Consider the following 229,432-nt stretch of genomic DNA (forward strand, 5'->3'; position numbering starts at 1 on the left):
GATGGCGGGGGTGCCGCGCTCGAATTGATCCGGCGGGGTAAGGCCGTGCTTGGTGGCGTACTTGGCGATGGCAATGGCCCCGGCGAGGTCGCCGACATCGATGCGCCAGAGCATGACGCGCATCAGCACTTCATCTTGTGCGCCCTGGCCCGCTTCCAGCACGCCGGTGATGTACTCGGCGTATTTGGGCAGGATCTCGCGCTTGATCTCGGCTTTGCGCTCCATGGATTGGGTGGATTTGAGCAGGCGATAGTCTTCAAACAGCGCGGCTTGCATCAGCTCATACGCTTCGCCTTGCATGGGGTCTTCTCCCGCGTCAGCGGCGGCGAGGGCCGCGCTGACGCGTTCAAAGTGGCGGCGGGCTGGGCTGGTCATCACTTCTCCTTGATACCGTTGATGGCGGCTTCAGAGAGTTCGATGTTCTCCACCAGACAGCCCGCGCCGAACTCTTCCACCACGTAGGCGTCGTTGGAGGACTCGTAGTTTTCGATGCGGTTGCGCTTGGGGTTCTCGGTGACGAAGCGGCGACGGGCGCCGTTCTGCCAGTAGACCGAGAGGTTATCCAGGGTGGTGACCATCAGCGCGTTTTCGGGGAAGAAGGGCACGTCCATGCCTTGCAGACCGCCAATGCGCTTCTGGCTAATGACCAGATCGGCGGCGAGCTGCTCGCTAGGCGGTAGCTGGTTGAGCAGCGGGAAGTACTTATCCGACATCAGGTTGCGGCCGAGGATGACCACTAGCCCCGGCAGGCGACGGAACCAGGGCGCGATGAGGCTACTGATAACGTCGTATACCAGGGCGTCCAGCGAGGCATAGTCGCCTAGAATGCCGCCAGTCAATTTGCCTTCCGTATTTTTCTCGGCAGTGGGATCGATGAGAATCTTGCCGTTGGTTTTGCCGTCCTTCATCACTCGCTGAGGTGCGTGGGTGCGGTACTGCTGCAGCCAGCCGATGTTGACGTCTTGCAGGTAGGGGTTGGCGATCGGATCGGTTTGCGCGGCGGCGGAGGTGCCGTTGAAGCCGATCATCATGCGGTCCAGCGCCTGCTGGCGAACGATGACATCCCGCACCATGGACTGGAAGTTGGGGAACTTGGCCCAGGCATCCAGTTTGGCGTACCCCAGGTGAGTGTCGAATTCGGTCATTCGGCACTCGTAGCCTTGGGCATCCAGCGTGGTGAGGTCGCGGGTTTTACGATCCTGGTTGGCGACGTTGGTACGGGCGGCGATGGGGCCGGTAACGCCGAGGGCGAGCTTTTCGCCTTTCAGCTCATCGACGCCGACCATGTTGATGCGCGAGAGGAAGTCGCTGGATTCCTGAATGCGCTTTTCCAGCCGCTGCTGAATGGTGGGGTCGACGGCGAATTTTTGGGTAGCGTCTGGGACGCCGTTGAGCTTCGCCACTTTGGCGGCGAAGTTGTTGAAGTGCTTGCGGGTATCGTTGCGCATGGGCGTCTCTTAGCAGTCGGTTTCGATGTCGGTATCGCCGCCGGTGGCGTGCGTGCGAGCCGGGCGGTTGGGGGTGTTGTCGAGCTGGGTGTAGAGCGCGTCGAACTCTTTTTTCAGCGTTTCGTGGGCGCTTTTGAGCTCATTGAAGGCGGCTTGCGTGGGGCGCTTTTTCAGGGTGTCACTGAGTGCCTGGTGTTTTTCCACGAACAGGCCAAGGGTTTCTTCCAGCTCGGTGCGGAAGGCTTCGAAGCCCGCAGCGCTTTTGGCGTCCTGCTTTTTGAACAGCGCTTTGACCCGCTCGGCAAGCGAAGGGCCTTGCTCTTGCGGTTCATCGCTAAAGGAGAGGTCGGTTTCCAGCGCTTCGGAGAAGAGGTTTTCCGGGCGCTGTTTGCGGGCGGCCAGCGGGGAATTTTTGCCCTCAGAGGCGCTGAACTTGAGCATGGAGGTGCCGAGCGAGGCGGGGGAATCGGTGACCGCCAGCCCGACCAGGTAAGCTTCGCCGGTGTCGGCAAAGTCGAGGTCGATCTCCATAGAGGTGTAAACCTTCTGGCGTTTTTCGACCATGGCCTTGAGTTCGTCGGTGGGGTCGATCTCAGCAAACAGACCGAGCTTGCCGTCGTCGTCTTCCTCGGTTTTGAGCGCGGTCACGTCGCCGTAGGCTTTGAAGGGGCCATCCGGCAGCAGGCCTTTGATGTGCTCCATATTGACCCGGCAGCCGTAGTTGTCGGGGTCGAAGTTGGCGGCCATTTGGGTGAGCCATTCGGCGCTGATGGTGCGGCCATCGGTGGTTGCGCCTTCTTTTGCGATACGGTGCCAGGGCATGGTCGGGCCTCGGTGAGTGGGTGGGCGTTTGGCTGCGGTCAGGTTCCCCGCAGTGGGGCCTTGGCTCAATGAGGGCTGGGTGTAAGTGGTGTTACTTACATCGGGCGGGGCAATCGTGACCGTGCCTGCGCGGGTACGCTGGCGGCATGACAGCCCAAGCCCCGATTGACGACGACCAGCACCGCCTTTCCGCCCGCCATCTCTATTGGATGGGGTGGCGGATTGCGCGCATTGCCGAGTTTCTGGATTTGCCACGGGCCACCGTGGATTCGTGGAAGAAGCGCGACGCCTGGGACGACGTCACGCCGACCCAGCGGGTAGAGGGGGCGTTGGAAGCGCGCCTGGTGCAGCTGATTTGGAAGGAGCAGAAAGAGGGGAAGGATTTTAAGGAGATCGATCTGCTGGGCCGCCAGATCGAGCGGCTAGCCCGGGTGCATAAGTACCAGGGCAGCGGGAAGGAAGCCGACCTGAACCCCAACATCGAGCGCCGCAACGAAGGGCCGAAGAAGAAGCCCGCCCGTAACGATGTGGGCGATGAAGGGGTGATTCAGATTGTCGAGGCGTTCGAGGCCTCGCTGTTCGATTACCAGCGGGGCTGGTACCGGGCGGGGCAGCATGAGCGCATTCGTAACCTGCTCAAAAGCCGCCAGATCGGCGCGACCTGGTACTTCGCCCGGGAGGCGGTTGCCGATGCCATGGAGACCGGTAAGAACAAGATCTTCATGAGCGCGAGTAAGGCTCAGGCGCACATCTTTCGCCACTACATCGTGCAGTTCGTGAAGGAAGTGACCGGGGTGGAGCTCAAGGGCGATCCCATCATTCTCGCCAATGGCGCCGAGCTGCATTTTCTGGGCACCAACGCCAAGACGGCCCAGGGCTACCACGGCGATACCTACCTAGACGAATACTTCTGGATTCATGGCTTCGAGACGTTCCGCAAGGTGACGTCGGGCATGGCCATGCACAAGAAGTGGAAGCAGACCTACTTCAGCACGCCTTCCTCGGTGGCCCATGAGGCGTATCCGTTCTGGACCGGTGACCGGTTCAACAAACGCCAGAAGAAAGCCGACCGGGTGAAGATTGATGTGAGCCACGCGGCGTTGAAAAACGGGGCGCGGGGGCCGGATGGCCAGTGGCGGCAGATCGTGACCATTGAGGATGCGATTGCCGGGGGCTGTGACCTGTTCGACATCGACCAGTTGCGCCTCGAATACTCGGATGACGAGTTTGCGAACCTGCTGATGTGCGAGTTCGTGGACGATACGCAGAGTGCCTTCCCGCTGGCGATGATGCAGCGCTGCATGGTGGATAGCTGGGATGCCTGGCGGGATTTGAAGCCCTTCGCACCTCGGCCGTATGGCGAATTTCCAGTATGGATTGGTTACGACCCGGCGGGGGATGGTGAGGATGGTGATGGGGCGGGTCTGGTCGTGGTTGCGCCGCCCAAAACCTCGGATAGCAAACACCGCATTCTGGAACGCCACCGCCTCAAAGGGCGCGACTATGAAGCCCAGGCGGAATTTATCCGCAGCGTGACCCGCCGCTATAACGTGACGTTTATCGGCATTGATACCTCGGGCCTCGGTGAAGCCGTGGCCCAGCTGGTGGCGAAGTTCTTCCCCACCGTGACCCGGTACCGCTATACCCCGGAAATGAAGTCGCGCCTGGTGATGCAGGCGCAGCAGATCATCAATAAGGGGCGGCTTGAATTCGATGCTGGCTGGGTGGATCTCGCCCAGTCGTTTATGGCGATCCGCCGGGAGCTGACCGCTTCCGGGCGCCAGATGACCTACACCGCAGGGCGCAATAACCAGACCGGCCACGCAGACCTGGCGTGGGCGACCATGCACGCCTTACACAATGAGCCTCTTGATGGCCCCGCCGACCATGGCACGGGCCGTTCCCTAATGGAGATGTACGGATGAGCGACGCGGCAGCAAAGCCACGGGTGCGCGTGCCCGCTTACGTGACAGACACCGACACCACCGCCGCGTCTGCCAAAGCGGAGGCGTTTAGCTTCGGTGAGCCGACGCCGGTGATCGATGGGTACGATTTTTTCTATACCGGCTGCTGGATGCTGGGCAATGAGTGGTACGAGCCGCCGGTGGATTTTCCCGCGCTGGCCCAGACCTACCGGGCCACGGCGCACCACGGCTCGGCCATTCAGGTGAAGCGCAATATTCTGGTGCGCTCTTTCATTCCCCACCCGCTGTTAAGCCGCCAGGCGTTTAGCGCGCTGGCCACCGACTACCTGGTGTTTGGCAACTGCTACCTGGAGCGGATCTTCGGCCGCTTGGGGAGACTACTGGCCTTGAAGCCAGCGCGGGCGAAGTACGTTCGCCGCGGGGCGGATCTCAGCCGCTACTTCTGGGTGCCCAACTGGTCAGAGCGCAGCGAGTTCGACGAGGGCAGCATCATCCATTTGTTGGAGCCGGATATTAACCAGGAGGTGTACGGCGTGCCGGATTACTTGGGCGCGCTGCAGTCGATCTTCCTGAACGAGAACGCCACGCTTTTTCGGCGTAAGTACTACCTGAACGGCTCCCACGCGGGGTTCGTGATGTACGTCTCCGACGCTGCCCATAACCAGGAAGACATCGACGCCATGCGCACCGCGCTGAAGGAGTCGAAGGGCGTGGGCAACTTCCGCAACCTGTTCCTGTACAGCCCGAACGGGAAGAAAGATGGCATCCAGATCATCCCGATCAGCGAGGTGGCCGCCAAGGACGACTTCGCCGCGATCAAGAACATTACCCGCGACGACCAGCTCGCCGGCCACCGCATCCCCCCGCAACTGATGGGCATTATCCCCAACAATACCGGCGGGTTTGGCGATGTGGAGAAAGCCGCCAAGGTGTTCGTTACCAACGAGCTGGAACCGGTGCAGGCGGTGTTCAGTGAGATCAACGATGTGCTGGGGGAGGAGGTGATTCGGTTTCGGGAGTATTCGCTAGACCCCCAATAAAAAAGCGCCTGGCATGACCAGGCGCACATCGCTCGTTTCATCCCTGAAAGCAGTGGAGGCGTCCCGGCCCCGCAAGCGATACCCACTACTGTATATCAATACTGTATGTTTGAACAGGTATCATGGATGATGAATCGACCGATTTTGCCCTGGATGGGCGGCAAGCGCCGCTTGGCTAAACAGATCATACCGCTCTTCAAACCGCACACCGCCTACGTGGAGCCCTTCTGCGGCGGTGCTGCGCTCTTCTTTATGAAAACCCCCAGCAAAGTGGAAGTCATCAACGACGCCCATGGCGAGCTGGTCAACCTCTACCGCGTGGTGAAGCACCACCCGGATGAGCTGGTGAAACAGTTCCGCTGGGGGCTGATCAGCCGGGAAGAGTACCTCACGCAACGCGAGATCGACCCTCGCCACCTGACGGATATCCAGCGGGCGGCACGTTTCTTCTACCTGCAAAAGCTCGCCTTCGGCGGCAAGGTCAGCGGCCAGACGTTTGGCACTTCTGCTGTGTCACCGCCGCGGATGAACCTGCTGCGTATTGAGGAAGATCTCAGCGCCGCGCACTTACGCTTGGCTCGTACAGTGGTCGAGCACCTGGACTGGGCAGAGTGCATCAAGCGTTACGATCGGGAAGGCACGCTGTTCTACCTCGACCCACCGTACTGGGGAACCGCCGGCTACGGTTGCGACTTCCCGCTGGAGGAGTACTACCGTATGGGCGACCTTGCCCGAACAGGGCAGGGGCAGTTCGTGATCAGCGTCAACGACACGCCAGAAATGCGCGACGCCTTCAAAGGGCTAACTATCCAGACAACCGAAATTCGATACACTGTCGGGCAGAAGGCGACTGAGCCGCGGGGAGAGCTGATCATCAGCAACCGGTAGGCTGGTAGCCAAGGCATAAACCAAACCGCCCCATGAGGGCGGTTTCTTCTGTGCGTAATCAAGGAGCCAGACCCATGCAGGAGCTTTTTTTGAACCTGATCTCACGGTTCTTCAATCGGCAGCGTAGTCTCGATGATCTGTGCGATGCGTTGGAAAAATATCAGGAGAATGAAGGTAGCCTAGCCCGACAACTTCGGCTTGAGGCGGCCTTTTTCAAAGCTTATAAAAAGAGAGCATCGGCGAAATTTATTGATCGTCTTGCGCGTTGTGACTGGGGTCCTCATGAAGCGTTCAGCGTATTTGGCCGTACTTCGCCAGTTTTCAGATGTGACTTTGACACCCACAACCTTACCCATGGACGCTGGATCAATTTCTCCCGCACCAAGCGAGCACTCATTTCCCTTGTCATCGGACTGCCAGCAACTTTGATTGGTGCGGCCACTATGACGTTTGGTGCTTTCTTACTCTTTAATGCCTTTCTAAAGGTCTATACGACTGGTGGAACCGCGCTTTTGGAGGGTGATGTGGGACAGATTCTTAACGTCTTTTTGGTGGCTGTTCTTGGAATTGCCGCCACAGTTTTGGGAGGTTACTTTGCCTACTCTGCTTGGGATCTGATAACTGCTTTAGATAAAGAGGACAAAGCTCAGAAGCTGTACGAGATGCTTAATTCAGATTCATAGCCACCACACTCAGCGCGCCGTCGACTCCCCGCCCCGCCTGCGCGCTAAACCTGTGTGTTTTTATGCACCCATGCACATGCCGCTAAGCCGCGCCGTCACTAGGGCCTACAGCCAAATTTCATACGCCAATTTTCATGCGGAATCATGCGAATTTCTTCACACAGCAGGTGGAGTGACACAGCCATGAGGTGGAGTTCTAAGAAGCATGGGGGGTGTCGAGAAAAGGTAATCTAGGTGATCAGGCTCTTTTTTGATCCTAAATAACTGATTTTAAATGATTTATAGATTACCTCTAAAAGGTAATAAAAGGTGATGCAAAAGGTAATTTTTGTTCAAGTGATTGATATTTAATGTTTTTTTAAAATGCTCAATTCACCTTTTTAAAAGGTAATGTGGTTACCTATTGATCACCTTTTTATTACCTTTTGAACGACTGTTTTAATTTTATTATTTTCAGTAGCTTAGGTTGTTTTTCTTAGATTCGTTACCTTTATTACCTTTTTCCGAGACCCCCAAACATTCTGGCGTAACCTTTACGCATGATGCGCACGCACACGCGTCACACGCATATCTGTATGCAATAGGCGAATAGAGCAAAAGCGCTATTTTGTTGGCACAAATTTGGTACTTGTTCTTAACGAGAGGCTTAACGGCGGGGTTTCGGTCTAATCCATCATAGGCGCGACGGAGAATCGGCGTGCCATGTCTGCTGGGCTTTGTTTATTCATATCAATCACTTGCATCATAAGATGCTATCTATAAGTCATGCTCTATGTACCACTAATGTTCCAATAGCAAGTTTCTTGCCGTGTAACGAAAAGCGGTGGTGCACCATGGCTATGTATTCGAAGGGGCATCGTTGGCGTGCGATTGTACGCAAGAAGCTATGAACAGTACAAAGCTAAGCTATCTCTGTACGACTGTTGAGGTCCTAACACTGTGGACCCCATTGGAGAGGCATGGCGTCTCTAAGGAGGGGTGAGAGGTCTGTCTCAATCATCGCGCAGCCCTCATCAGTTCTTATAAACCCCTGCATCACTTTGCGTATTTTGTGGTCAAAAAAAGGTATGGTGAGAGTCAACGCTGGGTAGGCAGGCGTGGCACATTAAGATGAGGAGTCGTTATGGGGAAGACGCTCGGTTATGTTGGCGTGGCGTTAGTCGGGGCCCTGCTATTGAGCGGGTGCAGCGGGCCGGAGGAAGAGGTCTCACAAACCCAGCCTAACTCCGTGGCCGAAGAGCGCGCCTCTGAGCCGGAACCGCCAACGCAGCAGGTGGAGCCCCTGGAAGTCGTTATTTCGACGTCAGCGTCACTGCGTCCCGATCGCCGCCTAATGGTAGAAGGCGACACCAATTTGCCGGATAACGCCCAAGTGCAGGTGATTATCGAGCGGGAGCTAAGCCGCGTCCGTTGGCAAGCGCGTACGCGAGTGATGGACGGTAAATTCGAAGCGGGGCCCTTTGGTTCTGGCAGCGGCCTACCGGATGGGGGCTATTGGGTTACGGTACAGTTAGGTGAGGCTGCCGTTCAGCCAGAAAGCGTGCAGGAACGCATTGGTGGAGAAGGCGAATACTTGGCGGGAGAGCTGGTCAGCCAATCCCGCCACGGTCTAGGGCAGATAGCCACCTACTCGCGCCGTTTCTTGATTGGCAATGAACCAAGACGGACGCGCGACCAGGTGGAGGTGATTGAGGACAACTAAAGGGATGGGGAGGTAGTTGCTTTAGGCAGGACACCAGTGTGCCAGTAATACGGCATGGATAGAGATGTCACTTGGCGCTTTCGCAAAGTGTTCGATCACGAAGCGGTTATCCCGCTGGACCAAGTAATGGCCCGCCTTATGGAACACATGTGTTGGGCCGAGCAGGAGTAAATCCCCGGATGCAATGGGTGAAAAATCCGTGTCTTTGCCCGGGGTCGCCATCACGCAGGGCGCTTTCCAGTCGATCTTCAACGGCAGATGATGCGGCACGGTAATGGTCGTGGCCTGAACCTGTTCCCAGGGGAGGGGACCCGTATGGCTCAGGGTTAACAGTTGAGGTGCACTATCACCTTCTAGCAGGGTAGCCAGCGAACAATCGAGGGCATCGGCGAGCGCCACTAGACGCTCGTGGCCGATCTGTTTAATCGCCCCGGACTCCCAGTAAGAAATGGTGACATCTGACACGCCAACTTTACGTGCAAGGGCAGCCTTGTTGAGCTTGGCCCTAAGCCGCAGTTGCTTGATACGTGAGCCTAGCGATTCCATTTCATTTTCCTGTCGATGAGCTGAATCAGCTCGTTGAATGTACTTCCACCCGCAAGGTGGCGCTCTGATCATACTGAGAAAGACGCAATGTTTTCTCATGTACGAACACGAATCATAGGTACTGCGTCATACTAAGCGATTGTGCATTAGCGCGCATCTTCCTATCGACGATCCTTGAGCACTCGTTCAGACGCTTTTAAGCCAAACTCGTTCCCTTATGGAGGCTGTTGGTTGATCTAAGGGTGCGTATAATGGCGCCACGCTTAATTGCCAAAAGGATCCGTTGATGACCGTTCGCACTCGTATCGCGCCTTCTCCTACAGGCGATCCGCACGTAGGTACTGCTTATATTGCGTTGTTCAATCTCTGCTTTGCTCGTCAGCACGGCGGGCAGTTCATTCTGCGTATCGAAGATACCGATCGGGTGCGTTCGACTCCCGAGTCCGAACAGATGATTTTGGATTCCTTGCGCTGGCTGGGGTTGGAGTGGGATGAAGGTCCTGACGTTGGTGGCCCACATGGCCCTTATCGCCAAAGCGAACGTGGCGATATCTATGCGATGCACGCCCAGCGGCTGCTGGATGCTGGTCATGCTTTCAAATGTTACCGCACCAGCGAAGAGTTGGGCGAACTGCGTGAGTCTCGCAAAGAGGCGGGCCTACACTTAGCGCTGAAGCCAGCCGATCTAGCCTTGGACGTCGACGAGCAGGCACGCCGTGAGCAAGAAGGCTGGCCGTACGTCATTCGTATGCACGTACCCAGCGAGGGTGTGTGTGTGGTGAGCGACATGTTGCGCGGCACGATCGAGGTCGATTGGGCGCAGGTCGATGCGCAGATTCTGATGAAGTCAGACGGTATGCCCACCTATCATCTGGCGAACGTGGTGGATGACCATCTGATGGGCATTACTCACGTACTGCGTGGTGAAGAGTGGATCAACTCCGCGCCGAAGCACCAACTGCTATATGAGTACTTTGGCTGGGAAATGCCGCAGCTCTGCCATATGCCGTTGCTGCGTAATCCGGATAAGTCCAAGCTCTCCAAGCGTAAGAATCCCACATCGATCAACTACTATCGTCGCATGGGGTTTTTACCCCAGGCCGTTACCAACTACCTAGGGCGCATGGGCTGGTCGATGCCCGACGAGCGTGAAAAATTCAGCCTGTCAGAAATGATGGCGGAATTCGATATTCAGCGCGTCTCCCTCGGTGGTCCCGTGTTCGATCTGGAGAAGTTAACGTGGCTAAACGGCGTTTACATTCGAGAAGATTTGGATGACGACGCCCTGCTTCAGGCGCTGCGCGAATGGGCGTTCAACGATGCGTACGTTAAACAGATTTTGCCGCAAGTGCGTCCACGGATAGAGACGCTTTCTCAGGTCGTACCGCTCGCTGGCCATTTCTTCTCAGGTTTGCCAGCGATCAGTAAAGATGACTTTGATAGCGTAAAGCTGGACGACGAAGAACTCGTCAAGCTGCTGCAATTCCTGGTTTGGCGTTTCGAGGCCGTTTCTGCTTGGCATAAAGACGCACTTCTGGCCGAGGTGAAAACATTGTCAGAGCACTTCGAGCTCAAAATGAAAGTGTTCTTGGCACCGGTGTTCATTGCCATCACCGGAAGTGCGTCCAGTACCTCGGTGATGGATGCGATGGCTATCTTGGGCTCCGATGTGACACGTGCGCGGTTGCGTAACGCTATTGACGTGTTAGGGGGTGTTTCCAAAAAGCAAGCGAAGCGGTTTGAAAAAGAGTACCGCGATCTGTAATTGACCCCTGGTATGAAAATGGAGAGAGCGTCGCGCGGTCTAGTTATGAACGCGTGGCGTTTTCTTCGGGAAATAGGCTTGACGAAGATCAGGCGAATCAGTAATATACGCTCCGTCTTCGCGACATGTGGGGCCTTAGCTCAGCTGGGAGAGCGCAACACTGGCAGTGTTGAGGTCAGCGGTTCGATCCCGCTAGGCTCCACCAATATCAGCCATCCCTGATGTTGATTGTCCAAGATATCTAAGGTCTGACAACGTCCCATTCGTCTAGTGGTCTAGGACACCGCCCTTTCACGGCGGGAACAGGGGTTCGAACCCCCTATGGGACGCCACTCTCTTTGTTTCTCTCCTTAAATCATTTCGATTCGCGAATAGCAATGAGTCTTCTCACTTGCCTTTTTTGCATTCCCGTCGTCTAGAACTTGCGTCTATTTCACGCGTTTTTTGTCCATATTGTGCTTGACTTGTCCACTTTTGTAACTTGGAGGATCGGGTTGTGCACAACCACATAAAGATGAAGCAAAAAATCAGCAATTTAGCGTAAGCTCTTTAAAATCAATCAGTTATATTAGGTTAAAAAATAACCAATTTAAGGTTGAGTCACTGTTCATGGCGATTGTGGGGCGTTTTCTAGTGGTTGTGAACAGGGTTATCCACAGATAGTGTGGAAAACCCTGGCTAGGCAGCGAGTGCCAAAAAGTCAAGCGTTATTCAGGTTTGCGCAGCCGTTTTAGTAGCGATGACGTGTCCCAGCGGCCGCCTTCCATACGCTGTACGTCCGCATAGAATTGGTCGACCAACGCCGTGACAGGAAGGGTGGCGTCTAACCGTCGCGCTTGCTCGAGGCATATCCCCAGATCCTTGCGCATCCAGTCCACCGCGAAACCATGGTTATACTCATCAGCAATCATTGTTTTATGACGGTTCTCCATCTGCCAAGACCCTGCAGCGCCTTTGGAAATGACGTCGATGACTTGGTGCTGATCGAGTCCGGCTTGCTCAGCAAAGTGCAGGCCTTCCGCCAAGCCTTGTACCAAGCCTGCAATGCAGATCTGATTCACCATTTTGGTGAGCTGACCACTGCTGGCAGCGCCCATGAGCGTGACGGCACGTGCGTAATGATTCAGGAAAGGGGCGACGGCATCAAAATGCGCTTGCTCGCCGCCGCACATGATGGTCAGTGCGCCGTTCTCGGCACCTTGCTGGCCGCCTGACACGGGGGCGTCAATAAACGCTACGCCATTTTCTCGACAGGCAGCATCCAGCTCCAGCGCTAAATCCGCTGACGCGGTGGTGTGATCGACGAGGTAGCTCCCGCTGGTCATGGTGCTCAGTACACCATCGCTGCCCATGGTCACTTGGCGCACATCGTCATCGTTGCCGACACACACCAATACCAAATCGGCCCCCTGGGCTGCCTCGGCGGGTGTCGCGTGAGCCGTGCCGCCAAAGGCGTTAGCCCATGCTTCTGACTTGCTTGCGGTGCGGTTGTAAACCCGCGTGGTGAGGCCCTGCTTGGCGAGGTGGCCGGCCATCGGGTAGCCCATGACGCCAAGGCCGATAAACGCAACGGTTTTGATAGATTGCATAAAGCACCTTTGTTGTTGGTAGGAAGTACGAGCAAACAAAAGGCCACCCGTGGGTGGCCTTCGTCATCCTATGCATGCATTAGCGCGTTAGCTGCCAAATCACTTGCTGGGATAGTCACGTTTTTCGTGACCGACGTACAGCTGGCGCGGGCGGCCGATTTTGTAGCTTTCGCTGAGCATTTCATGCCAGTGGGAGATCCAACCAATGGTACGCGACACCGCAAAGATCACGGTGAACATGTTGGTCGGAATGCCCATGGCTTTCAGAATGATGCCTGAGTAGAAATCGACGTTCGGATACAGTTTGCGCTCGATGAAGTATTCATCTTCGAGTGCGATTTGCTCCAGGCGCTTGGCGATTTTGAGCTGCGGGTCGTCGGCCATGCCGAGCTCGGCCAGTACTTCGTCGCAGGTCTCTTTCATCACTTTGGCGCGTGGGTCGAAGTTGCGGTAGACGCGATGACCGAAGCCCATCAGTTTGAAGGGATCGTTCTTGTCTTTCGCTTTATCCACGAAGCGCTGAATGTTCTCTTCGGAATCGTCGCCGATTTCGTCCAGCATGTTGAGCACGGCCTCGTTGGCACCGCCATGCGCAGGACCCCACAAGGCCGCAATGCCCGCGCTGATACAGGCAAACGGGTTGGCGCCAGTTGAGCCTGCCAGACGAACGGTAGAGGTAGAGGCGTTTTGCTCGTGGTCCGCATGCAGCATGAAGATGCGGTCCATGGCTTTCGCGTATACCGGGTTGATTTTGTACTCTTCGCACGGGTTGCTGAACATCATGTAGAGGAAATTCTCTGCATAGCTCAGATCGTTGCGCGGATAATTGAACGGTTGGCCCACATTGTACTTGTGCGACATGGCGGCCAGGGTCGGCATCTTGGCGATCAAACGGATCGCGCTGATGACGCGGTCTTCTTCCTGAGTGATGTCCATGTGATCGTGGTAGAAGGCTGCTAGGCCGCCCACGACACCGCACAGAATCGACATTGGGTGCGCGTCACGGCGGAACCCTTTGAAAAAGTTGTTGATCTGGTCGTGCACCATGGTGTGATTGCGAATACGTGATTCGAAATCAGCGTACTGCTCGTCGTTGGGCAGCTCACCAAACAGCAGGGTGTAGCAAACTTCTACAAAGTTCGACTCTTTCGCCAGTTGATCAATGGGGTAACCGCGGTGCAGCAGTACGCCCTTGCCGCCATCGATATAGGTGATGGCAGATTGGCAGGAAGAGGTGGCCATAAAGCCGGGGTCGTAGGTAAACAGGCCTTCGGCGCCTAAGCCGCGCACGTCGATGACGTCGGGGCCAAGTGTGCCGGAATACATGGGTAGCTCGATCGTTTTGTCGAGACCGTCTACCGTCAATGTCGCTTTCCTGTCAGCCATGCTGGCCTCCTTTCGAATTCGGTTTGGGACGTAAAGTCGTTGTTTCGCATACCGCGCCGGCGAAAAGGCTTGCCCACTATAGAAGTGTGCGACATTTTGTCAATTAGCCTAAGCGCTAGCTATGCTTGTACAGAGATTGTTGTTATGAACAATTTTTGTATATGATAAATGAGGTGTTCATAGTAGCGAAGTGCCAGAGGATTGACGATACGTTAACAGGCTTATCAAACCATCAATCTCCTGTCACTATAACCATGCTGCATCGCAAAATCGACTCGGGTAGGCGGCATTTTTCTTGCACCATGGTCGAGTTAAGCCTGAGATCGGTTTGTCAGCAGGGGCTAAGGTTCTTATAATCCACGGCGCGCGACCGGCAGGTAGGTGGTCGTGCCCGACTTGGCAACGGCCGAGCCCCTTCCAGCAACCACTGCCCGCTCGGGCTATGCCCGACCTGTCGCAGAGCGGGCCAAGAGAGTGTGTATAACGCCGTGAATAGCAAACGACCCGTAAACCTAGATCTAACGACGATACATTTCCCACTACCGGCGCTAACGTCGATTACACACCGTATCACGGGTGTGATCCTGTTCGTTGGCCTGATTTTCGCTTTTTGGGCGTTGGGTAAATCCCTATCATCTCCGGCTGGCTTCGATGCTGTCAGCAGTGCCTTAGCCAACAACTTCTTTGCCAAGCTCGTTGCGTGGGGGCTGCTGTCTGCCTTGGCATTCCACTTTGTGGCAGGCATCAAGCACCTGCTGATGGACGCCAATATTGGGGTGACCTTAGAAGGTGGCGTGAAAAAAGCACAGGCGACCGTCGTGGTAAGCGCGGTTCTGATCATTCTGGCAGGAGTTTGGGTATGGTAACCAACATTACGAGTTTTGGCCGTAGCGGTCTGTCTGACTGGCTGATGCAGCGTGTTTCTGCGGTCGTGCTGGCCCTCTATACCGTTTTCGTCGTTGCTTACCTGCTGTTGAATCCGAACCTGGATTACTACACCTGGAGCGGCCTGTTCGAGCAAACCTGGATGCGTATTTTCTCGCTGCTGGCGTTTATCTCGATCGCTGCGCACGCCTGGATCGGTTTGTGGACCGTCACCACCGATTACCTCAAGTCCACTCGCCTGCGCGTGGGTGCCCAGACGCTGATCATTCTGGCCATCTTCGTGTACCTCGTGTGGGGCATTCAAATTCTGTGGGGAGCTTGATACATGTCTAACCTTCGTAGCCTGACATTCGACGCCATCATCATCGGTGGCGGTGGCTCTGGCCTGCGTGCGGCGCTCGAACTAGCAAAATCCGGTAAAAAGACAGCCGTACTTTCCAAAGTGTTCCCGACGCGCTCTCACACGGTTTCTGCTCAAGGCGGTATTACCTGTGCCATCGCCTCCGCCGACCCGAACGATGACTGGCGTTGGCACATGTACGACACGGTCAAAGGCGGCGACTACATTGCTGACCAAGACGCCGCTGAATACATGTGCTCCGAAGGCCCCAAAGCGGTCTTCGAACTGGAACACATGGGCCTGCCGTTCTCGCGTTTCGATAACGGCCGCATCTACCAGCGTCCGTTCGGCGGTCAGTCGAAGAACTTCGGTGAAGGCGGTCAGGCAGCGCGCACCTGTGCAGCCGCCGACCGTACCGGCCACGCACTGCTGCACACCCTGTACCAAAACAACCTCAAGAACAACACCACGTTCTTGAACGAGTGGTATGCAGTCGACCTGGTCAAGAACGCCAGCGGTGACGTAGTGGGCTGTATCGCCATGTGCATCGAAACTGGTGAAGTGGTGCACGTCAAATCGAAAGCCACGGTTCTGGCGACGGGCGGTGCGGGTCGTATCTACGCCTCTACCACCAACGCTCTGATCAATACCGGTGACGGCATCGGCATGGCGCTGCGCGCGGGCTTCCCGATGCAGGATATGGAAATGTGGCAGTTCCACCCGACCGGTATCTACGGTGCGGGCACCTTGGTGACCGAAGGATGCCGTGGTGAGGGTGGCTACCTGATCAACAAAGACGGCGAGCGTTTCATGGAGCGTTATGCACCGAACGCCAAAGACTTAGCGGGTCGAGACGTGGTGGCACGCTCCATGGTCATGGAGATTCTCGAAGGCCGCGGCTGTGGCGAGAAGGGTGATCACGTCTTCCTGAAACTCGATCACCTTGGCGAAGAAGTCCTTGGCAAGCGTCTGCCGGGGATCGTCGAGCTCTCCAAGACCTTCGCCCATGTCGATCCGGCGAAAGACCCGATTCCTGTCGTCCCGACCTGCCACTATATGATGGGCGGTATTCCGACCAACATCCATGGCCAAGCGATCACTCAAGACGAAAATGGTAACGACCAGATCGTCAACGGCCTGTTCGCCTGTGGCGAAGCGGCGTGTGTATCGGTCCACGGTGCCAACCGCCTGGGCGGTAACTCACTGCTCGACTTGGTGGTCTTCGGCCGTGCTGCGGGTATGTTCATCGAAGGCGCGCTGAACGAAGGTATCGAATACCTCGACGCTTCCGAGTCGGACATCGAGTTCGCCATGAAGCGCATCACGCGCTGGAACGAATCCGAAGAGGGTGGCGAAAGCATTCCGGCACTGAAAGCCGAGCTGCAAGACATCATGCAGAACTCTTTCGGTGTATTCCGTGAAGAGAAAAACATGCAAGAAGGTGTCAAAAAGCTGGCGGACCTGCGTGGCCGCATTGCCAATGCGCACCTGCCGGACAAATCCAACGCGTTCAACACGGCTCGTGTCGAAGCGCTGGAGCTGGACAACCTGATGGAAGTGGCAGAAGCAACGGCGATTGCTGCCCTCGAGCGTAAAGAGAGCCGTGGTGCCCACTCGCGCTACGACTACCCTGACCGTGATGATGTCAACTGGCTGAAACACTCGCTCTACTTCCCGGCCAGCAAAGAGCTGAAGAAGCGCGACGTCAACTTCAAGCCGAAAACCGTCGATACGTTCGAGCCCAAGGTTCGTACCTACTAATCTCCGCACCGACGAGAGGGAGTCACCATGTCCAATCTTCAGGTATCCGTATACCGCTACAATCCGGAAACCGACTCCGCACCTTATATGCAGGAGTTTCAGGTCGATACCAAAGGCCGCGATCTGATGGTGCTGGATGTTCTGCATCTGATGAAAGAGCAAGACAGCGGTTTGGCCTATCGCCGCAGCTGCCGTGAGGGTGTTTGCGGTTCCGACGGCATGAACATGAATGGCAAAAACGGCCTGGCGTGCATCACGCCGCTGTCAGACGTCGTGAAAAACAACAAGCTGACACTTCGCCCGCTGCCTGGTCTTCCGGTCATCCGCGATATGGTGGTCGACATGGGGCTGTTCTATAAACAGTACGAGCGTATCCAGCCGTATCTGCAGAACGACACCCCGGCACCGGCCATTGAGCGCCTGCAGTCGCCGGAAGAGCGCGACAAACTGGACGGCCTATACGAATGTATTCTGTGCGCGTGTTGCTCCACATCGTGCCCGTCGTTCTGGTGGAATCCGGACAAATTCGTGGGTCCTGCTGGCCTGCTGCAATCCTACCGCTTCCTGGCCGACAGCCGCGATACCGCAACCCGTGAGCGCCTGACCAGCTTGGAGGATCCGTTCTCGGTTTTCCGCTGCCGTGGCATCATGAACTGTGTTGCCGTGTGCCCGAAAGGTCTTAACCCGACCCGTGCAATTGGTAAAATTCGTGAAATGTTGCTTGCGGACGCTACGTAACTATCTAATCCCATGAAGAAAAAGCGTGTACCACGTAAGTTGCAGCATAAAGCTACTTAAATCGTGGCGCTTCGCTTGTTATCATAGGGGCCGTCACGGTGCGGCGACGCGTCGCACCGTGGTCAGCCAAGTTTAAAAGCCGGTGCTTTAAGTACCGGCTTTTGAGCATGAACTGAATGAGAAACGCGTCGCAACTACGTGGTCTTAACCACGTGTATGAACAAGGGCTTCCGGCCTCCGGTCGGCGCCGCCGGCAAACGTCCCGCCCCGCCGGCAGGGCAATAGCGATGTCGTTGCATGCATGCAGCGATGCCGATACCACCCCATCAGTGCAGGGTGACCGAGAGATGCAACAAGGCATAATGGAGTTGATGTGGCGTTCCTCTCACGTTAGTGGTGGCAATGTCCACTACGTGGAAGCGCTTTACGAGCAGTACCTCGCCGATCCTGATTCTGTCTCAGACGAGTGGCGCAGCTATTTTGATCAGCTGCCGCGTCCTGAGGGCAGTGCCTCCCACGATGTTCCACTAAGCCCCATTCGTGATCAGTTCTACCAACTGGGCCGTGAAAGCCGCCCGGGCCGGGTAGCTGCCGCCTCCGACAGCGGTGAGAACAAGAAGCAGGTCAAAGTCCTGCAGCTGATCAACGCGTATCGCTTCCGTGGCCATCAGAAGGCCAATATCGACCCGCTTGGGCTGCGTAATCCCACCCCCGTTCCCGACCTCGACCTGTCGTTCCACCAGCTCTCCAAAGCTGATCTCGACACCGAGTTTCAAACCGGCTCGTTTTTCCTGGGTATCGATAAAGCGCCGCTGCGTGACATCGTCGACGCGCTGGAGCAGACCTACTGTCGCTCCATCGGTTGCGAGATCATGCACATCGTCGATACCGAAGAGAAGCGCTGGCTACAGCGTCGGTTCGAATCGGTACGCAGCGCACCCAAGTTCAGCGATGACGTGCGCAAGCACGTGCTGGAGCGGTTGACCGCAGCGGAAGGATTAGAAAACTACCTAGCGTCCAAGTACCCGGGCACCAAACGCTTCGGTCTGGAGGGTGGTGAGTCGTTCGTACCGATGATGGACGAGCTGATTCAGCGCGCCGGTGGTTACGGCACCAAAGAAGTCGTCATCGGCATGGCCCACCGTGGTCGCTTGAACCTGCTGGTCAATATCTTGGGTAAAAACCCAGCGGATTTGATCGACGAGTTCGATGGCAAGAAAGTCATCGAGCGTGGCTCCGGCGACGTCAAATATCATCAGGGCTTTAGCTCGAACGTCATGTCACCGGGTGGGGAAGTCCACCTCGCCATGTCGTTCAACCCGTCGCACCTGGAGATCGTTGCGCCGGTCGTCGAAGGGTCTGTACGCGCTCGCCAGGATCGTCGTAACGATGACGAAGGCAGCAAAGTACTGCCCATCAACGTCCATGGTGATGCTGCATTCGCCGGTCAGGGCGTGGTGATGGAGACATTCCAGATGTCTCAGACCCGTGCTTACAAGACGGGCGGCACGGTGCACATCGTCATCAATAACCAAGTGGGCTTCACCACCTCGAACCCCTTGGACGCGCGCTCTACGGAATACTGTACTGACATTGCCAAAATGGTTCAGGCGCCGATCTTCCATGTCAACGGCGACGACCCTGATGCCGTGATTCACGCGACACAAGTAGCGCTGGATTATCGTCAACAGTTCAAGAAAGACGTCGTGATCGATCTGGTGTGCTACCGTCGCCGTGGTCACAACGAGGCAGACGAGCCGTCAGGCACGCAGCCAATGATGTACGCCAAGATTAAAGACCACGCTTCCTCACGTACGCTTTACGCGCAGCGTTTGGTCGAGCAGGGCGTCATCACTGAAGACGATGCCAAGGCCATGGTAGAAACCTACCGTGATGACCTTGTCGCAGGTAATCATGTTGCCAATGCGCTGGTCCAAGAGCCCAATACTTCACTGTTCGTGGATTGGGCGCCTTACCTTGGCCACGAGTGGACCGGTGACGCCGACACCACCTTCGATATGAAGCGTCTTCAGCAGCTAGCGGCGAAGATGTGTGAAATACCGGACGGTGTCGACGTTCAGCGCCAGGTCGCCAAAATCTACGAAGACCGCCGTAAAATGCAGGCGGGCGGCATGGGGCTCAACTGGGGGTTTGCCGAAACGCTGGCGTACGCCACGTTGCTCGACCAAGGTCATCCTATCCGCATCACCGGGCAGGATGTGGGTCGTGGGACGTTCTCCCACCGTCACGCGGTCGTGCACAACCAGAAAGACGGGTCGACCTATGTACCGCTGCAGAATATGGCCGATGGTCAGCCGCGCTTTACCATCCACGACTCCTTCCTGTCGGAAGAAGCCGTGCTGGCATTCGAATACGGTTACTCGACCACCGCCCCGAATGACTTGGTCATTTGGGAAGCGCAGTTCGGTGACTTCTTCAACGGCGCTCAAGTGGTGGTCGACCAGTTCATCTCTTCCGGTGAGACCAAGTGGGGTCGCCTGTGCGGCTTGACCATGCTGCTGCCTCATGGCTATGAAGGCCAAGGGCCCGAGCACTCTTCTGCCCGTCTAGAGCGCTTCTTGCAGCTGTGCGCCGAGCACAACATGCAGGTGTGCGTACCGACGACGCCCGCGCAGATTTTCCACCTGTTGCGCCGCCAAGTGATTCGTCCGCTGCGCAAGCCGCTAGTGGTCATGTCGCCTAAGTCGCTGCTGCGCCACAAAGAAGCAGTGTCGAGCTTGGAAGATCTCGCTCACGGCAAGTTCCACATGGTACTGCCGGATCAAGCGAATCTCGACGCCAACAACGTCACCCGCGTCATTATGTGCGCAGGCAAGGTCTACTACGATCTGGCCAACTGGCGCGCTGAAAACGAGCGTGACGACACGGCGATCATTCGTCTAGAGCAGCTCTATCCCTTCCCGAAAGAAGAGCTTCTGGAAGTGCTCCAGGCGTATGCCAATGTGGAAGACATCGTATGGTGTCAGGAAGAGCCGCTGAACCAAGGCGCCTGGTACTCCAGTCAGCACCACATGCGCACCGTGGCCGATATGTTGAAAGATGGCCTTGGACGTGAGTTGAAATTCGCAGGGCGTCCTGCCTCGGCTGCTCCGGCAGCGGGCTATATGTCCGTCCACACTGAACAGCAGCGCCAGCTGGTGGAAGACGCTTTTAACCTATAAGCGCCCACCGGGTTTAGAGAACACATAAGGGAAACGACATGGCTACTGAGATCAAAGCGCCAACCTTTCCGGAATCCGTTGCCGAGGGCACTGTGGCCGCGTGGCATAAAAAGCCGGGTGACAGCGTCGAACGCGACGAGCTGATTGTTGAAATCGAAACCGACAAAGTGGTGCTCGAAGTCGTCGCACCGGAAGCGGGTACCCTGACCGACGTCATGGCCGAAGAGGGCGATACCGTTGAGTCTGAGCAAGTATTGGGCAAAATTGGCGAAGGCAACGCGTCTGCCAGCAAAGAAGATAGCTCTTCTAAAGAGAGCGCTTCTAGCGATAGCAGCGCTGAAAAAACCGAATCAAAAGCAGAGTCTAAGCCTGCTGGCGGCGGTAAAAAGCACGATGTAAAAGCCCCCAGCTTCCCTGAATCGATCCAGGAAGGCACCGTTGCCACGTGGCACAAAAAAGTTGGCGAAGCGGTCAAGCGTGACGAAGTACTCGCCGACATCGAAACCGACAAGGTCGTACTCGAAGTCGTGGCACCGGCCGACGGTGCGCTGCAAGAGATCAAGGCCGAAGAGGGCAGTCAGGTAGAGTCGGAAGCGATTCTGGCGACCTTCGTCGAAGGCGGTGGCAGCGACGAAGCCAGCACACCGAGCACCGAAGACAAGTCCGGCAGCGACGACGACGGCGCTGACGAGAAAGTCGGCGACAAGATCCTGGCACCGGCGGCACGTAAAATGGTGGCCGAGCACGATCTGGACGTGTCCAAGATCGAAGGTACCGGCAAAGGCGGTCGTATTCTGAAAGAAGACGTTCAGAAAGCCGTCAAAGAGGGCTCGGCAAAGAAAGCGACCAAGTCCTCGGCGCCGAAGAAAGCCGCGGCGGCCCCGGCAGTCGAAGGTGATCGCGTCGAAAAACGTGTGCCGATGACGCGCCTGCGCAAGACCATTGCCAAACGCTTGGTCGAAGCCCAGCAGACGGCGGCGATGCTGACCACTTACAACGAAGTGGACATGGGCGCGGTCATGAACCTGCGCGCGCAGTACAAAGATACTTTCCTGAAGATGCATGACACCAAGCTTGGCTTCATGGGCTTCTTCGTGAAAGCCGCCTCGGAAGCTCTCAAGCGCTTCCCGGATGTCAATGCGTCCATTGACGGTGACGAGATCGTCTATCACGGCTATCAGGATATCGGTGTGGCGGTGTCTACCGACCGTGGCCTGGTGGTGCCAGTACTGCGTGATACCGACAGCATGAAAATTGCCGACGTCGAACGCACCATCGTCGACTTCGGTAAGCGTGGTCGTGATGGCAAGCTGGGCATGGACGACATGATCGGCGGCACCTTCACCATCACTAATGGTGGTATCTTTGGCTCGCTGATGTCGACCCCGATCATCAACCCGCCGCAAACCGCTATCCTGGGGATGCACAAGATCCAGGAACGCCCGATGGCGGTGAACGGTAAGGTCGAAATTCGCCCGATGATGTATCTGGCACTCTCTTACGACCACCGCATGATCGACGGCAAAGACGCGGTACAATTCCTGGTTACGATTAAAGAGCTGCTGGAAGACCCGGCTCGTCTGCTGCTGGACGTATAACGAAGCGCGCTGATCCGCCTTCGCTAGTGTTGAGCACGCTGAGTTAATCGCACACAGCCTCCTACCCGCTGTCATCCACCCGGGAGGAGGCCACCAAGCTAAAGGAGCCAACATGGCTGACAAGTTTGACGTGATCGTTATTGGTGCAGGCCCTGGTGGCTACGTAGCGGCTATCCGCGCTGCGCAGCTGGGTCTGAAAGCCGCCTGTGTTGAAAAATGGATCGGTAAAGAAGGTAACGTCGTTCACGGCGGTACCTGCTTGAATGTCGGTTGTATCCCGTCCAAAGCGCTGCTTGAAGCCTCGCACAAGTTCGTCGAAGCCAAGCACGATTTCGACGACATGGGTATCGAAGCCGGCGACGTGACCATGGACGTCAAGAAGATGATGGCGCGCAAGGACAAGATCGTTAAGAACTTGACCGGCGGCATCTCTGGCCTGTTCAAAGCCAATGGTGTTACGGCCATCGAAGGTACCGGTAAAGTCATCTCTGGCAAGCAAGTCGAAGTCACCGACCTCGACGGCAATACCACGACGTACGACGCCGATAACATCGTCATCGCGGCAGGCTCCGTGCCGGTGGAAATCCCGCCGACCCCGCTGACCGAAGGCCTAATCGTCGATTCCACCGGCGCCCTGGAGTTCCAGGAAACGCCGAAGCGTCTTGGCGTCATTGGCGCGGGCGTCATCGGCCTGGAGCTGGGCAGCGTATGGAACCGTCTGGGTTCTGAAGTCACCGTGCTGGAAGCGATGGACTCCTTCCTGCCGATGGTCGACACCGCGATTGCCAAAGAGACCCAGAAACTGCTCAAGAAGCAGGGGCTGGACATCAAATTGGGTGCCCGTGTGACCGGTTCGGAAGCGAACGGTGACGAAGTCGTCGTCAAGTACACCGATGCCAACGGCGAACAAGAGATGACCTTCGACAAGCTGATCGTTTGCGTTGGCCGTCGCCCCTACACCAAAGGCGTGATTGCCGATGGCGTGAGCGTCGAGCTGGACGAGCGTGGTTTCATCTTCGTCGACGACCAGTGCCGTACCAACGTGCCGGGCGTTTACGCCATCGGCGACTGTGTACGCGGCCCGATGCTGGCGCACAAAGCGTCCGAAGAGGGCATTATGGTGGCGGACATCATCGCTGGCCACAAAGCCGAGATGAACTACGACACCATCCCGAACGTGATCTACACCTTCCCGGAAGTGGCGTGGGTCGGTATGACCGAGCAAGATGCCAAGGCCAAAGGCATTGAGGTCAAAACCGGCAGCTTCCCATTCGCCGCCAGCGGCCGTGCCATGGCGAACAATGCCACCGAAGGTAGCGCCAAGATCATTGCCGATGCGGAAACCGACCGTATTCTCGGTATGCACATCGTCGGTCAGCACGCCGGCGAAATGATCGCTCAAGGCGTGATTGCGATGGAATTCGGCTCTAGCGCCGAAGACCTCGCGCTGACCTGCTACGCGCACCCGACCATGTCGGAAGCCGTGCACGAAGCTGCTCTTGCGGTAGAAGGCCATGCGATTCATATGGCGAACCGTAAGAAGCGCAAGTAATTCGCTAAGCAACAACCAAGCGCCACCGTCAGGTGGCGCAACACTTTCAGCCCCGCGCGGTAATGTGCTGGCCACTGAAAGTACGGGGATGGTCAGGGCGGTACAGATACACTGTCACGCCAGCTGATCATCGTTCGAGTCACATGCAACCAATGGCATGAATCGATGAACCTTCACGAGTATCAAGGCAAGCAGCTGTTTGCCGATTATGGTCTGCCAGTGTCCAAAGGCTTTGCCGTGGACACTCCCGAAGAAGCTGTAGAAGCGTGTAAAAAAATCGGCGGCGACATGTGGGTTGTCAAAGCCCAGGTTCACGCTGGCGGCCGCGGTAAAGCGGGCGGCGTCAAGCTGATCAAAGACCCGGCAGAAGCCAAAACCTTCGCCGAGCAGTGGCTGGGCAAGAACCTAGTGACTTACCAGACTGACGAAAAAGGTCAGCCGGTTGCCAAGATTCTGGTAGAGACCTGCACCAACATCGCCGACGAGCTCTACCTGGGCGCGGTCGTTGACCGTACCACTCGTCGCGTCGTGTTCATGGCTTCCACCGAAGGCGGTGTCGAGATCGAAACCGTTGCTGAAGAGACGCCTGAGAAGATCCTCAAAGCAGAAATCGATCCGCTGGTTGGCGCACAGCCCTACCAAGCGCGTGAACTGGCCTTTGCGTTGGGTCTCGAAGGCGATCAGGTGAAACAGTTCACCAAGATCTTCCTGGGTCTCTCCAAGCTGTTCCACGACAAAGATCTGGCACTGCTCGAGATCAACCCGCTGGTCATCACTGACGAAGGCAACCTGCACTGCTTGGATGCCAAACTGGGGCTCGACAGCAACGCCCTGTACCGTCATCCAGACCTGCAGGCCATGCGCGATCCTTCCCAGGAAGATCAGCGTGAAGCCGACGCGGCGAAGTGGGAGCTGAACTATGTTGCCCTCGACGGTAACATCGGTTGCATGGTCAACGGCGCAGGCCTGGCCATGGGCACCATGGATATCGTCAACCTGAGTGGCGGCAAGCCCGCTAACTTCCTGGACGTTGGCGGCGGCGCGACCAAAGAGCGCGTTGCAGAAGCGTTCAAGATCATCCTGTCTGACGACAACGTCAAAGCCGTTCTGGTGAACATCTTCGGCGGTATCGTTCGTTGCGACATGATTGCGGAAGGCATCATCGGTGCCGTCGAGCAAGTGGGCGTCAACGTCCCGGTGGTCGTTCGTCTGGAAGGTAACAACGCTGAATTGGGCGCTGAGAAACTGGCGTCTAGCGGTCTGAACATCATCGCTGCTACCAGTCTGACCGACGCGGCTCAGCAGGTTGTCAAAGCAGCGGAGGGCAAGTAATGAGCATCCTGATCGATAAGAACACCAAGGTCATCTGCCAAGGTTTCACCGGTGGCCAGGGCACGTTCCACTCCGAGCAGGCGATTGCCTATGGCACGCAGATGGTCGGTGGTGTCACGCCGGGCAAAGGCGGCCAGACGCACCTGGGCCTGCCCGTTTTCAACACCGTGAAAGAAGCGGTCGAGAAAACCGGTGCAGAGGCCAGCGTGATCTACGTACCGGCACCGTTCTGCAAAGACTCGATCCTTGAAGCTGCGAATGCTGGCATCAAGCTGATCGTGTGCATCACCGAAGGCATCGCGACCCTCGACATGCTCGACGCAAAAGTCAAATGCGACGAGCTGGGCGTACGCCTGATCGGCCCGAACTGCCCGGGTGTGATCACTCCCGGTGAATGCAAAATCGGTATCATGCCGGGTCACATCCATCAGCCAGGCCGCGTCGGTATCGTGTCTCGCTCTGGTACCCTGACCTATGAAGCCGTTAAGCAGACCACTGACCACGGTTTTGGTCAGTCTACCTGTGTCGGTATCGGCGGCGACCCGATTCCGGGTTCTAACTTCATCGACATCCTGGAGATGTTCGAGAAAGACCCGAAAACCGAAGCAATCGTGATGATCGGCGAAATCGGCGGCACCGCCGAAGAAGAAGCCGCGGCTTACATCAAAGCCAACGTGTCGAAGCCGGTGGTTTCCTACATTGCCGGTGTGACGGCACCTCCTGGCAAGCGTATGGGCCACGCGGGCGCCATCATCTCTGGTGGTAAAGGGACTGCCGATGAAAAATTTGCGGCTCTGGAAGACGCCGGTGTCAAAACCGTTCGTTCTTTGGCGCAAATTGGCGATGCGTTGAAAGAAGTCACCGGCTGGTAAGCTGCGCACTTTTTCATGACGCTGAAAAGGGCACCCTCGGGTGCCCTTTTTGCGTTCGTGGGGGTCAAGGAAAGCGGTGGGGCGGCTTGCGCTGACGCAGCAGACGGGCGCTGTAGAACAGTAGCAGCGGCGCGCCGGCGGCGAGGTAAAGGTGGTAGCTAATCAGCCGCCAAACCAGAACGGCGGCAGCGGCCTGCTCCCTGCTCATCAAAGGCAGCAGCAAGCTTCCCACCCCCACTTCAGCCGCTCCCGCGCCGCCAGGCAGAAAGCTGAACTGGCTGGCGGCCATGGCCAGCATCTGAGTCAAAAACGTCCACAGCCAGTCGGCATGCCCGCCGATGCCAATCACTGCAAGGTAAAGCAAGCTGTAGCGCAGTAGCCAGTGCAGGGCTGTCAGCGCCAGCATTGCTGCCAGCGTGCCCTTGGGGAGCGCTAATGTCATACGCAACGCATGGCGGCAGCGTAACAGTCGCCTGACCAGCCAGCGCCGTCGGCTTGGGCGTAGCCAAGCCAGCCACTGACGACGCGACCGTAGCAGCTTGGGTAAATATCCCATGATCAGCGAGACGCCTACGGCTAGCAGCGCCAATCCCAGCAATGAAAGCTGTACCAGGCCCTGGTGCGGCCACTGGGCATCACCGACTACCGACATCGCCACCAAGCCGCTCAGCATCACGAGGAAGAACAGCAGGTCACAGCCCTGGTCGATGAGAAAGACCGCCGTGCCTTTCGAGGGCGAAAATCCCCGCTGGGCAAGCAGTAACAGCAGGGTGGCCGGACCGCCGCTGCCGCCAGGCGTGGCGCAGAGCGCGCACTTCGCCGCCAGCTCGATGCCCAGCGCGCCGCGCTGGCCAAGCTGGCCGGCGCGGCCGTTCAGCATCAGGCGCAGGCGGGCGGCGTTCAAGTTCCAGCACAGCGCCGCCATGGCGATCATCAGAACCAGCAAGCCAATGGGGAATTGCGCCACATGGTCGAACGCTCGGCTGCCCCCGGCCAGTGAGGTGAGCACCAGCGGTGCCACCAGGGCAGCGAGCAGCAACACACCGTGTAGCGGACGAAAACGTAGCAGCCGTTGGGCGTTAGCGGCGGACGGCACGGGCATCGGGCTGTTCGAGTCCGCATAGGTCGATGTAGTGCGTCAGCAGCGAGCCAATCACACTATCCCAACTGAACTGTCGCTCGACATAGTGGCGTGCATAGCGACCGCTCGCGGCGATGTCGTTGCTAAATAGTGCTGCGCAGGCGTCAGCCATGGCATCTGGGTCCAGCGGCTGGCAGAGCACGCCCGCGCCCAGCGGTACGTTCTCGATCAGCGCACCCGCCCGCGCACCAATGACTGGCAGGCCGCTGGCCATTGCTTCCTGAGCCACTAGCCCAAAGGTTTCGCGGGTGCCGGCATGCAGTAACGCATCGCTACTGGCCAGCGCCCTTGCCACTTCATGGCTGCCGCAGCAGCGGTTCACCACCGTGACATTGCTGGGCACCTGCGTTGGCATGCCCGGCCCCATTAGTAGCAGATGATAGTCGCTGCCCAGCGCTCGCATGGTGGCGAGTAAAACGTCGATGTTCTTTTCTCGCGAGAAGCGACCGACGAATATCAGTAGTTTCTTATCGTCAGGTACACCCATGGCTGCACGGAAGCCAGGGTCGCGCCTTGAAGGGTGGAACTGCACTAAATCGACCCCTAACGACTGCACGCGTACGTTGGGTACGCCCCACTCGGTGAGACGGTTGGCCATGGCGTGGCAGGGGGCGAGTACGCTATCGAAGCGCTGGTACAGATCTACCACGTAGCGAACCAGCCGTTGGTGGACGTGTCGTCCAAAACGGTCCCCCATTAAGTTAGGTAAGTCGGAGTGGTAGAAACCCACCACTGGCACACCTAGCCGCTGGCCAGCCTCTAGCGCGGCCCAGGCGGTCACATACGGATCACCTGCTTCGATCAACGTGGGTGAGAGGTCTACCAAGGCTTCTCGCCAAGGACGGCGGCGCAGCGGAAATCGATAACCCTGCCCAAGCGGCAGGTGCAGCGCCGACAGCGTATGGTGGTCGCCCAAACTATCGCGTTCGGCCCCCGGCACCAGCAGGCTGGTTCGCAGGTTGGGGCTGCGCGAAAGCACGCGATGTTTAGCCTGTAAGTAGGTGCGAACGCCGCCACTTGCCGGGGCGTGGAACATGGTCACATCGGCGATGTGCAAGGTAACCTCCGAGCCACATGAGTGTCATCGAATTACCTTAGGGTAGAAATAAGTCAGTTCTGCGACAACGTCACCGTGCAGCAGAAATAAAAACGCCACGGCAAAGCCGTGGCGCGAACACGTGTTGGCTGCGTTTAGGCAGCAGGTTTGGCGACCAGCGATCGTGTCTCTTCGCGAGCTTCGGTCAGTGAGACACGCAGGCTATCGCCCAGCTTGAAGCGCTCCTCGCCCTCGATCTGAATGCGGCCCTCTTTGTCATCGATGACCACTTTATCGCGGTCACTGTGCATCAAGGGGGCGGGCACGAACGCCGTCGCGCCGTTTTCTATCAGACGAACCCGCATACCGCCACGGTTGATCGCCATGATTTCGGCGTCGAAGGTGTCCTGATTCTGCGCCGCCGGGGTCAGGTAGCGCACGTAAAGCCAATCTTTTACGTCGCGTTCAGCCATACGATTCAGACGGCGGCGCTCGGTGAGCTGCTCGGTGAGCTGCTGGCTGGCTTCTGCCGGAGCCTGCTCGCCCTTGAGCACACGCTTGATCAAGCGGTGGTTGACCATATCGCCGTACTTACGAATCGGCGAGGTCCAGGTGGCGTAGGCGGGCAGCCCCAGCCCAAAATGCGGGCCAGGCTGGGCCGACATGCTGGTGAAGCCCTGGAAACGGCGCAGGCGCGCATCCAGCCAAGCGTCGTCGCGGCTCTCAAGCGCACGCTTGAGTTCCTTATAGTGAGCCAGTTCGGTCAAGGCCTGTTGATCGACGACGATTTCCTGAGTGGCGAGGAACTCTTGGGCCGCTTCGGCTTTTTCCGGCTCGAAAGCGCGGTGGACGTTGAAGATGCCGTGGCCGATATGGCTGGCCAGGAAGTCCGCGCAGCAGGCGTTGGCGGCAATCATCGACTCTTCGATCATGCGGTTGGCAATGCGACGGTCTTCGGTGCGAATGCCCAGCACGTTGCCCGCTTCATCCAGATCGAAGACGTAATCAGGACGATCTTTGAAGACCAGTGCGTGCTCGTTACGCCATGCAGTGCGAGCTTCCGTCAAGGCCTGCAGCGCCTTCAGCTGCTCGGCAATCTCCTCGGCCGGTGCCCAGTCGCCCTGGCCTTCGATCCAGTCGGAGACGCGCTCGTACACCAGCTTCGCATGGGACGTCACGTTGGCCGCGAAGAAGCGGTAGTCGCCCAGGCTGCCGTCGGCATGAATGGTCAGCGTGCAGGCAAGGGCTGGGCGCTCTTGGCCTTCCCACAGCGAGCACAAGTCGTCCGCCAACTGCTCGGGCAGCATGGTGACGTTCTGGCCCGGCAGGTAGACGGTAAATGCGCGAGTGCGCGCTTCCAGATCGGCGGCGTGGCCCTCTTCCACATAGGCGGTGGGGTCGGCAATGGCCACGCTCAACTGCCAGCCGCCTTCGGGACGGGCCACCACATATAGGGCATCGTCCATGTCTCGCGTCTTTTCGCCGTCGATGGTAAAGAAGGGCTGTGCGGTGAGGTCTTCCCGCGTCAGTCCCTCGTCGCGTAGCGGCCAATCGCTGCCAGCATCCGGGCACTCTTGTTCCAGCGCGTGGCGAGCAAGCGTCACGCGCCAAGGTACGGCAGGGTCGTCGGCTTTGGCCACCAACTCATCGATCTGGGAGAAGAAGCCGCGGTCGTTCTCTTTTAGTGGGTGGCGTACCAAGCGCGCCACGACCCAGTCGCCATCGCCAATGCTATTTTCGTCGAGGCTGTTTTTTATACGTGCTTTCAACACGTTGCGAATCGAAGGGTGGTCCGGCACCACCGCCAGGCGGCCGTCGCGTTTTTGCACACGTGCCACGAAGCGGTCCAAACCGGCTTCGATGAGCTTTTCCGGCTCGACCGACTTCTTATCGCCGTTTTCGTGTATGACGGCTTCCACGCGATCACCGTGCAGTACCTGCTTCATGGCGGGAGGTGGCACGAAATAGGAGTCGCCGCTGTCGGTTTCAAGAAACCCAAAGCCTTTTTCGGTAGCTTTGATCACCCCTTCGGCGCGAGGAGTCGTTTCACGGATCTGTTGCTTGAGCTGGGCAAGCAGGGAGTTGTTTTGAAGCATGTGTTCGATCAGTTGGCGAGAGTAGGGTGCCACTATACGGATTCCCACTGGCCGCGCCAATCGTTGCCCTGGGGGAAGTGGCGGTGGGCACGACAGGTCAATGGCTTACTTACGCTTGGCTGAATCGGTTAAGCTGAGTAGATCGACCGCTAAGGCGACTAACGTACAAGGAGCGCGCTTATGACCCCACGCCTGATCGTTTCCGACCTGGACGGTACGCTGCTGGGCAGCGACCACCGGTTACATGACAGCACCGTCGAGGTGCTGCGTAGGCTGGTACAGCAGGGGCACCATCTGGCGCTGGCCTCCGGCCGCCATTACCACGATATGCGCGTATTCCGTGACGAATTGGGCGTCCCTGCCCACCTGATCAGTACTAATGGGGCGTACACCCATGATCCCGCGGATAGCTTGGTCAGCGCGTCCCATCTCGATCCGGCTCATGCCCGCACGCTGATTCAATTACCCCGGCCACCCCAAGTGCGTCTCAGTCTTTACCGCGAGGTAGGCTGGCATGTGGATGCCCACGCGCCACATCTGCTGTCATTACATGCCTCAACGGGCTTTCGCTATGAGGTCGTGCCGCCCGATCAGATGGACGCCAACGGCGTGGGTAAAGTGCTCTATTTAGGCGACCCGGAAGCGCTAGCAGAGCTGGAAGCTCAGGCCCAGGCCGCCCACGGCGATGGGCTGCACATTACCTACTCCACGGTGGACTCGTTAGAGATCATGGCGGGCGGGGTCAACAAAGGCGTGGCATTGGCGGCGCTACTGGAGTCGCTGGGGCTCACCGCCGCCGACTGCTTAGCCTTCGGAGATAACCTCAACGACACTGAAATGCTTACCTTGGCAGGTGAAGCCCAGGTGATGGCCAACGCCCATCCGGCGCTGTTCGATCGCGTGCCAAGAGCCCAGCGCATCGGCCACCACGGCGAAGCGGCGGTGGCGTCGTTCCTGAAGCAGCGCTTTGGGCTTTAGCATTTTTGCTGCCATTATCACTCTGCCACCTTAGTCGAGAGCCGCTTGCGGTAGGCGATACGCTCCACCATCATCTAGCCCCTAAAACGATAATAACCTAGGGGCCCTTTCTACGATGACTACCACACCTGCGACCTTGATGGTGGTCGACGATGATCCGGAAATCCGCGAGCTACTGGCGGATTACCTGGGGCGACACGGTTACCACGTGCGGACCGCCGAAGACGCGAACACGCTTTACTCACAGCTTGCCGAGCGAACACCCGATTTGCTGATCGTCGATGTGATGATGCCGGGGGATGACGGCTTCACCATTTGCCGGGAGCTGCGCAAAACCAGCGACACGCCGATCATCATGCTCACCGCCAGCGCCGACGATACCGACCGCATCTTGGGGCTGGAATTAGGGGCCGACGACTATATCGGCAAACCCTTCAACCCTCGTGAGCTGCTGGCGCGTATCAAAGCGGTACTGCGCCGCACGCGCACGGCTGCCTCGGCGGCCGCCCTTCATGAAGCGCGCTGGGTACGCTTTGGTGAGTGGCAACTCGACCGCATGACGCGGGAACTGGTCGGTCACAACGGCGAGCGCACCGCGCTGTCGGGGGCAGATTTTCAGCTGCTTCAGGTGTTCTTGGAGCGTCCCGCCCAGGTGATCACTCGCGATGATCTCTATACCTTGACCCGAGGCCGTGATGCGCCGCCGCTGGATCGTTCGATTGATGTGCACGTCTGTCGGCTACGCCAGCGGCTAGGTGAGGATGCCCAGCATTCACAGTTGATTCGTACCGTACGCGGGGCGGGCTACGTGCTCACGGCCAGGGTAGAACCAACGTCGTGAGGGCGTGGCGACGTTGGCTGAAACGACGTTCACGCTGGCTGCCCGGCAGCCTGCGCGGGCGCTTTGTCATCATCATGATTGCTGGGGTGCTGGCCGCTCAGGTGGCCAGCTATACCATCTGGACCTCTCAAGTGCGCGCCAGCCAGCTTGAACAGCTCGATGAGCTCTCCAGCAATATGGCGTTTAGCATTGCCTCCACCATGAAATTTTTCCGTTCGCTGCCGGTGGACTATCGGCATATCGTGCTGGATCAGCTGCGTAGCATGGGCGGCACGCGTTTTTTTGTCAGTGTGAACGAGCGGCGTATCCCCGTAGTGGACATCGGCAACGGTCCGGAAAAAACAGTGGTGGTGAATAACGTTCGCACCATTCTGACTCAGCAGCTCTCGATTGACGATGTGGTGGTGGAGTTTTCCCGCCCGGAAACGCTGCGGGTATTCAATAACGAAGTGCTGCTCCACGATCTGCCGCCCCGTTGGGGCCAGCATAGCCTGTTGATGGAGCCGCTATCGCCGCCGATTCTGGTGGTGCAGTTGGAGTTGGCCCCGGATACTTGGCTCTATGTGGCCACGCTGCTGGGCGTCCCGGATATCTTCAGCGGCTACCGCTGGCTCTCGGAAGAGCGGCTGCTGGCGGGCATCGTCGTGCTGCTCACCGTGCTGGCGCTGTCGTTATTGGGTATTACCAGCGTCACGAGACCGCTGGCTAGACTTTCTCGGGCGGCGCGTCAGCTCGGCGACGACCTGGATAGCCCGCCGCTGAAAGAGAGTGGTCCCAAGGAAGTAGCAGCTACCGCCGTGGCGTTCAATCGTATGCAGCGGCGTATTCGCGAGCAGGTGGAGGAGCGCGAGAGGCTCTTCTCAGCGATCTCCCACGACTTGAAAACGCCGATTACTCGAATGCGCTTACGGGCTGAAATGCTCGATGACCCAATACAGCGTGAGCGCTTCTGCGCCTCGCTGGACGAGCTGTCCAAGCTGGTCAAAGGCGCGCTGGCCTCGGTCAAGGGGTTAGACCTGCATGAAGAGCCGCAGCCAACGGATCTCTACGCGCTCACGATTGAACTGGCCGAGGCGCTGCGCTTGCAGGGGGGCGACGTGCAGGTGGCCGGGCAGGTGGCGTTACTCACGGTCAAGCCGCTGGCGATGAAGCGCTGCCTGGCGAACCTGTTAGAAAATGCGGTGTTTTACGGCCAGCGGACGAGGGTAACGCTGGAAGAGCAGTCGGGCGTGGTGCGCCTACATATTCACGACAGTGGCCCTGGCATCCCTAAGGATCAGCTTGGCCGCGTGTTTTCACCCTTTGTACGCCTGGAGGTGTCCAGAAGCCGCCACACCGGTGGAAGCGGCTTGGGGCTAGGCATTGCCCGGCATATCGCCCGTGCCCATGGGGGCGATATTACCCTTGCTAATCACCCCGTAGGCGGCCTGCTGGCCACGCTTACGCTGCCTCGCCAAACCAGCGTTACAGACTTGTAATAAATCGCTAACACTATGCAGGACTCGGTAACTCCCGTTGTGGGCGCAGGTGACGTACTCTGCGATGAGCCGCCTCACCACGAAGTGCGGCGCGATAACCGCGATAAAAACGGCGCTCTCGCCGTTTACCCATCATCGTTATCCCTATAAAAACAACAGCAGGAGCAACTCATGCGTCATTTGTTACCCGTCTTCAAAAAATCCGCCCTCGCGCTGGCCCTTGCCGCCGGTACGGCCCTGGCAAGCACCGCGCAGGCCAATGAGGTCGAAGTGCTGCACTGGTGGACGTCCGGTGGTGAAGCCCGCGCGGCCAACGTTCTCAAAGAGCTACTCGAAGCCGAAGGTTACGGCTGGCAGGACTTTGCGGTGGCCGGCGGTGGCGGTGAAACCGCCATGACAGTGCTCAAATCCCGTGCCATGTCAGGTAACCCACCCTCCGCCGCGCAAATTAAAGGCCCGGAAATTCAGGAGTGGGGCGAGCTTGGCCTGCTAGGTGACTTAAATGAAGTGGCGGATGCCGAAGGCTGGAACGACCTGTTACCAGAAATTGTGGCCGATATTATGCGTTATGACGGCCAGTACGTAGCCGTGCCCGCAAACGTACACCGGGTTAACTGGCTGTGGGCCAACCCAGACGTGCTGGAAGCCGCTGGCGTAGAAATGCCCACCACCCTCGACGAGCTGTTTGCCGCCGGGGAAGCGATTCGTGAAGCGGGCTTTGTGCCGCTCGCCCACGGTGGCCAGTCCTGGCAGGACGCCACCGTATTTGAAAGCGTGGTGTTAGGTAGTCAAGGCACCGAGTTCTATCAGCAGGCGCTGGTGGAGCTAGACCCAGAAGCCCTGGGAGGCGAGCAGATGGTCGCCGCACTGGAAGATTTCAAACGCCTGCGCGAGCTGATGGACGAAGGCATGCCGGGCCGCGATTGGAACATTGCCACCGCGATGGTGATCGAGGGCGTGGCCGGTTTCCAGTTGATGGGTGACTGGGCGAAGGGGGAGTTCACCGCTGCAGGCATGACCGCCGGTGACGACTACCTGTGCGCCGCCGCTCCGGGCACCGAAGGCGCCTTTACCTTCAACATCGACAGCCTGGCGATGTTCCGCGTGTCCGATGATGCCGAGCGTGAAGCCCAGCACACGCTGGCGCGTTTGGTGCTTGAACCCACCTTCCAGGAAGCCTTCAACCTTGCCAAAGGCTCCATTCCCGCACGGCCCGATCTGGATATGAGCGAGTTCGATAGCTGCGCCCAGCAGTCAATGGCCGATTTCCAGAGCACTGCCGATGAAGGCGGATTAGTGCCCAGTATGGCTCACGGTATGGCCGTACGTGCCGACGTTCAGGGAGCCATCTTCGACGTCGTGACCAACTACTTCAACGACGCCGATATGCCCGCCGAAGAAGCGGCCCAGCGACTGGTCAGCGCCGCAGAAGCTGCCTCGTTCTAAGCGCGGCACCATTGGCAATAGCGCAAGTAAGCGCTGAACGTACGCAACCAGCGCCGCCGCAACGGCGGCGCTAGCGGTTGACTGGCGAGGAATTCCCCATGAGCGAAACCCCAACGCACACCGCGTTGCGGCCAACGGCCTCTGGTCGGCTGCAGGCCTGGCTGCCAAGGCTAGTGCTGGCACCCTCGGTGGCGGTGTCTCTGTTTTTTGTTTACGGCTTTATGCTGTGGACCTTTGTCTTATCACTCACCAGCTCGCGTATGCTGCCCAGCTACGATTTTGTCGGGTTTGGCCAGTATGCGCGGCTGATGGCCAACGAGCGCTGGTGGGTGGCGTCTACCAATCTGATGATCTTTGGCACGCTGTTTATCGTGATCTGCTTAGTGCTGGGGGCACTGCTGGCGATGCTGTTGGATCAAAAGATTCGTCAGGAGGGCGCGCTACGCACGGTGTATCTCTACCCCATGGCGCTGTCGTTCATTGTTACGGGGGTCGTGTGGAAGTGGCTGCTGAACCCGCAGCTAGGCATTCAGGCCATGGTGCGCAGCTGGGGCTTCGAGTCGTTCGAGTTCGACTGGATCGTCGATCCGGATATGGCGATCTACACCTTGGTGATTGCCGCCGTTTGGCAGGCCTCTGGCTTCGTGATGGCGCTCTTTCTCGCCGGGCTGCGCGGTATCGACGATAGCATTATCAAAGCCGCCCAGCTCGATGGCGCGAGCCTGCCGCGCATTTACTGGCGGGTGGTCATGCCCTGCCTGCGCCCGGTGGTGTTCAGCGCGGTGATGATTCTGGCCCACATTGCCATCAAGAGTTTTGACTTGGTCGTCGCGCTCACCGGCGGCGGGCCGGGCTATGCAACGGACCTGCCGGCCACGTTCATGTATACCCATGCGTTCAACCGGGCGCAGATCGGGCTAGGGTCGGCCAGTGCCATGCTGATGCTCGGTGGGGTACTGGCCATCCTGATTCCTTACCTCTACTCCGAATTAAGGAGCCGCAAACATGGCTAATGTGATTCGTCGCCAAACGCCTGCGGCCAAGTTGTGGCGTGGCGTGCTGTACGCGGTCCTGGTCATCGCCGCGCTGTTCTACGTGCTGCCGTTGGTGGTCATGCTGATGACCTCCATTAAACCGCTGAGCGAAATCAGCGCCGGGTCGCTGCTGTCGTTACCGCAAAATCCGACGCTGGCCCCCTGGGCAAAAGCCTGGGGTGAAGCCTGCACCGGTATGCGCTGCGACGGCGTGGGTGGTTATTTTTGGAACTCCTTTGCCATCGTCATTCCTGCGGTGCTGATCTCCACCGCCGTGGGTGCGCTGAACGGCTATGCGCTGACAAAGTGGCGCTTCAAAGGCTCCGAGTTGGTCTTCGCGCTGATGCTGTTTGGCTGCTTCATTCCGTTTCAGGTGGTGCTGCTGCCCATGGCACAAACCTTGGGATGGCTGGGGCTTTCCAGCTCGCGAGCGGGGCTGATTCTGGTGCACGTGGTGTTTGGTATCGCCTTCACCACGCTATTTTTCCGCAACTTCTACGTGGGCATTCCCAACGAGCTGGTGTCGGCGGCCAAGCTGGACGGTGCCGGGTTCTTCCGTATTTTCTGGCGCATCCTGCTGCCAGTGTCGGCGCCCATTATCGTGGTGTCGGTGATTTGGCAATTCACCCAGATCTGGAACGACTTCCTATTCGGCGTGGCGTTCTCGGCACACGACACCCAGCCGGTTACCGTGGCGCTCAATAATCTGGTGAACACCTCCACCGGCGTGCGCGAATACAACGTCGATATGGCCGCCGCCATGATTGCCGCACTGCCCACCCTGGTGGTGTACGTGCTGGCGGGTAAATACTTCGTACGCGGGCTCACGGCAGGCTCAGTTAAGGGCTAATAACAACTAGGTGCATGGCAGTCGCAGGTAGAGGTCAGCATCACCCCGTAGCGGGGGTCTTTCGCCAGGACGGCGAAAGTAGCGCCCAGGGAAGGGTTTACAGCGCCCCCGCCAAGGGGTGATCTGACCGGTGCCAAGGCGCTTCTTGCCAGCCCCTTAGAACAGGATTTTCATCATGGCAGCGTTAGAGATACACAACGTACGCAAAGAGTTTGGCAGCGAGCGGGTGCTGAAAGATGTCAGTATCTCCATCGATTCCGGCGAGTTTTTGATTCTGGTGGGGCCATCCGGCTGTGGTAAATCCACACTGATGAATGCCATTGCAGGCCTTGAGCCGGTCACCAGCGGCAATATTTATATCGACGGCGAAGACGTCACCTGGCGGACCCCCGCCGAGCGCGATATCGCCATGGTGTTCCAGTCCTACGCCCTGTACCCCAGTATGACCGTGCGCCAAAACATCAGCTTCGGCTTAGAGATGCGCAAAGTACCCAAGGCCGAGCGGGAAGCCGCCGTGGAGCGGGTGGCCGATCTGCTGCAGATTTCCCACCTGTTAGAGCGCAAGCCCGCCCAGCTCTCCGGCGGCCAGCGCCAGCGGGTCGCCATGGGGCGCGCCCTGGCGCGGGAGCCCAAAGTCTATCTTTTTGACGAGCCGCTCTCGAACCTGGACGCCAAGCTGCGCGTGGATATGCGCACCGAGATCAAAAAGCTCCACCAGCGCCTGGGCACCACTATCGTTTACGTTACCCACGATCAAGTAGAAGCCATGACCCTGGCAGACTGTATCGCGGTGATGCGTGACGGGCATATTCTGCAGTTGGGCAGCCCCGATGAGGTCTACAACAATCCGGTGGATATGTTCGTGGCGGGCTTTATGGGCTCGCCGTCGATGAACTTCATCCGCGCCACGCTGGAAGCCGACGGCGATGGCTATGCACTGCGCATTGCCACCCCCGACGAAGCCGACCTGCTGCTGCCCTGGCCAACGGCCCGACACACGGCAGGCTTGGTAGAGCAGCTCGACAAGCCGGTGATTCTGGGTCTACGGCCCGAGCACTTTAGCGAAGAGGACCTGCGCCTCAGCGAGCAAGCCGAAGGTACGCTGTTGGACGCCAAGGTGAGCGTGGTGGAACCGACCGGTGCCGATATTCTGCTGCGCCTGCCGCTGGGTGAGCAGGAGATTACCGCGCGGGTCGGGCCCAAATGTGAGGTATCACCCGGGGAGCGCTTGGCGCTGAGGGTCGATATGTCCCGAGCGGTGCTGTTCGATGCTGAAACCGAGCAGCGGCTGGCGTGAGCCGCTGGGTGAGTGGTATTAATCGCGGTGACGCGCGGCGGGGGCGGGCTCTTTGTCGAGCCGCTTGATCTGCCGCCAGAGGTCTTGGCGAAGGTCGGCTAATTTGGGCTGCTCCTCTGGCGTAAAGGCCACCGGGCGGCACAGCCGCTGGGCACGCAGCCCCAGGCGGGCGCTCAGCAACCCGGTCGCCAAGCCCTGGCCGGCTCGCGCCGAAAGGCGGCCTGCCAAGTCCAGCGAGAGCATGTCCATGCTGGCATCGGTGGCCAGTTCGCTGGCGCCTGCAAAGGCCATGTTGTGCAGCACGTGGCGAAATAGCCGCAGGCGGCTGGCGTAGCCAAGCTCCAGCCCGTACAGACGGCTCAGCCGATCCACCATGGCCAGGCTGCGCCACGCCACCAGCGTCATGTCCACCAGGGTCAGCGGGGAAACCGCCACCATGATGGCGGTTTCCCCCGACATCCGGGTAATCAACCGCTGAGCTTCCCGGTCACGGGGGGCCAGCAGGTGGTAGCGCAGCAGGGTTTGAATCTCTTCCCCGCTGTGGTGCGGCTGGCACGCCCGCTGGAAGGCCAGCCAGTGAGGATCATCGTTGCTCAGCGCGAGCTGCTGTTTCAATTGAACGGCCATCGCCTGGGCCTGCTGGCTGGAACGCTGGGGAAGCTCGGCTAGGTTGGCCCGTAACTGGTCGTGTCGCTTTAAGCGCCGCAAACGGCCCAGCTCCTTGAGAAGCGATACACCGCCCAAGCCAATCAGGCTAATCCCAAACAGCTGCCACGCCATCGTCATCCACTGGGACTGGGACAGCGCGTCAGGAATGCCGGTTGCCAGCTCTACCGTGCCGAGTGTGGCTCCGCCTGCCAAGGCGAACATCAGCCCCCAGCGGCGCTTGCGGGGCGCGCCTAGGGTCTCTTCCGGCAGTGCTTTGAGTTCGGCTTGGGTCGCTAGCGGCTGGTGCGATTCAGTCGCCGAAAAGCGTTCGTGCTGGCGCAGGGTTTCCGGGGTAGGTTCGGGCGGCGCTTCGGTGTGGAAGTCGCGGCGGGGCTGAGGGTTGCTCATGTCAGTTTGTCTCCAATCAGCCAGTCAATCGCGGCGTCCATACGGATGTGGGGCAGTGCCTCGCTATCGGCGGGCATCGGGCGGAAGCTGGGGAAATCAAACCCTTGCTGCTGCCAAAAATCGGCTTTGGGCAGGCGGCTGGGCACATCGCCGGGGTACACCAGCACGTCTTCGCCTTCTAACGTGGTGCCTTTCAGCGCTGGTGTTCGCTTGCCATCATGCAGCACTTCGCGGGCCTCGGTGGCGCGAATGGCCGCCAACGACAGCGCTTTCACCGGGATATCTGCAAAGCGTAAGTCTTTCAATGGCTCCGCCAGCAGCGCTTCTAACAGCTGCACCACTTGGGTGTGTTGGTCGGGTGTCACATGGTCCGCTTTGGTGGCGGCAATGGCGAGGCGGTCAATTTTGGGAGCGAACAGCCGGGTCAGCAGGCTGCGCTTGCCGTAATCAAAGCTCTTCATCAGCTGTTGCAGCGCGCGGGAAAGATCCTCGAAGCGCTCCGGCCCGGCATTGAGCGCGCCCAGCACGTCCACCAGCACAATCTGGCGGTCAAAGCGGCGGAAGTGGTCGCGGTAGAAGGGGCGAACCACCTGCTGCTGATAGTAGCGAAAACGCGCCGCCAGGGTGGCGTAGAGGCTCGACTCGGGCAGCGCGTCGAGGGTTTCTTTGGGAATATCTAATCCAGGCAGTGGGAAGAACTGCAGCACCGGTGCGCCATCCAGCTCGCCGGGCAGCAAAAAACGCCCCGGCTGCAGGTTAGAAAAGCCCGCCTGCTTGGCGCGCCGTAGGCCCAATGCGTAGGCCTCGGCCAGCGTGGCGAGCTGCGCTTCATCGGCTTCCGCCGTGGGGTCTAGCTGCTCTGCTTCGGCCAACCATTCGCTAAACAGCGCTCGGCGATGGGGGCCTTCGTGCTGGGCTTGGCTCTGGCTCCAACTATAGAAGTCGTGCTGCAGCAGCGGTAAATCCAGCAGCCATTCGCCAGGGTAGTCGAACAGGTCCAGTGTCAGGTGAGCGATATCCGGCGTGAACCAGCCCTGTTGGGCAGGGCGGTAGCGCAGCTGCAAGCGAAGCTCGCTGATACCCCGAGTAGGCTCTGGCCAGCGCGGCGGTGTGTCTCTCAGCGAGGCCATGCCGGGGTCGTAAGGGAAACGCGGCACCCCTAGGTCAGGCTGATTCAAACGCTGCGCGCCTAGCAATCGCCCTTCGCGGGCAACCGATAACAGGTCTAATCGTGCTTCTACGCCTGCATGGCGCAGTTGGTTCACTAGCGAGGTCAAAAAGGCTGTTTTTCCTGCTTGCGACAGACCCGTCACCGCCAGACGCAGCTGCCGGTCTCGGCCTCGCTCTAATAGGTTGCTCAATTCGCGGCTCAGCGGCTGGCGCATCCTGTCGCTTCCTTGGTTGGGTAGGGCGTTCGAATGAGATGAGCGCGCTAGCGCTGCCACATCAAGACCAGCTGAGAGAGCATGGGCAGGGTCGCAATGATGAAGCCAACGACCGCAAGGCTATAGCCGGGCCAGCGGCGCTGCATTTTTTGCGCAAGGGTCAAACCCACCAAGCACACCACCATGCCGATTAGGTTAAAGGCCAGCGTGGCGGCCTCCAGCCATTGCTGCGGATCCATCGTCTCTCCTTGGGGATATTGGTGGCATGATCATAGCAAAGCCTCGATGAACCGATCATTAACCGCGGCTTATTGTCGTCCCTAGCAAGTGCTGTGCTCCGGGAACCAGCCAAACGGGATCAAGGCGAGTATTGGCGGCTTCGACGCATACAAAGTGCTTGGCGGCGTCAGCGGGGGTATCGTTGGGCAGTTCGCTATCCGGGTGCCAGATCACCGTAGAGTCGCTGGACTGTTTGCCGATGCGCAGCGTGCGCTGACCGTCGTCGAGCAGCACGGCTTCGTTGGTGTGATAAATACGGTCGACCGGTCCACGAATCGCCAGCGTGCCCTGCTGCTCAGACTCGGCAAAGTCGCGCAGCTTGTCCAGGTAGCGCGCCCCCGCCAGGCCCTCTAAACGGCACTGATGGGCGTCATGGACAGCCAAGTAGCTGTGCAGCGCACCGCTGGTCTTGATCGGGGCATCGCCGATGTTTTCGCTGATGATCTCGACGTTGAGCCGCTGGGCGTTGGCTTGAATCACCACGCGCGCGGTGAGCTGGCTATGCAGACGCTCTTCTGGCGAGAGGTGGACCTCGATGCCTTCGGCGTGGTCGTCAACGGCGTCCAGGCGCCACATGGCGTGACGGGCAAGCCCATGAAAGGGGCCGTTACGCTCGGGGCTTTCGTCAGCGTAGCGCTCGTCGGCGAACCAAGGCCAGCAGAGCGGGATGCCGCCACGGATCGCGCCGGGCAGCGCTTGGGGCGTTGGCGTTACCCATAGCCAGCCAGTGTCGCCTGTCGGCTGAAAGTGCAGCACCTGTGCGCCTTGCATGCTAATGACCATTTCCCCCCAGGCCATGTTGAAGAGCGTAACGTCACGGCCTTCCCAGGTGACGCGTTGATGACCATCAACATGACTAAGTAGCTGTTTAAGGGAGTCGGGAATCATAGGGGAATCCTTGTGGGCAAAGGCAACAAATAGGCAGAACAGTAGCGCCGTGTGCTATGGTAGGACAAGCATAGATGGAAGGTAAAACCCCAAGCTGAGTGAAACCAAGGAGGTAGTATGGGCTTTATTGCGTGGTTAATCATTGGTGGTTTAGCTGGCTGGATCGCCGGCAACATCATGCGTGGCGGCGGCTTTGGCGTGCTCGGTAACATTGGCGTCGGCGTGGTCGGTGCGCTCGTCGGTGGTTTCCTATTCAGCCTGCTGGGGCTGCAGGCGGGCGGCTTCATCGGCTCGCTCGTCACGGCGACCGTGGGGGCCGTGGTCTTGTTATGGGTCATTAGTAAAGTTAAAAGCGCCTAGCGTTTCTCACGCTAAGTGGTATCTGCTGCCCGGCCTTTGTGCCGGGCAGCGCTGTTTTGTGCGGCGGCTATCGGTCTTGGCAGCAGATTCCGTTACACTATTCGGCTTTTAGCAGCCGCGACTGGCTGCTCCGATGGGTGATGGCTTTCATGGATCGCTTTCTGTTTCTTCGAGGTGTCTTTTGGTCGACGCACTAACTACCTGGTGGGCTCAACAGCTGGTGCTGTGTGACTGGGCTTTTACGCCGCATCCACTGGCGGTGGATGCGGTTGCAGCGGAGCAGCGCCTGCTGGAACTGGGTATGACAGATCGTGGCGCGTTGGCAGACCAGCTATTTTTTGCCCTTGGTGCGCCATCGGGGGGTGCCGACCAACTGCTGGGCGCGCTGGAGTGGTCAGCCCTGGCGGGAGCAGCAGGCTGGTTGAGTCAGGCGCAGGCGGCGAACTGGGCGCACCACCTAATACGACGCATCACCGCCGACTACGGCGATCAGCGAGCGTGGCTGGCCGACCTGCGCCGCGCCTTAGGTGCTAAAGGCTGGGAAACCGGTGCCGATGACCGTTTTATCGATGCCTGCCAAGCGTTGTCGGATCTAGAGAGTGAAGGTGAAGGTGTTACCTGGCAGGCGCTGGATGCCGCGCTCGCCGAGCGTGGCGCCCCAGCATCGTTGTGGCCTCAGTCTGCTGCAGCCCAGCCCTGGCGGTTGGGCGCACTGTTCCGCCCGCTGGTGTGCTATCCAGCCAGCACCGCCGATTGGCCCGACGCCACGCAGTGGTTGGCGCGTGTTTGGCAGATTCACGACCGTGAGCAGTTACTGGAAGTGATGCTTTGGCTCAGTGCCCAGGGCGAGCGCCAGCGCTGGGATATCGAAGCCCGCGAACTGCTAACCATGGATCATGCTCAGCGCCAAGAGTGGCAACGGGGCGCGGTGAACGATGCGCCTTACGCGCCGGTGCTCACCACGTTCGTCAATCAGGGCGAGCCGCTGGAGTGGGCTGCCTGGGATTGGCTGCGATTGGTGGAGCTTGCCTGGGCCGGTGCCTGCTGCGGCTGGCTAAGCCAGGTGGAAGCGGACGACCTGGCGGCCCACGCGGCTGATCTCGTCGGGCGCCGTTACCACGACTGGCATGCTGTACTGAAAGCCTACCTTCGCGGGCAAAGCCTCTTCGAGGGCGTCGATCGCCGGGGGATGACGCCTAGCGCGCGTCATAAGCTGCTCATGCACGCGCCCCACAGCCCTTGGAAACACTCGCTGGGGGCGTTACTGGACGAGCCGACCCGTGATGCCTCGCGGGCGCGCATCAAAGCATGGCGTCATACGCCGCACCATTGGCTGCTCGCGTTGGCGGGCGTCCGCGAGCCGGAGGTCATGTTGCGGCAACTCGATCCGTCAGCGCCGATCGCCGAACAGCGCAGGGCAGATGCCGCCGTTTACCTTCAAGACTCTCTGGGGCTGCATGCCGATGAGGGCCACCAAGTGCTGGCGCGCTACTGGCTACCTGCCCAGGCGCACCATCTTAACCAGCTGGCTGCGGATGCCGCCCATGGCGTATTGCCACCGTCGCAGACGCGCTTTGGTCAGCCGACCCCCGATGAGCTCAAACAGCGCAACGCGGTAAAAGGCGTGAGCCGCCACGCCGCGACGATTCACATGGCGGAGAAATTTGCCTTCTATCTGCATATGGCTTTCGACAGTGGTCTGTTCGAGCGCGAACCGCTCATGCAACACGCTAGCGCCTTACGTAGCTGCTTGTGTCGCTTTTATGCGTCGCCCAAGCGTCTGCTAGAGGCGTGGTTTGCCTGGGAGAGTTGCCTGCCAGAGCCCGAGCATGATTCGCTGATCAATGAAATCGCATGGCATTTGGAAGATCCTGGCAGCCTGTTCCACTGGCTAGATTGGCGCCCCGATGCTTGGTGCGAACCGGGTGAGAGACCTACATTGACCCACTTCACGGCGATGTCGCTGGTGGGGCCGCTGAACAGCGCGGTCTGGAGCGAGCCACAGTTGGAAAGTCCTCGTGAGTGCGCCGACATTCGCGAATGGGTAGAGAGCCACTATCACCTCTCTAGCGCCGACGACATGCAGGAGTTTTTGACCTTCATGTTGGAGGCGGGAGATCGGCAGGAGTACCAGATCAACTACGCGCCCTACACGCTGAACCCGGAGCGGTTGGCGGCTGAGATCGCCATATTGGAGTCCGGCGACTGCGGCGAAGAGGAGCGTCACCACTTGTTGCGCCTGCGCCGAGTGAGTACCAACGAAGATGGTTGTAATGACGTGGATATGGCCGCCTGGGACATTGCCCAGCTCGTCGATCTCGCCATTGCGGCACGTCAGCTAGGTTGGCTCGACAAGTCAGCGTTCGCGAACGTGCTCGACCGCGCCTATCAGTTGGCGGCGGATCATTACTCGGGTTGGCAGGAGTATGCGGCGGGCATGTACGCAGGGTTTTCGTTTTTCATGGGCGACACCCCGGAACGAGAGAGTTTCTTGGCCGGTTTTCGTCAAGCGCTGGTGGCTTGGTTATGCGGCGCGCCAGTGCTGGCCGGCCCCTGGGCGAGCCTGGATTTTCCAGGCAACAAGCCGCGCCATTTCGCGCCGCTGCATATCGATACGCTGCCGGGTGATCAACGAATCTTACATTAGGCTCGCCAAGCATAGGATAACTAGCTTATAGTCCAGGGTTTGTAAAAAATGAGTTTTCTCATGCTTGGGTCTTTTCCACTTTTTCTTCAGTCACGAGGTTAATCGCATGGTTGCGTCGCCACACCCCGCTGTGACCGCTGTCCGTGTTGTAAGTGTTTGTGTCGTCGTTGCTTTGTTAGCTGGTTGTGCGGGCTCCGCCTCACGCCAGGGTATGGAACCCCCCGAGGATTACTTCTCGATGTCGCTTCCCGGCATGCAGGGCGCCAATCCTCAAATGTCGCCCGTTGATCCCATCGATGCGCATCTTCGCAGTCTGCAGACACCCCCGCCAACAGTCGTGCGCCAAGCGCTTCTAGAGCAGCATCAGCGGTGGGCCGGAACGCCTTATCGGATTGGAGGAACGACGGATCGAGGGATCGATTGCTCTGCCCTGGTGAGAAACGTATTCCGCGATACCTTTGACGTCGAGTTACCCCGTTCCACCCAAGATCAAGTGCATGAGGGACGCCCGATCGACCGCCAAGAGCTACAGGCGGGCGATCTGGTCTTCTTCCGCCCACCGGGACGCTACAACCATGTGGGCATTTACGTCGGCAATGGCTACTTTCTCCATGCGTCCACCTCCAAAGGGGTGATCATCTCAAGCTTGGACAACAGCTATTGGCAGCGCTATTACTGGCAGTCGCGTCGGGCGCTAGAGCCGACCAATCTGGCTCAGCTCAGCAGCCGTTTCATGCCGTAAGTGTTCGCCGTGAGCGTCCGTTCACGTTGGAAAGGCCATGATTGAAGCAAAGACGCGCGCTTGGTGGCGCGCGACGGCGGCCCTCTGTTTAGGGTCGTTTTTGGTGTTCATCAACCTGTACGTACCGCAGCCGCTGCTGCCTGGACTCAAAGAGACCTATGGCGTGTCGACGCTAGGTGTCAGCCTGCTGATGTCGGTGTCGACACTCTCGCTGGCCTTGGCGCTGCTGGTGTTTGGGCCGCTCTCCGACGCGATTGGTCGGGAAGCCATCATGCGGTTTACGCTGCTCCTGGCCGGTGGCCTGTCGCTTGCCTTGGCCTTTGCGCCGTCCTTCGAAAGTTTGCTGTTGCTGCGCTTGCTGCAAGGCTTCGTGCTCGGAGGTTTGCCTGCGGTGGCCATTGCCTGGATGGGCGATGAGTTCGACAAGACGGCTCTGCTGAGCGCCGTCGGGCTCTATATCGGCGCCAATTCGTTGGGCGGTATCAGCGGACGTATCGTTGGCGGTGGTGCCGCCGCCATCGGCGGGCCAACGGCAGCGTTTATTGCAGTGGGAGCCATGACCCTGGTTGGCTGTGTGCTTTTCTGGCGGCTACTGCCCAACAGCCAAGCCTTCGTGCCCAAACGTTTTCATTTGCGTGACGCAGTGACAGACCTGCTGGGACATCTGCGCTCACCGGTGCTGCTCGCCGCCTACTGTCTAGGCGGCATCAACTTTCTGATTTTTATCAACCAATACAGCTATATCACTTTTCGTCTAGCGGATGCGCCTTATCAGTTGGCGACCAGCGGTCTAGGGCTGATTTTTCTTACCTATCTGGGCGGTACCTTTGGTTCGACGGTGTCCGGCAAGTTGGCGGGGCGTTTTTCACCTGCCATCTGTATTAGCGCAGGCATCGTGATTCTGATGCTGGGGACGGCTGTGACCTTGGCGGACTCGCTGGCACTGATCATATTGGGTTTGACCATTAACGCTTTTGGCTTTTTTATGGCGCATTCGCTGGCGTCTAGCTGGGTGGGGCGCTATGCCCAAGGAGCGCGGGGTAGCGCATCAGCGCTCTATCTCGTGTTTTACTATCTAGGTGCCAGCATTGGCGGTTTTTGGTTGGAGCCCTTTTGGCGCTGGTCGCAGTGGCAGGGCGTGGCGATCGGTTCGTGGCTGCTGCTTTGCGTGACGCTGTTCATTAGCGTGGGCCTATGGCGCTTCGAGCGCCGTACCAGCCGTTAATTGCCCACCCGCCAAATGCCACCGTTGATGGCACAGGCGCTTTAGCAGCGCCGTATCGTGGCTGATTACCAGCACGCCCAGGTTGTGGCGTTCCGCTTGGGCGCGCAGCGCCTGCCAAAGGGTTAATTGGGTGATGGGATCCAGCATGGTTGAGATTTCATCGGCCACCACGTAGCGCACGCCGGGGGCGAGTGCGCGAAGTACGCATACACGCTGTAGCTCTCCGCCAGAGAGGGCGCTGGGAAAACGCTTGAGCCAGTGCGGCTCAATACCAAACGCTTTCATCAGCGTATCGGGGGGTGTCCATGCCTCTCTCACTATCTTGCCTACCCGCCAGCGCGGGTTGACCGCCAGCTCAGGTGACTGCGGAAGCCACTGTACGGGGCTTAAACCTTGTGTCGGTAGCGGCGCGCCGTCAATGGTCACTTGGCCCTCGTGGGGGGCTAGCTGACCTGCCAGCAGTTTACCCAGGGTGGTTTTTCCTGCCCCAGAGTCGCCGCTGAGCCCGATCCATTCGCCAGGTGCAAGCCGAAGGGAAACTCCTTTCAGGAGCGGCAAGCCGGAAGGAAAGTGAAACGAGACACCATGGGCTTCAAGCAAGCGTTGGCTCCTGTCGCAAGGCGGTGACTGGCAGCGTGCTGAAAGCGTTATCCGGCAGCGCGTGCCAGAGGGCGCGTGCATAAGCGGTGGTTAACCGTTCCCCTTGGCCCTGAAACGCTTTGGCGGGGGCGGTCTCTAGGCCTTTGCCGTGTCGCATCACGGTGACGCGGTCGGCAATGGGCAGGGCATGGCGAAGGTCGTGGGTAATCAGCAATACTGCTTTGCCCTCGAGTGCCATGGCCTTTAGCGTTGCCAGTACGCGGTCGCGCTGTGTGGGGTCTAGACCCACGCTGGGCTCATCGGCAATCACTAGGTGCGCGTTGCCCACTTGGGCCATGGCGATGAGTACGCGACGGGCCATGCCACCCGAGAGCTCATGGGGGTAGAGGGCGGCGGCGTGGCTAAGCTGGTAGTGGCCGAGCAGCGCCTCGGCACGCTGATCGGCGGCGGGGCGTTCAAACCCCACGCGCTGGGCAGCCCAGCGTACCTGTTGCTGGCTACGAGCGAGAGGGTCAAGGGCGCTTAGTGATTGGGGAATCAGCGCTAGCTGATGGCCGCGTAGCTGGCGCTGACGCGCAGGGGTTAAAGGCGCTGAGTGAAAATGCAGCGTTCCCTTCATCTTAGCCGCCGACGGCAGCAGTCCCATAATGGCGTAGGCGAGCAGGCTTTTCCCTGCGCCTGATGCCCCCACCACCGCGTGTATTTCGCCCGCTGCTATGTGCAGCGATAGCGCGTCGATACAGGTGGCCCACTCTCTTTGCCACCAGCGGGGGTAATGGGGCAGTTCTAGGGTCAGCCGTTCGATATGCAGCATGGCAAACTCCTCAGGTAGACCGTATCGCCTTACAGCGCTTGGCGCAGCAGGGCCGCAAAACGCCCAATGGCCAGCACCATGAGCAGTAAGCCCAGCCCCGGAAACACGCCAAGCCACCAGTAGCCACCAGTGAGATAGCGCATGGCGTCGGCCAGTAGTACGCCAATGGCGGGCTGGGTTGGGTCCAGGCCAACGCCCAAAAAGGTCAGAGCGGCTTCATGCAAAATGGCATGGGGGAACAGCAGCAGTGCGCCGACCAAGCAGTGAGGCAGTAAATGGGGCAGCAGGTGGTGCCACACAATAAACCCGTGGGGTTTGCCGAATGCTTTCGACATGGCTACGTACGGGGCATGGCGTACACTCAATAGCTCTGCGCGCAGCACCCTGGCAAGACTGGGCCAGTGGGTCAGTGCGACCGCTATAATCACTGCCTGGGTTCCGCCGCCGAGGGCAAAGGCAATCAGCAGCAGTAAAATCAGGTGCGGTACGCTTAGCAGCGTATCAATCAGCAGGCTGACCAGGGCATCTAGCGTTGATGACAGCATCGCTAGGCTCGCCAGGCTTACGGCAATCAGCGTGCCTAGTAGTGCGGCGCTAAGACCTACCCAAAAACTCAGAGCAAGACCGGCCAGCGTGCGTGCCCATAGCTCCCGGCCCAGCGCATCCGTTCCCAGCCAGTGGGTGGCGCTAGGAGGCATTAAGCGCGCCTCAAATTGCATGTGAAAAGTCGTATCACCTAGCCAGACATGGTGGCTGAGCAGCAGTGCCACCAGTAGGCAGAGCATTGCTGCGTAGCCTGCTGCCAGTAGGCGCGGTTGGCGGTTCATCGCTGCCCCTGCGCTATGCGCGGGTCGGCTAACTGGTAAAGGCCATCGGCGATAAGATTGCCCATGCTGACAAACAGCGCGGTGAACAGCGCAATCGCGAGCAGCAGGGGCACATCGCTTCTTAAACCCGCCGCAACAGTGGCCTGACCAAGCCCGGGATAAGCAAAGACTTGCTCAATTAGTAGGGAACCGCCAAACAGCTCGCCGAGAGAGGCAAACGCCAGGGTGATGGCGGGCAGGCTGGCATGGCGAAGGCCATGACGCCAAGCGATATCGAAGCGGCTTGCGCCTTGTGCAAAGGCGTGCAGCGCCGTCTCCGAGCGCATAAACGCCACCATCTTGGCACGCGTGTGCAGTGTGATCGTCGCCATACCCAGCAGCGCCAGTGTCGCCATCGGCAAGATCAAGTGATGTAGACGCGTCAGTGGGCCCACCTCTTGCCTGAGAACGCCCATGGGGCCGGCGCAGCAGGTGGGTGTCCAGCCGAGGGTGACCGAAAAGAGCAGCAGCGCCAGCATGGCCAGCCAAAAGGTGGGCGTCGAGGCGGTGATATAGGCATAGCCGCTAATCAGACGGTCAAGCCAAGCGCCCTCTTTGCTGCCTGCCGCGATGCCCAGGAGCATCCCCAGGGCGAGTGAGAGTAGCCAGGCGCCAAACAGCAGGAAGAACGAGCGCTGGAAGCGCTGGCCAATGACCTCGCTGACCGGCTGGTTGTAGATATGGCTCCAGCCCAGCTCTCCGCTGAGCAGCTGGCGCAGCCAGTGGCTAAATTGGACCATAGCAGGCGCATCAAACCCCCACTGCTCTGCGATTAAGGCCCGCTGTTCCGGGCTTACCTGGGCCATCTGCGGGCCAAGATAGGCATCGACAGGGTCGATGGGCGAGAGCATCATCAGCCCAAACGAGACGGCCGCGACACATAGTAGTACCAGCACCAACCGCAGTAGGCGTGCCGTGAACCAGGTGGCTAGTCGCACGACCAGCGCCACTCCAGCAGGTTAGCTGTTATCGGCCAGCCGTGTCCGTGGGGGGCCACGCCCAGCTCACCCAGATCAAGGCAGCGGTGGGTGGCATACACATGGGCAAGGTTGACCATCCAGGCCCAACTGGTATCACCCTGCAACCCATAGCCGGTGTCGCCATCCCACTGCGCCGCTTGCCAGAGTGGGTTGGCCGCTTCCGGCGTTGCTGCGGCCTGAGCGGCCTCTAAGTGTTTATCCACGGTCTCGTTGGCGTAATAGCCGCTGTTATAGAAACCAAATCCGGCATGCTCGCTATGAAACAGGTAGTACACCTCCTGCGGACTATGGCTGCCGAAACCAAACACAATGGCATCTTGATGGAGGGCTTCCCGTTGAATCTCGTCCCAGTGGCGGCCGGTGGGCTGCATCTCGATGCCAAGCGGTCGCACCATCTCAGCGCTCACTTGGGCGAGCTGTTGGCGCGTGGTGTCGCTCGATGGGTACGTCAGGCGAAAACGTGCTGGCTGGCCGTCTTTAAAACGCAGCCCGTCTTCGTCCTGGCGAACCCAGCCTGCTTCATCGAGTAGGGCATTAGCGCGTGCTAAATTGGGCGCCGCCACTTTCTCGCCTTCTTGGCTCCAGGGCAGGCCGTCCGCCGGGCCAAAGGCCGGACGACCAAAACCGTTGAGCGCTACGTCCACCAGTGTTTCGCGGTCGAGGGCAAGATTCACCGCCTGACGGATGGCGAGATCAGACGTGACGTCATTGCCAATCGGAGCGCCGTTGGCAGCCTGTTCGCCTTCATCGGGCTGCATAGGAAACAGAATGCCGCGGTTGTCCACACTCTTCATGATGACCCGCTGCATTTGGCTGGGGAGGTTGTTCGCCAGTGCTTGTGGCACCGCGGCGAGATCCACCTCACCGGCGTGGGCGGCACTGAGCGTGGCGGCCTCATCGGTAAATAAAAACACCAGGCGCTCAAAGATGGGCGTGGGGCCATAGAAGTAGGGGTTGCGCTCAACAATCAGCTGCTCGCCCTCTTGCCATTCGACCAACTGGTAAGGCCCGGATCCTAACGGCTGTCTGCCGTAACCCTCGCTATAGCCATTGTCCCGGTCAGCGTCAGGCACGATGCCCAGCGTCATGAGTTGATCGATAAAGGTAATGCGCGGTGCCTTTAGCGTCAGTTCAACCGTGTTGCCGTCGATGGCCCGGGCGCTCTCCAGTGCACTGAGATCGGCACGGCCACCCGCCTCCGCGGCGGCATTGAAGGTGAAGGCCACATCGTCAGCGGTGAGCGGGGTGTTATCGGAAAAACGCACATCCGTACGTAAAGTGAGCGTCCAGGTGAGGCGATCGTCAGACAGCGACCACTCGGTCGCCAGCCCCGGTTGCGGCGTCAAATCTTGGCCACGGGTGAGTAGCGTGGATTGAAACAACGGGTTGCCGTACTGCCCCCAGCCCAGCAGTGGGTTAAAGCCTTGTTCCGGCTCGCCGCCAATGGCTAGCACTAGCTGCTCTTTGGCCAACGCAGGCGCGCTTAGCGCTACGCATGTGGCTGCTAGAGCCAGTATGATAGAGCGACGCATAAGACACCTTTTAAGGCTGCTGATATGATGTTTTTACAATAACATCATACTATCAACGCTGGAAGTTGCGGCGATGCACAATGAGAGACCGGCGAAGGAGAGGGTATGCAGCGGGTAACGGTAACGCTGGATGAAGAGCTGTTAAGCGACGTCGACGCGCTGATGGCGCTGCGCGGCTATCAAAATCGCTCGGAGGCGATTCGTGATCTCACCCGCAGCGGGCTGACGCAGGCTAAAGAGCAGGTTGCACCTGATGCGCCGTGCATGGGAGCGCTGGTGTACGTGTATGATCACGCGGCGCGAGATCTTTCCAAGCGGCTGACTCGCCACTCCCATGATCATCACGACTTGACGCTCTCGACGCTGCACGTGCACATCAATCACGATAGTTGTCTGGAGGTGGCGCTATTGAAGGGGCAGGGGAGCGCACTGAAGCAGTTCTCCGATGAGGTGACGTCATCGCGCAGCGTGCGCTACGGCCAGCTCGTACTGATTCCTGACGAATAGGGCGCTAATGCCCACTTGAAAACCTGATATCCATAAAAAAGGGCGGCCCAGTGGCCGCCCCTTGATCGCGTCGAGTCGCTCAGTGCTCGACACCACCTTCGCCGTGCACGTGGCCGTGCTCGACTTCTTCCTGGCTAGCTTCGCGAACGGTCGCAATCTCAACGTCGAAGTTGAGGTGCTGGCCTGCTAGCGGATGGTTGCCATCGACGACGACGGTATCGCCTTCGACTTTCTTGACGGTCACCATCAGCGGGCCACCCTGGGTCTGGGCTTGGAACTGCATGCCGGGCTCGACGCTCTCGACGCCTTGGAACGCATCGCGCGGCACTTCTTGCATCAGCTGTTCTTGAACTTCACCGTAGCCCTCTTCCGGAGCGACTTGGACGTTCAGTTTGTCGCCAGCAGCGCGGCCTTCGAGCTCTTTTTCCAGGCCTGGGATGATGTTGCCAGCGCCGTGGAGATAGGTGAGCGGCTCGCGGCCTTCGGAACTGTCTAGCACCTCACCTGCATCGTTGGTCAGGGTATAGTGGAACGCGACAACCGAGTTTTGCGCAATTTGCATTGAATAACCTTTCGGTGAGTGCATGTCCCAACATGGTAACGCGTGTGGAGCGGCTTGTCAGGGGGGCGGCGGGGTTTTTCCACCCACACGCCTTTAGCGCTATTGCGCCTAGGGGTGTGCAGGGATACCCTACATCCACCCATTTTTAACCTGCCATACACTCGCTGGAGTCCGTTATGACCATCTTCTTTATTTGGGTTGTCGCCTTCGCGCTGATTGCATATTTTGCTAATAAACGTTGGGAAAGCGGCGTTAGCCAAGGGTTGGACAAAGTGCTGCCCGAGGTGCTGAAAAGCCATGGTGACAACCGCTACCTGTGGGTAGCGGCGTTGGCCGTACTGGGCGCAACGACACTGATTCGCCCGGTAGACGTGCTGCTGGTGGCGATCTTGCTAGCCGTGATTGGCTTGATCATCGTGAAGCTCGCCAATTGGGCAAGCAGCATGGCCCACTAAGTCGAGCCATCGAGTCCACTCCTGGGTTCGAATCGTCAAATAGCTGAATAAACAACAGCCCGGCCAAATCGGCCGGGCTGTTGTTTTGACGAGCCGCGACGCGTATAGCGTCGGGCGAATAGTGGGCAACTCTGGTGCTAGTAAGGCGCAACGCTCAGGTTGGCACCGCTGCCAATCAAACGAACCCGTTGGCCTGCTTGGTACTGACGATCGGCGCTTTGCACGACGACCACATCCGTCCCATCATCACGACGAATTTCCATTTCCAGTGCGTTGATCCGGTTGGCGCGATCTTCTGCGGCCGTACCGGCAACGGCACCGCCCAAGGCACCGGCAACGGTGGCAAGCTGACGGCCAGAACCGCCGCCAATTTGGCTACCTAGCAGGCCACCAATCACGGCGCCGCCGCCACCACCCAGCAAATTGCCGGTGCGGCTATCGGCCTGAATTTGTACGGGGCGAACGGCCACGATGGTGCCATAGCTGACGCTCTGCCCCGTTTGCGCTTGGTTACCACGGTAAACATCGCCTGAGTAGGGCGCGGTATTGGCGCAGCCAGCCAGTGTCAAAATGCTCAATGCAGCAACGGGTAATAAACGTTTCATTAAAACCTCCAGTGGGTATCTATCCGCGTCAATGGCGTTTCATCAATTGCCAAACATCGCGTCTATTTCGTTTTAGAACAGCGTTCGTTAAAAGATAACGGAAGTGTGGCGCTTTGACCAGCCATCCCAAAAAAAGGTCACAATGATAGTGTAGACAGGCATTAAGAAAGCAGTGTGCAAAAAAACAGGAGGCCGACGCCTCCTGTGGGTCATGCGAAGAGCGGATTAACCAAACTGGTTCATGGTGTTGTCTTTACCGCCCGCCTTGAGCGCGGCGTCGCCATGGAAGAACTCTTTGTGGTCGTCGCCGATATTGGAGCCTGCCATGTCCTGGTGTTTGACCGTGGCGATACCTTGGCGAATCTCCTGGCGTTGAACGCCTGCGACGTAGGCCAGCATGCCTTCGTCACCGAAGTAGCCCTTGGCGAGGTTGTCGGTAGACAGCGCTGCCGTATGGTAGGTGGGTAGCGTGATCAGGTGGTGGAAGATACCGGCTTCGCGAGCACCGTCGCGCTGGAAGTTGCGCGTCCACTCGTCGGCGAGTTGACCCAGTTCGGTGTCGTCGTACTCGACGCTCATCAGCTTGTCGCGCTGGTAAGCCGACACGTCCTTGCCCTCTTTCTCCCAAGCATCGAAGACCTGCTGACGGAAGTTGAGCGTCCAGTTGAAGGAGGGCGAGTTGTTGTAGACTAGCTTCGCATCCGGCACCACCTCGCGGATACGGTTCACCATGCTGGCAATTTGGCCAACGTGGGGCTTTTCGGTCTCGATCCACAACAGGTCGGCACCGTTTTGCAGGCTGGTGATGCAGTCCAGCACCACGCGATCTTCCCCCGTGCCCGGCTTGAACTGGTAGAGACCCGAGGCTAAACGCTTGGGCTTGACCAGCTTGCCGTTTTGCTTGATGACGACGTCACCGTTGCTGATGTCTGCCGCGTTCTCGATGACGTCCCCATCCAAGAAGCTGTTGTACTGGTCGCCCAGGTCGCCCGGCTCATGGGTGACGGCAATCTTTTGGGTGAGCCCTGCGCCAAGGGAGTCGGTGCGCGCCACGATGACGCCATCTTCGACGCCCAGCTCTAAGAAGGCGTAGCGCACGGCGTTGATCTTCGCTAGGAAGTCTTCGTGGGGAACGGTGACCTTGCCATCCTGGTGGCCGCACTGCTTCTCGTCGGAGACCTGGTTTTCGAGCTGGATACAGCAAGCGCCCGCTTGAATGAATTTTTTGGCCAGTAGGTAGGTGGCTTCGGCGTTACCGAAACCGGCGTCGATATCGGCAATGATCGGCACGATATGCGTTTCGTAGTTGTCGATCTTGCTGATCAGCTCTTTCTCTTTAGCGCTATCGCCTGCCGCCTTGGCGTCGTCCAGGGCGCGGAACAGGTGGTTGAGTTCCCAGGCATCCGCTTGCTTGAGGAAGGTGTAGAGTTCCTCGATCAGGTTGGCGACCGAGGTTTTCTCGTGCATGGATTGGTCGGGTAGCGGGCCGAACTCGGAGCGCAGCGCGGCTACCATCCATCCAGAGAGGTAGAGGTAGCGGCGTTTGGTGGTGCCGAAGTGTTTCTTGATCGAGATGAGCTTTTGCTGACCGATGAAACCGTGCCAGCAGCCCAACGACTGAGTGTACTGGGAGGTGTCGGCATCGTAGGCGGCCATGTCGTCGCGCATGATCTTGGCCGTGTAGCGAGCGATGTCCAAACCGGTATGGAAACGGTTTTGAGCGCGCATACGGGCAGCATATTCAGGTTTGATGGCTGACCACTTGCCGCCTTGGGCTTCGCGAAGGTGGGCCATGGCTTTGATATCGTCGAGCAGTCCTGTCATGAGCTGTTTCCTCCAGAGTTATCGTCGTTCGCACGTTAGCTTGTTCTTATGCTGCACCTGCGAGATAGATTCCAGCATTATTCAAATTCGCGGCGCTGTCTCTACACCCATCGTCTCTTAATAAAACGTCGCGGTGTGGCGCTTTGCGTTTCACAGTGTCGGTGTCTCCGAAGAGGAGAGTCCTTAACGCTGCAGTGCAATAACTATCGACTAGGCAAGGAGATCCAACAATTGTCACTTGGGGGCACGCGGCGTTGTAGTCCGACGACAGCGACTACGCCAAACGCCCTGTTTGTGTAGTCGTTTTTCGTCATGGCTTTGACTACGAACACAAAAAAAGCGCCACACGGGGTGGCGCTTGGCGACATTGGCGCTGAATCACTACAAAAACAGCGTCATCTCACGATGGGGAATGCCTGCATCCATAAACACGTCGCCGTGGGCAACGAACCCTAGCTGCTCGTAAAAAGCGAGAGCATGTAGCTGGGCGCTGAGCACCGCCCGGGCGTGCCCGGCATCGCGTGCCGCTTGGATGGCGGCCTCCATGAGTTGATAGCCAATGCCCAGCCCCCGGGCATGTTCGAGCACTGCCACTCGGCCAATGTGGCCATCGGGAAGAAGGCGGGCCGTGCCGACCGGCTCGCCTTTGAGCATGGCCAGAAAATGCAGGCACTGCGAATCGAGGCCATCCCACTCTTCCTCTTGAGGTACCTGCTGTTCATCGATGAAGACGACTCGGCGGATCCGCGAAGCGTGCTCTTCCAGTATTTCCCAGTGGCCGCTTGTCACGGTGGCGTTTTGTTCCAAGCGTTACTCCTCGTCGTCGCCCATGAAGCCCAGGCTGCCGCTATTGATCAGTCGAGTCACCAGAGCGGCGGCGCCCTCGAGTTCCAGCACGTCCGCGTACATCGGTGTAGCGTCGGCAAGGCGTTTGGCGAGGGGTTCTGAGCAGGCGTGCCCGTCGCCATCGACGAACAGCGTGGTGCCAGAGGCATCGCTGCGCCAAGCGAAGCGAGACCCTGGCATATGGAACAAAGGTTCGCCGTCTTGTAGTTGAGCAACAAGGTCGGCTTCGCTCATCGGCTCTTCGAGAGGCACGACTTGATCGATATATTTGGGCTGGGTCATCACGCGGCCAAACCACTGGGCCACTTGCTCAGGGTTATCCAGCGCGCTCAGCATGAACTGACGCATGCGTTCGACGGCGGCATCGTCCAGCTCGCCTACCTCCTCGGCAGGGGCCATGCCCGCATCGCTATAACGCTGGGAGTCCGACATTTGTTCGCCGACATAATCGGCATACGAGGTGATGGCTTCGTCGGCCGAGGGCGCGCGAAAACCCACCGAAATGGTCATGCAGTCATCGCTTTGGCTGACGCCGTGGTGTGCCCAGCCTGGCGGCAAATACAACATGTCGCCGGGTGCCAGGGTCCAGTCGGAGTCTGCTTCGATCTCGAACGACTCGAGGATGCGCAGATCGATCCCTTGGATGATCGGCGCATTGTCGAGCTGCTTACCACCCAACTGCCAGCGGCGGTGGCCGCTAGCCTGCAGGAGGAAGACGTCGTACTGGTCGATGTGTGGCCCAACGCTGCCACCGGGAGGGGCGTAGCTGACCATGATGTCGTCCAGCCGCCAGCGAGGTAGGAAGTCGAACTCGTCCATCAGCGCCGCAATGGAGGGCACGTAGTGATCGACCGCTTGTACCAGCAGGCTCCAGTGACCTTCGGGCAGCCGCTCGAAAGTGGCGTCGTCGAACGGCCCGTGCGAGACCTGCCAGGGGCCGTCGGGGCCATTCTCTTCGACCAGCCGCGCTTCGACGCCCGGTTCGCAGGCAAGGCCTGCCAGTTCGTCGGGATCGATGGGGCTGACGAAATCGGGGATAGCGCCACGGATCAGCAGTGGCTTCTGCTGCCAGTAGTTGGCCAAGAAGTCTGCGGGCGTTAAATCGCCCAACAGGGTGAGTGGCTTATCGTGATGACTCATGGCGTTATCCTAGTTCAAGTGAGCACTACGTCAGTGCCGCAGAGCGTCGTTTAGAGTGCAGCAAGCCGCTGATTGAGAGCTTCGGCCTGGGCCTTCGCATTACCAATATAGCTGGCAGGCGAGAGATCTTTCAGCTCCTTTTTGACCGTCTCAGGTAGCTCGAGTGTGTCAATGAAGGCAGCAAAGCCTGCCTGATCGATCCGCTTGCCGCGGGTCAGTTCTTTGAGCTTCTCGTAGGGTTTTTCGATGCCGTAACGCCGCATGACGGTCTGGATAGGTTCGGCCAGCACTTCCCAGCTGTTGTCCAGGTCTTCTGCAAGACGCTCAGGGTTGGCTTCCAGTTTGCTGATGCCTTTCAGGCTAGCGTGGTAGCCAATCAGGCCGTAGGCCAGACCAACGCCAAGGTTGCGCAGCACGGTGGAGTCGGTCAGGTCGCGCTGCCAGCGCGAAATCGGCAGTTTCTGTGCCAGGTGGCTCATCACTGCATTGGCCAACCCCAAGTTACCCTCTGAGTTTTCGAAGTCGATCGGATTGACCTTGTGCGGCATAGTCGACGAGCCAATTTCGCCTTCTACGGTACGCTGCTTGAAATAGCCCAGCGAGATATAGCCCCAGACGTCGCGATCGAAATCGATCAAAATCGTGTGAAAGCGGCAGATCGCATCGAACAGCTCGGCAATGTAGTCGTGGGGTTCGATCTGTGTGGTGTAGGGGTTGAAGCTCAACCCTAAACCTTCGACGAAAGTGCGCGCGTTGGCTTCCCAGTCGATGTCCGGGTAGGTGGTCAGGTGGGCGTTGTAGTTGCCCACCGCGCCGTTGATTTTGCCCAGAATCTCGACGCTTTCGATCTGCTTGAGCTGTCGCTTGAGGCGATACGCCACGTTGGCCATCTCTTTGCCCAGCGTGGTGGGGCTAGCGGTTTGGCCGTGGGTGCGCGACAGCATCGGCTGACCGGCATGGGCAATCGCCAGCTTGGCAACTTCATCGGCGACTTGATGCATGGTCGGCAGCAAGGCTTTAAGGCCGTCTGCCAGCATCACGCCATAGGAGAGGTTGTTGATGTCCTCAGAGGTGCAGGCGAAGTGGATGAACTCGGTGACCGCATTCAACTCTGCTTGTCCTGCGATCTTTTCTTTCAAGAAGTACTCGACCGCTTTGACGTCATGGTTGGTGGTGCGCTCGATCTCTTTGATGCGCTCGGCGTCGTCCACGGAAAAGTCGCGAATCAACTGCTCTAAAAAAGCGGTGGCTTCTGCGGAGAGCGGGGGCACTTCCACGATTTGGCCGTGGTCAGCCAAGCGTTGCAGCCAGCGCACTTCCACAATGACCCGCGCGCGTATCAGGCCGAATTCGCTGAAGTGTTCACGTAGCGCGGCGGCTTTGGCGCCGTAGCGGCCGTCGACGGGGGAGAGGGCGGTCAGAGCAGAGAGTTGCATGGCTTGGTTTCCAGAGTAGTCAAAGTCAGGGATCGAAAGTGAGGTGGCGCAGCGGCTAGCCGAGGTCATCCAGTGCTCGGCGCATTGCCTTGCGCTGGAAAACCAGTTTCCAGCGGCGCCCACCCTGCTGATGCCATAGCAGGGCGAAGCGGATGCCGGCCATCAGGCAGGCGCGCACCCGCTCCGGCATCATACGGGTTTGCAGTAACGAGGGGTCGCCCTGCACCACGATGCGTGTTTTAAACGTCGAGATAGTCTCTTGGTAAGCTTCACCGAGGCTGGCGATGACGTTTTCGTGGGTCGTGCCAAAGTGCTCCGCTTGTCCTTGGACATGAGCGAGTTTCTGGCCTAGCAGGTCCATCATCTGGCGGTCGGTGCGCAGCTTGTTCATCAACAAAAGCAGCGAGAAACCGTAGCGAAGCACGACCGGGTTAGCTTGCTTGCGCCCCACCAGTGCTTCCAGCGTTTCTAGACCGCGGCGCAGATTGTTGGGATGGCCGCCGTAAATCGCCTCGAAGCTTTCGGGATTCGTGTCGACCGTCGCGTTGATCAGCGTTTCCCAGGCGCGGGTATCGACCTGCCCGGTACGTGCCAGCTCGTCGACCAGACTGGCGGCTTGGAATACGCCCGCCAGCGCAAGGGTCTGGCGGGCAGCAGGGGAGTCGGGCGCGCGGTGTATCGGAGTGGCGCTCATGCGGCGGCCTCCGCCATTTTCCAGGTGGCGCGGATGACGCCGCCGCCCAGACAGATATCGTTATCGTAAAGCACTAGCGACTGGCCGGGCGTGACCGCCCACTGTGGATCGTCGAACACGACCTCGACACTGCCGTCCGGCTGGGCAATGATCTCGCAGGGACAGTCACTTTGGCGGTAGCGCGTCTTGGCGGTAAAGCGGCCCCGCTGCACGGGAGGATGACCCGCGACCCAGTCCATGGGCTCGGTGGCCAGCGCATCGGTGTACAGCAGCGGATGATGCTTGCCCTGAACCACGATCAGTACGTTGCGATCGAGATCCTTAGCCGCCACGTACCAGGGCTCTTCGGAGTAGTTGGCCAAGCCGCCGATTCCCAGTCCCTGACGCTGGCCTAAGGTGTAATACATCAAGCCCATGTGCTGGCCGATCTCATCGCCTTCGGGGGTCTCGATGGTCCCGGGTTGGGCGGGCAGATACTGTTGCAGAAAGTCGCGGAAACGACGTTCACCGATGAAGCAAATGCCGGTAGAGTCTTTCTTCTTGGCGGTGATCAGATCGTGCTGCTCCGCCAGCGCGCGCACCTCGGGTTTCTCCAGCTCGCCCACCGGGAACAGGGTGCGGGCGATGGCCGCTTCCGGCACGGCGTGCAGGAAGTAGCTTTGGTCTTTATTGCCATCCAGGCCTTTCAGCAGGCGCGGGTGGCCGTCGCGAATGCCTTGCCGCACATAGTGGCCGGTAGCGATTTTATCGGCACCTAGCATCTCGGCATACTCTAGAAAGACTTTGAACTTGATCTCGCGGTTGCAGAGGATGTCAGGGTTCGGCGTACGGCCCGCTTTGTACTCCGCTAAGAAGTGCTCGAAAACGTTGTCCCAGTATTCGGCGGCGAAGTTCGCAGTATGCAGTTTGATGCCCAGTTTGGCGCACACGGCTTCTGCATCCGCTAGGTCTTCTTTGGCCGTGCAGTATTCGGTGCCGTCGTCCTCGTCCCAGTTCTTCATAAACAAGCCTTCGACATCGTAACCCTGCTGGAGCAGAAGGAGTGCCGAAACGGAGGAGTCGACGCCGCCAGACATGCCGACGATAACCTTGCCGGTGGCCGCAGTGCGGATGTCCGCCGTGTCCTGGGTGGCTGAGCCATGGGTGGATGTCATGAGCATCCTCGGTTGAAGTGGTGTGCAATTGGGCGGCGATTATACACGATGGGGGCTCGATGCTTCGAGTGCTTCACTCCTTGATCACGCCAAGCGGGTAGCAGTGGCCGTTTAGCGCGTCGTCGATACGTTGGAGAACCAGCGGGCTGCGCAACCGTCGGGCGCCGTCCAACATGGCAATCTCCTCTCGTGTCAGCCAGTGGGTCGCGACGATGGCCGGGTCGATAGCCGAGCTAACGTACTGGCTGGGCGTGGCAACGAAACCGTGACTATGGAAGGTCGTACCGGCAGGCGTGTGAAAGACGTACAGCCCCAGATAGCCGGTCAAGGTGATCTGCCAAGCGGTCTCTTCCATGACTTCACGGTGAACGGCTGCCATCGGCCCTTCCCCGTGCTCGACGTGTCCGGCAGGCTGATTGAACAGCGTGTGTGGGCCACCTTTATTCTCTTCCACCATTAGAAAACGCCCCTGCTGCTCGATCACACAGGCAACGGTGCTGTGAATGATGGGGCGGGCAACGTCCGTTTGGACAACGCCGCTCATTTGCGTCTTCCTCTTGGTTTTGCACTGCTTTTCGAGCCGCGTTTGGCGCCCCTTTCAGCGTCCTTATGGGTGTTGAGTGGTTTGTGTTGTCCGCTGCGCGGCTTGGTCGCTTGGGTCGTCCGTGGCGCGTGTAGCGTCTCTTTGCGCCACTGGCCGGGTGCGAGATCGCCCAGTTGCCAGGGGCCAATCGCGGCACGTATCAGGCGCAGAGTGGGAAAGCCAACGTGGGCGGTCATGCGGCGCACTTGGCGATTGCGCCCCTCGCTAATGGTGAGTTCCAACCAGCTGGTCACGGGATGGCGTTTGGGATCGATGGCCGGGGCGCGCTCAGCCACGTCAGGGGGCGACATACGCCGAGCTTTGGCGGGCAAAGTGGGCCCATCTTTCAATGTGACGCCGGATACGAGTGCGCGAATGGCCTCGTCGGTAATGTGACCTTCGAGCTGCACCCAGTAGGTTTTTGGCTGTTTGTGACGGGGGTGGGCGATACGGTGGATCAGGTTGCCATCATCACTCAGCAAGAGCAGTCCTTCCGAGTCGTAATCGAGGCGTCCGGCCGCATAAACACCCGGCGCATCGAGCACGTCGGCCAGAGTAGAGCGGCCTTGGCTGTCGGTGAACTGGGAGAGCATGCGGTAGGGTTTGTGCAGTAGATATAGGGTGCTCATCGTCTCTCGAACTGTCTTGCAGACTGTAGGCAGAGGATTTGTCGACAATCGCTCATGCGGTTAAAGTGCAGCGCTGGTATAATCTGGCCCGGCTGTTTGAGTTTGAAAGGGCCGAAAGCAGAACGGTGCTTGCCGCGCCGTCGCCGTTACCGCAGTAACCACCGAGTGACCAGTAGTACCACCGACTGACTAAAGGGGCAGCGCATACAGGATGCTCCACACGCTTCGCGGCATGGCCAATCGTTGTAATGGGCCGCGTAGCTCAGGATTTTATAATCACAGCGACCGAAAAAGAGGTTAACGCAAAAATGTCTAAAACGCCGAAGATCATTTATACGCTCACCGATGAAGCTCCTGCGCTCGCTACCTACTCTCTGTTACCCATCATTGATGCTTTTACCGACTCTGCCGGTGTCGAAGTAGAGACCCGCGACATTTCGCTGGCTGCCCGTGTGCTGGCACAGTTTCCCGACATTCTGAACGACGAGCAGCGCGTCAGCGACGACTTGGCTGAGCTGGGTCAGCTGGCGAAGACGCCGGAAGCCAATATCATCAAACTGCCTAACATCAGCGCCTCTGGCCCCCAGCTCAAAGCGACCATCAAAGAGTTACAGAGTCAGGGTTATCCGCTGCCGGCGTATCCGGAAGAGCCTAAGAACGATGAAGAGGCCTCCATCAAAGCGCGCTATGACAAAGCCAAAGGCAGTGCGGTAAACCCGGTGCTGCGTGAGGGCAATTCTGACCGTCGTGCGCCGAAATCGGTCAAGAACTACGCGCGTAAATACCCGCACCGTATGGGCGAGTGGAGCGCTGACTCCAAGTCTCATGTCGCGCACATGAGCGAAGGCGATTTCTACGGCAGCGAGCAGTCAGCGGTCATGGAAAAAGCGGGCACGCTGAAGATCGCGCTGCAGCAAGCCGATGGCACCCAGGTAGTGCTAAAAGAGGGGCTTGCGGTACAGGCGGGTGAAGTGATCGATGCGGCGTGCATGAGCAGCCGTCGTCTGCGTAGCTTCATCGACAGCCAGATCAACGATGCTAAAGAGAGCGGCGTGCTGTTTTCGCTGCACCTGAAAGCTACCATGATGAAGGTCTCCGACCCGATCATGTTCGGCATCGTAGTTGAAGAGTTCTACAAAGAGGTGCTGGAGAAGCACGCTGACGCACTGAAGAGCGCGGGCTTCAACGCCAACAGCGGTATCGGCGACCTGTACAGCGCCATCGAGAAGCTGCCCAGCGACCAGCAAGACGCCATCAAAGGCGATGTCGAGGCGCTGTATCAAACACGCCCGGCCATGGCGATGGTGAATTCCCACAAAGGCATCACCAACCTCCACGTGCCCAGCGACGTGATCATCGACGCCTCCATGCCGGCGATGATTCGTGATTCCGGCAAGATGTGGAATGCCAACGATGAGTTGCAGGATGCCAAAGCGGTCATCCCGGATCGTTGCTACGCCACCATCTATCAAGCCGTTATCGAAGACTGCAAGCAGAACGGTGCGTTCGATCCGACCACGATGGGTAGCGTTCCTAACGTGGGCCTCATGGCGCAGAAAGCCGAAGAGTACGGCTCCCATGATAAAACCTTCCAAATGCCCGCCGACGGTACCGTCGTGGTGACCGACGACTCGGGCGAAACGCTATTCAGCCACACGGTAGAAGCGGGCGACATTTGGCGGATGTGCCAAACCAAAGATGCGCCGATTCAAGACTGGGTGAAGCTGGCGGTTACTCGTGCCCGCGACAGCGGTGCTCCAGCGCTGTTCTGGCTCGACGCCAACCGTGCCCATGACGCCCAACTGATCAAGAAGGTCGAAACGTACCTGAAAGACCACGACACGTCCGGCCTGGATATCCGTATCCTAGCGCCCGTCGACGCGATGAAACTCTCCCTGGAACGCATTCGCAAGGGTGAAGACACCATCTCCGTCACCGGTAACGTGCTGCGCGACTATCTCACCGACCTGTTCCCGATCATGGAGCTCGGCACTAGCGCCAAGATGCTTTCCATCGTGCCGCTGATGAACGGCGGTGGTCTGTTCGAAACCGGCGCTGGCGGCTCGGCACCGAAGCACGTTCAGCAGTTCCTGGAAGAGAACCATCTGCGCTGGGATTCGCTGGGTGAGTTCCTGGCGCTGGCAGCGTCGCTCGAACACCTAGGCAGCACCTTCGGTAATGCCCGCGCGACGCTGTTGGCAAAAGCGCTGGATGAAGCCAATGGCAAATTCCTCGACAGCAACAAGTCGCCATCGCGTAAAGTCGGCGAGCTGGATAACCGTGGCAGCCACTTTTACCTGGCCCTCTACTGGGCAGAAGCATTGGCAGCTCAGGATCAGGATGGCGATATGAAAACGCTGTTCGCCCGTTTGGCCGAAGCGCTCAAAGCCAACGAAGCCGCGATCGTTGACGAACTCAATAGCGTTCAAGGTCAGCCGGTCGATATTCAAGGCTACTTCCACCCGAACGGTGAACTGGCCAGCCAAGCCATGCGTCCAAGCAAGACGCTAAACGACGCCCTGGCAATGGTTGCCAAAGGCTAAATCGCCTGGTGACAGTCGCACCCTGTGTGCGGCTCGCCCCCTGCCTGCTTAGCAGGCAGGGGTTTTTTGTTTTGCCCAGTGTGATAATTTCGAGTTTTTCGTGAACCCTTGTTGATGGCGTGCGTCTTATACAGCAGATTATAGTGTGTACAACCGAGGCTGCTCTCAGCATCCTCCCTAGAACTGCTTGTCAGACACCGTCCGTCAGCCTAGAGATGATCCTTGCAGCTTATGCGTATTACAGAAAGCCCAATCGTGGTAGCGACGCTACAGGCAGGCATGACGCGTCCAGGCATGCCCGAGCACGATGATGACTTAGCGGTGCAGTCGGCCGAGCCCGCGCTGGCACAGCCGCCTTTATATAAAGTGGTGTTGCACAACGACGACTATACCCCCATGGAGTTTGTCGTCGAAGTGCTGCAGGGTTTTTTCAATATGGATAGCGAAAAAGCCGTACAGGTCATGCTGGCCGTACACACTCAGGGAAAAGCCACGTGCGGCATTTTTACCCGGGATATTGCTGAAACAAAGAGCTATCAAGTGAATGAGTACGCCCGTGAGTGCGAGCACCCATTAATGAGCGATATCGAAGCGGCCGATTGACCCCGTTGACGTAACCTGCGTTGAAAAAAAGTAGCGCAGGGGCTTGCAACCATGCCATTTGTACCCGATGTTGAAAGTGCCGGTCGATTAAACTGATCCGACGCAAGCCCTAGGTGGCGATATGCCCTAGGTAGTAGCGAAAAGGGGACTGCCATGCTGAGCAAAGAACTTGAACTGACCCTGAACACGGCCTTCACCGTGGCTCGCTCGAAGCGCCACGAGTTTATGACCGTCGAGCATCTGCTTCTGGCGCTGCTAGACAATGCTTCTGCGGTGGATGTGCTGAAGGCGTGCGGGGCAAACCTCGACAAGCTGCGGTCCGATCTGCAGGATTTCATCAATTCGACCACACCGCTGATCCCCGAGGGGCAGGGTGACCGTGAAACACAGCCAACGCTGGGCTTCCAACGCGTGCTTCAGCGTGCGGTATTCCATGTTCAATCGTCTGGCAAGAGTGAAGTAACAGGCGCTAACGTGCTAGTAGCGATCTTCTCTGAGCAAGAGAGTCAGGCAGTCTATTTCTTGAAGCAACAGAGTGTGGCACGGGTCGATGCAGTAAATTACATTGCTCACGGCATCTCGAAAGTGTCTGGTCATGGCCCTTCACCCTCTCCCTCTTCTCAAGAAAACGACGATGCAGAAGAGGGCAGTGCCGAAGGTGCCGCTCACCCGCTGACGGGCTATGCCACCAACCTGAACGAGCAGGCGCGCCAGGGTAAAATCGACCCGCTAATTGGTCGTGATCACGAGCTCGAGCGTGTCGTGCAAATCCTGGCCCGTCGTCGTAAGAACAACCCGCTGCTGGTGGGTGAGGCGGGCGTGGGCAAAACCGCCATTGCTGAAGGCCTGGCCAAACGCATCGTCGAAGAAGACGTGCCCGAAGTGATCGCCGATGCGGTGGTCTACTCATTGGACATGGGCGCGCTATTGGCAGGCACCAAATACCGTGGCGATTTCGAAAAGCGCCTCAAGAGCTTGCTGAGCGAGCTGCGCAAACAGCCCAATGCCATCTTGTTCATCGATGAGATTCACACGGTCATTGGCGCGGGCGCTGCCTCGGGCGGCGTAATGGACGCCTCCAATCTGTTGAAACCGCTGCTCTCTTCAGGCGAGCTGCGCTGCATTGGTTCGACCACGTTCCAGGAGTTCCGCGGAATTTTCGAGAAAGACCGCGCCTTGGCACGCCGCTTCCAAAAGGTCGACGTGCTGGCACCGTCCGTTGAGGACACCATCAAGATTCTCAAAGGGCTGCGTTCGCGCTTCGAAGAGCACCACGAACTGAAATACACCGACGGTGCGTTGGAAAGTGCGGCCCGATTGGCGGATCGCTACATCAACGATCGATTCCTGCCCGATAAAGCGATCGACGTGATCGACGAAGCGGGTGCGCATCAGCGGATGCTACCCCCTGAGGTACGCGCTACGACGATCGACGTGGAGCAGGTGGAAGCCGTGGTGGCCTCCATTGCGCGCATTCCGCCGAAGAGCGTCTCAAGTTCGGATCGTAAACAGCTCGAGAAGTTGGACCGCGACCTGAAAATGTTGGTGTTTGGTCAAGACGAAGCGATCGATTCACTGTCGGCGGCCATCAAGCTCTCCCGTGCGGGCCTGAAATCTCCCGATAAGCCCGTGGGCAGTTTCCTGTTCGCAGGCCCGACTGGGGTCGGTAAAACGGAAGTAGCCAAGCAACTTGCGCATATCATGGGCATCGAGCTGGTGCGTTTCGATATGTCGGAGTACATGGAGCGTCACACCGTGTCGCGTTTGATCGGTGCGCCTCCAGGCTATGTGGGGTATGACCAGGGTGGGCTACTGACCGAGGCCGTCACCAAACAGCCGCACTGCGTGCTGCTTCTCGACGAAATCGAAAAAGCGCATCCAGAAGTCTTCAATCTGCTATTGCAGGTCATGGATCACGGTCGTTTGACGGACAACAACGGCCGCGAGGCAGACTTCCGCCATGTGATTTTGATCATGACCTCGAACGCTGGGGCGGAGCAGGCGTCGCGTCGCTCTATCGGTTTCCAGAGCCAGGATCACTCGACGGATGCGATGGAAGTGATTCGTCGGACCTTCTCGCCGGAATTCCGTAACCGCCTGGACGGCATCATTCAATTCCATGCGCTGCCCACGACGGTAGTGCGCAACGTGGTCGACAAGTTCCTGATCGAGCTTCAAGCGCAACTAGACGAGAAGCGCGTGCAGCTGGATGTAGACGACGTCGCCCGGGATTGGCTAGCAGAGAAAGGCTACGACCCGGATATGGGGGCAAGGCCGATGGCTCGCTTGATCCAAGAGAAGCTCAAGAAGCCACTCGCAGAGATGATTCTGTTTGGAGAGCTGGCCGAGCACGGTGGTATCGTACATGTTAGCCTGGAGGAGGGAGAGCTTCATCTTTCGACAGAGTCGGAAATGGCAGATGCGCCCTGAAAAGGGCGCTAAGATGACCGACAAGCAGTAATGCATACTCGCTAGCACGCACAGCGCCCTGTCTTCGACGGGGCGTTGTCGTTTCCAGGGAGCGGCGCCGTCTTTACGCGGTGCTACTAATAGCCGTGGGACGCGATCTGTGAGCAGACGTTGCTTGAGGGCACACTCAAGGCTTAGCGCGAGCGATAAACGATACGGCCTTTGGACAGGTCGTAGGGCGTTAGTTCTACCTTGACCTTGTCGCCAGTCAGAATGCGGATGTAGTTTTTACGCATTTTGCCAGAGATGTGAGCGGTCACGACATGGCCGTTTTCAAGCTCAACCCGGAACATGGTATTGGGAAGGGTGTCAACGATCACGCCTTCCATTTCAATATGATCTTCGCGTGCCATATAGGCAGATCCTCACTTTTAGATATCGTGGATAGTCGAATGAGTGTTTCCGACGGCGTTGGCACAGACCTGCACGCCTAAGAAACAGCGCTATATTGTGCCGTAAGCCTGCCGTCAAGGCAAAAAAGCTGCTCAGATTAGCGAATTAAGGGGCGCCAGTGGCGACCATCGAGCAGCTCGATAGGCGAAAACGCCTGCTTGTATCGCATTTTTCGGCACTCCTCGATCCAGTAGCCAAGGTAAAGGTGGGGAAGCCGTTTCTCTTGGCAAAGCTCGATTAGCTTTAAAATGGCAAACGTGCCCAAGGATCGTTTCTCTAACGCATCATCCACTTTGAAAAACGTATAGATGGCCGATAGTCCATGTTCGAGCTGGTCGAACGCTGCCACGGCCACCAGTTCGTCGTCGAGATACATTTCCAGCAAATGGGCGTAAGGTTCTTCCAGCGTCAAAAAGGTGCGATATTGGTCGCGGCTGGGTGGGAACATATCGCCGTCAGCGTGTCGCTGTCGAATGTAGTCAGCGTAGAGCGCGTAGTGCGAAGCATCGAAGCGCGCTGGGATGACACGCGTTTCGATATCGGCATTGCGCCGCCAGACTTTTCGCTGGGTGCGGTTGGCGCTAAAGTGATCCACCGGAATCCGCACCGATCGACAAGCGTTGCATCCCTCGCAGTGGGGGCGGTATAAGTGGCGCCCGCTGCGTCGGAAACCCAGCAGCGACAGTGAGTCGTACACCCCTGGCACGGGTGACTCCTGGGGGTCAAGAAACAGCGTAGTAGCCTCTTTGCCTGGCAAGTAGCTGCAGGCATGAGGAACGGTTAGGAAGAAGCGCAAATCCCGCACGGGGCGGCGAGGAGCGTTACTACTCACGGCTTGCCTCCTTGATCATGAACGGCGGTCACTGTGCTGTTGCGTTTGAAGCAATGGCTGCAAGCCACGGAGATTCTGGCACCTGGGGCGCTTGAGTCTCAGTGCTGGATAAGCAAAACGCCTTTTCTGGCAGCCACTTCTCAAGATAGTTGATGAACGTTCGCCGGGCGACCGTTGTTGCGCCGAGGCTGGCCAGATGCGGTGTATGCACCTGGCAGTCGATGAGCTTGCCGCCGTAAGTGTGCATGGCGCTTGCCAAGTGGGCGAGGGCAATTTTAGAGGCGTCTGGCTGGCGTGAAAACATCGACTCGCCGAAAAATACCGGCCCCATCGCCAAGCCATAGAGTCCGCCTACCAGCTGGCCCCCATGGTGGACCTCGACACTGTGGGCAATGCCCAATGCATGCAGCCTCTGGTAAGCGTCGCGCATGGAAGGATTGATCCAGGTGCCCAGCTCGTCTTTACGTGGCGCAGCGCACGCTTCGATTACCTGGGCAAAGTGTTGATTCAGCGTCACGCTAAAGCCACTATGTCGCAGCCGTTTAGCAAGGCTGCGGCGTCGTTTAAACTGTTCAGGCAGCAGTATCATGCGTGGATCTGGGCTCCACCATAAAATGGGGTCATCGTCGCTATACCAAGGAAATATCCCTTTTCGGTAAGCGTCTACCAGCCAGGCTGGTGTAAGCTCTCCACCGGCAGCCAACAGGCCGTTAGGGTTCTCCAACGCCTGTTCGGTAGAAGGAAAAGTGGGGTGTGGCGATGAGAGCCAAGGTAGCATCGCTTGCTCCTGTTGCTAGTGGCGTCCGTCGAAGCGCTGTGACGGCGGAAGGATGCTCGGTATGATGCAAACTCGCAAGTGGATTAAAGACACCGTGTGGTGTAAAGGGAGAATCGCTTGAAAGTAAATAAGGCGGTAGACAAGCGAACGCAGCGGCAGTCGCGTCAGTCACCATCGAGTTCTCAATCATCGGCGCGGGTCAATGCCGCGAAGGATAAGGCGCGCCGCGTTGGCCTGCGCTTGCAAGGCTCTGCCCGTGAAGGGGTGGTGGTCGTCATGCTGGCGCTCTGCGTCTTCTTGCTGTTGGCCCTGTTTAGTTACCATCCTGCCGACCCAGGCTGGTCGTACCAAGGCCCCGAAACCGAGGTTCGCAACTGGATGGGGCCCGTGGGTGCTTGGCTGGCCGATGTGCTCTATTCACTGCTGGGTGCAAGTGCCCTATGGTGGCCGGGTATGTTTGGTTACGCCGCCTGGTGGCTGATGCGCTCTCGCCAGGTACGCTTCGAGCTAGACCCAGTGGCCATCGCCGTACGTGCGGGCGGGCTAGTGCTGCTGATGTTCGGCACGACCATGTTGGGGGCACTGCACTTTTACCATCCCGATAGCATTTTGCCCTATGCCTCTGGCGGTATATTGGGAGAGGGGCTGGTGGGCACCTTAAAACCGCTCGTCAGTAGTGGCGGAGTAGGGTTGATCGCTGCAGCGCTCATTCTCATTGGTTTCCCGCTGTTTAGCGGTATGTCTTGGCTGCAAGTGGCCGATGAAGTCGGTCGTAAACTTTGTCGTATCGGCGGTTGGTTTGGCGAGCGCCGTGCCAAGCGGCGTGAAAAGCGTGCCGAACGGGCCGCGGTGCGCGCAGCGGCCAAGGCAGCGTCCAAGAAAGTGAAGCAGCGCTCCTGGGCTGAGCCGAGTGACACGAGTACCGATCCCGTCGATGACGAAGTGGCGACGACCACGCCTCGGGCCAGTGAAGCAATTGAGCCCCCCGTGCGCCCTACCGTCAGTGAGCGCTCACCTGTCGGTCGTCGCGAGCGCCGTGAGCCGAGCTTCTCGGCACCCGCAGAGGATGAGGCGTCGTCGGTCACCGATACGTCGATTCCCTGGGAAGCGGCCGCTGTGCTGAGCGAGCGTCATGCACCGGCCCCTCCCGCGGCTGCCGCATCTCAAGACCCCGAGTTGGAGACAGCGCCTTCTCCGAAGATGACGCCAGAGAAAGACGCGCCTGAAGAGCCGATCATGCCGCTCTCCGCTCACGCTCCGGAGGACGTCCAAGAGCCTGCTCCGGAGCCAGAACCAGAGCCGATACCCTCTATCGCCGATACAGAGGTACCGCTCGAAGCGCTTGAGACATCCTTGCCAAACGCGCACGCATTTGCGACCAAGCCCGTGGATGAGCCAGAGCCTGCCGTGCGTCAGGAAGAGAGTGAGTACTCACCTTTAAGCGCTGGCGAAGAGCAAACGAGCGAGGACGTTGCCCCGACCGTGCCGCTACGCGCGTTACGCAATGAGCCAGAAGAGACCTCGGAATCCATTACGCCCGTTGAGCTGGCTCGCCGTTCAGAGCCAGCACCAGAACCAGAGGTAGCACCCGCCCCCGCTCCTACGACGCTGCGCAGTGACGAAAGCGATCCCGCTTATCGGCCAACGCCGATGTCTGCGGAGTCGCGTCGTGAGCGCGTACCCGAGGTGGTGCCCGAGCCGGTGTGGGATGACGATGACGACGAGCTACCGGTCAAGACCGCCATGCAGGCGCCGGCCAGCGCGCGCCATGAGCCTACGTTCTCGACCGAGTCGGCCGAAGAAGAGTCAGACAATGGACCGACGCTCTGGACCGTCGAACATCTACAGAGTCAGCGTCCGTCGTTTGAAACGCTTCCAGAGCCCGAGGGCGAGGTGCCCAGCCTGCAGCTGCTCACGCCGCCGGAGCCGCATCAGCCGAACTACACGGATGAGCAGCTGGCCGATATGGCGGAACTCCTGGAAGTCAGGTTACGCGAATACGGTGTTAAAGCTGAAGTGGTCGATACGTGGCCGGGGCCGGTCATTACACGTTTCGAGATCAAACCTGCCGCCGGGGTGAAGGTTTCCAAAATCAGTAACCTGGCCAAAGACCTTGCTCGTTCGCTGATGGTCAAGAGCGTGCGTGTGGTCGAGGTCATCCCTGGCCGCCCCACGGTGGGTATCGAAATTCCCAACCCGCATCGCGCAATGATTCGTTTGCGTGAAGTGATCGATTCGGACCGCTACCAGCAGGAGAATTCACCGCTGACGATGGCACTTGGCCAAGATATTGGCGGTGGTCCGGTAGTGGCGAATTTGGGCAAAATGCCCCACCTGTTGGTGGCCGGTACGACCGGTTCGGGTAAGTCGGTGGGGGTCAACGCCATGCTGATCTCCATGCTGCTCAAGGCTACACCCGATGAACTCAAGCTGATCATGGTCGATCCCAAGATGCTGGAGCTGTCGGTGTATGACGGCATACCGCATTTGCTGGCGCCTGTCGTCACCGATATGAAGGAAGCTGCCAATAGCTTGCGTTGGTGTGTGGCTGAAATGGAGCGCCGTTACAAGCTGATGGCCGCCATGGGCGTGCGTAACATCGCCGGGTTTAACGCGCGCCTCGATGAAGCCGAACGTGCCGGTGCCCAGGTGGCCGACCCGCTATGGGAGCCCCAGCCCTGGGAAATGCATCAAACGCCTCCAGTGCTGGAAAAGCTGCCCTATATCGTAGTGGTCATCGATGAGTTTGCCGATATGTTCATGATCGTCGGCAAAAAGGTCGAAGAGCTGATCGCGCGGCTGGCGCAGAAAGCGCGGGCTGCCGGTATCCATCTGATTCTGGCTACTCAGCGCCCGTCGGTGGATGTGGTGACCGGCCTGATCAAGGCGAACATTCCGTCACGGATGGCGTTCCAGGTCTCCTCGCGGATCGATTCGCGCACCATTCTCGACCAGGGCGGTGCCGAAAGTCTGTTGGGTCATGGCGATATGCTCTACTTGCCCGCGGGCTCCGGTCCACCGAATCGTGTCCATGGTGCCTTCGTGGACGACGATGAAGTCCACCGGGTGGTCGATGACTGGAAGCGTCGAGGCGAGCCGGAGTACATCGAAGAGATTCTTTCCGGCGGCGTATCTGCCGATGCGCTAACCGGGCTCGAAGCGGAAGGCGTCGATGGCGATGATGCCGAACAGGACGCGCTCTATGACGAAGCGGTGCAGTTCGTTACTGAAACGCGAAAAGCGTCGATTTCTGCCGTACAGCGGCGCTTCAAGATCGGTTATAACCGGGCCGCACGTCTGGTCGAGGCCATGGAAGGGGCCGGGGTGGTCTCCTCCATGGGTACCAACGGTGCCCGCGAGGTGCTGGCGCCGCCGCCGGTGGGCCATTAACACGTCAACCATGCAATAAGCGTGAAAGTCGCGCCGCCGGTGAAACCCTGCGGCGCGTTTCGCGTCTGAGGGGCATACGGAGCTTTTTACGCTCTTTGCCTCGTCCGCTATTCGGCAATGAATGCCTAGGGAGAAAGAACATGCGCGAACCCTCTAACCGCCGCTCACCGGCATTGGCACTGGCCGCCAGTGCGCTGGGATTGACTTTTGCTGCCCCTATGACTGCCTGGGCCAACGAGGCGGCAGAGCGGCTCACCGAGCGCTTGGATCCGTTGGAAAACTACCACGCCACCTTCGAGCAGCAGATTCTCGATGGCAGCGGTGATCGTTTGCAGAGCGCACGTGGGGAAATGTGGCTGTCGCGGCCCGGCATGCTGCGCTGGGAAGTCGAGGCACCTTATTCGCAAACCGTGGTCTCCGATGGTGAGGAGGTGTATCTCTACGATCCTGACTTGGAGCAGGTCACGGTACAGGCGATGGATGACCGTGTGACCCATACGCCCGCGCTGTTGTTATCAGGCAGCGCCGATGAATTGACGGCAAGTTACGATGTGTTCTACGAGCAGCAGGATGGCGACGATGTCTTTACCTTGATGCCGACGCTGGCCGATACGCTGTTCGAGGAGCTCAGCATGGTCTTCGACGGCGATACTCTCACCGAGCTCTGGATGATGGACAGTACCGGTCAGCGCACTGCCATCACCTTTAGCGGCATCACTCGCAATGGCACTATCGACCGCGATCTGTTCGATTTCCAGATCCCCGAAGGTACGGACGTGATTCGCGAAGAGATGTAGAGGGTGAATCAGTAGATTACGATCGGGCGCTCTAAGGCGCCCGATCTGCTTCTTGGTCGCGCTCTTCCCGCCACGCCATGATTTCCCCGAACCGTTTCTCCTGGCCAAACGGGCTCGGCTCGTAGAAGCGTGTTTTGGGCACGTCTTCTGGCCAGCAGTCGTGGGCGCTGCCTGCTGGATATCCGTTTGGCTCGTTGTGAGCGTAGCGATAGCCTTCACCATGGCCGAGCTGCTCCATGAGCTTGGTTGGTGCGTTACGTAGGTAAGTGGGCACTTCCACCTGAGGCTGCTGCTGAACGAACTGCTGGGCGCTCTTCCAGGCGCGGTCTATACGGTTACTTTTTGGAGCGACAGCCAAATGGATCGCGGCATGGGCAATCGCGCGCTGGCCCTCGTAATCGCCCAATCGCAAATAGGCATCCCAGGCAGCAATCACTAGCGGTAGCGCGCGAGGGTCGGCATTGCCGACGTCCTCCGAAGCGATGGCTGTCAAACGTCTTACTATATCCAGCGGGTCGCCGCCGCCTTGGATGAAGCGCGCCATGTAGAGGAGCGCGGCATCGGGACGAGAGGAGCGAATCGATTTATGAATCGCCGAAAGCAGGTCGTAATACGCATCGCCCTGTTTATCGAACGCGCTGGTGTGATGACCCACCACGTCCGCCAGTACTGCCTGACGTAACACCTCACGACCACTCTGTTGTTCTGTGAAATCGCAGGCGGTTTCCAGTAGCCCCAAGGCTCGCCGAGCATCGCCGGCACTGGCGTGGGCCAACGCGTCCAATACACCGGTCTCTACCTCGATGGCACGCTTGCCAAGTCCCCGCTCGGTATCGGCAAGCGCTTGCTCCATGACCTCGACCAGCTCTTGCTGGGTCAATGACTTCAGGACATACACGCGTGCTCGGGAGAGCAGGGCCGAGTTGACTTCGAAAGAGGGGTTTTCGGTGGTAGCGCCGATCAGCGTCAAAAGACCAGACTCCACGTGGGGCAGCAGTGCATCCTGCTGGCTCTTGTTCAGGCGGTGGATCTCATCTAAAAAGAGAAGCGTTGGCGCGGTGCGCTGACGAGCGCGCTCTACGACCGTTCGTATCTCTTTGACGCCAGCCATCACTGCACTCAGGTGCTCGAGCTGCGCGTTGGATGCACGTGCTAGGAGCTCAGCAAGCGTGGTCTTACCAACGCCGGGTGGTCCCCATAAAATCATCGAGCGCACCACGCCTGATTCGGCCATGCGACGTAGAGGTTTGTCAGGCCCGACGAGTGCTTGTTGACCGATATAGTCGTCCAGGGTCAACGGGCGCATACGATAGGCCAGCGGCGCGTCGTCACCCGGGGTTGCGTCAAAAAGATCCATATAAACTTCCGTTGTAAATCGAGACGTTGAACAACCAATGCTTAACAAGTGTCTGTGGTAAAAGAGGTTACGTCAGGCTACCTTTTGGCATGACCGTAAAGAAGCGCCCATGTGATTGAATATCGCGGAGGCGCAGGACAAGGATTAACGCTAGTGTAGTAGAACCCAGCTCATGATCGCGTGCTGACTGCAGTAGAAAGCAGCCAGCATGACACTCACTAAGGAGACGGCACGATGTTAAACCAACTGCGTCTAGATCATGCCAACATGGCGCGAATGCTCCATGTGCTGCAGCTCAAGCAAAAAACCTTGGCTAGCGGAGAACGGCCTGACTTTCAGCTGATGCGCGAAGTGGTGGACTATATCCTGTCTTACATGGAGGGGTTCGCAACGCCGTTAGAGCGTATTTGTGTCGAGCGGTTGCAGGTGCAGGCCCCTGAACACTTGCCACTCATGGAGCAAATGGCCAGCGATTATCGTGAGCTCAAGCCTCGCTTGATGCGCCTTTCCCATGATATTGACATGATCCTCATGGACAACATTCTGCCGATGGACCGCTTTGCCGACGACCTCAAAGCGTACTTGGAGGCGCATCGCGGCTATCTGCGTCATGAACGTGAGGGGCTTTTCCCGTTGATCGACAAACATTTCACCCCAGATGATCTGGAGGAGCTACGCCAAGCCCTGCCCGAAGAGGCGGAAAAAGAGTTAGAGCGACTTCAGCTTGCCTATCCAGAGTTATACGCCGAGCTGCGCGGCGCCGACGTACCTGCTCTGTAATCTCAGCATGTGACACCTTCAGTGCCGAACGGGGCGTGTTAAACTAGCGCCCCTTTTTTATGGGCGGCTGAAACGTCACGCTAACGCGTGATAACAAACGTCACCGGCGTTGATCAACGCGGTATTTCAATAGAACGGATGGGCAGGTGAGGGGTAATGGCAGGGCCAATACTGATTTTCGATTCTGGCGTGGGCGGGCTTTCCGTCGCCCATGCGCTGCGTCAACACTACCCTTCGGCGGCTCTCTGTTACGCTTGCGATAACGCTTGGTTACCCTACGGACTGCGCGACGACGCAACGCTTGCTGCGCGTATCGTGACGGTGTGCCAAGCGGCGGTGCGCGCCTGTCAGGCTAGCGTGCTGGTCGTGGCGTGTAACACCGCGAGCACCCTGGCACTTGAGAAGCTGCGTCAAGCGCTTTCGATACCGGTCGTGGGCACCGTGCCAGCGATCAAGTCGGCGGCCAAGCTGAGTGCCACGCGTCATATTGGTTTGCTGGCGACGGCGGCCACGGTGAACCGTCCCTACACACAAGGATTGATCGACAGCTTTGCCAGCGACTGTGTGGTTACCCGGGTCGCTGCGGGCGATTTGGTGACCGCGGCCGAGGCCTGGCTGGGGGGAGCGCCCTTTGACGTGGAACGCATGCGTCAGGTGCTGGCACCGCTATGGCAAGCCACCCAGACCCAACCGGCGTTAGATACCGTGGTGTTAGGCTGCACCCATTTTCCGCTTTTGCAGCCACAGCTAGCATCGCTGGCACCGGTGCCTATCACTTGGGTCGATTCTGGCGATGCCATTGCGCGACGGGTCGGCCAGGTTGCCACCGCGCTCGTTAGCCACACCGTCGATGACCGCTGCTTTACGACTGCCCCCGCGATCGCATTGACCGATGGCTTTGCCCGCTACGGTTTTCAGCCAGCGCAACCGCTCGAATTGCCCAACGCCCGCTAGGCTGCCAACGAGCAGCGCATCTTCCAAGACGTTCACCATGAGTAGAGAGGAGCCACCTTGGCGATCCCGACTGTAGACCCAGCACATTACGATGAGCAGCTGGCCGATAAGCAAGCCTACGTGGCCACCACCTTCGCCGCGTTCGATACGCCTGAACTGGAGGTGTATCCCTCGCCGCCGAGTCACTATCGTCAACGCTGCGAGTTTCGTATCTGGCATGAAGCGGACGATCTGTTCTATGCCATGTTCGAGGTCGACCCAGAGAATCCTAAAAACAAGCGGGTGGTACGCCTCGACCAGTTTCCTGTGGCTAGTGCCCAGATCAACGCGTTGATGCCCCAACTGCGAGAGGCGTTTTTAGCTAGCGATGAGCTGCGTCGCCGTCTGTTTCAGGTGGAGTTTCTGACCACACTCTCTGGTCAAGCGCTGGTAACGCTGATCTATCACCGCCCGCTGGGTGATGCCTGGGAGGCGGAAGCCCGTGCGCTAGAGCGCGCGCTGGGTATCATGATTATTGGTCGTTCTCGCAAGCAGCGCCTCGTGCTCACCCAGGACCATGTATGGGAGAAGCTCACGGTAGATGGCCGCACGCTGCACTATCAGCAGGTGGAAAACAGTTTTACCCAGCCCAACGCGCATATCTGTCAAACCATGCTGAGCTGGGCCAAAGAGGTCACGCAAGGTCGTCAGGACGAGGATTTGGTGGAGCTCTACTGCGGCAACGGCAACTTCACGATCGCTCTGGCCGACAATTTCCGCCGCGTACTGGCCACTGAAATTTCGCGCACCTCGGTAGCCAGCGCCAACGTCAATCTCGATGCCAACGGTGTGACCAATGCTCACGTAGCGCGTATGTCGGCGGAAGAGTTTTCGTTGGCCCTGAAAGGCGAGAAGGCGGGCCGCCGCGTGGCCGACATGGCCCTCGACGAGTACGACTTCACGACCGTGCTGGTCGACCCACCTCGGGCGGGACTGGATGAGCAGAGCTGCCATCAAGTCAGCGAATACGCTCAAATCGTCTATATTTCATGCAACCCGGTCACACTGGCCGAAAATTTAGCGCTGCTGACCAAGACCCATGACATCGAGCGATTCGCCCTATTTGACCAGTTTCCGTTTACCCACCACTGTGAATGTGGCGTGCTGCTGACCCGTCGACAGCCTTGAGCGCACTCACATGAGACGCGTGGAACTTGTCAATAGTGCTTATGATGCACAAGCGGTATACACCATGAATAACCTGTCAGATGGTTAGGGTGGCGATGATGGGTAGCGTAAGCTAATGGGTAGTGTGGCCTAAAGGCCTATTGTCCTTCGTTTTTTTGGCCTAAGTAGTGGCCCCAGGCAGTCGAGGTGATGGATGCATTACGTTGCGATCGAAGAGAGTCGGCGGGATCTTTTAAAGCAGCTACAAGAGCGCTTGGAAGCGCGACTGGAGCCAGCGCGGGCGGCCGATATCGAAGCCTTTGCGCGCCACTTTTATGCCACGGTGCCGGTGGAAGACTTGGTCGACCGTCGTTTAGACGACCTGTACGGTGCGACGCTGTCCATCTGGCAGTTCCTCCAGCACCATGATCCGAAAAGCCCTAAAGTACGCATTTTCAACCCGGATTTCGAAGAGCATGGCTGGCAGTCTACCCACACCTTCGTGGCGGTGCTGCATGAAGACATGCCGTTTTTGGTCGATTCCGTGCGCATCGAACTCAACCGTCGCGGCCTAACGGTACACGCCATTCAAAACGCCGTGTTCGCCGTGGCCCGTGATAGCCAGCATCAGCTGAAGGCGCTCACCTCTCCCAAAGATGAGAATGCACCGGACGCCCGTGAATCGCTGATCGTCATCGAAGTCGATCGCCACACCGATGCCGAATCCCTGGCAAAAATCGAGCGTAATCTGCACGAAGTGCTGCGGGACGTGCGTACCGCCGTGGGCGATTTCGATGCCATGTGCGGTCAAATTACCTCCGCCATTCAAGAGCTGGAAAAAAATTGCCCGCCGCAGATCGACCCGGATGACCATGAAGAAGCCATCGCTTTCCTAGAGTGGTTGCTGAAAGATAACTTCACCTTCCTGGGCTACGATGAGTACCTGCTAGAAGGCAACGAGCTGCAGCGTGATCCCAACAGCGTGCTGGGTGTGTTCCGGTTGGACCAGCCGCGCTACCGCGAGCGAATCCGCACCGAAGAGGGTGTCGATGAGCACAATGACTATGTGCTGGTGCCGCAGCTGCTCTCGTTCGCCAAAAGCGCCCACCACTCCCGCGTGCACCGACCCACGTATCCAGATTACATCACCGTCGACCGCTACGACGATGACGGCAACGTCATTGGCGAACGCCGCTTCTTTGGCCTATTCACCGCCACGGTGTACAACGAGTCGCCGCGCAACATTCCGCTGCTGCGTCGTAAACTCAAGGCCGTGATGGATATCGCTGGCTTCAATCCCCAGGGCCACAACGGCAAGCAGCTGTTGCAGGTGCTGGAAGTCTACCCACGCGATGACCTATTCCAGATCAGTACCGAATCCCTAGCCAGCACCGCACTGGGTATTCTCAACATCCGTGAGCGCCGTCAGGTGCGGCTATTCATCCGCGCCGATGTCAGCGGTAAGTTCTATTCCTGCCTGGTGTTCGTGCCGCGTGATGTGTTCTCGACCGATCTACGCCAGCGCATTCAGGGCATGCTCTGCGACGAGTTGGACGCGCACTTCGGCGACTTCAACACCTACTTATCCGAGTCGGTGCTGGCGCGTATCCAATTGATCCTGCGCTTCAACGGCGACGCCCCGAGCCAATACGATCTCAAACGCCTGGAGAGTAAAGTCGCTCGCCTAGCCCGCAGCTGGCGCGACGATCTGCAGGCGGCGATGATCGAAGGCTTCGGGGAAGAGCGTGCCAATCATCTGATCGATCAGTTCCACGACGCGTTCTCCGCCAGCTACCGGGAAGATTTCAACGCTCGCACGGCCGTGTTCGATGTCCAGCATCTGCTGAATTTGGATAACGGCGACGATCTCTCTCTGTCGCTTTATCGCCCCCTGGAAGAGCAGGCGGGCGGCATGAACCTGAAGCTGTTCCACCGCGAATCGCAAATTCCACTCTCCGACGTGCTGCCGATGATGGAAAACCTTGGCCTGCGCGTGATTGGCGAGCGCCCCTACGACATCAACGCACCACAGCAGCGCTACTGGATTCACGATTTCGAACTGGAACACAGCCGTGAAGGCGTCAACCTGAGCGAAATGCGCGACACCTTCAGCGAAGCGTTCAAGCGTATTTGGGCAGGCGAGGCCGATAACGACGCCTTCAACCGCCTGATCATCGGCGCAGGGCTCGACTGGCGCGAAGTGGCCATGCTGCGCGGCTATGCCCGCTATTTGAAGCAGATTCGCTTCGGTATGTCTCAGGATTACATTGCCGCAACGCTGGCGAACTACCCGGCCATTACCCAGACCCTGGTGGAGTTGTTCCGCCTGCGTTTCGACCCGGCCCAGCAGCCCAGCAACGTCGATGACTGCCTTACGCGACTCAACGAGCACTTAGAAGGCGTTGCCAGCCTCAACGATGACCAACTGCTGCGCCGCTTCATGGAGCTGATTCAGGGCACGCTGCGCACCAACTACTACCAGACCACCGACGGTGGCCGCTTCAAGGATTACATCGCCTACAAGTTGGAGCCGTCGAAAGTCACCGGAATGCCCAAGCCGCGCCCGGCGTTCGAGATCTTCGTCTGCTCGCCGCGTGTCGAAGGCGTTCACTTGCGCGGTGGTAAAGTGGCCCGTGGTGGCCTGCGCTGGTCGGATCGTCTCGAGGATTTCCGTACCGAAGTGCTGGGCCTCGTCAAAGCGCAGCAGGTGAAAAACGCGGTCATCGTGCCTGTCGGCGCGAAGGGCGGCTTCGTATGTAAGCGCATGCCGGAAAACGCCGACCGCGAAACCCAACAGAAGGAAGGGATCGCCTGCTACCAAATCTTCATTCGTGCGCTATTGGACGTCACCGACAACTTGGTGGGTGGCGAGGTAGTGCCGCCGCAAAGCGTCGTGCGTCACGATGAAGACGACACCTACTTGGTGGTAGCCGCCGATAAAGGCACCGCTACTTTCTCGGACATCGCCAACGCGATTTCCATCGAGTATGGCCACTGGTTGGGTGACGCCTTTGCTTCCGGTGGTGCCAACGGCTACGACCACAAGAAGATGGCAATCACCGCTCGCGGCGCGTGGGAATCCGTGAAGCGTCACTTCAAGAACCTGGGCGTTAATACCCAGGAAGACCTGTTTACCGTGGTGGGTATCGGAGACATGGCGGGGGACGTGTTCGGTAACGGTATGCTCCTTTCCGATAAGATCCAATTGGTGGGCGCCTTCAACCACCTGCACATCTTCGTCGACCCGAACCCGGATGCCGCAGCGGCCTTTGCCGAGCGCAAACGCCTGTTCGATCTGCCGCGCTCCAGCTGGGAAGATTACAGCAGCGAACTGATCTCCCAAGGGGGTGGGGTGTTCAGCCGCAGCGCCAAGTCGATCACCATCACGCCGGAAATGCAGCAAGCGTTTGGGATTGAAGAGGCTCGCCTGTCGCCCAACGACCTGATTCGCGCCATGCTCAAAGCGAAGGTCGATCTGATTTGGAACGGCGGCATCGGTACTTACGTGAAGAGTTCTGAAGAGACCGATGCGGATGTGGGCGACAAAGCCAACGATGCGCTGCGTATCAACGGTAAAGAATTGAACTGCCGCGTGGTCGGCGAGGGCGGTAACCTGGGCCTGACCCAGCGTGGCCGGATGGAAGCCGCCGCCAACGGGGTACGCGTCTACACCGACTTTATCGACAACGCGGGCGGCGTGAACTGCTCGGATCACGAGGTCAACATCAAAATCTTGATCGATGAAGTGGTCAAGCGTGGCGATATGACCGACAAGCAGCGTAACCAGCTGCTGGCCGACATGACCGAAGAGGTCGCCGACCTGGTGATTCTGGATAACTACCGCCAGACCCAGGCACTGGACCTGTCGGAGATCTTGTCTCACCAGGGCATGGGGCCGTACCGTCGCTTCATCAGCGAGCTGGAGTCCGCCGGTCAAATCGACCGCGAGCTCGAGTTCCTGCCCGCCGATGACGTGCTCACAGAGCGCGCCAGCAACAATCAGGGCATGCGCTTACCGGAACTGTCGGTGCTGATCTCCTACGCCAAGAGCACCCTGAAGGGCGACCTGATCAACTCCGACGTGCCCGACGATCTGTATATCCACCGTCATCTAGAGCGTCTGTTCCCGGCCGTGCTCACCGAACGCTACCAGAACGAGATGTACGACCACCGTCTAAAGCGTGAAATCGTCGCCACCCAGGTGGCCAACGATCTCGTTGATCACATGGGCATCGTCTTCGTGCGTCGCCTGATGGATTCGACCGGCGCTGGCCGTGCGGACATTGCCCGCGCCTACGTGGTGGCCCGCGATGCCTTCAATCTGCCGTCGCTGTGGGCGCAGATCGAAGCGCTGGATAACCAAGTGCCCAGCCGTGTGCAGTACTCCATGATGCTGGATTTGATGCGCATGATCCGCCGCGCCACGCGCTGGTTCCTGCGTCAGCACCTGGGGCTCTCGACCCAGGACACCATCGAGTACTTCGGCCCACGCTTGGCGCAGTTGCAGGAGGGCATTGGCGAGCTGCTCAGCGGTGAAGAGCAGGCCGTATGGCGCCAGCGCTGTGATGAATTGCTGGAAGCTGGCGTGCCGGAAGCACTGGCCGCCACCGTGGCTGCCGCGCCGAGTCTCTACGCTGGCCTGGGCATCATTCAAGCCGCGCGGATCACCAACGAGAAGCCGCAACGGGTGGCCGAGGTGTTCTATGAAATCGGCAGCCGCTTAGAGCTACCATGGATGATCCAGCAGGTTACCCACCTGGAGGTCCGCGATGCCTGGCAGGCCCAGGCGAGAGAAACCTTCCGCGACGACATCGACCGTCAGCAGCTGGCGCTCACTACCAGCGTTCTGAAGCTAGAAGCCGGCAGCCGTGACACCCAAGAGCGGGTAGCCCAGTGGCTAGAGCAGCATGCCGAGCTACACCGCCGCTGGTGCCGCCTGATCGACGAAGTGCGCGGTGGCAGTGAAGGAGGGTTTGCACTGTTCGCCGTGGCCGTGCGTGAACTGGTCGACCTGGCCGAGAGCGACAGCGAAGCGTAAACCGAAGCGCATGCTCAACGGCACGCTGCACGCTCGGTAGGAAGCCGCGCCCTGGGGGACCAGGACGCGGCTTTTTTCATCCTGCGAAGCCTGGGCGATGTGCGCTATACTGCGCCCGCCCCGCACGTCGCCCACCGATTAGGAGAGTCTTACCGATGTACCCCATTGCCCGCTCGCTGCTGTTTCGCTTGGATCCCGAAACCACCCATGGCATGGCGCTGAACGCGCTCGACGCGTTGCACAAAGTGGGCGGTATTCAGCGACTGTATGGCAAGCCGGTGAGCGACCCGGTCGAACTCATGGGGCTGCGTTTCCCTAACCGTATTGGGCTGGCGGCCGGGCTGGATAAAAACGCCGACCACTTGGATGCGCTGGGCGAGCTAGGATTTGGCTTTGTGGAGGTCGGCACCGTAACACCCAAGGCGCAGCCGGGAAATCCAAAACCGCGTCTCTTTCGATTGGCCGACCACGAGGCGATCATCAACCGCTTCGGGTTCAACAACAAAGGGGTGGCACATCTCGTCGCGCAGGTCAAAAAACGTCACTACAACGGCATCGTCGGCATCAATATCGGTAAGAATTTGACCACGTCGGTTGAGAACGCCCTGGATGACTACCTATTATGCCTCGATGCGGTACATGGCGCGGCGGACTACATAGCGGTGAATATCTCGTCGCCCAATACACCGGGGCTACGCACGCTGCAGTTTGGCGAACAGCTAGATGCCCTGTTGGGGCCGATTCGCGCCAAAAGCCGCGAGTTGGATGCTCAGGCAGGTCGCAGGGTGCCTCTGCTGGTGAAAATCGCACCAGACATGAGCGAAGAGGAGGTCGCGCTGGTGGCTGGCAGTATCGCACGCAACGAGCTGGACGGCGTGATTGCGACCAATACCACCGTCTCCCGGGAGGCCGTGCAGAACGACCCGCAAGCACAAGAAGCCGGCGGGCTCTCCGGTAAGCCGGTGTTCGAGGCGTCCAATACGGTCATTCGTCTACTGCGCAAGCACCTGCCGACGCTGCCGATCATTGGCGTGGGTGGCATCGATAGTGGTGAAGCGGCCCGGGCGAAAATGGCGGCCGGTGCGGATCTTGTGCAGCTCTATTCGGGATTGATCTACCAAGGGCCTGGGCTAGTGAAGCAGTGTGCCGAGGCGCTCAAGCAAATCGGTTGAAAAAGCCGCAGATAGGCGATAAAAAGCCCGCTTTGCAGCGGGCTCCGTCTCCTAATGTTTGAGTAAAAGGTAAATAAATTAGGTCATGACCATGGGGTTTTTATGAATACCGGAGACGCCGATCATTCCGTCCCACTGGTCACCACGACCTTCACGCCAACCGCTCATCCAATATTCGCGTAAATTGACATCTTGACTGGGGCAATCATCACGGGAGCGACCCATGATGCCCGCTTTGTAGCCGTGAACATAAGCCCGTTGGAAGCGATCACGTTTTTGTCGTTTCATTGGCTAACCTCTTTGCATGAAAGCCTTTGATAAGAAGCAGGTCACAAGGCAACGTAGTAACAACAGGCCCATAGGCGTGCTTTACCCAGATTGCCAACACCACTTCGAGAAGTGACTTCAAGTTCAAGAGTGAGCTGCTGCCTCAGCGCTAATGCCTAGCACTCACGTGCTGAACGGAAGAAGCGGCAAGCTCAGACAAGCCAAGGATCATTACCGGCGTTTAGAAACAGACACGATAAAGACCCTGACAAGCAACGCATGCGTTTTTAGTAGCTACCCTCTTATTGTTAGACCATGATGGGGTCACTTGTCGACCATCAAATTGTCATAAGACATACATTCATTTGCCATATACAGGAATATCGCGCGGTGACGCGCGGCGATCATCATGACCGAGCTGAGCCAAACTGCCCCTCTCAACCTACTAGCGACCTGCCCCAAAGGCATCGAAGGCCTGCTGGCGGATGAACTGACGGCCCTGGGCGCCGAACCGGGTAAAACCACCGTGGCGGGGGTCTATTTTTCTGCCGACCAAGCCACGGCCTACCGGGTCTGTTTATGGTCTCGCCTAGCGAACCGTGTGATTTTGCTACTGGCGCGGGAGTCTCTGGTCGAGACCGCCGAGCAGGTACGCAATGTGGTCGCACGCATCGCCTGGAGCCAGCATCTTGCCCCCGGCAAGACCTTGGCGGTGGATTTTCATGGCCGCAGCGACCATATTCGCCACACGCGCTTCGGCGCACAGACGGTGAAAGATGGCGTGGTGGACGCGCTGCAGTTAGGCGGTCGAGAGCGGCCCAACGTGGACACCAAAGCGCCTGACCTGCGCATTTACGCCCACCTGCACCGGGCCAACTTAAGCCTGGGAATCGATCTCTCCGGTGATAGTCTCCACCGCCGTGGCTACCGCCGCGATGTCGGGCACGCGCCGCTCAAAGAGAATTTGGCGGCAGCGCTGCTGGTGCGCGCAGGCTGGCCGGAACGGGCCAAAGCGGGCGAGCCATTGATCGATCCGCTATGTGGAGCAGGAACGCTGCTGATCGAAGCGGCGCTGATGGCGGCTGACCAAGCCCCTAACTTGAACCGCGAGCGGTTTGGTTTTCACGGCTGGGCAGGCCATCAAGACGCTGTGTGGAGTGAATTAAAACGCGAAGCCGAAGCACGCGCCTCGATTGGACGCAAACGTTGCAAAACCGAACTGATGGGCTTTGATCAAAGCCCGGCAGCACTGACCGCCGCGAAATCTAACGCCATGCGGGCGGGCATTCCTGCGCTGATCACGCTCCACGGCCAGAGTCTCGCCCAACTACATCGGCCGGAGACGCTGACCGCCGAGCAGGGGCTATTGATCACCAACCCGCCCTACGGCGAGCGCCTGGGCGAGCTGCCGGAACTGGTGCGGCTTTATGCTCAGCTCGGTGAAAAAGCCAAGGCGCTGTTTCCTGGCTGGACGCTGGCGCTGTTTACCGGTAATCCGGATCTCGGCCACCGCCTTGGGCTGCGCGCCCACAAACAGTACGCGCTAAAAAACGGCGCGCTGGATGCCAAGCTGCTGCTCATGGAGATTGCCAGCGCCCGCCCTGCGCCTAAGCAGAGCGGTGAGCCGACAGACGCGGGCGTAGTGCCCCAGGCAAGCCGTACGACAACATCGACGGTGTCGGAAAATGCAAAGATGTTTGCCAACCGTCTGGCAAAAAATCAAAAACGTCTGAAAAAATGGCTGAAGCAGAGTGGTGAAACCTGCTATCGCCTTTACGATGCCGATATGCCGGAGTACGCGCTGGCAGTGGATCGCTACGGCGACCGCGTGCACGTTCAGGAGTATGCGGCACCGAGTTCCGTGAACCCTTCTCAGGCACAAAAACGGCTGTTTGATGCGCTGGACGTGCTGCCCGAGGCGTTGGGGGTCGATCCCAGCAAGATTTACGTCAAGCGCCGCGAGCGGCAAACCGGTGCGGCCCAGTACCAAAAGCGCGATGCCAGCGGCGAGCGTTTTGAAGTGCGGGAGGGCAGCGCAAGGCTATGGGTCAACCTGCGGGATTACCTGGATACCGGTCTGTTTCTGGACCACCGGCCGGTACGCCGAATGCTGGGCGAGATGGCCAGCGGCAAGCGCTTTCTCAACCTGTTCTGTTACACCGCGACGGCCACCGTGCAGGCCGCGCTAGGCGGGGCCAGCGACAGCGTTAGCGTGGACATGTCCAACACCTACCTGGAGTGGGCCCGGGACAACTTTGCGCTCAACCAGCTCGACCCCAGGCTGCACCGCGTGGTGCGGGATGACTGCTTCCGCTGGCTGGAAACCGCCAACGCGCAGTTCGATCTGATTTTCATGGATCCGCCGACCTTCTCGAATTCGAAAAAGATGCGCGACACGCTCGATGTGCAGCGCGACCACCCGCGCTTGGTGGAGCTCGCCATGGCGCGCCTGGCCCCCGGCGGTACGCTGGTGTTCTCCAACAATCAGCGCCGCTTCAAGCTCGACGAAGCACTGAGCGAGCGCTACGCCGTCGAGGAGATCACTGCGCGCACCTTCGATCCGGATTTTCAGCGGCGCACCAACTTGCATCACGTATTTTTGCTGCGTCACGCCCCCTTTGCCGATAAAGGGCAAGGCGATGATTGAACTATCGATTTACACCACGCTAGGCTGCCATCTATGCGCCCAATTGGAGGTGCTGGTGGCAACCCTGGCCAACCAAGAGGTGAGGCTGCACCACATCGAGATCAGCGACGACGACGCTCTAGTGGAGCGTTACGGCACGCGGATCCCGGTGCTGGTCGATGACGACGGGGTCGAGTTGGATCGCGGCTTCGACGTGGCGCGTTTGAGCCACTGGTTGAGCGAGCGGGGCTGGCTGGATGAGACGGCGCTGGCCGCACTCACCGCGCCGCCAGAACACGCGCCCCCCGTGGGGGCGCATCAGCGCAACGGGCGGCGCTTCTTAGGCTAACGAAACGGGCGAGTCCGTTTAACAGGTGATGCGTCAGAGGGCATCCAAAAGCGATAGCTGACGCATCGCTTCTTGGCCTTCTGGCGTATGGTCGGCGGCTTCAAGCACTTTGCGGAACCCGCGTGAGGATTGAATCGTCGTTTCATCCTCCAGCCACATCTCTGCTTGCTCCAGAGTGTCCGCTAACTGGTGTTTCAATCCGCCAAACTGGGTGCCGATTTGCCCCCAGGCGCGGCTGAAAATCCAGTCGCCGAACATATCCTGGTGAATATGCACCAACACATAGTCATGGTCGGTTTCCCAGCGTACGATCACACCCATCTCCTTAACCACTGCTTGATCACGCCTGCACAGCAAGCCATTGCGGGCGTATTGTAAAGCCCGGATACCAAAACGCCTATGAAACTTGTTATCGACGCTAATATCCCCGCTGCCGACGCCTGTTTTGCAGGCATGGGGACGCTGCACCGTCTGCCAGGCCGCGAGATCTGTGCGGCAGACGTGCAGGACGCCGATGCGCTGATCGTGCGCTCGATCACTCAGGTGAACCGCACACTGCTGGCCAACAGCGCGGTGCGTTTTGTGGGTACCTGTACCATTGGTACTGACCATATCGATCTCGACTATCTCAAAGAGCGTGGAATTGGCTTTGCCAGCGCGCCGGGATGCAATGCGGACGCGGTGGTGGACTATGTGCTGAGCAGCTTACTGACGGTGGGCGAGCGAGAAGGCTGGCCGCTGCTGAAACGAACCGTGGGCATCGTTGGCGCAGGCAACGTGGGTAGTCGCTTACAGCGCCGCTTGCAGGCACTTGGCGTGGCGGTACGGGTGTGTGACCCCCCCAGGGCGGAACAAGAGGGCGCGAGCGGTTTCGTCTCCCTCGATACGCTCATCGAGGAGTGTGACGTCATCTGCCTGCACACCCCGCTGGTGAAGGCGGGTCCTCACGCCACTTATCAGATGCTGAGTGCCCAGCGTATCGACGAGCTTGCCCCGGGTACGCTGCTGTTGAACGCTGGACGCGGTGACTGCCTGGATGGTTTAGCGTTGCGCAGCCGTATGGCAGGGAAGGGCGATATCACGGCCATACTGGACGTTTGGGAAGACGAGCCTGGTATCGATGCGGGGCTACGTGACTTGGTTGCTTTAGCGACACCGCATATTGCCGGGCATAGCCTGGATGGCAAGCTGCGCGGCACATGGATGATTCAGCAGGCGTTGGCAGCGCAGTTAGGCCTGCCCAGCGACATGCCGTTTAGCGCGCTCTGCCCACCGCCAGCACTCGCTACGCTCACGCTGCAGGAGGCACTGCCTGTGGAAGAGGCGCTTCGGCTATGTGCGCGGGCCGTGTATGACGTACGCCGCGACCACGATGCGTTGCAGCGTCAAGTGGTGCATCAGGGCATTGCCAAAGGCTTTGATAGCTGCCGCGCCAACTATCCGCTACGTCGCGAATTTGGCACGCTGACCGTTCACTTGGAGAACGACGCGGTGTCATTGCAGCCATCGCTTCAGGCGGCGGGTTTTTGGATTGCCTAAATTAACAAGGCCCGCATTGGCGGGCCTTGGCATCTTTTATCGCGCGGTTTGTCGCTTACTGGCGGTAAGCCGCTTCTTTCAGGGCACGAATACGGTCATCCAGCGGCGGGTGGCTGGCGAAGAGCTGCTCGACCAGCGAGCGGGTCTGGCCTTTGGTGATCGCCATGGCGCGCAGGGTATCCGGCATTTGGTCGGGCATTTCGGTTTCGGCCTTCAAACGTGCCAGGGCGTTGACCATCGCCCCAGTGCCTGCCAGGCGGGCACCCGCTTCGTCGGCACGGTACTCACGGTAGCGGGAGAACCAGGCTACGATGGCGGAGGCGACGATACCAAAGACGATTTCGGCCACCATCACCACGGCGAAGTAACCCATAAAGCCCAGGCCACCTTCGCCATCGCTGCGGCTTTTCAGGAAGCTATCGACCAAGTGGGCGACGATACGAGCGAAGAACATGACGAAGGTATTCACCACGCCTTGAATCAGCGCTAGTGTCACCATGTCGCCGTTAGCAACGTGGCCAATTTCGTGGGCAAGCACCGCGCGCACCTCCTCTGGGCGCATACGGTTGAGCAAGCCCGCCGATACCGCCACTAGGGCATCGTTTTTATTCCAGCCAGTGGCAAAGGCGTTGGACTGTTGGGCGGGGAAAATGCCCACCTCTGGGGTTTTGATACCCGCTTCACGGGAAAGCTCGGCCACGGTATCCACCAGCCATTGCTCGGTGGCGTTCGACGGATTTTCGATGATCACCGTGCCGGTCGAGCGTTTCGCCATCCATTTAGAGATGAACAGCGAGACCAGTGAACCGGCCATACCGAACACAAAGCAGAAGATCAGCAGGCTGGTAAAGTTAATGCCCTGGCTGTTGAGATAGCTCTCAACGCCAAACAGCCTTAGCGTCAGGCTGGCGACCAGCAACACCGCTAAGTTGGTGGCTAAAAACAGCACGATTCGCATCATGGGTGACGATCTCCCTCAAGGTCATAACAAGCGTTAATGGAATGATGGCTTAGATACGTGCATTTCATGTCAGTTTCAAGTCGCTGGTAGCGTGTCGATCACGTTTGGCGATAGCGGGACAAGAAATTGGCAAAGCGGTCGAGCGCGTCGCCGAGCTGGTCGGCCCAGGGCAGCGTCACGATACGCACGTGGTCGGGGTCTGGCCAGTTGAAGGCAGTACCTTGCACCAGCAGTATTTTCTCTTGCAGAAGCAAATCCAGCACCAGCTGCTGGTCATCTTTGATATTGAATACCTGAGGGTCCAAGCGCGGAAAGGCGTAGAGTGCGCCTTTGGGCGTCACGCAGGTGACCCCGGGAATCGCGTTGAGCTTCTCGACGGTAATGTCGCGTTGGGCCAGCAATCGCCCGCCCGGCAGAATCAGGTCGTTGATCGACTGATACCCGCCAAGCGCCGTTTGAATAGCGTGCTGGGCGGGTACATTGGCGCATAGCCGCATCGAGGCCAGCATGGTCAGGCCCTGAATGAAGTCCTTCGCCCGCTGCTTCGCTAGGGTGCCAGAGATCGTCATCCAGCCAGAGCGAAAGCCGGCGCAGCGGTAGCTTTTCGACAGGCCATTCATGGTGATCACGAGCTGGTCATCGTCGGCCAGTGCGCCAGTGGCGGTGTGCTCGACCCCGTCGTAGAGGATCTTGTCGTAGATCTCATCGGAGAACACCACCAAGTTGTGTTCTTGGGCGATATCGAGCACTTCCCTGACCACTTCCGGGGGGTAGACCGCCCCGGTGGGGTTATTGGGGTTGATGACCACGATAGCACGGGTGCGGCTGGTGACTTTGGCGCGAATATCGGCGATATCCGGTGCCCAGTCGGCCTGCTCGTCGCACAGATAATGCACGCCATGGCCGCCGGAGAGATGAGCGGCTGCCGTCCATAGCGGGTAGTCCGGCGCGGGAATCAGCACCTCGTCGCCATCATTCAATAGCGCCTGCATGGCCATGACGATTAGCTCGGACACGCCGTTACCAATGTAGATATCTTCGATACCCACCCCAGGAATCTGCTTACGCTGACACTCCTGCATGATCGCCTTGCGGGCGGAGTAGAGGCCTTTGGAATCACAGTAGCCCTGGGCGGTGGGCAGGTTGCGCATCACGTCCTGCAAAATCTCTTCCGGCGCCTCGAAGCCAAACGGTGCTGGGTTGCCAATGTTGAGCTTCAAAATCCGCTGGCCTTCCTCTTCCAGGCGCTTGGCGTGGTCGAGGACCGGGCCGCGGATGTCGTAGCAAACGTTGTGCAGTTTGTGTGATTTTTTAAGCGGGTATGATTCTCTAGGCTGGGGCGTGTCCATGGGGTGCGTTATCCAAAAGTGTCCATTGCCGTGGAAGTGTCTGTTGTTGGCTCATTATGCGTCGGATAGGGCCGGGCTGTCTTGGTCGTTTTGCTCGGGCGGCGGCGGAATGTCTGCGGGGGTTTCCAGCGTGATGCGTCCAAGCTTACCGTCGCGCAATTCATGCAGCAGCACCTCGGCGCCACGGTGAAGATCCACTTCGCCGCCGGGGCGCAGGCCACCGCGTTTACCGGCAATCTCTTTGAGAATGGCGTGACCATCGAACCCGGCCAGCGCCAGGAAATCGGGCCTTTTCGGCCCGTCGGCGTCTACGTCATCTGACTCGGGGGCTGCGTAGGTGGGCAGCGCTTTGAGCTTGTAACGGGCGGTGAGCTCGGCGGGGTAGCGTTTGGCGAGCTCTGCGCAGGCAACGATGGCCACGTCGGTATACTCGATGGCAGTATCGCGAATCGCACCGCTAGCCGCCAAACGGTAGGCGCTCGCTTGGTCTTCGATTTTCGGCCACAGCACTCCGGGGGTGTCGATCAGCGCGACACGCCCGTCGATGCGCACTTTTTGCTGGCGCTTGGTGACCGCCGGCTCGTTACCGGTTTTGGCAATTTTGCGACCGGCCAAGCCGTTGATCAGCGTCGATTTACCGACGTTAGGGATGCCCATCACCATCACGCGTACATCGCGGTCGGCGCGCACCGCACCGGCCAGCTCGTGGCACAGTTTGGGAATCTTCTTGAGCTCGCGGGTCTGTGTGGTGGTAATCGCCAGAGCGCGGGTGTCTGCCTGGGCATCAAAAAAGGCCACCCACTCGTCGGTACGAACGGGGTCGGCCAAGTCGGCGCGGGAAAGAATTTTCAGCACCGGCTTATGGCGAGTCAGCTCGGCCAGCATCGGGTTGGCGCTGGAGTAGGGCAGGCGCGCGTCGAGCACCTCGATGACCACATCGATTTCTGGCAGCGCGTCCTTGATCTGGCGGCGGGCCTTATTCATATGTCCGGGGAACCAGCCGAGCATGGGGGTCTCCTACAAGCACAAAAAAAGCGGGCGACCATTCTAGCAGATGGTGCCCGCCTTGCCGTGCTTCCTTTCAAAGGTTACTCGTCGGGGTGGAACTCCAACGAGACGGAGTTGATACAGTAGCGCAAACCGGTGGTGTCAGGAGGTCCATCGGGAAAGACGTGGCCCAGATGAGCGTCGCAGTGCGAGCAGACCACTTCGGTGCGAATCATGCCGTGGGACGTATCGCGGTGCTCCTCGACACAACGAGCCCCCAGCGGGCGATCAAAGCTGGGCCAGCCGCAGCCCGCATCGAACTTATGCTCATTCTCGAACAGTGGCGCGTGGCAGCAAACGCAGTGGTAAATACCTTGAGCATCGCTTACCTGGTAATCTCCGGTAAACGGTCGTTCGGTGCCTTTCTCCCGGGCAACCCGGTACTGCTCGGGCGTGAGCTGCTTGCGCCACTCGTCGGGGGATTTTTCAATTTTCGCCATGGGAATCTCCTCTCCCTCTGGTTGCCGTTTATCAGAGGCTGTCTAAGGCGGCTAGCCTATTAGCGTTAGCACGCATCGTAGCAACTGCGGAAAGGCTAACGACAATGGGCCGCCTGTCCAAGTTCAGCATGTGCGAAAGTGATAAAATCCGCCAGTCGCTTTCCACACTAAACCGCTGAAGGCTCCTTGTTAAGTACCCGCTGAAGGCCCTTTACACGCTAGCCGCTCCCCCGTTGCTGCGCGGGTCGTGGGCGCTCTCGATCAGGCCATCCGGGTGGCGCACGATGCCGCCTGCGTGGCCCATGGTGTCGCTGAACGCCTCTGGCAGTACTTCTACGTCGTGGCCTGCGGTGGCAAGTGCGGCCACCAAGCGGTCATCAAAGCGCTCTTCTAACTTCAGGTTGGTGCTGGACTCTCCCCAGGTGCGCCCCAATAGCCAGCGCGGTGCGGTGACGGCTTGCTGCAGCGGCATGCCGTGCAGCGCGTAGCGGGAGAACACCGCCGCCTGGGTTTGCGGCTGGCCTTCGCCGCCCATGGTGCCGTACACCATCGTGCGCCCATCGTTGAACAGTGCCAGCGCGGGGTTGAGCGTGTGGAAGGGTTTGCGGCCAGGGGCTAAACCGCGTAAGTCGTCAGGGTCGAGCGAGAAGCTAATGCCGCGGTTTTGCCACAGCACGCCGCTCTCAGGCAGTACCACGCCGCTGCCAAATTCCCAGTAGATGCTCTGAATAAAGCTCACCGAGCGGCCTTCGCTGTCGACGGTGCCCATCCAAATAGTATCGCCGGGCGCAGGCTCGTGAGGCCAAGGTAGCGCCTGGTTAGGATTAATCTCGGCAGCTTCTGCACCAATGCGCTCTTCGCTGAGAAGCTCCTGCAGCGGCGTGGGAACACGGTGTGGGTCTGTAACGTAGCGGTCGCGCAGCATAAAGGCGCGTTTGGTGGCTTCAATTAACCCGTGCAGGTGGTCAAAGCCATTGGGCTCGGCGGCTTTAATGCGCTCGTAAATGCCCAAAATCATCAGCGACGCCATGCCTTGAGTAGGCGCGGGCAGGTTATACAGTGTGGCGTCGTTGAGGCGCACGTGCAGCGGTGTGACTTGCTGAGCGCGGTAAGTGTGAAAATCGGCTAAGCGTAGTGGGCTGCCGAGTGCCTCCAGATCCTTCGCCATGCTAGCGGCGAGTTCACCCCGGTAGAAGTCTTCCAGCCCGGCGCTGGCGAGGCGTTTCAACGTCTTCGCCAGGCGGGGCTGCCGCAAGCGCTCGCCTTCGCGGGGGACTTGGCCGTCAAGCAGCAGGGCATCGCTAAAGCCGGGGCTTTGGCGCAAGCGCTCCAGGTGTTTGGCGGTGAGCGTTTCCTGGCTTTGCGAAACGGCCACCCCTTCATCGGCGTGACGAATGGCGTCGGCCAGCAGCGTGGTCAGCGGCAGCGCGTTACCCCAACCCGCCGCCACATTGAGCGCTTCCTGCCAGCCACTAATCGTGCCTGCCATGGTAAGCGCGGCTTTGGGGCCGCGTTCAGGGATGTGCGATTCCCCGGCGTAAAAATCGCCGTTGGCGAGTTGTGCAGCGGGGCCGCAAGCGTCGATGGCCACTGGCGATTTGCCGGGCTCGTGAATCAACCAAAAACCGTCGCCCCCCAGGGCGTTCATGTGTGGGTAGACCACGGCGATGGCCGCTGCTGCTGCGACCATGGCTTCGACAGCGTTGCCACCCTGTTTCAAAACATCGCGACCGGCGCTGGCGGCCAAGTGGTGTGGCGCGACACAGCTGCCGCCGTAACTACGTTGGGTGTGGAGCATTGAAGAGTCCTTTGTTATTGGTTGTGGTTACCAGCCAATGGCATCGGGTAGCCACGTGGCTATGCTTGGGAACATAAACACTAGCGCCACGGCTAAAAATTGCAGCCCGATAAAGGGTAGCGCCCCTTTGTAGATATCCAGTGTGGTCACCTCTTTGGGCGCGACGCCTTTCAAGAAAAATAGCGACCAGCCAAAGGGCGGGGTAAGAAACGATGTTTGCAGCACCAGGCCCACTAAAATACCCAGCCACACCATATCCACGCCCATCTGTATAAAGAAGGGCAAAAAGAGCGGTAGAGCAATATAGCTAATTTCGATCCATTCCAAGAAGAAACCCAGCACGAACATCAGTAGTAGCATGAACAGCAGGGCGCCAAACTCGCCACCGGGCACCCAATCAAACATGCGTTCTACCAAGTGTTCGCCCCCCAGCCCGCGGAAGGCAAGGCCAAAGACCTGCGCGCTGATTAAAATAAAAAAGACCATGGCGGAGATCACTAGCGTGGCTTTGGCCACGTCGCTTAATAGCGATATGGTCAACCGTCCCGAGCAGGCAACGAACACCAACGCCCCTAGCGCGCCCATGGCGGCGGCTTCCGTGGGAGCCGCAATGCCGCCAATAATGGAGCCGAGTACTGCAAACACCAGACCAACGGGTGGGCCCACTACCGTCATCACCTTGTACAGTAACTGCCTTTTGCTAATCTCAGCGCGCTCTTCTGCCGGGATGGGGGGCATCATGCCGGGATAAAGCTGTGCCACCACTAAAATCGCCACGATGTAGATACCCGCTAGCGCTAACCCGGGAACCATGGCAGCGGCGAACATCGTGCCCACCGATTCACCCAGGATTTCGGCCAATAGAATGAGTACCAAGCTAGGCGGAATGATTTGGCCCAATGTGCCTGAGGCGCAAATCATGCCGGTGGCCAAGGTTTTGGGGTAGCCTCTGCGAAGCAGGGTGGGCAGTGTCAGCAGGCCCAGGGTGACGATAGTCGCGCCCACGATACCGGTAGCGGCTCCTAACAGCACGCCAACGAAAATAATCGCCACGCCCATCCCGCCGGAAAGCCCGCCGAACAAGTGGCCAATCACATCGATCAGCTCTTCGGCTAGCTTCGATTTCTCCAGCATGACGCCCATGAACACGAACAGGGGTATCGCCATGAAGGTGTAGTTGGTCACCACGCCGTAAATGCGCGAGGGCAGCAGGTTAAATAGCATAGGGCCAAAGCCGAGATAGCCAAATACAAAAGCCGTGACGGCAATACTGATCGCTACCGGAATGCCGATTAACAGCAGTACAAAAAAGGCGACGATCATGCCGATCGCGAGCCACTCATTAGGAGACATGCGTTATTCACCTCGGTTTGGTAGAGCAAACCCTTGGCGCAGCGCATGGGCCAAGCCCTGAAGCGCCAATAAAAGAAACCCGAAGGGGATAAGAGCTTTGAGCACCCAGCGCAGCGGCAGGCCGCCTGGGTTGGGAGAGGCCTCGTTCCGAAGATAGGACTGCTCGACCCAGGGCAGCGTTAACCAAGCGATATAGAGCCCCATGGCCAGCAGCAGCAAGCCGCCAATCACTTCGATCACCCGCTGTAAGGCTTCCGGAAAGCGCTCGTAAAACACATCGACCCGCACCTGTTCGCCCATGAACAAAAGGTACGACATACCGAATAGCGCAATGGGGGAGATCAAGTGCCACTGCAACTCTTGTAGCCACACGGCGCCAACGCTGAACAGGTAGCGCATCACCACATCGCCTGCGACTAGGGCCACCAGTACCACGCAGATCCAAGCGGCGATCCAGCCAAATAGCCGGACCACCGCCTCGATCCCGTGGACAACGCGTTCCACGGTTTGCATATCACACCCCAATGATGTCGTTTAACCAGGCGCGTTCGCTGGCGCCTGCCCAGCGGTCATGGTTGGCCTTGAAGGCCATGTAGCTGTCGTGAACTTTGCGCACCATTGGGTCGGCGTTGGCTTCGGTGGCCAGCGTATCCATGGTGGCTTCGCGCAGGGCATTCACTACGGGGTCGGGCAGCATGCTGGCGGTGACGCCGTGGTTATCGACCAGGTCGGTCATCGCTTCGCCGTTCACCGCTTCGGACCAGGTGACACTCTCAAGACATGCGGCCATGCAGGCGCTCTTCACGATCATCTTCAGATCTTCCGGCAGTTCGTCCCAGTGCTGCTTGGAAATGAGCAGCTCGCCGGTAGTAGAGGGTTCATGCCAGCCCGTGGTGTGATAGAACTTGGCCGCGTTTTGCAGCCCCATACGGCGGTCTTGATACGGGCCAACGAACTCAGCGGCGTCGATCACGCCACGCTCTAGCGCCGGGAAAATTTCACCGCCGGGCAGTACACGGGCATCGACGCCCAGTGCCGAATACACTTTGCCTGCAAGCCCGGGCACGCGCATGCGTAAACCGTTGAGTTGTCCGATATCCTCGATGGGCTCGCGGAACCAGCCAGTCATCTGCACGCCAGTGTTGTTGAGCGGTAGGGCGACCATACCGTAAGGAGCATAGACTTCTTCCCATAGTTCTAAGCCGCCGCCGTGGTAGAGCCATGCCATATGCCCCATGAAGCTCATGCCGAAGGGCACGGTGGTGAAGTATTGAGCGGCAAAGGTGGTGCCCGACCAGAAGTAGCTGTTGGCTGCGTTCATTTGGATGGTGCCGCTCTGCACGGCTTCGAACCCTTCCAGTGCAGGAATCAATTCACCCGCTGCGAAGTGCTGGATGTTCAAACGCCCGCCGGACATCGCGTTGATCTTGGCAATCACATCGGTAGGGCTGCCGGGGCCTTCGACATAGAAGGGCGAGCCGGGGCTGTAAGCGTTGGTCATGCGCCAGTTGAAGCGCTCGGAGGATTGAGCGCTTGCCACACTAGGTGCGCCAAGCACTAAGCCAGCCGTGGAGGTCAGTGCAGCGGTGGTAAGAAACTTGCGACGAGTAAAAGACATAAGGCACCTCAAGCAGTCGGGAAGCGAAGAGTCGCGGAGCAGTTACGTCGTTGGATCGTTAATGAGACTGCAAGGGGTGTGCCAAAAAATCGATTTTATTGTAAATGAAAGATTTTTAGCGGTTTGTCGTTACTGTCAGAGAACAGGAGGGCTACACGGTCGATGAACTCAGTAGCGGGAAGTGCACCGATATGATGCGTATGCGCGCTGTAAACACTCTGTTAGGCACTACAATTGCGCAGCGTTTGTTTTGAGCCACCTTACTGCCTCATTAACCATCAATTAATGTTTTGATATCAGAGTGCTTGACACTCGACCCCTGGTCTGAGTAATATACGCGCCACCTCGACGAGGCAATGAAACGTCCCATTCGTCTAGTGGTCTAGGACACCGCCCTTTCACGGCGGGAACAGGGGTTCGAACCCCCTATGGGACGCCACTTAAATCGTTCAGGTATCGGAGTTGCGGGAATAGCTCAGTGGTAGAGCATCGCCTTGCCAAGGCGAGGGTCGAGAGTTCGAATCTCTTTTCCCGCTCCAGTACGTCCCATTCGTCTAGTGGTCTAGGACACCGCCCTTTCACGGCGGGAACAGGGGTTCGAACCCCCTATGGGACGCCAATCCGATAGCAGAGATGCTAATAGTGAGACAGCCTGTTTAGCGGGAATAGCTCAGTGGTAGAGCATCGCCTTGCCAAGGCGAGGGTCGAGAGTTCGAATCTCTTTTCCCGCTCCAGCACGTCCCATTCGTCTAGTGGTCTAGGACACCGCCCTTTCACGGCGGGAACAGGGGTTCGAACCCCCTATGGGACGCCACTCACTCTAAAGCATCGTTGCATGTTTGCGTTGCGGGAATAGCTCAGTGGTAGAGCATCGCCTTGCCAAGGCGAGGGTCGAGAGTTCGAATCTCTTTTCCCGCTCCATGCAAACCCCTTCTTGTTTCGTTACATAGCCCCTTTTTTTAATCCCCTTTCGAAAAATGTTGTTACCGCCTCGTTGCGGCGCTTTCGTGTGCGCGTGTGTTGCGTTGGCCGATACGTAGGGTGGGCGTGCCCAGGCGCAGGGCCTGGGCAGCGGGTGGGTCAATCCACCAGGGTGAAGTGGCCGACGACGCTATTGAGCGACTGGGAGCGCTGCTTCAAGTCGTGAGCAGACAGAGCAGTTTGCTGAACCATGGAGGCGTTGTCCTGGGTGGCTTGATCGAGCTGAGCAATGGCGACGTTGATCTGCTCGATGCCGCGCGTCTGTTCATGGGTCGCGGTAGTGATGTCGGTAAACAGCTCGTTGACGCGCTGGATGCGCTGATCGATCTCCTGCATGCGCTGTTTGGCGGCATCCACTAAGTTGGCGCCGTTGCTGACCTGAGCGTTGGAGGTATTGATCAAGCCTTTGATCTCATGCGCCGCGTTGGCCGAGCGGTTGGCTAGCTGGCGAACTTCACCAGCCACAACTGCGAACCCCCGGCCATGCTCACCCGCGCGGGCGGCCTCGACCGAGGCGTTGAGCGCCAAAATATTGGTCTGGAAAGCAATGCTGTCGATTAGCGTGACGATCTCGGTGATTTTATCCGCTTCGGCTGTTATCTCCTTCATGGACGCTACTGCATCGCCGATGGCTTTCTGGCCCGCCTGAGACGTTTCATTCGCGCTGTTGACCAGTGCTTTCGCCTGCTCGACGCTGTCAGCGGTTTGGCGAACCGTGGCGGTCACTTCTTCCATGCTGGAGGACGTCTGTTGAAGCGCGGCGGCCTGCTGCTCGGTGCGCGATGAAAGCTCTTGATTGCCTGCGGCGATATCGCCTGCGTTATGGTCTACGGACGTGCTGGTGGCATGAATCTCCTGCATGGCATCGTGTAGTTTGTCGCGCATCTGACAAATGTCATACAGCAGGCTGCTCGTGTCGTTGGGATGAAGTGCCACAGGGGCCGTCAAATCGCCTTGCGCGATGCGTGATACCACGCCTGCGGCATAGCGCGGTTCCCCGCCTAGTCGGCGTAGAATGAGAGAGATCATGCCCCAAAAGGCCAGCGTGACCAGCGCGCCTGCCACGATGCCTACCAAGATGCTTTTGACGAGCTGGCGCATGATGGTACTACTGACGTCACCGACGAACACGCCGCTAGCCACGTAGACATCCCACGGCGTAAAAGTGGCTGAGTAAGCGCGCACTTTTGGCTTGGCATCGCCACCGCGGGCAAAGTTAGAGAAGTATTCGGTAAAGCCGCTGCCAGTGTCTCGGGTGTTATCAAGAATGGATTGGAAGATGAGCGTGCCCTCAGGGTCTTTTACCTGAGAGATGTCCTCTCCTACGTCGCGGCTAGGGTGAGCCAGCATACGCAGACTGCCATTGAACGCGAATAGGTAGTTATCCTCTTCACCAAAGCGCACGTCGCGTAGGGTGTTGAAGGCCTGACGCTGCGCTTCCGGCATGGAGAGCTGGCCCTGCTCGGCGAGCTGGTGGTAATGCGCCAGCGTCGATACGCCAATATCCACGGCGGTGACCATGCGCTGTTCGCGCTCGGCATACAGCAACGCGCGGCTTTGCCAAGCGTTGATCGTGATCATCATCGCCAGAATCAACCAAAGAACAACGACGCCCAGCCATCGTTGGCGGCGCAGCGGCAGTGTGGATAGCTTTTTTTGTGTGGAGGCAGACGACTCTGATGGCGAGAGATGGGTATTAGCGCCGGAGGGCGAGGTAATGGCGGTGCTCATTATCGATAGGCTCTCTTGTATGATCAGTATGTTCCCTTGAGGTGCTGCTGCCTAGCTAGGCAGGCACTGATCTAATACTAAAGTATTAACTTGAGCGCTGCCGCAGTAATCGAGTGGCAAAGTGTCACTTAATGTAGTGCTTAATAGAGGGAAATCAGCAGCATGGAAAAGGCTTCGACGCGCTTTATGCTGCTAACTTGAAAAAATATACGCGTGCCCCGATATCTTACTCTTATCGCTTTATGCTTCCCCACTTGCTGACAGGACATGTTCATGGCCGAACCGGCATTGTCGATCCGTGGCCTTACCAAAGCGTATGGCAACGGCTTTCAAGCGTTAAAAGGTATCGATCTAGACGTCCAGCAGGGCGATTTTTTTGCGCTGTTGGGCCCCAACGGCGCAGGAAAGTCCACCACCCTAGGCGTCGTGTGTTCGCTAGTGCAGAAAACGGCGGGCAAGGTGTCGATTTTTGGGATCGACATCGACAAGGATTTCGCCAAGGCGAAGTATCAGCTCGGCGTGGTGCCTCAAGAGTTCAACTTCAACCAGTTCGAGAAGGTGCTGGATATCGTGCTGGCTCAGGCAGGCTATTACGGTATGAAGCGCAGTGAAGCGCTGCCCCGCGCCAAGCAGCTATTGACCGATCTAGGGCTGTGGGAAAAACGCAACGGTAGTGCGCGGATGCTCTCGGGGGGCATGAAGCGCCGCCTGATGATTGCCCGCGCGTTGATGCATCGTCCCAAACTGCTGATTCTCGACGAGCCCACGGCGGGCGTCGATATCGAACTCCGCCGCAGCATGTGGGAGTACATGCGCCGCATCAACCGCGATGAGGGCACGACGATCATCCTGACGACGCACTATCTCGAAGAGGCCGAGAGCCTGTGTCGCAATATCGCCATCATCAACCACGGTGAGATCGTACGGAATACCAGCGTGCGCGAGCTGTTGGCGGAGCTGGACACCGAGACTTTCCTCTTGGATCTTGCCGAACCGTTGACACGCGTGCCTGCCATCGAAGGATTCGAGCTACAGCAGATCGAGCCGTCCCAGTTGGCGCTGGTCATTCACCGTGGCCAGCAGCTGAACGATGTGTTCAGTGCGCTGAGTGCGCAGGGGATTCAGGTGGTCTCCATGCGTAACCGTGCCAACCGCCTAGAGGAGATGTTCGTTTCCATGGTAGAGAGCAGCCAGCAGGCCATCGATCAGCGTGAGCAACAGGAGGCCAGCGCGTGAATATCATGCAAACTCTGGTGGCCCTTTGGACGTTGGTGCTCAAAGAGATCAAGCGTTTTACCCGTATCTGGCCGCAAACCCTGCTGCCGCCGTCGATTACCATGGCCATGTATTTCATCATTTTTGGTAACCTGATCGGGTCGCGCATTGGTGATATGGACGGCTTCAGCTATATGGACTTCATCGTGCCAGGACTGATCATGATGTCGGTGATCACCAACAGTTACTCCAACGTGGCGTCCAGCTTCTTCTCCAACAAGTTTCAACGCTCCATCGAAGAGATGATGGTGTCACCCATGCCCAACGGCGTGATTCTCTCCGGGTTCATACTCGGCGGCATGGCGCGGGGGTTGGGCGTGGGGTTGATCGTTACTCTGGTATCGCTGTTCTTCACCCGTTTGACGGTCGAACATCCGCTATTGACGATACTGGTCGTGGTGCTGACCTCGGCGCTGTTCTCCATTGGCGGATTTATCAACGCGCTGCTGGCGAATAAATTCGACGATATCTCTATCGTGCCGACGTTCATTCTGACCCCATTGACCTATTTGGGTGGCGTGTTCTACTCGATTTCGATGCTGCCGGATTTCTGGCAGGGCGTATCGATGCTCAACCCGATCTTGTATATGGTGAACGTCTTTCGCTACGGCTTTTTGGGCGTTTCCGATATTCCGGTAGGCTGGGCACTGGCCGCTATTTTTGCCTTTATCATCGTGCTATTCATGGTCGCGCTGACCATGCTAGAGCGCGGCAAAGGCATTCGCAGCTAATGGGTGGTAACGGCCGCCCACCGACATGCCTTCATTGACATCGCACGACTGAGAGAGTGTCCATGACACATCGCCCCGATACCTTAGAACACGCGCCCTTGGGGCGCGACTCCACTTACCCGGAGCAGTACGACGCGGGGCTTCTATACCCCATTCCTCGCGCAGCCAACCGTGCGCCGCTGGGCATCGACGAGCGTACGCTGCCGTTCGTCGGTGAAGACGAGTGGCATGCCTTCGAGGTCTCTTGGCTCAATGCGCGCGGTAAACCCATCGTCGCGGTGGCGCGTTTTCGCTTACCCGCCAGCTCGCCGAATCTCATCGAGTCCAAATCTTGGAAGCTCTATCTCAACAGTCTCAACCAAACGCGCTTTGCTAGCCAAACCGAGGTGGAGGAGACGTTGGTACACGACCTGAGCCGCGCTGCTGGTGCCAGCGTTAGCGTCGAGCTGTTGGGCGTTGATGACGGTGAACTCGCGCCCAAGCGACTGCCGGGTGAGTGCCTGGACGACCTGGATATCGAGGTGAGCGATTACACCCCGAGTGCCATGCACCTTGCTATCAGTGATGAGATCGTCGAGGAGACGCTGCATTCGCATCTGCTAAAATCCAATTGCCCGGTGACTGGTCAGCCGGATTGGGGAAGCGTCTTGATTCGCTATAAAGGCCCCAAGCTCGACCGAGAAGGGCTACTGCGCTACCTGATTGGCTACCGGCAGCACCAGGATTTTCACGAGCACTGCGTCGAGCATATCTTCACTGATTTAATGCAGCAGGCGAAGCCGGAAGAGCTGCTGGTGTTGGCGCGCTACGTGCGACGCGGCGGCTTGGACATCAGCCCTTGGCGCGCCACACCGGGCCTTGCCCCTCCCAGCCCACTGCGCTTGGCGCGCCAGTAACGCTCACCTCAATGGATAGGAGTCTTCATGGACGCACTCACGCTGCTTCACGAACGTAGTTCCATGGGCAAGCTCGCCGAGCCTGCCCCTAACGCCGATCAGCTCAGCGCCATTTATCAGGCGGCCCTGCGTGCCCCTGACCACAAAGAACTGCGCCCGTGGCGCTTCATCGAGTTTACTGGCGAAGGCCGGGAGCGCCTAGGCGAGCTGTTTGCCGAAGCGGAGTTTCAGGAAGACCCCAGCGTCAGCGATGATACGCTCGATGCCGCGCGTAAAAAGCCGTTGCGCGCGCCAATGATCATTGCCGTGATTGCCAAGGTCACCCCGGATATTCCCAAAGTACCCAAAATGGAGCAGGTGATCTCTGCTGGCTGTGCGGCTCACGGCATTCTGCTGGCTGCCCACGCGTTGGGCCTGGGAGCCATGTGGCGCAGCGGTAAGTACGCTTTCGATCCGGTGGTGCGTAAAGGTCTTGGGCTCGATGAGGAGGACGAGGTCGTGGCGTTCATCTACCTCGGCAGCCTGGGCGGACGTCACAAACCCGTGCCAAAGCACGACGCGGCAAGTTTCGTCGAGCACTGGCGCTAATGCACGCCGCCTAGCGATGAAGGAGAGCAACATGCGCCATACGCGTCAGCCGGGTATGCCATACCCTCGTTTGCCGTTACCAGACGGGGAGGAGGATCTTCAGGCTTTCCAACGTTGGCTAGAGGCCGCCATCCCTATGGTAGAGGCGCTGGGTATTACCCATATGAGTCAAGCCAATGGCGCGCTCACGTGGCAACTGGCGCTTACGCCTAATCTCAATGACAAAGGCACTGGCTTCGGCGGAGCACTGACCGCGCAAACCACGCTGCAAGGCTGGTGTTGGGTCACTCTGTGGCTTCGTCAGCAGGGCAGAGCGCAAGACGTGGTGGTCGCCGAGGCCGACCAACGGTTTCTTGCTCCGGTCACAAGGGACTATCGCCTCATCTGCACGCCCAGCCATCCGGAGGGCCCTGTCCAGCTTGCCGACAAACTCAACGAGCGAGGCAAAGGCAGTATCGAATTGACCCATCAGCTCTACTGCGGTGATGCACTCTGTTTAGAAGCCCACGGACGCTACGCCGTGCTGCCCAATGCCTAATCAGGAAAAGGCTTGCTATTTCACGGCTTAGGCCATAGAATACGCGCCGTTCTGTTGAGAAAGGCAGCGCCCGACGGCAGAGCAACAATGTGGAGAGGTGTCCGAGTGGTCGAAGGAGCACGCCTGGAAAGTGTGTAAGTCGAAAGGCTTCGAGGGTTCGAATCCCTCCCTCTCCGCCACGAAATATAGAAGGGGAATCAACCTTATGTTGATTCCCCTTCGTCGTTTCTGGGCTTTGGGAGCGGTTTTGGGAACATTCTAGTGAGATCTCCGTGAAACAAGGTTGGCTGGAAACTTCATCGAGTTCATAGTGTTAATTTCGATGGAAGGGTCGAGACAGACGGTACTCATACAGCTCTTGATCCGTCTATACTCGGGAGAAAGTCACCCCGCCAGGCTGCCCATGACCGTCGATTTGCAGGCGCTTTACCCCAAACTGATTCACCTGATGCTCGATACCGTGTTCGTGGTAGATGCAGAGCATCGCATTCTATTCGTCAGCGATGCCTGCGAGTCGCTGTTAGGGTATCGCGCTGATGAGCTGATAGGCACCCTAATTACCCGCTATATGCACCCAGAAGATGTGGCGATGACGCATGCTTCCATAAAGCGAGTAATGAATGGACAGCCTCATCTCGATTTTCGTAACCGCTACCTGCACAAGAGTGGCAGCGTGGTGCATATATTATGGTCTGCGCGCTGGTCCGAGGAGGAGCAGGTGCGTATTGGCGTCGCACGCGACATCACCCCCCAAGTTCAAGCGGAAGAGGAGTTGCGTTTTCTCGCACACCACGACCCGTTGACGAAGCTGACCAATCGCTCGCTGTTTTATGACCGCCTAGCCTCGGCGTTGACTACCGCTAGGCGTTATCAAGCCCGTTTGGCACTTCTATTCTTGGATGTGAATGACTTTAAAAGTATCAACGATGTGCACGGTCATGCGGCAGGAGACGCCGTGCTGTGTGAGATAGCCCGCGCTTGAGTAGCTGTGTTCGTGATACCGACACGGTGGCACGCATGGGTGGGGATGAATTCACGGTACTCTTGACCGATCTTCACTCCAAAGAAGCCGCGATGGAAAAAGCGGCTCAACTGCTTGACGAGTTATCCTCGAACGAGAGTGTGAGTACACTCTGCATGGATATGCCGTCTTGCAGCGTGGGTGTGGCCGTCTATCCCGAAGACGGCCAAGATGCCAACACACTGCTTCGCCATGCCGATGTAAACATGTACCGGATGAAAAAACAGCGTGGTCGTGCATACTCCGGTGCGTCAAAACGGTAGGCCACCGCTAAAACCAAAGATCACCACGGCAACCACGACAACGACGACCACGATAGTAGTAGTAGATGGCATGCTCTCGTCCTCTGAGAAATAAGTGAGCCTACAGCCTAGTCGCTAGCAAAAGATTTTGCACATCGCTATTGCTCAAGGCTCAGCGCTGCGCCAAGGCTAGAGAAGTAGTGGTTAAATGCGCGGTTGATCGCTGCGCGCTGCTCACCTACCGGGTACAAGCCGCGTTCGGCGTCAGGAGAGCACTGGGTGCCTTTGACCAAAAAGTGGTTTTTGATCGGAGCATCTTGAACGAAAGCTTCGAAAGCGCGAGCGCACATCTCTTCGGGTTTGCTGTAGTAAAGCTGGCCCAGCGATTTGTCCATTGCGGCAGCGTTTAAAAATAGTGCGCTAGGCTGCTGGCCGTCCGGTTGAAGCAGAATGGCCCGGAAACAGGCGAGTAATCGCTGGTTGAGGGGGTGGCAAATGGGTGCGGCATTGGTCAACCAGGCGGCTGAGGCGAAGGCGTTATTAGGCAGGTCTTGAAAACATTTGGGGGCAATGTAGTGGTCAAATGCGTGAAACCACTCATGAGCGATGCTGCCGGGGCCAGCGTTTTTGGCAAGCGCAAAGCTACGCTGGCTGGGATCATAGTGTGCCGACACGCCAGGACGCCCACCGGTGCCGTACTGCAGCGCTAGTGCGCCTCTAAGTGAAATCAGCGTTTCGTTGCCTTGTAAAATGAGCATGAGGTCGCAGAGCGCATCATGAAACAGCGCTGCCGCTCGATCGCGCTCTTCACGCGTTACCCAGCGGCCAATTTCGATAGAGCGGAAGTCAAATTGGCGGCGAATTGCGCCAAAGCTACTGGCGGAGTCTGCGCGATGTGTAGGGCCGTTCCGAAAAAATGGTCGTTCATGAAAGCTCACGTATCACCTATGTCGGTGGAAATCATAGCGTTAGCTACCTTTCACCCATGAAAAAGCGCCCTCAAAACTGAGGACGCTTTTTTAAGCACCGATGCTTCTAGTACCTTGCCTTCCATGGTCATCGCTTAGCTCTTCCTTGGCTAGCTCCTTCCGTGGCTTTACATGGCTCTTCCTGAGCACGCTCTTTTCCGTGAGCTTGGTGTCGCTATTCCTTAGCGTACATTCCTTTGTGCCGCGGTATCCCTGCCCCCGACCCTTCAAACTATAGGTTAGGGATAAATAATGTACAAGATTAAATTGTATATTTATTGTACCTGAATGGTACGAAATGATGATTTATGTCGTTTAATTTATATAAAACAAAGAGTTACTTTTCGTTTGTTCGCGATGAATTTGCTATACAATATCAGGAGGTAGGGCTTGTAAGCCTCGATGAGCGCCCCAAAGTAGCCCTAGGAGTGCAAATGCTATCCCATGCGTGACCAATAGGAGCATCGAGATGAGTAAGCGTATTCTAATGGTGTTGACCTCGCACGATCAGCTAGGTGATACAGGAGAGAAAACCGGCTTTTGGCTGGAAGAGCTGGCGGCACCTTACTACGTCTTCAAAGATGCGGGCGCTGACATAACGCTTGCTTCACCTAAAGGTGGGCAACCGCCGCTGGACCCCAAAAGCGATGCGGAAGAGAGCCAAACCGACGAAACCCGACGCTTTCAGCAAGACGAGACAGCTAAAGCCGAATTGGCGAACACGCATCGCCTGAGCGACATGAGCGCAGACGATTTCGACGCGGTGTTTTACCCTGGTGGCCATGGGCCGTTATGGGATTTGGTGGACGATGAAGACTCTATCCATTTGATCGAAACTTTCATCGCCCAAGGTAAACCGGTGGCGTCGGTATGCCATGCACCTATCGTGCTGGTGAATGCCAAAGACGTAAGCGGCGAGCCGCTGGTGAAAGGTCGTCAAGTGACCGGTTTTACTAATGGTGAAGAAGAGGCGGTGGGTCTCACTAATGTCGTACCGCATTTAGTAGAAGATGCGCTACAGAAATGTGGTGGTATCTACAGCAAAGCCGATATCTTTACACCCTACGTACGCGAGGACGGTCAGTTGATCACCGGCCAAAACCCGCCGTCTTCTGCTCCTACGGCAGAGGCGCTCATGGCGTGGTTCACACGCTAGTACGCTGACGTAATGCCATCGACAAGGCGGGCCTTCGAGCCCGCCTTTTGCGTAGGTAAGCAGCCCATCGGCCGTTAAAGCATCGCGGTCTCACTCATCGATGAGTACCCAGCGAAGCGTGGGACGTTTTTGATGCCTACCTGCGTAAGCACGCGTAGATGGTGCGCGCACGAAACGAAAAACTTTTCGCGTTTCATATCCCAGGTTAGATAACTCGAGCTTTATAGGGCGCACTGTGTGCACATAACGCAAGGAAGGCGTTACAAGGAAGTGCAAGTAGGGAGTGCTTGCGGCGCACAAGGAAGCATGAACAGGACGTTCGTGATGTAAGATTAGGGAGGACCTGATGAAACCCCGGCCAGCGATGGTCGGGGTTTTTTTTGCGAGCCGTACTTGTGTGCTCGAGTTCATCTAAGCCATTAACAGGCGTAGTGATAGAACAGAGCGCTTAGCTGGCTCATGGGGGCCGACACCGACGTTTGGCAACTCAAACAGCGAAGCAGCACGCTGTCCTTACCGGTGCCTTCCAACCGGAACCGATTGAGGTACGATGTGGTGGCGGATTCTGCATTGCCGCAGTGGCGGCACATGATATCCACACCGTGGACGGTCGAACTGATCATGATATGTCTCACGCTGACCTCCTACCGCTAGGGAATGAATGGGTTCAGGCGTGGTAACGTCCGTGTAGAGAAACATCACGATGGATGCAGAAAAAGTATAGGCGGTCGCCTGGTAAAGCGCTAAGAAAAGCATGCTGCGCGCCTGAAGGGGGCTCGGTATGCCAAAAGGTAAAATTTATCAAAAGTGCGCTATTTTCTATCTCAGGTTAATGTTTTTGACACATAGAAGGTTCAAGGTAAGTAGCAACACAGGGAGAGGTGTTAAGGAGCGAGAGCAAGCATGGAACGCTTGTCAGACCAGGGATGCACGAACAGGAGGTTCGTGAAGAAGGATTACGGAGGAATTACTACTACCCCGGCCAGCAATGGCCGGGGTTTTTTTATAGGGATCAAGCGGATTTTTCGTCATCGTTCTCAGGTTTGGCGCTGCCTTGATGGGTTAGTGGGCTGGCTTGATCGAGACGCGGATGATTATCCAAAAATGCCTGCTTGGGATTGGGCAGGGTATCCAGCGTTTTAATGGTGTGGTGTAGCGCGTGAATTGCCGCCAGCACGTCATGGGTGTTACCGGTTTCCGAAATAGTGTGCATGTTGCGGATTGGGAACCCCATAGACGTTGCTGCGCTATCGATGGAGGCCAGAACGCCAGCCATGCCATCGGTGCCGGTATCCACCCCCACGATATCCCGCTGCATGGGGATGTCTTGCTCTTTGGCAGCGCTGGCAATGATACGGTTGAGCTGTTCACTGGCAATCGAGCCCACCGACAGCGTAAACCCTTTACCCATTTCCAGCGGCTGCATGCGCTTGTCGCCGATGCCAGGGGCGGCCACATAGTCGTGATTCACGTCCACGCCAATGAGCGCATCGGGCTTGAGCTCACCAGCCAGCACGCGGCTACCGAAACGGCCGATTTCCTCGTAGCTGGCGATGGCAAACATCACCCGTACGTTGTCGGTGCCGCCCGCTTCGGCGATCAAGCGCGCCACTTCTGCCGTCACGAAACATCCCAAACCGTTATCCAAATAGGCACCGTAGAAGGTGTTCGGGCTAAAGCCAGAGCGAATAGGGCGGTTGAAGATAATCGAGTCGCCTGGACGCACGCCTAGGTTCAGTACCTGCTGCTTTTTGTTCTCGCCGTGGATTTGCAGGTCAAGATAGATCTGTTCCTTTTTGATCCCTTTGCTGCCATCGCGCTGAGCGGGATCAGAAAAGTGGATAGCGCCGAGTGCTTCTACTGTGCCGCCTTCGATGCTGCGGTAGTGGCCTGGGGCGTTTGGATCTTCGCTGAACAGCGTGACTTCATGGCCGATTAATACGCCGGGCAAGAAAGAGTCGGTGTTGATCCAGACCTTGCCGTCTTCGCCAATCGAACGAACTTGCATACGGATTTTGTCTGCGTGGCCGATGATCATCAACTTGAACATGTCATCGCGGCCCGGATGCGTGTCTAGCACCACGCCTGCGTTGCCTTTGAACTGGTGCAGGTGCCAGTCGCTGGGCGCGAAGCTCTCGAAGTAGGGCTTTAGTACGCCGTAGGTCATCGCGCCTTCCAAGCCCACTGGGCTGGGGGCCGCCAAAATGTCGCGCATCAGTTTGAACTGCGCATCGGGCATCGGTTGCGTCCAGGGTTTTGCGGTATCGCTCATCATGCTTACTCACTTCTGAGGGGGTATAAACACACTAGTCTGCCAGATTGTGGCTGGCTGTATAGCGTTCGCCAGTACTTGAAGTTAGTTGATTAAGTATCATTTGGGTCGCTGGTCAATTGCTCATCAGCATGAACGGCTAGGGCACGTCATGCTGGCGGTATCAGTGGCTACTGTCCATGGATACCTGAATGGCAATTTTTATCGATATGAATATTCTTAAAAGTAATTAATTCAACGTATTAGTCAGCGATGACGAGGGCTAACCTTCCGCGGTCTACACAAGGCGACCTTCAGTGCGCGCCTCTATCAGCGTTTCATCCTCAAGTCTGGAACTAACATTTTTTCGCTCAATACACCTCTAGAGGTCCCAATGCGACTTACAACATGTTATTTGCGACTTTTGCGAGCAGATGAGTGTAATAGTCTTGTCTCTAACCGCTCTATTCGTGCCAGTATACGACGACGGAGCAAGACGCCCCCTTGGATGAGTTAGCATTCAGGCATACTGCATCAGGGGAGGCTATGAAACGCCAGGGATACCAAAAAACTCTAATAAAAAAGACGAATGGTTTAAAAAGGTGAGTGAGGGTAGGACCATGACATCACATTCAGTAAAAGACTCGGCCACGACTAACCGTGCGTGCGAACCACAGACCCTTGGCTTTCTGCTGTTGGACAATTTCACCCTGATTTCGCTGGCATCCGCCATCGATCCACTGCGTATGGCCAACCAGTTGGCCGGTCGTGAGCTTTATCGCTGGTACACGCTGACCCAGGATGGCCTGCCGGTGCGTGCCAGTGACGGCTTGCAGGTGACGCCAGACGCTTCCATTCATACGCCGCTGTCGCTCGAGTGGGTCGTCGTGTGTGGCGGAGTGGGCCCACAGCATAGTGTGACCCGTGAACACCTCCGCTGGCTGCAGGCACAGGCGCGTCAGGTGAAGCGGCTTGGCTCGGTATGCACGGGCAGTTGGGCATTGGGCCAGGCGGGGCTGCTGGATCATTACGAAACCAGCGTGCATTGGGAGTGCTTGCCCTCCATGCAGGAGGCGTTCCCTAATGTGATTCTGACCCCGCACCTGTTCTCTATCGATCGCGATCGGTTCACGGCCTCAGGAGGTACCGCCCCGCTCGATATGATGCTCAACCTGATTGCTCACGACCATGGCAAAGAGCTGTCGGCGGGTATCTCCGAAATGTTCATCTACGAGCGCGTGCGTAACGAGCAGGATCAGCAGCGCGTGCCCCTCAAGCATGTGCTGGGGACGACTCAGCCCAAGCTGTTGGAAATCGTGGCGCTTATGGAAGCCAATCTAGAAGAGCCTATCGAACTCAACGAATTGGCGAGCTACGTAGGCGTCTCACGGCGCCAGTTAGAGCGGCTTTTTCAACGCTATCTGCTCTGTTCACCTTCCCGCTACTATCTCAAGCTGCGGTTGACCCGGGCGAGACAGCTGCTCAAGCAAACGCCGTTGTCGATCATCGAAATTGCGTCGGTCTGCGGCTTCGTCTCTACGCCGCACTTTTCGAAATGCTATCGAGAGTACTTTGGCGTGCCGCCCCGCAACGAGCGCCTCGGTGTCTCCGACCGCCAGGAGGGCCACCCCGATAAATCTGCGTCTCTGATCAAGCGGTGGGGAATCAAGCCTTACAAGAACGAGCCGTTGTCGAGTGCCCAGCAGGCGTTGGCCTACGCTCAGGGGGAGCCCACCTTTGCTAGCGTACCGGTATTGAGCTGATGTGACGTGTGAAGGTCCCTTTAAAACGTGCCGCTTACTGAGAGCGGCACGTTTTTTTTATGGGCACGGCTCCCCTTTGGCCGGTCGGCTGTTGCTCTGTTGGCGGGGAATCGGGCTGCGTCGTTTTAGCGACAGAATGACGCTTTTGGAATTTCCACGGTCGTTTCCAAGCGTCGCCCTGCCCAGCGTCGGCGCTATGCTCGCTTCATTCACCCATGTTGGAGCTTAGCCATGACCCCCTCTGAACTGCACGATGACGCCATCGTCATCGATGGATTGATCATCGCCAAATGGAACCGCGAACTGCTCGAAGACATGCGTCGCGGCGGTTTGACCGCTGCCAACTGCACCGTCTCGGTGTGGGAGGGGTTTCAGGCCACGGTCGACAACATCGTCAAATCCAATCAGCTGATGGCAGAGTGTAGCGACCTGGTGCGCCCGGTGCGCACCACCGCCGACATCACCCGCGCTAAGGAGGAGGGCAAGACCGGGATCATCTTCGGTTTCCAGAATGCCCATGCCTTCGAAGACCAGATCGGCTATGTCGAGATCTTCAAGCAGCTGGGCGTGGGCATCGTGCAGATGTGTTACAACACCCAGAATTTGGTCGGTACCGGTTGCTATGAGCGCGACGGTGGCCTGTCCGGTTTTGGCCGCGAGATCGTGGCCGAGATGAACCGTGTGGGCATGATGTGCGACCTTTCTCACGTCGGCGCCAAGACCTCCGAGGAAGTCATCCTCGAGTCCAAAAAGCCCGTCTGCTACTCCCACTGCCTGCCCTCGGGCTTGAAAGAGCATCCCCGCAACAAGTCCGACGCAGAGCTGAAGTTCATCGCCGATCACGGCGGTTTCGTCGGCGTCACCATGTTCACCCCGTTCCTCAAGAAAGGCGTCGACTCGACCATCGATGATTACTGCGAGGCCATCGAGTACATCATGAATATCGTCGGTGAAGACGCCATCGGCATTGGTACCGACTTCACCCAGGGACACGGTCAGGAGTTCTTCGAGTGGCTGACCCACGACAAGGGCTACGCACGCCGCCTGACGGACTTTGGCAAGATCATCAATCCCGAAGGAATCCGCACCGTGGGAGAGTTCCCCAATCTCACCGAGGCGCTGCTCAAGCGCGGCATGAGCGAAAAACAGGTGCGCAAGATCATGGGCGAGAACTGGGTGCGCGTGCTCAAGGACGTCTGGGGCGCCTGACGCCGAGCAGATGACTGCCTCCGAAGCGAGGGGCGCCGGGAGCATGCCGTAGAGGAGGTCCGACGCCAGGGATGGCGTCGGTAGCGTCCAGGGATGGATTCATAGCGCCTCCTCGTAGGCATGTTCCCGGGGTAGCCCCGTCGATAACCTGACATAACAAAGATTCGAGGAATATAACCGTGACCAAACTGGCCCCCGCACTGCCCATCGAAGTCGATAGCGAAACCGGCGTTTGGACGAGCGATGCCCTGCCGATGCTGTATGTGCCGCGTCACTTTTTCATCAACAACCACGTGGCCATCGAAGAGGCGCTGGGTGCCGAGAAGTACGCCGAGATTCTCTATCACGCTGGTTACAAGAGCGCCTGGCACTGGTGCGAAAAAGAGGCCGAATGCCATGGTATCGAGGGCGAGGCCGTCTTCGAGCACTACATGAATCGTCTCTCTCAGCGCGGTTGGGGGCTTTTCCTGACCGAGCAGATCGATCTCGACTCGGGTACCGCCCAGGTGCGTCTCGAGCATAGCGCGTTCGTTTACCAACTCGGCAAGACCGGTAAAAAAGAGGAGTACATGTTCACTGGCTGGTTTGCTGGTGCCATGGATCAAATCCTCGCCGCGCGGGGAAGCTCGCTGCGCACCGTGGCCGAGCAGACCCAAAGTGCTGCCGAAGAGGGCTGTGACGTTGGGCTCTTTACCGTCCAGCCGCTGAACGACGCCGCCCGATAGCCAGAGGTAGAGGAGAGACGCACATGGCATTCGACGCAATTTTTCAGCCGATCGAAATCGGCAAACTGACGATCCGTAACCGCGTGGTCAGCACCGCCCACGCCGAAGTGCACGCCACCGACGGCGGCATGACCACCGAGCGTTACGTCAAGTACTACGAGGAGAAGGCCAAAGGCGGCTGCGGTCTATGTATCTGCGGCGGCTCCTCGGTGGTCTCCATCGACAGTCCCCAGGGCTGGTGGAGCTCGGTGAACCTCTCCACCGACCGCATCATTCCGCACTTTCAGAACCTTGCCGATGCCGTGCACAAGCATGGCGGCAAGATCATGATCCAGATTACCCACATGGGCCGCCGCTCCCGCTGGGACGGTTTCGACTGGTCGACGCTGGTCTCACCCTCCGGTATCCGTGAGCCGGTGCACCGCTCTACTTGTAAAACCATCGAAGTCGAAGAGATCTGGCGCATCATCGGCGACTTCGCCCAGGCCGCGCGCCGAGCGAAAGAGGGCGGCCTCGACGGGGTCGAACTGTCGGCCGTGCACCAGCACCTGATCGACCAGTTCTGGAGTCCGAGAGTCAACAAGCGTACCGACGAGTGGGGCGGTAGCTTCGAAAACCGCATGCGCTTCGGTATGGAAGTGCTCAAGGCGGTACGCGCCGAAGTGGGTGACGACTTCTGCGTCGGCATGCGTATCTGCGGCGACGAGTTCCATCCCGACGGTCTTTCTCACGATGACATGAAGCAGATCGCCGCCTACTACGACGCCACCGGCCAAGTCGACTTCTTCGGCGTCATCGGTTCCGGCTGCGACACCCACAATACCCTGGCCAACGTCATTCCCAACATGTCCTACCCGCCGGAGCCTTTCCTCCACTTGGCGGCGGGCATCAAGGAAGTGGTCAGCGTGCCGGTGATCCATGCCCAGAACATCAAGGATCCCAACCAGGCGCAGCGTATCCTCGAAGGGGGCTATGTCGATCTGGTCGGCATGACGCGCGCCCACATCGCCGATCCCCACCTGATCGCCAAGATCAAAATGGGGCAGGTCGACCAGATCAAGCAGTGCGTCGGCGCCAACTACTGCATCGACCGCCAGTACCAAGGCCTGGACGTGCTGTGTATCCAGAACGCGGCGACCTCGCGGGAGTACATGGGACTGCCGCACATCATCGAGAAGAGCGAGGGCGCCAAGCGTAAGGTCGTCGTGATCGGTGGTGGCCCTGGCGGTATGGAAGCGGCGCGGGTGGCGGCGGAGCGCGGTCACGATGTCACGCTGTTCGAAGCGGCGGACGCCCTGGGTGGCCAGATCACCATTGCCGCCCAGGCGCCGCAGCGCGATCAGATTGCCGGTATCACCCGCTGGTATCAGCTCGAACTGGCGCGTCTCAAGGTCGATCTGCGCCTCGGTACCCGCGCCGACGAGGCAACGCTGCTCGATTTGCGCCCGGACATCGTCGTTTTGGCCACCGGCGGTCAGCCGTTCCTGAGCCAGCACCCCGAGTGGGGCTACTCGGACAATCCCGAGGAAAGCCTGGTGGTCAGTACCTGGGACATCCTTTCCGGTAAGGTCGAACCGGGCAAGAACGTGCTGATCTATGACGCCATCTGCGAATTCTCCGGCGTCTCGGCGGCCGACTATTTGGCCGACAAGGGCGCCAAGGTGGAGATCGTCACCGACGACATCAAGCCCGGCGCAGCGGTGGGCGGCACCACCTTCCCGACCTACTACCGCAGCCTCTACGAGAAGGAGGTGATCATGTCCTCCGACCTGATGCTGCATAAGGTCTACCGCGAGGGCGGCAGCCTGGTGGCGGTGCTCGAAAACGAGTACACCGGCGCCCTGGAAGAGCGCGTGGTGGATCAAGTGGTCGTCGAGAACGGCGTGCGCCCCGATGAGTCGCTCTACTACGCCCTCAAGGAGCAGTCTCGCAATAAAGGGCAGGTGGATCTTGAGGCGCTCTATGCGATTCAGCCTCAGCCCTGCCTGAGCGAAGAGGGGGATGGCTTCCTGCTGTTCCGCCTGGGCGACTGCACGGCACCGCGTAATACCCACGCGGCCATCTACGATGCCCTGCGAATCTGCAAGGATTTTTGACCCGAGCGAGAGCCGGGGCGCCGGTGGAAGACCGTAGCGAGGGTCTTTTGACAGGACCGTAAAACAGTTCCGTACGTTTACGGCATTTCCGCCATCCATGGCGGTCATATGTCGAAAGTAGCGCCCAGGGATGGGTTGACAGCGCCCTCGCCGAGGTCTGCCGCCGGAGCAGCCCCGCCGCGAAAGATGAGGTGAGTACCATGCTCGACACGCTCTTGCCGATACTGATTTTTAGCGCTTTGGCCCTGGCCGTCATCGGCGCCGTGCGCCGCGTGCGTCTCTGGCGCCAGGGACGCCCGGCGAAGGTCGATCTGCTCAAGGGTCTGATCGCAATGCCGCGCCGCTACTTGGTGGATCTGCACCATGTGGTGGGGCGTGACAAGATGATCTCCAACACCCACGTGGCCACCGCCGGTGGCTTCGTGGCCGCTGCCGTGCTAATGATCCTGGTGCACGGTCTTGGGGTCGCCAACCCCGTGCTGGGCGGATTACTGCTCCTGGCCAGCACCTCGATGTTCATCGGCAGCCTCTTCGTGGCGCGTCGGCGGCTCGATCCACCCACGCGGCTCTCCAAGGGGCCCTGGATGCGCCTGCCAAAAAGCCTCATGGCATTTTCGCTGGGCGTTTTCCTGATCACTCTGCCCACGGTGGCCCTACTGCCCGAAGGGCTGCTGGAAAGCAGTGGCGGCTGGCTGTTGGCGCTGGTGCTGGCGGGCGTCATCGCCTGGGGGCTGGGTGAGATGTTCTTCGGCATGACCTGGGGCGGGCCGATGAAGCACGCGTTTGCGGGAGCCTTGCACCTGGCTTTCCACCGCCGTGCCGAACGCTTCTCGACGCACAAGGGTGGCAACGGCCGCTCGACGGGCCTCAAAGCGCTGAATCTCGACGATGCCAAGGCGCCGCTGGGTGTGGAAAAGCCCGTCGACTTTACCTGGAATCAGCTGCTGGGCTTCGACGCCTGCGTCCAGTGCGGCCGCTGTGAAGCGGTATGTCCGGCGTTTGCCGCGGGCCAGCCGCTCAACCCCAAGAAATTGATTCAGGACATGGTGGTGGGCATGGCCGGGGGCAGCGACGCGGGCTATGTCGGTTCTCCCTACCCGGGAAAACCCGTGGGTGAACATGCGGGTGCGCCCCATTCGCCCATCGTGGCGCTGGAGGGCAAGGCGCTCGTCGATGCCGAGACCCTATGGTCCTGCACCACCTGTCGCGCCTGTGTCGAAGAGTGCCCGATGATGATCGAGCACGTCGATGCCATCGTCGATATGCGCCGCCACCTGACGCTGGAGCGGGGCAAGACGCCCAACAAAGGCGCCGAGGTGCTCGACAATCTGATTGCCACCGACAACCCCGGCGGTTTCGATCCAGGCTCGCGGCTGCACTGGGCGGCGGATCTCAACTTGCCGCTGATGGCCGATCTCAAGCAGGTCGACGTGCTGCTGTGGCTGGGGGATGGCGCCTTCGACATGCGCAATCAGCGTACCCTGCGTGCGCTGGTGAAAGTGCTGCGTGCCGCCGAGGTGGACTTCGCTGTACTGGGTGCTGAAGAGCGCGACAGCGGCGATGTAGCGCGTCGTCTGGGTGACGAGGCCACGTTCCAGTCACTCGCCAAGCGCAACATTGCCACGCTGTCCAAGTACCACTTCCTGCAGATCGTCACCTGCGACCCGCACAGCTTCCACGTGCTGGGCAACGAGTACGGTGAGCTGGGCGGCCACTATCATGTTCGCCACCACAGTACGTTCATTGCTGAGCTATATGAGGCCGGACGGTTGGCGTTCGCGCCCTGGAAGGGCGGCCGCGTCACTTATCACGACCCCTGCTACCTGGGGCGCTACAACGGTGAATACGACGCCCCGCGCAACGTGCTCAAGGCACTGGGTATCGAGCTCAAGGAGATGCAGCGCTCCGGCTTCCGCTCGCGCTGCTGCGGCGGCGGTGGCGGCGCGCCGATTACCGATATTTCCGGCAAGCAGCGTATTCCCGACATGCGCATGAACGACGTCAAAGAGAGCGGTGCCGAGCTGGTGGCGGTGGGCTGCCCGCAGTGTACCGCCATGTTGGAAGGCGTGGTGGATGCCACTGCCGAGGTGCGTGACATTGCCGAACTGGTGGCGGATGCGCTGGTCGAGCGCCCTACTGACCCTGCGCTCGAGGCGGCCCGTCGCTCTGCTACCACCACGCCCGCCGAGGAGGTGACCGTATGAGTGAGATCATTCGCCGCGACCCGCGTCGCGAATGGATTGCCCGCAACCGCTTGCACCCCGAGCACGCCAGCGTGGCGTCCGAAATGAATGGCTCTGCTGTCAGCGAGTGGCTGGGCCCCAACGGTGTGATGCGCAAGAACCCCCACGCCATCGGCTTCATCGGCCCCAATGGCGTGAAGCGTATCGACCGCAGCGGTCTCCAGCAGGGCGAGGCGTCCACGGCGGCCGCCGCGGCCAGCCGCGATAGCCGTCGCCCGGTGACCATCGAGCAACCGGCCTTCCTGGTTGCCGTGGTGCCCGATCTGACCGGCGGACGCCTATCCGGCCACGACAAAGATCTGTTGGGCCTGGCTCGGCGGTTGGCGGATGCCGACGCCGAGCGCCCTGGCGCGGTCGTGGCGGTGCTGTTTGGCGAGCACAAAGAGGAAGCGCTGGGTGAAGCCGGTATCGACCGGGTCGTGCATCTGGACGATGAGTACTACGCTGGGTTCGCGCCCGAAGCGCGCTTGGCGGCGCTAAACGCCGTCGAACGGGAGATGGCACCGCGCTTCTGGCTGCTGCCGGACTCGCCGCTGGGCGGTGCCGACCTGGGGCGGCGGCTGGCCGTGCGCCTGGGCGAGCGCGCCGCCACCGGCGTTTGGCAGGTCGAGACCGATCCAAACGCTTCGCTGGACTGGCGCTGTACCGCACGCGGTGCCGCCGACAGCCTGGACATTCAGCGTCCGCTACCCCGCGTCACGCTGGCACTGGCCGAATGCGCCGAGCCGGTGGACGAAACGCGCCACGCGGCGGAGCCGGTGAGCCTGGCGGCGTCGATTCCCACCACGCTGTCGCGGATCGAGGATCTGGGGCAGGTGGCCGTGGACCCGGCGGGCGTGGCGCTGGCCGAGGCGGAGTTCATTCTCTCCGGCGGCAACGGTGTCAAAGAGTGGGAGGCTTTCCACCACGCTGCCAAAGTGCTCGGTGCTACCGAAGGGGCGTCCCGGGTGGCGGTGGACGATGGCTTCATGGCCCGCGACCGTCAGGTAGGCGCGACCGGCACCTGGGTCACGGCCCGCGTGTACATGGCCGTCGGCATCTCAGGCGCGATCCAGCACCTGCAGGGCATTCAGCGCTGCGACAAGGTGGTGGCGGTCAACGTCGATCCTGGGTGCGACATGATCAAGCGGGCCGATCTGGCCGTCATTGGTGATAGTACGCAGATTCTGGCCGCCCTGGTGGCCATGGTCGAACGGCAGCGAGGAGGAGAGCGCGATGCGGCCTGATTCAACGCAGCAGAAGCAGCCATCCCAGCAGGGGGTGAGCATCGCGGTGCTGGTCTCCATTGGTCGCCACCCGACCACCGGTCGTCCGCGGCGTGCCGAGCAGGATGCCCGCGGGCTGGAGCTGGCGCTGGCCATGCAGAGCGAGGAGCCGGGCGCGCGGCTAAGCGTCTTGCATGCCGGTCCGAAGGACGATGAGAGCGACGCCGCGCTGCGCGGTTACTTGGGGATGGGGCTCGATGCCATGACTCTATTGGAGCAGCCCGAAGGCAGCGACGCGATTCCAGCGTTGGCCGAGCACCTGACGGCGGCGTCCCCCCAGCTCGTGATTACCGGCACCCGCGCGGAGCGCGGGGAGGGCTCTGGGCTGTTGCCCTACGCGCTGGCAGAACGCCTGGGATGGCCGCTGATCAACGGCTTGGCGGCCGTCGAAAGCGTGGAGAACGGCGTGCTGACCCTGCTGCAGGCGCTGCCGCGCGGGCAGCGTCGTCGCCTCAAGGTGCGCCTGCCGGCCATCATCAGCGTGGACGAGGCGGCGCCGGTGGCGCGTCAAAGTGCCTTTGGTCCGGCGCGGCGCGGGGAACTGGCCGTCGAGCCGACCCAGCCCGAAGCCGATACGGCACTGGCCGAGTGGCACCTGACCCCCGCCCGTAAACGGCCCAAGCGTTTGAAGATCGTCAAGGCGGCGTCGGCCAGGGATCGCTTCAAGGCGGCGGCCGCCAAGTCCGAGGGCAAGGGCGGCCAAGTGCTCACCGACGTGACGCCTGAGCAGGGCGCCGAGGCGATCTACAAGCTGCTCAAGGAGGAGGAGGTGCTACGCTGACGTCTATTCCTCTAGCGTTACCTACCAAGCCCGCACTCCCGCGGGCTTTTCATTGCGTGCGCATGTGGGGGCGTTGGCTACTTGGCGCAAAAGGCGGGAGATATCCGTAGCCGCTGGCGTTCGAGGCGAAGGCCTATCCAGGCGTGCAGCACTAGCACCAGGATCACCACGCCGCCACCGATCAGCGTCGAGACGCTGGGCGCTTCGCCCAGTAACCACCACACCCACGCCGTGCCCAGGGCGGTTTCGACCAGATAGAATAGCGCCACTTCGGTGGAGGGCAGGTAGCGAGTGGCGCTGTTGATCAGTACCGTCGCCAAGGGCATTTGCACTAGCCCCATCAAGGCCAGTACGCCGTAGCGCTGGGCATCGAGGGCCAGCGGCGTGGCCATGGAGAGTGCCACCGCGGCGGATAGCAGCCCACCACCGGCGACCACCGTCATGGTATCGACGGCTGGAAAACGGCGCAGCAGCGTCAGGTTGCCACCGATGGCGGCGGAGGCTGCCAGGGCGTACAGGTTACCCAGCAGCATTCCGTGGGCGCCGTGGCCCATGAAGACCAGACTCATGCCCAGCATGCAGGCCACGATGGCCGCCAGCGTGTGCCGGGCGACCCTCTCTCCCAGGAACATCCGTGAGAACACGGCGGCGAACAGCGGCGCGGTGCTGAGAATCACCACCACGTTGGCAACGCTCGCGTTCATCACCGCCAGCACGAACAGGCTGGAGATCAGGCCCAGCAGCACGGTCGAAGCCAGTGACGCAACGGGGTGCCGTCTCAAGGCCGTCAGCCGCTGGCCGACAGTGCATATGAGCCCCAGTACGCAGAACATCAACAGGCCGCGCCAGAAGATGACGGTCCAGCCGTCGGTGGCGGCGAGCCGGATCAGCAGACCGTCGAAACTGAGAAATACCACACCGAGTACCACGATGAGCAGGCCGCGTTGATAGGTGCTGAGCTGCATGATCTCATCTCCTTGTGAGTCATGAAGTGAAGCGCCCGCCGAGTAGGCGGGCGATGGACGACCTCAGGCCGATGAGGCGAGCGGCCTCATGGAGGTCGTCACTGGCTGGGGTGGCCCGCTATCGCCGGGCTCTTTGCGTGGCGGTCGCGCACCACCCAGGCGCCCACGGCACCCGCGATCAGCAGCATGCTGCCGCAGCCGATGGCCAGCAGATAACCGCCCTGAACCGCGCCGTTGGGGAGCGCAAAGCGTTCGGCGACCCCCGCCAGTATGGCGGCGTACTGCTGCCACAGAAACACGCCGATGGCCACGCCCGAGAGCATGGTGCATAGGGCGATCCAGCGGGTGCCGGATACCCAGCCGCTCATGGTGCTGGCATCGAATTCGTGCAGGAAGGCCCGATACGCCGACTCGGCCGGGCTCACCTGGGTCAAACGCGAGGCCAGTGCGATGGCCACCAGGGCCAAGAGCGTGCTGAGCAGCACCGGATGCAGGTAGACGGGCAGGCTAATCCATTCGGCCTGCACCATCAACGAGAGCGCGACATTACCGGCAAAGCCTACGACCAAGCCCCAGCTTGCGCCCGCCGCGGTGATGCGACGGCTCCAGATGCTCATCAGCGCCACCGGCCCCCAGGAGGAGGCAAACAGGGTCGCCGCGAACCACACCACCGACATGACGGCGGGGGGCTGAAACAGGGCCAGCAGCAGCGCGATCAACCCAGCCGCGAGCACCGCGATGCGGCTCTTGCGCATGGCCGTCCGCTCATCCGTCGAGGCGGGCAGAATGTCGTTGGAGAGGCTGAAGCCAATGATCGATAGAAAGGTCGAGCAGGAGGAGAGCCCTGCGGCGAATACTCCGGTCAGAATGACCACCCCCAGCCAGGTCGGCAGCACGTTGAGCGCCACCCAGACCATCGAACGCTCTGGATCGAGCGTCGCGTCGTAAAGGTTGATCGCGGCGCCGGTCATCATCATCAGCGCGTAGAACACGGCCAGCGCCACGGCGGTGAGCATGGCCGAGCGCATGACGACATGCTCGTTGCGGGCCATCAGATAGCGGCTGGACTGCCAGGGACTTGCCGCCAGCACTGCCGCCCATACGAGTCCCAGGGTGAGGCCCCAGACCAGCGCCTCGCCAGGAGAAGAGAAGCTGGCCTCCGGCCCGTCGACCACCCCATGCCAAAGCGCAATGCCCGGTTTGTCGGTCTGGATCAGCAGCCCCTCGACGACCCCGCTCCAGCCGCCTAGATCCTGGATGACATACAGCGACCCGCCCACGGCGGCCAGCGAGAAGATCACGAACATGATGGTATCGGTGAGCATCACCCCCGGCGAGCCGGAGTAGAGAATGAAACCGGTATAGGTCGCCCATACCAGCACCAGCCCCACCCAGTAGGGCATGCCAGTCAGTTCGGCGAACATGATGCCCGCGCCTTGCATCACGCCCAGCAGGTAAGCGCCAAGGCCGATGATCGTGGTGAGACCGGCGATGGCCTGTACCCGGCGCGAGGCAAATCGCTTGCCGAAGAACTCCGGCACGGTGCGCGCGCCGCTGCGGCGCAGGTAGCGGCCGAACACCAGCGCCCCCAGCAGGCAGCCCGAGGTGCTGACCGCCGCAAAGATCAGCATCACGAAGGGGTAACCTTGGTAAGCAAACCCCGTTTCGCCCAGAAAGGCGCTGGTGCTCAGGTAGCTGGCCACTAGGGTGCCGAGGATGAAGAAAGTAGGCGCATTGCGGCCAGCGACCAGATAGTCGTCCAGCCCCTTGACGCGACGTCCGGCCAGGTGGCCGATTACGAAATAGCCGACCAGGCTTAGCAGTATTGCGATGGTGTAGATCATGAGGGTCGCCATGAAGTCGTTGATGTTGTGTCGTTATAGTGCCGCGCGTGTTTTGGCGTCTCATAGCCACTAGCGTCCTATAGTGCCGAAATCACGACACGCTGTCCGCAAAACGAACGGGGCGCCATCTGCATGGCGCCCCGTCGTTGGCGGTGACTTGACCCGATCAGACGGCGGCGTTAGGCACCGCTTGCGTCTGTTTCCACTCTTTGTGAAGTCCTTTGTAGAGGCTGAAGCACATCAGCAGCAGCACGATGGTGAAGGGGAGCCCGGTGGCGACTGCACCCGCCTGCAGTGCCGTGAGGGCAGTACTTCCTCCACCATAGAGCAGGGCGCCTGCAATGACACCCTCCAGCGTGGCCCAAAAGACACGCTGGCTCCTGGGCGCGTCGGTCTTGCCGCCTGCTGTGATGTTGTCGATGACCAATGAGCCGGAGTCCGATGAGGTGATGAAGAACACCAGCACCAGCACGATGGCCATCGTCGAAGTGATACTGGTCAGGGGCAACTGCTCCAGCATATGGAACATGGCAAGCGAAACGTCACTGATCCCGTTGGCCAGCTCGCCGACCCCGTTGGTCGCTTGCGAGAGCGCCGTGCCGCCAAAGGTGCTCATCCAGACCAGCGTGACCAGCGTGGGCACTAACAGTACCGCAATCAAAAACTCACGAACTGTACGTCCCTTGGAGACGCGAGCGATGAACATGCCGACGAACGGTGACCAGGAGATCCACCACGCCCAGTAGAAGATGGTCCAGCCGTGGTACCAGGTGTCATCCTCGCGGCCGATCCAGTTCGACAGCGGCAGAAGATAGCTGGCGTAGTCCACTGCGGTGGTGCCGATACCCGTCAGGATCATCAGGGTCGGGCCCGCGACGACCACGAACAGCAGTAGCGCCGCCGCAATGACCATGTTGATGTTGGAAAACAGCTTGACGCCGCCATCGATGCCCCGCCATACCGAGATCAGCGCGATGACCGTGACCACGACGATGATCGCCAGCTGGGTGCCAATGGTATTGGGCACGTCGAACAGGTAAGCGAGGCCTCCTGCCGCCTGGGTCGCGCCAAACCCGAGCGAGGTCGCCAATCCGAAGATGGTGGCCAGTACGGCGAGAATGTCGATGACATGGCCAGCCCAGCCGCGGGTACGCTCGCCCAGAATGGGGTAAAAGGCGGAGCGCAGCGTCAGCGGCAGTCCTTTGTTATAGGCAAAAAACGCCAGCGAAAGCGCGACGACGGCATAGATGGCCCACGGATGTAGTCCCCAGTGGAACATGGTCGCGCCCATGGCGGCGCTGGCGCCCTCCGGCGTGCCCGCGGGCGCGTTAAGGGGGGTGCCGTACCAGTCGGTGTAATAGGCCACCGGTTCGGCGACGCTCCAGAACATCAGGCCGATCCCCATGCCCGCTGCGAACAACATGGCAAACCAGGAGGTGCGTGAGTACTCCGGTTTGGCATCTTTGCCGCCCAAGCGAATTCGGCCGAGGGGTAAGCAGATCAGTATCAGGCAGAAGACCACGAAAACGTTACCCGCCACCATGAAGAGCCAGTCGAAATGCTCGATCGACCAGTTCTTGGCGAGACCCAATTGTGCGTTCGCGGCGTCTGGATAGACCAGCGCATAGATAATGAAGAGCAGGATGGCGAGAGCGGAGAGTGGGAAGACGGGGTTATGGAAGTCCAACCCCAGTATCTGTGTGTTGTCCTGTCCAGGCGACAGAACGGGATCATCGTCGTTGTTCATCGCGTTTCCTTTTAGGTTGTTTTAGTACGTCAGGCAGGATGGGCACCGCCGACGTCAGAAATTGTTAAGCGTGTTCGCAGCGGGAAGTATCTCGAAAGCGACCTCTACCTATTCATCCTGGCGGGCATGTCTCGAATAGACATGTGGATGCCTTTTTGGAGCAAGTCTCGGGGTGGCGAAGGGATAGTGTGAAAAAGCGCCATTCACGCTATGCACAACAACAAGCAGCGACAGGAGTCATCCATGAGTGCAGCCAATCGCGGAGTCGTCTATAAGGGCCCAGGTGAAGTCGCCGTCGAATCTATTGCATATCCTGAGCTTGCGCTGGGGAATCGCAAATGTGAGCACGGTGTCATTCTTAAAGTCGTGACTACCAACATCTGTGGCAGTGACCAGCACATGGTTAGGGGGCGCACGACGGCGCCTGCGGGCCTGGTGTTGGGACACGAAATCACCGGGCTGGTGATCGAGACCGGTCGCGACGTCGAGTTCATCAAGCCGGGCGACTTGGTGTCTGTGCCGTTCAATATCGCTTGCGGCCGCTGTCGTAACTGTAAATCCGGCAAGACCGGCATCTGCCTCAACGTCAATCCGTCGCGTCCAGGCGCTGCCTATGGGTACGTGGACATGGGCGGTTGGGTAGGCGGCCAGACGGAGTACGTCATGGTGCCCTATGCCGACTTCAACCTGCTGAAGTTCCCGGATGCCGATCAGGCCATGGAGAAGATCAAGGATCTGACCCTGCTCTCCGATATCTTCCCTACCGGTTTTCACGGCTGCGTAACGGCCGGCGTCGGACCGGGCAGTACCGTCTATATCGCTGGCGCGGGCCCGGTGGGACTGGCCGCTGCGGTGTCCGCTCAACTGCTGGGCGCAGCCTGCGTGATCGTCGGTGATATGATCGAAGAGCGTCTGGCTCAAGCCCGCAGCTTTGGCTGTGAAACCCTCGACTTGACCCAAGACGGTGACATGGCCGACAAGATCGAGGCGATTCTCGGCGAGCGAGAGGTCGATGCCTTCGTCGACTGCGTGGGGTTCGAAGCCCACGCCTGCGGCTGTAACCACGGCAAAGAGGCGCCCGCCACGGTGCTCAACTCGGCCATGTCGCTGACCCGTGCGGGCGGGCAGATCGGTATTCCCGGTCTGTACGTGACCGAAGATCCAGGCGCGGCTGACGAGGCGGCCAAGCAGGGGGCTTTGAGCATGCGCTTTGGCCTCGGCTGGGCCAAGTCCCACAGCTTCCATACGGGGCAGTGCCCGGTGATGCAGTATCACCGTCCGCTGATGCAGGCGATCCTCTTCGGCAAGGTCAAGATCGCCGATGCGGTCAACGTACAGATGATCAATCTGGATCAGGCGCCCCAGGGCTATGCCGATTTCGATGGCGGTGCGGCCAAGAAATTCGTCATCGATCCCCACGGCAGCGTGGCTTGATCGCAGCAACGCCATAGCATCGGCTAAGGCAACGATCACGAACGGCACTCCACGGAGTGCCGTTTTTGTCGTGGATGGTGTGAGTCCGGCACTCTTTCCTTAGCGCGTATCGAGGCCGTTGAGAGAGTTGCTGAGAGAGTTGCTGAGTGCCCATCAAAAAAGCTGGCCCGCGTTTGCGGGCCAGCTGCTGGGGGCCGTGTGGCTCACGCCTATTGATCAACCCTGGGCGAGCTTGAGCGACGGCTGGTCGTTTTCGAGATTCTCTAGCAGGCGCGCGGCATACCAGTTGACGAAGTCGATCACGCCGAATTCGTAGGTTTCCGAGTACGGGCCGGGCTGGTAGGCCTTGGAATTGATACCACGCTGGTTCTCTTCCGCCAGCTGGCGATCCTGGTCGTTGGTGGCATCCCATACTTGGCGCAGCCGCTCGGGATCGTAGTCGACCCCCTCGACCGCATCTTTGTGCACCAGCCACTTGGTGGTCACCATGGTTTGCTGAGGGCCAATGGGCAGCACGCGGAACACCACCGCGTGGTCGCCCATGAAGTGGTTCCAGGAGTTGGGAAGATGCAGAATGCGCAGCGAGCCCATGTCGGGGCTTTGTAGGCGTCCCATCAGCTTCTGGCTACCCGGTTTGCCATCCATGGTCATGGAGACGATACCGTCCAGCAGCGGTGTGCGGGTGAGGCGATTGCGCTTGCCATGCCGCTTTAGCTGATAGGGAACGCGCTCGGCATCCCAGTCCGCCTGCTTCTTGGCCACCAGCGCCTTGTAGGCGGGGGTGGCGCGGGGGTCATCGGTATCGTCGAACTCCTGCAGCGAGTTGAGTAGCTCAGGGTGCGACCCGTTGCAGTGGTAGCACTCGCGGTTGTTTTCGATCACCAGCTTCCAGTTGGCCTGCTCGACGATGGTGGACTCGACGGCCACCTTGACGTTATCCATCTGGTAGGGTTCGAGGTAGTGGTCCAGGGTGGCGAGGAACTCATCGAACGCGGGCGGTTGTTCGCTCAGGTTGATGAAGATGAAGCCACCCGCCGTCTCTGCGTGGACCGGCTTGAGGCCGAACTGTTTGAGATCGAACTGGCTGCCCATTTCGCTGCCTGCGAACAGCAGGCGGCCGTCGAGCTCGTACGTCCACTGGTGGTAGGGGCAGACCAGCTTGGCGACCTTGCCTTTTTCTTTCAAACACAGACGCGAGCCGCGATGGCGGCAGACGTTGTGAAAGGCGTGAATGGTGCCGCCGTCGCCACGGACGATGACGATTGGGTTATCGCCGATGTCCAGGGTCATGAAGTTGCCCTTGGCGGGAATTTCGCAGGTCATGCCCGCAAACAGCCACTCTTTCTCGAACACTTCTTGCATGTCGAGCGCAAACAGCCGGGCATCGTTGTAAAACGGCTGCGGGAGCGAATAGGTCGTCTCGCGAGTTCGCAGCATTTGGGCCGTTGCCTCGCGTGCCGCTGCCAGCGGGTCTTCCATCATATTCAACACACTTTTCTGCATACCAGTATCCTCGTGAACCACCGCTTTCCTGTTGAGGGCTGCGAGTCGGCCGTTAGTCAAGATCGTTTGTCTTGTTGTTGTGCTGCGTAACCTGGCGTTTTGTTCGACTGTGGTGCGATGTCTGTGGCTGATTGTGTTGCAGACGTCAGTAGGCGAGTTATCCAGCCGCGACATACGGTGACGCAGTGGCGACTAAAAAAGTGATTTCTAAACGAGAGAGAGTGGCGCGAGGTAAGTGCGCGTCGCTGTCAGGTAAGTCTGCTGGGTTGGGCATCCCCAGAATGCTCGTCAACGGTACTGGTCGTGCAGCGACACGATCCGGTGATGCATAGCGATGAAGGCCGGTCAGGCAGAGGCGATAATGACAACCAATTTTTTCAATCCGGTCACGACCCAAACCTGGACCAACGGCCGTCACCAGGTGCGCTGCGTCAAGGTGATACAGGAAACGCAGGACGTGCGTACGTTCTGCTTCATGGCCGAGCAGCCGGTGATGTTCTTCTTCAAGCCCGGTCAGTTCGTCACGCTCGAGCTAGAGATCGACGGCCAGCCCGTCATGCGCTCGTATACGATCTCCAGCTCGCCCTCCATTCCCTATAGTTTTTCCATCACCGTCAAGCAGGTGCCGGGTGGCAAGGTCTCCAACTGGCTGCACGCCAACCTGAGGGTGGGTGATGAGTTGGTGGTGCACGGGCCGGTCGGTAACTTCAACTCCATCGATTTTCCCGCCGAGAAAGTCCTGTTCCTCTCCGGCGGTGTGGGCATCACCCCGCTGATGTCCATGACCCGCTGGCTGTTCGATACCAACGCCAGCGTCGACGTCGAGTTCGTACACAGCGCCCGCGCGCCTCGCGATGTCATCTACCATCGCGAGCTGGTGCACATGTTCTCGCGCATTCCTGAATTCAAGCTGCACATCATTTGTGAGAACAAAGACGATATCGGTGAAGCCTGGGCCGGTTACCGTGGCTACCTGACCAAGCCGCTGTTCGAACTCATCGTGCCGGACTTCATGGAGCGAGAGATTTTCTGCTGTGGCCCGACGCCCTACATGAATGCCATCAAGAATATTCTTCGTGCCAACGGCTTCGACATGAACCACTACCACGAAGAGTCGTTCGGTGCCACGCCGGTGGAGGTGCGCGAAGAGGTGCTCGAGCTTGCCGAGCAGGCCGAGGTCGCGGCCGAGCAGATCGACACCAGCGAGCTACATAGTATCGAGTTCGCCAGCTCCGGGAAAAGCGTTCGTATCCAACCCAGTGAGACGGTTCATGAAGCGGCCGCGAAGCTCGGTCTACACATTCCCAAGGCGTGCGGTATGGGTATTTGCGGCACCTGTCGGGTGGCGCTCAAGTCCGGCTCCGTCGAGATGGAGCATAACGGCGGTATCACCGAGGAGGATGTCGAAGAGGGGTATATCTTGTCGTGCTGCAGTCGCCCGAAAGGCAATTTAGTGGTCGATTTCTAACCATCACGCGACGCTTTAGCGTGTTTCTAACGCCCTGAACGGCTACTGACCGTTCGGGGCGTTTTGCTTGTTTTACGAGCCTGGCGAAGGCGGGGAGTGGCCGGGAATTGGCGTGTTGGCGACGTTCGAGGTGGGGGTGCCCACTGCGTAAAAGGCGCTGGAAAAGACGTTGTGTAGGGGCCAATGCAGCTCGTCTGGCTAAATGCCGAGCATGTCGCAAATGCATCCCCTGGTGACGTCGGTAAGCATCTTGGCGGTACCAACCAGCGATAGTATCGCCGTAACAACACGTGATAGCGCTCTAGCCCATGGTGGCCAAAGGCTTATCAGTATTGAACGCACTGCATGATAGTGAATAACAAGTGACGAATGAGGAGGCGATGATGCTTCAGAATAATTTTTCCCCCCGTGCCCGATTAGCCCAGTACGATACGCTGCTCGCCGAAGCCATGGCCGAAGAAACGGCACGCCAGGAAGCGCATATCGAATTGATCGCCTCCGAAAACTACACCAGCAAGGTCGTCATGGAGGCCCAGGGGTCTCAGCTCACCAATAAGTACGCGGAGGGGTACCCGGGCCGCCGCTACTACGGTGGCTGCGAATACGTCGATAAAGTCGAAGCGCTCGCCATCGAGCGTGCCTGTGATCTGTTCAGCGCCAACTACGCCAACGTTCAGCCGCACTCCGGCGCCCAGGCCAACGCCGCGGTCTTCATGGCCCTGGTCTCTCCGGGCGATACCGTGCTGGGCATGAGCCTAGCCCACGGCGGCCACCTGACCCACGGTGCCGCGCCCAACTTCTCCGGCAAGCACTACAACGCCGTGCAGTATGGTCTCAAACCGGAGACCGGCGAGATCGATTACGAAGAGATGGAGCGCTTGGCCCGCGAGCACCGCCCCAAGATGATCATCGCAGGCTTCTCGGCCTACTCCCGCGTGGTCGACTGGCGGCGTTTTCGTGCCATCGCCGACGAAGTGGGCGCCTACCTGATGGTCGATATGGCCCACGTGGCGGGTCTGGTCGCGGCAGGTTTGTATCCCAGTCCCGTGCCCTACGCTCACGTCGTGACCACGACGACCCACAAGACGCTACGCGGCCCCCGCGGCGGGCTGATTCTCTCGGCAGACGGTGACGAGTCGCTCTACAAGAAGCTCAATGGCGCCGTCTTTCCCGGCCAGCAAGGCGGCCCACTCATGCACGTGATCGCGGCCAAGGCCGTGGCCTTCAAAGAGGCGATGAATCAGGACTTCGTGCGCTACCAGCAGAAGGTGATCGATAACGCCAAAGCGATGGCGGCCGTATTCGTCGAGCGCGGCTACGACGTGGTGTCTGGCGGCACCGACGACCATCTCTTCCTCGTGTCGCTGATTCGCCAGGGCATCACCGGTAAAGACGCGGATGCGGCATTGGGTCGTGCGCACATTACGGTCAATAAAAACACCGTTCCCAACGATCCGCAAAGCCCCTTCGTGACCTCTGGCTTGCGTATTGGCACGCCCGCAGTCACTACGCGCGGATTCGATGCCGACGAGTGTGCCGAACTTGCGGAATGGATTTGCGACATTCTCGATGAGCTGGCCGCCGGCGTGGATACCACTCATATCGAAAGCCGGGTGCGTGCCAACGTGGCCGAGGTGTGTGCTCGTCACCCGGTGTATGGCGCTGCCGTTACTGAATCCGTCGAATCCATTGCTTGAATCGGCTTGCCGGCAGGGCCCGGCGCGGCTGAACTAAGGAGACCACTATGCAACGCTATTCCGGCTTCGGCCTGGTCAAGCACGCGCTGAGCCACCATGAGAACTGGGAGCGCCAATGGCGCAATCCCACGCCCAAGAAACAGTACGATGTGATCATCGTCGGTGGCGGCGGCCATGGTTTGGCCACGGCTTACTACTTAGCCAAAGAGTTCGGCGTCAAGAACGTCGCGGTGATCGAAAAAGGCTGGTTGGGCGGTGGCAATACCGCGCGTAATACCACCATCGTGCGTTCCAACTACTTGTGGGACGAGGCGGCGGCGCTTTACGAACACGCCATGAAACTGTGGGAAGGGCTTTCCCAGGATCTCAACTACAACGTCATGTTCTCGCAGCGGGGCGTGCTCAACCTGGGGCACACGCTGCAGGACATGCGCGATATCCAGCGCCGGGTGAATGCCAACCGCCTCAACGGTATCGACGGTGAAGTATTGGATGCCAAGGGCGTGCAAGAGCTGGTGCCCATCATGGACTGCTCCAAGAACGCCCGCTATCCGGTCATGGGTGCCTCCTGGCAGCCGCGTGCCGGTGTGGCTCGCCACGATGCCGTGGCCTGGGGCTACGCCCGGGGTGCCGATGCTCACGGCGTGGACATCCTTCAGCAGACCGAAGTCACCGGCTTCAAGATCCGTGACGGCAAGATCTACGGCGTGCACACCAATCGCGGTGACATCGAGGCCAAGACCGTGGGCTGCGTGGCCGCCGGTAACTCCAGCGTGTTGGCCAAGATGGCGGGCTTCAACTTGCCGCTAGAGTCCCATCCGCTGCAGGCGTTGGTCTCCGAGCCGATCAAGCCGATTCTCGACACCGTCGTGATGTCCAACCACGTCCACGGCTATGTCAGCCAATCCGACAAGGGGGATTTGGTGATCGGTGCGGGTATCGACGGCTACAACGGCTACGGCCAGCGCGGCAGCTACCCGACCGTGGAGCATACGCTCCAAGCGATCGTCGAGATGTTCCCGATCTTCTCTCGGGTGCGCATGAACCGTCAGTGGGGCGGTATCGTGGATACCTGTCCGGACGCCTGCCCGATCATTTCCAAGACGCCGGTCAAAGGCCTCTACTTCAACTGCGGTTGGGGCACGGGCGGCTTCAAAGCGACCACGGGGTCGGGGCACGTTTTCGCTGCCAGCCTCGCCAAAGGTGAGATGCATCCGATTGCCGAGCCGTTCTCCATGTTCCGCTTCCACAGCGGTGCACTGATCGACGAACACGGCGCTGCCGGTGTGGCCCACTAGGGTTTGTAAGCGAGGAGAATTCGCATGTTCTATATCTATTGCCCTTACTGCGGCGAACACCGTGAAGAAGAGGAGTTTCACCCCAAGGGTCAGGCGCACATCGAGCGTCCCAAACAGCCCGAGGAGTGCAGCGACGAAGAGTGGGGAGACTATCTGTTCTTCCGCGACAATCCGCGCGGCGTGCACCACGAAATGTGGGTGCATGCAGTGGGGTGCCGCAAGTTCTTCAACGTCACGCGTCACACGGTGAGCTACGAAATTCTCGAGACCTACAAGATGGGTGAGCAGCCGTCGATCACGGCCGAGAGCCAGACAGCGCCTCGCGAAGCGGTCGCGGAGAGTCGTCCAGAAGGAGTGCGGGCATGAGCCAGTCCAAGCAACAAGCCTACCGCCTTGACACCGGCGGCCGTATCGATCGCTCACGCACGCTGAGCTTCACCTTCAATGGCCAGCGTTATCAAGGCCAGGCAGGAGATACCCTGGCGTCGGCCCTGTTGGCCAACGGTGTCGATATCGTCAATCGCAGCTTCAAATACTCACGGCCCCGCGGCATCGTGGCGGCGGGGGCCGAAGAGCCCAATGCCATCGTGCAGCTTGGCAGCAGCGAAGCGGCCCAGGTGCCCAACGTACGTGCGACCCAGCAGGCGCTGTTCGACGGCTTGACGGCCCGCAGCACCAACGGCTGGCCAAACGTGCAGCGCGACATGATGGGGCTGGTGGGCAAGATCGGCGGTCAGTTCATGCCGCCCGGCTTCTACTACAAGACCTTCATGGCCCCGGCATCGATGTGGATGACGTATGAAAAGTACATCCGCAAGGCGGCGGGACTGGGCCGCAGCCCCCTGGAGAACGATCCGGACAGCTACGACCACCTCCACCAGCACTGCGACGTGCTGGTGGTGGGCGCCGGTGCGGCAGGCCTGTCGGCCGCCCTGGCAGCGGCACGCAGCGGTGCGCGAGTGATCGTCGCCGACGAGCAAGAGGAAATGGGCGGATCGCTGCTGGATACCCGTGAGATGCTGGCAGGCAAACCCGCCGATCAGTGGGTCGCCCAGGTACTCGACGAACTGGCGGGCTGTGACAACGTCACGCTGCTCCCGCGCACCACGGCGAACGGCTACCACGACCACAACTTCGTCACGCTGCACGAGCGGCGTACCGAGCATCTGGGGGAGACCGCGCCGGTGGTCCACGGCCATCGCCCGGTGCGCTCGCGCATGCATCGCGTACGCGCCGGTCAGGTCATCTTGGCCACGGGCGCCCATGAGCGCCCGCTGGTCTATGCCGGTAACGACATTCCCGGCAACCTGCTGGCCGGGGCCGTGTCCACCTATATCCGTCGCTATGGCGTGGTGCCCGGTCGCCGTTTGGTGCTCTCCACCAGCAACGACTACGGCTATCGCGCGGCTCTCGATTGGAAAGAGGCGGGTCATGAAGTGGTGGCGATCGTCGATGCTCGCGAAGCGCCAAAGGGCGATTGGATCGACGCTGCTCGCGCCCAGGGTATCAAGATCATCACCGGCAGCGCCGTGATCGAGGCCAAAGGCAGCAATCGGGTCACTGCGGCGCGCGTCGCCCCTATCGATATCGACGCGTTCAAGGTGAACGGCGCGGTGCAAGAGCTAGCTTGCGATACCATCGCCAGCTCCGGTGGGTACAGCCCCGTGATTCACTTGGCATCTCACACGGGCGCTCGGCCGACCTGGAACGACGAGATCATCGGTTTCGTGCCGGGGCTCGTGAAAGGCGTCCAGGCCTGCGGCGGTGCCAACGGCACCTATGCCCTGGGTGACGTGCTCGTGGCGGGCATCGAAGCGGGCATCAAGGCGGCGGCTGCCATGGGCAAAACCACCGAGGTCGTCAATGCGCCCAGCGTCGAGCCGTTGCAGCAGGGCCCGGCGGTGGCGCTGTTCCAAGTGCCCCACGAGAAAGCGACGACGCGTGCGCCGAAGCAGTTCGTCGATCTGCAGAACGACGTGACGGCGGCCGGTATCGAGCTTGCGACCCGCGAGGGCTTCGAGTCCATCGAGCATGTCAAGCGCTACACCGCTATGGGGTTCGGTACCGACCAGGGCAAGCTGGGAAACATCAACGGCATGGCAATCGCGGCCCGCTGCCTGAGACGCTCGATTCCCGAGGTCGGCACCACGGTCTTCCGTCCCAACTATACCCCGGTCACGTTTGGCGCCATCGTCGGTCGACACTGCCGCGAACTCTTCGATCCTGAGCGCTACACGGCGCTACATCAGTGGCACGTCGAGCGTGGTGCCGAATTCGAGGACGTCGGCCAGTGGAAGCGGCCGTGGTACTACCCGCAGAAGGTCAATGGCAAGACCGAAACGATGCATGAGGCCGTGGCGCGTGAGTGCCTGGCGGTGCGCGAAAAGGTCGGCATCCTCGACGCCTCGACGCTAGGCAAGATCGACATTCAAGGCCCTGACGCCCGTGAGTTTCTGGCGCGGGTCTATACCAACAAGTGGGAAAAGCTGGCAGTAGGCAAGTGCCGCTACGGCTTGATGTGTAAAGACGACGGAATGGTGACCGACGACGGCGTCACGAGCTGTCTGGCCGAGAACCATTTCCTGATGACCACCACGACCGGCGGCGCGGCGGCCATTCTCGAGTGGCTGGAGCTGTGGCATCAAACCGAGTGGCCGGAGCTGGACGTCTACTTCACCTCGGTGACCGACCACTGGGCCACGATGACCGTCACCGGTCCCGAGGCGCGCAAGCTGCTCTCAGAGATCACCGACATCGATCTCGACCGGGACGGCTTCAAGTTCATGGAGTGGCGCTCTGGCAAGGTGGCCGACGTACCGGCGCGGGTCTTCCGCATCTCCTTCACCGGCGAGCTGACCTTCGAGATCAACGTCCAGGCCAACTACGCCATGCACGTATGGCAAACGCTGTTCAAACATGGTGAAAAGTATGGCCTGACGCCCTACGGCACCGAAACCATGCACGTGCTGCGCGCTGAAAAGGGCTTCATCATCGTGGGGCAGGAGACCGATGGCTCGGTGACGCCAGAAGATCTGGGCATGCACTGGTGCGTCGGCTACGACAAGCCGTTTTCCTGGATTGGCAAGCGGGCGCTGACGCGTAGCGACACCAAGCGTGAGAATCGTAAGCAGCTGGTGGGGCTCAGGCCGAAGGATCCCAAGGTCGTCCTCGAAGAGGGGGCGCAGATCGTGTTCGACCCGAACCACGCTATTCCCATGCCCATGGCAGGGCACGTGACCTCCAGCTACTACAGTCCGACGCTGGGCGCTGGGTTTGCCCTTGCCGTGGTCAAAGGCGGCCTTAGGAAGATGGGAGAGACGGTCTACCTCCCCATGGCCGATGGCCAAACCCACGAAGCCGAAATCGTCAGCTCCGTTTTCTACGACCCGAAGGGAGAGCGCCAGAATGTCTAATGCGGCCACTTTTGACACCCGTACCGATACCGCTGTCCCAGTGGAGTCTCCGCTCGCCTACAGCTACCGGCGCAGCGGCGCCCCACGGGGCAGCAGTTATCGGCTGAAAATACGCGAACGTGCAATGCTCGGCCATCTGGTGCTGCGCGGAGGTGCCATCGTGCTCGACGAAGCGGTGCGCGACGTGCTAGGCATTGGCTTGCCGGGGCGCCCGCAGGCGCTAGTGCACGATGCCAGCGGCGAGCGCTCCATTCAGTGGCTCTCCCCGGACGAGTGGCTGGTGATCGTGCCCGGTGGCGAGGAGTATCCGCTGGAAACCAAGCTGCGCGAGCGTCTGGCGGATGCGCACTTCGCCATCAGCGACGTCAGCGGCGGGCAGACCCTGCTCGAACTCACCGGCGAGGCGGCCCGAGAGCTGTTGATGAAAACGGTGGTCTACGACGTCCATCCCAGCCATTTTCCTGTCGGCAAGGGGGTGACGACCGTCTTCGCCAAGGCGACCGTCAATCTACGTCGCCCCAGTGAAGAGTGCTGGGAGCTCGTGATACGCCGTAGCTTCGCCGACTACTCCTACCGCTGGTTGCTGGATGCAGCCGCCGAGTATGGCGTTCACGTAGAACAATGAGCGGACCCGCCGGAACGGTGTTCCGGCGGTGATCGTCTGCCCCATCGAGAGACACATTATGAGCCGAATGAGCGATACCTGGATTCTTGCCGCCCAGTGCCCGAGCCGTTTGGGAACGGTCGACGTCGTGACGCGCTTTTTGAAAGAGCAGCAGTGCTACATCACCGAGTTGAACTCGTTCGATGATCGGTTGGGTGGACGCTTCTTCATCCGCGCCGAGTTTCGTCCGGAGTGCGATACGTTCGATGAAGCGCGCTTCGACGCTGATTTTCTGGCCAGGGCGCGGGAGTTCGACATGCAGTTCGAACTAACCGCGCCGGGCAAGCGCACCGGGGCCGTGATCATGGTCTCCAAGGCCGATCACTGCCTGAACGACCTGCTCTACCGCTATCGCACGGGGCAGCTGGCGCTGGACATCAAAGCCGTGGTCTCCAACCATCCGGACCTGGAGCCACTGGCGGCGTGGCACGGTTTGCCTTACTACTATCTGCCGATCACCCCCGAAACGAAGCTGCAGCAGGAAGCCCAGGTACGCGACATCATCGCCGAGACCGACGCCGAGCTGGTCGTGCTGGCCCGCTACATGCAAGTGCTGTCTCCTTCCATGTGCGAGTTGCTGGCGGGACGCGCCATCAATATCCATCACTCGCTGCTGCCCGGCTTCAAAGGGGCCAAACCCTACCACCAGGCCTACGAAAAAGGCGTCAAGCTGGTGGGTGCCACGGCGCACTATATCAACAACGACCTCGACGAGGGCCCGATCATCGCCCAAGGGGTCGAGCCGGTCGATCATACGCACTATCCCGAAGACCTGGTGGCCAAGGGGCGTGATATCGAGTGTTTGACCCTGGCAAGGGCGATTAGCTACCACTTGGAGCGCCGCGTGTTTTTCTACTCGGGTCGCACGGTGGTGTTCGGTAACTGATACGTTGACGGGCGCTCGCCGAGCCCCCGTCTTGGCTTGCCAGTGACACCTTGCCCAATCAAGACGTCGAACGGCGTACACGCCGTTCGACACCGACCGTCGTTTTAACCATCGTTCGTTCACTCATCCTAGGTATCAGGCACGGCCTGATGTCCTCCCGTGCATAGGTAAAGAGGTGCTCCAATGCCTATCAGTGTTTTCGACCTCTTTAAGATTGGAGTCGGTCCCTCCAGTTCGCATACCGTCGGGCCCATGCTGGCCGCCTATACGTACGTGACCCAGCTAAGAGATCGACAGCTGCTCAACGACGTCGGGCATCTGGACGTACATCTCTACGGATCGCTCTCAGCCACGGGGGTCGGGCACGCGACCGATCACGCCATCATCATGGGGTTGCTGGGTGAGAGGCCCGACACGATCGATCCTGCAGTGATCGAGCCGTCGATCGAGCGCTTGAAAGCATCTCGGTCGTTGAGTCTCGGTCGCCAGAAAGAGGTGCCCTTTGACTGGGACGCGGACATTCATTTCCACGAAGAGAGCCTGCCGCACCATCCTAACGCCATGCGGCTGGCTGCGTACACGTCGGAAGGCGCGTTGCTCTACGACAATACCTACTACTCGGTGGGGGGCGGCTTCGTCGTGGAGCAGTCCCAGGTAGACAAGCCGCTGGACGACCTCGAGGGCCTCGTGCTGCCCTATAACTTCGATACCGCCGATGAGCTCTTGTCGCTCTGCAAGCATCACGGGCTGCGGGTCAGCCAGCTGATGCTGGAGAACGAGAAGGTGTGGCGCAGCGAAGAGGAAATCAGAAACGAGCTATGGCGTATCTGGCAAGTGATGTGTGAGTGCATCGACAACGGGCTGACCCACGAAGGCATTCTACCGGGCGGCCTGAAAGTGAAGCGTAGGGCAAAGCTGCTCTATCAGCGTCTGCAAACCGCAGAGCAGAACGACTGCCTGATTGCCTCGACCTTCTCGGCCATGGAGTGGGTGAACATCTTCGCTCTGGCGGTCAACGAGGAGAACGCGGCTGGCGGGCGCATGGTCACGGCGCCTACCAACGGCGCGGCGGGTATCATCCCCGCCGTTCTCCACTACTACATGAAGTTCCAGCCCAACGCCTGTGAAAAGCAGGTGGTGGACTTTCTGCTGGCCGCGGGCGCCATCGGCATTCTCTGCAAGAAGAATGCGTCGATCTCTGGGGCTGAAGTGGGCTGCCAGGGTGAGGTGGGCTCCGCCTGTGCCATGGCGGCCGCTGGCCTGGCCGACGTGATGGGGGCAACGCCCGAGCAGGTCGAACACGCCGCCGAAATTGGCTTGGAGCACAACTTGGGGCTGACCTGCGATCCCGTCGGCGGGCTGGTGCAAGTCCCCTGTATCGAGCGCAATGCGATTGCCACGGTCAAGGCCATCAATGCCGCGCAGATGGCGCTGCGGGGCGATGGCTCGCACTTCATCTCGCTGGATAAAGTGATCCGCACCATGCGTGATACGGGTAAAGACATGCTCGATAAATATAAGGAAACCTCCAAAGGCGGGCTGGCCGTCAATGCCATCGAATGCTGATACCGCAAAAGGCTAGAGAAAGGGTCGGAGAAAGGGCTGGGGAAAGAGCGTTAAAGGCGTATTGCACAGGCATCGTGGGCATTCGCGACAAAATCCACTAGGATAGGCGCTTTTTTCCGACAGGGTAGATGGTCATGGCGTCTTCGGGACAACCTCGCATTCAGTGGCTGGGCCGCTGGGGCTTTATGCTGGCGGCCACCGGCTCGGCGGTGGGGCTGGGCAATATTTGGAAATTCCCCTACATCACCGGCGAGTACGGTGGTGGGGCTTTCGTGCTGGTCTACTTGGCGTGTATTTTGGCGGTGGGCGTGCCGGTCATGATGACGGAAATCGCCTTCGGCCGCCGGGGGCGCGGGAGCCCCATCGACGCCATCCGCCGTGTGGTGAACGAATCCGGTGGGTCGTCGGCCTGGTCGCTGCTGGGTTGGATGGCCATGCTCTGCGGCTTCATGATTCTGTCGTTCTACGTCGTGGTGGCGGGCTGGTCGTTCTCTTACCTATGGAAGATGCTCTCCGGCGGCTTGGCGGGGTCCAGCGTGGACGACATGGCCGCCGTGTTCGGCGCCAACAATGCGAACCCCTTTGCGCTCGGCGGCTGGAGCACCCTGGTCACGCTGCTGACCATGTTCATCGTCGGTAAAGGCGTTCAAGAGGGTATCGAGAAAAACGTCAGCTGGATGATGCCTGGCCTCGTGCTGATGCTCTTGCTGCTGATCGCCTTCGGGATATTTTCTGGCGGCTTCGGCGATGCGGTCGCGTTCCTGTTCTCCTTCAAGGCGGGCAGCCTCTCCAGCGAAGGGATGCTGGCGGCGCTGGGCCACGCGTTTTTTACCCTCTCGCTGGCGTCGGGAGCGATTCTGACGTACGGCAGCTACCTGCCCAAAGGTGCCTCCATTGGCCGCACCACTTTGAGCGTGGCCGTGGCCGATACCGTGGTGGCGCTGATGGCGGGGCTGGCGATCTTCCCGGTGATTTTTGCCAACGGTATGAATCCCGGCGAAGGCCCGGGCCTGCTCTTCATGAGCCTGCCGTTGGCGTTTCAGGCCATGCCGCTGGGGTCGCTGTTTGGCGTGCTGTTCTTCTTGATGCTCTCCATGGCCGCGCTCACCTCGTCGATCTCCATGGTGGAAGCGACGGTCTCTTGGCTGTGCGATAACAAAGGCATGAGCCGTCGGTCGGCAGCTTGGGCCACCGGCATCGTGCTGTGGCTGATCAGCACGCTGGCGATGCTGTCGTTCAACCTGGGCGCAGACTGGACGCTGGCGGGCAAGCACTTCTTCGACTGGTTGGACTACCTCACCTCGCGCTGGATGATGCCGTTGGGTGGCCTGGGTATGGTGCTGCTGGCGGGCTTCGTGCTGAACAGCGAGACCTTCCGCGACGAGCTGGGTCTTGCGCCACTGCCCTATGCACTGTGGCTGGCCATGGTGCGCTATGTGAGCCCGCTGGGCATTCTGGTGATCTTCGTCGATGCTCTCGGGCTGTACCAGGTGTCGTTTGCGGCCCACTGGCCGGTGCTGCTAGCGCTGTTGGTGCTCGTGGCCGTGGTGGGCGAAGCCATTAGCCCGCGTCTTCGCCGAGCGCTTTCTTCCCGCTAAGCGCTGCTGCGCTTCTCGTCTCGCCCTGGCCTCAGCGATGGCGCCAGGGTGAGTGCCTGCCTCCATTAACTCATCCCAACACGTGGTATAGCGCTTGGAGCGATGCGCACAGCGCAGCTGCCAAGGTGCGTCGGCATCGGTCATACCAAAGCGTAGCGTACCTTGCCCCATCTTCTGGTTGATGGCGTCGACCGTCTTCATCAAGTGCGGGTGTGCTTTGGCGGCAGGCTGTAGCAGCGAGAGTTGATACTGCTGCGCATCCACCAAATCCAGCAGCATCACGCCCGCTTTCATGAACTGAAAGCCGGGCAGGTACATCTGGTCGAGCCCTTCGCGAACGGCCTCCAAGAGGATACGGGTATCGTCGGTAGGCGCGTCGAGTGGAATCATCGCGCTGGGCGAGCGCTGCGGCTGATCTTTGCGGTGGCGGTTGGTATTCAAAAACAGCATCACCGCGCGGGCCAGGCTGCCCTGCTGGCGCAGTTTTTCGGCGCTGCGCTGGGCGTGGCGGCGCAGCGCCGCGTGCAGGTCCGCTTTGACGCCGGTGGCTTGACCGAACGAGCGTGAAGTCATGATGCGTTGACGGGGCTGCTCCACGGCGTTCATCTCTAGGCAGGGCGTACCGCGTAGTTCCAGTGCGGTGCGTGCCACTACCACGGAAAAGCGTTTGCGCAGCAGTTTCGGGTCGCACTCACGCAGGTCCCAGGCGGTGCGAATACCGCTCACCGCTAGCCGCTCCGCCAAGCGTCGCCCGACCCCCCACACGTCGCTAACGGCGAGCTGTTTGAGCAGCACATGGGTAGTCGCGCTATCGCCTTGAAGTAAACATACCCCTTCATAATGCGGCTGCTTTTTCGCTACGTGGTTCGCCAGCTTGGCCAGCGTGTGTGTCGGCGCAAGGCCCACGCACACGGGCAGCCCTAAATGGCGACGAATACGGCGGCGCAGCGCTGCACCGATGGCTTGGCACTGGGCATCATCGAAGCCGTCCAAGTAGATGAACATCTCGTCGATGGAGTAGGGGGCGACCTCGGGACAGGCATCGCGCAGTAGCTGGGCCAGCCTTGCCGACATATCGCCATACAGCTCGTAGTTGGAAGAGAGCAGGTGAATCACGCCACGGCGGCGCAGCCCCTCTAACTGGTAGGCGGGCGTGCCCATGGCGATCTCCATGGCTTTCATCTCCGCCGAACGGGCAATCACACAGCCATCGTTATTCGACATCACGCCAACCGGCTTGCCTTCTAGCGCTGGGTTGAACACCCGCTCGCAGGAGACATAGAAGTTATTGGCATCTACCAGCCCGATCATGGCAGGTACTCGTGTATGACGGCACGCACCACGCCCCAGTGCTGACAGTCGGTGTCTTCCAGTGGCAGCGGCGGGTAGTGGGGGTGGGCAGAGCAGAGGTGTGGCGTGCCGCGATACAGCGCGTAGCGTTTGATCAGCACTTCGTTATCGAACATGGCTACGAGGATATGCCCTAAGCGGGGCGTGACGCTGCGGTCGACGACCAGTAAATCTCCCTCGAAGATGCCCCAGCCCTCCATGCTGTCGCCAGCGGCGGTGAGGTAAAACGTCTGGGTGGGATGTTTGATCAGCCGCGCATTGAGGTCGAGGGTGCGCGGCTCATAGTCTTGTGCCGGAGAAGGAAAGCCACTAAAGCCTGCGCGGCCTCGCAAGGGAGGAAACGGCAGCGGCTGAGACGTTAACGGCAAGGCTGTCGCAACGGGGGCGAGTTGAGACGGCATCGTCGGTATCCTCGAGAATGAATGGTGTGTTTATATACAGTATAAATAAACAGTATTTATCCACGAGGTAAAAATTGCAAGCTCGCCTCTTAGCGGGCCAGCCACAGCCCCACGACTAGGGCACTAATGACCGTGATAAAAAACACAAGGTTGCGAACGCGGGTATCGCGGCGAGGTTTCATGGCAATCTCCATCAAAAAATAATCGGCGTCGTGGCCCGTGGCCGCGTAAAAGCAGCGCAAGCGCTGCGTCGAGCATGGTAACGTTTGCATCCTAATGTTTGCATCCATAGCGTCATCTGACGCGCCGGATTTTCGCTGTGAGACACTGATTTATGAAGGACGCTTCTCGAATGAGTGCGGCGCCTCAGTCGCTTTCGTTGGCCGATGGGCGGTTAGCGGCCCTGAGCTGGGGACAGCGTGACGCGCCCACCTGGCTGGCGCTGCATGGCTGGCTGGATAACGCCGCGAGCTTCACACGCCTAGCCCCGCACTTGGTGAGTACATTGGGCATTCGCATCGTGGCGATCGATTTTCGTGGCCACGGGCACTCCGTCCATGCACCTGCGGGCAGCGACTACGCGCTCTGGGACTACACCCATGATGTGCTGGATACCATGGACGACCTAGGCCTCGAACAGACCACGCTGCTGGCGCACTCCATGGGCGCGGCGGTTGCCTGTTTGATCGCGGCTGCCTTGCCAGAAAAGGTCGCGCAACTGGTGCTGCTGGACGGCTTGGGCGCGCTCAATACGCCGCCAGAAGAGACGGTTAGCCAGCTGCGCAAAGGCGTCATCGCTCATCGGCGCAGTTCTTCACGCACGCCGCGTTATCCTGACCTGGAAAGCGCCGTGGCGGCCCGGGTGGCGGGCGGTGTCACGCCGTTGGACAGTATCACCGCGATGCCTTTGGTCGAGCGCAATACTCAAATCACCGCCGATGGTAAGGTGCAGATGCGTACCGATAGCCGCCTGCTCAAACCCTCGCTGGTACGCTTTACGCCCCAGCAGGTGCTGGCCGTACTGAGCGAGATTCGCGCACCGGTGCTATTGATAGAAGGAGAACGAGGTATTTTGGGCGAGCGGGCATGGGCCGTTCAGGCGCGGCAGGCAGTGCCGACGCTCGCCCGGCACGTGCTGTCAGGCGGTCATCATCTGCATTTGGAGCCGCAGGCCGTCGAACGCGTGGCCGACGTGATCTCTCGTGAACACTGCTTAGCCAGTTGATGGTGCATGAAAAGCCAACGCACACCCATGGGTCGCTAGGCCAACAAGGAGGGTCAGAACGTGGTTAGCCAATTGACGCAGAGAGCACTGGGGGGCGGCAATAAAGTCGCTCTGGTGTTAGGTAGCGGTGGTGCAAGGGGGTATGCACACATCGGCGTGATCGAGGCGCTAGAAGCCCGAGGTTTCGAGATCATTTCGATAGCCGGATGCTCCATGGGCGCGCTGATCGGCGGCATTTACGCGTCGGGTAAGCTGCCGGAGTATCGCGACTGGGTGTGTAACCTCGATTACCTAGACGTGCTCAAGCTGGTCGACGTGACTTGGAGCCCCATGGGCGCGATGCGCGCCAACAAAGTGATGAGCAAGCTCGAAGAGCTGGTAGGCGATCGGCTGATCGAAGACCTGCCCATTCCGGTGACCACCGTGGCGACGGACTTGGTGCGCCAGCGAGAAGTCTGGTTTCAAAACGGCCCGCTACTGCGTGCCATCCGCGCTTCGATTGCCGTGCCGGGAGTGATCACGCCGGTACACGTTGGTGAGCAGGTGCTGGTGGATGGCGGGCTGCTCAATCCGCTCCCCATGATGCCGATTCTGGCGGCCCATGAGGCGGATTTCGTGGTGGCGGTGAACGTTACCGCCCACAGCCCGCAGCCCGTCACGCTGGATGAGCTGCTACCCAAAGAGGCACACGATGACGAACGCACCGCCCTAGTGCGTGATCGGGACGCCAATATTGGTGGCTGGATAGAAGAGGTGCGCGCCACCACCCGGCGGCTGTGGGGCGGTTTGGGCGGTGGTGTCGACGAGAGCGACGATGACGAAACCGTGGACCTGCGTGGCAAGCGTGAGTGGGGTAAGCTGGATATGATTCTGGAGTCGTTCGATATTACTCAGGCGGCACTAGCGAAGTACAAAGTGGCGGGCTACCCGCCCGACGTACTGATCGAGATTCCCAAAACGGTTTGCAGCACTTATGAATTCCACCGTGCCAACGAGTTGATTCGGTTAGGCCGTCACTTGGCCGATGAGGCATTGGAGCGACGCATGCCGAGCATCGCCTCGGATGCGGCGGAGTAAACACGTTAGAAACAACCCTACTGGCCACGCTTACGCAGCAAGATATACACCGCCCCGGTGCCGCCATCGATATCGGTGGCAGAGCAGAACGCCAGCACGCCGGGCCACTCTCTCAGCCAGGCGTTGGTGTGGCTTTTCAGCACAGGGAAGTCGGACGTGGTGCCCCACGCCTTGCCATGCACCACCAGCACGCAGCGCAGCCCCTGGGCGGCGGCGTCGCGCAAGAAACTCTCCAGCTCCAAACGCGCCTCTTCCAAGGTGTAGCCGTGCAGATCCAACCCCGCCTGCCATGCCGTTTGGCCCCGTTTGAGCTGGCTAAAGGTACGCCAGGGGAGGTCGGGAACGCTGAACTCAAGATACTCCGAGGGCCGCACGGCCTCTACCCGGCCATCGGAAGTGCGCCCACTGGTTTGCGGCGTGTTGCTCTCCACCGCCGCGCGGCGGCGCGCTTCGCTGGCCTCTGACGGGCGCTTGGGCTTGCCGGGATCGGCTTGGTTAGTGGCAATACGGCGCACCCCTGCCGCCTGCAGCGCTTGGCGAAAGGCACTGATATCGTCATCGTTGGGCAGGTGTCGCGTCATGGTCGGCTCGAATCAACAAGGTAGTGGTGAAAAACACGGCGATGAATAAAAACGCTAAGGCGAGACAGTATAGCGAGCCTAGCGCTGCTGTGAACCGGGCGGCGTCAAAGGTACAATCCCCCTAACGAATTTTTGACGCCAGGAGCCCTTGTGACCACGCATCTCACCGATGAGTCCTTCCCCTCGACGTTAGCGCAGCCGGAATCTGCGTTGATCAGCGAGCTTTTCACGCTGAGAGACTATTTGCGCTGGGTTTCCAGTGAGTTCTATTTGGCGGGGTTGCACTATGGGCACGGTACGCAGTCGCCCTGGGACGAGGCGGTAGCGCTCTGCCTGGGTGCGCTGCATCTGCCCTGGAACGTCGATCCCGCCGTGCTGGATGCGCGGCTGCTGCCCGTCGAGCGCGAGCGGATCATTCGCCTCGCTCGTGAGCGCGTCACCACGCGCCGCCCGCTGCCGTACCTGCTGGGCGAAGCCTTCTTTGCTGGCTATCCCTTCAACGTCGATGAGCGCGTGTTGATCCCCCGCTCGCCGATGGCTGAACTGATCGAAGATGGCTTTGCCGCCTGGTTCCCCGAAGAGCCGCCCGCCCGCGTGCTGGATTTATGCACCGGCTCTGGCTGTATCGGCATTGCCACGGCGCTGGTGCTGCCCACCTGTGAAGTGGCGCTGGCGGATATCAGCCAGGATGCCTTGGCCGTGGCGCGGCAAAATATTACCCGTCACGATGTCGGCGACCGCGTGCGCGCCGTGGCATCGGACGTGTTCGACGGCCTGGAAGGCCAGCGCTTCGACCTGATCGTCTCCAACCCGCCCTACGTCGATGAGCGCGATCTGGCCACCATGCCCGCCGAGTTCCGCCACGAGCCGTCGCTGGCGCTGGGCGCCGGCAGCGACGGCCTGGATATCGTGCGGCGCATTCTGCGCGAGGCGCGGCAACACTTAACGGAAGAGGGCTGGCTGATCGTCGAAGTCGGCAACTCTGACCGCCACGTGGAGGCCGCCTTCCCCGAGGTGCCGTTCATCTGGCTTGAACTCGAGCGTGGCGGCCAGGGCGTGTTCGCCCTGAGCGCCGCTGAACTCGACGCCCATGCGGCGTCTTTTGCGTGAGGAATTAACGCCCATGTCTGGCAATACGTTTGGCAAACTGTTTACCGTCACTACTTTTGGCGAAAGCCACGGTCCCGCGTTGGGAGCCATCATCGATGGCTGCCCTCCCGGTATCGCGATTAGCGAAGCGGATCTGCAAGGCGACCTGGATCGCCGTCGCCCCGGCAGCTCGCGCCACACCACCCAGCGCAAAGAGCCGGATCAGGTGCGCATTCTTTCCGGCGTGTTCGACGGCAAGACCACCGGCACCTCCATTGGCCTGCTGATCGAAAACACCGACCAGCGCTCCAAGGACTACTCCAAGATCAAGGACCAGTTCCGCCCCGCCCACGCGGACTACACTTATCACCACAAGTATGGCCACCGCGACTACCGAGGGGGCGGCCGCTCCAGTGCCCGTGAAACCGCCATGCGCGTGGCGGCCGGTGCCATTGCCAAGAAGGTGCTGGCGGCACAGGGTATTCAGATTCGTGGCTACATGAGCCAGCTCGGACCGATCAAGATCGACTTCAAAACCTGGGACGCCGTCGATCAGAACGCCTTTTTCTGCCCCGACCCCGATAAGGTCCCTGAGCTGGAAACCTACATGGATCAGCTTCGCCGGGATCAGGACTCCGTGGGTGCGGAAATCACCGTGATTGCCGAGGGCGTGCCCGTGGGTCTGGGCGAGCCGGTCTTCGACCGCCTGGATGCTGATCTAGCGCACGGTTTGATGAGTATCAACGCGGTAAAAGGGATCGAAATCGGCGCGGGCTTTGGCTGCGTTGCCCAGCGCGGCAGCGAACACCGCGACGAGATGACGCCGGAAGGCTTTCTCTCCAACCACGCAGGCGGCGTGCTGGGCGGCATTTCCAGCGGCCAGCCCATCGTCGCGCGGCTGGCGCTGAAGCCGACGTCCAGCATTACCACGCCCGGACGCTCCATCGATGTATACGGCGAGCCGGTCGAGGTGATCACCAAAGGGCGTCACGACCCCTGCGTGGGCATTCGGGCAACGCCCATCGCCGAAGCCATGATGGCCATGACGCTGCTCGATCACTGGCTTCGCCATCGTGGCCAAAACGCCGACGTTAGCGTTGATACACCGCGTTTGGGTCAGCGATAACGCCAAGGTACGCCGAGAAGTTCGCTGCTACACTCAAGGAAGACGGTTAAGGAGTTCCCTATGAAAATTAACGTTGAGTTTGACCTGACGCCCGATGAGTTTCGGCAGTCGCTGGGACTCCCCGATGTGGAAGCGTTCCAGCAGAACTTGCTGAACAACATTCAACGGCAGATGGAATCAGGGGTAGAGGGCTATGACCCCATGAGCTTGATGCGCCCCTTTTTGCAGCAACCCATGATGCAGCAGGGGCTTTCACAGGGGCTGGCCAATTTTGGCACCTATCAACAGATGATGCTGGATATGCTGCGCCAGGCCGGTAGCGCCCACAGCGGTAGTGCCAGCCAAACGGATAGCGAACCTTCGTCGGCGGCCAATGAGAAAACGACCAAGGCGAAAGCCACGGCCTCTTCTCGCTCTCGGGCCAAGGGGTAGGCGAGTTAGGCGCTATCGATGGGGAGCACTGCGGCGGGAGTATATTGCAAAGCAGCATGGCGCGTATTACTCTTTTTGCGGTGCAGCAATTTGCGATGTGATGAGCCACTCCCGGCTCATGCCAAGGAACGAGAGATAGGAGCAATCACCATGCAAGACAAAATGATGGACGCCTTCAACGCCCAGACCCGCCAAATGTTCGAGCCGATGCGCAAGATGAACTCGCTGATGCTCAACAACATGGAAAAAATGACCCAGTATCAGCTCGAAGCGATGAAGCGCTATACCCAAATGGGCACCGAGCGCATCCGCAGTGCCACGGAGATCAGCGACGCCGAGAGCCTGCGCGATTTCGGCACCCAACAAGCAGAAATGATGAACGAGCTCTCCCAACAAATGCAGGAAGACGCGCGAGCGATGAGCGAGATGAGCCTGCAGTTCAAATCCGAAATGGAGAAGCTGTTTAGCGAAGCCGGGCAAAAAATGACCGAACAGGCCAGCGCCGCCGCCAAAGGCGAGCAGCCCGCTAAAGCGACGAGCCAGTCGTCTCGCAAAAGCTGATCGTGAACGAGCCGTGCGGCGCCATCGAGGCGCCGCCTTCGTTTGTCGTGTTCTTGAAAGCGTTGCCGGGGCGGATGCCGCCCAGCAGGTGAGGGGGAAGGGGTATGCAGTCAGGGTGGAAAATGCCGTCTCAACACTACTCTCAAGAAGAGATGGAGGCATGGAAGGCGCAGCTCGACGACATTGGTGAGCAGTACAACGCTCTGTTAGGCGACTTACTGACACGCATGGCGCCCAGCGAAGCCGCCGACTCCGTCTACAGCGATATGCGCGAGAGCTTCGAAGCCGCCGCCCGCTCGCTGATGAGCAACCCAAATTTGCTGTGGCAAACCCAGTCGCGGCTGATGCAAGACCAGTGGCTTTTATGGCAGCAGGGAGTGCGCGCCATGGCCGGAGAGCAGGTCACCCCGTTCGTGACCCCGCCCAAACATGATCGCCGCTTCAAGGACGACGCCTGGACCACCGATCCCTACTACATGGCGATCATGCAGCAGTATCTGCTGTTTTCGCAGATGGTCGACGAGCTGATTAACGACCTCGACGGGTTGGACCCCGTTCATAAGCGTAATCTGGCGTTTTACGCCCGCCAGTTGGTGAACGCGATGTCGCCCACCAACTTCGTCTTGACCAACCCAGAAGTGATGCGCCGTACCCTGGAAACCAAAGGCCAGAATTTGGTCGATGGGTTGGCACGGCTGCGTGAAGACCTCGCCAACTCGGCAGAGGGTATCAACGTACGCATGACCGACCGCAGCGCCTTTGGCGTGGGCGAGAACATCGCGGTAACGCCTGGCGCCGTAGTGTATGAAAACGAGCTGATCCAACTCATTCAATACACGCCGACCACCGAAAAAACGTTCAAGACGCCGCTATTGATCGTGCCGCCCTGGATCAACAAGTATTACATCCTCGACCTGCGTGAAGATAACTCGCTCGTAAAGTGGATGGTCGACCAAGGCCACACGGTGTTTCTGATCTCCTGGCGTAACCCAGGTCCCGAGCAGCGTGACATTACCTGGGCCGATTACATGCAGATGGGCCCGATCAGCGCCATGGAGGCCATCGAAAAGGCGTGCGGAGAGAAGTCGGTCAACCTGCTGAGCTACTGCGTGGGCGGCACGCTGACCGCCTCGACGGTGGCTTACCTCACCAGCACCCGCCGTGGCCGCAAGGTGAAATCGGTCACCTACATGGCCACGTTGCAGGATTTTCGAGACCCGGGCGATATCGGCGTGTTCTTGAACGAGCGTGTGGTGCAGGGCATTGAGCAAACCATGCAGGTGCAGGGCTATTTGGATGGCCGATCCATGGCCTATACCTTCAATCTGTTGCGCGAGAACGACCTGTTCTGGTCGTTCTACATCAACAACTATCTGAAGGGTGAGATTCCGGCAGCCTTCGACCTGCTCTACTGGAACACCGACGGCACCAACCTGCCGGCTGGCACTCACGCATGGTATTTGCGTCATATGTACCTGGAGAACCGTTTGGTGGAGCCGGGCGGCATCGAGCTGGACGGCGTCAACATCGACCTGCGCAAAATTTCGGCGCCCAGCTATTTCGTCTCCACCAAAGAGGATCACATCGCCAAGTGGAACAGCACCTACTACGGTGCGCTGCTGCCCAAAGGCCCGACGACCTTCGTGCTGGGCGGTTCCGGGCATATTGCCGGTATCGTGAACCCGCCTCATAAGAACAAGTATGGCTACTGGACCAACGACACGCTGCCCGAGACCCACGACGCCTGGCAGGAGGGCGCGACCTTCCACGAAGGCTCCTGGTGGCCCCATTGGCAAGCGTGGGTGACGGAGAACGGCTACGCCGATGCGGACCCGAAAAAGATGGTGCCCGCCCGCCAGCCGGGTGCGGGCGAGCTGAAGGTGATCGAAGCCGCGCCGGGCCGCTACGTGCGCATGACCATTCCAGAAGTGCTCGGAGAAATTCCTAGCAGCACCTGATCGGCGAGGGCTGTTAGAAGCCCGCCTAAAACGAAGCCCCCTGCCACGAACGTGTCAGGGGGCTTTTTGATGGCCGCTGCGCCGCAACCGTTACCGCCGACGCACGACGCCCGGTAGCAGCAGTAGCCCCGCCAGCAACCAAACGGGCAGGCTGCCCAGGCGGTTGAACGGCGTCAGCCCCTCCATGGCGTAAAACTCGCCGGTGAGATAGGTGGTCTCGAACTGCGGCGCGCGCTCCACTACGTCGCCACGTGGGTCGATGATGGCGGTGATGCCGTTGCTGGTGGCGCGTACCACGTAACGGCCGTTCTCCAAGGCGCGCAGGCGCGCCATTTGCAGGTGCTGGTGCGGGCCGATGGAGGCGCCGAACCAGGTATCGTTGGAGACGGTCACGATCACGCCGCTATCTGCCGCCCGCTTTGCGACCAGCGCTGGGTAGATGATCTCGTAGCAAATGGCGTTACCGATCGCCACTCCTGCTGCTTGCATTGGCACCTGCTCGGAGGCGCCCTTGGTAAAGCTGGACATGGGCAAGTCGAAGAAGTTGATGGCGCCGCGCAGCAGGCTCTCCAGCGGCAGGTACTCACCAAACGGCACCAGGTGCTCTTTTTGGTAGCTGCCTTCCACGTTGCCAACGCCAATCACGCTGTTGAAGTAGCGGTCGTTCTCATCCAACTGCACGATGCCGGTGATGAGAGCCGTTTCAGGCGGCAGGTTGGACTGCACTCGCTCCAGCACGGGCCGTGCTTGGCTATCGATCATGGGCAATGCCGTTTCCGGCCACACGATCAGATCCGTCTCATCCGCCACTTCGCGCGTCAGCTCGCTGTAGGTATTGGCCGCGGTACGCTGGCCTTCGGGGGTCCACTTCAGCAGCTGCGGCAAGTTTCCCTGTAGCAGCGCCACGCGGGTAGGCTCGCTGACCGGTGTGGTCCACTGGCTGGGTAGTGCCAGCGGGGCCAGCCAGATGGCGGCCAGCGGCAGGGCGACCCACCACTGGCGGCGCAATAGTTCCGCTCCCAGCGTGCCGGTGAGCACCACCAGCAGCGAGAGTAGGTAGACACCTCCTACTGGGGCCCAGTTGGCCAGTGGGGAGTCCACGTAGCTCGCGCCGACCAGCAGCCAAGGGAAGCCGGTGAACAAGTAAGTGCGCAGCACCTCGCCCAGCACCCACGCACCAGCAAAGGTGAGCAGCGCCCAGCGGGGGCCGATGAAGCGGCGATAGAGCCAGAACGTGCCCGCAAAGAAGAGCGCCAGCACCCCAACGAAGAGCGCCGTCAAAAACACCGCCAGCGGCACCCCGGTATAGCCGTAATCGTGAATCGAGACGTACACCCAAGAGGTGCCGCTGGCAAATAACGCCACGCCATAAAGCCAGCCTTTCAGCGCCGCCTGGCGCGGAGTCAGCGTGTGCAGGCCCACGTAAAGAAGGCCCATGGCCACCGGGCCTAGCCACCAGAGTTCGAAGGGGGAGGCGGTCAGCGTGGTAAAGCCGCCCGCCACCAGAGCGGCGAGCAGCTGTAGCATCAACGTGGGTGTGAACCCCATGGCGATATCCTATCTGCAGGGTAGTAAAGACAGTGGGAGGACGGCCATCTAGTCGTCCTGATGCTCGTCGTCAGCGGCGTCGCTGTCGCGGTAGGCTTCGAGCAGGCGAATACGGCGATTATCGGCGTTCAAGATGACGAAGCGCCAGCCGCCTAGCGTCGTGTGTTCGCCGCGGCCGGGAAGGTGACCGAACTGCTGCATGACCAGTCCACCCACCGTGTCGAATTCGTCGTCGGAGAATTCGGTGCCGAAACGCTCGTTGAAGTCTTCGATGGGAGTGAGGGCGCGAATGGCGAAGTGGCCGTTCTCCAGCGTACGGATATCGTCCTCTTCATCGGTATCATGCTCGTCTTCGATATCCCCGACGATCTGTTCGAGAATGTCTTCGATGGTGATGATCCCCGCCGTGCCACCGTACTCGTCCACCACGATCGCCATATGGTTATGGGTCTCGCGAAACTCCTTGAGCAGCGTATTCAGACGTTTGGATTCGGGAATGAACATCGCTGGGCGCAGCACGTCTTCCAGCTTGAAGGCGTCGCGGCTCTCTTGCGATTGCGACAGCAGGGGCAGTAGATCCTTGACCAGCAGGATACCTTTCACGTCGTCCAGATTTTCGCCCACCACGGGGTAGCGGGAGTGGCCGGTTTCTTGGATTAGCGGCAGGTAATCTTCCCGCGTTTGATCGAGGGTAATGGCCGTGACCTGAGAGCGTGGGATCAAGATTTCACGCACCTGCTGATCGCTGATATCGAGCGCCCCTTCAATAATCATGATGGCGTCTTGATCGAGCTTCAGTTTGCCAGCGGTGTGGCGTAAAAACGTCATCAGCTCGTCTCGTGAGCTGGGTTCGTCGTTGTCTCCGGAAAGGGCGCCAAAGAGTTTCTCGAGCCATGATTTTTGATTGGGGTTGCTCGATCGGTCTTCGCTCATTGCGTCAAATCTCTCAGTTACCAAAAAAGGTGTTGCTAGGATGATCGTACATACACGCCATCGTTGTATCACTGAGTGGCCGTTGACACCACTCTAAACGTTCGCTGGATTTAGGACGCGTGATAAGGATCAGCAATATCGAGGGAAGCCAACAGCTCACGCTCTAATTGCTCCATCTCTTCGGCTTCCTGGTCGTCGATATGATCGTAGCCCATCAAGTGAAGGGTGCCGTGTACGACCATGTGTGCATAGTGGTGGGCCAGCGGCTTCTGCTGTTCGTCGGCTTCGCGGGCGACCACGGCGTGACAAATGATTAGGTCACCCAGCAGCGGAAGAGTGATGCCAGGTGGGTTCTCGAACGGAAACGAGAGCACGTTGGTGGGCTTGTCTTTACCGCGATAGTCGCGGTTGAGCGCCTGGCTCTCCTCTTCGTCGACGAAACGAATGGTCAACTCTTGACGCTCGTCGTCCGGATGACGAGAAAAGACACAGCCCACCCAGTGGGTGAGCTGTTCGAGCGAAGGGAGCAGCGGCTCATCGATGGCCGCCTGCCGGTCGATCACGATAGTGCTCATCGGTCGTTCTCTCTCGGGCTGCTGTTGCGCTCCATGGCCTGCATACGCGCTTCGCGCTCCTGCTGGCGGGCTTCACGCCGGGCACGCTCGGCCACTTCCTGCTGAGACTCGAACTCGTCGTAGGCTTCGATGATGCGCTGCACCAGCGGGTGACGCACTACGTCCTTCGCGGCAAAGTGGGTCACGCCGATGCCGGGGGTATCCTTGAGCACGTCCAGCACCTGCGACAGCCCCGAGCGCTGCCCCCGGGGCAGGTCGACCTGGGTAATGTCGCCGGTGATGACCGCCGTGGAGCCAAAGCCGATCCGCGTCAGAAACATCTTCATCTGCTCCGGCGTGGTGTTCTGGCTCTCGTCCAAAATGATGTACGAGTTGTTGAGCGTGCGGCCACGCATGTAAGCCAGCGGGGCAATCTCGATCACCTGACGCTCGATCAGTTTCGCCACCTGCTCGAAGCCGATCATTTCGTACAGCGCGTCGTATAGCGGGCGCAGGTACGGGTCGATCTTTTGCGCCAAGTCCCCCGGTAGGAAGCCGAGCTTTTCGCCCGCTTCCACCGCTGGGCGGACCAGTAGGATGCGGCGCACCTCTTGCTGGTTGAGCGCTTCCACGGCAGCCGCTACGGCAAGGTACGTTTTGCCGGTACCCGCTGGTCCGATGCCGAAGTTGATGTCGTGCTCGCGGATGCTCTGCACGTAGCGCTGCTGGTTCAGGCCGCGGGGTTTGATCATGGCACGCGGGGTGCGCATGATCACTTCATCGCTACCGCCTTCGCCGTCCTCTTCCTCCTCCAGTGCTTCCAGGCCTGACTCCTGCAGGAATAGATGCACGGTATCCGCCGAGAGTTCGTCGGCAGCGGTTTCACGGTAGAGGTGTTCCAGCACGTTGGCAGCCGCTTTGATACGATTCGCGGCACCGGCCAGTTGAAAAACGTTGCCACGGTTGCGCAACGTCACGTCCAGGCGGCTCTCGATCAGCTTTAGGTGCTCGTCCTGCTGGCCGCAGAGGCTGGCAAGGCGCTGCGGGTCATTGGGTTCAAGGCTTAGGGTAATGATGCGATTGGCCTGAGGTGATGGCTGGCTCAAGAGTAAGAAACCCGTTAGTTGATGTGTGTGAGTCTCAGCTTACTGCCCCGGCGGGGCCGGGGCAATTACATAGGATAGGCGAGCGATCAATAACGCTCGCCCGAAGCAAGCTCGCCACGCAGCGAGTTGGGCAGCGCTTCGGTGATCTCGACATCGACGAAGTAGCCGATCAGTTCGGTGGGGTTGGCGGCACGGAAATTGACGACTCGGTTGTTCTCGGTGCGCCCGGAGAGCTGGCCGGGGTCCTTGGGCGAGAACCCGGTGACCAGGATGCGCTGGGTAGAGCCCACCATACGGCGGCTGATTTGCGCCGCTTGCTGCAGGATGCGCTCCTGCAGAATGGCCAGGCGCTGCTTCTTGACGCTTTCTGGCGTGTCGTCGGCCAAGCCCGATGCCGGCGTGCCGGGGCGCGCCGAGTAGACGAAGCTGAACGAGTGGTCGAAGCCGATGCGATGAATCAGATCCATCGTCGCTTCGAAATCTTCTTCCGTTTCACCGGGGAAGCCGATGATGAAGTCGGAGGAGAAGCTAATATCCGGGCGGTTCGCGCGGATGCGCTCCATCTTCTCGATGTACTCTTCTGCCGTGTGCCCGCGCTTCATGGCGCTGAGAATTCGGTCGGAGCCGGACTGCACCGGTAGGTGCAGGTGGCTGACCAGCTCGGGGATCTCGGCAAAGGCGTCGACCAGGCTGTCAGTGAATTCCACTGGGTGCGAGGTAGTGAAGCGAATGCGGTCGATACCGTCGACGGCGGCCACGCAGGCAATCAGCTCGGCCAGGTCGATCTCGTCGCCATCGTCGTTCTCCCCCCGGTAGGCGTTGACGTTCTGGCCCAGCAGGTTGATCTCGCGCACGCCCTGGTCGGCCAGGTGGATCACTTCGTCCATCACCGCCTCGAAGGGTCGCGAGACCTCTTCGCCACGGGTGTAGGGCACCACGCAGAACGTACAGTACTTGGAGCAGCCTTCCATGACCGACACGAACGCCGTCGCGCCATCGGACTTGGGCTGGGGCAAGTGGTCGAACTTCTCGATTTCCGGGAAAGTGACGTCCACCGCCGCAATCTGATTATTGTTGCGGGCGTCGAGCATCTTCGGCACGCGGTGTAGCGTTTGCGGGCCAAAGATCATGTCCACGTAAGGGGCGCGTTTGCGCAGCGCTTCACCCTCTTGGCTGGCTACGCAGCCGCCCACACCAATGACCAAGTCTGGATTGGCGTCTTTGAGCTTTTTCCAGCGGCCTAGCTGGTGGTACACCTTGTCCTGCGCCTTTTCACGAATGGAGCAGGTGTTGAGAAGAATGACGTCTGCTTCCTTCTCGTTATCGGTGAGTTCTAGCTGGTGAGATTCGCCGAGTAGGTCCGCCATACGCGAGGAGTCGTACTCGTTCATTTGGCAGCCGTGCGTTTTGATGAAGAGCTTCTTCGCCATCGGTACCTGTCATCTATGGGTCGTCAAAGGGGACGAGGGATGAATGAAATAACGGTGAGACAGCGTGCAGCGCTGCCGTCGAATGGCTGCATTATACGGACACAGCCAACCAGGGGCTAGCACTCCCCCATAATCGATACTTGACCCGCGCGATTCAATCAGTATACTACGCACCGTGTTTGAGCAGTTCCTCGATAGCTCAGTTGGTAGAGCAAATGACTGTTAATCATTGGGTCGCAGGTTCGAGTCCTGCTCGAGGAGCCAAAAAACTTATCGGCACAGTGGCTTAGGTCAATCTACGCAAACACTGATAAGTCGTCGGTTCCAGCTCAGACGCAACAGCAAACGATGTTCCTCGATAGCTCAGTTGGTAGAGCAAATGACTGTTAATCATTGGGTCGCAGGTTCGAGTCCTGCTCGAGGAGCCACATCGCTGTTCTGCTATTATTACCGATAAGGTAAACGTTCCCCGATAGCTCAGTTGGTAGAGCAAATGACTGTTAATCATTGGGTCGCAGGTTCGAGTCCTGCTCGGGGAGCCATTTAGCGTATCACCTTTCCTATCTGAATGATTCTATCGCCCGTTGCCAACTGGCATCTTGGGTGTTTTTACGTGTGCATTTGTTAGCTGTCCGTCCCTTCTTAACGCCTGCCTATCGTATGGCGTACACTATGTTTCCAATTCATGGCGTGGGAAGGTGTCGTGGGAGAAGCGGCTAGCCTGCAGGCGCTGCAGGTGTTCAAGTGTTTGAGCGATGAGACGCGGCTGATGCTGGTGCTGCTGATTGCCCGCGAGCAGTCGCTGTGCGTGTGTGAGATGACCTATGCGCTTGAGGAGTCTCAGCCCAAGGTGTCGCGCCATTTGGCACAGCTGCGACAGTGTGGCTTGCTGGTCGATCAGCGGGAGGGGCAGTGGGTCTACTACCGTTTGGCGCCGCAGCTGCCGGCCTGGGCGCAGTCGATCATCGCATCGGGTGCGCAGGGGAGTGCAGTGCCGTTGGAAGCGCTGACGCAACGCTTGGCGCGCATGGGAGATCGCCCGGCGCGGCGTGCGGCGCTCTGTTAACAGCCATCGATGACATACAAAAAACGCCAGCCCGAAGGCTGGCGTTGTCGCTTCCAGTGTGGGGTAAGCGTGGTTAACGCTTGGCCATGCGCTGGCTCTCTTGCAGATGAACGTAGTCGAGGAGCACTTCGGCGGCTTCGAGCACGTGGGCGCGGTCCACGGGCATCTCTTCGTCGTCGCTGTCGTTCTCGGTCTCGGCGTCTTCGGTGGCGGCGGTGCCGTCGCTACGCGCGTCCATCCACTCTTCCAGTTCCGGCAGGCCCAGGGCGCGGCGGCGCTGGTTCTCCAGAGAGAGCTGCTCGGCTTCTTGGGCCTCTAGCTCTCTCTGACGCTGCTCGCGGTTTAGGCTTACGCTGGTGTGCTGTTCACGCAGCTGGCGAGCCAGCGTGGACTGGCGTTCCAGATAGCGGAAGTTGGGATTCTCTTTGGCGCGCTCTTCGTGGCGAGCAATCAGCGTAGGCAGTACGCGCTCCGGCTCGCCGTAGCGGCGATACTGAACGTTTTGCACGGTGTCCCAAGCCAATGCGTTATCCAGGCTGCTTTCACCGATGCGCTCGGGGTCGATCAAGCTGGGAAACGTGATGTCTGGCTCCACGCCGCGGTTCTGTGTGCTGTCGCCAGAGATACGGTAGAACTTGGCGCGGGTCAGTTTGATTTGGCCATGGCTCAGCTCGTTGAGGGTTTGCACGGTGCCTTTGCCAAAGGTGGAGGCGCCCACTACAACGCCACGGCCGTAGTCCTGAATGGCGCCGGCAAAGATTTCCGAGGCCGAAGCCGAAAGGCGGTTCACCAGTACGGTGAGTGGGCCGTCGTACACGGTGCCCGCTTCGGTGTCGCCGTAGAGCTGAATGCGGCCCTGGGCGTCGCGTACCTGCACGGTGGGGCCGCGGTCGATGAATAGGCCGATCAGCGAATTGGCTTCCTGTAGCGCGCCGCCGCCGTTATTGCGCAGGTCCAGCACGATGCCTTCCACACCCTCTTTTTTGAGGTTGTCGATTTCTCGGGCGACGTCGCGGGTGGTGCTGCGGTACTCCTCTTCACCGGCTTGCCAGGCGTCGAAGTCCACGTAGAAGGTGGGCACATTGATGACGCCGATGCGGTGTTGCTCGCCGTCACGCATCACTTCGATCACTTCGCTGTGGGCGGCTTGATCTTCAAGGCTCACCGTATCGCGGGTGATTTCGACGATTTGCGAGCGGGTCATATCCACCGCCTGGGCCGGCACCACGTCCAGGCGGACCACGGAGCCTTTCGGGCCGCGAATCAGGTCGACGACGTTATCCAGGCGCATGCCCACCACGTTGACCATTTCTCCCTCTTCCTGGCCCACGGCGATGATGCGGTCGGCGGGTTCTAATACGCCTGCGCGCTCCGCGGGGCCGCCGGGTACGAGGCTAGAGACCTTGACGTACTCGCCGTCGGATTGCAGTAGCGCGCCTATGCCCTCCAGCGAGAGGCTCATTTGAATGTCAAAAGATTCGCCTTGGCGAGGAGAGAGGTAGCCGGTATGCGGGTCGATGGTGCCGGAGACAGCGGCCATCAGCAGCCCAAAGACATCTTCCGATTCCGTTTGGCGTAACCGCGAAAGCTGGCCTTCATAACGTTGGCGCAGGTTGTCTTCGATCTGCTCTGCGTCTTGGTCGGTGAGGGCGAGGGTCAGGGCGTCGTTTTTCAGCCGTTTGCGCCATAGCTCATCCAGCTCGCTTTCGCGGCTGGCCCAGGGAGCGTCTTCGCGGTCGACTTCCAAGCGTTCGTTGCTATCGAACTCCAACGATAAACCGTCGTCCAATTCGGCAAGCAGCCATTCCAAGCGGTTGGTGTGCCGCTCGCTGAGACGGTTGTAAAGCGCAAACGCATCGTCTAGGTCGCCGTCGAACAGCGCGTCGGCCATGTCGTCTTCGAGGTGGCGATAGGGTTCGATGTCACGGTTCAGTAAGTAGCTGCGCTGACCATCAAGAATGTCCAGATAGCGCTGGAAAGCTTCCTGTGACCACTGTTCGTCGAAATCAATATCGGCATAATGGCCATAGCGGAGGGCTTCCGCAATTTCCACCGCCGCTTGGCGTTGTTCGTCGGTCGGCGCAAGTTGCGCCAGCGCTGCCGGGCTGGTGATCACCAGCATGACGGCAAGGGTGACCGAGCGCGAAAGCGTTGCAAACAAGCTCATCAGTCAAGCTCTCCCGGATTTGTGTACACTCATTCTTCCCTAGACCCGCAGTCAGCCTATGAGTTGCGTAGGCCGAGGGAGCATTGTAGCAGGTCATTTCCCCTGTGAGACTCAATCATTACTGTTATGAGGAATTCCATGTCCGAGGCTTTCAACGCGGAACGTTTAACGCGGCTGTGCGATTTTTTGCAGCACTCGCCCACGCCATGGCATGCCACCCAGCGCATGGCCGAGCGTTTGGAGCAGGCGGGCTTCACGCGCCTGGAAGAGACCGCGAACTGGCAGCTCGTGCCAGGAAAGCGCTACTACGTGACGCGCAACGACTCGGCGGTGATCGCGTTTCAGCTGCCCGCCGGCAAGCTGACCAGCCTGCGCATGCTGGGTGCTCACACCGATAGCCCAGGGCTGCGCTTGAAGCCCAACGCCACCCAATATTCGGCGGGTTGGCTGCAGTTGGGCGTGCAGGTGTACGGCGGCGTGCTGTTGGCCCCCTGGTTTGACCGCGATTTGGGCTTGGCGGGCCGCGTTCACGTGCGCCATGCCGATGGCCGCTTGGAGAGCGTGCTGCTCAACGTGGCGCGTCCGATTGCGATGATTCCGAGCTTGGCGATCCATATGGACCGCGATGTGAACGCAGGGCGCTCGATCAATCCGCAAACACAGATGGCGCCGGTGCTGATGCAGAGCGATACCGCCAAGCTGCACGAACTGCTGGGGCAGTGGTTGGAAGAGCAGCACGGCCTACGCGCGGTCGAGGTCGTGGATTTCGAGTTGGGCTTTTACGACGTTCAGCCGCCATCACTGGTCGGGCTGCGCAAGGAGCTGCTGGCCAGCGCGCGGCTAGATAACCTGCTGTCGTGCTTCGTGGGCCTGGAGGCGCTGCTGGAAAGCGATGGTAGCCAGGGCGCGCTGCTGGTGGCGAATGACCATGAGGAGGTGGGCAGTGCCAGCGCGTGCGGTGCCCAGGGGCCGTTCTTGAGCGACGTGCTGAAACGCTTGAATGCCCAGGTGAGCGGTGGCAGCGAGGAGTCGTTGATCCAGCTGATTCAATCGTCGCTGATGATCTCCTGCGATAACGCTCACGCGCTGCATCCAAACTTCCGCGACAAACACGATGAACGTCACGGTCCGGCCATTAACGGCGGCCCGGTGATCAAGGTGAACGCCAGCCAACGCTACGCCACCAATAGCGTCACCGGCGCGCTGTTCCGGGACGTGTGTCGCGAAGCAGATGTGCCCGTACAGTCGTTCGTCACACGGGCGGATATGGGCTGTGGCAGCACCATAGGGCCGATTACCGCCACGGAAGTGGGCGTGCCGACCATCGACGTCGGGTTGCCCCAGTGGGCGATGCACTCGATTCGTGAAACGTCCGGTACGCGAGACGTGGATTACCTGACCCGTGCGCTGACGGTGTTCCTGAACCGCCCGGCGCTTGCGTGATATTGATCAGCATTTTAGAAACGAAAAAGGCCCGCTGACTGAGTCAGCGGGCCTGGCTATTGCTAGCGGTATTCGGTGTTGGTGGCTACGCCCTGATTTGAACAGGGGACCCCATCATTATGAGTGATGTGCTCTAACCAGCTGAGCTACGTAGCCGTTCAACGGGGGCGAATATTACCCAGAGGCACGCCGCCCGTCAAGCATTTGTTTCTTTTCTCGCTTATACATTGAAGCGGAAGTGGATCACGTCGCCATCTTTGACGATGTACTCTTTGCCTTCCAGGCGCCATTTGCCGTTGTCTTTGGCACCTTGTTCGCCGCCTAGCGCGACGTAGTCGTCATAGGCGATGACCTCGGCGCGAATGAAGCCTTTCTGGAAATCGGTGTGAATCACACCGGCGGCTTCCGGCGCGCTAGCGCCCTGTTTCACGGTCCAGGCGCGCACTTCTTTCACACCGGCGGTAAAGTAGGTTTGCAGGCCCAGCAGGGCGTAGCCCGCGCGAATCACGCGGTCGAGTCCCGGCTCTTCCATGCCCATGTCGGCCAGAAACATGCTGCGCTCTTCGTCATCCAGCTCGGCAATTTCGGCTTCTAACTGGTTGCACACCGGCACGACGACTGCACCTTCTTCGGCGGCGATCTCTTTGACGATGTCCAGGTAGGGGTTGTTCTCGAAGCCGTCTTCATTGACGTTGGCAATGTACATGGTGGGCTTGAGGGTCAAGAAGCCGAAACTTTTTACCTGACGCTTCTCGTCCTCGTCCAGCCCAAAACTGCGCAGCGGCTGGCCTTCGGCCAGGTGCGGCTGGATCTTGTCCAGCACGGCTTTGGTGGCAATGGCGTCTTTGTCGCCGCCTTTCACCACCCGCACCAGGCGCTGGCTGGCTTTCTCGACGGTGTCCAGGTCGGCCAGGGCGAGCTCGAGGTTGATGGTCTCGATGTCGGCGCGGGGGTCGACCTGATTGGCGACGTGGATGACGTTGTCGTTATCGAAACAGCGCACCACGTGGGCAATCGCTTGGGTTTCGCGAATGTTGGCCAGGAACTTGTTGCCCAGGCCCTCACCCTTGGAGGCGCCCGCTACGAGGCCCGCGATGTCCACGAACTCCATGGTGGTGGGCAGCACTTTTTCGGGCTTCACGATGGCCGCCAGCTTGTCTAGGCGCGGGTCGGGCATCGGCACGATGCCGACATTGGGTTCGATGGTGCAGAACGGAAAGTTCTCGGCATCAATGCCCGACTTGGTCAACGCATTGAAGAGCGTGGATTTACCTACGTTGGGTAGGCCGACGATACCGCAGTTAAAGCCCATAAAATAACTTCCTGACCGCTAGGGCGGCGCAACCGTTGCTGCGTCTGCCCGGTGTGAAAAGAGTGCGTTCGTAACGCGGGGTGATAGAGTCCGACAACGTGCCGCTATTTTACGCTATGCAGGCGGTTCATGGCTTTAGCCCAGTCGCCGGAAAGCGCGAGGGGCAGCGTGGCCAGGCATTCGTCCAGCGAGCGCTCGATGGCTTCTTGTTCGGCCTTGCCCGGGCGGCCCAGCACGTAATTGACCACCTGCTTCGCTTCGCCCGGGTGGCCAATCCCAATACGCAGGCGGTGAAACTGCTTCTGGTTGCCCAGGGCGCTGATGATATCGCGCAGCCCGTTGTGGCCGCCGTGTCCGCCGCCGGTTTTATAACGTGACTGCCCCGGGGGAAGGTCGAGTTCGTCGTGGGCGACCAGCAAACTCTCCGGGGTCAATTTGAAGAATTGGGTAAGCGCGGCGACCGCCGCACCGCTACGGTTCATGAACGTGGTGGGGTTGAGCAAATGCAGCTCATGGTCACCCAAACGGGCTTTGGCGTAGAGCCCTAAAAATTTTTTTTCAGGACGCAGTTCGGTGTGGGCGCTGCGTGCAATGGCGTCGACGAGCCAAAAGCCCGCGTTGTGTCGGGTGGCGTCGTATTCAGCGCCTGGGTTGCCCAGTCCTATAATGGCCGTTACCTGGCTCATTTTCCCACCTCCAACGGTTCTGGAAGATATGACGACGTGTGACGGAGCTGCCTTGGCAGGCGGCTGCCTGAGGCTATCGAGCCTCATGCCGCAAAAAAAAATCAAGCGCCGAAGCGCTTGATTTTAACATCCCTGGGCCATGCGGGCATGGCCCAGGCAGCGCTGGCTGGCAGCACTTTTAACCAGGCTTACTCGGCGCTGTCTTCTGCGTCGCCTTCACCTTCGCCTTCTTCTTCGTCATCGCCGCGTACTTTCACTTTGGTGATGCTCAGAATGGCGTTGTCGTGCTCTTCACCATGGGACAGGTCAACGGAGGTGACGCCGGCCGGCAGGGTCAGGTCAGACAGGTGCAGAGTCGTGCCCAGCTCGACCTTGCTGATGTCCACTTCCAGGAAGTCCGGAAGATCTTTCGGCAAGCAGCTAATGGCCACTTCGTTGGCCAGTACGTGCAGTTCGCCGCCTTGGTCTTTGATGCCGACACACTTCTCTTCGTTCACCACGTGCAGCGGCACGTTAATGGTGATTTCGTGAGTAGCGTCAACACGCAGGAAGTCAGCGTGGGTCAGCAGCGGCTTGAACGGGTGACGCTGCAGGTCACGAACGACCACTTGCTCTTCTTTACCGTCGATCACCAGCTTGATGACAGAGGAGAAGAAGGACTCGTCTTCGATCGCTTTGTAGAACGCCGTTTTTTCTACGGAGATCGACTGAGCGCCTTTCTCACCGCCGTATACAACGGCCGGTACTTGTTGGTTCGCACGACGCAGGCGGCGGCTCGCACCTTTCCCCAGGTCGTTACGAACGCTGGCTTGCAGGATAAAATCAGACATGGAATTTGCCTCTTGGTTTAAGTAAGGAAACGCCGCCGCCCGCGACCAGACGACGACGTTTCCAGGGCCCCAAGTGGGGGCTCATAACGTCAGGCGTTAGTGAAACATCGCGCTGACGGATTCTTCGTTGCTGACGCGGCGAATGGCTTCCGCAATCAGGCCAGCAACGCTCAACTGACGAATTTTTCCGCTGCGACGCGCGTGGTCGGCGAGCGGAATGGTGTCGGTCACGACAACCTCGTCCAGTACAGAGTTGGTAATGTTGTCGACTGCAGGGCCGGACAAGATCGGATGCGTGGCGTACGCGACGACGCGCGCAGCGCCGTGGTCTTTCAGGGCTTCACCGGCTTTACACAGCGTGCCGGCGGTGTCGATCATGTCATCGACGACTACGCAGGTGCGTCCTTCGATTTCACCGATGATGTGCATCACCTGGGCTTGGTTCGCCTGGGGGCGACGCTTGTCGATGATCGCCAGATCGGCGTTGAGCTGCTTGGCGATGGCACGGGCGCGTACCACGCCGCCAACGTCAGGAGAGACGACCACGAGATCGTCGTAGTTCTGACGCTCGATGTCGTCCAGCAGGATCGGTGAGCCGTATACGTTATCGACCGGAACGTCGAAGAAACCTTGGATTTGGTCAGCGTGCAGGTCCATGGTCATGACGCGGTCGACGCCTGCTTTCACCATCATGTCCGCCACGACTTTGGCGGAGATGGGAACACGGGCGGAGCGTACACGACGGTCCTGGCGGGCATAGCCAAAATAGGGAACCACTGCCGTAATGCGGGTCGCTGAGGCGCGACGCAGAGCGTCGACCATCAGGATCAGTTCCATCAGGTTGTCGTTCGTCGGGGCACAGGTGGATTGCAGGATGAAGACATCCTTACCACGCACGTTCTCATTGATCTCGACCGCGATTTCGCCGTCGCTAAATTGACCCACCGTGGCGTTACCCATCCGGCTGTCTAAGCTCTCGGCAATCTTTTGAGCGAGTTCGGGATTGGCGTTCCCGGTGAAAACCATCAATTTTGACACGCGCAGCCACCTTTGCAGTGTTGGGGATCAGGGGAGAAAACGCAGATCAACATTAGCGTTGGCTGGGGTACCAGGATTCGAACCTGGGAATGCCGATACCAAAAACCGGTGCCTTACCACTTGGCGATACCCCAGCAATAACCTAATGCGATGACCGGGCGCTTTCAGCAGCCCAGAGCATCTTGTAGGGGAGAGGTGTTGAGTCCGCGCGCTACCCACGCTTGCCAGCGCCGATTAGCCAATTCAGCCACCGTTTGCGCTGCCTCTTTCGACTCGAAAGCGGCAAACAAACAGGCGCCTGTGCCCGTCAGTCGACTAGGTGCATGCTGCGCGAGCCAGTCAAGTGCTTCCGCGATGTGCGGGTAGCGTTTTTTGACGGTCGCCTCGCAGTCATTACGCCACTCGGCTACTCCCCCCTGCAGTGCGCGCGCCATAGTAATGGGGAGGCTGTCGCGTGTCAATTCCGAGTCTTGGAAGACCGCCGGGGTCGAGACGCTAATACCGGGGTGAATGACCACGAACCATGGAGTGTCGAGGGTAACGGGCGTCAACTTTTCGCCGACGCCTTCTGCCCAGGCGCTGCGGCCCCGAACGAAAACCGGCACGTCGGCACCCAGCGCCAAACCGAGCTCGGCCAGGGGCATATCGCCCAGCCCAAGCTGCCAGAGCCGGTCGAGCCCTTTGAGTGCGGTGGCGGCGTTGGAGCTGCCCCCACCCAAGCCGCCGCCCATGGGTAGGTGCTTCTCGATGGAAATCGTCGCGCCTAAGTGGGTGCCGCTGGCCTGCTGCAGTAAGGTGGCTGCCCGTACGATCAGGTTGTCATCGTGGGCCACTCCCGCTATCGGTGTGGTCAGTTCGATGATGCCATCTTGGCGCAGCGTGAAACTCAGGTAGTCGCATAGGTCGATGAATTGAAACAGCGTCTGCAGTTCGTGGTAGCCATCTGGGCGGCGCCCTACGATGTGCAGCATACGGTTCAGCTTGGCGGGAGCGGGTAGGGTAAGCGTTTGGGGTGTTGCGGACATGCCGTCTCTCTACTGCTAAGCGTATGAAAAGGGCTGGCGCTAGGCCAGCCCGAGAAGGCTACTGCGACGCCTGCCACTGATTGACGACCAGGGTAATACGCACGTCGCCATAGTTCATCACTAGACGGCGCGGCAGCCACATGCCTTCTGCCTGCTCCCAGTCGCGGTAATCGATCTCCCAGCCATCCTGCTGCAAGAAGCTCGGAAAACCCAGCTCGTCGGTTTCTAGCTGGTAGCTGGCGTGATCGCCGGGCAGGCCGCGCACCCAGTCGGGCATGGCGCGCACCGGCAGCGACCAGCCAAGCTGCTCTTCCATCAAGGCTTCTGGCGTTTCGGCTTCGAAACGGCCTTCGCTGGTGGTCAGCGAGAAGCGGCCTTCACGGCCTTCCAGTACGCTACGGCCACCGCCGAAGGGACCGCTGATCAGCATGCGGAAATAGTAGGGTGTTTGGTTCCAGTCCAGGTTGGCGCTGGTGTTCTCCTGGGGGGTGCGCAGTCCCGCTTTACCTACCAGGGTCCAGGTGTCGAACGCTTCGACCTCGGCCTGCTGGCGTTCCCATTGCCCTGCTTGGCGGCCGCTCTCATCGACCGGCGTTTGGCTGGCACAGCCTGTCAGGGTGGCGATGGCCAAGGCCGCTACCCATAAGCGTGCAGCGCGGTAGCAAGAGGGCGTGCTAGAGGGCGCGCGGTGCAAAAAAGAGGTCAACATAACTGGCTCCATGTCATTGCTATTTACAAAGGTGGCTGTCGATTAAGAGAGCGTGCGGGCGCTAGTGCGCCCGCCAAGCGTAAGCCTTAGGGCGCGCGTACGGGCCTAAGTTCAGGATGGCGTTCTAGCAAATCATCGATTTGCGGGTGATACGCCGCGCGCTGAAGAATTCGCTCGATGAGCTCTCGCGCTTCATCGCTACGTCCCAGCGAGTGCAGAACCTCGGCGAGGTGCGCGGCAATTTCTTGGTCGGGCATTTGGGCGTAGGCACTCTCCAGCCACGCGAGTGCGTCATTGGGCTGGCCAAGTCGGAAGTATACCCACCCCATACTATCGAGTACTGCGGGGTTATTAGGGTCGGCCTCGTAGGCGCGCTCGATCAGGTCGCGGGCCTCCTCTAGCCTGCCAGCAATATTGAGATCGGCCAAAGTGTAGCCCAGCGCGTTCAGCGCATCGGCATTGTTGGGCTCGGTGCGCAGGATCTGACGTAAATCCTGCTCCATGCCGGCCAAATCACCTCTCTCCCAGGCGCGCATGGCACGCATGTAAAGAAGGCTGTTGTCATCCGGCGTGCGGGTGAGTTCACGATTCAGTAACGCCGTGGCGTCCTCTTGACGTGAGAGCTCGTCGAGCAGCTGTACTTCTAGCCGTACCAAGTCGCCAAAGTAAGCATCATGGCGCATACGCTCGATGCGCAGAAAGGCGCGGGCGTCCAGCAGGCGGTCGTCGTCGATCAGCATGTTGGCCGCTGCGGCTCTGGCGGGAAGAAACTCGTTGCCCTCCTGCACTTGTCGATAGTAAAGAAGGGCATTGTCGACTTCATCTTGAGACTGCGCAATGGCACCCATCAGGAAGTAGACGAGGTTTGGGACGTTCTCTTGACCAATCAATGGTTGCAGCAGCCGATAGGCGGGCTCGCTGTGTCCCTCTTCTAAATAAAGCTGGGCGAGAGCAATACGTAGTTCCTGGTTGCCGCCATGACTATCGAGAAGCGCGTTGGTTTGCTCCTCGGCGGCGGTAATGTTGTTGAGCCGGATTTCTGCCTGAGCCAGCATGAGGATGAATCGCACGTCGTCCGGGGCAAGGTTCAAGCCCTGCTGGGCGGCTCGCTGTGCGCCACGGTGGTCGCCGGTTTCAAGTGCTAGACGGGCTTTGGCAAGCCATAGCGCGGATGACTCGGGGGCTTGTTGCTCCACCTCGTTCAAGTAGCGCTGCGCCGTTTGCGTTTCTCCTAGGGCGGCTTCGATCAAGGCGGTACCTAGCAGCACATCGCTATGAAACTCGCGCTGGGCGGCGCCGGGCTCGCCGAGATAGCGTCGTAACTGCTGGGCTAGCAGGCGTAGCGGTGCCTCTTCCGCTACAGCGATTTCGGCAAAGGTGGCGATCTCACCGTTACCGCCAGCCCTGGCGATGGCGAGTCGTTGCTCAAGGCTGTCGAGCCAATCGCCACGCTGAAGCGACAGCGACGCTAACAGGCGGTTGGGCGTCTCTGCTTGGGGATCGAGCTCACGCCAGCGCAGCGCGGCGGTTTCCATCAACGCCGCGTCGTTCCCAAACCGAGCAGCAAACGTGGCGCGTTCGGCAAGCCCCGGCGAGGTATAGCGCTGCGCGGCGTCGAGATAGCCTTGCCCAGCATAGCGGTAGTCGCCTCGCTGCCCAGCCAGCTCGGCGGCAAGCAGGGTGCTCAAGCCTGCGGCATCCAATCCGCGTGTGATGGGGGGCGCCGATGCCATGGGATCGTCGACACGAGATGGCGCGTCGTTACCCAGCAGCGAGGGCGAGAGCTGACAGCCGCTCAACATCAGCGTGGCGGCCAGGGGGTAGAGTGGAAAACCCGAAAACGAAAGGGGAATACCCAGAAGTGTTGCGCGATGGGGCATGCGTATCTCGATCAAGTGGCCGAGTGTTCAGCATAGCGGCTTGGCTGCCTGCGGCAAAGTGGTGTGCGCCAGAAGATGCTCGGCTGTGATAGAATGACTCTCCTTGAAAAAGAGCCGAGTCAGCGCAATTCACTTACAAAGCTGCTCTCTTAGACTTGTATCAGCAAGCCAAGAAACAATGACCGACAGTGACGTGACGACCGATCCACTAGCGAAGACGCATAGCCCATGACGCTTCTTGCCCTGGGAATCAATCATCGTACTGCTACCGTTGCGGTGCGCGAGCAGGTGGCTTTTACGCCAACGCAGCTAGAAAGCGCGCTGGCCGAGCTGCGCAGCCTGCCGCACATCAGCGAAGCAGCGGTACTTTCGACGTGTAATCGCACGGAGCTTTACTGTGTGACGGATGCCGCCGGTGAGCAAACCGTATTGGACTGGCTGGGCCGTTTTCATAATTTGCGCGTGGAAGAGCTTACCCGCTGTGCCTACCACTACCACGATAACGATGCCGCGCGTCACTTGATGCGCGTGGCCGTTGGGCTGGACTCCATGGTGTTGGGCGAGCCACAGATTCTGGGTCAGTTGAAAGAGGCTTACCAGCAGGCGCGCCAGGCCAAGGGGCTGGGTGGCGAGCTGGAGCGGCTTTTTCAGCACACCTTTGCCGTGGCCAAACAGGTACGCACCGAAACCGGAATCGGCAAGAACCCGGTGTCGGTGGCCTATGCCGCCGTTAGCATGGCCAGCCGCATTTTCGATGATTTCAGTCGCGCCAATGCGCTATTGATAGGTGCAGGGGAAACCATCGAACTAGTGGCTCGCCACCTGCACGAGGCGGGGGTGCGTCAGCTCACCGTTGCCAACCGTACCCGTGAACGTGCCGAACGGGTCTCCTCTTCGCTCGGAGGCACGGCGATTACCCTGCCGGAAATTCCCGACGCCTTGGAGCGTGCCGATATCGTCATCTCGTCCACCGCCTCGCCGCTGCCGATTCTGGGTAAGGGCATGGTCGAGCGGGCGCTGAAAAAGCGCCGCCATCGCCCGGTCTTCATGGTAGACATCGCCGTGCCTCGGGATATCGAGCCGGAAGTGGGGGAGCTGGCGGACGTGTTCCTCTATACCGTCGATGACCTGGAAGAGGTGATCGAGGAGAACCGGCGTCATCGTCAGGTTGCGGCCGACCAAGCCGAGTCGCTGATCGAACGCGGCGTGGGGAGCTGGCAGCAGGAGCGGCGGGTACGCAACGGCGGCGAAGTGATTCGCGATTTTCGGCGTCACGGTGAATCGCTGCGCGACCAAGCCCGCGACCAAGCGTTGGAGCGTCTGGCCAAAGGCGAAGACCCCGCCAAAGTGGTCGAGCGTTTGGCGCACCAGCTCGCTAACCGGTTCATGCATCAGCCGACGCTGACCATTCGCGAAGCGGCTGCCCAGGAAAACCACGATTTGCTCAGCGCCGCGCCGCGCCTGCTGCTACCACCGAAGCCCGCCTTCGAGCAGCCTGCGCCCTCGGCAAAACGCCAGAAGGATGATACGCCCGCATGAAAGAGACTTTGCGCCAACGTTTAGACAGCTTTTCCGACCGGTTCGAAGAGCTGGCCATGCTGCTGTCGGATCCTGAGGTGATCAACAATCAACAGCGCTTTCGCGACTACTCCCGTGAGTACGCCGAACTCGAAGAGCTGGTCGCCGCGTGGAAGCGCTATCTCGACGTGGAACAAGGCATTGCTGACGCCGAGCAGCTCAGCCGCGACAGCGACCCCGACATGCGCGAGCTGGCCGAGATGGAGATCATCGAAGGCCGCGAGCAGTTGGAAACGCTCGACGTGGAGCTCAAGCGCCTGCTGATTCCGAAAGATCCCGACGATGGGCGCGGCGTCTTTTTGGAAGTGCGTGCAGGTACTGGCGGGGACGAAGCCGCTATTTTTGCGGGCGATCTGTTTCGCATGTACTCCCGCTATGCGGAAAAGCGTGGCTGGCGTGTCGAAGTCGTCAGTGCCAGCCACGGCGAGCAGGGCGGTTATAAAGAAGTCATCTCCCGGGTGAAGGGTGACGGCGTCTACGCGCGGCTCAAGTTCGAGTCGGGCGCTCACCGGGTGCAGCGCGTACCGGCAACCGAATCTCAGGGGCGTATCCACACGTCAGCGTGCACCGTCGCGGTGATGCCCGAGGTGGACGAGGTGGGGGATATCGATATCAATCCGGCCGATTTGCGGGTCGATACCTACCGCTCCAGCGGTGCCGGTGGTCAGCACGTCAATACCACCGACTCCGCGATCCGTATTACCCACCTGCCCACCGGCGTGGTGGTGGAGTGCCAGGAAGAGCGTAGCCAGCACAAGAACCGTGCCAAAGCGATGTCGCTGCTGGCCGCCAAGCTCAAACGCAACGCCGTGGATTCCCAGCGCCAGGAGCAGGCCGATGCTCGCCGCTCGTTGGTAGGGTCGGGGGATCGCAGCGAGCGAATCCGGACGTACAACTTCCCCCAAGGGCGCATTACCGACCACCGGATCAACCTGACGCTCTACAAGCTGACCGAAGTAGTGAGCGGCGAGCAATTGGACGACGTCATCGAGCCGCTGATTCACGAGTACCAAGCAGAACAGCTCTCGGCGCTGCAGGACGCTTGATGACGTTCGACGCCCTTCTGAAGAGCGCTGCCCAGCGGTTGCAGCGCGCCGGTTCGCCATCGCCACGGATCGATGCTGAGGTGTTGATGGTATTCGCTGCAAGCCGCAGCCGCACGTGGCTATACACTTGGGGCGATAGCGAATGCCCCACCTGGGAGCATGCTCGCTTTGACGCCTTGGTCGCCGCGCGTGCTCAGGGACAGCCGGTGGCTTACTTGACCGGAGAGCGCGAGTTTTGGGGGCTGTCATTGGCAACCTCGCCCTCTACGCTGATCCCCCGTCCCGATACCGAAACGCTAGTGGACGTCGTGCTGGCGCGTGCCAAAGCGCTCAGCGGCAGGCTGCTCGATTTGGGGACGGGCTCCGGGGCTATCGCGCTGGCCTTTGCCAGTGAGCGGCCGATGTGGCAAGTCATTGGGGTCGATGTTCGGCCGGAGGCAGTGTCGCTTGCCACTCACAATGCTCAGACACTGCACATCGCTAACGCAACTTTTTTGCTGAGCGACTGGTTTGCTTCGCTGGGAGTGCCGCCTGACGGCGATGCATTCGATATCATCGTGAGTAACCCGCCTTACATCGCCGCCGACGACCCGCATTTGTCCGAGGGTGACGTGCGCTTCGAGCCCCGTTCGGCGCTGGTGGCCGAGGGCGATGGCATGGCGGACTTGATGCATCTGATCATCGCTGCCCAAGCGTTTCTTTCTCCCGGCGGCTGGCTGGCGCTAGAGCACGGTTACCAGCAGGCTGCCTGCGTTCGCCAAGCATTGATGCAGGCGGGCTATCAAAACGTTGAAAGCGTACAAGACATCGGCGGCCATGAACGGGTTACCCTGGGGCATCTCGAATAACTGCCTGATTCATCAGTATTGGATCCTGCCATGAAACCAAAAAATAGAACGCTGGACCGTATCGACCTGAAGATTCTGCGCTGTCTGCAGGAAAACGCACGTATCTCCTATGTAGACCTTGCTTCGGAAGTTGGGTTATCCACAACCCCTTGTTTGGAGCGTGTCAAACGCCTGGAGCGAGCGGGCATCATCCGCGGCTACCAAGCCATTCTCGATCCCCGGGCGCTCAAGGCGAATTTGCTGGTGTTCGTCGAAATTAGTCTGGAAACCCAATCGCCGACGGTGTTCGACGAGTTCCGCCGTGCGGTCGAGAAGCTGCCGCAGATTCAGGAGTGTCACTTGGTCTCTGGGCAGTTCGACTATATTTTGAAGTGCCGCATTCCCGAAATGGCCGCGTATCGTCAGCTATTGGGCGATGTGGTGCTGACCCTTCCCGGCGTGAAAGAGTCGAAAAGCTACGTGGTGATGGAAGAGGTGAAGGAGAGCTTTAGCCTGCACATCCCCGATATCGAGGAATTTGAGGATAAGTAACGCGATGATGGACGATCAGGCGCTGCTGCGCTATAGCCGCCAAATCATGCTGCCCGAGGTCGATATTGGCGGCCAGGAGCGCCTGCGTGCTGCTCATGCCCTGATCATTGGTGCCGGCGGGCTCGGCTCGCCGGTAGCGCTCTATCTGGCGGCGGCGGGCGTTGGCAGTATCACCATCGTCGATGCGGATCAGGTGGAGTTGACGAATTTACAGCGCCAAATTGCCCACCAGCAAGCCAGTCTGGGGGTCAACAAAGCGCGTTCAGCCAAGGAGCGTATGCAGGCGCTCAATCCGGAGTGCCATGTCGTGGCGATCGAGCAACATGCCGAAGGCGAGGCGCTCATGGACTTGGTGGCCTCGGCCGACGTAGTGCTGGACTGCACCGATCGATTCTCTAGCCGCTATGCCATCAATGCCGCCTCTCAGCGGGCGGGCGTGCCGCTGATTTCCGGTGCAGCGATTCGCTTTTCGGGCCAGTTGGCGGTGTTTGATCCCCGTGATGCCGCTTGCCCCTGCTATGCCTGCCTCTACCCGCCAGGCGATAGTGACGACGAAACGTTGAGCTGTGCGGAGAGCGGGGTCATGGCCCCGCTGGTGGGGCTGATCGGCTGTTTTCAGGCGGTCGAAGCGTTCAAACTGATCAGCGGCGCGGGCAGGTCACATCAGGGCTTGTCCACCTTCGATGGCTTGAGCGGCCAGTGGCGCCATTTCCAAGTGCCGAGAGATCCTGCCTGCCCAGTGTGTAGCGCCCGCGCATAAAAGAACGCCCGCAGGGAGGCGGGCGTGACGTCACGGTCTTCACGTCAAAGGGAACGAACTCAGTAGGGCGGTACGGCCGCCCTCTTAGCCAGTCATTTGCTTAATGACGAATCAGGTAGTCGAAGGCACCCAAGGACGCTTTGGCGCCTTCACCCATGGCAATGATGATCTGCTTGTAAGGCACAGTGGTCACATCGCCTGCGGCGAACACGCCGGGCACCGAGGTCATGCCGTGGGCGTCGACGATGATCTCGCCACGCGGGGACATTTCGATGGGCGAGCCTTTCAACCACTCGGTGTTGGGCACCAAGCCGATTTGTACGAAAATGCCTTCCAGTGCGATGCTCTTCACTTCATCTGTATTGCGGTCTTTGTAAGTCAGGCCGTTGACACGGCTGCCGTCGCCAGTGACCTCGGTGGTCTGAGCGTTCAGCACGATGTCGACGTTGGGCAGGCTCTTCAGCTTCTTCTGCAAGACGGCATCGGCGCGCATTTCGCCCATGAACTCCACCAGCGTCACGTGACCGACGATGCCGGCCAGGTCGATCGCGGCTTCGACGCCCGAGTTACCGCCACCGATGACCGCCACCCGCTTTCCTTTGAACAGCGGGCCGTCACAGTGGGGGCAGTAGGCAACGCCTTTGTTGCGGTACTCCTGTTCGCCAGGCACGTTCATTTCGCGCCAGCGGGCGCCGGTCGCCAGTACCAGGGTCTTGCTCTTCAGCTTCGCGCCAGATTCGAAGGTGACCTCGTGCAGGCCGCCATCGGCCTCCGCTGCTTTGAACGATGTAGCGCGCTGCAGATTCATGACGTCGACGTCGTACTCTTTGACGTGCTCTTCGAGCGCGCTGACCAGCTTGGGACCTTCGGTATGGGTGACGGAGATGAAGTTCTCGATGCCCATGGTATCGGCGACTTGACCGCCGAAGCGCTCAGCGGCAACGCCGGTGTTGATGCCTTTACGGGCGGAGTAGATCGCTGCCGACGCACCTGCTGGGCCGCCGCCGATGACGAGCGTATCGAACGCAGCTTTTTCGCTCAGCTTCTTCGCTTCGCGTTCGGCAGCGCCGGTATCGACCTTGGCAAGAATCTGTTCGAGGGTCATACGTCCCTGGTCAAACGGCTTGCCGTTCAAGTAGATGCTGGGCACGGACATGATTTCGCGCGATTCGACTTCATCCTGGAACAGCGCACCGTCGATGGCGACGTGGCGCACCTTCGGATTGAAGATTGCCATCAGGTTCAGTGCCTGGACCACATCTGGGCAGTTCTGGCAGGAGAGCGAGTAGTAGGTCTCGAACAGCATTTCGCCATCGAGATCCTTGATTTGGTCCAGCAGCGCTTGAGAGGTCTTCGGTGGGTGGCCACCCACTTGCAACAGCGCCAGTACCAGCGAAGTGAACTCGTGGCCCATGGGGATGCCAGCAAAGACCACGCCGGTCTCTTCTCCGGGGCGGTTGATGGCAAACGATGGGGTACGGCTGTCTTGCCCGTCGGTGTGCAGAGTAATCTTATCGGTGAGGCTGCTGATATCTTCCAGCAGACCCAGTAATTCACGTGACTTGGCACCGTCATCGAGGGACGCAACGATCTCGAACGGTTGAGTCACTTTTTCCAGGTAAGCTTTCAACTGATTTTTTAAATTGGCGTCCAGCATGACAGTGGCTTCCTCGCAGTCAGCAGTAAGTCGTTCTCGACCTAAAACGCTCGCTGCCGAGTCAGTCGGGCAGCCAATGGCGCTAGGGAAAACAGGGATGCGGTGATACGGGTGCTTAAACGGAACACCCGGGCCAAGTGCCCGGGTGTCATGCTGCCGGTAGGGCAGCGGTAGGCGAGTTAGATTTTGCCTACGAGATCCAGAGACGGGGCAAGTGTCTCTTCGCCTTCTTTCCATTTGGCCGGGCACACTTCGTTCGGGTTTTCACGAACGTATTGAGCTGCCTTCACTTTACGCAGCAGCTCTTCGGCGTTACGGCCAATGTTGCCAGCGTTGATTTCGACGATCTGGATTTTGCCATCGGGGTCAACGACGAAGGTGCCGCGCTCAGCCAGACCCGCTTCTTCGATGAGTACTTCGAAGTTGCGAGAAATTTGCAGGGTCGGGTCAGCGATCATCGGGTACTGAAGCTTGCCGATGGTTTCAGAGCTGTCGTGCCATGCTTTGTGGGTAAAGTGGGTGTCGGTAGATACGCTGTAGATTTCGACGCCCAGCTTCTTGAAGGCTTCGTAGTTGTCGGCCAGATCGCCAAGCTCGGTCGGGCAGACGAAGGTGAAGTCAGCCGGATAGAAGAAGAAAATGGACCACTGACCTTTCAGGTCCGCTTCAGTAACATCGATAAATTCGCCGTTCAGGTAGGCGGTGGCTTTAAACGGTTTTACTTCAGTGTTGATCAAAGACATTTAGAACGTCTCCATAAAGGGTGGATGGCAGTAAAAAAAGTTGTTGCTAATGGTAGCGGGCTACAACTAATAGCTAAAATTGGAAAAATGAATCTTTCCAATAGAAGTGGGCTATTGAACGATTTGGCTACCTTTCGCGACACTTGTTGTGGGGGCAGTTGGCGCTTAATACAAGAATTTTTCGGTGGCTCTTGCGGTAGGCGGCACTGCACCGCAAAATTCGCACGGTTGCGATAATCGCCTAAGCTGTTTTCAACTGCGTTGGGTTGGCGTACAGGCCTTCCTTCAAAGAGCAGTCGGTTGCCGAACGTGGGCTGTGGTGACGTGAACTTTACATTTAGGAGCAGGTAGATGGGGAACATCCAAAAACTTTCAGCGGCCGTTACGGCCATCTCTTTTGCCGTAGCGGCTGCCGCTGCCCACGCTGAGGAAGTGCGGGTATATAACTGGTCTGACTATATCGCCCCGGAAACGCTGGAGAAGTTCACCGAGCGTACCGGTATCGAAGTGACGTACGATGTGTATGACAGTAACGAAATTCTCGACGCAGCGCTCTTGTCGGGCCGTTCTGGCTACGACGTGGTGGTGCCGTCAACGTACTACTTTACCCGCCAACTCAAAGCGGGCGTTTTCCAGCCGCTGAACCATGAGCTGCTGCCGAACCTGGACAACCTCGACCCGGAGCTGATGGCCAATCTCGAAACCATCGACCCAGGCAGCGAATACTCCGTTCCTTATATGTGGGGCACCAACGGCATCGGTTATAACGTCGAGCGAGTGACCGACATTCTCGGTGACGACGCTCCGTTGGATAGCTGGGCACTGCTGTTCGATCCAGAGATTACCACTAAGCTGAGTGAAGCGGGCTGTGGTCTATCGATGATGGATTCGGGCGATGAAATGCTGTCGCCTGCCATGGTGTACCTTGGCTTGGATCCGCTGAACGAGACCGTCGAAGACATCGAAGCGGCTGGTGAGCTGATTGCCAACGTTCGCGACAACATCACTTACTTCCACTCCTCGCGCTACGTTTCTGACCTCGCTAATGGCGACATTTGCGTGGCGGCGGGTTACTCCGGCGATATCTTCCAGGCCGCTGCGCGTGCCGAAGAGGCGGGTCGTGATTTCACCATTGGCTATAGCATCCCGAAAGAGGGCGCTGCGCTTTGGTTCGACATGATGGCGGTGCCGGCCGATGCGCCGAATCCTGAGAATGCCCACGCGTTCATCAATTTCATTCTCGACCCGGAAATCGCTGCCGAGATCAGCGAGTACGTGCGTTACGCCAACCCCAACTTGGCTGCTAACGAGTATCTCTCTGATGAGCTGATCAACGACCCGGCCATTTACCCTGAGACCGACGTAATGAAGAACCTTTACGTCCAAGTCGAAAAACCCCAGGAGCTGCTGCGTGCTCGAACGCGCACCTGGAACCGCGTCAAATCTGGACGTTAATGCCAATCATCGTCTGACGGCGAGCCGGGCAGCTGCCCGGCTCGCTGTTTGTCTTTTATCGCCCGGTCTTTCGGGCCTTTTGATGGGAGTGGCGAATGGTCACTACGCCCCTGTCGAACGACGTTCCCTCTGCTTCGTCTGCCGTACCTCCTCAGGCTCGCGCCCAGGGCAAGACGCCTCGTTTTGCCGAAGATATCGTTTTAGAGGTCAAGCGTTTGAGCAAGCGGTTCGATGATGCGCTTGCCGTAGATGACGTGAATTTGCAGGTGAAGCGCGGCGAAATTTTTGCCTTGCTCGGCGGCTCTGGCTCGGGTAAGTCGACGCTACTGCGCATGCTGGCGGGGTTCGAGACGCCCAGCGAGGGGCGCATTTTGCTGAGTGGCGAGAACATCACCGAGATGCCACCACATAAACGGCCCATCAACATGATGTTCCAGTCGTATGCGCTGTTTCCGCACATGACCGTGGCCCAAAACATTGCCTTCGGCTTAAAGCAGGACAAGCTGCCGAAAGCCGACATCGAGACGCGCGTAGCTCAGATGCTCAAACTGGTGCACATGGAGCGTTTTGCCAAGCGCAAGCCCCATCAGCTCTCAGGCGGTCAGCGTCAGCGGGTGGCCTTGGCACGCTCGCTCGCCAAGCGACCCAAGCTTCTGCTGCTCGATGAGCCCATGGGCGCGTTGGACAAAAAGCTGCGCACCGAAATGCAGCTGGAGGTGGTCGAGATCATCGAGCAGGTCGGCGTCACCTGCATCATGGTGACCCACGACCAGGAAGAAGCCATGACCATGGCCGACCGCGTGGCGATCATGGCCGACGGCTGGATCGAGCAGGTGGGCTCACCGGTGGATATCTACGAAAGCCCCGCGAGCAGAATGGTGGCTGAATTCGTTGGCACGGTGAATCTGTTCGAAGGGGAGATCATCGAAGACGCCGCCGATCACTGCCGCATCGAATCACCCGCGCTTTCTCGGCCAATCTATATCGACCACGGTATTACGACCCAAGCGGTCGATCGCCGGGTGTGGGCGGCGCTGCGCCCTGAGAAAATCTGGCTCACCCGCGAACAGCCAACGTGTGAGTACAACTGGGAAGCGGGCAAAGTGGACGATATCGCTTATTTGGGTGGTTACTCGCTCTACTACGTGCGCACCACCTCCGGGCAGATGATCAAGGTCAGCATGGCCAATACCGAGCGTCGCGGCGACCGCCCTACCTGGGAGGATAGCGTGTACGTTTACTGGGAAGACCACAGCGCTATCGTGCTGAACCGCTAATGCCCAGGTGGATGAGAGGAGATTGCCTATTATGACGCCATCTCGCGTTTCAGGCGTGATCAAGCGGATGCAGCTAGGCCGTCGCGCCGTGATTGCACTTCCGCTGGTGTGGCTGACGCTGTTTTTCCTGCTCCCGTTCGCGCTGGTGCTGAAAATCAGCTTATCCGAATCGGCCATCGCCATTCCGCCCTATGGGCCGCTGGTGGAGTATGCCGACCAAACGCTCAACATTTTTCTGAATTTAGGCAACTATCTGTTTCTGTTGTCCGATTCGCTCTATGTGGCCGCCTACTGGGGGTCGATCAAAACCGCGTTCATTGCCACGGCGGTGTGTTTGCTGATTGGCTACCCGATGGCGTATGCCATGGCGCGTGCGCCAGGGCGCTGGCAGCTGGTTCTGCTGCTGTTGGTGATGCTGCCGTCGTGGACGTCGTTTCTGATTCGGGTTTACGCTTGGATGGGCATTCTCAGCAATAGCGGGTTGATCAATAACCTGCTGATGGGGCTTGGTCTCATCGATGCCCCGCTGCGGATGATGAACACGCAATTCTCGGTGATCGTAGGCATCGTCTACGCTTACCTGCCGTTCATGGTGCTGCCGCTGTACGCCCACCTGACGCGTTTGGATAATTCGCTGCTGGAAGCGGCATCGGACCTTGGGTCACGTAAATTCAACACCTTCTTGAAGGTCACGCTGCCGCTCTCGATGGGGGGCATCATTGCGGGCTCGATGCTGGTGTTCATCCCAGCGGTCGGTGAATTCGTGATTCCCGAACTGCTGGGCGGCCCCGATACGTTGATGATTGGTAAGGTGTTGTGGGAAGAGTTCTTCCTCAATCGGGATTGGCCCGTGGCCTCGGCGCTCGCCATGGTCATGCTGCTGCTATTGCTCGTCCCAATCGTGTGGTTCCACCGCTACCAGTCACGGGAGCTTGAAGAATGATCAGATCGCATCGGCGCCCAAGTTTTACCACCGTGATGCTGGTGCTGGGGCTGCTGTTTTTGTACCTACCCATGGTCGTTCTGGTGGTGTATTCGTTCAACGAATCACGCTTGGTGACGGTGTGGGCCGGGTTCTCCACCCAGTGGTACGGTGAGCTGTTCCGCGACCAGCAGATTTTGTCGGCGGTGTGGACCAGTTTGAAGATTGCCTTCTTTGCCGCCAGCATGGCGGTGTGCCTGGGAACGGTAGCGGCCTTTGTCATGACCCGCTACGGACATTTTCGAGGTAAAACGGCACTCTCGAGCATGGTGACTGCGCCGCTAGTGATGCCGGAAGTCATCACCGGTCTGTCGCTGCTGCTGCTGTTCGTGCAAATGGCGCAGCTAATAGGTTGGCCTGCTGACCGTGGCATGGCGACCATTTGGATCGCCCACACTACGTTTTGTAGTGCCTACGTGGCGGTGGTGGTCGCCGCTCGCCTGCGGGAAGTGGACCGCTCTATCGAGGAAGCGGCGATGGATTTGGGCTCGCCCCCGGTCAAGACGTTCTTCTTCGTGACGCTCCCGGTGATCTCCCCGGCGCTTGCCGCTGGCTGGTTGCTGGCGTTTACCCTCTCGCTGGATGACTTGGTCATTGCCAGCTTTGTGTCGGGCCCGGGTGCGAACACGCTGCCGATGGTGGTGTTCTCATCGGTACGGATGGGCGTGTCGCCGAAGATAAATGCGTTGGCGACGTTGATCATTTTGACGGTGTCGTTGGCGACGCTGCTGGCGTGGTATTTCATGCGCCGCAGCGAGGCCAAGCGTCAGGCGGCCATGCAGCAGGCCGAAGGGGCTTGAATAGAGTTCGAGCGCCGCTAGAGCACGTCGTCATCACGGCCGGTGATGACGGCTTCTAGCTCGCCGGTCATCGGTGAAACGATGACCTGAAGTTGGATGGGCGCACAGCACTGATGACAATCTTCCCAGGTATCATGGCTGCCCTGTGAGATGTCGATCACGAAGGTGAGCGGGGTGTCACAATAAGGGCAGTGAAAATCGTGATGGATCAACGCGTCGTCTTGCATGGTGTTTGCCCTTTTTAACGTTACACTGGCTGAAGCATGGACATGATGACTCAGTGTAGCAGTGCGCTTTACAGGCAGGCGCCTGCTGCGCGAATCAGGTAGGATATCAGCGGGTTTTCCCGAATCACCTAGCGAGATGAGAGCGATGATGAAACGATACATGGCAGTTGCGGCCCTAGCGGCCTTCCCAATGGTCGCCCAGGCAGATACACCGAATTTGACGCCCGGCGAGTGGGAGTTCGTCAGCGTAACTAGCGTCAGTGGCGATATGCAGATTCCCGATCAAACCGAAACCGAGCGTCAGTGCATTACCCAGGCAGAACTGGAAGGCGCTGAGTTCGGTTTCATCGAAGAGGAAGAGGGCTGCGAGCTGCTGGACCAAGAGATGAATGCCGATGGCCTCTCCTACAGCATGGTATGCCGCGCAGAGGGTGGCGAAGCCACCATCGATGGCGAAATGCGCTTCATGGGTGAGCAGATCGAAGGCACCGTGGATATTCTGACGCAGTCGCCCATGGGCGAACTGACCATGAACACGACGATCGAAGGCGAGCGTATCGGTAACTGCGAATAAGCACTCCCGTTACGATAGCCTCAACCACCAAGGGCGCCCACTGGGCGCCCTTGGTGTCTCTACTGCCCGTCGATTCATCGCTCTGGCGTTTCCAGCGGCGTGTGTGGCGCCGTCGGGGCATTGGCGATCTCCTCTTCGAGCTGGCGCTTGACCGCTCCAGGCGAGCCGGAGTAGCGGGCCAGCAGGTCGTAGGCCACCGGCACGACGAACAGCGTGAAGAGGGTGGCAGCCCCGACGCCTGCCATGATGACCGTGCCGATCACTAGGCGTGACTCGGCCCCCGGGCCGCTGGAGATGATCAGCGGAATGGCACCGGCCATGGTGGTGACGGCGGTCATCAATATGGGCCGCAAACGCGTCACCGAGGCTTCGATCAGCGCCGAGCGAAACCCCTGGCCCTCATCGCGCAGTTGGTTGGCGAACTCGACGATCAAGATACCGTTCTTGGCCGCCAAACCGATCAGCAGTACTAGGCCGACTTGGCTATAAATATTCAGCGACTGGCCGCTGAGTAGCAGCGCGAGCAGCGCACCGCTCATGGCGAGTGGCACCGTCAGCATGATGACGAAGGGGTGAATCAGGCTCTCGAATTGAGCCGCCAGCACCAGGAAGACCACCACCGCGCCGAGGATCAGCAGAAACGTCGTTGCGCCGCTGGCCTGCTGGAAATCCCGGGAAGGCCCGGCCACGTTGGTTTGTACCTCTTCCGGTAGAAGCGTATCCGCGGCGTCTTGCAGGTAGGCCAGCGCTTCGCCAAGGGGATAGCCGTCAGCGAGGTTTGCTTCGATCGTGATGGCGCGTACCCGGTCAAATCGGTTCAGCGTGCTAGCCCCGGCAAAATCGGACAGGGTTACGAGACTGGCCAGCGGGATCAGTTCGCCCGTGCGCGCCGAGCGCACCTGAATGTGATCCAGTGCTCGCGGGCTGTTTTGGCGGCTGCGGTCGCCTTCCACGATGACGTCGTACTCTTCACCGTCATCTACATAGCGCGTCACGTTACGCCCGCCTAGCAGGACTTCTAGCGTGCGGCCGATTTCGGTCACCGTAACGCCCAACGATGCGGCGCGTTCGTAATCGATATCCACCCTTAGCTGGGGCTGGGTTTCGTCGTAGTTGCTCTCGATGGCGGTCAGGCGCGGGTTGTTTTCCCGTACGTGGTTGATCAACCGATCACGCCAGCGGGCAAGATCTTCATAGGTGCCGCCGCCCAAGACGAACTGAACGGGCTTTTGCGTACGCTGGCCAAAGCCTTGGCGCATCACCGGAAAGGCTTGGACGCCAGGCAGCGAGCCAAGCTGTTGGCGCACGTCAGCCATGATCTCCCAGGCACTGCGGCGGTTGCCCCAGTCAGCCATATTGACGATGATGAACCCACTGTTAAAGTTTTCGATATTGCCGAATCCACGCGGGGCGCGCACGACCACGCGTTCCAGCTCGCCGCTCTCTACGAAGGGGGTTAGCCGCGCCTCGATTTCGTCCATGTAGTCCATCATGTAGTCGAATGTGGCGCCTTCGGGCCCATTCACCAGCACGATGAAGTTACCGCGATCCTCCTGGGGGGTGTACTCGTTGGGCAGCGCCGATGCGAGCCACGCCGTACCCGTGATCAGTAAAGCAAACAGCGCCACCACCAGCCATTTGGCTGCCAATACGGTTTCAAGAGCGCATTGATAGCGGCGCTTAGTGCCGTCCAGCAACCACTGTACGCCTTGGCCAATACGACTGTCGTGCATGCCGGGCTTGAGAATCTTGGAGGCCATCATCGGCGTTAGCGTCAGCGCGAGTAGGGTAGAGACGATCACCGCCGCCGCCATGGTCAGGGCAAATTCCGAGAACAGTCGGCCGATGTCGCCTTGCAGCATGCTCAGTGGTACAAAGACGGCGACCAGCACCAGGGTGGTGGCGATCACTGCAAAGGCGATTTGTCGCGTGCCACGAAAGGCGGCCACTAGCGGGGTTTCGCCATAGTCATGCATGCGTCGATTGATGTTCTCGAGTACCACGATGGCGTCGTCCACGATCAGCCCGATGGCCAGCACCAGGGCAAGCAGGGTGAGCAGGTTGATGGAGAAGTTCATTGCCGCCAGCGCCGTGAACGCGCCAATCACGGCAATCGGTACCGTGACGGCGGGGACCAGGGTCGTACGTAGATTGCCTAGGAACAAAAAAATCACGATGACGACAAGGCCCATGGCAATAAAGAGCGTCATGACGACCTGCTCGATGGCACCAGAGACAAACACTGAGGCATCGTAATTGAGGGCAAGCGACATGCCCGCTGGCAGCGTGCCCTGCAGCCGCTCCAGCTCCTGTTGCACCGCCTCAGACAGCTCGATCACGTTGGCGGTGGACTGCATGATCATTCCCAGCCCCACCATGGGCACACCGTTGGCTCGGAACACCGAGCGATCTTCTACTGACCCGACTTCCACGCGGGCGACATCGGCAAGACGTACCAAATAACCGTTGCTGCTTTGAGTGAGCGCTAGGCGCTGAAAATCATCGGCGGTGGCGAAGCTGCGCGGCAGACGGACGATGAACTGACGGTCATCGGACTCGATCGAGCCAGCGGGTAGCTCGACGTTTTCGGCGCGTAATGCGTCTTCTACATCGCCCACGGTTAGGCCGCGAGCCGCCAGTGCGTTACGGTCGAGCCACACGCGCATGGCGTAATCTTGGCCGCCGCCGACACGCACGCGGGCAACGCCGGGTTGCACCGACAGGCTATCGACGAGAAAGCGGTTGGCGTAGTCGGTGAGTTCGGCAATCGAGTAGTCCGCCCCCGACAGGCTCAGCCATACGACGATCTCTTCGCTGCTATCGGCTTTGGTGACTTCTGGGTTGTCGGCGTCGTCTGGGAGGTTGCGCAGCGCGCCGGAGATGCGGTCGCGTATATCGTTCGCCGCGGCGTTGATATCCATGGTGATGGCGAACTCGATTTCGATACGCGAGCGGCCATCTTCACTTTGAGAGGTGATCAGTTCGATACCTTCGACCCCGGCAATACGGTCTTCCAGCACTTGGGTAATACGTGTTTCTACCACGCTTGCTGAGGCGCCGGGGTAGCGTGTATCGATACTAACGATGGGCGGGTCGACCGTGGGATACTCTTGAAGCGGTAAGCGATTGAGCGCCAGCAGTCCAAAGGCGATGATTAGCGCCGCAATCACCATGGCGAGCACGGGCCGCTGGACGGAAATATCGGATAAACGCATTAGCGATCAGCCTCAAGCAGCGAGCGAATATCCGTCGTTTCGTCGGCAATGCCCAGTAGCCTGACCTCTTGGCCTTCTCGGGCGAGCTGTAGGCCGTGGATCACGACCAAGTCGCCTTCACGCAGGCCTTCGAGGATTTCGACCTCGCCACTGCGTCGCTCGCCAATGGCGACCTCACGGCGTTCTAAGCGCGGGGCCTCCTGCTGTTGAATCACCATGACGAAATGGCGGTTGCCACTGGGCTGAAGGGCGGCTTCAGGGAGCACGAGCGTCTCGCGCACGCGCTGTTGCACGATGACCTCCATCAGCATGCCGGGGCGCAATTTCAAATCGGGGTTGGCAAGCTCGGCGCGAACGTTCACGCTGCGGGAGGTGGGATCGATGCGCGTGCCGATACTAGCAATTTCCCCGCGAAACACCTCGTCTGGATACGCTGCGGTGGTGGCCGTTAGGCTCAGTCCGGCAGAGAGTCGGCCCAAAAACACCTCAGGCACGGTGAAGTCGAGCTTCATGACGTCGAGCTTGTCGAGGGTCACCAGCGCCATACCTGGGGTGACGAGCGTGCCGACACTGACATCACGAAAGCCGACCCTGCCGCTAAACGGTGCAAGGATACGATAATTCTCGAGTCGCGCTTCTAGCGCTTGGGCATCGGCTTGCGCTTGGCGGAGCTGGGATTGCGTATCTTCGACGTCGGCTCTGGCCGCTAAGTTACGCTGCTGCAGCTGCGAGGCTCGGCCGGATGCATTGCGTCGCTCATCGGTGAGCGCTTGTGCTGCTCTCAATAGTGCCTGCTCCTCGGCATCTTCCAGACGAATAAGTAAGCGGCCACGCTCGACCTGTTCACCATCGCCAAAGTTGATCTCCGCGATGGTGTCGGTGACAGTAGCGGATAATGTCACGCTCTCGTCGGCGCTCAAAGTGCCCAGCGCTTCCAGCGGGTCCGACCAGGTGTCGGACGCTACTTGATACCCAATGACGGGTGGGGGTGTTTGCGCGCTGGCAAGAGTGGCCCAACCAAGCAGTAGTAAGAGGCCACAAAAGGTGCGTTTCGATGCAGGCATAAGTGTCTCGATATCATTCACGGACTGGGTGCTTTACGCTCCACCGTCCAGGCCGGTGTCAGCCCCTAGGCGCAGCGGTGCCGTACCGCCAAGCGAAATATTGTGCTCTTCTTGTACTTTAAGGCTGATAATGTACAGCAATGTAGTGCTTTTTACCTGTTAAAATACCCGCCTATTCTTTTTGGGAGCCTTTGTAATGGTCTTCGACGTCGTGGTCATTGGCGCGGGCGCCGCTGGTTTGATGTGCGCGGCGCAGGCAGGCTATGCCGGGCGACGTGTCTTAGTGCTCGACCATGCCAACAAAGCGGGTAAAAAAATCCTAATGTCGGGGGGAGGCCGCTGTAACTTTACCAATCTTGATACGGCGCCTGGGCATTTTTACTCTGAAAATCCTTATTTTTGTATCTCCGCATTAAAACGTTACCGTCCAGAACACTTCGTATCGCTCGTGGAAACCCATGGCGTCGAGTATGTAGAAAAAGCGCCTGGACAATTATTTTGCGCCGATTCCGCTAAAGAGATCGTTCGGGTGCTGATGACCGAGTGTGAGTGGGCTGGGGCAGAGGTGGCACTGAAAACCTCCATCTCGCGCGTGGAGCGCCAAGGGGAGGGCATGCGCCTGACCACCTCCATGGGGACCATCGATGCAGGCGTGGTCGTGGTGGCTACAGGGGGGCTCTCCATTCCCACCATGGGAGCGACGGGATTTGGCTACGACATTGCGCGCCAGTTCGGCCTGGAGGTGCTGCCCACTCGCCCCGGCTTGGTGCCGTTTACCCTGAGCGATAGCTGGAAAGAGCGGGTCGCAGCGCTTTCTGGCGTCAGCCTGCCCTCGGCGGTGAGTTGCAAGGAGACGCGCTTTGTCGAGCCGATGCTGTTTACCCACCGAGGGCTGTCTGGCCCCTCCATGCTGCAGATCTCCAGCGTATGGGAGTCTGGTAGCACGATTACCATTGACCTCATGCCGGGTGAAAGCGTCGCGGAGGCCTTGCGTCATGCGCGGCAGGAAACCCCTAAGCGCCTATTGTCTACCTGGCTTGGCGAGCGTTTTCCCAAGCGCTTTGCCCAAGCATTGCAAGAGTGGTACCCCAACGCTGAGCTGGCTAGTCCGCTGGCCCAGTACAGCAATGAAGCGCTTGATGTGTGGGCTCAGCGGCTCAACCAATGGCAGCTAAAACCGGCGGGTACGGAAGGGTGGCGCACGGCGGAGGTGACGATGGGCGGGGTAAGCACCCATGCTATCTCATCGAAAACCTTCGAAGTCAAAGACCTACCGCAGCTGCGCTTCATTGGTGAGGTGCTGGATGTGACGGGGCAACTAGGCGGCTATAACTTTCAGTGGGCATGGGCTAGCGGTGTTGCCTGTGGACAAGCGTGTTAAGTGTTATCGACACGCATTAAACAAGCCGCTGCGGTAAGAGAGCCGCAGCGGCTTGTCGGATCATCCTTATCGCAGGCGTAGCGGTCAACGGACGATTATGTCGCCACTTTGGCAAGGAGCTTTAACTTTCGAAAGAGCATGTAACCTGCCAGTGCCTTACGACCTAGCACCATGGCACCGCCTGGATGACGTGCAATGCGTAACGCAGCAATGCCGCCAATGGCGTAAAGCGGCAGTTTGACGCTTTTCCAATGACGTTCCAGCGGGGAAGAGGCATGTAGCAACGTGTCGCTATCGACCAATATGTCGATACGCTGCTGCTCCAGTTCGGCGAGCAGCGCCGCCTTGCGCTCTGCTCGGCTGAGTGGTTTAACGACACTATCGTGACGGGTCATCCTCATTCACCTCTAGCAAGGCCCGGTCCGCCGCAAGCTGCTTTAACGTTTCTTTGAGCAGCGTATGACGCTTGGCTTGACGAAGTGCTATTACGGCGAGTAGTACGCTGAGTGCAATCAGTACAGCAGCACTCACGCTGATGGCCGTGAGACGATACGTGTCCCAAAAAAGCACAATGACAAGAGCCGTTAGCGTAGCAATGCCAAGAAGCAGTAATAGCAGGCTGGCACCAGCAAGCAGCAGTAAGACTAATAAGCGGGCGCGCTCTTCCTCTAGTTCCAAAACCGCCAAACGCAGGCGGGTCTCACTGTTGGCAACCAGTGTTTTTAGCAGGCGTTTGGCGGCGGAAAAGACGCGTTGGGTAGGACCCAAAGCCATTAGCGACGTCCGAGGAGCATACCAACGACAAGGCCCGCTGCGGCACCAAGGCCGATGCTGGTCCAGGGGTTCTCACGGACGTAACGATCACAGCAATCGACCTGCTCTGAGAGTGTCTCGCGGGTATCTTCGTAAAAACGTTCACCGCGGGCTTCTAGGCGGGCACGGGTATCCTTCAAACGTCGCTCGGCACGCTCACGCAGGTCGCGCATTTCGCCGCTAGCATCCTTGGAGGTGGCGTTCATCAGCTCTTCGACGGTTTCGCTGAGATGACGCAGATCCTCTTTGAGCTGGTCAGCACGGGCAGAGGTGTCTGTATTACGTTTTGCCATGATGTCTTCCTTTGACGAGTGAATGAGTTACGACTTCGAGTGACGACTTCAGCATAGCAGTCATCATCATATAGACAACCTTACTGGCTTAACGGTTCAGCCCAGTGGCGCTGAACAGTGGGTTGAGGCTAAAACCAAGGCTCAGGCGATGCACGCGGTGGTTGTAATCGATCATGCTCTCGCCGTAACCGTAGTAATACTGCACATGGGTGCGCACGCCGTTGAACGCGGGCCAGCTGTAATCGATCTGCGTGCCGTAGTTGCCGGCGCTAGGGTTGCCACGCAGTTGACCGGCAAATTCATGGTTGTTTTGCAGGCGCTTGGCGAGGCGAATGTCGCCATAGCCGACGAAGCGCTCGATATCGGGGTTGTCATCATCGCTATCCGACTCGGGCACGCGCCAGTGGGGCGCCAGGGTGAGCGCCCAATCGCCGCTTTGGAAGGTGCTTTCCAAGTACACTCGGTTCCAACTGCGCGAGAGCGGATCGGAGCGGCCGTTTGATTGATGGATGAACGACACGCGGTTGCGGGTGTTCACCCATCCCAAGGCACTCCAGGCGTTGTCGAAGTCGATAAACACTTCGGGCTCATAGTTGGTTTCGCGAAACGGCGAGGAGGCATCGGTGTTGTACGCCTGCCACCAGCTACGCTGGGTATACGCAAAGTAAACGTCGCCTATGTCACCGAAGACATTTTCGGCCAAATTGAACTTGGCACTGAATTGAAATTTGACCTCACCACTATCCGGTTGAACGTCGTCTGTGATGCTGCGGAAATTCTCGACGTTTTGATTCGTGTTGTAGCTAATGGGGAACAGATAGTTGGTGCGATGCGTCGTGATGGCGAAGGGGTTACGTGACGACTCTTGTTCCAACTGTCGCCGTTCGCTCAGGTCTTCGAGCGCTACTTCGACTGGCAGCGGCGCTGGTTCGATACCCTGGGCGGCATCTTCGGGTGCTTCGATTTGCTGAAGCTGCTGGCGCAACTGGTAGAGTTCGGTATTGAGCGCTTGTATGCGCGCTTCAATGTCTTCTCGGGAATCGGCTATGGCGCTTTGACTGAGCACGGTCGCGCTCACAAATGTCGCCAAACCGGTGAACAGCAGTTTTCGGGTAACCATCAACGTGGCTCGCAAATTAAGAGTAGAGAGATGCCAGCATTGTTTCTATACATGCCGCTTGTGTAAGTCAACTCCGTATGGCGACGTGCTGACAATATTGCGTCGAGCTGTCTTACCCATGACAATGGCCATCTCGCCCGACATCGCGGGCCGATATGTCTATGAGGCATCCGTCACGTGGTTAGAAATGCCCTGAAAGCCGCCATCGGCTGCCTGTTTGTGGTAGTGCTGTTGGCGGAAACCGCCATCGCTCAAAGCACCTCGATCGAGGGCGTTCCTCCTCAAGCTGAGCTCTCCGAACGCTTGGCAGTCATTGAATCTCTTGAAACTGAGCCTACCGCTGAGCAGCAGCGTGACCAAGCGGCGTTGACCGCTGCATTGCAGGCATATGAGCGGCTCCAAGCGATCGAAGAGCGTCAGCAGGCACTCGAGCAGCGGGTCAGTCAGGCGCCTGAGCAGTTGCTACGCCTGGAGCGTGAGCTCAACGCTGCGCAAGAGGAGAGTCTGCAGCTGTCGGTCGATAACCTTAGCGATATGCCTTTAGAGGCTTTGGAAGCCGAACAAGCGGATGCCGTGATCGAACTGCAGCAGCTCCAGAGCCAAATGGCTGAGGTGAATTCCCAACTCCTTGCGGCGCAAACGCTGCCCGAGCGGGCGCAACAGGCCATTTCCGAGGCGCTGCAGCGGGCTGAAACACTGCGTCGTGAGCACGATACCCGAGCCGCGCTGCTCGCCGACCGCCAGCTTTCGGCCCGTGAGGATGCCCAGCTCATTCAGTGGCGCTTAGAGCGAGCGGTGGCCGAGCAAGAGGTCACCCTGAACCAGCGGGAGTTGAGCGCTAACAGTCGCCTGCGCGAGCTGGCTCAGCAGCGTCGTGACCTGATTGCCTTGCAAATCGACCAGCAAGAGCAGCAGCTCAACCTGCTCCAGGGCGTGATCGACCGCCAGCGACGTCTTCAGTCTGAACAGGCCATTGCCGACGCCGCCAAGAACGATCCATTGATCGCCGAGGGGCACCCTGTCGTGCTGAATGCACAGCAGATCAACCAAACGCTTAGCCTGGAGCTATTGCGGGCGACGGACCGTGCCAATGGCATCGTGCGCGAAAACATCGAGGCGCAGCGCCAGTTGGAGCATGTTCGCCAGCTCCAGCGCAGCCTCAACGAGCAGATGGAGGCGATTCGCGGCAGCCAACTGTTGTCGCGTATTCTTCGCGAACAGCGTCAATCGCTACCCGTTGTGGTGCCGCGCCGGGATTTGCAAGATGAGATCGCCGATCTGCGTTTGAAGCAGTTCGATCTCATCCGCCAGCGCGATCAACTCCGGCAGGGCGAGCGACTGGCAGCTCAGCGCCTGGAAGAGGCTGGCGTCGATGTCACGCCAGGGCTGGTGGATTCTCTGACCCGCTTGTATCAATCCCGACGCGAGCTGGTCGAGCAGCTCGAACAAGCATACGGCAACCTATTGAGCTCGGCTATCGAGCTACAGCTCAATCAGCAGCAGCTGCTCAGCACGACACAAGATTTACGCACTACCATCGATGAGCAGCTGTTTTGGGTGGCCAACAGTCGTCCTCTAGATGTGAACTGGCTGCGCCAACTGCCCCAGCATCTTCAGCAGGAGTGGCGGGAAGGGGAGTGGCGCGCGGTGTTGCCTACTCGTTGGAAAGGGCTCTCATGGGACATGTTGGTGGGCGCGCCACTGCTGCTGTTGAGCGTGGTTTTAATCGCTTTGCGAGGGCATATCAAAGCGCGTTTGGCGCTGATTCATTCACAAATTGGCCGTTTGAAGAGCGATACCCAGCTGCATACCCCCAAGGCCGTTTTGCTCAATGCACTGCTGGCGGTACCAGGCCCGCTGGCGTTGGCTGGCACGGGCGTAGCCCTACGTACGGCGGAAGGCGGTCTGGCCCTTGGACTGGCACCGGCGCTGCTGCAGCTTGGTTTGAGCTGGTTCGTGGTAGCCCTTGGGCGGCGACTGCTGGTGCCCGACGGCGTCGCCGAGCGTCACTTTACCTGGTCACCGGCGTACAACGCGCGGCTGCGTCGCTTGTTGATTGGGCTGGGCATGGCGCTGGTACCGGTCGTGGCCATTGCGGCCATGTCTGAACAGATGGAGACCCCCTTGGCCCAGCGCCCTGTCGCCATGGCACTGTTCATGGGGGGGCTGCTTGCCATGGCGTGGTCGCTGACGCAGCTCATCCTGGCCCATGTCCCAATCTTTGGTGTGCGGCTTTTCAGGCTGATCTTGGGGCTCGCCATGGCCGCCGTTCCACTGGTGCTGATGGGCCTGGTTGCCTGGGGCTACGAGTACACGGCGCTCAGGCTGGTAGCGCGTTTTGCCATTACGCTCTACCTATTAGGGCTTTGGGTGGTAGTGGAGGCGACGGTGGTGCGTAGTTTGGCCGTTGCCGCCCGCCGCTTGGCCTACCGCCGAGCGCTGGCCAGACGGCGCGCCCAGGTGCAAGAGGGTGCCGAAGGCGGGCTCGAGGTAGTCGAAGAGCCGCCGCTGGATATGGAAAAGATCAACGCTCAGTCGCTGCGGCTCTCCAAGCTGATTCTGCTGATTGGTTTCAGTGCGCTGCTCTATTTGGTGTGGTCGGACCTGCTCTCGGTGTTGGGTTACTTGGACCAGGTATCGCTTTGGGACGCGGGCGAAGGCGATCTGGTCGATGATGCTCTCTCCATTTCGGATTTTTTTACGGCGCTGCTGGTGGTGGCTGTCACGTTCATCATGGCGAGTAACCTGCCAGGACTGCTCGAAGTCATGGTGCTCTCTCGCTTGGCGCTCAAGCAGGGCAGCGCTTATGCGATTAGCTCACTGCTCTCTTACACCATCGTAGGCACCGGGATCGTCATGTCGCTGGCGACCTTGGGGGTCTCTTGGGACAAGCTGCAGTGGCTGGTGGCGGCGCTGAGTGTGGGTTTGGGGTTTGGCTTGCAAGAGATCTTTGCCAACTTCATTTCGGGATTGATCATTCTGTTCGAGCGCCCCATTCGTATCGGCGACACCATTACGCTAGGGAACCTTCACGGCACGGTCAGCCGGATTCGCATTCGGGCGACCACGGTGACCGACTTCGACCGCAAAGAGATCATCATTCCCAACAAAACGTTCGTGACCGACCAACTGATCAACTGGTCGCTCTCCGACAACGTGACCCGCGTGGTGCTCACCTACGGCGTCTCCCATGGTTCGGATTTACCACTCGTGCATAGACTGTTACGTCAAGCTGCCGATGAGAACGCACGCGTATTGGATGACCCGGAGCCGCAGGTGTTCTGCTTGAGCTATGGGCCACACAGCCTGAATTTCGAACTGCGTATTTTTGTCAATGACCTACTGGACCGCTTGTTTGCTGCCGACGAGGTGAACTGCCGGGTGGACGAGCTGTTCAAGGAGGCTGGAGTGAAAATCGCCTTCGAGCAGTTGGACGTATGGCTACATCGTGAGCAGGGAGAGCCGGTGAACGTGCAGTCGGATTCGACTCTCCCGCCCGCTACCTTGAGCTGATCGCTACCGCTTGCTGGCAAATAGTAGAAACTCCCGATTGCCGTCGCTGCCGGTAATCGGGCTCTCTTGCCAGTGACTGATGACGAGGCCGCACTGCTCGCAGGCGTCGCGTATGTGGTGTTCTACCTCTTGATAGCGCTGCGGGTCGCGCACGATGCCGCGCTTATCCAGCGCGCCTGGGTCGAGTTCGAACTGCGGCTTGACCAGGGAGAGGAGCTGCCCGCTGGGTGGCAGCAGTGCGGCAACCTCAGGCAAGATCAGGGTCTGGGAAATAAACGAAACATCCATGACCGCAAGATCAATGGGCCGTTCGGCGAGGGTGTTCAATAGCGCCGCTGCACCGCTCATATAGCGGGCGTTGAGTCCTTCTAGGCACGTCACACGAGGGTCGCTGCGCAGGTGGCTGGCGAGTTGGTCGTGGCCCACTTCCACACCAATGACGTGGCGCGCGCCGAACTGCAGGGCGCAGTCGGTAAAGCCCCCCGTCGATTGACCAATATCCAGCACGCCTCGCTCGTCGAGGCGCATATTTAACGTCAGTAGCACGCTCTCCAGCTTGAGCCCCGCCCGAGAGGCGTAGCGCTCCTCTGGGTCTGCGTCGATGCGTAGCGGCGTATCGGAGGGCCATTTCTCCGATGGTTTGCTCAGCGGCTTACCGTTGCTCAAAAAAACGCGCCCGTTTTTGATCAGTCGTTGGGCACGGGTACGAGAACTGGCCAGCCCTTGGCTGACCAACAGTTGGTCGAGTCGTATCATGGTGGTCATGTCTGTGATGGTAAAGCGCCCGGGTTATTGGGGCCCCTGGTCAGCCTGTAGCGCGGCGGAAGGGAGACGAGTCGCTCCCCAACTACGATGCAGATATCCCTTCACGCGGTCGAGCTCCTCGGTGGATACCGTCGCCAGTTCGCCGCGCTCTAAGGGGTCGTAGTGGTAAATATAGAGTCGCGAGGTGAACTGCTCGAAGGGCAGGGATGCCTCGCCAAAGCGCTCGCCGTTGCCGGACGTGCTGACCTTGACCCCGTCGCCCCAATCTTGGCCACTGTCGTTGTTGGGATTGTAGAAGTAGACCCGCATGATGTCGTTGGGGTCTAGCGAGGCGCGCAAAATCGTAATGGCGTGCCAGCCAATAAACCGTGCGGCGCTGTCGGTCACGGCAATACCCGCAGGCTGGGGATGAATCAACGGCTGGTTGCCGTTGTAGTACGGATGATAGCTGGCATAAAAATGGCGGACGAAACTATCGACTTCGGCCAACTGGCCGGTCGCGACATCGACATTGATGCTGAAGCCACGGCCAGACCACCAGCCATGAAATTCAGGGTTGACCCAACGGTGTGGATCGCCCTCGCGACCTAAGCAGCGACGTCCCATCTCGGCATAAATTCGGTCCAGATGGGGCACTACGATCAGTGACACCGGATCGAGATCCATCGGCAGCTCGGTAGCCACGCCCGAGATACTCTCGTTGGAGGAAATCGGCTGGCCTTCGAAGTGCATGATGATTTCATCGTCCCGCGCCGCCCAAGTCACCATCTGCAGCAGATAGTCCGGGTCGTTATAGGCCCACATGGAGAGTGCCCGCGCCGATTGGCAGGTAGGGTTGTTACCCTGACCGACACCCAGCGGTAGCCCTAGCATGCACAATACACCCTCGATGAGCCGTGCACGGGGTGAGGCTACCTCGCCATACGCCAGGGTCAAACGCGCCTCGGCCCACTCGGAGAGTTGAAGGTTGAGCTGACGCCACATGGCGGGTGCGACAGGCGGTTGATAGAGGATGCCGCGTTCTAGTAAAAGTGCCAGACCGTACACCGCCTGCGCGGTGGCCGGGTAAACACCGCTGCGAATCAGTGCATGCACCAGCTCTCGGTAGCAGAGCAAACAGTCGCGGCCGGTGGAGGAGAGCCCAAGGGCTTCGGAGAGCAGGTGGTCGCCCTCTTCTAGCAGGTAGCGTAATAGCACCGCATGGTAAGGAGATACCAGGCCGGTATCGTGCATGGCGCGGGCAAAACCAATGGATTCTGCCTGAAGCGTGGCGTTATCCATTCGCTCCAGACGCCCTCGGTAGATATCGATGCCGGGATCTTCCCGGCAGGCTTGTGTCGGGCCATATAGCGAGCTGACGAGTCGATCCGCGCCATGGCCGCTGGCCCCTAGATCGATGTCTGGATTGGCTTGGCAGAGTGCAATCTGGGTGATCATCTGTTTAATGGCATCGACCTGAATCGGGCGCTGCTTGAGAATGCGCCAGATCTCATCGATCAACTGATCGATGACGTACTCATAGCCGATACGCTCGGCCAGATGGTGAAACAGCTGACGAGAAATGTTGGCTAAGCGCCCTTGGGTCTCTCGCTCGGCTTCGCTGGGTGCGTTGAAGAGCAGCCACAGATTGATCGCCATGACCTGGGTAAGGTAGTGATGGGCATGCTCTTGAGAAACGAGCGGGTGGGCATAATCGCCCTTGGCGACGGCGAGAAGCCGTAATTCGCTGAGCGCTTCGATGACGACCACGTTGGCATCGGCGCTTTTCAGCGAGAAGGTCGTCAAAGTAGGTACCAAAAACTGAGGAGTTGCCCAATCGGAACCTTCAAAGACCCCGGCAGACTCGATATCCATCGAGCGATGCTCCAGAGCGGCACATCCGCCTGCTTGAAGGAGCACGCGGCGTGCAGTGTCGAGCACGCGGGGGAGCTTTGACGGTTTAGAAAAGGTTGGCGCCTGCGAAAGCAGGCGCAATGCATCATCGAATTTGCTCAGTAGTCCAGCAAGCTTGCCATCTTGTGTGGCAGTAGCCTCGTGCTTGGTCGTCACGGTGACTCCTTATCCCAGCGTAAGCGGGGATTATACATAGAAGTCGAGATCTTCTTGGCGTTTGAGGAGATCGCGAATCGTATGTGCATCGTCACCCTTAAAGTAGATCAACCCCCAGTGAGTGCCAAAGGCGGTGCGTTTCGTGACGGTCTCTTCCAGCGGTGGGGTCAGCTCGTGAGACTCGAAGTAGGGGTGATCTTCCGTCTCTTCTGGAATCTCTAGGCGGCTCACGACGCGGCGGCGTGGATAGACGCCGAAGCAGCCTGCAAAGCCGTCGGCATCGACGATCTCTTTCGGGAAGAACTCAGCCACTTCTTCTTTGGTGCTTTTCGGGTCGAAGACCAGCATGGACGCCTGATAGGCGTTAAAGCCGTAAACCCGCTCCAACAGTTCGAAGACTTTGAAGCCCGGCGGACGGTAGGCGACCTCACCAAAGTACATCTCACCGTCGCTGGTGACGAAGTATTCGGGGTGAATCAGACCGAATTCGATATCGAAGGCTTTGATCAGTTTTTCGATCTGCGCGGTGATCTGCGCGCGGTACTTCTCCAATTCTGGGGAAGCAGGCACGAAGACCGAGTAGCCCAGCGTGACGTACTCGGAAATGTTCAAAAAGGCGATTTTGCCATCGTGAATCCACGCTTCTACCGCGAACTCCCAGCCATCCAGGTGTGACTCCATCAGGACTGGAAACTCCTCCTCGGGGATCGTATCGACTTCGTCAGGGGTACGAATGACCCGGTGGCCCAAACAACCCGCTTTGTCGAAGGCCTTGAGGTGGATGGGGTCGTTGGGGTCGCCATCGAGCTTCAACAGCGTCTGGTTGACGCGCTTGAGAAAGCGGATGACGTCCTCTTTGTCGTGGGCTTCTTCGAAAATGCCCACCCGAATGCCACCAAGCTGTGCGCGGCGTTTCATGAGCGCCTTATCACGCAGTAGCAGCGACTGGCCGTAAAGACGCGGATTGTCGAGCAGCACCGAGTTGATGGCCCCCGCCCACTCCACGGTCTCTTCGAATAGGGGTATCGCCACGTCGACGCCTTTTTCCTTGAGCGTTTCGGCGATCTCCATGGAGCGGTCATTGAGGCGCTCGAAGTTCCAAGGGACGTAGGGAATGTCGTGCTTTTGGCAGTACTCCTCCGCCCAGTCGGGTGCCACCACGATATATCGGCGGTCAAAGTTTTCCGCCGCTTCGATCGCATTGAGGCTCCAGCCTAAGAGGGCGATATAGCCCTTATTGGGATCCTTTTGCATGGTGTTGACTCCTCTGGGGTGATGAATGGTCTTGCCAACTGCTCTCTTCACCATACACGACCCGAACCATTCTGGGCTAATTAGCAGCTTCTGAAGCGAAAATAGCGGGAATTCGCCCACGTTAGCGATGTCTGCTAAAGAGCCCAGCGCGAATATGGTAGGCTTGCCCAGTAACGATACGTTCAAGTGGCAAGAGGATTAGGCCAAGATGGCGGCCAAGCCGATCTACCGTGTAGTGGTTCACCAGCAGGGTGAAATTTGGGATTTATACGTCAGAGAGATCTTTCAAAGCGAACTCTGGGGCTTTATTGAAGTCGAGGAGTTTGTCTTTGACGATGCGTCGCGGGTGGTGGTGGATCCAGGAGCGGAAAAACTGCAGCGAACCTTCGAGGGAGTGAAGCGTAGCTACCTGCCGTTGAATGCCATTGTGCGGATCGATGAGGTAGAGCGTGAAGGCCCGTTGAAAGCCGTGAAAAGTGATGCTCGCGTCGCAGAGTTTCCTCGTCCCTTTCCGTTACCGCCCCGCGGGGAAGGGTAAGCGCCTAAGACATGCGCAACGCTTTGAGCGACACGCGCGGCGGCTTCGTCGGCCACGCGCGTTTTTTTGACCAGGACATGACGTCATGCAAGTAGAAAAAATTCGCAGTAACTGTTATGCCGCCGCTGTGGGCGTGCTCTTAACCGTGAGCAGCCAAGCAGCGCTAGCTCAATCCGATAGCCAAGCTTGGGTGAGCGATGAACTGAGCACCTATGTGCGTAGCGGGCCGACAGATGGTTATCGCATTGTGGGAACGCTGAACGCCGGCGAGCAGGTCGAGGTGCTGGAAACCAGCGGCGATTACACACGGGTACGCAGTAACAGCGGCGACACCGTTTGGGTGCTCAGCAATGAGCTGCAGCAAACGCCCAGCGCGCGTCAGCAGCTTCCCGAGCTGCAAGCCCAGGTTGAAGAGCTGACGCAAGAGCTAGACGGAATCAACGATACCTGGGAGCAGCGGGTTTCCTCCATGACGGAAACTCTGGATATTCGCGAGCAGCGTATCGCCGACCTGGAAGCCCGAAACGCCGAGTTGGACAATCAAGCGGAGCAGTCTCGCCAGCAGGTGCGCGCCCTGCAGGCCCGCTTGGATACCCAGGAGGAGGACTTGCTGATGCGCTACTTCATGTACGGTGGCGGTGTGGCAGGGGCCGGTCTGTTGGTAGGCTTGATCGTGCCGCATTTACCGCGCCGTCGTAAAAAGCGCGATCGCTGGTTCTAAACGTGCTTTCCAAGCAATGACGAGGTAGCTCATGGAGAACCCCTGGCGGCAGCGCTGGCAAGAGGGGCGCATCGGCTTTCATCTCGAGGAGACTCACCCTGCGCTGGTCAAGCACTGGCCGGAGTTAGGCGTGGCCGATGGGACCAAAGTGCTGGTGCCACTATGTGGGAAGAGCCTAGACATGCGCTGGCTGGCGGATCGCGGGCACCCAGTGCTCGGCATCGAGCTTGCACCGGAGGCCATCGAGCAGTTTTTGGCTCAGCGACGCAGCGGTGTTTCGCGCTATACCCAAGCGGGGTTCGAGGTGTCTCGGCAGGGCAGTATAGAGCTGTGGTGCGGTGACTTTTTTCATCTGCATATTCAGCAAGCGGCAGAAGTGGGCGCGTTCTACGACCGGGCCTCTTTGATTGCACTGCCACCGGCAACGCGAGAGCGTTATGCCTTTCATTTGGCGCAATTGACCCCGCCGGGAGCAAAAGGGCTGTTGGTGGGGCTTACCCATGGCGATGGCGAAGCGGGGCCGCCTTTTAGCGTGCCGGATGATGAAATCGAGCGCTTGATGACGCCCAACTTCCATGTCGAGCGGCTGGCTCGTCTAGAGGCTGATGCTCGTGGCCGCAGCGAGAGCCTATGGGCGTTAGAACGTCGCGGGCCACGGGTATAAACGAGCGCTTATCGGGCGAGCAGCCTGCCCAGCTCTGGGTCACTGAACGCCCGATTCAGTCCATCGCTAAGCAGATCGTTGAGCATACGTGTATTGGCATCCTCGCCGGGCTTGATGGCGTAGCCTTGGGTACGGCGTGACGTATACGTGCCGGTATAAGTCGTGCCCTGGTTGTGTGCGATCGCACGGAACACCCCTTCGATGCGCGCTTCATCGATCAGCGGCTGGCCACTGTCGCCACGTCCGTAATCCAAGCTGGCAAGCTCCAGCGTCAAACTGGGACGACCCTGCGCGGTTTCGCGGGTGGGAGTGAACCCCATATCGCTGGCGGCGCGTTCGGCTTCGGCCTGCAGGCGCGGGATCAATTCGTGACTGCTGACGGTAATCTGCGCGGTGGACATGTTGCCGCCCGTCCGCGTACCAATGACTTCACTCGGCCGGGCGTCGACGGCCACGACGGTAACTTGTTGACCCGAGCCGGTTTGTGGCACGTTGGCGCTACGGGTGGGGTTGAGCTGTAGATACTGAGGGCTTGCGCAGCCTGCTACCAGTAAGGTGGCCAGCAGCGCACCCGACGCGCGTAAAAAGTGACGCCGACGCATATTACTCTCCGCAATCATCCTGGTTGAACGAGACAAAGGCCGCAGTATAGACCTGAGTTTACGCGAGACGCCAGCCATGGCTAGGCCACGCGGGTCTGTTGCTCGGGTGTTTTGGCCTCTTCTTTGAAACGGTGCCACTGGCGCGGATGGGCAAACAACCGCTGGCCGCGGCGCATATGCAGGCGCTCGAAATCGGCATGGCGAATGGTGGCTTGCCACGGAGTGGCTAGCCAGTCGGCCTCTAGCTCTACGCGCACTTCGGCACCGACCGGGGAGATGGCGGTAACGGTCACCGGTAGGTGGCACTCCGCACTTGGCTCCTCTGCAAGGCGCACCTCATGGGGGCGGAGCAACAGCTCTTCATCGCCGTCGGACAAATCCACGTTCAGGTGGGCATCGCCGCAGGTCAGTACGCCATTGCGAACGCGCCCTTCTAGGTGGTTCACATCCCCCAAGAACTCGAACACGAAGCGGTTCTTCGGCGCGCGGTAGAGCGTATCCGGCGTGTCGATCTGCTCGATGCGGCCGTTGCTCATGACGACCACACGGTCTGAAAGCTCCAGTGCTTCTTCCTGATCGTGGGTGACGAACACGCTGGTGAAGTTCAGCTCGTCGTGCAGACGACGCAGCCAGCGGCGCAGGTCTTGACGCACTTTGGCATCCAATGCCCCAAACGGCTCATCGAGTAGCAGTACGTCTGGCTCTACGGCGAGTGCGCGCGCCAACGATACGCGCTGCTGCTGGCCACCGGAAAGCTGTGCAGGGAGCCGATTCGCCAAGTGCTGAAGCTGAACCATTTCCAGGAGTCTAAACACCCGTGCACGAATGTCGCCGCTGGAAGGACGACGCTTTTTCGGCATCACCGTGAGACCAAACGCCACGTTGTCATAGACGCTCATATGGCGAAACAGGGCGTAGTGCTGGAAGACGAAGCCGATACGACGATCGCGAACGTGCACGTGGGTAACGTCACGGTCGCCGAACAGTATTTTACCCGGCTGCGGCGAGCGGTCGGCGCTTTCCAGGCCGGCTATGATGCGTAGCAGAGTGGTTTTGCCCGAGCCGGAGGGGCCTAGCAAGCCCACCAGTTCACCTTCGTGAATATCCAAATTGATCGGTTCGAGCGCCTGGGTGTTGGCAAAGTGTTTGGCGATATTCTGTAAGCGAATACTCATGAGAATGCCTCCCGGCGCGATGCGCGCCATTCAAGACCTGCCTTGGCCGCAAGCGTGAACAGGGCAATCAGCGCCAACAGCGCAGCGCTGGCAAACGCCCCGACGGCGTTGTAGTCCTGATAAAGCTGCTCTAGGTGTAACGGTAGCGTATTGGTTTGCCCGCGAATGGCTCCTGAGACAACCGACACCGCGCCAAATTCACCCACCGCACGGGCATTGGTCAGGATGATGCCGTACAGTAGTGCCCAGCGGATGTTGGGCAGTGTGACCCGCCAAAACGTCGTCCAACCAGAAGCACCTAACGTCACGGCGGCTTCTTCCTCGCGTGACCCTTGCGCCTGCATGAGCGGAATCAATTCCCGCGCCACGAATGGGCAGGTGACGAAGACGGTCACCATCAAAATGCCCGGCCAGGCGAACATCAGCTGAATGTCGTGGCTATCGAGCCAGCCTCCGATCCAGCCGTTGCGGCCGTACAGTAGGAGATAGATCAAGCCAGCGACGACGGGAGAGACGGCAAACGGGATGTCGATCAGCGTTTGCAGAATGCGCCGTCCCGGAAAGCTAAAGCGCGTCACCAGCCACGCCAAGGCGACACCGAAGACCAAGCAGATGGGGATGGTCATCAGCGCGATGATCAGCGTGAGACCAATGGCGTGCAGAGTGAACGTATTGCTCACGTTCCCCCAAAACACTGCCACACCTTGAGAGAACGCTTGAGCAAAAATAGCCACCAGCGGCAGCAGCAGAAATAGCGCAGACAGCAGCAAGGCTGCGCCAATCAACAAGCGCCGCACGGTGGGCGCGTCACCAATCCGGCGCATTATCCTTTTCCTCCATGCAGACGGCGCACGAAACGCCCCTGCCAGATGTTGATGGCGAGCAGCAGTGCTAGCGAGACGAACAGCACCACCGAGGCAATGGCGGATGCCCCCGCATAGTCATACTCCTGCAGCTTGACGAAGATCATCAGCGCGGTAATTTCGGTTTCGTAGGGCATGTTACCCGCAATGAAGATGATCGCGCCGAACTCGCCCAGTGAGCGCACGAAGGCAAGCCCGGTGCCGGTGACGAGCGCGGGCCATAGATGCGGCATGATGACGCGGCGAAACGCCACGCCATCGGTGGCACCCAGGGACATCGCGGCTTCGTCCACTTCGGCGGGTAAATCTTCCAGCACCGGCTGAACCGTGCGCACCACGAAAGGGATACTGGTGAAGGCCATCGCTAGGGCAATTCCCACCCAAGTATAAGCGACCTGAAACCCCATCGGCTCGATGATACTGCCCACCCAACCGTTGCCCGCATAAAGCGTGGCGAGGGTAATGCCTGCCACTGCGGTGGGCAGGGCAAAAGGGAGATCCATCAGCGCATCGAGCAGGCGTTTGCCGGGGAACTCATAGCGTACCAGTACCCAAGCCAAAAGCAGGCCAAATACCGCATTCACCAGCGCGGCGACCGCTGCCGCGCCGATGGTGACCATGTAGCTGGCCACCACGCGGCCCTCGGTGATGATCGCAACATACTCGGCCAAGCTCAGTTCGGAAAGCTGACCGAACAGCCCCGTCATCGGCAGAAGCAGTACCAGCGAGATGAACAGCACGCTGATGCCCATGGATAGACCAAAACCCGGCAGCACGCGCGTGCTGCCGGATCGCCAAAATGCTAACTGGCTCATGAGATACCGTTAACGACGCTGCAGTTGATCGAGAAGAGCACCGCCTTCGAAGTGGGTCTCCATCGCTTCTTCCCAGCTGCCGAACACGTTCTCGACTTCGAATAGCTCGGTGTCGGGGAACTGGTCGGCAAACTCGTCGACCACCGTCTCGTTATGAACGCGGTAGTTGAAACCTGCTAGCTGGCGCTGCGCTTCTTCGGTGTAGAGGTACTCCAGGTAGCCCTGGGCGAGGTCGCTGTTCCCGTTACGCTCGGCGTTCTCACCCACGACTGCCACCGGGAATTCGGCCAGAATGCTGACTGGCGGAACGACCACTTCGTAGTCATCGCTGCCGTACTCGCTGCGGATATTGTTCACTTCTGACTCGAAGCTGATCAATACATCACCAATGCCGCGCTCGATGAAGCTGGTCGTGGCACCACGGCCGCCGGTGTCGAAGACGGCGACGTTACGCAGGAAAGTGCGCATGAAGTCCTGTATCTGCTCTTCGTCACCGTCGAATTCGTTTTCGGCGAAGCCCCAAGCGGCTAAGTAGGTGTAGCGGCCGTTACCCGAGGTTTTCGGGTTAGGGAAAACGATCTGAACGCCTTCCTGGGCTAAGTCATCCCAGCTTTCGATGCCCTTAGGGTTGCCTTTACGCACCAAAAACGCCGTGGTGGAGTAGTAGGGCGAGGCGTTGTTCGGGAACGCATCCTGCCAATCTTCTGCTACCAGACCCGCATCGGCCAGTACCTGAACATCGGTCACTTGGTTGAACGTCACGACGTCGGCACGTAGCCCCTGCATGATGGCACGCGCCTGAGCAGAGGAGCCGCCGTGCGACTGACTGATGGCGACTTCTTCGTCATGCGCCTCTTCCCACCATGCCTGGAACTCTGGGTTGATGGCGGCAAACAGCTCACGGGCGATGTCGTAGGAAGAGTTCAGTAGCTCGCGTTCCTGAGCAACGGCAGCGCTGGAGAAGGTCATGCCAGAAACGGCAGTACCTAGGGCGACGGCCAGCAGGCTGCGGCGAAGGGTAGTACGGAATGCAGTGGATGACGTCATTGCAAACTCCTAGAAACGATGGGCGATGATGCTCGCAATGCTGTTAAGGTTAAACCTTGGATTGTGGAATTACAATCGTGTTTTATATTCTATTTGGAAATATGTGTTGACGTATCGAGCGAGCATGGCCCGTCTTTCAGGCTGGTTGGTCGTGCGTTCTGGGCATAGGGCTTTGTGAGCAGCTCTGGTAAGATATGCGCTTGAATGTCTTTCTTATCTCATCATCACGTACTGTTTATCCGAGGACCCCGCCATGAGCGCTGCCCAGGAATTTTTGATTGCCCCGTCGATACTCTCCGCCAATTTTGCGCGGTTGGGCGAGGAGGTCGATAACGTTCTGGCGGCTGGCGCCGATGTGGTGCATTTTGATGTGATGGATAACCATTACGTGCCTAACCTGACCATTGGGCCGATGGTATGCAAGGCCCTTCGCGACCATGGTGTGACCGCACCCATCGATGTTCATCTGATGGTGAAGCCAGTGGATCGTATGATCAGCGATTTCATCGAGGCTGGGGCTAGCTACATCACTTTTCACCCCGAAGCCTCCGAACATATCGATCGCTCTTTGCAGCTCATTCGTGATGGCGGCTGCAAAGCAGGGTTGGTGTTCAACCCGGCCACACCGTTGTCATACCTCGATTATGTGATGGATAAAGTGGATATGGTGCTGCTGATGAGCGTCAATCCTGGGTTTGGCGGCCAGTCATTCATTCCCGGTACGTTGGACAAACTGCGCGAGGCACGGGCGCGTATCGATGCGGCGGACTTGCCGATTCGCCTTGAAATCGATGGCGGCGTGAAAGTCGACAATATTGCAGACATCGCCGCCGCTGGTGCCGATACCTTTGTTGCTGGTTCGGCGATTTTTAACGCCCATCAGGCAAGCGACCCGCATGGCTACGACAGCGTGATTCAGCAGATGCGAACGCAGCTCGCTAAGGTGCGCTGAGACGGAAAGCGCGCTAAAACACAAAAGGGCGGCTGATCTTCCGCCCTTTACATGTCCTTAGTGAAGTTTCATACGTGGTTTGAGGTAGCGGTTCAATTTATCCACTAGCCAAGCAAGCCCGGTTTTCGGCGCGCCGTGAATCGAGAGCTGATGCATGCGATAGAGCGACGCGTAGGCTTGGCGCGCGAGCCATCCCTCCAAAAATAGACCTCGCGAGGCCGAGCTGCGCATCAAGTTCCCGACGGCATCGTAGCGGGCCAGCGATACCAATGAGCCATGGTCGTGATAGGTAAAGTCTTGCAGCGGCTTTTTAGCTAGACAGTGTTCTAAATTCTTCGCTAGTAGCTTTGCCTGCTGATGCGCAGCCTGAGCGCGAGGCGGTACCGTGGCTTCGTCGCCTTGGGGGCAGCAAGCACAGTCGCCCATCGCAAAAATATGCGAGTCGTCCACGCTTTGTAGTGTCTGTTTGACGTTGATCTGATGGCGCTTATTCGTGCTCAAACCCAGCTCGGCCAAAAACGAGGGAGCCTTGATGCCTGCCGCCCACACATTCAGGTCGGTTTCTATTATTTCCCCGTCCCCTGTGACCAACTGATACTCCTGAGCTTCTTGAATTGCCGTGCCGACATGCACGGTGACACCCAGGCTCTCGAGTTCCTGCTGAACGGTCTGGCTGATACGTTCGGATAAGCCGGGCAGCAGACGCGGTGCTGCCTCGATCAAATGCACGCTGATCGTTTGGTGATCCACCGCTGTGACGCCGTAGGCATTGAGCAGCCGAGATGCGTCGAGGAGTTCGGCGGACAGTTCAACGCCCGTCGCTCCGCCCCCGACGATGCCAATGGTGAGCTGAGTGTGTTGGCGCAGACTGGGGTCGGTATAGCGCAGAAACGTGTTGATCATGTCCCGCTGGAAGGCTTTGGCCTGCTGGGGAGAGTCGATGAAGTGGCAGTGCTCTGCAACGCCTTGGGTGCCAAAATCGTTGGATACACTGCCTAGCGCAAGTACCAAGTAATCGTAGGTGAGCTGGCGGGCGGGAAGCACTTCCATGCCATCTTCGTCTTCGATGGGCGCTAGGTGAATGACCTTCTTGTCACGATCCAAGCCATTCAGCGAGCCGCGCTGGTAGCGGTAGTAGTGGGCCGAGGAGTGACCGCGATAATCCACTTCATCCATGCTGGAGTTGAGTACCCCGGTAGCTAGCTCGTGCAACAGCGGTTTCCATACGTGGGTGGCATTGCGGTCGAGTAGGACGATCTCAGCGCGCTTTTTCTTGCCCAGCGTATGCCCAAGGCGTGTGGCAAGGGCTAGCCCGCCTGCACCGCCGCCCACAATCACAATTCGGGGAATGGCCATTACTCTCTCCTTGGCAAATATAGCCACAGCATAGAACTTTCTACGCTGTATGACGAAGGTCTAAACGGGTAAGATGATGGAATTAATCGACATTATCGTGAACCAGTCGCTTAGACGCATCAGTGAGGCCGGCGCGTGCATACCATTTTGCAAGAAAAACGGTTAATTGCCTTTGATCTAGACGGTACGTTGATCGACTCGGTGCCGGATTTGGCCGTTGGCGTGCAGCGGGCGCTGCACGACGTTGGGCTGGCCCAGCCGAGTGAAGCGCAGGTTCGCGACTGGGTGGGCAACGGCGCTCAGGTGCTGGTGGAGCGAGCGCTGACCTGGGCGCTAGGTGAGCGACCCGAGGCGGCGCTGCAGCAGAACGGCCATGAAGCGTTCATGCGCCACTACGGAGCTGCACCCAACGCGTTGACGACGCTTTACCCTGGCGTATCGGAAGCGCTTCACGCACTGCGTGAAGCAGGTTTTGCCCTGGCCCTGATCACCAACAAACCCGAGCGGTTCATTGCGCCTATTTTAGATCACTTCGGTTTGCTAGCACTGTTTACGCTTACCGTGGGGGGCGATTCGCTCAGCGAGAAAAAGCCAAGTCCGGTGCCATTGATTCATGTGGCGCAAGCGTTAGACATTGCTCCGTCAGCCAGCGTGATGGTAGGTGATTCTCGCCACGATATTGCGGCGGGTAAGGCGGCTGGCTTTGCCACCGTGGCGTTGCCGTACGGCTATAACCACGGCGAGCCTATCGCGCAGAGCCAGCCTGATCTGCTCGTCTCCTCCCTCCGCGATCTACTCGGCTAACTCAGCTAACGGCTACTCCTCGGCTCTTGCGCCCCCCAGGGCTTCATGCAAAAGCTCGGTAGTGTGGTGTAGCAAAGCGGGGTAGTTATAAGCGGGCCCGTCGGCCTCACTCAACGTATCAACGTAGAGCGGGCCTGCCAGCGTCAAACCGGTCTCCCGGGCTAGGGCGTCCATGTGAATGTCGGGTGTCGTGCTCTCAAAAAATAGCGCTGGCGGGCGCTTGTCAACCAGACGCTCACTCATGCTGGCCATGTCGTGAGCGCTGCCCATCGTTTCGCTATTCAGCCCCCAAATGGCCGCGAACTCGAATCCGTAAGCGTGGGCAAAGTAGCTTAGTGCGGCTTCACTCATGGTGATCAGTCGATTGGTGTGGGGGATGCCCTCCAAGCGTTCGATGACCTGCTGGTCGAGTAATGAAAGCGCGTCCTTGGCCTCTTCAGCGCGCGTTCGAAATGCGTCGGCACGCTCGGGGAAGCGGGCGCTGAGGGTGTGCGTGATGACATCGATATAGGCCGCTGCACCTTGCGGAGCCATCCACATATGTGGGTCAGGGCTTCCCTCGTACTGCCCCTGCTGTAGTGTCAGGGTCGGATAGTCGGCCATCTCGACGAGTGCGACTAGCGTCAGCCTATCGCTGGCCATCGCTTTTAAATGACGAATCCACGGCTCTAATCCATGGCCGTTGTAAAACACGATATCGGCCTCTTCGACGGCGAGTACGTTAGGCGGGGTGAGTTCCCAGCGATGCACATCTTCACCGATCGGTACGATCGTCGTAATGGAAATGTCGTCACCGGCAACGCGTTTGACCAAATCCTCGATCACCGAAAACGAGGCGATGATCTTGGCAGACGATGCGGCGAATGACGGCGAAGAGATGAATGTTGCTACTAACAAGAGCGTGATGATCCAAGATATTCGCTTATCCATGCCACGCTCCTAACCCATTAAAATGACGGGAGATAATAAAGAGAGTCGCGCCCCGTTGCCAGTCTTGCTTGGTGTAGAGAGCGGCCATAGTGAGCTGCACCACCAACAGACGCGATGGTTTCCCCGCTGACGCTTACCCTCTATGCTATGAAAAGCCCTCAACGCTGGCATCGCTCTTGGCGGGCTGCCCATCGAGTCGCTGTCGCAACGTTTGTACGCTTCACTGAGCATAGCGGCTTTGACGGCGGTGTTTGTAACGTTCTTTGGCCTAGCTCTGGATGGCGCGTCATGACTTCTCAATCTGTTACGTCTTCTCGCCGCCGTCGCGGCTACCCCAATGGGCGCGATATCGCCCCCGTGGCGCTGGCGGCACTTCGCGATTTATTGGGCGATGAGCGCCAAACGCCCAGCTTGAAACGCCGCGACCTGCTGATAGAGCACCTGCACACCCTTCAGGACGCCCACGGCCATCTATCGCTCGTGGAACTGCGCGCCCTGGCAGCCTATATGAACCTGCCTATGGCGGCGGTGTACGAGACGGCGACGTTCTACGCCCACTTCGATGTCGTGCATGACCAACAAGCGCCTCCCCCGGATACGACGATTCGCGTCTGTGATTCTCTCTCGTGCCAATTAGCAGGGGCCAGTGCGCTACACAAAGCGTTGGAAGCCCGCGTTGACCCTGACTGCGTGCGGGTGATCCGTGCGCCCTGTATGGGTCGCTGCGATACCGCGCCGGTGGCTGAAGTTGGCCACCACCATGTGCTGTATGCCACCGCAGACGGTGTAGAAGCTGTCGTGGACACGGGGCACTTTCATCCTGAAGCGATCCTATGGCAGCGGCTTGGCGACTATCAGCAGATGGGCGGTTACCAGTTACTGGCCAATGCCCGAAGCGGTAAGGTCAACATTGATGAGGTGCTGCAGACGCTTGAAACCTCGGGCCTGAGAGGCTTGGGAGGCGCGGGCTTCCCTACCTTCAAAAAGTGGCAGGCCGTGCGTCAAGCCGCCGGGCCACGCTACTGCGTCATCAACGCTGACGAAGGCGAGCCGGGGACGTTCAAAGACCGCTACTATTTAGAGCGCGCGCCGCATCAGTTTCTGGAGGGCGCACTGGTGAGCGCTTGGGCAATCGATGCCGAGGCGCTCTATATCTATCTGCGCGACGAGTACCCCGGCCTACACCGCGTGCTCCATGAGGCGATTGCAGAGCTTGAGCAGGCGGGCATCGTCGCGCGGGGCTTCATCATCATGCGCCGGGGAGCGGGCGCCTATATTTGTGGCGAGGAGTCGGCGCTGATCGAATCCCTGGAGGGCAAGCCCGGCAAGCCGCGCCACCGACCGCCTTACGTGGCCCAAGAGGGGCTATTTGATCGTCCCACGCTGGTCAATAACGTCGAAACCGTTTACTGGATTCCCGCCATTTGGCACAAAGGGGCGGAATGGTTTACCGGACATGGGCGCCACGGACGGCGGGGCCTACGCAGTTTTTCTATCTCTGGTCGAGTGAACAAGCCCGGTGTGTACTTGGCACCAGCAGGCATCACGCTGCGCGAGTTGGTTGAAGAGTATGCGGGCGGCATGGCAGAAGGACATACGCTGGCCGCTTACCTGCCCGGCGGGGCCTCGGGTGGCATTCTGCCGGCCAGCAAAGCCGATGTGCCGCTGGATTTTGATACGCTTCAGGCGCACGGCAGTTTTATTGGGTCAGCGGCGATAATCGTGCTGTCTGATCAGGATAACCTTCAGGCGGTGGCCACCAATCTGCTGGCTTTTTTTGCCGATGAATCCTGCGGGCAGTGCACGCCTTGCCGGGTAGGCAGCGAGAAAATGCTCAGCCTGCTGGAGCAACCCACATGGGATGTGCAAGCGCTCACTCGGCTGGCGCAAGTGATGCAGGACGCCTCGATTTGCGGCCTGGGGCAAGCGGCACCGAATCCTGTCTTAGGACTACTCAAGGATTTCCGCCCTGCGCTCGCCCAGCAGCAGATTATCGTCAGTGATGCCGCTGAAGGGAGTGCACCATGAGCGCTTCGTTCACTATTGTATTGGATGATCAAGACGTCACTGCCTACCACGGAGAAACTCTTTGGCAGGTGGCCAAGCGCGCTGGCGAGACCATTCCTCACCTCTGTTTCAAAGACGCCCCCGGCTACCGTGCCGATGGCAATTGCCGTGCCTGTATGGTGGAAGTGGAAGGCGAGCGCGTGCTGGCGGCAAGCTGTATCCGCGAGGCCAAACCCGGCATGGTGGTGCGCAGCGCCCACTCGCCCCGTGCCACACAAGCGCGTGAAACGGTATTGGAACTGCTGATGGCCGACCAGCCCAGCCGCGCCCAAAGCCCAGACCGCTCCAGCCACTTCTGGGAAGTAGCCGACCAACTGGCGGTCGACGAAGCGGCCGTTAAGTCGTGGCTGCCAGCACGCCGCTCAGTCGCCGTCAGCCATGCGGCGGCGGCACCGAAGGTGAGCCAGCCGGATACCAGTCACCCGGCGATGCACGTCAACTTGGACGCTTGCATTACCTGCAACCTGTGCGTGCGCGCCTGCCGCGAGGTGCAGAGTAACGATGTCATCGGCATGGCGCAGCGAGGCGCAGCCGCCACCGTGGTATTTGATTTTGCCGACCCGATGGGCCAGAGCACCTGTGTGGGCTGCGGCGAGTGCGTGCAAGCGTGCCCCACCGGCGCGCTGATGCCTGCCACCGTGGTCAATGCCCAAGGTCAGGGCGATTCTCAAAGCCAGCGGCAGGTAGATTCCGTGTGCCCCTATTGCGGGGTGGGCTGCCAGCTGACGTACCATATTAACGACGATGCCCTGGCTTATGTGGAAGGGCGCAACGGCCCCGCTAACCAGAACCGCCTGTGCGTGAAAGGCCGGTTTGGGTTTGATTACGTGAGCCACCCGGCACGCCTGACCAAGCCACTGATACGCTTGCCTGGGATTCCCAAAGCGCTCGACCCTACCTTTGATCCTGCCAATCCTTTCAGCCATTTCCGTGAGGCCAATTGGGACGAAGCGCTGGGAATCGCGGCGGGCGGCCTAATGACGATTAAACAGGCGCAAGGCCCCAAAGCGTTGGCGGGCTTTGGCAGCGCCAAATGCTCTAACGAAGAGGCGTGGCTGTTCCAGAAGTTGGTGCGTACCGGCTTTGGCAGTAATAACGTGGACCACTGCACGCGGCTTTGCCATGCCAGCTCCGTCGCGGCGCTGATGGAGTGCTTAGGCTCTGGCGCGGTGACCGCTTCGTTTATGCAGGCGCTGGAGGCTGATGTGGTGATCCTTACCGGCTGCAATCCGGCAGTGAATCACCCCGTGGCGGCGACATTCTTCAAGCAGGCAGCCAAGCAGGGCACCGAGATCATTATTCTCGACCCTCGCGGGCAGGCGCTGGACGCATACGCCAGCATGAGCGTGCGTTTTACACCAGGGGCGGATGTATCGCTGTTCAACGCGCTGCTCCATGTGATCATTGCGGAAGGCCTGTATGACCAAGCCTACATCGACGCCCACACTGAGGGCTTTGGCGCGCTCAAGCTGAGCGTCGCTCACAGTACACCGGAAGCCATGAGCGCACTATGCGGCGTCTCCCCCGACACCATTCGTGAAGTGGCGCGGCGCTACGCCAACGCCGAAAAAGCGATGATTTTCTGGGGTATGGGTATTTCCCAGCATACCCATGGCACCGACAACGCCCGCTGCCTGATTTCGCTGGCACTGGCCTGCGGCCATACCGGTCGCCCCGGCACGGGCCTGCACCCGCTGCGGGGTCAAAATAACGTGCAGGGGGCGTCGGATGCGGGGCTGATTCCCATGGTGCTGCCGGACTACCAGCCAGTAGGCGATAGCCAGCTACGCGCCGCGTTTGAAGCGCTATGGAACACGCCGCTGAGCAATGAGCCTGGACTGACGGTGGTGGAAGTGATGAATGCGATTCATGCAGGCGAGGTGCGTGGCATGTACATCTTGGGTGAAAATCCGGCGATGTCTGACCCGGACCTTACCCATGCCCGCGCCGCGCTGGGTAAGCTCGAGCATTTGGTGGTGCAGGATCTGTTCGTCACTGAAACCGCCCAGTTTGCCGATGTCATTTTGCCTGCCTCTGCATGGCCCGAAAAAGAGGGCACCGTGACCAACACCAACCGCCAAGTACAGCTTGGGCGTGCTGCCTTACCGTTGCCAGGAGACGCCAAGCCAGACTGGTGGATCATCCAGGAGATCGCTAACCGCTTTGGGCTGAACTGGCGCTATCAGCACCCGCAAGACGTGTTTGCTGAAATGCAGCAGGGGATGCACTCATTCAACCATATTAGCTGGGAGCGGCTAGCGCGGGAGAGCTCTGTCACATACCCCTGCCCAGCCGAGGATGAACCGGGTCAGGATGTGGTGTTTAGCGACGCCTTTCCGCGCGCTGGCGGGCTGGCCAAATTCGCCTCTGCGCGTCCGCTTCCCCCGGATGAGCCGGTGGATCACGAGTACCCCACGGTATTGACCACGGGTCGTCAGTTAGAGCATTGGCATACGGGCTCCATGACGCGGCGCGCCCAGGTGCTCGACGCGCTAGAACCAGAAGCGGTCGCCTGTCTTTCAGCGGGTGAACTCCATCGCTTGGGGGTGTCGCCGGGCGAGAAGCTCACCATCATTACGCGGAGGGGCGCGATCACGCTGACCGCCAGAGTGGACGACAAAATCCCCAATGGTATGGTCTTCGTGCCATTTGCCTACGCTGAGGCCGCCGCCAATCTGCTCACCAACCCGGCCTTGGATCCTTACGGCAAAATACCCGAGTTCAAGTACGCCGCCTGTCGGCTGGAGCGCGCAGCAGTGCCGCAGCCGCACTAAGCGAGCTCCGCCCCTGCACGCTGCCCCTGCAAGGAGCGTCTGGGTTGGGGTATCATCCTGCCAGTGAGTGTTAATTATCTGATGGAGTAAGCGGGGCGATGTCGCAAGCACAGGCAGTGCAACGGGTGTTGATGCTAGACAACTACGATAGCTTTACGTTTAACATCGTCCAGTATCTGGGTGAGCTGAATGCCGAGGTGATGACCTACCGCAACGATGAAATTACCTTAGCCCAGATGTGCGCCTTGGCACCGACCCATCTGGTAATTTCGCCCGGCCCTTGCACGCCCAACGAGGCAGGCATTTCGTTGGCAGCCATCGAGCACTTTGCGGGCAAACTGCCTATATTGGGCGTTTGCCTGGGGCACCAGGCCATTGGCCAGGTCTATGGCGGCAAGGTCGTGCAGGCGCCCCAGGTGATGCACGGCAAAACCTCGGCCGTTGTACACCGTGGGCAGGGCGTGTTCAGCGGGCTGGAAAACCCGCTGGAAGTGACGCGCTATCACTCATTGGTGGTTGAGCATGAGAGCCTGCCCAACTGCCTAGAAGTGACCGCCTGGACCGCCGAAGATGACGTGACGCCTGGGCTGATCATGGGGTTTCGTCATCGTACCCTTGATGTGGAAGGCGTACAGTTTCATCCTGAGTCGATACTCACGCGCCAGGGCCATGCGTTATTGGCCAATTTTTTACAACGCGGCTGATCGCCACATTCATACGCTTTAGGGGCTTTCCTGCTCATGCAAATGCGAGACGCAATTAACGCGGTGATGCGCCGCGAAGACCTCTCTTTCGATGCGATGCACGCGCTGATGCGCCAGATCATGACTGGCGAAGCCTCCGACGCGCAAATTGGCGGTCTACTGGTGGGGTTGGCCATGAAAGGGGAAAGCGCTGAAGAGATCAGCGCCGCTGCCCAGGTGATGCGTGAGCTCATGAAGCGCGTCGAGCTGCACACCGAGAACGTGGTGGATATCGTCGGTACCGGCGGCGATGGTGCCAACCTGTTCAATGTATCGACCGCGTCCAGTTTCGTGGCGGCGGCGGCGGGGGCTCACGTTGCTAAACATGGCAATCGCAGCGTTTCCTCTTCCTCGGGTAGCGCGGATCTGTTCGATATCGCAGGCATCTATCTTGACCTGAAGCCCGACCAAGTAGCCCGCTGCATCGAGCAGGTGGGCGTTGGCTTCATGTTCGCACCTAACCACCACCCGGCCATGCGTTACGCCATTGGACCGCGGCGCGAAATGGGCGTACGTACGTTGTTCAATATTCTGGGCCCGCTCACCAATCCGGCCGGGGCGCCCAACCAGGTGTTAGGCGTCTACTCGGCCGAGCTGGTGCCGCTGATGGCCGAAGTATTGCGCAAGCTGGGTAGCCGCCATGTCATGGTGGTGCATTCTGAGGATGGCCTGGATGAGATCTCCCTCGCGGCACCCTCGCTGGTGGCGGAGCTAAAAGAGGGCGAAATTACCCAGTACACCATTACGCCGGAATCCCTGGGCGTCGAGCGCCAAAGCCTGGCCAACCTCAAAGCGTCCAGCGCGGAAGATAGCCTGCGTTTGGTGAAAGCCGCGCTTAGCGGTGAAGGCGCAGCGGCAGATATGGTGGCGCTCAACGCCGGGGCGGCGCTTTACTGCGCGGGCGTGGCCGATAGCTTGAAAGAGGGCGTGATGGTGGCCCAGGATGCCCAGGCCTCCAAACTACCGCTTGAGAAGCTCAGAGAGCTTTCGCACTTCACTAGCGTCTTTAAAGGGTAAAACTTCCAATGAGTGACCAGGCAACGCCGACTATTTTAACGCGCATTTTGGCCCGTAAAGACCAGGAAGTCGCTGAGCGTCAGAAGGCGGTATCTAAAGCGGATCTGCTTGCGCTGGCGGAAAAGCAGAGCGCGCCCCGTGGCTTTATTGAGGCATTGAATCAGCGTATTGCGGCAGGCGATGCGGCCGTGATTGCCGAGGTGAAAAAAGCCTCGCCCTCTAAAGGCGTGATGCGGGAAGCGTTTCACCCAGCGGATATCGCCAAAAGCTACGCCCAGGGCGGGGCGGCGTGTCTTTCGGTGCTCACCGATGCCGACTTCTTCCAGGGCCATGAGGATTACCTCATCGCCGCTCGCGATGCCTGTGACCTGCCGGTGATCCGTAAAGACTTCATTACCCACGGCTATCAGGTCACAGAAGCGCGCGCCATCGGTGCGGACTGCATCCTATTGATTGTGGCGGCGCTCAATGACGCTCAGCTGCGCGACCTGCACCAGCAGGCCAACGCATTGGGCATGGACGTGTTGGTGGAAGTTCACGATGCAGAGGAGCTAGAGCGGGCGCTCGCCTTGGACCTAAAGCTAGTGGGTATCAATAACCGTAATCTGCACACGTTCGAGACCAGTTTGAATACCACCCTGGACCTGCTGCCGCGTATTCCTGATGGCGTCACCGTGATCACCGAATCAGGTATTCACACGCGTGATGACGTAGAGCTGATGCGTGACCACGAAGTCAATGGTTTCCTGGTAGGGGAGGCGTTCATGCGCGAAGAGGACCCTGGTTTGGCCCTCAAGCGGCTGTTTTTCTAAACGCTTCACACGGATACAAGCAAGCCCCAGCAGGCCAGTCGCGTTAGCGGCTGGCCTGTTTGATGCAGGAGAGCAGGGCTTGCAGCGGGTGGGGCAGGGTTTGCGCCGAGTAGCGCTTTACTTGGCTGCGGCAGGAGTAGCCGGTGGCCAGTAGCTTGCCGCTGTTCTCCTCGGCTTCGACCTGGGGCTGCCACGACTGAGCGTAGATCGTTTTGGAGGTGGCGACGTTACGGGTCTCATGGCCGTAGGTGCCGGACATACCGCAGCAGCCCGTGGTGGCCAGCTCCAACTGCAATCCAAAGGCGGCAAACACCTGCTGCCACGCTTTCGGGCTGCCCGGTGCGTTGGTTTTTTCGGTGCAGTGGGAGAGTAGCTTAAAGCCTGGGTCTTCGAGCGTGAGCTTGTTGGTGGCGAGGGTGTTGACGCGGGTCGCCAGCAACTCCTGAAGCATCAGTACGTTTGGCACTTGCTCAGGACCCAACGCTTTGACGTACTCCTGGCGGTAGGTGAGCGTCATGGCAGGGTCGATGCCCACCATGGGCACCTCGAACTCGCTGAGTGCGCGAAGGCGTTTGGCTTGCTTTTCTGCCGTGCGCTCGAAGGCACCCAAAAAGCCCTGTACGTGCAGCGGCTTGCCGTTGGCGGAAAACGGCATCACAAACACGCGCAGGTTCAGCCGCGATAGCAGCTCTACCACGTCCATCACCAGCTTGGCTTCGAAATAAGTGGTGAAAGCGTCTTGCACGATCACGACGCTGTTGGCTCGCTGCTGCTCGGTGAGGAGCGCAAGCGATGTGGGCGTGGCTTCCGCCACGCCCCAGGCACGCAGCTGTTTTTTCACGCTGGCGCGAGAGAGCGCGGGGGAGTCGCTAATACCGAGCCCTTTTTGCATCAGCTGCTCGACCCAACGCTGGCCAAGGGCGGCGTTATAGAGTGGAGCGATCTTGGTCAACGCAGGCAACATGAATTCGGTGCCGCCAATCACGTAGTCGCGCAGCGGGCGCAGGTAGCGGCCGTGATACACCTCTAAAAACTGCGAGCGGAACTGCGGCACGTTGACTTTGATCGGGCACTGGCCCGCGCAGGATTTGCACGCCAAGCAGCCCGCCATGGCGTCGTACACCTCATGGGAGTAGTCGTGTTGCTGCTGGCGGCTAAGGGTGTTCATCACCCGCTTGGGGAAGCTTTTGATGAAGCCCCAGGTGCGCTCCTGCTTTTTCTTACGCGACTCTTCCACCACGTCGACGCCCGCTTGCGACTGCAGGCGTAACCACTCACGCATCAAGCTGGCGCGGCCTTTAGGAGAGTGGCGGCGGTCGCGGGTGGCTTTCCACGAGGGGCACATGGGGTCGTCCACATCGTAGTTGTAGCAAGCGCCGTTGCCGTTGCAGTACACCGCCGCGTCGTAGGCCTGCCAGGCCCGCTCGTCGATGGTGCGGTCGAGTTGGCCGCGCATAGGCACGCCGTCGATGGTGAGCAGTTCCGGGTCGCTCTCTTTCGCAATCAGCATAGCGCTTTCGGAAGGTGACGCGATCTTGCCGGGGTTGAGCTGGTTGTGCGGATCGAAGGCCGCCTTGACCTGCTGCAGGTAGGGGTAAAGTTCGCCGAAGAACTTGGGGCCGTATTCGGAGCGCACGCCTTTGCCGTGTTCGCCCCACAGTAGCCCCCCGTACTTCTGGGTGAGGGCGGCGACTTCATCGGAGATCTCGCGAATCAGCGCTTCCTGGGCCGGGTCTTTCATGTCCAGCGCCGGGCGCACGTGCAGCACCCCCGCATCCACATGGCCGAACATGCCGTAGGAGAGCTTGCGTGCATCCAGCGCGGCGCGGAACTCGGTAATGAAATCCGCCAGGTGCTCCGGCGGGACGGCGGTGTCCTCCACGAACGGCAGCGGGCGTTTCTCCCCCTGAACGTTACCCAGCAGGCCCACCGAGCGTTTGCGCATGGCGTAGACTTTTTGGATCTGCGGACGGCCTTCCGCCAGGGTGTAACCCAGCCGCTCCACAGTGGCATCCTGGCTCAGGTGCTGGGTAAAGGCCGCTACACGCGCCGCGAGCCGTTCGGGGTCATCATCGTTGAACTCGATCAGGTTGATGCCTTGAATGGGCGTGCTGCCTGCGGGAAAAAATTCCGCCACGCTGTCCCAAACGAAGTCGTCCATCGCCAGCTGTAGGACGGTGTCGTCTACCGTTTCTATGGAGGTGGGCTTGGCGCTGCTGGCCATCAGCGCCTTGGCATCCCGCAGGGCATCCATGAAGCTTGGATAGCGCACGTTGACGAGCGTAGAGTGCTTGGGGATTGGCAGTACGTTGAGCACGGCTTCGTTCAAAAAGCCCAGCGAGCCCTCCGAACCGCACAGCAGGCTGTTCAGGTTGAGCCGCCCATCTTCGCGCAGGTGGGCCAAGTCGTAGCCGGTGAGGCAGCGGTTGAGCGGCGGGAAGGTCGCCTCGATCAATTCACGCTGCTGGTCGATGATCGTCGCGGCAGTGCGGTGTACCTTGCCGAGCACACCCGCTTGGGCTAGCGCCTGCTGCTCCTCATCGGCGCTCAGCGGGCGGCTGTGTAAATGCTGCCCGCCGAGCAGAACCGTATCCAGCTCCAGCACGTGGTGGCGGGTTTTGCCGTACTGGCAGCTCCCTTGGCCGCTGGCATCGGTGGAAATCATGCCGCCAATGGTGGCGCGATTCGAGGTCGAGAGCTCCGGGGCGAAAAACAGCCCGTGGGGTTTCAGCGCGGCGTTGAGCTGGTCTTTGACCACGCCCGCCTGTACCCGCACCCGGCGGGCTTTCACATCGATCTCAAGAATTTGGTTCATGTGGCGGGAGACATCCACCACGATGCCGTCGGTCAGCGACTGGCCGTTGGTGCCGGTGCCGCCGCCCCGGGGTGTCAGCACGATATCCCGGTGGGGCAGCTCGCAGGCCAGCTTGGCGAGACGCTCCAGGTCCTCGGCATGCTTGGGAAACACCGCTGCTTGGGGCAGGCGCTGATAAATCGAGTTATCCGTCGCCAGCACGGTGCGGTGGGCGTAATCCGGCGCGATGTCACCTTCGAAACCGCGGGCACGCAGAGCGTCGAGAAAACGCACGTAGTGGCTGCCAAGGCGTTCGAAAGGGGCCGTGCGAGAGTCCAGGGATGCAATCATAGGAGGTTGAGCCGTCACTGCTGGAAGCGGATAAGGGATAAGCGCTACTTTACCGCAGCTACCGTAGCGGTGCATCTCGATAGCCGGACTCAGTCGCTGCCGAGAGCCTCTTTGACGAGAGCTGAACAGGTATCGTTCATGGGCAGCGTCAGGGCCAGTGCGTGCGCCTGCGGCGACATCTTACCCCAGGTCTTTTGCACGATGCGCACCATGTGATCGTGCTCTACCTTGCGGGAGAAGTCCGCAAAGTAGTTTTCCAAGAACACCAAACAGGCACAGTCTTCCAGGGCTTGCACATCGCTATCGCGCCCCAGGCCCTGCTTGCGGATCATGCTGGCGACGCGCTTGGCCTCCTCTTGGGAGTAGCCCGCTTCTTCCATGATCGCTGCCGTGGTATCGCCTGCTCGAGCGCTCTGGTCGCGTCGCCAAGTCAAATAGCCAATACGGCCTTCCGGATAATCGCTACGCGGCAGCTTCCAACGCTGCAGATGCTGCGCGCGCACGGCAATGCCCAATAGGTCGCTGGGCGTCTCCTGGAGTCGCTCTAGCCACCGGCTCATACGCTGGGCATAGGCCAGCTCTTGGGGCTGGGCAGTGCCATCCGAGAGGGTGGTCGTCTGGGGATCTTGGGCGTGCAGCGCGTCGAGGGCGGCAAGGGTCTTGTCAAAAGCGGACGACATGGCGGGCTCGCTTGGAGGGAGTGGAATGGAGGTATCCTAGCAGCTTGTCGGCCACGATAAAAAACGCCCGCTGACAGGGGCAGCGGGCGCGCTAGGGTCAGAAAGCCGATGTCAAGAACGGCTGGTATTGTAAATCTCTTCGTTGAGCTCACCTTCGCTTTTACCCACCAGCGTGGTGACCATCAAATCACCGGCCACGTTCACGCTGGTGCGTGCCATGTCTAGAATGCGGTCGATCCCCGCTACCACGGCAATGGCTTCCAGAGGCAGGCCAATTTGCGCCATGACGATGGAGAGCATGATCAGCCCCGCACCGGGCACGCCCGCCGTGCCAATCGAAGCCAGTGTGCCGGTAGCAACGATCATGGCGTAATCCATCATGCTCAGGTCGGTGCCGGTCATCTGGGCAATGAACAGCACCACCACACCTTGGTAGAGCGCAGTGCCGTCCATGTTGATGGTGGCGCCCACGGGCAGGACGAAGCCCGATACCCCTTCCGATACGCCCAGGTTTTTCTGCGCACAGCGAATCGATACGGGCAGGGTGCCCGCAGAGGAAGCAGAGGAGAAAGCGACGACAATGGCGTCCAGGCTGCCTTTCAGGTAGCGCACGGGATTCAAACGACCCAGCAGGGAGATAAAACCTGAGTAAATCACCAGAACATGCAGAATGCTGGCTACATAGACCACGCCAATTAGCTTGGCGAGCGGCAGCAGGATCTCCAGGCCGTACTGACCCGAGACGTGGGCAATCAAGCCAAAGACCCCGAACGGGGCGAACGCCATCACCAAGCCGGTGAGTTTGTACATGGCCTCTGCGAAGCTATCGAAAACCTTCATGACCGGTTCGCCTTTCTCGCCGATCAGCGTCAGCGAGATTCCCAGCCCAATGGCAAACACGATGATCTGCATGATGTTGCCGTTCGCCAAGGCATCCAGCGGGTTGCGCGGCACGAGGTTGACCAGGATGGAGACCAGAGAGGGCGCTTCGTTGGCCGATACCTCGGCATCGAAGCTCAGCCCCACGCCTACCCCAGGCTGCAAAAGCGTCGAGAGCACGAGGCCAATGGTGATCGCGAAGGCGGTGGTCACCAAATAAAGCGTTATCGTACGAGCGCCGATTCGGCCCATCTTTTGCGGGTCGCGCATTGAAGTAATGCCGACCACCAGGGTAGAAAAGACCAGCGGTACGATCAGCATCATGATGGCGTTGATGAAGATATCGCCCAGCGGTTTGAAGGTGCTGGCGGTTTCACCGAGCAGCGCTCCTGCCACTACCCCGAGGGCCAAGCCCGCCAGTATTTTTTTCCACAGGGCAATGCGACGCCACCATCCCCATGCTCCTTTCGGTGCGGTTTCCTGCACGTTGTTTCTCCTTTTTTAGATCCGTTGTTAGTGGTTCTTGCTGACGAAGGGCGGGCACTCTATCACTTTTGCCTAATGATCGGGGATGGGTATGTAAATTGTTCATAGCGCATACCGGCGCTTTACCTAGGGGTGGTGGCCATGCCCCATAGCCCCTTGTCTCGCTTTTGCCTACAATAGGCCCCTTTGCCACGGCGTCGATGTGCCGTGTTCCACTGAATTCAGGCCAAGGGATAATCCATGCTCGATCCGAAACTGCTGCGCGGTGATCTTGATGCGACTGCGCAACGACTGGCCCGCCGGGGCTTCGAACTCGATACTGCAGCGCTTAAGGCGCTAGAGTCGCGTCGTCGTGAACTGCAAACTCAGACCGAGCAACTGCAGAACGAGCGCAATATGCGCTCTAAGGCGATTGGTAAGGCCAAGGCCAGCGGTGAAGATATTCAACCGCTGCTGGATGAAGTCAGCGATTTAGGCGACCGCCTGGATAAAGCCAAAAAAGAATTGGCTGACGTGCAGGAGGAGTGGGACGAGGCCATCAGCGGTATCCCTAACCTGCCCCATGAAAGCGTGCCGGAAGGCAAGAGCGAAGACGATAATGTCGAGCTGCACCGCTGGGGGACGCCGCGAAAGTTCGATTTCGACGTGCTGGATCACGTGGATTTGGGCAAGAAGTCTGGTTATCTCGATTTCGAGCTGGCGGCCAAGCTGACCGGCGCGCGCTTTGCAGTGATGCGCGGGCCCGTTGCGCGACTGCATCGTGCGTTGGCGCAGTTTATGCTCGATACGCAAACCCAGCAACACGGCTATGAAGAGTGCTATGTGCCTTACATGGTCAACCGCGATTCGCTGATGGGCACGGGTCAGCTGCCCAAGTTTGGCGAGGATCTCTTCAAGCTGAACGATGAGCGGGAGTACCACTTAATTCCCACCTCTGAAGTGCCGCTGACCAACTTCGTGCGTGATGAGATCGTCGAGCTGGCCGCACTGCCGATGAAGCTCACGGCGCATACCCCTTGTTTCCGTTCGGAAGCTGGCGCTTATGGACGCGATACGCGCGGCATGATTCGTCAACACCAGTTCGACAAAGTCGAAATGGTACAGATCGTGGAGCCGGAGAAGAGCTACGACGCGTTGGAAGAGATGCGTGGGCATGCAGAAGCCATTCTGCAGGCACTCGAGTTGCCGTATCGCGTAGTGACGTTATGTACCGGCGACATGGGATTCGGCGCAGCGAAAACCTACGATCTGGAAGTGTGGCTGCCAAGCCAAAACACCTACCGGGAAATCTCGTCTGTCTCCAACTGCGAGGACTTCCAGGCGCGCCGGATGCAAGCGCGTTACCGTCATCCAGATGTCAAAAAGCCGCAGTTACTGCATACGCTCAACGGCTCTGGCCTTGCGGTAGGGCGCTGCCTGCTGGCGGTGCTCGAAAACCACCAGCAGGCGGATGGATCGATTACTGTTCCGGCTCCCCTGCAACCCTACCTGGGCGGCCTCGAGCGTCTTGCCCTCTAAGCGCCCACTCGACGTTTACCCCGGCATCGATGCGAATGGTGCCGGGGCGGTAGTCGCTGGCGGCACCGCCGCCGACTGTGTCACTTTCGGCGCGCATGGCCATCATCCGGGGCTGGAAAATGGGCGATTGCGTCTCTTCGATACGCTGAACGGGGCCAAGCGTGACGTTGAGGGTGCTCGCCATGAGGTCGGCTTTATGGCGGGCTTTTTCCAGCGCCTTGGTCAATGCCTCGTCGGTAGCTGCTTCCCGGTCTTGTAGATCGAACTGCACGCCATCCAACGCATTGACGCCAGCGCCAATCAGCGCGTCCAGCACATCGCCTAATTGGTCTATATTAGTTAGCTCGACGCTGAAGGGTCGCTCCAAACGGGTGCGCATCAGCGGTTCCTGCTCGCCATTTTCGTTGTGCGGTCCTGCAACGTGCTCAGGGTAAACGTTCAATGAGCCGGCGTGGATTGCACGCTGCTCGATGCCCAGTGATTCCATGGCGGTGATGAGTTCGCTGGCACGCTCTTCGAGGCGCTCACGAGCGCTGCCAAGCGCGGCGCTGTCCGTCTCTTCGAGGGTGGACACTGCCGGCGTGTTTTCCCAAAGGCGAGCAGAGAGCGTTGCCTTGTCGGGTTCGACCTCTACCCACGACTGTGCCTGGACGCTGAGGCTGGGGGGCGCGGGTGGTGCCGCTTGTGCGCTAGGGGCTGCCAAAAGGGCCAGTAACGCGCCGGCCAGCACGCCATGACGAAGCCGTTTCAACGAGTGTGTTGCTGTTTTCATCGGTCACTTCCTTGCTGAGAGAGCCAATACGTTGTATGCGCTAAATAGCGTGAGATATCGCTGCTTTGAAGGGGGCGTGGACATAAAGTTCACAGGCTAAGCGTAAACGAAAAGCGGTTGCTGAATGTTTGCACGGTTTGTGCAACGTCATCTAAACGACCATCATGTATGGATAACATGCTAAGGAAAGGGCTATGTCGAAGTTGTCGGATGAGGATTATCGAAGTATTCCCCTCAATGCCACCCTGGCGATTGCTGCGCTAGTCGTGATCATCGCGGGTATGAAAATAGGTGCCGATTTATTGGTGCCGCTACTGCTGGCGGTATTCATCGCCGTGGTGTGTACCTCTCCCGTTCAGTGGCTGCATCACTGCGGCCTGAGTCGACGAATGTCGGCGCTAATTACGCTACTGGTGTTGATGGGCTTTCTTTCCCTGATCGGTTTACTGGTCGTGAACAGTTTCAGTACGTTCATCGAGGCGCTGCCGGATATCGAGTCAAGGCTTTACGAGCACTATTGGGATCTTCTCAATACGCTGGCCTCCCACGGGCTGGCCATCGATCCTGATCAGCTCAGTTCGATGTTCGCCATGGAAGATGACGGTTCTTGGGTCGCTACGCTTCTGGGCGAGCTGGGTTCGCTGTTCATGCAGGGCAGTATCGTTGCACTGCTGGTGATCTTCATGCTGTTCGAAACGCTGCACTTCCGCGATAAAGTGTCGCGCGCGCTAGAGAATCCGGCGCCGAGCCTCAAACGGTTCAGCGAGTTCAGTGTGACGTTAAAGCGCTATTTGGCGGTGAAGACCGTGATTAGTTTGGCGACCGGCGTGCTGGTGTGGCTCTCATGCCTCATGGTGGGCGTGGAATTTCCGCTGCTCTGGGGAGTGCTGGCCTTTGCGCTCAACTTCATTCCCAATATCGGTTCCGCGCTCGCGGCCATTCCGCCGGTGCTGTTGCTCTTGGTCTCTCAGGATGGCGGTTTACTTCAGGCATTCTTATTGGCTTCAGCGTATCTTGTCATCAACTTCATTTTGGGAAACTTGATCGAGCCACGAGTGATGGGCCAAGCGCTGGGATTATCCACGTTCGTGGCGTTTCTCTCGCTAGTGGTGTGGGGTTGGATCTTTGGTGCGGCGGGTATGTTGCTGTCGGTGGTGCTCACTATGACGCTGAAAATCGCGTTGGATAGCCATCCACAAACGCGCTGGATCGCTCACTTGTTAGGACCTGGCAGGCAACGGAACGTGCAGGTAAGGCGACCTGGCGATGCGCGTCGTCCACCCTGGCGACGAGGTGTATGGTCGAAGCGTGAATAAGGCGGAGAAGGAGAAGAGGAAGCGTCGTTACCGCTGGCCATGCCAGCGGTAACGTGAACGGCTTAAGCGTTCTGGTCGATGAACTGCGTCAACTGAGACTTGGACTGCGCACCTACTAGAGAAGCGACCTTGGTGCCCGACTTGAACAACATGACGGTGGGGACGCCGCGAACACCTTGCTCGGCAGCGATTTCCGGGGCATCGTCAACGTTCACGCTGACGACTTTCAAGTTGTCGCCACGCTCGGCGGCCACTTCATCGACAACAGGCGCCATGACTTTACATGGGCCGCACCAGGGGGCCCAGAATTTCAGCAGGACAGGCTGTTCGGCGTTGAGGACTTCTTGCTCGAAATTGGCGTTGGTGACATCAACATTATTAGCCATTTGCTTCTCCCGTTTGCGTTGCTCTTGCTGTTTCGTTGCCTCAAATGGAGCAACGGTCATTACGCGATATATTAGCGCACTTTCACCGCGCCAAGTTGCCAGATGTTAGCGGGCGAGAAGGGTGCTGGCAAATTCCTGATACGATTCAGCCTTAAATAGAAAAAATTAATAGATGTTCATAGGCGCTATTTTTTATACTATAAGGGAATTATGAGGCGTTTTTTTATTCAAAAATGTGCTCATTGAAGCACGGTTATCGGGTGCTTGGCCAAGCACGGAGTCGCAGCACGAGGATGCGCTATGACGTGCTTACGGCATAGACAATAAGGTGAGGATATGAAGCTACAGCAACTTCGCTATATTTGGGAAGTCAATCGACACAACCTCAATGTCTCGGCGACAGCTCAAAGTTTATTTACTTCCCAGCCGGGCATTTCCAAACAGATTCGCCTGCTGGAAGATGAGCTCGGTGTCGAGATTTTTGCTCGGAGCGGAAAACACCTCACCCGTGTCACGCCTGCCGGACAGTCGATCATCGAATTGGCGGGGCAGGTGCTCAAACTCACCGAAAACATCAAGCAAGTAGCGCAAGAGCACAGCGATGAGCGTCGCGGTAGCCTGGCGATTGCCACCACACATACACAAGCGCGCTATGCGCTGCCACCGATCATCAGCGAATTCACGCTGAAGTATCCTGAAGTGGCGCTGCACATGCAGCAGGGCACGCCCAAACAAATTGCTCAAATGGTCAGCGAAGGGCAGGCGGACTTTGCCATTGCCACGGAGTCATTGGAGTTATTCACCGACCTAGTGTTGCTGCCCTGCTATCGTTGGAATCGCTGTGTGCTGGTGCCTAAGGAGCACCCGCTGGCCACCCTCGACGGACCCTTGACCCTGGACGCATTGGCCGAACACCCGCTAGTGACGTACGTGTTTGGTTTTACCGGACGCTCTCAGCTCGACGATGCGTTCAAAGCCAAGGGCTTGACGCCCAATGTCGTCCTAACGGCGGCCGACGCGGACGTGATCAAAACCTACGTGCGCTTGGGAATGGGCGTGGGTATCGTCGCGCACATGGCGGTCGACCCGGCACTGGATAGTGATTTGGTCGCCCTGGATGCCCGCCATCTGTTTGCCAGTTCGACGACGAAAATCGGTATTCGGCGCGGGACCTTCATGCGTGGCTACATGTACGATTTTCTAGCGCGTTTTGCACCGCATTTGACCCGTGACCGAGTGGATGAGGCGCTAATGGCCGGGCCGCGCTTCGAACAGACGCTGTTCGAAGGCGTCGAGCTGCCAGAGTATTGATCCCAAAAAAACCTGCTTCGGAAGTTAGGCCGAAGCAGGTGAAGGGAGGCATGACGAACTTTATGTTACGTGGCGCTTTGATCCGTGCTGATCTTAGTGCTGAAGATGTAGGCCGCACTCGCGCTTCTCTTCCACCTTGGTGGGGTCGAAGTAGTCGAAGTTGTTGGGTAGATCATGTGCTTCCAGGTAGTAGTACATATCTTTGGCCGTCCACTGAAGCAGCGGCGCCACTTTCAGTAAGCCGTCGCTATTACGGCTGACGACCTGCATTTTCGCTCGCTCTGGCGTGTCTTCGGCGCGCAGGGCTGTGAACCATACGTCAGGCTTCATCTCGCGAAGCGCCCGTTCGAAAGGCTCTAGCTTCACTTCTTGCGTAAAGGCGTTGTGCCGCGGGTCATCGATGCCAGGCATTGGCCCATCCAAGGCTTCACGATGGGCGCGGGTGCGTTGGGGTAGGAAGCTGACGATGTTCAAATTCAAACGCTGAATGAGTGCGTCTGCGAACTGATAGGTCGCCTCGGTGTTATAGCCGCTATCCATCCATACGATGGGAATATCCGGACGCACCTGCGTCACCATGTGCAAAATGACGGCTTCGAAGGGGCGAAAATTGGTAGTGCAAATAGGGCGCTCACCCTGGCTGAACGCCCACTCGATAAGCCCTTGCGGGTCGTTGGCGAAATCGCGATTGATCTGTTCGAGCGTTGAGGACATGGGGCCTCCTATGTGAAAAAGCGTGCAATGTCTCTAGGCTACCAAAAGCGAAGGACTTCTCCCCAATACCGTTTGGTTAGGCTTTTATATTTCTTTTGGATTTAAAAAGTAGTTTGTTTATTCCAAGGCGCCAATCAAATGACGAATCTTGTCCAATGTCTCGGTGTACTCTTCCTCGGCTTGTGAATCTGCCACCAACCCGCCGCCGCCCCACACGTGGAGAGCGCCATCGTCAGCCACCATTGTGCGTATGGCAATCGATGTATCCATGCTGCCGCGCACGTCGATATAGCCCAAGCTGCCGCAATAGACGCTGCGCTGGCAGGGCTCCAGTTCATCGATTATTTGCATTGCCCGTATTTTGGGTGCGCCGGTAATCGAGCCGCCGGGAAACGCTGCCGTGAGCAATGAAAGCGGTGAGTGTTGGGACGCCAGTTGGCCTTGCACCACGCTGACTAAGTGATGGACGTTGGGATAGCTCTCTAACTGGCATAGCTGCGGCACGCGAATGGAGCCGGGGACACAAACGCGACCCAAATCATTGCGCAGCAAATCCACGATCATCACGTTCTCTGCACGGTCTTTGGTGCTGCTGAGCAAATCATTCGCCAGGGCACGGTCCTGGTCGGGCGTTTTGCCTCGTGGCCGTGTGCCTTTGATGGGGCGTGTTTCCACTAAGCCGTCACGGCTTTGAATGAAGCGCTCGGGAGAGAGCGATAGCACAGCCTGATGACCCCAGGCCATAAAACCAGAAAATGGCGTGGGGGTTGCTTTACGCAACTGAAGATACGCTTGCCACTCATCGCCTTCGTAATGCGCTGTAAAACGTTGGGCGAGGTTAATTTGATAACAGTCCCCAGCACGAATGTAGCGCTGAACGGCATCGAAACGCTCGGTGTAGGCCGCCTGAGTCAACTCCGGGGAAAATCGCTGAGTGAGCTTGAAAGGCGTTGTTGGCGTGTCGGGCGCCGCCAGCCATGCCGCTACTTGTTCACGTCGCGCCGGGCTGCCAACGAACCACGCTTGCTCTTTGACATGATCTAGTGTGATGCACCAATCAAATAGCCCCACACGTAATAACGGGAGACGAGTGGCAGCAGGGTGTTGACTGGCGATATCGGCGCGATTGCGGCCCAGGTCATAGCTCCAGTAGCCCATCAGCCCGCCCAGAAAAGGCAATTCGCTCTTTACGTTGACCGCGGGTAGCTGTTCGATCAACCACTGCTGTTGCGCGGTTACGTCCTCGGCAAGTGAGGCGGGAAGAGTGAGCATGTCAGACGACAGTCGAGTGTCGCCCTCTGGGGTCATTGTCAGCGTTGCCAGCGGATCGCTGCTGACGATGTCGAAACGGCCGGTCGTCGCTTTTGGGCGGCCGCTATCAAGCAGCACTGCGCCGGGGCGGTGCCGCAATTTGGCGAAGAGCGCCAAAGGGTCAGTAGAGTAGGGCAGGGCTGAAATCGTCAACGCCGTTGTCATGAAGCAAACGCCAAGCCAGTGGGGGGCGACGTATTTTAGAGGCCGTAACCTCATGACACCAGTATGGCCGTCGACGCCTTTCTCACGCAGCAAACTCCATTCAGGATATGGCATCGCTGATTGTTGACATTGGTTGGGCGGTGAAGAAAGGACTTGCAACGAAAGGTGAACAAAAACGGCCTTTTTGCATGGTTGACGAGGGAAATGCGGCGGGCTAAAGTTCTTTTATTCTCTAATTGTCGACAATTCCCCATGACGTTACTTGCAACTACTTCCTCGACCTCCCATGACGGCTCTGCTGAACCGGTGTCGCCAGAGGTGCGTACGCTCGCGGAGCGCGTGTTTCATCAGTTACAGAGCGATATCGTACGTGGCGAATTGGCACCGGGCAGCAAAATTACCGAGCCTGGGCTCTCTAAAACTTACGGTATCTCACGTGGGCCGCTGCGAGAAGCCATGCGTCGTTTGGAGGCGCACCGCTTGATCGAGCGAGTGCCCCATGTGGGCGCACGGGTGGTCAAACTCTCCATGAAAGAGCTGCTGGAGCTTTTCGACGTGCGTGAAGCTCTGGAGAGCATGGCGGCTCGGTTGGCGGCGGAGCACATGTCGGCCGAGGAGATTCAAGGACTGCGCGACGTGTTGGCGCTCCATGAAAGGCAGGGTGACCTGAAGCGTGGTGAAGCTTACTACCAGCGTGAAGGCGACCTGGATTTCCACTATCGCATCGTTCAGGGCAGTCACAACAAAATGCTCATGAACTTGCTGTGCGACGACCTTTATTACCTCGTGCGTCTTTATCGCACGCAGTTTAGTGCCAGCGGCACACGGCCTCAGCGGGCATTCGTCGAGCACCATCGTATCGTCGACGCCATTGAGGCGGGCGATGCCGAGCTGGCCGAACTGCTAATGCGCCGTCATGTCAGCGCCTCCCGCGCCAATGTCGCCGACCGCTACGCCGCGATTCTTGAGCAATCGCCTGCAGCAAGCGTACCGGCGTCTACAAAGAACGAACAACAAGCCACAACAACGTCTGATTAGGAGCTTACGCCCATGCCGTCATCATCACCCTCGTCAACCCCTGGAGCACGCTTTCGTGCCGCGCTGAATGCCAACCAGCCGCTACCCATTCTAGGTACCATCAACGCCTATACGGCCATGATGGCCGAACGGGTGGGGCATCACGCTATTTATCTGTCCGGTGGCGGCGTGGCGAACGCCTCGTTTGGTTTGCCAGATTTGGGCATGACGACCATGAACGATGTGGTGGAAGACGCTCACCGGATTTGCGGCGCGACGGACTTACCACTGTTAGTGGATATCGATACCGGCTGGGGCGGTGCGTTCAACATTGCCCGCACGGTCAAAGAGATGCAGCGTGCGGGCGTGGCCGCCGTTCACCTGGAAGATCAGGTAGCGCAAAAACGCTGTGGCCATCGCCCCAACAAAGCCATCGTGTCGCAGCAAGAGATGGTCGACCGCATCAAAGCCGCTGCGGATGCCAAGTTGGACTCTGATTTTTATCTCATTGCTCGCACCGACGCATTCCAAAAAGAGGGCCTGGACGCCGCAATCGAGCGGGCAAATGCCTGCGTAGAAGCAGGTGCAGACGCTATTTTTGCCGAGGCAGTGCATACGCTGGACGACTACAAGGCATTCTGCCAGCGAGTGAACGCCCCCATTCTGGCCAACATTACCGAATTCGGCGCGACGCCGCTGTTTAGTCAGCAGGAGCTGGGCGATGTGGGCTGCCGCATGGTGCTCTACCCGCTCTCGGCTTTCCGCGCCATGAACGCCGCTGCCTTGAAGGTGTACCAGAGCATCATGACGCATGGCCATCAGCGTGAGGTCATCGACACCATGCAAACCCGCAATGAGCTGTATGACTTTTTGAATTATCACGATTTCGAGCAGAAGCTCGACGCGCTGTTTGCCGAGCAAAAAGACGCCTAAACGTTACCCCTATTGACCAACAATTCTTATAAATACGTACGTCAGGAGACATCACATGAGCGATAAACCGTTAGCAGGTGCAGGGTTACGAGGACAAAGTGCGGGGACGACGGCCCTGTGTACGGTGGGTAAAACCGGATCAGGCCTAACCTACCGCGGCTTCGATATCAAAGAACTGGCTGAAAAAGCCAAGTTCGAGGAGGTCGCTTACCTGTTGTTGAAAGGCAAGCTGCCCAACCAAGCCGAACTCGATCACTACATTGCCAAACTGAAAGGCCTTCGTAGTCTCCCCGATGCGCTGAAAACCGTGCTGGAGCAGATTCCCAAAGACGCCCACCCGATGGACGTGATGCGCACGGGTGCCTCCATGCTGGGCAACCTGGAAACCGAGGAGAGCTTCGACGAGCAGCAGGATGTCGCGGATCGCCTGTTGGCCGTACTGCCCTCGATCATTTGCTACTGGTACCGCTTCAGTCATGATGGCGTGCGTATCGACACCGACACCGATGATGCCTCGGTAGGCGGCCATTTTCTGCATATGCTACGCGGCGAGCCCGCCTCCGAACTGCATGCCCGGGTGATGAACGTCTCGCTGATTCTGTATGCCGAGCACGAGTTCAACGCCTCTACCTTCACTGCCCGAGTGTGCGCGTCGACGCTGTCCGACATGCATTCCTGCGTGACCGGTGCGATCGGTTCGCTGCGCGGCCCGTTGCACGGCGGAGCCAACGAAGCGGCCATGGCGATGATCGAGCAATGGACGTCTCCCGAAGAAGCCGAGCGGGAAATGCTGGGTATGTTGGAGCGTAAAGAGAAGATCATGGGCTTTGGCCATGCGATCTATCGGGAGTCGGACCCGCGTAATGCCATCATCAAAGAGTGGTCGAAGAAGCTGGCCGACGACGTTGGCGACAGCGTGCTCTATCCGGTCTCCGTCCGCTGTGAAGAGGTGATGTGGCGGGAGAAGAAGCTGTTCTGTAACGCGGATTTCTTCCATGCCAGCGCCTACCACTTCATGGATATTCCCACCAAGCTGTTCACGCCCATTTTCGTCATGTCGCGGGTGACCGGCTGGGCTGCGCACGTATTCGAGCAGCGCGCCAATAACCGCATTATTCGCCCCAGCGCAGACTATATCGGCCCTGAGAAGAGCGAATGGGTACCCATCGAAGCGCGTGATTGATCGGTCGCGTGGTGACTAAGTGAGAGGCGTTATGAACACGAATTATCGCAAGCCGCTACCGG

195 protein-coding genes, 14 tRNA genes and 1 pseudogene (2 of these 210 cut by a window edge) are annotated in these 229,432 nt (G+C 59.1%); 115 read left to right on the forward strand and 95 right to left on the reverse strand.

Features of this window, described 5'->3' with window-relative positions; genetic code table 11:
• The 3 genes in view from gpM to FHJ80_RS02250 are tightly spaced (at most 9 nt apart) and all read right to left on the reverse strand, a layout consistent with a single transcriptional unit that may run on beyond the window.
• Window positions 1-375, reverse strand: the 5' portion of a protein-coding gene (gene gpM, locus FHJ80_RS02240) for a phage terminase small subunit (RefSeq protein WP_139525425.1). Its footprint begins 306 nt before the window's first position; the window shows 375 of its 681 coding nt (coding positions 1-375); the start codon lies at window positions 373-375; its stop codon lies off the left edge, out of view.
• On the reverse strand, window positions 375-1,448 hold the full coding sequence (locus FHJ80_RS02245; RefSeq protein ID WP_139525426.1) for a phage major capsid protein, P2 family: 1,074 nt from the start codon (window positions 1,446-1,448) through the stop codon (window positions 375-377). Before FHJ80_RS02245 ends, gpM begins: the two co-directional genes overlap by 1 nt.
• Window positions 1,449-1,457: 9 nt before the next feature.
• Window positions 1,458-2,270 carry a GPO family capsid scaffolding protein gene (locus FHJ80_RS02250; protein ID WP_139525427.1) on the reverse strand — a complete coding sequence of 271 codons (813 nt, stop codon included), beginning with the start codon at window positions 2,268-2,270 and terminating at the stop codon, window positions 1,458-1,460.
• 146 nt (window positions 2,271-2,416) lie between these two features.
• Between FHJ80_RS02250 and FHJ80_RS02255 the strand changes: the two genes are divergently transcribed.
• The 5 genes from FHJ80_RS02255 to FHJ80_RS02275 all read left to right on the forward strand — a co-directional run bounded on the left by FHJ80_RS02255 (window position 2,417) and on the right by FHJ80_RS02275 (window position 8,508).
• Window positions 2,417-4,195, forward strand: a complete 1,779-nt coding sequence (locus FHJ80_RS02255) for a terminase large subunit domain-containing protein (RefSeq protein ID WP_139525428.1) — start codon at window positions 2,417-2,419, stop codon at window positions 4,193-4,195.
• The gene (locus tag FHJ80_RS02260; protein ID WP_139525429.1) at window positions 4,192-5,235 is read left to right on the forward strand and encodes a phage portal protein; all 1,044 of its coding nucleotides are present in this window, start codon (window positions 4,192-4,194) and stop codon (window positions 5,233-5,235) included. The genes FHJ80_RS02255 and FHJ80_RS02260 overlap by 4 nt, the downstream gene beginning before the upstream one ends.
• A gap of 126 nt (window positions 5,236-5,361) precedes the next feature.
• Entirely contained in the window at window positions 5,362-6,123 is a 762-nt protein-coding gene (locus FHJ80_RS02265) for a DNA adenine methylase (protein WP_139525430.1), read from the forward strand.
• 74 nt (window positions 6,124-6,197) lie between these two features.
• Window positions 6,198-6,806 carry a hypothetical protein gene (locus FHJ80_RS02270; protein ID WP_139525431.1) on the forward strand — a complete coding sequence of 203 codons (609 nt, stop codon included), beginning with the start codon at window positions 6,198-6,200 and terminating at the stop codon, window positions 6,804-6,806.
• 1,123 nt (window positions 6,807-7,929) lie between these two features.
• The gene (locus FHJ80_RS02275; RefSeq protein ID WP_139525432.1) at window positions 7,930-8,508 is read left to right on the forward strand and encodes a hypothetical protein; all 579 of its coding nucleotides are present in this window, start codon (window positions 7,930-7,932) and stop codon (window positions 8,506-8,508) included.
• A gap of 21 nt (window positions 8,509-8,529) precedes the next feature.
• Here FHJ80_RS02275 and FHJ80_RS02280 read toward each other — a convergent pair whose 3' ends face one another.
• Complete coding sequence (locus FHJ80_RS02280; RefSeq protein WP_139525433.1) at window positions 8,530-9,054, reverse strand: helix-turn-helix domain-containing protein; 525 nt, start codon at window positions 9,052-9,054, stop codon at window positions 8,530-8,532.
• Between the two features lie 286 nt (window positions 9,055-9,340).
• On the opposite strand from FHJ80_RS02280, the gene gltX reads away from it, so the two are divergent.
• The 3 genes from gltX to FHJ80_RS02295 all read left to right on the forward strand — a co-directional run bounded on the left by gltX (window position 9,341) and on the right by FHJ80_RS02295 (window position 11,151).
• A complete protein-coding gene (gene gltX, locus FHJ80_RS02285; protein ID WP_139525434.1) occupies window positions 9,341-10,819 on the forward strand; it encodes a glutamate--tRNA ligase in 1,479 nt (492 codons plus the stop codon).
• A gap of 129 nt (window positions 10,820-10,948) precedes the next feature.
• Window positions 10,949-11,024 (forward strand) — tRNA-Ala (locus FHJ80_RS02290).
• Window positions 11,025-11,075: 51 nt separating this feature from the next.
• Window positions 11,076-11,151: transfer RNA gene (locus tag FHJ80_RS02295), tRNA-Glu, on the forward strand.
• A gap of 375 nt (window positions 11,152-11,526) precedes the next feature.
• Here FHJ80_RS02295 and FHJ80_RS02300 read toward each other — a convergent pair.
• On the reverse strand, window positions 11,527-12,408 hold the full coding sequence (locus FHJ80_RS02300; protein WP_139525435.1) for an NAD(P)-dependent oxidoreductase: 882 nt from the start codon (window positions 12,406-12,408) through the stop codon (window positions 11,527-11,529).
• Between the two features lie 99 nt (window positions 12,409-12,507).
• A complete protein-coding gene (gene gltA, locus FHJ80_RS02305) occupies window positions 12,508-13,794 on the reverse strand; it encodes a citrate synthase (RefSeq protein ID WP_139525436.1) in 1,287 nt (428 codons plus the stop codon).
• A 488-nt stretch (window positions 13,795-14,282) separates the two neighbouring features.
• Between gltA and sdhC the strand changes: the two genes are divergently transcribed.
• The 9 genes from sdhC to sucD all read left to right on the forward strand — a co-directional run bounded on the left by sdhC (window position 14,283) and on the right by sucD (window position 26,054).
• Window positions 14,283-14,660 carry a succinate dehydrogenase, cytochrome b556 subunit gene (sdhC, locus tag FHJ80_RS02310; RefSeq protein WP_196781579.1) on the forward strand — a complete coding sequence of 126 codons (378 nt, stop codon included), beginning with the start codon at window positions 14,283-14,285 and terminating at the stop codon, window positions 14,658-14,660.
• Complete coding sequence (sdhD, locus tag FHJ80_RS02315; RefSeq protein ID WP_139525437.1) at window positions 14,654-15,001, forward strand: succinate dehydrogenase, hydrophobic membrane anchor protein; 348 nt, start codon at window positions 14,654-14,656, stop codon at window positions 14,999-15,001. Before sdhC ends, sdhD begins: the two co-directional genes overlap by 7 nt.
• Window positions 15,002-15,004: 3 nt before the next feature.
• Window positions 15,005-16,780 carry a succinate dehydrogenase flavoprotein subunit gene (gene sdhA / locus FHJ80_RS02320; RefSeq protein WP_139525438.1) on the forward strand — a complete coding sequence of 592 codons (1,776 nt, stop codon included), beginning with the start codon at window positions 15,005-15,007 and terminating at the stop codon, window positions 16,778-16,780.
• A gap of 27 nt (window positions 16,781-16,807) precedes the next feature.
• Window positions 16,808-17,518, forward strand: coding sequence for a succinate dehydrogenase iron-sulfur subunit (locus FHJ80_RS02325; protein ID WP_016914530.1), 711 nt, complete (start codon window positions 16,808-16,810; stop codon window positions 17,516-17,518).
• Between the two features lie 347 nt (window positions 17,519-17,865).
• Window positions 17,866-20,700, forward strand: coding sequence for a 2-oxoglutarate dehydrogenase E1 component (locus FHJ80_RS02330; RefSeq protein WP_139525439.1), 2,835 nt, complete (start codon window positions 17,866-17,868; stop codon window positions 20,698-20,700).
• 38 nt (window positions 20,701-20,738) lie between these two features.
• Window positions 20,739-22,298 carry a 2-oxoglutarate dehydrogenase complex dihydrolipoyllysine-residue succinyltransferase gene (gene odhB, locus FHJ80_RS02335; protein WP_139525440.1) on the forward strand — a complete coding sequence of 520 codons (1,560 nt, stop codon included), beginning with the start codon at window positions 20,739-20,741 and terminating at the stop codon, window positions 22,296-22,298.
• 112 nt (window positions 22,299-22,410) lie between these two features.
• Window positions 22,411-23,850 carry a dihydrolipoyl dehydrogenase gene (gene lpdA, locus FHJ80_RS02340; RefSeq protein ID WP_139525441.1) on the forward strand — a complete coding sequence of 480 codons (1,440 nt, stop codon included), beginning with the start codon at window positions 22,411-22,413 and terminating at the stop codon, window positions 23,848-23,850.
• A gap of 165 nt (window positions 23,851-24,015) precedes the next feature.
• Window positions 24,016-25,182, forward strand: coding sequence for an ADP-forming succinate--CoA ligase subunit beta (gene sucC / locus FHJ80_RS02345; protein WP_016914526.1), 1,167 nt, complete (start codon window positions 24,016-24,018; stop codon window positions 25,180-25,182).
• Window positions 25,182-26,054, forward strand: coding sequence for a succinate--CoA ligase subunit alpha (gene sucD / locus FHJ80_RS02350; protein WP_044627828.1), 873 nt, complete (start codon window positions 25,182-25,184; stop codon window positions 26,052-26,054). Before sucC ends, sucD begins: the two co-directional genes overlap by 1 nt.
• A 64-nt stretch (window positions 26,055-26,118) precedes the next feature.
• Here the strand turns inward: sucD and FHJ80_RS02355 are convergent, their stop codons facing one another.
• The 3 genes from FHJ80_RS02355 to FHJ80_RS02365 all read right to left on the reverse strand — a co-directional run bounded on the left by FHJ80_RS02355 (window position 26,119) and on the right by FHJ80_RS02365 (window position 30,327).
• Complete coding sequence (locus FHJ80_RS02355; protein ID WP_139525442.1) at window positions 26,119-27,156, reverse strand: lysylphosphatidylglycerol synthase transmembrane domain-containing protein; 1,038 nt, start codon at window positions 27,154-27,156, stop codon at window positions 26,119-26,121.
• Window positions 27,134-28,252, reverse strand: a complete 1,119-nt coding sequence (locus FHJ80_RS02360; protein WP_139525443.1) for a glycosyltransferase family 1 protein — start codon at window positions 28,250-28,252, stop codon at window positions 27,134-27,136. Before FHJ80_RS02360 ends, FHJ80_RS02355 begins: the two co-directional genes overlap by 23 nt.
• 134 nt (window positions 28,253-28,386) lie before the next feature.
• The gene (locus FHJ80_RS02365; protein ID WP_139525670.1) at window positions 28,387-30,327 is read right to left on the reverse strand and encodes an exoribonuclease II; all 1,941 of its coding nucleotides are present in this window, start codon (window positions 30,325-30,327) and stop codon (window positions 28,387-28,389) included.
• Window positions 30,328-30,507: 180 nt separating this feature from the next.
• Here FHJ80_RS02365 and FHJ80_RS02370 point away from each other — a divergent pair, with 180 nt between their 5' ends.
• The 7 genes from FHJ80_RS02370 (at window position 30,508) to FHJ80_RS02400 (ending at window position 38,251) form a co-directional block, all read left to right on the forward strand.
• A complete protein-coding gene (locus tag FHJ80_RS02370; protein ID WP_139525444.1) occupies window positions 30,508-31,305 on the forward strand; it encodes a Cof-type HAD-IIB family hydrolase in 798 nt (265 codons plus the stop codon).
• A gap of 115 nt (window positions 31,306-31,420) precedes the next feature.
• Window positions 31,421-32,146, forward strand: a complete 726-nt coding sequence (locus tag FHJ80_RS02375) for a response regulator (RefSeq protein ID WP_139525445.1) — start codon at window positions 31,421-31,423, stop codon at window positions 32,144-32,146.
• 74 nt (window positions 32,147-32,220) lie between these two features.
• A complete protein-coding gene (locus FHJ80_RS02380) occupies window positions 32,221-33,624 on the forward strand; it encodes an ATP-binding protein (RefSeq protein ID WP_244993004.1) in 1,404 nt (467 codons plus the stop codon).
• A gap of 171 nt (window positions 33,625-33,795) precedes the next feature.
• Entirely contained in the window at window positions 33,796-35,070 is a 1,275-nt protein-coding gene (locus FHJ80_RS02385) for an ABC transporter substrate-binding protein (RefSeq protein ID WP_139525446.1), read from the forward strand.
• Between the two features lie 98 nt (window positions 35,071-35,168).
• A complete protein-coding gene (locus tag FHJ80_RS02390; protein WP_139525447.1) occupies window positions 35,169-36,083 on the forward strand; it encodes a carbohydrate ABC transporter permease in 915 nt (304 codons plus the stop codon).
• Window positions 36,076-36,954 (forward strand): carbohydrate ABC transporter permease, encoded by an 879-nt coding sequence (locus FHJ80_RS02395; RefSeq protein WP_139525448.1) that lies wholly within the window; start codon window positions 36,076-36,078, stop codon window positions 36,952-36,954. Before FHJ80_RS02390 ends, FHJ80_RS02395 begins: the two co-directional genes overlap by 8 nt.
• A 175-nt stretch (window positions 36,955-37,129) precedes the next feature.
• Window positions 37,130-38,251, forward strand: coding sequence for an ABC transporter ATP-binding protein (locus tag FHJ80_RS02400; protein WP_139525449.1), 1,122 nt, complete (start codon window positions 37,130-37,132; stop codon window positions 38,249-38,251).
• Between the two features lie 18 nt (window positions 38,252-38,269).
• Here the strand turns inward: FHJ80_RS02400 and FHJ80_RS02405 are convergent, their stop codons facing one another.
• The 4 genes from FHJ80_RS02405 to FHJ80_RS02420 are packed head-to-tail and all read right to left on the reverse strand — an operon-like array spanning window position 38,270 to window position 41,859.
• Window positions 38,270-39,307 carry a YcjF family protein gene (locus FHJ80_RS02405; RefSeq protein ID WP_139525450.1) on the reverse strand — a complete coding sequence of 346 codons (1,038 nt, stop codon included), beginning with the start codon at window positions 39,305-39,307 and terminating at the stop codon, window positions 38,270-38,272.
• Window positions 39,304-40,692, reverse strand: a complete 1,389-nt coding sequence (locus FHJ80_RS02410) for a YcjX family protein (protein ID WP_139525451.1) — start codon at window positions 40,690-40,692, stop codon at window positions 39,304-39,306. Before FHJ80_RS02410 ends, FHJ80_RS02405 begins: the two co-directional genes overlap by 4 nt.
• Before the next feature lie 47 nt (window positions 40,693-40,739).
• The gene (locus tag FHJ80_RS02415; RefSeq protein WP_058576924.1) at window positions 40,740-40,931 is read right to left on the reverse strand and encodes a hypothetical protein; all 192 of its coding nucleotides are present in this window, start codon (window positions 40,929-40,931) and stop codon (window positions 40,740-40,742) included.
• Window positions 40,932-40,989: 58 nt separating this feature from the next.
• Entirely contained in the window at window positions 40,990-41,859 is an 870-nt protein-coding gene (locus FHJ80_RS02420) for a D-hexose-6-phosphate mutarotase (protein WP_139525452.1), read from the reverse strand.
• Between the two features lie 117 nt (window positions 41,860-41,976).
• Here FHJ80_RS02420 and FHJ80_RS02425 point away from each other — a divergent pair, with 117 nt between their 5' ends.
• The 4 genes from FHJ80_RS02425 (at window position 41,977) to FHJ80_RS02440 (ending at window position 46,833) form a co-directional block, all read left to right on the forward strand.
• Entirely contained in the window at window positions 41,977-42,219 is a 243-nt protein-coding gene (locus tag FHJ80_RS02425; RefSeq protein ID WP_139525453.1) for a GlsB/YeaQ/YmgE family stress response membrane protein, read from the forward strand.
• A 181-nt stretch (window positions 42,220-42,400) separates the two neighbouring features.
• Window positions 42,401-44,866, forward strand: coding sequence for a YbeU/YbeR family protein (locus FHJ80_RS02430; protein WP_139525454.1), 2,466 nt, complete (start codon window positions 42,401-42,403; stop codon window positions 44,864-44,866).
• A gap of 211 nt (window positions 44,867-45,077) precedes the next feature.
• Window positions 45,078-45,608, forward strand: a complete 531-nt coding sequence (locus FHJ80_RS02435; RefSeq protein ID WP_231125521.1) for a C40 family peptidase — start codon at window positions 45,078-45,080, stop codon at window positions 45,606-45,608.
• A 37-nt stretch (window positions 45,609-45,645) separates the two neighbouring features.
• Window positions 45,646-46,833 (forward strand): MFS transporter, encoded by a 1,188-nt coding sequence (locus FHJ80_RS02440; RefSeq protein WP_139525456.1) that lies wholly within the window; start codon window positions 45,646-45,648, stop codon window positions 46,831-46,833.
• Here FHJ80_RS02440 and FHJ80_RS02445 read toward each other — a convergent pair.
• The 5 genes from FHJ80_RS02445 to FHJ80_RS02465 are packed head-to-tail and all read right to left on the reverse strand — an operon-like array spanning window position 46,801 to window position 51,625.
• Complete coding sequence (locus tag FHJ80_RS02445) at window positions 46,801-47,433, reverse strand: ABC transporter ATP-binding protein (protein WP_139525457.1); 633 nt, start codon at window positions 47,431-47,433, stop codon at window positions 46,801-46,803. The genes FHJ80_RS02440 and FHJ80_RS02445 overlap by 33 nt on opposite strands.
• Window positions 47,426-48,247 (reverse strand): ATP-binding cassette domain-containing protein, encoded by an 822-nt coding sequence (locus FHJ80_RS02450; protein ID WP_139525458.1) that lies wholly within the window; start codon window positions 48,245-48,247, stop codon window positions 47,426-47,428. The genes FHJ80_RS02445 and FHJ80_RS02450 overlap by 8 nt, the downstream gene beginning before the upstream one ends.
• Window positions 48,248-48,276: 29 nt before the next feature.
• Window positions 48,277-49,074, reverse strand: coding sequence for an ABC transporter permease (locus FHJ80_RS02455; protein ID WP_139525459.1), 798 nt, complete (start codon window positions 49,072-49,074; stop codon window positions 48,277-48,279).
• A complete protein-coding gene (locus FHJ80_RS02460; RefSeq protein WP_231125522.1) occupies window positions 49,071-50,051 on the reverse strand; it encodes an ABC transporter permease in 981 nt (326 codons plus the stop codon). The genes FHJ80_RS02455 and FHJ80_RS02460 overlap by 4 nt, the downstream gene beginning before the upstream one ends.
• The gene (locus tag FHJ80_RS02465) at window positions 50,042-51,625 is read right to left on the reverse strand and encodes an ABC transporter substrate-binding protein (protein WP_139525460.1); all 1,584 of its coding nucleotides are present in this window, start codon (window positions 51,623-51,625) and stop codon (window positions 50,042-50,044) included. The genes FHJ80_RS02460 and FHJ80_RS02465 overlap by 10 nt, the downstream gene beginning before the upstream one ends.
• Window positions 51,626-51,730: 105 nt before the next feature.
• Between FHJ80_RS02465 and nikR the strand changes: the two genes are divergently transcribed.
• Window positions 51,731-52,132, forward strand: coding sequence for a nickel-responsive transcriptional regulator NikR (gene nikR, locus FHJ80_RS02470; protein ID WP_139525461.1), 402 nt, complete (start codon window positions 51,731-51,733; stop codon window positions 52,130-52,132).
• Window positions 52,133-52,211: 79 nt separating this feature from the next.
• On the opposite strand, the gene FHJ80_RS02475 is transcribed toward nikR, so the two are convergent.
• Entirely contained in the window at window positions 52,212-52,694 is a 483-nt protein-coding gene (locus tag FHJ80_RS02475) for a peptidylprolyl isomerase (RefSeq protein ID WP_139525462.1), read from the reverse strand.
• 176 nt (window positions 52,695-52,870) lie between these two features.
• On the opposite strand from FHJ80_RS02475, the gene FHJ80_RS02480 reads away from it, so the two are divergent.
• Window positions 52,871-53,149: a hypothetical protein gene (locus FHJ80_RS02480; RefSeq protein ID WP_139525463.1), complete on the forward strand. Its 279-nt coding sequence runs from the start codon at window positions 52,871-52,873 to the stop codon at window positions 53,147-53,149.
• A 137-nt stretch (window positions 53,150-53,286) separates the two neighbouring features.
• Here FHJ80_RS02480 and FHJ80_RS02485 read toward each other — a convergent pair whose 3' ends face one another.
• The 9 genes from FHJ80_RS02485 to FHJ80_RS02525 form a co-directional block, all read right to left on the reverse strand.
• On the reverse strand, window positions 53,287-53,754 hold the full coding sequence (locus tag FHJ80_RS02485; protein ID WP_054641192.1) for a glycine zipper 2TM domain-containing protein: 468 nt from the start codon (window positions 53,752-53,754) through the stop codon (window positions 53,287-53,289).
• A 225-nt stretch (window positions 53,755-53,979) separates the two neighbouring features.
• Window positions 53,980-55,578, reverse strand: coding sequence for an isocitrate lyase (locus FHJ80_RS02490; protein ID WP_139525464.1), 1,599 nt, complete (start codon window positions 55,576-55,578; stop codon window positions 53,980-53,982).
• Between the two features lie 381 nt (window positions 55,579-55,959).
• Window positions 55,960-56,385, reverse strand: a complete 426-nt coding sequence (locus FHJ80_RS02495) for a GNAT family N-acetyltransferase (protein ID WP_139525465.1) — start codon at window positions 56,383-56,385, stop codon at window positions 55,960-55,962.
• A 3-nt stretch (window positions 56,386-56,388) separates the two neighbouring features.
• A complete protein-coding gene (locus tag FHJ80_RS02500) occupies window positions 56,389-57,564 on the reverse strand; it encodes a cupin domain-containing protein (RefSeq protein WP_139525466.1) in 1,176 nt (391 codons plus the stop codon).
• Window positions 57,565-57,614: 50 nt separating this feature from the next.
• Window positions 57,615-59,000 carry an adenylosuccinate lyase gene (gene purB / locus FHJ80_RS02505; RefSeq protein ID WP_139525467.1) on the reverse strand — a complete coding sequence of 462 codons (1,386 nt, stop codon included), beginning with the start codon at window positions 58,998-59,000 and terminating at the stop codon, window positions 57,615-57,617.
• 55 nt (window positions 59,001-59,055) lie between these two features.
• Window positions 59,056-59,694 carry a high frequency lysogenization protein HflD gene (gene hflD / locus FHJ80_RS02510; protein WP_139525468.1) on the reverse strand — a complete coding sequence of 213 codons (639 nt, stop codon included), beginning with the start codon at window positions 59,692-59,694 and terminating at the stop codon, window positions 59,056-59,058.
• Entirely contained in the window at window positions 59,691-60,848 is a 1,158-nt protein-coding gene (gene mnmA / locus FHJ80_RS02515; RefSeq protein WP_139525469.1) for a tRNA 2-thiouridine(34) synthase MnmA, read from the reverse strand. Before mnmA ends, hflD begins: the two co-directional genes overlap by 4 nt.
• Window positions 60,849-60,921: 73 nt before the next feature.
• Window positions 60,922-61,392 carry an NUDIX hydrolase gene (locus FHJ80_RS02520; RefSeq protein ID WP_139525470.1) on the reverse strand — a complete coding sequence of 157 codons (471 nt, stop codon included), beginning with the start codon at window positions 61,390-61,392 and terminating at the stop codon, window positions 60,922-60,924.
• Window positions 61,389-62,060 carry a pseudouridine synthase gene (locus FHJ80_RS02525; RefSeq protein ID WP_139525471.1) on the reverse strand — a complete coding sequence of 224 codons (672 nt, stop codon included), beginning with the start codon at window positions 62,058-62,060 and terminating at the stop codon, window positions 61,389-61,391. Before FHJ80_RS02525 ends, FHJ80_RS02520 begins: the two co-directional genes overlap by 4 nt.
• Window positions 62,061-62,368: 308 nt before the next feature.
• On the opposite strand from FHJ80_RS02525, the gene FHJ80_RS02530 reads away from it, so the two are divergent.
• From FHJ80_RS02530 to clpA, 3 genes are all read left to right on the forward strand, one after another.
• Complete coding sequence (locus FHJ80_RS02530) at window positions 62,369-64,603, forward strand: NADP-dependent isocitrate dehydrogenase (RefSeq protein ID WP_139525472.1); 2,235 nt, start codon at window positions 62,369-62,371, stop codon at window positions 64,601-64,603.
• 294 nt (window positions 64,604-64,897) lie between these two features.
• Complete coding sequence (gene clpS / locus FHJ80_RS02535) at window positions 64,898-65,206, forward strand: ATP-dependent Clp protease adapter ClpS (RefSeq protein WP_044627932.1); 309 nt, start codon at window positions 64,898-64,900, stop codon at window positions 65,204-65,206.
• Window positions 65,207-65,359: 153 nt separating this feature from the next.
• Entirely contained in the window at window positions 65,360-67,636 is a 2,277-nt protein-coding gene (gene clpA, locus FHJ80_RS02540; protein WP_139525473.1) for an ATP-dependent Clp protease ATP-binding subunit ClpA, read from the forward strand.
• A gap of 173 nt (window positions 67,637-67,809) precedes the next feature.
• On the opposite strand, the gene infA is transcribed toward clpA, so the two are convergent.
• From infA to aat, 3 genes are all read right to left on the reverse strand, one after another.
• Window positions 67,810-68,028, reverse strand: coding sequence for a translation initiation factor IF-1 (infA, locus tag FHJ80_RS02545; RefSeq protein WP_007111068.1), 219 nt, complete (start codon window positions 68,026-68,028; stop codon window positions 67,810-67,812).
• Between the two features lie 137 nt (window positions 68,029-68,165).
• On the reverse strand, window positions 68,166-68,900 hold the full coding sequence (locus FHJ80_RS02550) for an arginyltransferase (RefSeq protein ID WP_139525474.1): 735 nt from the start codon (window positions 68,898-68,900) through the stop codon (window positions 68,166-68,168).
• Window positions 68,901-68,928: 28 nt separating this feature from the next.
• Window positions 68,929-69,678 carry a leucyl/phenylalanyl-tRNA--protein transferase gene (gene aat / locus FHJ80_RS02555; protein ID WP_139525475.1) on the reverse strand — a complete coding sequence of 250 codons (750 nt, stop codon included), beginning with the start codon at window positions 69,676-69,678 and terminating at the stop codon, window positions 68,929-68,931.
• Window positions 69,679-69,795: 117 nt separating this feature from the next.
• On the opposite strand from aat, the gene FHJ80_RS02560 reads away from it, so the two are divergent.
• Both FHJ80_RS02560 and lolA read left to right on the forward strand, forming a co-directional pair.
• The gene (locus FHJ80_RS02560) at window positions 69,796-73,068 is read left to right on the forward strand and encodes a DNA translocase FtsK (protein WP_139525476.1); all 3,273 of its coding nucleotides are present in this window, start codon (window positions 69,796-69,798) and stop codon (window positions 73,066-73,068) included.
• Window positions 73,069-73,208: 140 nt separating this feature from the next.
• Window positions 73,209-73,865 (forward strand): outer membrane lipoprotein chaperone LolA, encoded by a 657-nt coding sequence (gene lolA, locus FHJ80_RS02565; protein ID WP_139525477.1) that lies wholly within the window; start codon window positions 73,209-73,211, stop codon window positions 73,863-73,865.
• Between the two features lie 31 nt (window positions 73,866-73,896).
• Here the strand turns inward: lolA and FHJ80_RS02570 are convergent, their stop codons facing one another.
• Window positions 73,897-75,222 (reverse strand): replication-associated recombination protein A, encoded by a 1,326-nt coding sequence (locus FHJ80_RS02570; protein ID WP_139525478.1) that lies wholly within the window; start codon window positions 75,220-75,222, stop codon window positions 73,897-73,899.
• Between the two features lie 234 nt (window positions 75,223-75,456).
• Here FHJ80_RS02570 and FHJ80_RS02575 point away from each other — a divergent pair, with 234 nt between their 5' ends.
• The 5 genes from FHJ80_RS02575 (at window position 75,457) to FHJ80_RS02595 (ending at window position 84,312) form a co-directional block, all read left to right on the forward strand.
• Window positions 75,457-76,002, forward strand: a complete 546-nt coding sequence (locus FHJ80_RS02575; RefSeq protein WP_139525479.1) for a hemerythrin domain-containing protein — start codon at window positions 75,457-75,459, stop codon at window positions 76,000-76,002.
• A 156-nt stretch (window positions 76,003-76,158) separates the two neighbouring features.
• Window positions 76,159-76,956: a glutamate racemase gene (murI, locus tag FHJ80_RS02580; RefSeq protein ID WP_139525480.1), complete on the forward strand. Its 798-nt coding sequence runs from the start codon at window positions 76,159-76,161 to the stop codon at window positions 76,954-76,956.
• A gap of 57 nt (window positions 76,957-77,013) precedes the next feature.
• Complete coding sequence (gene trmA / locus FHJ80_RS02585; RefSeq protein WP_139525481.1) at window positions 77,014-78,123, forward strand: tRNA (uridine(54)-C5)-methyltransferase TrmA; 1,110 nt, start codon at window positions 77,014-77,016, stop codon at window positions 78,121-78,123.
• A gap of 193 nt (window positions 78,124-78,316) precedes the next feature.
• A complete protein-coding gene (locus FHJ80_RS02590) occupies window positions 78,317-83,140 on the forward strand; it encodes an NAD-glutamate dehydrogenase (RefSeq protein WP_139525482.1) in 4,824 nt (1,607 codons plus the stop codon).
• 155 nt (window positions 83,141-83,295) lie between these two features.
• Window positions 83,296-84,312: a quinone-dependent dihydroorotate dehydrogenase gene (locus tag FHJ80_RS02595; RefSeq protein WP_139525483.1), complete on the forward strand. Its 1,017-nt coding sequence runs from the start codon at window positions 83,296-83,298 to the stop codon at window positions 84,310-84,312.
• A gap of 78 nt (window positions 84,313-84,390) precedes the next feature.
• Here FHJ80_RS02595 and rmf read toward each other — a convergent pair whose 3' ends face one another.
• A complete protein-coding gene (rmf, locus tag FHJ80_RS02600) occupies window positions 84,391-84,600 on the reverse strand; it encodes a ribosome modulation factor (RefSeq protein ID WP_139525484.1) in 210 nt (69 codons plus the stop codon).
• Between the two features lie 388 nt (window positions 84,601-84,988).
• Here rmf and rlmKL point away from each other — a divergent pair, with 388 nt between their 5' ends.
• Window positions 84,989-87,226, forward strand: coding sequence for a bifunctional 23S rRNA (guanine(2069)-N(7))-methyltransferase RlmK/23S rRNA (guanine(2445)-N(2))-methyltransferase RlmL (rlmKL, locus tag FHJ80_RS02605; protein WP_139525485.1), 2,238 nt, complete (start codon window positions 84,989-84,991; stop codon window positions 87,224-87,226).
• A complete protein-coding gene (locus tag FHJ80_RS02610) occupies window positions 87,219-87,554 on the forward strand; it encodes a glutaredoxin family protein (protein WP_139525486.1) in 336 nt (111 codons plus the stop codon). Before rlmKL ends, FHJ80_RS02610 begins: the two co-directional genes overlap by 8 nt.
• Window positions 87,555-87,587: 33 nt before the next feature.
• Here FHJ80_RS02610 and FHJ80_RS02615 read toward each other — a convergent pair whose 3' ends face one another.
• The gene (locus FHJ80_RS02615; RefSeq protein WP_139525487.1) at window positions 87,588-87,869 is read right to left on the reverse strand and encodes a hypothetical protein; all 282 of its coding nucleotides are present in this window, start codon (window positions 87,867-87,869) and stop codon (window positions 87,588-87,590) included.
• Window positions 87,870-87,953: 84 nt separating this feature from the next.
• Between FHJ80_RS02615 and pdxB the strand changes: the two genes are divergently transcribed.
• Window positions 87,954-89,093 carry a 4-phosphoerythronate dehydrogenase PdxB gene (gene pdxB, locus FHJ80_RS02620; RefSeq protein ID WP_139525488.1) on the forward strand — a complete coding sequence of 380 codons (1,140 nt, stop codon included), beginning with the start codon at window positions 87,954-87,956 and terminating at the stop codon, window positions 89,091-89,093.
• A 55-nt stretch (window positions 89,094-89,148) separates the two neighbouring features.
• On the opposite strand, the gene htpX is transcribed toward pdxB, so the two are convergent.
• The 8 genes from htpX to FHJ80_RS02660 all read right to left on the reverse strand — a co-directional run bounded on the left by htpX (window position 89,149) and on the right by FHJ80_RS02660 (window position 97,659).
• Window positions 89,149-90,054, reverse strand: a complete 906-nt coding sequence (gene htpX / locus FHJ80_RS02625; RefSeq protein WP_139525489.1) for a protease HtpX — start codon at window positions 90,052-90,054, stop codon at window positions 89,149-89,151.
• A gap of 98 nt (window positions 90,055-90,152) precedes the next feature.
• Window positions 90,153-91,403 (reverse strand): pyridoxal phosphate-dependent aminotransferase, encoded by a 1,251-nt coding sequence (locus FHJ80_RS02630; protein ID WP_139525490.1) that lies wholly within the window; start codon window positions 91,401-91,403, stop codon window positions 90,153-90,155.
• Between the two features lie 54 nt (window positions 91,404-91,457).
• Window positions 91,458-92,411, reverse strand: a complete 954-nt coding sequence (gene ylqF / locus FHJ80_RS02635; protein ID WP_139525491.1) for a ribosome biogenesis GTPase YlqF — start codon at window positions 92,409-92,411, stop codon at window positions 91,458-91,460.
• 80 nt (window positions 92,412-92,491) lie between these two features.
• On the reverse strand, window positions 92,492-92,890 hold the full coding sequence (msrB, locus tag FHJ80_RS02640) for a peptide-methionine (R)-S-oxide reductase MsrB (protein WP_139525492.1): 399 nt from the start codon (window positions 92,888-92,890) through the stop codon (window positions 92,492-92,494).
• Between the two features lie 211 nt (window positions 92,891-93,101).
• Window positions 93,102-94,688 carry a gamma-glutamyltransferase family protein gene (locus tag FHJ80_RS02645; protein WP_139525493.1) on the reverse strand — a complete coding sequence of 529 codons (1,587 nt, stop codon included), beginning with the start codon at window positions 94,686-94,688 and terminating at the stop codon, window positions 93,102-93,104.
• A gap of 27 nt (window positions 94,689-94,715) precedes the next feature.
• On the reverse strand, window positions 94,716-96,041 hold the full coding sequence (locus tag FHJ80_RS02650; protein ID WP_139525494.1) for a TRAP transporter large permease subunit: 1,326 nt from the start codon (window positions 96,039-96,041) through the stop codon (window positions 94,716-94,718).
• Between the two features lie 3 nt (window positions 96,042-96,044).
• Window positions 96,045-96,554, reverse strand: coding sequence for a TRAP transporter small permease subunit (locus FHJ80_RS02655; protein ID WP_139525495.1), 510 nt, complete (start codon window positions 96,552-96,554; stop codon window positions 96,045-96,047).
• A gap of 1 nt (window position 96,555) precedes the next feature.
• Entirely contained in the window at window positions 96,556-97,659 is a 1,104-nt protein-coding gene (locus tag FHJ80_RS02660; protein ID WP_139525496.1) for a TRAP transporter substrate-binding protein, read from the reverse strand.
• A gap of 363 nt (window positions 97,660-98,022) precedes the next feature.
• On the opposite strand from FHJ80_RS02660, the gene FHJ80_RS02665 reads away from it, so the two are divergent.
• The 6 genes from FHJ80_RS02665 (at window position 98,023) to FHJ80_RS02690 (ending at window position 98,580) form a co-directional block, all read left to right on the forward strand.
• A tRNA-Glu gene (locus FHJ80_RS02665) sits at window positions 98,023-98,098 on the forward strand.
• A gap of 25 nt (window positions 98,099-98,123) precedes the next feature.
• Window positions 98,124-98,198 (forward strand) — tRNA-Gly (locus FHJ80_RS02670).
• Between the two features lie 4 nt (window positions 98,199-98,202).
• A tRNA-Glu gene (locus FHJ80_RS02675) sits at window positions 98,203-98,278 on the forward strand.
• 40 nt (window positions 98,279-98,318) lie between these two features.
• A tRNA-Gly gene (locus FHJ80_RS02680) sits at window positions 98,319-98,393 on the forward strand.
• Between the two features lie 4 nt (window positions 98,394-98,397).
• Window positions 98,398-98,473, forward strand: a tRNA-Glu gene (locus FHJ80_RS02685).
• A 32-nt stretch (window positions 98,474-98,505) separates the two neighbouring features.
• A tRNA-Gly gene (locus FHJ80_RS02690) sits at window positions 98,506-98,580 on the forward strand.
• A gap of 159 nt (window positions 98,581-98,739) precedes the next feature.
• On the opposite strand, the gene FHJ80_RS02695 is transcribed toward FHJ80_RS02690, so the two are convergent.
• Window positions 98,740-100,371 (reverse strand): methyl-accepting chemotaxis protein, encoded by a 1,632-nt coding sequence (locus FHJ80_RS02695; RefSeq protein WP_139525497.1) that lies wholly within the window; start codon window positions 100,369-100,371, stop codon window positions 98,740-98,742.
• 273 nt (window positions 100,372-100,644) lie between these two features.
• On the opposite strand from FHJ80_RS02695, the gene FHJ80_RS02700 reads away from it, so the two are divergent.
• The 7 genes and pseudogenes from FHJ80_RS02700 (at window position 100,645) to FHJ80_RS02730 (ending at window position 105,683) form a co-directional block, all read left to right on the forward strand.
• Window positions 100,645-101,607 (forward strand): ABC transporter ATP-binding protein, encoded by a 963-nt coding sequence (locus tag FHJ80_RS02700; RefSeq protein ID WP_139525498.1) that lies wholly within the window; start codon window positions 100,645-100,647, stop codon window positions 101,605-101,607.
• Entirely contained in the window at window positions 101,604-102,377 is a 774-nt protein-coding gene (locus tag FHJ80_RS02705) for an ABC transporter permease (RefSeq protein ID WP_139525499.1), read from the forward strand. The genes FHJ80_RS02700 and FHJ80_RS02705 overlap by 4 nt, the downstream gene beginning before the upstream one ends.
• Before the next feature lie 62 nt (window positions 102,378-102,439).
• Entirely contained in the window at window positions 102,440-103,273 is an 834-nt protein-coding gene (gene queF, locus FHJ80_RS02710; protein ID WP_139525500.1) for an NADPH-dependent 7-cyano-7-deazaguanine reductase QueF, read from the forward strand.
• 27 nt (window positions 103,274-103,300) lie between these two features.
• Window positions 103,301-103,861 (forward strand): nitroreductase family protein, encoded by a 561-nt coding sequence (locus FHJ80_RS02715; protein ID WP_139525501.1) that lies wholly within the window; start codon window positions 103,301-103,303, stop codon window positions 103,859-103,861.
• Window positions 103,862-103,892: 31 nt separating this feature from the next.
• Window positions 103,893-104,399: a YiiD C-terminal domain-containing protein gene (locus FHJ80_RS02720; protein WP_139525502.1), complete on the forward strand. Its 507-nt coding sequence runs from the start codon at window positions 103,893-103,895 to the stop codon at window positions 104,397-104,399.
• Between the two features lie 91 nt (window positions 104,400-104,490).
• Window positions 104,491-104,578, forward strand: a tRNA-Ser gene (locus FHJ80_RS02725).
• Window positions 104,579-104,847: 269 nt separating this feature from the next.
• Window positions 104,848-105,683 (forward strand): annotated as a pseudogene (locus FHJ80_RS02730) (diguanylate cyclase).
• Window positions 105,684-105,820: 137 nt separating this feature from the next.
• Here the strand turns inward: FHJ80_RS02730 and FHJ80_RS02735 are convergent.
• Window positions 105,821-106,600 carry a CLCA_X family protein gene (locus tag FHJ80_RS02735; RefSeq protein WP_139525503.1) on the reverse strand — a complete coding sequence of 260 codons (780 nt, stop codon included), beginning with the start codon at window positions 106,598-106,600 and terminating at the stop codon, window positions 105,821-105,823.
• A 499-nt stretch (window positions 106,601-107,099) separates the two neighbouring features.
• Between FHJ80_RS02735 and FHJ80_RS02740 the strand changes: the two genes are divergently transcribed.
• Window positions 107,100-107,786: a type 1 glutamine amidotransferase domain-containing protein gene (locus FHJ80_RS02740; RefSeq protein ID WP_139525504.1), complete on the forward strand. Its 687-nt coding sequence runs from the start codon at window positions 107,100-107,102 to the stop codon at window positions 107,784-107,786.
• A 419-nt stretch (window positions 107,787-108,205) separates the two neighbouring features.
• On the opposite strand, the gene FHJ80_RS02745 is transcribed toward FHJ80_RS02740, so the two are convergent.
• A complete protein-coding gene (locus tag FHJ80_RS02745) occupies window positions 108,206-108,409 on the reverse strand; it encodes a hypothetical protein (protein WP_139525505.1) in 204 nt (67 codons plus the stop codon).
• Between the two features lie 389 nt (window positions 108,410-108,798).
• Window positions 108,799-110,058 (reverse strand): M20/M25/M40 family metallo-hydrolase, encoded by a 1,260-nt coding sequence (locus FHJ80_RS02750; protein ID WP_139525673.1) that lies wholly within the window; start codon window positions 110,056-110,058, stop codon window positions 108,799-108,801.
• A gap of 599 nt (window positions 110,059-110,657) precedes the next feature.
• Here FHJ80_RS02750 and FHJ80_RS02755 point away from each other — a divergent pair.
• The 7 genes from FHJ80_RS02755 to FHJ80_RS02785 all read left to right on the forward strand — a co-directional run bounded on the left by FHJ80_RS02755 (window position 110,658) and on the right by FHJ80_RS02785 (window position 120,119).
• Window positions 110,658-111,800: a GlxA family transcriptional regulator gene (locus tag FHJ80_RS02755; protein WP_139525506.1), complete on the forward strand. Its 1,143-nt coding sequence runs from the start codon at window positions 110,658-110,660 to the stop codon at window positions 111,798-111,800.
• Window positions 111,801-112,031: 231 nt separating this feature from the next.
• Window positions 112,032-113,009 carry a dipeptidase gene (locus tag FHJ80_RS02760; RefSeq protein ID WP_139525507.1) on the forward strand — a complete coding sequence of 326 codons (978 nt, stop codon included), beginning with the start codon at window positions 112,032-112,034 and terminating at the stop codon, window positions 113,007-113,009.
• A gap of 179 nt (window positions 113,010-113,188) precedes the next feature.
• Complete coding sequence (locus FHJ80_RS02765) at window positions 113,189-113,734, forward strand: DUF5943 domain-containing protein (RefSeq protein ID WP_139525508.1); 546 nt, start codon at window positions 113,189-113,191, stop codon at window positions 113,732-113,734.
• A 23-nt stretch (window positions 113,735-113,757) separates the two neighbouring features.
• Window positions 113,758-115,830, forward strand: a complete 2,073-nt coding sequence (gene dgcA, locus FHJ80_RS02770) for a dimethylglycine demethylation protein DgcA (RefSeq protein WP_139525509.1) — start codon at window positions 113,758-113,760, stop codon at window positions 115,828-115,830.
• 200 nt (window positions 115,831-116,030) lie between these two features.
• Window positions 116,031-118,034, forward strand: coding sequence for a (Fe-S)-binding protein (locus FHJ80_RS02775; protein ID WP_139525510.1), 2,004 nt, complete (start codon window positions 116,031-116,033; stop codon window positions 118,032-118,034).
• The gene (locus tag FHJ80_RS02780; protein WP_139525511.1) at window positions 118,031-119,299 is read left to right on the forward strand and encodes an electron transfer flavoprotein subunit alpha/FixB family protein; all 1,269 of its coding nucleotides are present in this window, start codon (window positions 118,031-118,033) and stop codon (window positions 119,297-119,299) included. The genes FHJ80_RS02775 and FHJ80_RS02780 overlap by 4 nt, the downstream gene beginning before the upstream one ends.
• Window positions 119,289-120,119 (forward strand): electron transfer flavoprotein subunit beta, encoded by an 831-nt coding sequence (locus FHJ80_RS02785; RefSeq protein WP_139525512.1) that lies wholly within the window; start codon window positions 119,289-119,291, stop codon window positions 120,117-120,119. The genes FHJ80_RS02780 and FHJ80_RS02785 overlap by 11 nt, the downstream gene beginning before the upstream one ends.
• Before the next feature lie 77 nt (window positions 120,120-120,196).
• Here FHJ80_RS02785 and FHJ80_RS02790 read toward each other — a convergent pair whose 3' ends face one another.
• From FHJ80_RS02790 to FHJ80_RS02800, 3 genes are all read right to left on the reverse strand, one after another.
• On the reverse strand, window positions 120,197-121,084 hold the full coding sequence (locus FHJ80_RS02790; protein WP_139525513.1) for a DMT family transporter: 888 nt from the start codon (window positions 121,082-121,084) through the stop codon (window positions 120,197-120,199).
• 98 nt (window positions 121,085-121,182) lie between these two features.
• A complete protein-coding gene (locus FHJ80_RS02795; RefSeq protein WP_139525514.1) occupies window positions 121,183-122,928 on the reverse strand; it encodes a sodium:solute symporter in 1,746 nt (581 codons plus the stop codon).
• A gap of 166 nt (window positions 122,929-123,094) precedes the next feature.
• Window positions 123,095-124,675 (reverse strand): BCCT family transporter, encoded by a 1,581-nt coding sequence (locus FHJ80_RS02800; protein ID WP_139525515.1) that lies wholly within the window; start codon window positions 124,673-124,675, stop codon window positions 123,095-123,097.
• Window positions 124,676-124,918: 243 nt separating this feature from the next.
• Here FHJ80_RS02800 and fdhA point away from each other — a divergent pair, with 243 nt between their 5' ends.
• The gene (gene fdhA, locus FHJ80_RS02805; protein WP_139525516.1) at window positions 124,919-126,109 is read left to right on the forward strand and encodes a formaldehyde dehydrogenase, glutathione-independent; all 1,191 of its coding nucleotides are present in this window, start codon (window positions 124,919-124,921) and stop codon (window positions 126,107-126,109) included.
• 216 nt (window positions 126,110-126,325) lie between these two features.
• Here fdhA and FHJ80_RS02810 read toward each other — a convergent pair whose 3' ends face one another.
• Window positions 126,326-127,612, reverse strand: coding sequence for an aromatic ring-hydroxylating dioxygenase subunit alpha (locus FHJ80_RS02810; RefSeq protein WP_139525517.1), 1,287 nt, complete (start codon window positions 127,610-127,612; stop codon window positions 126,326-126,328).
• 361 nt (window positions 127,613-127,973) lie between these two features.
• Here FHJ80_RS02810 and FHJ80_RS02815 point away from each other — a divergent pair, with 361 nt between their 5' ends.
• The 9 genes from FHJ80_RS02815 to FHJ80_RS02855 all read left to right on the forward strand — a co-directional run bounded on the left by FHJ80_RS02815 (window position 127,974) and on the right by FHJ80_RS02855 (window position 140,202).
• Window positions 127,974-129,080, forward strand: coding sequence for a hybrid-cluster NAD(P)-dependent oxidoreductase (locus tag FHJ80_RS02815; RefSeq protein WP_139525518.1), 1,107 nt, complete (start codon window positions 127,974-127,976; stop codon window positions 129,078-129,080).
• A 383-nt stretch (window positions 129,081-129,463) separates the two neighbouring features.
• Complete coding sequence (gene glyA, locus FHJ80_RS02820) at window positions 129,464-130,777, forward strand: serine hydroxymethyltransferase (RefSeq protein ID WP_139525519.1); 1,314 nt, start codon at window positions 129,464-129,466, stop codon at window positions 130,775-130,777.
• 47 nt (window positions 130,778-130,824) lie between these two features.
• Complete coding sequence (locus FHJ80_RS02825) at window positions 130,825-132,075, forward strand: sarcosine oxidase subunit beta family protein (protein WP_139525520.1); 1,251 nt, start codon at window positions 130,825-130,827, stop codon at window positions 132,073-132,075.
• A 24-nt stretch (window positions 132,076-132,099) separates the two neighbouring features.
• Window positions 132,100-132,441: a sarcosine oxidase subunit delta gene (locus tag FHJ80_RS02830; protein ID WP_139525521.1), complete on the forward strand. Its 342-nt coding sequence runs from the start codon at window positions 132,100-132,102 to the stop codon at window positions 132,439-132,441.
• A complete protein-coding gene (locus FHJ80_RS02835; protein ID WP_139525522.1) occupies window positions 132,438-135,488 on the forward strand; it encodes a sarcosine oxidase subunit alpha family protein in 3,051 nt (1,016 codons plus the stop codon). Before FHJ80_RS02830 ends, FHJ80_RS02835 begins: the two co-directional genes overlap by 4 nt.
• Window positions 135,481-136,113 carry a sarcosine oxidase subunit gamma gene (locus FHJ80_RS02840; protein ID WP_139525523.1) on the forward strand — a complete coding sequence of 211 codons (633 nt, stop codon included), beginning with the start codon at window positions 135,481-135,483 and terminating at the stop codon, window positions 136,111-136,113. Before FHJ80_RS02835 ends, FHJ80_RS02840 begins: the two co-directional genes overlap by 8 nt.
• 58 nt (window positions 136,114-136,171) lie before the next feature.
• Window positions 136,172-137,038, forward strand: a complete 867-nt coding sequence (gene purU / locus FHJ80_RS02845) for a formyltetrahydrofolate deformylase (protein WP_139525524.1) — start codon at window positions 136,172-136,174, stop codon at window positions 137,036-137,038.
• Between the two features lie 183 nt (window positions 137,039-137,221).
• Complete coding sequence (locus tag FHJ80_RS02850; protein WP_139525525.1) at window positions 137,222-138,604, forward strand: L-serine ammonia-lyase; 1,383 nt, start codon at window positions 137,222-137,224, stop codon at window positions 138,602-138,604.
• Window positions 138,605-138,738: 134 nt separating this feature from the next.
• Complete coding sequence (locus FHJ80_RS02855) at window positions 138,739-140,202, forward strand: sodium-dependent transporter (RefSeq protein WP_139525526.1); 1,464 nt, start codon at window positions 138,739-138,741, stop codon at window positions 140,200-140,202.
• Here FHJ80_RS02855 and FHJ80_RS02860 read toward each other — a convergent pair.
• From FHJ80_RS02860 to FHJ80_RS02870, 3 genes are all read right to left on the reverse strand, one after another.
• Complete coding sequence (locus FHJ80_RS02860; protein WP_139525527.1) at window positions 140,125-141,513, reverse strand: Y-family DNA polymerase; 1,389 nt, start codon at window positions 141,511-141,513, stop codon at window positions 140,125-140,127. The two genes, FHJ80_RS02855 and FHJ80_RS02860, sit on opposite strands and share 78 nt — an antisense overlap.
• Window positions 141,510-141,953 carry a LexA family transcriptional regulator gene (locus tag FHJ80_RS02865; protein ID WP_139525528.1) on the reverse strand — a complete coding sequence of 148 codons (444 nt, stop codon included), beginning with the start codon at window positions 141,951-141,953 and terminating at the stop codon, window positions 141,510-141,512. Before FHJ80_RS02865 ends, FHJ80_RS02860 begins: the two co-directional genes overlap by 4 nt.
• An 89-nt stretch (window positions 141,954-142,042) precedes the next feature.
• Window positions 142,043-142,225, reverse strand: coding sequence for a hypothetical protein (locus tag FHJ80_RS02870; protein ID WP_139525529.1), 183 nt, complete (start codon window positions 142,223-142,225; stop codon window positions 142,043-142,045).
• A gap of 80 nt (window positions 142,226-142,305) precedes the next feature.
• Here FHJ80_RS02870 and FHJ80_RS02875 point away from each other — a divergent pair, with 80 nt between their 5' ends.
• Window positions 142,306-143,178: an alpha/beta fold hydrolase gene (locus FHJ80_RS02875; RefSeq protein ID WP_255303846.1), complete on the forward strand. Its 873-nt coding sequence runs from the start codon at window positions 142,306-142,308 to the stop codon at window positions 143,176-143,178.
• A gap of 60 nt (window positions 143,179-143,238) precedes the next feature.
• On the forward strand, window positions 143,239-144,255 hold the full coding sequence (locus FHJ80_RS02880) for a patatin-like phospholipase family protein (RefSeq protein WP_176558202.1): 1,017 nt from the start codon (window positions 143,239-143,241) through the stop codon (window positions 144,253-144,255).
• A gap of 17 nt (window positions 144,256-144,272) precedes the next feature.
• Here FHJ80_RS02880 and FHJ80_RS02885 read toward each other — a convergent pair whose 3' ends face one another.
• Window positions 144,273-144,836: a Smr/MutS family protein gene (locus tag FHJ80_RS02885; protein WP_139525531.1), complete on the reverse strand. Its 564-nt coding sequence runs from the start codon at window positions 144,834-144,836 to the stop codon at window positions 144,273-144,275.
• Window positions 144,837-144,986: 150 nt separating this feature from the next.
• Here FHJ80_RS02885 and prmB point away from each other — a divergent pair, with 150 nt between their 5' ends.
• From prmB to phaC, 5 genes are all read left to right on the forward strand, one after another.
• Window positions 144,987-145,946, forward strand: a complete 960-nt coding sequence (gene prmB / locus FHJ80_RS02890; RefSeq protein WP_139525532.1) for a 50S ribosomal protein L3 N(5)-glutamine methyltransferase — start codon at window positions 144,987-144,989, stop codon at window positions 145,944-145,946.
• 13 nt (window positions 145,947-145,959) lie between these two features.
• A complete protein-coding gene (gene aroC / locus FHJ80_RS02895) occupies window positions 145,960-147,051 on the forward strand; it encodes a chorismate synthase (RefSeq protein WP_139525533.1) in 1,092 nt (363 codons plus the stop codon).
• Window positions 147,052-147,111: 60 nt separating this feature from the next.
• On the forward strand, window positions 147,112-147,483 hold the full coding sequence (locus FHJ80_RS02900) for a hypothetical protein (protein WP_139525534.1): 372 nt from the start codon (window positions 147,112-147,114) through the stop codon (window positions 147,481-147,483).
• Between the two features lie 150 nt (window positions 147,484-147,633).
• Window positions 147,634-148,044 (forward strand): phasin family protein, encoded by a 411-nt coding sequence (locus FHJ80_RS02905; RefSeq protein WP_139525535.1) that lies wholly within the window; start codon window positions 147,634-147,636, stop codon window positions 148,042-148,044.
• A 104-nt stretch (window positions 148,045-148,148) separates the two neighbouring features.
• The gene (gene phaC / locus FHJ80_RS02910) at window positions 148,149-150,002 is read left to right on the forward strand and encodes a class I poly(R)-hydroxyalkanoic acid synthase (protein WP_139525536.1); all 1,854 of its coding nucleotides are present in this window, start codon (window positions 148,149-148,151) and stop codon (window positions 150,000-150,002) included.
• 90 nt (window positions 150,003-150,092) lie between these two features.
• Here the strand turns inward: phaC and lnt are convergent, their stop codons facing one another.
• The 5 genes from lnt to miaB form a co-directional block, all read right to left on the reverse strand.
• On the reverse strand, window positions 150,093-151,550 hold the full coding sequence (gene lnt / locus FHJ80_RS02915; RefSeq protein ID WP_139525537.1) for an apolipoprotein N-acyltransferase: 1,458 nt from the start codon (window positions 151,548-151,550) through the stop codon (window positions 150,093-150,095).
• A gap of 48 nt (window positions 151,551-151,598) precedes the next feature.
• A complete protein-coding gene (locus FHJ80_RS02920; RefSeq protein WP_139525538.1) occupies window positions 151,599-152,483 on the reverse strand; it encodes an HlyC/CorC family transporter in 885 nt (294 codons plus the stop codon).
• A gap of 110 nt (window positions 152,484-152,593) precedes the next feature.
• Complete coding sequence (ybeY, locus tag FHJ80_RS02925) at window positions 152,594-153,058, reverse strand: rRNA maturation RNase YbeY (protein ID WP_139525539.1); 465 nt, start codon at window positions 153,056-153,058, stop codon at window positions 152,594-152,596.
• Window positions 153,055-154,143: a PhoH family protein gene (locus tag FHJ80_RS02930; protein ID WP_139525540.1), complete on the reverse strand. Its 1,089-nt coding sequence runs from the start codon at window positions 154,141-154,143 to the stop codon at window positions 153,055-153,057. Before FHJ80_RS02930 ends, ybeY begins: the two co-directional genes overlap by 4 nt.
• An 86-nt stretch (window positions 154,144-154,229) precedes the next feature.
• Entirely contained in the window at window positions 154,230-155,573 is a 1,344-nt protein-coding gene (gene miaB / locus FHJ80_RS02935) for a tRNA (N6-isopentenyl adenosine(37)-C2)-methylthiotransferase MiaB (protein WP_139525541.1), read from the reverse strand.
• Window positions 155,574-155,761: 188 nt separating this feature from the next.
• Between miaB and FHJ80_RS02940 the strand changes: the two genes are divergently transcribed.
• From FHJ80_RS02940 to FHJ80_RS02955, 4 genes are all read left to right on the forward strand, one after another.
• Window positions 155,762-155,837, forward strand: a tRNA-Asn gene (locus tag FHJ80_RS02940).
• An 88-nt stretch (window positions 155,838-155,925) separates the two neighbouring features.
• Window positions 155,926-156,001: transfer RNA gene (locus FHJ80_RS02945), tRNA-Asn, on the forward strand.
• Between the two features lie 38 nt (window positions 156,002-156,039).
• A tRNA-Asn gene (locus FHJ80_RS02950) sits at window positions 156,040-156,115 on the forward strand.
• A 143-nt stretch (window positions 156,116-156,258) separates the two neighbouring features.
• Window positions 156,259-156,639 (forward strand): metalloregulator ArsR/SmtB family transcription factor, encoded by a 381-nt coding sequence (locus FHJ80_RS02955; protein WP_176558203.1) that lies wholly within the window; start codon window positions 156,259-156,261, stop codon window positions 156,637-156,639.
• A gap of 73 nt (window positions 156,640-156,712) precedes the next feature.
• Here the strand turns inward: FHJ80_RS02955 and FHJ80_RS02960 are convergent, their stop codons facing one another.
• On the reverse strand, window positions 156,713-158,806 hold the full coding sequence (locus FHJ80_RS02960; RefSeq protein ID WP_139525542.1) for a carboxy terminal-processing peptidase: 2,094 nt from the start codon (window positions 158,804-158,806) through the stop codon (window positions 156,713-156,715).
• Between the two features lie 138 nt (window positions 158,807-158,944).
• On the opposite strand from FHJ80_RS02960, the gene FHJ80_RS02965 reads away from it, so the two are divergent.
• Window positions 158,945-160,249: a M18 family aminopeptidase gene (locus FHJ80_RS02965; protein ID WP_139525543.1), complete on the forward strand. Its 1,305-nt coding sequence runs from the start codon at window positions 158,945-158,947 to the stop codon at window positions 160,247-160,249.
• 79 nt (window positions 160,250-160,328) lie between these two features.
• Here the strand turns inward: FHJ80_RS02965 and FHJ80_RS02970 are convergent.
• The 9 genes from FHJ80_RS02970 to FHJ80_RS03010 form a co-directional block, all read right to left on the reverse strand.
• Window positions 160,329-160,405: transfer RNA gene (locus tag FHJ80_RS02970), tRNA-Met, on the reverse strand.
• 64 nt (window positions 160,406-160,469) lie between these two features.
• Window positions 160,470-161,561 (reverse strand): redox-regulated ATPase YchF, encoded by a 1,092-nt coding sequence (gene ychF, locus FHJ80_RS02975; protein WP_139525544.1) that lies wholly within the window; start codon window positions 161,559-161,561, stop codon window positions 160,470-160,472.
• Between the two features lie 104 nt (window positions 161,562-161,665).
• Window positions 161,666-162,247 (reverse strand): aminoacyl-tRNA hydrolase, encoded by a 582-nt coding sequence (gene pth / locus FHJ80_RS02980; RefSeq protein WP_139525545.1) that lies wholly within the window; start codon window positions 162,245-162,247, stop codon window positions 161,666-161,668.
• Window positions 162,248-162,435: 188 nt separating this feature from the next.
• Window positions 162,436-163,077: a 50S ribosomal protein L25/general stress protein Ctc gene (locus FHJ80_RS02985; protein ID WP_139525546.1), complete on the reverse strand. Its 642-nt coding sequence runs from the start codon at window positions 163,075-163,077 to the stop codon at window positions 162,436-162,438.
• Between the two features lie 96 nt (window positions 163,078-163,173).
• Window positions 163,174-164,115, reverse strand: a complete 942-nt coding sequence (locus tag FHJ80_RS02990) for a ribose-phosphate pyrophosphokinase (RefSeq protein ID WP_026001771.1) — start codon at window positions 164,113-164,115, stop codon at window positions 163,174-163,176.
• 59 nt (window positions 164,116-164,174) lie between these two features.
• Window positions 164,175-164,249, reverse strand: a tRNA-Gln gene (locus tag FHJ80_RS02995).
• A gap of 30 nt (window positions 164,250-164,279) precedes the next feature.
• The gene (ispE, locus tag FHJ80_RS03000) at window positions 164,280-165,140 is read right to left on the reverse strand and encodes a 4-(cytidine 5'-diphospho)-2-C-methyl-D-erythritol kinase (RefSeq protein WP_139525547.1); all 861 of its coding nucleotides are present in this window, start codon (window positions 165,138-165,140) and stop codon (window positions 164,280-164,282) included.
• A gap of 58 nt (window positions 165,141-165,198) precedes the next feature.
• Window positions 165,199-165,849: a lipoprotein insertase outer membrane protein LolB gene (gene lolB, locus FHJ80_RS03005; RefSeq protein WP_139525548.1), complete on the reverse strand. Its 651-nt coding sequence runs from the start codon at window positions 165,847-165,849 to the stop codon at window positions 165,199-165,201.
• Window positions 165,850-165,935: 86 nt separating this feature from the next.
• Window positions 165,936-167,729 carry a tetratricopeptide repeat protein gene (locus tag FHJ80_RS03010; protein WP_139525549.1) on the reverse strand — a complete coding sequence of 598 codons (1,794 nt, stop codon included), beginning with the start codon at window positions 167,727-167,729 and terminating at the stop codon, window positions 165,936-165,938.
• A gap of 228 nt (window positions 167,730-167,957) precedes the next feature.
• Between FHJ80_RS03010 and hemA the strand changes: the two genes are divergently transcribed.
• The 5 genes from hemA to FHJ80_RS03035 are packed head-to-tail and all read left to right on the forward strand — an operon-like array spanning window position 167,958 to window position 172,492.
• Entirely contained in the window at window positions 167,958-169,268 is a 1,311-nt protein-coding gene (gene hemA / locus FHJ80_RS03015; protein ID WP_139525550.1) for a glutamyl-tRNA reductase, read from the forward strand.
• On the forward strand, window positions 169,265-170,353 hold the full coding sequence (gene prfA / locus FHJ80_RS03020) for a peptide chain release factor 1 (RefSeq protein WP_139525551.1): 1,089 nt from the start codon (window positions 169,265-169,267) through the stop codon (window positions 170,351-170,353). Before hemA ends, prfA begins: the two co-directional genes overlap by 4 nt.
• Entirely contained in the window at window positions 170,353-171,201 is an 849-nt protein-coding gene (gene prmC, locus FHJ80_RS03025; RefSeq protein WP_139525552.1) for a peptide chain release factor N(5)-glutamine methyltransferase, read from the forward strand. The genes prfA and prmC overlap by 1 nt, the downstream gene beginning before the upstream one ends.
• A gap of 30 nt (window positions 171,202-171,231) precedes the next feature.
• The gene (locus FHJ80_RS03030; protein WP_139525553.1) at window positions 171,232-171,732 is read left to right on the forward strand and encodes an Lrp/AsnC ligand binding domain-containing protein; all 501 of its coding nucleotides are present in this window, start codon (window positions 171,232-171,234) and stop codon (window positions 171,730-171,732) included.
• A gap of 4 nt (window positions 171,733-171,736) precedes the next feature.
• On the forward strand, window positions 171,737-172,492 hold the full coding sequence (locus FHJ80_RS03035) for a molybdopterin-synthase adenylyltransferase MoeB (protein ID WP_139525554.1): 756 nt from the start codon (window positions 171,737-171,739) through the stop codon (window positions 172,490-172,492).
• A 100-nt stretch (window positions 172,493-172,592) separates the two neighbouring features.
• Here FHJ80_RS03035 and ahpF read toward each other — a convergent pair whose 3' ends face one another.
• Both ahpF and ahpC read right to left on the reverse strand, forming a co-directional pair.
• Window positions 172,593-174,149 carry an alkyl hydroperoxide reductase subunit F gene (gene ahpF, locus FHJ80_RS03040; RefSeq protein ID WP_139525555.1) on the reverse strand — a complete coding sequence of 519 codons (1,557 nt, stop codon included), beginning with the start codon at window positions 174,147-174,149 and terminating at the stop codon, window positions 172,593-172,595.
• Between the two features lie 179 nt (window positions 174,150-174,328).
• On the reverse strand, window positions 174,329-174,892 hold the full coding sequence (ahpC, locus tag FHJ80_RS03045) for an alkyl hydroperoxide reductase subunit C (RefSeq protein ID WP_139525556.1): 564 nt from the start codon (window positions 174,890-174,892) through the stop codon (window positions 174,329-174,331).
• Between the two features lie 351 nt (window positions 174,893-175,243).
• Here ahpC and FHJ80_RS03050 point away from each other — a divergent pair, with 351 nt between their 5' ends.
• The 4 genes from FHJ80_RS03050 (at window position 175,244) to FHJ80_RS03065 (ending at window position 179,406) form a co-directional block, all read left to right on the forward strand.
• A complete protein-coding gene (locus FHJ80_RS03050) occupies window positions 175,244-176,347 on the forward strand; it encodes a polyamine ABC transporter substrate-binding protein (protein WP_139525557.1) in 1,104 nt (367 codons plus the stop codon).
• A 95-nt stretch (window positions 176,348-176,442) separates the two neighbouring features.
• Window positions 176,443-177,624, forward strand: a complete 1,182-nt coding sequence (locus tag FHJ80_RS03055) for an ABC transporter ATP-binding protein (protein ID WP_139525558.1) — start codon at window positions 176,443-176,445, stop codon at window positions 177,622-177,624.
• A 31-nt stretch (window positions 177,625-177,655) separates the two neighbouring features.
• Window positions 177,656-178,567: an ABC transporter permease subunit gene (locus tag FHJ80_RS03060; RefSeq protein WP_139525559.1), complete on the forward strand. Its 912-nt coding sequence runs from the start codon at window positions 177,656-177,658 to the stop codon at window positions 178,565-178,567.
• The gene (locus FHJ80_RS03065) at window positions 178,564-179,406 is read left to right on the forward strand and encodes an ABC transporter permease subunit (RefSeq protein WP_139525560.1); all 843 of its coding nucleotides are present in this window, start codon (window positions 178,564-178,566) and stop codon (window positions 179,404-179,406) included. Before FHJ80_RS03060 ends, FHJ80_RS03065 begins: the two co-directional genes overlap by 4 nt.
• Before the next feature lie 17 nt (window positions 179,407-179,423).
• Here the strand turns inward: FHJ80_RS03065 and FHJ80_RS03070 are convergent, their stop codons facing one another.
• A complete protein-coding gene (locus FHJ80_RS03070) occupies window positions 179,424-179,633 on the reverse strand; it encodes a CPXCG motif-containing cysteine-rich protein (RefSeq protein ID WP_139525561.1) in 210 nt (69 codons plus the stop codon).
• A gap of 160 nt (window positions 179,634-179,793) precedes the next feature.
• Between FHJ80_RS03070 and FHJ80_RS03075 the strand changes: the two genes are divergently transcribed.
• The gene (locus FHJ80_RS03075) at window positions 179,794-180,207 is read left to right on the forward strand and encodes a DUF3617 family protein (protein WP_139525562.1); all 414 of its coding nucleotides are present in this window, start codon (window positions 179,794-179,796) and stop codon (window positions 180,205-180,207) included.
• 74 nt (window positions 180,208-180,281) lie between these two features.
• Here the strand turns inward: FHJ80_RS03075 and FHJ80_RS03080 are convergent, their stop codons facing one another.
• Entirely contained in the window at window positions 180,282-183,422 is a 3,141-nt protein-coding gene (locus FHJ80_RS03080; protein WP_139525563.1) for an efflux RND transporter permease subunit, read from the reverse strand.
• Window positions 183,422-184,486 carry an efflux RND transporter periplasmic adaptor subunit gene (locus tag FHJ80_RS03085; protein WP_139525564.1) on the reverse strand — a complete coding sequence of 355 codons (1,065 nt, stop codon included), beginning with the start codon at window positions 184,484-184,486 and terminating at the stop codon, window positions 183,422-183,424. Before FHJ80_RS03085 ends, FHJ80_RS03080 begins: the two co-directional genes overlap by 1 nt.
• A 196-nt stretch (window positions 184,487-184,682) precedes the next feature.
• On the opposite strand from FHJ80_RS03085, the gene FHJ80_RS03090 reads away from it, so the two are divergent.
• Window positions 184,683-185,867, forward strand: coding sequence for an NAD(P)/FAD-dependent oxidoreductase (locus FHJ80_RS03090; RefSeq protein ID WP_139525565.1), 1,185 nt, complete (start codon window positions 184,683-184,685; stop codon window positions 185,865-185,867).
• Window positions 185,868-185,962: 95 nt separating this feature from the next.
• Here FHJ80_RS03090 and FHJ80_RS03095 read toward each other — a convergent pair whose 3' ends face one another.
• From FHJ80_RS03095 to FHJ80_RS03110, 4 genes are all read right to left on the reverse strand, one after another.
• A complete protein-coding gene (locus FHJ80_RS03095) occupies window positions 185,963-186,262 on the reverse strand; it encodes a YqjK family protein (protein WP_137093870.1) in 300 nt (99 codons plus the stop codon).
• Entirely contained in the window at window positions 186,246-186,641 is a 396-nt protein-coding gene (locus FHJ80_RS03100; RefSeq protein ID WP_139525566.1) for a phage holin family protein, read from the reverse strand. Before FHJ80_RS03100 ends, FHJ80_RS03095 begins: the two co-directional genes overlap by 17 nt.
• A complete protein-coding gene (locus FHJ80_RS03105) occupies window positions 186,641-186,973 on the reverse strand; it encodes a YqjD family protein (RefSeq protein ID WP_139525567.1) in 333 nt (110 codons plus the stop codon). The genes FHJ80_RS03100 and FHJ80_RS03105 overlap by 1 nt, the downstream gene beginning before the upstream one ends.
• A gap of 88 nt (window positions 186,974-187,061) precedes the next feature.
• A complete protein-coding gene (locus tag FHJ80_RS03110; RefSeq protein WP_139525568.1) occupies window positions 187,062-188,093 on the reverse strand; it encodes a phospholipase A in 1,032 nt (343 codons plus the stop codon).
• 177 nt (window positions 188,094-188,270) lie between these two features.
• Here FHJ80_RS03110 and mscK point away from each other — a divergent pair, with 177 nt between their 5' ends.
• Window positions 188,271-191,606 (forward strand): mechanosensitive channel MscK, encoded by a 3,336-nt coding sequence (gene mscK / locus FHJ80_RS03115; protein WP_139525569.1) that lies wholly within the window; start codon window positions 188,271-188,273, stop codon window positions 191,604-191,606.
• A 3-nt stretch (window positions 191,607-191,609) separates the two neighbouring features.
• Here the strand turns inward: mscK and FHJ80_RS03120 are convergent, their stop codons facing one another.
• Genes FHJ80_RS03120 through FHJ80_RS03130 form a run of 3 tightly spaced genes read right to left on the reverse strand, consistent with a single transcriptional unit; the run spans window position 191,610 to window position 195,674 of the window.
• Window positions 191,610-192,362 (reverse strand): TlyA family RNA methyltransferase, encoded by a 753-nt coding sequence (locus FHJ80_RS03120; protein WP_139525570.1) that lies wholly within the window; start codon window positions 192,360-192,362, stop codon window positions 191,610-191,612.
• A gap of 33 nt (window positions 192,363-192,395) precedes the next feature.
• On the reverse strand, window positions 192,396-194,420 hold the full coding sequence (locus FHJ80_RS03125) for a hypothetical protein (RefSeq protein WP_139525571.1): 2,025 nt from the start codon (window positions 194,418-194,420) through the stop codon (window positions 192,396-192,398).
• Between the two features lie 30 nt (window positions 194,421-194,450).
• A complete protein-coding gene (locus FHJ80_RS03130) occupies window positions 194,451-195,674 on the reverse strand; it encodes an acetyl-CoA carboxylase biotin carboxylase subunit family protein (protein WP_139525572.1) in 1,224 nt (407 codons plus the stop codon).
• A gap of 208 nt (window positions 195,675-195,882) precedes the next feature.
• Between FHJ80_RS03130 and FHJ80_RS03135 the strand changes: the two genes are divergently transcribed.
• From FHJ80_RS03135 to FHJ80_RS03145, 3 genes are all read left to right on the forward strand, one after another.
• Entirely contained in the window at window positions 195,883-196,212 is a 330-nt protein-coding gene (locus FHJ80_RS03135; RefSeq protein WP_009100748.1) for a DUF1820 family protein, read from the forward strand.
• A gap of 85 nt (window positions 196,213-196,297) precedes the next feature.
• Window positions 196,298-196,933, forward strand: a complete 636-nt coding sequence (locus tag FHJ80_RS03140) for a TIGR04211 family SH3 domain-containing protein (RefSeq protein ID WP_139525573.1) — start codon at window positions 196,298-196,300, stop codon at window positions 196,931-196,933.
• A gap of 31 nt (window positions 196,934-196,964) precedes the next feature.
• Complete coding sequence (locus FHJ80_RS03145) at window positions 196,965-197,597, forward strand: thiopurine S-methyltransferase (protein ID WP_139525574.1); 633 nt, start codon at window positions 196,965-196,967, stop codon at window positions 197,595-197,597.
• A gap of 8 nt (window positions 197,598-197,605) precedes the next feature.
• Here the strand turns inward: FHJ80_RS03145 and FHJ80_RS03150 are convergent, their stop codons facing one another.
• The 5 genes from FHJ80_RS03150 to cysP form a co-directional block, all read right to left on the reverse strand.
• Window positions 197,606-198,199 (reverse strand): YajG family lipoprotein, encoded by a 594-nt coding sequence (locus tag FHJ80_RS03150; RefSeq protein WP_139525575.1) that lies wholly within the window; start codon window positions 198,197-198,199, stop codon window positions 197,606-197,608.
• Window positions 198,200-198,279: 80 nt separating this feature from the next.
• On the reverse strand, window positions 198,280-199,374 hold the full coding sequence (locus FHJ80_RS03155) for a sulfate/molybdate ABC transporter ATP-binding protein (protein WP_139525576.1): 1,095 nt from the start codon (window positions 199,372-199,374) through the stop codon (window positions 198,280-198,282).
• Complete coding sequence (cysW, locus tag FHJ80_RS03160; RefSeq protein ID WP_139525577.1) at window positions 199,371-200,198, reverse strand: sulfate ABC transporter permease subunit CysW; 828 nt, start codon at window positions 200,196-200,198, stop codon at window positions 199,371-199,373. The genes FHJ80_RS03155 and cysW overlap by 4 nt, the downstream gene beginning before the upstream one ends.
• Complete coding sequence (gene cysT / locus FHJ80_RS03165) at window positions 200,198-201,052, reverse strand: sulfate ABC transporter permease subunit CysT (protein ID WP_139525578.1); 855 nt, start codon at window positions 201,050-201,052, stop codon at window positions 200,198-200,200. Before cysT ends, cysW begins: the two co-directional genes overlap by 1 nt.
• 9 nt (window positions 201,053-201,061) lie before the next feature.
• Complete coding sequence (gene cysP / locus FHJ80_RS03170; protein WP_139525579.1) at window positions 201,062-202,099, reverse strand: thiosulfate ABC transporter substrate-binding protein CysP; 1,038 nt, start codon at window positions 202,097-202,099, stop codon at window positions 201,062-201,064.
• A gap of 253 nt (window positions 202,100-202,352) precedes the next feature.
• Between cysP and rpe the strand changes: the two genes are divergently transcribed.
• On the forward strand, window positions 202,353-203,051 hold the full coding sequence (rpe, locus tag FHJ80_RS03175; protein WP_139525580.1) for a ribulose-phosphate 3-epimerase: 699 nt from the start codon (window positions 202,353-202,355) through the stop codon (window positions 203,049-203,051).
• A 57-nt stretch (window positions 203,052-203,108) separates the two neighbouring features.
• Here the strand turns inward: rpe and FHJ80_RS03180 are convergent, their stop codons facing one another.
• Entirely contained in the window at window positions 203,109-204,407 is a 1,299-nt protein-coding gene (locus FHJ80_RS03180) for an NAD(P)/FAD-dependent oxidoreductase (RefSeq protein WP_139525581.1), read from the reverse strand.
• Between the two features lie 135 nt (window positions 204,408-204,542).
• Here FHJ80_RS03180 and FHJ80_RS03185 point away from each other — a divergent pair, with 135 nt between their 5' ends.
• On the forward strand, window positions 204,543-205,211 hold the full coding sequence (locus tag FHJ80_RS03185; RefSeq protein WP_139525582.1) for a phosphoglycolate phosphatase: 669 nt from the start codon (window positions 204,543-204,545) through the stop codon (window positions 205,209-205,211).
• 12 nt (window positions 205,212-205,223) lie between these two features.
• On the opposite strand, the gene FHJ80_RS03190 is transcribed toward FHJ80_RS03185, so the two are convergent.
• Window positions 205,224-206,141: a metal ABC transporter solute-binding protein, Zn/Mn family gene (locus FHJ80_RS03190; RefSeq protein WP_139525583.1), complete on the reverse strand. Its 918-nt coding sequence runs from the start codon at window positions 206,139-206,141 to the stop codon at window positions 205,224-205,226.
• Window positions 206,142-206,429: 288 nt separating this feature from the next.
• Here FHJ80_RS03190 and FHJ80_RS03195 point away from each other — a divergent pair, with 288 nt between their 5' ends.
• From FHJ80_RS03195 to trpC, 5 genes are all read left to right on the forward strand, one after another.
• On the forward strand, window positions 206,430-208,169 hold the full coding sequence (locus FHJ80_RS03195; RefSeq protein ID WP_139525584.1) for an NADH-ubiquinone oxidoreductase-F iron-sulfur binding region domain-containing protein: 1,740 nt from the start codon (window positions 206,430-206,432) through the stop codon (window positions 208,167-208,169).
• Window positions 208,166-210,982 carry a formate dehydrogenase subunit alpha gene (gene fdhF / locus FHJ80_RS03200; protein WP_139525585.1) on the forward strand — a complete coding sequence of 939 codons (2,817 nt, stop codon included), beginning with the start codon at window positions 208,166-208,168 and terminating at the stop codon, window positions 210,980-210,982. Before FHJ80_RS03195 ends, fdhF begins: the two co-directional genes overlap by 4 nt.
• A 98-nt stretch (window positions 210,983-211,080) precedes the next feature.
• Window positions 211,081-211,686: an aminodeoxychorismate/anthranilate synthase component II gene (locus tag FHJ80_RS03205; protein ID WP_139525586.1), complete on the forward strand. Its 606-nt coding sequence runs from the start codon at window positions 211,081-211,083 to the stop codon at window positions 211,684-211,686.
• Window positions 211,687-211,722: 36 nt separating this feature from the next.
• On the forward strand, window positions 211,723-212,742 hold the full coding sequence (gene trpD, locus FHJ80_RS03210; protein ID WP_139525587.1) for an anthranilate phosphoribosyltransferase: 1,020 nt from the start codon (window positions 211,723-211,725) through the stop codon (window positions 212,740-212,742).
• 8 nt (window positions 212,743-212,750) lie between these two features.
• The gene (gene trpC / locus FHJ80_RS03215) at window positions 212,751-213,554 is read left to right on the forward strand and encodes an indole-3-glycerol phosphate synthase TrpC (RefSeq protein WP_139525588.1); all 804 of its coding nucleotides are present in this window, start codon (window positions 212,751-212,753) and stop codon (window positions 213,552-213,554) included.
• A gap of 43 nt (window positions 213,555-213,597) precedes the next feature.
• Here the strand turns inward: trpC and FHJ80_RS03220 are convergent, their stop codons facing one another.
• The 3 genes from FHJ80_RS03220 to FHJ80_RS03230 form a co-directional block, all read right to left on the reverse strand.
• Window positions 213,598-216,699, reverse strand: coding sequence for an FAD-binding and (Fe-S)-binding domain-containing protein (locus FHJ80_RS03220; protein ID WP_139525589.1), 3,102 nt, complete (start codon window positions 216,697-216,699; stop codon window positions 213,598-213,600).
• Window positions 216,700-216,788: 89 nt separating this feature from the next.
• A complete protein-coding gene (locus tag FHJ80_RS03225; protein ID WP_139525590.1) occupies window positions 216,789-217,379 on the reverse strand; it encodes a DUF4202 domain-containing protein in 591 nt (196 codons plus the stop codon).
• 111 nt (window positions 217,380-217,490) lie between these two features.
• The gene (locus FHJ80_RS03230; RefSeq protein ID WP_139525591.1) at window positions 217,491-218,744 is read right to left on the reverse strand and encodes a dicarboxylate/amino acid:cation symporter; all 1,254 of its coding nucleotides are present in this window, start codon (window positions 218,742-218,744) and stop codon (window positions 217,491-217,493) included.
• Between the two features lie 240 nt (window positions 218,745-218,984).
• Between FHJ80_RS03230 and serS the strand changes: the two genes are divergently transcribed.
• Window positions 218,985-220,262 carry a serine--tRNA ligase gene (serS, locus tag FHJ80_RS03235; protein ID WP_139525592.1) on the forward strand — a complete coding sequence of 426 codons (1,278 nt, stop codon included), beginning with the start codon at window positions 218,985-218,987 and terminating at the stop codon, window positions 220,260-220,262.
• On the opposite strand, the gene FHJ80_RS03240 is transcribed toward serS, so the two are convergent.
• The gene (locus FHJ80_RS03240) at window positions 220,204-221,034 is read right to left on the reverse strand and encodes an SIMPL domain-containing protein (protein WP_139525593.1); all 831 of its coding nucleotides are present in this window, start codon (window positions 221,032-221,034) and stop codon (window positions 220,204-220,206) included. The genes serS and FHJ80_RS03240 overlap by 59 nt on opposite strands.
• Window positions 221,035-221,228: 194 nt before the next feature.
• Between FHJ80_RS03240 and FHJ80_RS03245 the strand changes: the two genes are divergently transcribed.
• Window positions 221,229-222,350 (forward strand): AI-2E family transporter, encoded by a 1,122-nt coding sequence (locus FHJ80_RS03245; protein ID WP_139525594.1) that lies wholly within the window; start codon window positions 221,229-221,231, stop codon window positions 222,348-222,350.
• 62 nt (window positions 222,351-222,412) lie between these two features.
• Here the strand turns inward: FHJ80_RS03245 and trxA are convergent, their stop codons facing one another.
• Window positions 222,413-222,796: a thioredoxin gene (gene trxA, locus FHJ80_RS03250; RefSeq protein WP_009722702.1), complete on the reverse strand. Its 384-nt coding sequence runs from the start codon at window positions 222,794-222,796 to the stop codon at window positions 222,413-222,415.
• A 276-nt stretch (window positions 222,797-223,072) separates the two neighbouring features.
• Here trxA and cysB point away from each other — a divergent pair, with 276 nt between their 5' ends.
• Window positions 223,073-224,047 carry an HTH-type transcriptional regulator CysB gene (cysB, locus tag FHJ80_RS03255; protein ID WP_139525595.1) on the forward strand — a complete coding sequence of 325 codons (975 nt, stop codon included), beginning with the start codon at window positions 223,073-223,075 and terminating at the stop codon, window positions 224,045-224,047.
• Between the two features lie 93 nt (window positions 224,048-224,140).
• On the opposite strand, the gene FHJ80_RS03260 is transcribed toward cysB, so the two are convergent.
• Window positions 224,141-224,761: a phosphoadenosine phosphosulfate reductase family protein gene (locus FHJ80_RS03260; protein WP_139525596.1), complete on the reverse strand. Its 621-nt coding sequence runs from the start codon at window positions 224,759-224,761 to the stop codon at window positions 224,141-224,143.
• 117 nt (window positions 224,762-224,878) lie between these two features.
• Entirely contained in the window at window positions 224,879-226,237 is a 1,359-nt protein-coding gene (pabB, locus tag FHJ80_RS03265; protein ID WP_139525597.1) for an aminodeoxychorismate synthase component I, read from the reverse strand.
• Window positions 226,238-226,489: 252 nt separating this feature from the next.
• On the opposite strand from pabB, the gene FHJ80_RS03270 reads away from it, so the two are divergent.
• The 4 genes in view from FHJ80_RS03270 to acnD are tightly spaced (at most 55 nt apart) and all read left to right on the forward strand, a layout consistent with a single transcriptional unit that may run on beyond the window.
• Complete coding sequence (locus FHJ80_RS03270) at window positions 226,490-227,275, forward strand: GntR family transcriptional regulator (RefSeq protein ID WP_139525598.1); 786 nt, start codon at window positions 226,490-226,492, stop codon at window positions 227,273-227,275.
• Window positions 227,276-227,287: 12 nt separating this feature from the next.
• On the forward strand, window positions 227,288-228,187 hold the full coding sequence (gene prpB / locus FHJ80_RS03275) for a methylisocitrate lyase (RefSeq protein ID WP_139525599.1): 900 nt from the start codon (window positions 227,288-227,290) through the stop codon (window positions 228,185-228,187).
• 55 nt (window positions 228,188-228,242) lie between these two features.
• Window positions 228,243-229,370: a 2-methylcitrate synthase gene (prpC, locus tag FHJ80_RS03280; protein ID WP_139525600.1), complete on the forward strand. Its 1,128-nt coding sequence runs from the start codon at window positions 228,243-228,245 to the stop codon at window positions 229,368-229,370.
• A 31-nt stretch (window positions 229,371-229,401) separates the two neighbouring features.
• Window positions 229,402-229,432, forward strand: the 5' end (the start) of a protein-coding gene (acnD, locus tag FHJ80_RS03285; RefSeq protein WP_139525601.1) for a Fe/S-dependent 2-methylisocitrate dehydratase AcnD. Its footprint extends 2,609 nt past the window's final position; only the first 31 of its 2,640 coding nucleotides appear in the window; the start codon lies at window positions 229,402-229,404; the stop codon falls past the right edge of the window.

The organism is Halomonas sp. BL6, assembly GCF_006228115.1.
GTDB lineage: Bacteria > Pseudomonadota > Gammaproteobacteria > Pseudomonadales > Halomonadaceae > Vreelandella > Vreelandella piezotolerans.

What these genes read in the sequence shown, in the direction of transcription:
- FHJ80_RS02245 (WP_139525426.1), bottom strand. Translation starts at nt 1,448, where the DNA reads ATGCGCAACGATACCCGCAAGCACTTCAACAACTTCGCCGCCAAAGTG.
- FHJ80_RS02250 (WP_139525427.1), bottom strand. Translation starts at nt 2,270, where the DNA reads ATGCCCTGGCACCGTATCGCAAAAGAAGGCGCAACCACCGATGGCCGC.
- FHJ80_RS02255 (WP_139525428.1), top strand. Translation starts at nt 2,417, where the DNA reads ATGACAGCCCAAGCCCCGATTGACGACGACCAGCACCGCCTTTCCGCC.
- FHJ80_RS02260 (WP_139525429.1), top strand. Translation starts at nt 4,192, where the DNA reads ATGAGCGACGCGGCAGCAAAGCCACGGGTGCGCGTGCCCGCTTACGTG.
- FHJ80_RS02265 (WP_139525430.1), top strand. Translation starts at nt 5,362, where the DNA reads ATGATGAATCGACCGATTTTGCCCTGGATGGGCGGCAAGCGCCGCTTG.
- FHJ80_RS02270 (WP_139525431.1), top strand. Translation starts at nt 6,198, where the DNA reads ATGCAGGAGCTTTTTTTGAACCTGATCTCACGGTTCTTCAATCGGCAG.
- FHJ80_RS02275 (WP_139525432.1), top strand. Translation starts at nt 7,930, where the DNA reads ATGGGGAAGACGCTCGGTTATGTTGGCGTGGCGTTAGTCGGGGCCCTG.
- FHJ80_RS02280 (WP_139525433.1), bottom strand. Translation starts at nt 9,054, where the DNA reads ATGGAATCGCTAGGCTCACGTATCAAGCAACTGCGGCTTAGGGCCAAG.
- gltX (WP_139525434.1), top strand. Translation starts at nt 9,341, where the DNA reads ATGACCGTTCGCACTCGTATCGCGCCTTCTCCTACAGGCGATCCGCAC.
- FHJ80_RS02300 (WP_139525435.1), bottom strand. Translation starts at nt 12,408, where the DNA reads ATGCAATCTATCAAAACCGTTGCGTTTATCGGCCTTGGCGTCATGGGC.
- gltA (WP_139525436.1), bottom strand. Translation starts at nt 13,794, where the DNA reads ATGGCTGACAGGAAAGCGACATTGACGGTAGACGGTCTCGACAAAACG.
- sdhD (WP_139525437.1), top strand. Translation starts at nt 14,654, where the DNA reads ATGGTAACCAACATTACGAGTTTTGGCCGTAGCGGTCTGTCTGACTGG.
- sdhA (WP_139525438.1), top strand. Translation starts at nt 15,005, where the DNA reads ATGTCTAACCTTCGTAGCCTGACATTCGACGCCATCATCATCGGTGGC.
- FHJ80_RS02325 (WP_016914530.1), top strand. Translation starts at nt 16,808, where the DNA reads ATGTCCAATCTTCAGGTATCCGTATACCGCTACAATCCGGAAACCGAC.
- FHJ80_RS02330 (WP_139525439.1), top strand. Translation starts at nt 17,866, where the DNA reads ATGCAACAAGGCATAATGGAGTTGATGTGGCGTTCCTCTCACGTTAGT.
- odhB (WP_139525440.1), top strand. Translation starts at nt 20,739, where the DNA reads ATGGCTACTGAGATCAAAGCGCCAACCTTTCCGGAATCCGTTGCCGAG.
- lpdA (WP_139525441.1), top strand. Translation starts at nt 22,411, where the DNA reads ATGGCTGACAAGTTTGACGTGATCGTTATTGGTGCAGGCCCTGGTGGC.
- sucC (WP_016914526.1), top strand. Translation starts at nt 24,016, where the DNA reads ATGAACCTTCACGAGTATCAAGGCAAGCAGCTGTTTGCCGATTATGGT.
- sucD (WP_044627828.1), top strand. Translation starts at nt 25,182, where the DNA reads ATGAGCATCCTGATCGATAAGAACACCAAGGTCATCTGCCAAGGTTTC.
- FHJ80_RS02355 (WP_139525442.1), bottom strand. Translation starts at nt 27,156, where the DNA reads ATGCCCGTGCCGTCCGCCGCTAACGCCCAACGGCTGCTACGTTTTCGT.
- FHJ80_RS02365 (WP_139525670.1), bottom strand. Translation starts at nt 30,327, where the DNA reads ATGCTTCAAAACAACTCCCTGCTTGCCCAGCTCAAGCAACAGATCCGT.
- FHJ80_RS02370 (WP_139525444.1), top strand. Translation starts at nt 30,508, where the DNA reads ATGACCCCACGCCTGATCGTTTCCGACCTGGACGGTACGCTGCTGGGC.
- FHJ80_RS02375 (WP_139525445.1), top strand. Translation starts at nt 31,421, where the DNA reads ATGACTACCACACCTGCGACCTTGATGGTGGTCGACGATGATCCGGAA.
- FHJ80_RS02380 (WP_244993004.1), top strand. Translation starts at nt 32,221, where the DNA reads ATGATTGCTGGGGTGCTGGCCGCTCAGGTGGCCAGCTATACCATCTGG.
- FHJ80_RS02385 (WP_139525446.1), top strand. Translation starts at nt 33,796, where the DNA reads ATGCGTCATTTGTTACCCGTCTTCAAAAAATCCGCCCTCGCGCTGGCC.
- FHJ80_RS02390 (WP_139525447.1), top strand. Translation starts at nt 35,169, where the DNA reads ATGAGCGAAACCCCAACGCACACCGCGTTGCGGCCAACGGCCTCTGGT.
- FHJ80_RS02395 (WP_139525448.1), top strand. Translation starts at nt 36,076, where the DNA reads ATGGCTAATGTGATTCGTCGCCAAACGCCTGCGGCCAAGTTGTGGCGT.
- FHJ80_RS02400 (WP_139525449.1), top strand. Translation starts at nt 37,130, where the DNA reads ATGGCAGCGTTAGAGATACACAACGTACGCAAAGAGTTTGGCAGCGAG.
- FHJ80_RS02405 (WP_139525450.1), bottom strand. Translation starts at nt 39,307, where the DNA reads ATGAGCAACCCTCAGCCCCGCCGCGACTTCCACACCGAAGCGCCGCCC.
- FHJ80_RS02410 (WP_139525451.1), bottom strand. Translation starts at nt 40,692, where the DNA reads ATGCGCCAGCCGCTGAGCCGCGAATTGAGCAACCTATTAGAGCGAGGC.
- FHJ80_RS02415 (WP_058576924.1), bottom strand. Translation starts at nt 40,931, where the DNA reads ATGGATCCGCAGCAATGGCTGGAGGCCGCCACGCTGGCCTTTAACCTA.
- FHJ80_RS02420 (WP_139525452.1), bottom strand. Translation starts at nt 41,859, where the DNA reads ATGATTCCCGACTCCCTTAAACAGCTACTTAGTCATGTTGATGGTCAT.
- FHJ80_RS02425 (WP_139525453.1), top strand. Translation starts at nt 41,977, where the DNA reads ATGGGCTTTATTGCGTGGTTAATCATTGGTGGTTTAGCTGGCTGGATC.
- FHJ80_RS02435 (WP_231125521.1), top strand. Translation starts at nt 45,078, where the DNA reads ATGGAACCCCCCGAGGATTACTTCTCGATGTCGCTTCCCGGCATGCAG.
- FHJ80_RS02440 (WP_139525456.1), top strand. Translation starts at nt 45,646, where the DNA reads ATGATTGAAGCAAAGACGCGCGCTTGGTGGCGCGCGACGGCGGCCCTC.
- FHJ80_RS02450 (WP_139525458.1), bottom strand. Translation starts at nt 48,247, where the DNA reads ATGCTGCATATCGAACGGCTGACCCTAGAACTGCCCCATTACCCCCGC.
- FHJ80_RS02455 (WP_139525459.1), bottom strand. Translation starts at nt 49,074, where the DNA reads ATGAACCGCCAACCGCGCCTACTGGCAGCAGGCTACGCAGCAATGCTC.
- FHJ80_RS02465 (WP_139525460.1), bottom strand. Translation starts at nt 51,625, where the DNA reads ATGCGTCGCTCTATCATACTGGCTCTAGCAGCCACATGCGTAGCGCTA.
- nikR (WP_139525461.1), top strand. Translation starts at nt 51,731, where the DNA reads ATGCAGCGGGTAACGGTAACGCTGGATGAAGAGCTGTTAAGCGACGTC.
- FHJ80_RS02475 (WP_139525462.1), bottom strand. Translation starts at nt 52,694, where the DNA reads ATGCAAATTGCGCAAAACTCGGTTGTCGCGTTCCACTATACCCTGACC.
- FHJ80_RS02480 (WP_139525463.1), top strand. Translation starts at nt 52,871, where the DNA reads ATGACCATCTTCTTTATTTGGGTTGTCGCCTTCGCGCTGATTGCATAT.
- FHJ80_RS02485 (WP_054641192.1), bottom strand. Translation starts at nt 53,754, where the DNA reads ATGAAACGTTTATTACCCGTTGCTGCATTGAGCATTTTGACACTGGCT.
- FHJ80_RS02490 (WP_139525464.1), bottom strand. Translation starts at nt 55,578, where the DNA reads ATGACAGGACTGCTCGACGATATCAAAGCCATGGCCCACCTTCGCGAA.
- FHJ80_RS02500 (WP_139525466.1), bottom strand. Translation starts at nt 57,564, where the DNA reads ATGAGTCATCACGATAAGCCACTCACCCTGTTGGGCGATTTAACGCCC.
- purB (WP_139525467.1), bottom strand. Translation starts at nt 59,000, where the DNA reads ATGCAACTCTCTGCTCTGACCGCCCTCTCCCCCGTCGACGGCCGCTAC.
- hflD (WP_139525468.1), bottom strand. Translation starts at nt 59,694, where the DNA reads ATGAGCGCCACTCCGATACACCGCGCGCCCGACTCCCCTGCTGCCCGC.
- mnmA (WP_139525469.1), bottom strand. Translation starts at nt 60,848, where the DNA reads ATGACATCCACCCATGGCTCAGCCACCCAGGACACGGCGGACATCCGC.
- FHJ80_RS02520 (WP_139525470.1), bottom strand. Translation starts at nt 61,392, where the DNA reads ATGAGCGGCGTTGTCCAAACGGACGTTGCCCGCCCCATCATTCACAGC.
- FHJ80_RS02525 (WP_139525471.1), bottom strand. Translation starts at nt 62,060, where the DNA reads ATGAGCACCCTATATCTACTGCACAAACCCTACCGCATGCTCTCCCAG.
- FHJ80_RS02530 (WP_139525472.1), top strand. Translation starts at nt 62,369, where the DNA reads ATGTCTAAAACGCCGAAGATCATTTATACGCTCACCGATGAAGCTCCT.
- clpS (WP_044627932.1), top strand. Translation starts at nt 64,898, where the DNA reads ATGCCCGAGCACGATGATGACTTAGCGGTGCAGTCGGCCGAGCCCGCG.
- clpA (WP_139525473.1), top strand. Translation starts at nt 65,360, where the DNA reads ATGCTGAGCAAAGAACTTGAACTGACCCTGAACACGGCCTTCACCGTG.
- infA (WP_007111068.1), bottom strand. Translation starts at nt 68,028, where the DNA reads ATGGCACGCGAAGATCATATTGAAATGGAAGGCGTGATCGTTGACACC.
- aat (WP_139525475.1), bottom strand. Translation starts at nt 69,678, where the DNA reads ATGCTACCTTGGCTCTCATCGCCACACCCCACTTTTCCTTCTACCGAA.
- lolA (WP_139525477.1), top strand. Translation starts at nt 73,209, where the DNA reads ATGCGCGAACCCTCTAACCGCCGCTCACCGGCATTGGCACTGGCCGCC.
- FHJ80_RS02570 (WP_139525478.1), bottom strand. Translation starts at nt 75,222, where the DNA reads ATGGATCTTTTTGACGCAACCCCGGGTGACGACGCGCCGCTGGCCTAT.
- FHJ80_RS02575 (WP_139525479.1), top strand. Translation starts at nt 75,457, where the DNA reads ATGTTAAACCAACTGCGTCTAGATCATGCCAACATGGCGCGAATGCTC.
- murI (WP_139525480.1), top strand. Translation starts at nt 76,159, where the DNA reads ATGGCAGGGCCAATACTGATTTTCGATTCTGGCGTGGGCGGGCTTTCC.
- FHJ80_RS02590 (WP_139525482.1), top strand. Translation starts at nt 78,317, where the DNA reads ATGCATTACGTTGCGATCGAAGAGAGTCGGCGGGATCTTTTAAAGCAG.
- FHJ80_RS02595 (WP_139525483.1), top strand. Translation starts at nt 83,296, where the DNA reads ATGTACCCCATTGCCCGCTCGCTGCTGTTTCGCTTGGATCCCGAAACC.
- rmf (WP_139525484.1), bottom strand. Translation starts at nt 84,600, where the DNA reads ATGAAACGACAAAAACGTGATCGCTTCCAACGGGCTTATGTTCACGGC.
- rlmKL (WP_139525485.1), top strand. Translation starts at nt 84,989, where the DNA reads ATGACCGAGCTGAGCCAAACTGCCCCTCTCAACCTACTAGCGACCTGC.
- FHJ80_RS02610 (WP_139525486.1), top strand. Translation starts at nt 87,219, where the DNA reads ATGATTGAACTATCGATTTACACCACGCTAGGCTGCCATCTATGCGCC.
- pdxB (WP_139525488.1), top strand. Translation starts at nt 87,954, where the DNA reads ATGAAACTTGTTATCGACGCTAATATCCCCGCTGCCGACGCCTGTTTT.
- htpX (WP_139525489.1), bottom strand. Translation starts at nt 90,054, where the DNA reads ATGATGCGAATCGTGCTGTTTTTAGCCACCAACTTAGCGGTGTTGCTG.
- FHJ80_RS02630 (WP_139525490.1), bottom strand. Translation starts at nt 91,403, where the DNA reads ATGGACACGCCCCAGCCTAGAGAATCATACCCGCTTAAAAAATCACAC.
- ylqF (WP_139525491.1), bottom strand. Translation starts at nt 92,411, where the DNA reads ATGCTCGGCTGGTTCCCCGGACATATGAATAAGGCCCGCCGCCAGATC.
- msrB (WP_139525492.1), bottom strand. Translation starts at nt 92,890, where the DNA reads ATGGCGAAAATTGAAAAATCCCCCGACGAGTGGCGCAAGCAGCTCACG.
- FHJ80_RS02645 (WP_139525493.1), bottom strand. Translation starts at nt 94,688, where the DNA reads ATGCTCCACACCCAACGTAGTTACGGCGGCAGCTGTGTCGCGCCACAC.
- FHJ80_RS02650 (WP_139525494.1), bottom strand. Translation starts at nt 96,041, where the DNA reads ATGTCTCCTAATGAGTGGCTCGCGATCGGCATGATCGTCGCCTTTTTT.
- FHJ80_RS02655 (WP_139525495.1), bottom strand. Translation starts at nt 96,554, where the DNA reads ATGCAAACCGTGGAACGCGTTGTCCACGGGATCGAGGCGGTGGTCCGG.
- FHJ80_RS02660 (WP_139525496.1), bottom strand. Translation starts at nt 97,659, where the DNA reads ATGTCTTTTACTCGTCGCAAGTTTCTTACCACCGCTGCACTGACCTCC.
- FHJ80_RS02695 (WP_139525497.1), bottom strand. Translation starts at nt 100,371, where the DNA reads ATGAGCACCGCCATTACCTCGCCCTCCGGCGCTAATACCCATCTCTCG.
- FHJ80_RS02700 (WP_139525498.1), top strand. Translation starts at nt 100,645, where the DNA reads ATGGCCGAACCGGCATTGTCGATCCGTGGCCTTACCAAAGCGTATGGC.
- queF (WP_139525500.1), top strand. Translation starts at nt 102,440, where the DNA reads ATGACACATCGCCCCGATACCTTAGAACACGCGCCCTTGGGGCGCGAC.
- FHJ80_RS02715 (WP_139525501.1), top strand. Translation starts at nt 103,301, where the DNA reads ATGGACGCACTCACGCTGCTTCACGAACGTAGTTCCATGGGCAAGCTC.
- FHJ80_RS02720 (WP_139525502.1), top strand. Translation starts at nt 103,893, where the DNA reads ATGCGCCATACGCGTCAGCCGGGTATGCCATACCCTCGTTTGCCGTTA.
- FHJ80_RS02740 (WP_139525504.1), top strand. Translation starts at nt 107,100, where the DNA reads ATGAGTAAGCGTATTCTAATGGTGTTGACCTCGCACGATCAGCTAGGT.
- FHJ80_RS02745 (WP_139525505.1), bottom strand. Translation starts at nt 108,409, where the DNA reads ATGATCAGTTCGACCGTCCACGGTGTGGATATCATGTGCCGCCACTGC.
- FHJ80_RS02750 (WP_139525673.1), bottom strand. Translation starts at nt 110,058, where the DNA reads ATGAGCGATACCGCAAAACCCTGGACGCAACCGATGCCCGATGCGCAG.
- FHJ80_RS02755 (WP_139525506.1), top strand. Translation starts at nt 110,658, where the DNA reads ATGACATCACATTCAGTAAAAGACTCGGCCACGACTAACCGTGCGTGC.
- FHJ80_RS02760 (WP_139525507.1), top strand. Translation starts at nt 112,032, where the DNA reads ATGACCCCCTCTGAACTGCACGATGACGCCATCGTCATCGATGGATTG.
- dgcA (WP_139525509.1), top strand. Translation starts at nt 113,758, where the DNA reads ATGGCATTCGACGCAATTTTTCAGCCGATCGAAATCGGCAAACTGACG.
- FHJ80_RS02775 (WP_139525510.1), top strand. Translation starts at nt 116,031, where the DNA reads ATGCTCGACACGCTCTTGCCGATACTGATTTTTAGCGCTTTGGCCCTG.
- FHJ80_RS02780 (WP_139525511.1), top strand. Translation starts at nt 118,031, where the DNA reads ATGAGTGAGATCATTCGCCGCGACCCGCGTCGCGAATGGATTGCCCGC.
- FHJ80_RS02785 (WP_139525512.1), top strand. Translation starts at nt 119,289, where the DNA reads ATGCGGCCTGATTCAACGCAGCAGAAGCAGCCATCCCAGCAGGGGGTG.
- FHJ80_RS02790 (WP_139525513.1), bottom strand. Translation starts at nt 121,084, where the DNA reads ATGCAGCTCAGCACCTATCAACGCGGCCTGCTCATCGTGGTACTCGGT.
- FHJ80_RS02795 (WP_139525514.1), bottom strand. Translation starts at nt 122,928, where the DNA reads ATGATCTACACCATCGCAATACTGCTAAGCCTGGTCGGCTATTTCGTA.
- FHJ80_RS02800 (WP_139525515.1), bottom strand. Translation starts at nt 124,675, where the DNA reads ATGAACAACGACGATGATCCCGTTCTGTCGCCTGGACAGGACAACACA.
- fdhA (WP_139525516.1), top strand. Translation starts at nt 124,919, where the DNA reads ATGAGTGCAGCCAATCGCGGAGTCGTCTATAAGGGCCCAGGTGAAGTC.
- FHJ80_RS02810 (WP_139525517.1), bottom strand. Translation starts at nt 127,612, where the DNA reads ATGCAGAAAAGTGTGTTGAATATGATGGAAGACCCGCTGGCAGCGGCA.
- FHJ80_RS02815 (WP_139525518.1), top strand. Translation starts at nt 127,974, where the DNA reads ATGACAACCAATTTTTTCAATCCGGTCACGACCCAAACCTGGACCAAC.
- glyA (WP_139525519.1), top strand. Translation starts at nt 129,464, where the DNA reads ATGCTTCAGAATAATTTTTCCCCCCGTGCCCGATTAGCCCAGTACGAT.
- FHJ80_RS02825 (WP_139525520.1), top strand. Translation starts at nt 130,825, where the DNA reads ATGCAACGCTATTCCGGCTTCGGCCTGGTCAAGCACGCGCTGAGCCAC.
- FHJ80_RS02830 (WP_139525521.1), top strand. Translation starts at nt 132,100, where the DNA reads ATGTTCTATATCTATTGCCCTTACTGCGGCGAACACCGTGAAGAAGAG.
- FHJ80_RS02835 (WP_139525522.1), top strand. Translation starts at nt 132,438, where the DNA reads ATGAGCCAGTCCAAGCAACAAGCCTACCGCCTTGACACCGGCGGCCGT.
- FHJ80_RS02840 (WP_139525523.1), top strand. Translation starts at nt 135,481, where the DNA reads ATGTCTAATGCGGCCACTTTTGACACCCGTACCGATACCGCTGTCCCA.
- purU (WP_139525524.1), top strand. Translation starts at nt 136,172, where the DNA reads ATGAGCCGAATGAGCGATACCTGGATTCTTGCCGCCCAGTGCCCGAGC.
- FHJ80_RS02850 (WP_139525525.1), top strand. Translation starts at nt 137,222, where the DNA reads ATGCCTATCAGTGTTTTCGACCTCTTTAAGATTGGAGTCGGTCCCTCC.
- FHJ80_RS02855 (WP_139525526.1), top strand. Translation starts at nt 138,739, where the DNA reads ATGGCGTCTTCGGGACAACCTCGCATTCAGTGGCTGGGCCGCTGGGGC.
- FHJ80_RS02860 (WP_139525527.1), bottom strand. Translation starts at nt 141,513, where the DNA reads ATGATCGGGCTGGTAGATGCCAATAACTTCTATGTCTCCTGCGAGCGG.
- FHJ80_RS02865 (WP_139525528.1), bottom strand. Translation starts at nt 141,953, where the DNA reads ATGCCGTCTCAACTCGCCCCCGTTGCGACAGCCTTGCCGTTAACGTCT.
- FHJ80_RS02870 (WP_139525529.1), bottom strand. Translation starts at nt 142,225, where the DNA reads ATGCAAACGTTACCATGCTCGACGCAGCGCTTGCGCTGCTTTTACGCG.
- FHJ80_RS02875 (WP_255303846.1), top strand. Translation starts at nt 142,306, where the DNA reads ATGAGTGCGGCGCCTCAGTCGCTTTCGTTGGCCGATGGGCGGTTAGCG.
- FHJ80_RS02885 (WP_139525531.1), bottom strand. Translation starts at nt 144,836, where the DNA reads ATGACGCGACACCTGCCCAACGATGACGATATCAGTGCCTTTCGCCAA.
- aroC (WP_139525533.1), top strand. Translation starts at nt 145,960, where the DNA reads ATGTCTGGCAATACGTTTGGCAAACTGTTTACCGTCACTACTTTTGGC.
- FHJ80_RS02900 (WP_139525534.1), top strand. Translation starts at nt 147,112, where the DNA reads ATGAAAATTAACGTTGAGTTTGACCTGACGCCCGATGAGTTTCGGCAG.
- FHJ80_RS02905 (WP_139525535.1), top strand. Translation starts at nt 147,634, where the DNA reads ATGCAAGACAAAATGATGGACGCCTTCAACGCCCAGACCCGCCAAATG.
- phaC (WP_139525536.1), top strand. Translation starts at nt 148,149, where the DNA reads ATGCAGTCAGGGTGGAAAATGCCGTCTCAACACTACTCTCAAGAAGAG.
- lnt (WP_139525537.1), bottom strand. Translation starts at nt 151,550, where the DNA reads ATGGGGTTCACACCCACGTTGATGCTACAGCTGCTCGCCGCTCTGGTG.
- FHJ80_RS02920 (WP_139525538.1), bottom strand. Translation starts at nt 152,483, where the DNA reads ATGAGCGAAGACCGATCGAGCAACCCCAATCAAAAATCATGGCTCGAG.
- ybeY (WP_139525539.1), bottom strand. Translation starts at nt 153,058, where the DNA reads ATGAGCACTATCGTGATCGACCGGCAGGCGGCCATCGATGAGCCGCTG.
- miaB (WP_139525541.1), bottom strand. Translation starts at nt 155,573, where the DNA reads ATGGCGAAGAAGCTCTTCATCAAAACGCACGGCTGCCAAATGAACGAG.
- FHJ80_RS02955 (WP_176558203.1), top strand. Translation starts at nt 156,259, where the DNA reads ATGGCGTGGGAAGGTGTCGTGGGAGAAGCGGCTAGCCTGCAGGCGCTG.
- FHJ80_RS02960 (WP_139525542.1), bottom strand. Translation starts at nt 158,806, where the DNA reads ATGAGCTTGTTTGCAACGCTTTCGCGCTCGGTCACCCTTGCCGTCATG.
- FHJ80_RS02965 (WP_139525543.1), top strand. Translation starts at nt 158,945, where the DNA reads ATGTCCGAGGCTTTCAACGCGGAACGTTTAACGCGGCTGTGCGATTTT.
- ychF (WP_139525544.1), bottom strand. Translation starts at nt 161,561, where the DNA reads ATGGGCTTTAACTGCGGTATCGTCGGCCTACCCAACGTAGGTAAATCC.
- pth (WP_139525545.1), bottom strand. Translation starts at nt 162,247, where the DNA reads ATGAGCCAGGTAACGGCCATTATAGGACTGGGCAACCCAGGCGCTGAA.
- FHJ80_RS02985 (WP_139525546.1), bottom strand. Translation starts at nt 163,077, where the DNA reads ATGTCTGATTTTATCCTGCAAGCCAGCGTTCGTAACGACCTGGGGAAA.
- ispE (WP_139525547.1), bottom strand. Translation starts at nt 165,140, where the DNA reads ATGTCCGCAACACCCCAAACGCTTACCCTACCCGCTCCCGCCAAGCTG.
- lolB (WP_139525548.1), bottom strand. Translation starts at nt 165,849, where the DNA reads ATGTTGACCTCTTTTTTGCACCGCGCGCCCTCTAGCACGCCCTCTTGC.
- FHJ80_RS03010 (WP_139525549.1), bottom strand. Translation starts at nt 167,729, where the DNA reads ATGCCCCATCGCGCAACACTTCTGGGTATTCCCCTTTCGTTTTCGGGT.
- hemA (WP_139525550.1), top strand. Translation starts at nt 167,958, where the DNA reads ATGACGCTTCTTGCCCTGGGAATCAATCATCGTACTGCTACCGTTGCG.
- prfA (WP_139525551.1), top strand. Translation starts at nt 169,265, where the DNA reads ATGAAAGAGACTTTGCGCCAACGTTTAGACAGCTTTTCCGACCGGTTC.
- prmC (WP_139525552.1), top strand. Translation starts at nt 170,353, where the DNA reads ATGACGTTCGACGCCCTTCTGAAGAGCGCTGCCCAGCGGTTGCAGCGC.
- FHJ80_RS03030 (WP_139525553.1), top strand. Translation starts at nt 171,232, where the DNA reads ATGAAACCAAAAAATAGAACGCTGGACCGTATCGACCTGAAGATTCTG.
- FHJ80_RS03035 (WP_139525554.1), top strand. Translation starts at nt 171,737, where the DNA reads ATGATGGACGATCAGGCGCTGCTGCGCTATAGCCGCCAAATCATGCTG.
- ahpF (WP_139525555.1), bottom strand. Translation starts at nt 174,149, where the DNA reads ATGCTGGACGCCAATTTAAAAAATCAGTTGAAAGCTTACCTGGAAAAA.
- ahpC (WP_139525556.1), bottom strand. Translation starts at nt 174,892, where the DNA reads ATGTCTTTGATCAACACTGAAGTAAAACCGTTTAAAGCCACCGCCTAC.
- FHJ80_RS03050 (WP_139525557.1), top strand. Translation starts at nt 175,244, where the DNA reads ATGGGGAACATCCAAAAACTTTCAGCGGCCGTTACGGCCATCTCTTTT.
- FHJ80_RS03055 (WP_139525558.1), top strand. Translation starts at nt 176,443, where the DNA reads ATGGTCACTACGCCCCTGTCGAACGACGTTCCCTCTGCTTCGTCTGCC.
- FHJ80_RS03060 (WP_139525559.1), top strand. Translation starts at nt 177,656, where the DNA reads ATGACGCCATCTCGCGTTTCAGGCGTGATCAAGCGGATGCAGCTAGGC.
- FHJ80_RS03065 (WP_139525560.1), top strand. Translation starts at nt 178,564, where the DNA reads ATGATCAGATCGCATCGGCGCCCAAGTTTTACCACCGTGATGCTGGTG.
- FHJ80_RS03070 (WP_139525561.1), bottom strand. Translation starts at nt 179,633, where the DNA reads ATGCAAGACGACGCGTTGATCCATCACGATTTTCACTGCCCTTATTGT.
- FHJ80_RS03075 (WP_139525562.1), top strand. Translation starts at nt 179,794, where the DNA reads ATGGCAGTTGCGGCCCTAGCGGCCTTCCCAATGGTCGCCCAGGCAGAT.
- FHJ80_RS03080 (WP_139525563.1), bottom strand. Translation starts at nt 183,422, where the DNA reads ATGCGTTTATCCGATATTTCCGTCCAGCGGCCCGTGCTCGCCATGGTG.
- FHJ80_RS03085 (WP_139525564.1), bottom strand. Translation starts at nt 184,486, where the DNA reads ATGCCTGCATCGAAACGCACCTTTTGTGGCCTCTTACTACTGCTTGGT.
- FHJ80_RS03090 (WP_139525565.1), top strand. Translation starts at nt 184,683, where the DNA reads ATGGTCTTCGACGTCGTGGTCATTGGCGCGGGCGCCGCTGGTTTGATG.
- FHJ80_RS03095 (WP_137093870.1), bottom strand. Translation starts at nt 186,262, where the DNA reads ATGACCCGTCACGATAGTGTCGTTAAACCACTCAGCCGAGCAGAGCGC.
- FHJ80_RS03100 (WP_139525566.1), bottom strand. Translation starts at nt 186,641, where the DNA reads ATGGCTTTGGGTCCTACCCAACGCGTCTTTTCCGCCGCCAAACGCCTG.
- FHJ80_RS03105 (WP_139525567.1), bottom strand. Translation starts at nt 186,973, where the DNA reads ATGGCAAAACGTAATACAGACACCTCTGCCCGTGCTGACCAGCTCAAA.
- FHJ80_RS03110 (WP_139525568.1), bottom strand. Translation starts at nt 188,093, where the DNA reads ATGGTTACCCGAAAACTGCTGTTCACCGGTTTGGCGACATTTGTGAGC.
- FHJ80_RS03120 (WP_139525570.1), bottom strand. Translation starts at nt 192,362, where the DNA reads ATGATACGACTCGACCAACTGTTGGTCAGCCAAGGGCTGGCCAGTTCT.
- FHJ80_RS03130 (WP_139525572.1), bottom strand. Translation starts at nt 195,674, where the DNA reads ATGCAAAAGGATCCCAATAAGGGCTATATCGCCCTCTTAGGCTGGAGC.
- FHJ80_RS03135 (WP_009100748.1), top strand. Translation starts at nt 195,883, where the DNA reads ATGGCGGCCAAGCCGATCTACCGTGTAGTGGTTCACCAGCAGGGTGAA.
- FHJ80_RS03140 (WP_139525573.1), top strand. Translation starts at nt 196,298, where the DNA reads ATGCAAGTAGAAAAAATTCGCAGTAACTGTTATGCCGCCGCTGTGGGC.
- FHJ80_RS03145 (WP_139525574.1), top strand. Translation starts at nt 196,965, where the DNA reads ATGGAGAACCCCTGGCGGCAGCGCTGGCAAGAGGGGCGCATCGGCTTT.
- FHJ80_RS03150 (WP_139525575.1), bottom strand. Translation starts at nt 198,199, where the DNA reads ATGCGTCGGCGTCACTTTTTACGCGCGTCGGGTGCGCTGCTGGCCACC.
- FHJ80_RS03155 (WP_139525576.1), bottom strand. Translation starts at nt 199,374, where the DNA reads ATGAGTATTCGCTTACAGAATATCGCCAAACACTTTGCCAACACCCAG.
- cysW (WP_139525577.1), bottom strand. Translation starts at nt 200,198, where the DNA reads ATGCGCCGGATTGGTGACGCGCCCACCGTGCGGCGCTTGTTGATTGGC.
- cysT (WP_139525578.1), bottom strand. Translation starts at nt 201,052, where the DNA reads ATGAGCCAGTTAGCATTTTGGCGATCCGGCAGCACGCGCGTGCTGCCG.
- cysP (WP_139525579.1), bottom strand. Translation starts at nt 202,099, where the DNA reads ATGACGTCATCCACTGCATTCCGTACTACCCTTCGCCGCAGCCTGCTG.
- rpe (WP_139525580.1), top strand. Translation starts at nt 202,353, where the DNA reads ATGAGCGCTGCCCAGGAATTTTTGATTGCCCCGTCGATACTCTCCGCC.
- FHJ80_RS03180 (WP_139525581.1), bottom strand. Translation starts at nt 204,407, where the DNA reads ATGGCCATTCCCCGAATTGTGATTGTGGGCGGCGGTGCAGGCGGGCTA.
- FHJ80_RS03190 (WP_139525583.1), bottom strand. Translation starts at nt 206,141, where the DNA reads ATGGATAAGCGAATATCTTGGATCATCACGCTCTTGTTAGTAGCAACA.
- FHJ80_RS03195 (WP_139525584.1), top strand. Translation starts at nt 206,430, where the DNA reads ATGACTTCTCAATCTGTTACGTCTTCTCGCCGCCGTCGCGGCTACCCC.
- fdhF (WP_139525585.1), top strand. Translation starts at nt 208,166, where the DNA reads ATGAGCGCTTCGTTCACTATTGTATTGGATGATCAAGACGTCACTGCC.
- FHJ80_RS03205 (WP_139525586.1), top strand. Translation starts at nt 211,081, where the DNA reads ATGTCGCAAGCACAGGCAGTGCAACGGGTGTTGATGCTAGACAACTAC.
- trpD (WP_139525587.1), top strand. Translation starts at nt 211,723, where the DNA reads ATGCAAATGCGAGACGCAATTAACGCGGTGATGCGCCGCGAAGACCTC.
- trpC (WP_139525588.1), top strand. Translation starts at nt 212,751, where the DNA reads ATGAGTGACCAGGCAACGCCGACTATTTTAACGCGCATTTTGGCCCGT.
- FHJ80_RS03220 (WP_139525589.1), bottom strand. Translation starts at nt 216,699, where the DNA reads ATGATTGCATCCCTGGACTCTCGCACGGCCCCTTTCGAACGCCTTGGC.
- FHJ80_RS03225 (WP_139525590.1), bottom strand. Translation starts at nt 217,379, where the DNA reads ATGTCGTCCGCTTTTGACAAGACCCTTGCCGCCCTCGACGCGCTGCAC.
- serS (WP_139525592.1), top strand. Translation starts at nt 218,985, where the DNA reads ATGCTCGATCCGAAACTGCTGCGCGGTGATCTTGATGCGACTGCGCAA.
- FHJ80_RS03240 (WP_139525593.1), bottom strand. Translation starts at nt 221,034, where the DNA reads ATGAAAACAGCAACACACTCGTTGAAACGGCTTCGTCATGGCGTGCTG.
- FHJ80_RS03245 (WP_139525594.1), top strand. Translation starts at nt 221,229, where the DNA reads ATGTCGAAGTTGTCGGATGAGGATTATCGAAGTATTCCCCTCAATGCC.
- trxA (WP_009722702.1), bottom strand. Translation starts at nt 222,796, where the DNA reads ATGACCGTTGCTCCATTTGAGGCAACGAAACAGCAAGAGCAACGCAAA.
- cysB (WP_139525595.1), top strand. Translation starts at nt 223,073, where the DNA reads ATGAAGCTACAGCAACTTCGCTATATTTGGGAAGTCAATCGACACAAC.
- FHJ80_RS03260 (WP_139525596.1), bottom strand. Translation starts at nt 224,761, where the DNA reads ATGTCCTCAACGCTCGAACAGATCAATCGCGATTTCGCCAACGACCCG.
- pabB (WP_139525597.1), bottom strand. Translation starts at nt 226,237, where the DNA reads ATGACAACGGCGTTGACGATTTCAGCCCTGCCCTACTCTACTGACCCT.
- FHJ80_RS03270 (WP_139525598.1), top strand. Translation starts at nt 226,490, where the DNA reads ATGACGTTACTTGCAACTACTTCCTCGACCTCCCATGACGGCTCTGCT.
- prpB (WP_139525599.1), top strand. Translation starts at nt 227,288, where the DNA reads ATGCCGTCATCATCACCCTCGTCAACCCCTGGAGCACGCTTTCGTGCC.
- prpC (WP_139525600.1), top strand. Translation starts at nt 228,243, where the DNA reads ATGAGCGATAAACCGTTAGCAGGTGCAGGGTTACGAGGACAAAGTGCG.